Genomic DNA, 230,686 nt, shown 5'->3' with positions numbered 1-230,686 from the left:
TCGCGGGTAGTGCCGAAGCGCCCACTGGCATTGGCAAGTATCTGCATCAGCAGATTATCCGGCAGGTTGCCGGCATAGCTGGGCAGATGACGCTCGAGTACGAAGCCCAACGCCTGCACCTTGCTGCCATCGTCGAGGCGGCAATTGAGCCAGTGCGGGCGATAGGAGGGATAAGGCATCTCGCGCCTCCACAGGGCAACCAGCGAATCACGCAGATGCTCCTCCGGCAGGCGAAAGGCGAAACCGCTGCAGGAGCCGCCGCGGTCCAGGCCAAAAACCAGGCCGGGCTGCTCTGGGGTGCCGCGGTGTTCGTGAGACCACAGGTAGAGGCCACGATGATAGCCATGGATCCGCGCGCGCCGGCGCTCGACGGCCGCGCACTCGGGGCGCCAGATCAACGAGCCGTACGCGAACAGCCAGACTGGCCCACCTTTGTGCAGCTCCATGGTGGAGTCGAGAGAGTGCGCCAACTGCTCATCAGTCAGTTGCGGCCCCAGATCGAGGCTGGGCGGATAGATCGCGTTCAAATGTGCAGTTTCAATAGCGGACATAAGCAGACGCCTGATATCCCCGTGAGTTGAAAGGACAACTTACTCTAACCGATGACAGGGTACTGATGACTACCGTACGGCAGATACCCACAGAAAAACAAGCCCTTAGTCTTGGTTATAACTATCCGTTTTAAAATTTGTTATAAAGCCCTGAATAAGTGCAAGGTATCAAAAGTTGCTCTATTGCAGGGAGTGCTCTCAGGCATTCGTAAATAAAAATATACAAATTCATATACATCCGGTACCACAGCGCGCCCTGTCATGATTCAGGACCGCGGCGCGTAGGCAAACGCATCCGCACGCATCTGATGCGCGTCCATCCCCGCCGCCACCAGTGCGTCGAGCGTGGCGTAGATCATCGCCGGTGAACCGCTGGCATACACGTGAGCCTGGGAAAGATCGGCAATGTCCTCGCACACGGCTTCATGCAACAGGCCGCACCGCCCTTCCCAGCCGCAAAGATCGCTGACCACCTTGTGCAAGAACAAGTTGGGCAACTGTTGCCATGCCTGCCAGTGCTCGATTTCGTAGAAGTCTTCGGGCCGCCGCACGCCCCAGTACAGGTGCACCGGATGAGCAAAACCCTTTGCTCGGCAATGCTCGATCAGGCTGTGCATTTGCGCCATCCCGGTGCCTGCGGCAATCAATACCAGCGGTGCGTCAGGCAATTCGGCCAGATGCGCATCACCGAACGGCAATTGCAGACGCGCGCCGTTGTTGCGTTGCAACTGGGCGATCAGGTTGCGCGCACTGTCTTCGCGCACCAATACGTGCAGTTCCAGCTGACGCCCGGTATGGGGCGCCGACGCCAAGGAAAACGCCGAACGCTCGCCATTGTCGCGCTCGAGCATCAGGTATTGGCCAGCATGGTAGCGCGGCGGCTTGCCGGCTGGCGCCAGCAAACGCACCCGCCAGACATCCCCGCCCACCGCCACGCATTCGCTCAGCTGGCAAGCGAAACTGCGAACCGGTAACTCACCCAAGGCAAGAACGCCATCCCACAGAACGACGCAATCTTCCAGGGGCTCGGCAACGCAGGTGTAGATTTCACCCTGTACACGCACTTCTCCCTCTTGCTGCACCCGCCCCTCAACCAGCAACGCCGAACAAACGTGGCAATTACCGTTGCGGCAGCTGTTCGGGCACTCGTAACCCAGGCGCTGGGCCGCTGCCAGAATTGGCTCGGCGGGCAAGGTGTCGAGCACCGCGCCGCAAGGCTGCAAAGTCACGCGCATCAGTCTATTCCCAGTTGATTCCAGAGTTCGTCGACGCGGCGAGTGACCGCTTCATCCTTGACGATGACCCGACCCCATTCACGCGTGGTCTCGCCCGGCCATTTATTAGTGGCATCCAGGCCCATCTTCGAGCCAAGACCGGACACCGGCGAGGCGAAATCCAGATAGTCGATGGGGGTGTTATCGATCATCACGGTGTCGCGTTTTGGATCCATGCGCGTGGTGATGGCCCAGATCACGTCGTTCCAGTCCCGCGCGTTGATGTCGTCATCGGTGACGATAACGAACTTGGTGTACATGAACTGTCGCAAAAACGACCAGACACCCAGCATTACCCGCTTGGCATGGCCAGGGTACTGCTTCTTCATCGTGACAATGGCCATGCGATAAGAGCAGCCTTCGGGTGGCAGGTAGAAGTCGGTGATCTCCGGAAACTGCTTCTGCAGGATCGGTACGAACACTTCGTTCAGGGCCACGCCGAGGATCGCCGGCTCATCCGGCGGCCGGCCCGTGTAGGTGCTGTGGTAGATCGGCTTGATCCGGTGGGTGATGCGCTCGACGGTGAACACCGGGAAGCTGTCGACTTCGTTGTAGTAACCGGTGTGGTCGCCGTACGGGCCTTCGGGTGCCATTTCACCCGGATGGATCACACCCTCGAGGACGATCTCGGCACTGGCAGGCACTTGCAAATCGTTGCCACGGCACTTGATCAGCTCGGTACGATTGCCCCGCAACAGGCCCGCAAAGGCATATTCGGAAAGGCTGTCAGGCACCGGCGTTACGGCACCGAGGATAGTCGCCGGGTCGGCGCCCAGCGCGACCGACACCGGGAATGGCCGGCCCGGATGTTTTTCACACCACTCGCGATAGTCCAGCGCACCGCCACGGTGGCTCAACCAGCGCATGATCACTTTGTTACGGCCAATGACTTGCTGGCGATAGATGCCCAGGTTCTGGCGTTCCTTGTTGGGCCCGCGCGTCACCGTCAGCCCCCAGGTGATCAGCGGCGCGACGTCACCAGGCCAGCAATGCTGCACGGGCAACATGCCGAGGTCGACATCGTCGCCTTCGAGGACCACTTCCTGACAGGGCGCATCCTTGACCACCTTGGGCGCCATGGCGATGATCTTCTTGAAGATCGGCAACTTCGACCAGGCATCCTTGAGCCCCTTGGGCGGCTCCGGTTCCTTGAGGAAGGCCAGCAGCTTGCCGATTTCACGCAGCTCCGAGACGTCCTCGGCGCCCATGCCCAACGCCACCCGCCCCGGAGTGCCGAACAGGTTGCCGAGCACGGGAATGGTATGCCCCACAGGGTTCTCGAACAGCAACGCGGGCCCTTTGGCGCGTAGCGTCCGGTCGCATATCTCGGTCATTTCCAGTATCGGAGAAATCGGTACCTGAATACGTTTCAACTCGCCACGCTGCTCGAGTTGCTGCACGAAATCCCGCAGATCCTTGAATTTCATTAAAGACGCCACCCCCAAAATAGGTGTACATCCTACCCGTTCTGAGGGCCAAACTGCAGCACTGTGAGCGCGTGGCCGTCCTCAATCCTACTGAGCACCGTGCGCCAACGGAGCGAAAAGCGGGCTCATTCGAGCACCTCCGAAGTCAGAGAGATGATCTACGTCCTTGTAGAGCAGGTGCCCGTCGGCCTCGATATTACATATCTTGTCAGGGCACATCAGTGATGTCGGATCGATGATACGCACGCCTGGGTCAGCCGCACTCAGGGAGTCGAACAACGTATTGATGAAGCGATCACGCGCCAGATGCTCGTCAAGCGAACGCCCCAGCCCTTCGGGTGAACGCCCTATTCTGGCCAGACTGGTCAGTCGTTCGACGGCGCCTTTGCGCTGCAGCGGCACCTGCTTGAATAGCCAGACCTCCACGCCTGCCTGGCGCAACGCCGCGACACGTGCTGTCACTCCGGCCGCCAGGCGCTGCTCTGCCTGCTGCTTGGTGTCGTGAGGGCTAAGCATCATCCTCTTATCGGCGCCCTCGAAGCTGTACATGTAATACCCCCAGTTGGAGGCTAATACGACTTGCTTGATCCCCAACTCGACCACCCGCTTCATGGTTCGCTCGTTGAAAGACGTGCACCGCTCACGCGGGGCCGAGCTCAAGATCGGCGGACAGGCGCTCATACTGTAGAGCCATATCTGCCGGCCCTGGCTTTTGGCCGTGGCCTGAATCGCCGGCCACAATGCCGCGGCATGGCTATCGCCCCAGAACAGCAGCGTCGCCGGGCCCTGTTGGCCCTTGCCCGCCAGACAGGCTTTGTCCAGATGCGTATCGTTGAAGCTCAACACCATGCAGTCTTCCTGTCCCGCATTCCAATCCCTGGATTGGGCGTACTCCATTTCCTTGGCAGAGAGCCGCTGGGGAAATCCCTCTTGAGATCGAACTACTGCACCCATCGCCGCCAGTACCACAATTGCCACCAGGGCACCGACCAGCAGGGCATTGCGGCCGGCCAACACGCGCTTTTCGCGAAAGGGCAGTTCGACGAAACGCAGGCTTACCCATGCCAGTCCTAACGCCAATGCTATCCAGGCAGCGGCCTCAAGCGGCTGAATGCCATCGGCAGAGATGGCGTTGGCATAGACATAGACCGGCCAGTGCCACAGGTACAGGGAATAGGAGAGCAAGCCGATCCAGACCATCACGCGCGTACTCAGCAGTTGCCCGACCCATGTCGAGCCCTGCGCCCCGGACCAGATCAGTGCAGTCGCACCGAGTACCGGCAGCAACGCGGCCCACCCGGGAAATTTCGTCGACGCATCGAAAGTGAATACCGCCACCAGGACAGCCGCCAACCCAGCCAACCCAGCCACCTGGTAAATCCAGGGCCTGACAGCGCTTTTCGATGCCGGCAAGACGGCCAGCATTGCGCCGCACAACAGTTCCCAGGCGCGCGCCGGCAGTGAGAAGAACGCGACCTCGGGCTTGCGATCGATATGCCCGACATTCAATCCGAACGAGACTAGCAACACCGCAAACAACACCCAGCGCCAATGTCGCAGATAGCGCATCAGCACCATCATGAGTAATGGAAAGAAGATGTAGTACTGCTCTTCGACGGCCAACGACCATGTATGCAGCAAGGGTTTGAGGTCCGATGCTGGCTCGAAGTAGCCGTCCTGGCGCATGTACAGGAGATTTGAAATGAACAGCGCCTGGTAACGCGTCGCCCTGCCCAGTTCGGAGTAATCCTTAGGCGTCAGCAGCAGCCAGCCCAGGGCTAGCGTCACCAGTAGTACCACACTCAGTGCTGGCAGGATCCGCCGAGCACGGCGGCCCCAGAAATCCAGGAAACTGAAGCGCTGTGCGTTTATTTCTCGAAACAGGATGCCAGTGATCAAGAAGCCTGAAATGACGAAGAAAACATCGACACCGACGAAACCACCACTGAACGCGCTAAAGCCAAAATGGAACAGCACCACTGGGATGACGGCCAGGGCCCGCATCCCGTCTATGTCTCGACGATTACCAAACGTGTGCATGACACTCCTTATCCTATCGGATACAAACCATTACAAAGGCTCGTCGGCGATAGAGGTCGGGACACAACTGTCTTAACTCCGCATCAACCGCACACCCGTTGAATACTGGCGTGTGCGCCATACAGCACCGCGCGAGGCCTGAATCGAGCGCGGAAGTTTACATGACCGAGAATATGGTTCCAGATACAATCCCGTACGAACGCAAAAAAAACGCCCCTTTCGGGGCGTTTTCTCATGAAGCGGCAAACGCGTTACTTGCGCTTCATCGACAAGAAGAACTCGTCGTTGGTCTTGGTCTGCTTGAGCTTGTCGATCAGGAACTCGATGGCGGCAACTTCGTCCATCGGGTGCAGCAGCTTGCGCAGGATCCACATGCGCTGCAGCTCGTCGTCGGCGGTCAGCAACTCTTCGCGGCGGGTGCCGGAGCGGTTGATGTTGATGGCCGGGAAGACGCGCTTCTCGGCGATCTTGCGGTCCAGGGGCAGCTCCATGTTGCCGGTACCCTTGAACTCTTCGTAGATCACTTCGTCCATCTTCGAACCGGTTTCGACCAGCGCGGTAGCGATGATGGTCAGCGAACCGCCTTCCTCGATGTTACGCGCGGCACCAAAGAAGCGCTTTGGCTTCTCGAGCGCATGGGCGTCGACACCACCCGTCAGCACCTTGCCAGAACTCGGGATCACGGTGTTGTAGGCGCGAGCCAGACGCGTGATGGAGTCCAGCAGGATGACTACGTCCTTCTTGTGCTCGACCAGGCGCTTGGCCTTTTCGATGACCATCTCGGCCACTTGCACGTGACGGGTCGGTGGTTCGTCGAAGGTCGAGGCAACCACTTCGCCGCGCACGGTGCGCTGCATCTCGGTCACTTCCTCTGGACGCTCGTCGATCAGCAGCACGATCAGATGGACTTCCGGATTGTTACGCGTGATGTTGGCGGCGATGTTCTGCAGCATGATGGTCTTGCCCGCTTTTGGCGGAGCGACGATCAGGCCACGCTGGCCCTTGCCGATCGGAGCGCACAGGTCGATCACGCGACCGGTGAGGTCTTCGGTGGAACCGTTGCCGGCTTCCATCTTCATGCGGATGGTCGGGAACAGCGGCGTAAGGTTCTCGAACAGGATCTTGTTCTTCGCGTTTTCTGGACGGTCGAAGTTGATCGTGTCGACTTTCAACAGGGCGAAGTAACGCTCGCCTTCCTTCGGAGGGCGGATCTTGCCAACGATGGTGTCACCGGTGCGCAGGTTGAAGCGACGAATCTGGCTGGGCGAGACATAGATATCATCGGGGCCAGCGAGGTAAGAAGCGTCAGCCGAACGGAGGAAGCCGAAGCCGTCCTGGAGAATCTCCAGCACGCCATCACCGGAGATTTCCTCGCCGCTTTTGGCATGTTTTTTCAACAGGGAGAAAATCACATCCTGCTTGCGCGAACGGGCCATATTTTCTATGCCCATCTGTTCGGCCATTTCGAGCAGATCGGTAATCGGCTTTTGCTTGAGTTCAGTCAGGTTCATAAGGGAATGACGTAATCATGTTTGGAGGGAGAAATTAAGCTTTGGGCTTAATGAGGCCGCGCCGCAGAGAAGGCGACAGGATCGCGTACTGTTCGAGTAGGAATGCGTCGGCGACGGCTTGCAGGGGGCAGAGGAGAAACCAATGCGAGGCCGAATGTACCACTTGAGTTTGGGGACGTCTAGTCGGCGCCCACAAAAAACCCCGCATCAAGCGGGGCCTTCACAACGCCAGCATCGGATCAGATGTTCGCGTCGAGGAATGCAGCCAGTTGCGACTTGGACAGCGCGCCAACCTTGGTAGCAGCCACTTCTCCATCCTTGAACAGCATCAGTGTCGGGATACCGCGCACGAAATGCTTGATGGGGGTTTCGGGGTTTTCGTCGATGTTCAGCTTGGCAACGGTCAATTTGCCTTGATACGTGCCGGCGATTTCGTCCAGTACGGGTGCAATCATTTTGCAAGGGCCGCACCATTCTGCCCAGTAATCAACCAATACAGGGCCTTGGGCGTTGATTACATCAGCCTCGAAGCTGGCATCGGATACATGCTTGATCAGGTCGCTGCTCATGGAAAATCTCCAGTTCGTAAGCTAAAAACGTGGCCTATCATAGCTGGACCATTCTATTACAGGAAGCCACAGTCGATTGCTTATTGCTATGGGGTTGCATTAGTGAAGCAATCGCCCCTAGGGCGTGACGAATGCGATGCCCGTTCGCAGGGCAGCGCTGCGCACATGTTCATGCATGGTTTTCTGCGCCGAAGCCGAGGAATGGCGGGCCAGGGCGCGAAGAATCTTGCGGTGTTCATGCCAGGTTTCCATGGCGCGCTCGGTACGGATGAAGGGCAGTTTCTGGCTTTCCAGGAAGATATCGGCGCTGGCTGTGAGGATTCCTGCCATGGCGTGATTGCCGCTGGCGACCAGAATGCGCCGGTGAAAATCGAAATCCAGCTGCGCGGCGGCATCGAAATCGCCATTGCGCAACTGTTCACGCATCGAACGCACGTTGTCTTCCAGGGCATCAAGTTCATCGGCAGTGAGCAGCACCGCCGCCAAGCCCGCGGCAAATCCTTCCAGCGCATAACGCAGCTGGAATATCTCCGCTGGCGCCGCCTGCGCCGCAAAAGGCCAGTTCAGCCCCTCGCCCGTTGGCGCAGTTTCGAGCGGCGCGCGAATGAACACGCCCTTGCCGGGCTGCACGCTGATCACGCCCAGGGCGCTCAACGATGACAGTGCCTCACGCAGCGACGCGCGGCTGACGCCCAATTGCAGTGCAAGATCGCGTTGCGAAGGCAACACGTCGCCCGGCCCATAGCCATGCTCGGCAATAAGGCTGCGAATGCCCAGCAGGGCGACTTCCGGGACGGCGCGACTGATCGAATTCATCACATTTCTGCAGGGGTGGGCGAGTGCGAAAAAACCCTTTTAAAACTATTACCGCCACACTGCAAGCGATGCCCTGATAGGGTTCAGGGCCCGGATTCACTGCCCGAAAACGGTGCGATAAAGCTCACCTACAAAGCTCAACTGGTCAGACCAGTAAGACCAAGCACCGTTTGAACCCCGACCCGACGCTGCCCGCGAGCGATCTGGCATGAGCTGTGCAAACCGCCAGACCAGATCGTCTTATCGATGCCATTGAATTCGCCACCCGGAGCTCCGCCCATGGAAAGTCGCCTGTACAAGCGCTGCACCACCCTCCTCGGCGCCTTGTTCGCCAGCCTGATGCTGGCCCAGGCGCCCGCCCACGCCGACGGCCTGCAGGACATCACCCAGCGCGGTACCCTCAAGGTCGCCGTGCCCCAGGATTTCCCGCCATTCGGTTCGGTCGGACCGGACATGAAACCTCGCGGCCTGGACATCGACACCGCACAACTGCTCGCCGACAAGCTGGGCGTCAAGCTCGAACTGACCCCGGTCAACAGCACCAACCGCATTCCGTATCTGACCACCGGCAAGGTCGATCTGGTGATTTCCAGCCTGGGCAAGAATGCCGAGCGCGAGCAGGTCATCGACTTCTCCCGCCCTTATGCGCCGTTTTACCTCGCGGTATTCGGCCCGCCCGACGAGCCGATCACGACCCTCGCCGACCTTAAGGGCAAGACCATCAGCGTCACCCGCGGCGCCGTCGAAGATATCGAGCTGAGCAAGGCCGCTCCTGAAGGTGCAGACGGCCCGATCATCAAGCGCTTCGAAGACAACAATTCGACCATCGCCGCCTACCTGGCCGGCCAGACCGATCTGATCGCCAGTGGCAACGTGGTCATGGTGGCGATCACCGAGCGCAATCCCAAGCGTATTCCTGCTTTGAAAATCAAACTCAAGGATTCGCCGACATTCGTCGGCCTCAACAAGAACGAGCCGGAGCTGCTCGCTCGCGTCAACGAAATCCTCAATGCCGCCAAGGCCGACGGCAGCCTCGACAAGATTTCCCAGACTTGGCTCAAACAGCCATTTCCTGCAGATCTCTGATCGACCGCGACCTGACGAGGGCCATCCATGGCGTACAAATTCGACTTCACCCCGGTCTTGCAGCACAGCGATCAGCTCCTGCGTGGCGCGCTGTTCACCCTTGAACTGACCGCAATCGGGACGCTGTTCGGGGTTGGCCTGGGGATCCTCGGCGGCGTGGTTCGGGCGTGGAAGATCAAGCCGTTCTCGGGGATTTTCGGCGTCTACGTCGAGCTGATCCGCAATACGCCGTTCCTGGTGCAGCTGTTTTTCATCTTCTTCGGCCTGCCGTCGCTGGGCATCCGCATCACCGAATGGCAGGCCGCCGTGCTGGCCATGGTGATCAACCTGGGCGCCTACAGCACCGAGATCATCCGCGCCGGCATCCAGGCCGTCCCGCGTGGCCAGCTGGAAGCCGCTGCGGCGCTGGCCATGAGCCGCGCCGAAGCCTTTCGCCATGTGGTCCTGCTGCCGGCGCTGGGCAAGGTCTGGCCTGCCCTCACCAGCCAGATCATCATCGTCATGCTCGGCTCGGCCGTCTGCTCGCAGATTGCCACCCAGGAGCTCAGCTTCGCCGCCAACTTCATCCAGTCGCGCAACTTCCGCGCCTTCGAGACGTATCTGCTGACCACCGCCATCTATCTGGTCATGGCCTTGCTGATCCGCATCCTGCTGAACTGGGTGGGTCGGCGCTTCATCGCGAGGAACAGCTGATGGACTTCACCCTGTGGGACATCGTGCGCAACCTGCTCACCGGCCTGCAATGGACCTTCGCGCTGTCGCTGGTGGCTTTTATCGGCGGCAGCGTCATCGGCTTGCTGGTGATGGTCGTACGCATTTCCAAGAGCCGCCTGGGGCGCAACCTGGCACGCACCTACATCGATCTGTTCCAGGGCACTCCGCTGCTGATGCAGCTGTTCCTGGTGTTCTTCGGCGTCGGCCTGATGGGGATCGACATATCGCCCTGGGCGTCCGCCGCGCTGGCCCTGACGCTGTTCACCAGCGCCTATCTGGCGGAGATCTGGCGCGGCTGTGTCGAGTCGGTCAACAACGGCCAATGGGAAGCCTCGGCGAGCCTGGCCATGACCCGCTATGAACAACTGCGCTACGTGGTGCTGCCCCAGGCCCTGCGCATCGCGGTGGCGCCTACCGTGGGTTTCTCGGTGCAAGTGGTCAAAGGCACTGCGGTGACCTCGATCATCGGCTTCACCGAACTGACCAAGACGGGCGGCATGCTCGCCAACGCCACGTTCGAACCCTTCCTGGTCTACGGGCTGGTTGCCGTTGGCTATTTCATTATCTGCTACCCCCTGTCCCTCAGCGCGCGCTATCTGGAAAGGAGACTGCATGCCTCTGCTTAGAATTTCCGCCCTGCACAAATACTACGGCGACCACCACGTGCTCAAGGGCATCGACCTGAGCGTCGAAGAGGGCCAGGTGGTGACGATCATCGGCCGCAGCGGCTCGGGCAAGAGCACCTTGCTGCGCACCCTCAACGGCCTGGAGTCGATCAACGACGGGGTCATCGAAGTCGATGGCGAATACCTCGACGCCGCCCGCGCCGATTTACGCACCTTGCGCCAGAAGGTCGGGATGATCTTCCAGCAGTTCAATCTGTTCCCGCACCTGAGCGTGGGCGAAAACGTCATGCTCGCCCCGCAGGTAGTGCAGAAGGTGCCCAAGGCCAAGGCTCGCGAGCTGGCCAAGGAGATGCTCCAGCGCGTGGGTCTGGCGGAAAAATTCGACGCCTTCCCTGATCGCCTGTCCGGCGGCCAGCAGCAACGTGTCGCCATCGCCCGCGCCTTGGCGATGTCACCCAAGGTGTTGCTGTGCGACGAAATCACTTCGGCGCTCGACCCGGAGCTGGTCAATGAAGTGCTCGCCGTGGTGCGCAAGCTCGCCACCGAAGGCATGACCCTCATCATGGTCACCCACGAAATGCGCTTCGCACGTGAAGTGGGCGACAAGCTGGTGTTCATGCACCAGGGCAAGGTCCACGAAGTCGGCGACCCGAAAATTCTTTTCGCCAACCCCCAAACCCCGGAACTCGCAGCGTTTATCGGCCAGCAATAAGGGCTTGGTACGGACAGTCGTTGGCGCCACGGTAGGATCGTGGCACGATGACGGGGTTATCGACCGAGACCTTCCGACCATGCCGCACAGTAAAGCCAAGCACCTGTCCTTGATCGCCGCTATCGACCTGGGCTCCAACAGCTTTCACATGGTGGTGGCCAAGGCGGATTCCGGCGAAATCCGCATCCTCGAGCGCCTCGGCGAAAAGGTGCAACTGGCTGCGGGCATCGACGACGAGCGCAAGCTCAGCGAAGAATCGATGCAACGCGGCCTCGATTGCCTCAAGCGGTTCGCACAGCTGATCAACGGCCTGCCCTTGGGCGCCGTGCGTATCGTCGGCACCAACGCCCTGCGTGAAGCGCGCAACCGTGGCGAATTCATCCGCCGCGCCGAAGGCATCCTCGGCCACCCAGTCGAAGTCATCTCCGGGCGCGAAGAAGCGCGCCTGATCTATCTGGGCGTTTCCCACACCCTCGCCGATACTCCGGGCAAGCGCCTGGTGGCCGACATCGGGGGCGGCAGTACCGAATTCATCATTGGCCAGCGTTTCGAGCCGCTGCTGCGCGAGAGCCTGCAGATGGGGTGCGTGAGTTACACCCAACGCTACTTCAAGGACGGCAAGATCACCCCGGCCCGCTACGCCCAGGCTTACACCGCTGCGCGCCTCGAGATCATGGGCATCGAAAACGCGCTGCATCGCATCGGCTGGGACGAAGCCATCGGCTCCTCGGGCACCGTTCGCGCCATCGGTCTGGCGCTCAAGGCTAACGGCCAGGGCTCTGGCGAGGTCAATGCCGAGGGGCTGGCGTGGCTTAAACGCAAGCTGTTCAAACTGGGAGACATCGAGAAAATCGACTTCGACGGGATCAAGCCCGATCGCCGCTCGATCTTCCCGGCCGGCCTGGCGATCCTCGAAGCGATCTTCGATGCCTTGAGCCTGCAGCGCATGGACCACTGTGAAGGCGCCTTGCGCGAGGGCGTGCTCTACGACCTGCTGGGCCGTCATCATCACGAAGACGTGCGTGAGCGCACCCTCAGCTCGCTGATGGACCGCTACCATGTCGACCTCGATCAGGCCGAACGCGTCGAACGCAAGGCCCTGCACGCGCTGGAGCAAGTCGCAGCGGCGTGGGACCTGGACGACGAGATGTGGCGGGATTTGCTGAGCTGGGCCGCCAAGGTCCACGAAATCGGCCTGGACATCGCCCACTATCACTACCACAAGCATGGCGCCTACCTGATCGAGCACTCGGACCTGTCAGGCTTCTCTCGTGAAGACCAGCAAATGCTCGCCCTGCTGGTACGCGGGCACCGGCGCAACATCCCCAAGGACAAGTTCGCGGACTTTGGCGAGAACGGCGACAAACTGATCCGTCTGTGCGTGCTGCTGCGCTTCGCCATCCTGTTCCACCACATTCGTGGCACTCAGGAAATGCCCCAGGTCATGTTGCAGGCTGCGGGCAATCATCTGGATGTGGTGTTCCCGGACGGCTGGCTGGAAAACAACCAGCTGACCCAGGCCGACTTCGAGCAGGAAGCCCAGTGGCTGGCCAGAGTCGGCATCATCCTCAGCGTTCACTGAAGCGCCAGGCCCCTGCGGGAGCAAAGCTTGCTCGCGAAGGGGCCCTTGGCAGCACCCTCAACCTTGGGTGCTGCTGGGGACGCCTTCGCGGGCAAGCCTTGCTCCCACAGTTGACTCAGCGGACCGGCAGGATCGGGTTGCTCAGGCGCTCAAGCAAGGTGTCCTGGGCGCTACGGGCATTCTGGTTGCCGGTCGGCGTGCTGCGCAGATAGCTGCCGTCGGCCTGCAGGAGCCACGAATGGGTGTTGTCGGTCAGGTAGGCTTCGAGCTCCTTCTTGACCCGCACGATCAACTTGCGGCCTTCCACCGGGAAGCAGGTCTCGACGCGTTTATCGAGGTTGCGCTCCATCCAGTCGGCGCTGGACAGGAACATCTGCTCTTCGCCACCATTGAGAAAGTAGAACACCCGCGTGTGCTCCAGGAAGCGACCGATGATCGAGCGCACATGGATGTTGTGCGACACACCGGCGATCCCCGGACGCAGACAGCACATGCCGCGCACGACCAGATCGATCTTCACCCCTGACTGACTGGCCTTGTACAGCGCGCGGATGATCTTCGGATCGGTCAGCGAGTTGAACTTGGCGATGATGTGCGCCGGCTTGCCATCCAGAGCGAACTGCGTCTCCCGGGCGATCATGTCGAGCATGCCTTTCTTCAAGGTGAAGGGCGCGTGCAGGAGTTTTTTCATGCGCAGGGTCTTGCCCATGCCGATCAACTGGCTGAACAGCTTGCCAACGTCCTCGCACAGCGCATCATCCGATGTCAGCAGGCTGTAGTCGGTGTACAACCGCGCGTTGCCGGCGTGATAGTTGCCGGTGCCCATATGCGCGTAGCGGACGATCTCGCTGCCCTCGCGGCGCAAGATGAGCATCATCTTGGCGTGGGTCTTGTAGCCCACCACGCCGTAGATCACCACCGCGCCGGCAGCCTGCAGGCGGCTGGCCATCTGCAGGTTGGATTCTTCATCGAAGCGCGCCCGCAGCTCGATCACCGCGGTCACTTCCTTGCCGTTGCGCGCAGCATCGACCAGCGCGTCGACGATCTCGGAGTTGGCACCGCTGCGGTACAGCGTCTGGCGCACGGCCAGCACGTGTGGGTCCTTGGCGGCCTGGCGCAGCAGGTCGACCACCGGCGTGAAGGATTCGAATGGGTGCAGCAGCAGGATGTCCTGCTTGCTGATCACGCTGAAGATGTTCTCGCTGTTTTGCAGCAGCTTCGGAATCGCCGGGGTGAAGGGTTTGTATTGCAGCTCCGGATGGCTGTCGAGGCCGGTGATGCTGAACAGCCGCGTCAGGTTGACCGGGCCGTTGACCTGATACAGCTCGCTTTCGGCCAGGCTGAACTGCTTGAGCAGGTAGTCCGAGAGCTGCTTGGGGCAGGTGTCCGCCACTTCGAGGCGCACGGCATCGCCATAGCGGCGCGAGAACAGCTCGCCACGCAGAGCGCGGGCCAGGTCTTCGACGTCCTCGGTATCGACCGCCAGGTCGGCGTTACGGGTCAGGCGGAACTGATAGCAGCCCTTGACCTTCATGCCCTGGAACAGATCGTCGGCGTGGGCATGGATCATCGAAGACAGGAAGACGAAGTTGTCGCCCGGGCCGCCGACCTCTTCCGGCACCTTGATCACCCGTGGCAACAGCCGCGGTGCCGGAATGATCGCCAGCCCGGAATCGCGGCCGAAGGCGTCGACACCTTCGAGCTCGACGATGAAGTTCAGGCTCTTGTTTACCAGCAACGGGAACGGATGCGTCGGGTCAAGGCCGATAGGCGTGATGATCGGCGCGATCTCGTCGCGGAAATAGCGGCGCACCCAGGCCTTGAGCTTGGCCGTCCAGTGGCGACGACGAATGAAACGCACCTGATGCTTTTCGAGCTCAGGCAGCAGGATGTCGTTGAGGATCGCGTACTGGCGATCGACATGCCCATGCACCAGCTCGCTGATGCGCGCCAGCGCCTGATGCGGTTGCAGGCCATCGGCACCGGCCTGTTCACGGGCGAAGGTGATCTGCTTCTTGAGCCCCGCCACGCGGATCTCGAAGAACTCGTCGAGGTTGCTGGAGAAGATCAGCAGAAACTTCAGGCGCTCCAGCAGTGGATAGGATTCGTCCAGTGCCTGCTCGAGAACCCGAATATTGAACTGCAGCTGGGACAGCTCGCGATGGATGTACAGGCTGCTGTCGTCAAGGCTGGGGATAGCGATGACCGGGGGCGGCGGCGGCGCAGGAATCGGAACAGGAACATCCATAGGGGGCGCTGCAGCCTCTAAGTGCTCGACAGGAACCTCATGGACCTCGGCCGTGGTGATCGGCTGGGCGTCTTTCATGGCGGTCTCGGTGAGTGTCTCGTTGTTCATTGGGCATTCCCGAAGGGCATCATTATTGCCCTCTTGTCAGTTGAGCGGCGCGGACAGAAGAAAAGATGAAGAGACTGTCTACGCCTGCGCGGTGTGAATGCAGTGAGGGTCAAGGATAACACCCTCGTCTGAGCGACCGGCAGCGGTGCCAGCCGTCGGCTGCCAGATAGTGCTGCTGCGCCGCCGTGAGGGCGCGACTGATCATCGCGCCCGCTGCGGATATCCCGATCATCGATACCCGGCAACGCCCCCAGCCAGAGCCTCGGGCAGCGGGAACCCCGCTCGGGCGGGCCGGCGTTAACGTTATAGGCCGTCAATATGACGGTCTGGTTACAGCCCCAAGTCACCCCTGTTTGTAGGACGTTTGCCATAGGGGTTGTAGAACTTGTTAACGCCAAGACACATTTCGACACTTTCACGAATCGTCCTGAAGGGTTAGGCTGCGCGTTCATTTCGCCAGCATCCAGATAATGCTCCAACATTTCCTGCAAGAGTTCGGCTACCTCGCACTGTTCCTGGGGACCTTCTTCGAAGGCGAAACCGTATTGGTGCTCGCCGGGTTTCTGGCCTTCCGTGGATACATGGACATCAAGATGGTCATGCTGGTTGCCTTTCTTGGCAGCTATGCGGGTGATCAGCTGTGGTATTTCCTCGGCAGGCGTCATGGCCGCAAGTTGCTGGCGCGCAAGCCACGCTGGCAGACCATGGGCGACCGCGCACTGGACCACATCCGCCGCCACCCCGACCTGTGGGTGTTGGGGTTCCGCTTCGTCTATGGGCTGCGAACCGTGATGCCGGTCGCTATCGGCCTGTCCGGCTATCCGCCGCGGCGCTATCTGCTGCTCAACGGCCTGGGGGCTCTGATCTGGTCGGCCGCCCTCGGTCTGGCTGCCTATCACTTCGGCGCGCTGCTCGAAGGCATATTGGGCAACGTCAAGAAATACGAGTTGTGGGTCCTCGGTGGCCTGATTCTGCTGGGTGTGCTGCTGTGGGTAAGCCGCCGGTTCAAGGCCGCGCGGGTGGCACGCAAAGAACTAGAAGCAAAAACGCAGAAAGCGGAGTAGCCCACTACTTGTGCACTTCATGCACAAATCCTGTAACGCTTGCGCTGTGTTCCAGCACGCCACCGCCCCCTAGGATTCAAGCCTCTTCCCATCCATAAGAGGCTTGCCACCATGTTCCGATTCACCCGCCGACTCCTCAGTGCCTGTGTCCTGTCCGCCGTGGCCGCCAGCAGCGCGCTGGCCAACGAACAGCCGACCATCCGCGCCATGTTTGGTGCTACCCCGCTCGAACATCTGGACCGCGGCAAGACCGCCCTGCTGGTCATCGACTTCCAGAACGAGTACTTCACCGGGCGCATGCCCATCCCTGATGGCGATGCTGCCTTGGCCAATACCCGCCAACTGATCGAGTACGCCGATCGCAGTGAAATCCCGGTCTACCACATCCAGCACGTCGCTCCAGCCGGCGCACCGGTGTTCGCCATCGACGGCGAATCGGTCAAGTTCCATCCGCAGATGCAACCGCGCAGCCATGACCAAGTCCTGCAGAAAAATACAGTGAGCGTGTTCGCCAGCACCGATCTGGACAAGCGCCTCAAAGCCGCCAACATCGACACCGTGATCGTCGCCGGCCTGATGACCCATGCGTGCGTCGCCGCCGCCGCGCGCGATGCCGAGCCGCTGGGCTACAAGGTGGTAGTAGCGTCCGACGCCTCCGCCACCCGCGCCATCACCCGCTTCAACGGCGAGGCTATCGACAAGGACAGCCTGCATCGCGCAGCCTTGGCGAGCGTGGAAGACACCTTTGGCGATATCTTGACCACTTCCCAGATCCTCAACCTGCCGATACGCTGAGCCCACCATGAACCAACTGCACGCCATGCGCGTATTCTGCAGCCTCGTCGAAGCACAGGGCTTCTCCGCGGCCGCCGAACGCCTGGATACCACCCACTCTTCCGTCTCAAGGCATCTGCAACAGCTGGAGGCCGAACTGGGTGTGCGGTTGGTCAATCGTACGACTCGGCAGCTGAGCCTGACTGCAGCAGGCCAGGATTATTACGCGGCTTGCGTCGATATCCTCGAGCGAGTCGATGCCGCTGCCGCCCTGTGCAACGACCATCAGCAGCCCAGCGGGCGGCTCAAAGTCAGCCTGCCGCTGGTGGTCGGCACTCTGGAGCTGGGGCAATGGCTGCCGGCCTTCGAGCAACGTTATCCACAGATCCAGCTGGAACTGTCGTGCGCCGATCGCTTTGTCGATCTAGTGGCCGAGGGCTTCGATGTGGCTTTGCGCATCAGCGGTCCATTGGCAGACACCTCGCTGGTGTCACGCTTGCTGGACGTCTCGCCAATGGTATTGGTGGCGTCGCCGCACTATCTGCAGAGCCATGGCACACCACTCGACAGTGCTGCGCTGCCGGCACACCGCCTGCTCGGTCATTCAGGTGGCAGCGACTGGCAACTGCACAGCGATAACGCCATGCCCCAACCGACTCGCCCCGGCAATGGCCTGCGCGCCGACACCATTACCTCGCTATACGCAGCCGCACTCGCCGGCGCAGGCATTGCCGCCTTCACCTTTGCCACGGTCAAGGCCGATCTGCGCGAGGGACGGTTGATCCGGGTATTGCCCCAGTACACCTTGGGCGATCGCCACTATCACGTGCTTTACCCTCATGCCCGACACCTGCCGGGCAAGGTCCGCGCGTTCGTCGACTTCATGGTCGAGCATTACAGCCAGATGCAGCCCTAGACGGGCACTCGGCGCAGAGTGGCGAGAAAGGTCGCTGCGGCGATGAACAGCCCTGCAAAGGTGCGGTTCATGCGTTGCTGCTGGCGAGGCGTGCGCAGCAAACGCAGGACCTTGGACGCCAACCCGGTGTAACCCGCCATCACCACCGAATCCACCGCCACCATGGTCACGCCAATGGTCAGGTACTGCGCCAATAACGGCGCCTGGGGATCGATGAACTGCGGCAGGATCGCCAGCATGAACACCAGCGCCTTGGGATTGCTGATGTTGACCAGAAACCCGCGACCAACCAGCGTCAGCGGCCTGCCCGCCGCCTTCACCGACGCATCGGCGCTCAGGTCATGGGGCAACGCCCGCCATTGCTTGACGGCCAGGTAAAGGAGATAGAGCACGCCGAACCATTTGATCAAGGTAAAGGCGGTGGCCGAGGCGGCCAGCACAGCGCCGACGCCCGCGGCGATGATTGCGATCTGGGCAATGAGGCCCAGCTGCAAGCCCAAGGTGTTCCAGTAGCCGCGCCAGAAACCGTGCTGCAGCCCGCTCGACATCGAGGCGATCGCCCCAGCGCCAGGCGACAGGCTGATGACCCAGCATGCCGCGAAGAATGCCAGCCAGACGTGTAGTGTAATGATGCGCCTCAGGTATGGGGTGGGCTATTTCGGGGGCGAGCCCCTTGCTACAAGGGGACGTTAATCGAGCCTCGCGCTGGTGTCGACTGTCAGGACAGTGCTTCCAGCTGCGCCTGCATGCTTTCCAGCAATTCCAGGGCTTCCATCCAGGCTTCTTCCAATTCGCCCTCACGCACCTTGAACTTGGCCTGTCGCGCCAGCAGGTCCCGCAGTTCGTCTTTCTGCCCGGGCTCATAGACGTCGGAGTCGCCCAAGCGCGCATCGATCTTGGCCAACTGCTCGTGCACGGTACCGAGCTCTTGCTCCAGCTTGTCGGCCTGACGCTTGTGCGGGGCTAATTGCTGGCGCAACGCGGCGGCAGCCTGGCGCTGAGCCTTCCTGTCGGTCTTGTCGGCATTGACCGGCGCACTGCTGGCTGGCGCGTTGCGTTGGCGGTAGTCCACCAGCCAGCGCGCGTAATCGTCGAGATCGCCGTCGAAGGGCTCGACCTTGCCATCGGCCACCAACAGGAAATCGTCGGTGGTGCTCTTGAGCAAATGCCGATCGTGAGAAACCACCAGCACCGCGCCGCTGAATTCCTGCAGCGCCATGGTCAACGCCAGGCGCATCTCCAGATCCAGGTGGTTGGTCGGTTCGTCGAGCAGCAGCAGGTTGGGCCGCTCCCAGGCGATCAGCGCCAAGGCCAGACGAGCCTTTTCGCCACCGGAGAAATTCAGCACCGGCTCATCGGTGCGCGGGCCGCGGAAGTCGAAACCGCCGAGGAAATCGCGCAGCGTCTGCTCGCGCTCGCTGGGAGCCAGGCGCTGCAGGTGCAGCAAGGGGCTTGCCTTGCTGTCCAGCGAGTCCAGTTGATGCTGGGCGAAGTAACCCACCGTCAGGTTCTCGCCGCGCACCAGGCGACCGCTTAGGGGCTCGAGTTCGCCGGCGAGGTTCTTGATCAGGGTCGACTTGCCGGCGCCATTTGGCCCCAGCAGCCCTATGCGGGCACCGGGAGTGAGCTGCAACTTGACCTTCTCGAGGATGGTCTTGTCGCCATAACCCAGGCGGCCTTCGGACAGATCCAGCAGCGGGCTGGAGATTTTCTGCGATTCACGAAACACAAAATCGAACGGCGAATCGACATGCGCAGCCGACAGTTCTTCCATCCGTTCCAGTGCCTTGATGCGGCTCTGGGCCTGCCGCGCCTTGGTGGCCTGGGCCTTGAAGCGGGCGATGTATTTTTCCATGTGCGCGCGCTGCGCCTGCTGCTTGTCGTAGGCCTGTTGTTGCTGGGCCAGACGCTCGGCACGGGCGCGTTCAAAAGCCGAATAGCCGCCACGGTAGACGGTCATCTTGCACTGTTCGATATGGGCGATGTGATCGACCACGGCATCGAGGAAATCCCGGTCGTGGGAAATCAGCAGCAAGGTGCCCGGATAATTCTTCAGCCAGTCTTCGAGCCACAGAATCGCATCGAGATCCAGGTGGTTGGTGGGTTCGTCGAGCAGCAGCAGGTCGGACGGGCACATCAGCGCCTGGGCCAGGTTCAGGCGCATGCGCCAGCCACCGGAGAAGTCGCCGACGCGTCGGTCCATCTGCTCGTTGGTAAAGCCAAGGCCGGCCAGCAGCTTGCGTGCGCGGGCATCGGCCGTGTAGCCGTCGGCGCTGTCGAGCTCGGCATGCAGACGCGCCAGGGCGCTGCCGTCCTGGGCGCTTTCGGCCGCCAGCAGGTCGCGCTGTACCTGACGCAGGTACAGGTCGCCGTCGAGTACGTAGTCGACGGCGATGCGGTCCAGGGTTTCGATTTCCTGGCGCATGTGTGCGATCCGCCAGTCCGCCGGCAGGTCGCAGCTACCGCCATCGGGCGTCAACTCGCCGCGCAACAGGGCGAACAAGGTGGATTTGCCGGCGCCGTTGGCACCGATCAGGCCGGCTTTATGGCCGGCGTGCAGGGTCAGCTCGGCGTCTTCTAGCAGACGTTGCGGGCCACGCTGTAAAGTGAGGTTCTGAATTCGGATCATAATGGCGGCGGAGTCTACCAGCTTCGTCGGCAACTGGCGCGGGCACTGCTATGCAAGCTGATCTATGGACCTTTGCGGTCTCGCTTTATCAATGCCCCGGCGTGACCGAGGACTGCCTGGCCTTGCAGGACGATCTGGGCGCCAACGTGTGCCTGCTGCTCTGTGGGGCCTGGCTTGAACGGCGCTCGGTGGCCTGCACCCCTGAGCGCTTGGCGATGCTGGAAACCCTGGCGCAGGAATGGTCCGCTGCCGTTGTCGAGCCGTTACGGGGCTTGCGTCGGCGGTGGCGCGAAGTCGCAAGGCACGATAGCCAGCTGGCGCAGTTGCGCGAGACGGTGAAGGGGCTGGAATTGCAAGCGGAGAAGGTATTGCTTGAGCGGCTGGCACGACGCTGCGAAGACTGGCCTGCAACCGCTCAACCGAAGTTATGGCTGGAAGCCATGCTGCCGGAACCGAAAAGCCCGGCGGCGAAGATGGACGACCGCGGCGCGCTGGGTCGACTGCGCGCCGCAGTGCCCGACGCTTAGGAAGCGCTCGAAGGTGTGGCGGTGCTGGTTGCCGGTGCGGCGACGGATGTCGATGCAGTGGACGGTGCCGGGCTGGCAGGGCTGGCAGGTGCCGATTCCGGCTTGCTGACTGCAGCGGGTGCCGACGTACCGGTTTTGGCAGCTGGCTTCGCAGCGGCTGGTTTTTTCACTGCTGGCGTACGTGCTGGTTTGGCAGCGGTGGCAGGCTTGGCAGCGGTGGCAGGCTTGGCGGCAGTGGCTGGTTTTGCAGCAGCAGTCGACTTGGCGGCGGTAGCTGGTTTTGCAGCAGCGGTCGACTTGGCGGCGGCAGCTGGTTTCGCAGCAGCGGTCGACTTGGCGGCGGCAGCGGGTTTCGCAGCAGCGGTCGACTTGGCGGCGGCAGCTGGTTTCGCAGCAGCGGTCGATTTGGCGGCGGCAGCTGGTTTCGCAGCAGCGGTCGACTTGGCAGCGGCAGCTGGTTTCGCAGCAGCGGTCGATTTAGCGGCGGCAGCTGGTTTTGCAGCAGTCGATTTGGCAGCAGCGGCCGGTTTGGCTGCAGTTGCAGGCTTGGCTTTAGCGGCCGGCTTGGCTGCACTGGCAGCTTTGGCAGCGGTCGGTTTGGCAGCAGGCTTGGCGGTCGAAGTGCCAGCTTTGACGGCAGGCTTGGCAGCGACCTTGCTCGCAGCAGCCCGGGTGACAGGTTTGGCAGCAGCGGGTTTGGCAGCCGATTTCGCAGCAGCAGTCTTGGCAGGGGCCTTGACCGCAGCCTTGGCAGCCGCAGGTTTTGCAGCAGGCTTGGCTGCAGCCGATTTGGCCGCCGCTTTAGCCGCAGGCTTGGCAGCCTTGCTTGCCTTGGTAGTCGCCGGCTTGGAAGCAGGACGGCTGGCTAACGCTTTGCTGGCAGCCTCCTTGACCTTGCCCACGCCTTGAGCGAGCTTCAGGCTATCCTGAGCGTCGCGCTTGAGCTGAACGATGTAGTGACGGGTCTCTGCCTGACGAGCCTGCAGTGCGTCCAGCAGTTTCTCGAGCTCGGCAGCAGCGCCCTTGGCCTTGGTCTGCGCCTTGGCTTTACCGGCAGTGGCAGCGTCTTGCAGTTTGGTGCGCGATTTGTGGAGTTTTTCTTGAGCCTTTCCTCGTTGTTTTTCCAACTTGGCAAGCAACTTCTCGGCATCAGCCAATGCCTGGGAGCAGGCACTTTCCAAATGCTCGAGCAAGCTGCTCGAAAGCTGTTGGAGCAAATGCAACGGAGTATTTACAGGCTTCTTACTGGCCGACATGGTTTACCTCCTGGCTGACGTGAATGCGGCCCATACTAGCCCTCTCAAGCCACAGCCGCTAGGGCATATTGACAGCACATCCGGCGCTACGTTGCATAAGCAAGAGGCGCTGCTTGCGCCAATGTTTCAAAGAGCATCTGCGCAGGGACATCGGGCACTGGCATAATCACGATTATTCGAACGTGGAGAGTGCCCATGCAACACCGGATTTGGTTACCGCTTTGCCTGCTCACCACCATGGCCCACGCCGCCGAGCCAGTGCCGACCACCAGCCCCCACGATCTTGGTTACAGCCTCGGCGCCAGCCTCGGCTCGCGCTTGCATGACGAGGTACCTGGACTGCAACTCGACGCCCTGATCGAGGGGTTGCGCCAAGCCTACAAGGGTGAGCCACTGGCGTTGAGCGAGGAACGCATCGAGCAGATTCTCACCGAGCACGACGCTCAGGTCGCGGCCAGCAGCGCGCAACCGCAAAGTGAAAAAGCCCTGAGCGCCGAGCATGATTTTCTGACTGCCGAAAAAGCCAAGCCAGGCGTGCGAGCCCTGCCCAATGGCATCCTGATCACCGAACTGAAAGCAGGGAATGGCAACGCCGCCAAAGCCAGCGGGCGCGTGCAGGTCACCTATAAAGGGATGCTGCCGGATGGCAGCGTGTTCGACGAGAACTCGCAACCGCAATGGTTCCGACTCGACAGTGTGATCGAAGGGTGGCGCGATGGGATGGAGGGGATGCCGGTAGGGGCCAAGTGGCGGCTGGTGATACCGTCGGCGCTGGCCTATGGCGCGCAGGGTGCGGGCGATGTGATCGCGCCTTACACCCCACTGACTTTCGAGATAGAACTGCTGGGCGTCGCCGACTGATAGGTGAAACACCCCTGGCGGGAAGGGATTGACTCCCGGCCTGCCGACCGCTTACTGCGGCACTGCAACGGCTTCCTTGTGCGAGGTGTGCAGCACCTCGATCAACAAGTCTTCAAGCTCGAAACGCTCGTGCAGCAAACCACCCAATGCCTTGAGCTCGGCAGCTACTTCATCGGCATGGGACCAGTCGCCATTATCGCAGTGATCGTTGAAGGCCATGGCCTTCTCGGTGATCGCGTTGATACGCGGGTAATACTGATCCGCCAACTCCAGTCCACGCTCGTCACCGAAGGCCTTGGCTTCGCTATTGAGCTGTTCGTAAACCTCGAAATGCCCGGCGGAGCAGTAATCGACGAGTGCCTCGCAGAACGTCAGCAGTACCTGATGATCCGCGCCGAGGGTATCGGACTTGGCTTCCAGTTCGCGATACGCCTTGACCAGTTCTTCACGCTCGTTCAACCAACGGTCGATAAGCAAATGAACCCCGCCCCAGCGTTCCTGAGCATTCTTGCAACTTTCCAACATGATGATTTTCCCTTGGGAGGTGCTGCCCGTTCGATGCGACCTTGGGCCGAAAGCCCGACGCAAGAAGCAGCACTCGACAGCCTGATTTCTTGGGCGCGTGCAGGGAGATTATGCCCGCACGGCAGTGGCTTCAAGGTACGCATGCGACTAAGTTCATACAAGTGTTTTATCCACTGCCCTGGCGCCGACACCGCCATCTGACGCATCAGCGGTGCAATAGCTGGATGACCGCGAACGCTCCCAGCCCGCTAAAACCCAGCAGACTCCACTCGGGAAGGCTCAAGCCCAGCAGAGTCCAGGTGACGGAGCCACAATCGGGCGTGCCCAGTGCCAGCACCTTCAGGGTTTGCAGGAGCGGCGCGTGTTGCAGCATCTGCCACAAACCGGGGTGGCAGGTCAGTGCCGATATATCGGCGTGGTCCTGCAACCACAACTGCCGCGTCGCGGCAAAGCCACCGAGTACAGCGCTGAGCAGGGCGATGGCGGAATAGACACGGATGCCCCGGGTGCGCGGAAAATGTACCGCAGCCGCCAGGCAGGACACACCGAATACCACCACGAAAAATCGCTGTGCGATGCACAGCGAACAGGGTTGCAGGCCAACTTCGTATTCAAGATACAGCGCGGCGCCCATGATCGACATCGAGGCGAAAAACGCCAACAGGAACATGGAACGCGAACGAGCCAGAATCATGGCAAACCCGATATCGGAAAAGACAAGTTGCCACGGTAGAGTAAAGGTCGTCCGGCTTTCAAGACGACGCAGTTAAGACAATTCTGAAAACGCTTCAAAGTTCAGCGAATGTGCAACAACGCATGGCTGCAAGATTTGCTTTGTCGCTCAGGCCCTCTTCGCGGGCAACCTTTGCTCATACCGGTGTACGACTCAGGCGCTGTGGATATTGCGAGAGCAAGGCTTGCCCGCGAAAGGGCCCGAAAGCCCTCCCATAGATCCGGCTCAGCCCCTCGCCAACTCGGGGAGTGGCGCGGCCAGCAAACGCTCATCCAGCAATCCAAGCCCCTCCTGGAACAGCTGATTGCTGCCTTGGGTATCACCCAATTGTGCCAACAGCCGGGCAAGCTCGGCGCAGGCTTCGGGGTTGCGTTGCAGGCGCAGGCTGGCTTCCAGATAATCCCGAGCCTTGCCCCACAGGCGGTTTTGCAGGCAGAGTCGGCCCAGTGTCAGCAACAGACTGGAATCATCTGGATGCTGCTTGAGCCATGCTTCAGCGCTCTGCAATTGCTTGCTTGAATCGGCACCGCGCACCAGCCCGTAGAGGCGTGCCAGATGGCTGTCGTACTGCCGCTTGAGGGCCTGACGCAGGACCTCCTCCGCCTCGACCTGCGCACCGAGCTGACGCAACTGCTCGGCATAGGCCAGAACTAGCGCCGGCTCCTGACGCTGGCCCGAACTCAACTCCTGCCAAGCGCTGTGCAAAGCCGCCAGCCCCTCTTCTCTGGCACCCGGTTGCACGGCTGCCAAGGATAGATTCTCGCCCCAGGCGCGACGCTCCAGCTCGGCCAGTTCGGCCACGGGCAAAGCCTTGTCCTTGCGCAACTCGGGCAGCAAGCGAATCAACGCCGGCCACTCGCCGCGCTGCTGATGCAGGCGCTGCAATTGACGCAGCACTTGCACATTGCGTGGATGGCGCTCGTGCATGGCCTGCAGGGTCTGCAAGGCACCGTCACTGTCGCCACGGTCGATCTGCAGCTGAGCATGGCTCAGGGCGATAGCCAGCTCGGCCTGCGGTTGACGCAACAGGGCGCGTTCAAGCAATGCATCGCTCTCGGCATGACGGGCCTGTTCATTGGCGGCTCGCGCGGCGCCTAGGTAATACAGCAATGGCTGCGGCTCAGCCTCGGCGGCCCGTTGCAGATGCTTTTCGGCGCTGCTCCAGCGACCCTCGGCAAGGTCCAGCTGGCCTTGTTCGATAGCGCTTTGCACGCGCCGCGAACGATTGCGCCGCGACCAGGGATTGACCAGCCCGGTCGAAGTGGCCAGCGCGCGCAGCAGCAGGCCGAGCACGAACAGCACCAGACACAGCGCCAATAGCGCCGCCAAGGTCGACCAGATACCCGATTCGTAGCGGAACACATGGGGGTAGTCGATCAAGATGTAACCCGGGCTCTGGGAGATACCCAGGCCCAGCACCATCGCCAGGGCGATGGCCACCACCAGGATCACATACAGTCGCTTCATGGCGTAGCCCCCGGCTCAGCTGGCGCCTTGGCGCCTTCCACAGGGGTGTGCCGCTGCGCCATATAGGCCTGCAGAGCAGCCAGGCTGGTACTCAGGTCAGGAACATCAATGGTCACCGGCTGCGCCTTGAGCTCATCGACCCGCGCCAGCAACGAGCGGGCTTGGGTGTTGTCCTGATTGAAGCTGCTAGCGACCAGGCTGCGCGCCTGATCCAGAGCCTGGGTATAAACGGGGCCCTGGCCGTTGAGCGCGGCCCATTGCGCCTGCTCCAGCGCCAGGCTCAAAGCCAGGCGCACTTGTTGCAGGCTCTGCCCGGCCAGCAGCGGACGGATGTTGTCATCCGGCTTGAAATCAATCCGGAAGAATCCGGAAATCGTCCGCCACCATTGGCGCCAGTGGGCGAAACCAGCGCTCTCGTCATCCAGCGCCGGGGCCTGGGCTGCAGCCTGGAATTCAGGCGCGAGCACTGACAGCTGCGCGCTCTGTTCACGCAGCGCTGCCAGTTGCAGGAACAACCCGGTGCGGTCCGGCTGCTGCACGCTGGTCAGCGCGGCCATGCTCTTGGCCAACTGCTCACGGGCCGCGAAAGCGGCAGGGTCGTCCTGCTCACGAAGAATTTCATCGGCACCCAGCACCAGTGCGCGAGCGCTGTTGAGGTCCTGCAGGGCCGACAGACGCAGGCTGGCCAGGCGCACCAGGTGCTCGGCCTCGGCCAGGCGCCAATCTTTGCGACTGGCCCCGACCACGCTTTCAAGGCGCTGACTCAAGCGTTGCTGATCGCCCTGCAACTGCGCGACCAGCCGCCGACGCTCTTCCAGCTCGGCCGCCGGCGGCAGTTGGGACAAGCGCGTATCCAGCGCCTGCTCGCCCTGCTTGAGGACCTGCGATTGCGCGGTCAGGGTTTCGATCTGCGCGGATTGCGATTGATGGCCAGCCTCAAGCTGACGCACTTGCCAGACGCCCCAGCCACCCACCGCGACGCCTGCGGCGGCAACCAACAGCGCCAACATCGCAATCGCCGTACCGCTGCGTGCGGGTTTGTCCACAGGTGGAGTCAGTGGCGCCTCAGGCGCGGGTGCTTCTTTGGGCAAGACTGTTTCGCTCACGTATCCATCCTTTGTATTAGGCGTTCTTGTCAGTGGTAGCCGACCCCGGCGCCGGGCACTGTCGCAGCGCCTCGCGCAGGGCCAGGGCGCTAGCACCAGCACAGTTGATCACGTTGGCTGCGCCCGCGGCAGCAGCGATGGCTGCAACACGCGCGCTGGGCACGAACAACGGCAAGCCGAGCAATAGGGGCGCATCATCGGCGGCCAACTGCAGCAGGTTAGCAAAACCCTGCCCACTGCTGACCACCACGCCGTTCAAGCGTTCCACCTCGATACGCTGACGCAGGGTGTGGATGGCGTAGGTCGGCAGGTGGCGACGATAGAGTTGCAGATAGTCGACCGTCGCGCCACGCGCTCGCAGTTGCTCGGCGAGCCACTCGCGACCACCTTCGCCGCGCAAGATCAGCACGCGCGGCGCTGGCTGGTCAAGTTGCGACAGCAGCGCAGGGAGGCGCAGCAATGCCTCGCTGTCGTCACCCTCGGCAGGAAACTGTACCTCCAGGCCCTGCTCTTTGAGGACATGCGCGGTGCCAGCGCCGACAGCGAACCATAAAGGCCGCGCCCCAGGCACACGCTGATTCAGCAGCTCGAGACCAAGGCGCGCGGCCGGCTTGCTGACCACGATGACCAGCGCATAGCGATCAAGGTGGGCGATCGGCTCGCGCAACGCGGCGGTCACCGGCAGCGGCTCGATGTGCAACAGCGGCAAACTGCTACTGAAAACGCCATCCTGCTCGAGGGCCCGCGCCAGGGCGGCGGACTCCTGCGCGGGCCGGGTCAGCAGCAGACGCCAGGCCGTCACTCGGGACTTGCCTCGCCATAGACGTCGCGCAGAATCTCGGCCGCGCCCTGGGCCAGCAGCTGCTCGGCCACCTGGATGCCCAACGCTTCGGCATCGCTACGCGGCGCACGCGCATCGGCGCTCAAGGTCAGGGTGCCGCTGGGCTGGCCGACCAGGCCGCGCAGCCACAAGCTGTCGCCCTCAAGCACCGCGTAGCAGGCGATCGGCACCTGGCAGCCACCATTGAGGTGCTTGTTCATGGCGCGCTCTGCAATGACCCGCGCGGCGGTATCATCGTGATGCAACGGTGTCAGCAGAGCATGCAGATCGGTGTCGGCGCTGCGGCATTCGATGCCCACTGCGCCCTGCCCGCCCGCTGGCAAGCTGTGCTCGACGCTGAGGTTATGGGCGATTCGCGAGGCAAAGCCCAGGCGGATCAAGCCGGCGGCGGCAAGAATGATGGCGTCGTACTCACCGGCATCGAGCTTGGCCAGACGGGTATTGACGTTGCCACGCAAGAAGTGGATGACCAGATCGGGACGGCGGGCCAGTAGCTGCGCCTGGCGACGCAGGCTCGAAGTGCCGACGATAGCGCCCAGAGGCAGCGCCTCGAGACTGGCATAGGTGTTGGAAACGAAGGCATCGCGTGGATCTTCACGTTCGCAGATGCAAAAAAGTCCGAGGCCTTCGGGAAAGTCCATTGGCACGTCTTTCATCGAGTGCACGGCGATATCGGCTTCGTTGTCCAGCAGGGCGTTTTCGAGCTCCTTGACGAACAGGCCCTTGCCGCCAATTTTCGACAGCGGCGAGTCGAGCAGCTTGTCGCCGCGACTGACCATCGGCACCAGAGTCACCTCGATGCCGGGATGAGCCTCTTGCAGGCGTGCCTTGACGTATTCGGCCTGCCACAACGCGAGAGCGCTCTTGCGGGTGGCGATGCGGATGGGGCGAAGAGACATGAGTCGGTCCGTACAGGGTAAAGACCGCAATCATAGCATTTTCAGTGAGCTGGCTCGTGGACACATACGGCAGCTCCCGCCTCTTCGGGCAAGCCTCGCTCCTACATTGCCCGCACTCCCTGAGTCGTGCCTCTGCGGGAGCAAGGCTTGCCCACGAAGGCAATCTTCAACTCACAGGTGCTGCATCATCTTGCGCACACCCGCCACATGCCGGCGACTGACGATCAAGGCGTCACCATTGAGGCCCTTGAGATACAACTGGAAGTGCCCCAGAGGCGTGCGCTGCAAACGCTCGATACGCTCACGAGCCACCAAGGCATTGCGGTGAATACGCACGAAACGATCACCGAACTCGTCTTCCAGCGCCTTCAACGGCTCGTCGAGCAACACCTCACCGCCCTCATGGCGCAGGGTCACGTACTTGTGATCGGCGATGAAATAGATCACCTGATCCAATGGAATCAGCTCGATGCCCTTGCGGGTGCGAGCACTGATGTGGGTACGCGGTCCGTTACCGGTTTCTGCCGCCGGACGGGTCAGTGCGGCCAACTGCACTCGGTTGGGGCGCTCCGCCTTTTTCAAGGCCTCGAGCAGCAACTCGGAGCGCACTGGTTTGACCAGATAGCCCACGGCGCTGACTTGAAACGCATCCAGCGCGAACTCGTCGTCGGAGGTGCAGAACACTACCGCAGGCGGCGCATCGCGCTCGCACAGGCGGGCCGCCACCTGCAGACCGTCGAGGGTTCCGGGCATGCGGATATCGAGCAACACCACATCGGGCTTGAGTGAGTCGATCATGGTCAAGGCTTCATCGCCGTTTCCGGCGCCCGGCTCCATGACACTATAGCCCTCAAGGTCGCCGACCAATCGGCTCAAACGCTCGCGGGCAAGGGGTTCGTCGTCAACGATCAGGACATTCATAGAGCGCTGGATTCCTGCGTGAGTCTTGCACATGGGTAACGTAGACAAGTGTTATATCGACCGTCACGGTGATCCACGCTCAGACTCGCCCGGAGCCCAAAAAGTGCCGCAAGTCGCGCACCAATGTTCTCCAGCGCCTGATGCGTGCCGCCGCAAACGTGCCGCACGGAGGCTTCGTCATAGGGATTGCTGATGCTCAATATGAACTCTCCCCCTTGGTAATCGGCTTCGACGCTGACCAGTCCGCCTTCGAAGCGCGGGGCTACGCCGGAATCAGCGCATTTCCAACAACGGTTGTAAGGTTAGCTGCGGGATCGGCAGGTCATCGGGAATTGTGTCGCCCCCAGTCCTACTGTAGACGCTCGCCGAGACGATATTGCTCAATCGATAAATATCGTTTCGCCAATGCCGTCTCCCCTGCAGATATAAAGTAGCGCAACAACAGCCCCCCACAGGCTGATCGTGATCATCCCCTGATGCGCAAAGCGTTCAGATAAGCCGACGCCGAACTGCCTGGCAACCCTGTTATTATTGCGGGCAATTTCCCGTTCACGCCTTCAACGAGCGTTTTCATGAGCACAGACAAGACCAATCAGTCCTGGGGCGGCCGCTTCAGTGAACCCGTCGACGCCTTCGTCGCCCGCTTCACCGCCTCCGTCAACTTCGACCAGCGTCTGTATCACCACGACATCATGGGCTCCATCGCCCACGCCACGATGCTTGCCAGCGTTGGCGTACTGACCGACGCCGAGCGCGATACCATCATCGACGGCCTCAACACCATCGAGGCGGAAATCAAGGCCGGCAGCTTCGAATGGCGCGTCGACCTCGAAGACGTGCACATGAACATCGAAGCGCGCCTGACCGACCGCATCGGCATCACTGGCAAGAAACTTCACACCGGGCGCAGCCGCAACGACCAGGTCGCCACCGACATCCGCCTGTGGCTGCGCGACGAAATCGACCTGATCCTCAGCGAAATCACCCGCCTGCAGCAGGGCCTGCTGGAGCAGGCCGAACGTGAGGCCGCGACCATCATGCCGGGCTTCACTCACCTGCAGACCGCGCAGCCGGTAACGTTCGGGCACCACCTGCTGGCGTGGTTCGAGATGCTCAGCCGCGACTATGAGCGCCTGGTCGACTGCCGCAAGCGCGCCAACCGCATGCCTCTGGGCAGCGCCGCGCTGGCCGGTACCACCTACCCGATCGACCGCGAGCTGACCTGCAAGCTGCTGGGCTTCGAGGCCGTCAGCGGCAACTCGCTGGACGGCGTCTCGGATCGCGACTTCGCCATCGAATTCTGCGCCGCCGCCAGCCTGGCGATGATGCACCTGTCGCGCTTTTCCGAGGAGTTGGTGCTATGGACCAGCGCCCAGTTCCAGTTCATCGACCTGCCGGACCGCTTCTGCACCGGCAGCTCGATCATGCCGCAAAAGAAAAACCCTGACGTCCCCGAGCTGGTCCGCGGCAAGAGCGGCCGCGTGTTCGGCGCGTTGATGGGCCTGCTGACTCTGATGAAAGGCCAGCCCCTGGCCTACAACAAGGACAACCAGGAAGATAAGGAACCACTGTTCGACGCCGCCGACACCCTGCGCGACTCGCTGCGCGCGTTTGCCGACATGATCCCGGCCATCAAGCCCAAGCACGCGATCATGCGTGAAGCGGCGCTGCGTGGCTTCTCCACCGCCACGGACCTCGCCGACTACCTGGTGCGCCGTGGCCTGCCGTTCCGCGATTGCCACGAAATCGTTGGCCACGCCGTGAAATATGGCGTCGAGAGCGGCAAGGACCTGGCGGAAATGAGCCTCGAAGAACTGCGCCGCTTCAGCGACCAGATCGAGCAGGACGTATTCGCCGTGCTGACGCTCGAAGGCTCGGTCAACGCCCGCGACCACATCGGCGGCACCGCCCCGGCGCAGGTCAAGGCGGCCGTCGTGCGTGGCCAGGCGTTGCTCGCCTCCCGTTGATACCCTTGCGGCGAGGGGGATCGCCCCTCGCCAATCCCCTTTATGGAGGCTACGCCCATGAGCGAAGCGAACGACATCGAACAGGACGACGAAGAGCAATTCGTTGAATCTACCCTCACCCAAGCCATCGAGAACCAGCTGGAGAGCGGCGAGCCGGCAGCGGCCAAGGCCACCTACAACAAGCTCACGCTGGTCGGCTATGCCCATGACGACATCGTCGAATTGATGGCTCACGTGCTGGCCTACGAGATCGACGCCATGCTCGACGCCGACCGCCCGTTCGATACGCAGTGGTACGAAACCGCCCTGCGCGCCCTCCCGGAACTGCCCCCCGAGCGCGACTGAAACATTCCGACACTGCAAACCGGGCAGAACTTCCAGAGCCTGACTACACTTGAAAAACCCCGCTGCTACCAGTCGGGGTTGCCGCGGCCCGCATTGCCGCGTCCATAACAATAGTCCTGGAGCGCCTCTGTCTATGTCCTACTCCACCGAACTGATCGCCGAACTGGAAATCCTTGCCCTGTTCAATCTCGGCAATACTCAGGAAGGGCTGAAAATCCACCACACCGCCGCACCCCAGGCAATCGCCGCCGCGCAGCGCCTTCACGACAAAGAACTCATCACCCTCCAGGACGGTGGCTACCTCACGAGCCGCGGCATCCTCGCCGCCGAGCACGCGCAGTCGCTGCTCGATATCCTCAAGCTGCCCCAGGCGGCCTGATACCCCAGCCCTGAACAAATCCCTGTGGAAGCGGGCTTGCGCATCCGGCGGCGAATAGCTTGATGTGGTGCGCCTGCCGACGCCTTCGCGGCCAGAGCCCGCTCCCACAGGTCCGTAGCGTAAACCACCAATTAACCCTCAACATCCTGCCGATCACGCCGATAACCCGCTCAGAGCCCCCCGCTATCACACCCGGCCGGGGTGATTTTGAGTGTTAAATGACGCGCAACGACGAAATTCGCCCCGATCTGGATCAGGGGATCGACCGCAAGGTCCTCAGCCAGCTGCGCAAACGTTTCCTGGACATCAACCAGGGACGGATGGAGCGCGCGCTCGAGGGTTTCTCGGGTCGTCAGCAAGCCGTGCTCAAGCTGCTGCCGCTGTTCTTCCACGTCAATCACCCATTGCTCCCTGGCTATGTCTCCGGCTCCACACCCGCCGGCATCTCCACCTATGAACCCGAAGACGACGTGCTGGCCGAAGCCCAGCGCCTGACCCGCTCGTTCTCCTACAAGACCCGCCAGGGCAATCTGCCACGGCCGATTCTCGGGCTGTTCCTGATGGGCAGCCTGGGCACCCTGGCGCAAACCGAAAACAGCGACATGGACATGTGGGTCTGCCATGACGCCAGCCTCAGCGCTCAGGGCAAGGACGAACTGACGCGCAAATGCACGCTGCTGGAGGTCTGGGCCGAGAGCCAGGGCGCCGAAGCGCATTTTTTTCTGATCGACAGCGAACGCTTTGCCCAAGGCGAACGCGATGACGCCCTGAGCTCGGAAAACTGCGGCAGCACTCAGCATTACCTGCTGCTCGACGAGTTCTACCGCACCGCCATCTGGATGGCCGGACGCACGCCGTTGTGGTGGCTGGTGCCCGTGTACGAAGAGTCTCGCTACGCCGAGTACACCCACACGCTGCTGTCCAAGCGCTTCATCCGCGAGAACGAAGTGCTCGATCTGGGCCACATGGCGCACATTCCGCCAGGCGAGTTCATCGGTGCAGGCCTGTGGCAACTGTACAAAGGCATCGACTCGCCCTACAAATCGGTGCTCAAGCTGCTGCTGACCGAGGTCTACGCCAGCGAGCATCCCCACGTGCAATGCCTGAGCCTGCGCTTCAAGCAAGCGGTGTTCAGCCGCCAGCTCGACCTCGACGAATTCGACCCCTACGTGATGGTCTACCGCCGCATCGAGGAATACCTGCTGGCCCGCAACGAGCCCCAGCGCCTGGAACTGGTGCGCCGCGCGTTCTACCTCAAGGTCAACAAGAAGCTCAGCGGCCCGGCGCGCTTGCGCAGCCAGGGCTGGCAACGTCAGGTGCTGGAGAAACTCACCACCGAATGGCAGTGGGACGAACGTCAGCTGATGCTGCTCGACAGCCGCACCCAGTGGAAGGTCCGCCAGGTGGGCAGCGAGCGCCGCGCACTGATCAACGAACTCAACTACAGCTACCGCTTCCTCACCCAGTTCGCTCGCAACCAGCCGATGGGCACGCCCACCGATCGGCGCGACATGAATATCCTTGGCCGGCGCCTGTACGCCGCCTTCGAGCGCCGCGCCGGCAAGATCGAACACATCAACCCCGGCATCGCCCCGGACTTGGCCGAAGACACCCTCACCCTGGTGCAATCGCCCAACAAGCGCGAACCTGGCCAGACTCAGTGGGCGATCTTCACGGGCAATCTGGGCACTCAGGAGTGGGAGCACTTCTCGCCACTCAAACGTAGCCGCGAGCTGATCGAACTGCTCGCCTGGAGCCACCGCAACGGCGTGATCGACAGCAGCACGCGCATGGCCTTGCACCCAGGCACCAGCGACCTGACCGAATTCGAGCTGTTCAACCTGCTGGGCAGCCTGCAACAAAGCATCGATCTGGAGCACAGCGACGTCAGCGACGAACAATTGCTGCTGCCCAGCGTGCCGGCCGAAGTGCTGTTGATGGTCAATGTCGGGGTCGACCCGCTTGGTCACCATCGCGACCTGAACATCCTCATGACCACCGAGCGCACCGACTCGCTGAGTTACGCCGGGGTGCGGGAAAACCTGGTGTTGACCCTCGATCAAGTCATGATCAATAGCTGGAACGAAGTCCAGGTCAGCCGCTACGACAGCCCCCACGCGCTGCTCGATTGCTTGCGCGACTACCTCAACAGCCTGGTGTCCGAGCGCCCGGCGCCGCGCCTGCGGGTGCGTTGCTTCTGCCACAACCGCGCGTCGGCCATCGCCCAGCGGGTCGAAGCGCTATTCAATACCGCCCAGCAACTGCTTGAGTACGATCGCGGCTACCGTTACCTGTTCAAGGTCGAAAAGCACTATCACCTGCTCAAGCTGGTACGCGGCAACGTCAGCCACGTGGTGCTCGAAACCCTGCCGGCGCTGATCACCCAACTTGGCGAAGCCCAAGGCGGTTACAGCCCGCTACGGGTCGATGAGCATGCACTGGAGGGCCAGGATCTGGCGCTGGTGCTCGCCCAGGGCAAGCCCAACTGCGTGCAGGTGTTCTACCGCCAGTACGATCGCCAGGCGCAGCTATACGTACTCGATGAGTTCAACGTGCTGTGGTGCCAGCGCCTGCCCTTTCTCGACGAAAACACCCTGCTGGCGCCGCTGCAGCGCTTTTTTCATTCCATCCTGTTTCGCCGCGAGGCGCTACGGCCGATGGAAGACGGCTTCCCGGCGCCGGCGCTGGAACTGCGCTACTACCGGCTGATGCCTGCCGGCACGGCCACCGCGACCGGGCCGGCGCGCGCCGCTGAACCGCGGTTGGCGCCCCAGGGCGCGGTGGAGCGGCCGTTCTACGATATCCAGGCGATCATCGAACGCACTTCTGCCGATCAGCATCAGATCACGCTGTATTGCAATCAGATGGAATTCAGCGAGCTGGAACACGGCACGCAGCTGTACACCAAGGTGGCACAGCAGATCATCGCCCAGCGTACCGGCGGCGAGCGCTACCGGTGCTACATCACCGACCTGGACCTCTCCGGCGTGTTCACCGATAGCGCGCCGTCGACCCACGCCTACCTGCGCTACAAGACCGAGCTCGAACGCTCACTCAACAGCGCGCTGACCAGCCTCTGAGGCGAGGCGGCGCTGGCTGGCCTGCTCGCAGATCACGCGGCGCCGGGCATCGTCGGCCGAGCGCCATTCGCGGATGTCCTCGACGTGACGCAGGCACCCGCGGCACACACGGTGCTCGTCCAGCCGGCACAGGCTGATGCATGGCGACGGCACCGCCGGGCTGACATTGCTGTACAGCGGCTTGGGTGGTCGGACGGGGGTTTCAGCGCTCACTTTCGTCATCGACCGCGGTGAAGTCCAGCTTGCCGCCAGCCTGCTCCAGGACAATGCGAGTGAGCATTTCGCCCAGCAGCTCTTCGCTCTTGTCGCATTTCCAGTTGCTTTCCTCTTCGTCGTAGTCGAAGTGGAAGCCGCCGCTCTTCGCCGCCAGCCACAGCTGACGCAAGGGCTCCTGGCGGCTGAAGATCAAGGCGCCGCCGCCATCTTCGAACTTGACGGTCAACACGCCGGCCGAGATTTCCAGATCAGGGTCCAGGTCGCTGCTTTCGAAAATATCTTCCAGCGCTTGTTGGGTGGCATCGACCAGGTCGTGAAAACGGGCTTCGGTCAAACTCATTGCAAGAACCTCGAAAAGTGTCTGATGACGCTATAGCGCGGCACGATACGAGCAGCGCGCACCGAATGCAAAGATTAAAGACCTGCGGCTGTGTCTGTGGTGCTGGGCAAGCACGACCGGCCCCTTCGCGAGCAAGCTTTGCTCCCACGGGTGTACGGCTCAGATGCGGCAGTGCACTGTGGGAGCAAGGCTTGCCCGCGAAGGCGTCAGCCGCCTCGCCATCATCTGCCCAGCCCTGCCCCTGCACCACCCAGTCGGCTCGAATAGGCAAGGCGGCAGGGGCTGGGTATACTCGGGCGCAATTAATGCTTATACAAAGGATGTCGCCATGAAGCGCATGATTTCCTCCCTGGCTGCGCTTGTCGCGGTTGCCTGCCTTGTAAGTGCCTGTGGACAAAAAGGCCCGCTGTACATGCCCGATGGCAGCGCGTCGCCCGCCGACCAGGCCAAGTCGTCGCAGAGCAAAACCCACAAGCACTACTGATCAGGGACCACCATGGACGCTTTCAACTACCGCGGCGGTGAGCTGTTCGCGGAAAACGTCGCATTGTCTGCCCTTGCGCAGCGCTTCGGCACGCCCACCTATGTGTACTCCCGTGCCCACATCGAGGGCCAGTACCGCGCCTACGCCGATGCGCTGGTCGGCGTACCGCATCTGGTCTGCTACGCGGTCAAGGCCAACTCCAACCTCGCCGTGCTCAACGTCCTGGCCCGCCTGGGCGCAGGCTTCGACATCGTCTCCGGTGGCGAGCTCGAGCGCGTCCTGGCCGCCGGTGGCAAGGCCGACAAGATCGTCTTCTCAGGCGTCGGCAAGACCCGCGAAGACATGCGTCGCGCCCTGGAAGTCGGTGTGCACTGCTTCAACATCGAGTCCACCGACGAGCTGGAGCGCCTGCAAGTGGTCGCCGCCGAGCTGGGCAAGCGCGCGCCGATCTCCCTGCGCGTCAACCCCGATGTCGACGCCGGCACCCACCCGTACATTTCCACCGGGCTCAAGGAAAACAAGTTCGGCATCGCCATCGCTGACGCCGAAGACGTTTACATCCGCGCGTCGCAACTGCCCAACCTGGACGTCATCGGTGTCGACTGCCATATCGGTTCGCAACTGACCAGCCTGCCGCCCTTCCTCGACGCCCTTGATCGCCTGCTCGGCTTGATCGACCGTCTGGGTGACTGCGGCATCCACCTGCGCCACATCGACCTCGGTGGCGGCGTCGGCGTACGCTATCGCGACGAAGAGCCACCGCTGGTTGGCGACTACATCAAGGCCGTACGTGAGCGCATCGCCGGCCGCGATCTGGCGCTGGTGTTCGAACCCGGCCGTTATATCGTCGCCAACGCCGGCGTGCTGCTGACCCAGGTCGAATACCTCAAGCACACCGAATTCAAGGACTTCGCCATCGTCGATGCGGCCATGAACGACATGATTCGCCCGGCTCTATACCAGGCCTGGATGAACGTCACCGCCGTCTCTCCCCGTACCGACATCGCGCCGCGCGCCTACGATGTGGTCGGGCCGATCTGCGAAACCGGCGATTTTCTGGCCAAGGATCGGCAGCTGGCCATCGCCGAGGGCGATTTGCTGGCCCTGCATTCGGCCGGTGCCTACGGCTTCGTCATGAGCTCCAACTACAACACCCGTGGCCGCTGCGCCGAAGTGCTGGTCGATGGCGACCAGGCTTTCGAAGTGCGCCGCCGCGAGACCGTAGCCGAGCTGTATGCCGGCGAAAGCCTGCTGCCGGAGTAACCCCATGCTGCTGCGTTTTACCAAGATGCACGGCCTGGGCAACGACTTCATGGTCCTCGACCTGGTCAGCCAGCACGCGCACATCCAAGCCAAGCACGCCAAGCAATGGGGCGATCGCAATACCGGCATCGGCTTCGATCAACTGCTGATCGTCGAAGCACCGAGCAGCCCGGACGTCGACTTCCGCTACCGGATTTTCAATTCCGATGGTTCGGAAGTCGAGCAGTGCGGCAACGGTGCGCGCTGCTTCGCCCGCTTCGTGCTGGACAAACGCCTGACCGCCAAGAAGCTGATCCGCGTCGAAACCAAAGGCGGCGTGATCCAGCTCGATGTACGCAACGACGGCCAGATCAGCGTCGACATGGGCGCCCCGCGCCTGGTGCCGGCGGACATCCCGTTCCAGGCCCATGCCCGTGCGCTCACTTATGCGCTGGATGTCGAAGGCCGGACCGAGCAGATCTTTGCCGTATCGATGGGCAATCCCCACGCCGTGCTGCGCGTCGAGGACGTCAACAGCGCGCCGGTTCGCGAATTGGGGCCGAAGATCGAGCATCACCCGCGCTTCCCGCAGCGGGTCAACGTCGGCTTTATCCAGGTCATCGACCGTCATCGCGCGCAGTTGCGGGTGTGGGAACGTGGCGCCGGGGAAACCCAGGCGTGCGGGACCGGTGCCTGCGCTGCCGCCGTCGCGGCCATCAGTCAGGGCTGGATGGACTCGCCCGTTACCCTCGACCTCACCGGCGGACGCTTGTCCATCGAGTGGGCCGGCGAAGGCCATCCAGTGATCATGACGGGCCCTGCGGTTCGCGTGTATGAAGGACAAGTGCGCTTATGAGTGATCTGCCCGAAGGCCCGGTGCTGGCTGCCGAAGACGTTGCCGCCTACCTGCGCGAGCATGGCGACTTTTTCGTCGAGCACGAGGAGCTGTTGACCTCGTTGCGTCTGCCTCATCAGCGCGGCGATACCGTGTCGCTGGTGGAGCGGCAGATGAAGCTGCTGCGCGAGCGCAACATCGAGATGCGCCATCGGTTGTCACAACTGATGGACGTCGCACGCGACAACGATCGGCTGTTCGACAAGACGCGTCGACTGATCCTCGCCCTGCTGGACGCCGGCAGCCTCGAAGAAGTGGTCATGGCCGTCGAAGATAGCCTGCGCCAGGAATTCCAGGTGCCCTTCGTCAGCCTGATCCTGTTCAGCGATGCGCCAACGCCCGTGGGCCGCTCGATCACCAGCGCCGAAGCAAAGGGCGCCATCGGCGGCTTGCTCACCGACGGCAAAAGTGTGGCCGGGACCTTGCGCGATCACGAGCTGGACTTCCTCTTCGGCGAAGAGCAACGCAAGCAGATCGGCTCCACCGCGCTGGTCAATCTGAGCAGCGGCCAGGGCCTGCTGGCCATCGCCAGTCGCGATCCGCAGCACTACAAGAGCTCGGTGGGCACCTTGTTCCTCGGCTACATCGGCGAAGTCCTCAGCCGCGTACTGCCCCGCTTCACCAGCGCGCTGCGCTCGGTCCGCTAACCATGCAGACACCTCTGGACGCCTACTGCACGCATCTGCGCAGTGAGCGTCAGGTGTCGCCGCATACCCTCGATGCCTACCGTCGCGATCTCGACAAGGTCCTCGCGTTCTGCACCCAGGAAGGCCTCGGCACCTGGGCGGCATTGGATATCCAGCGCTTGCGCCGATTGGTGGCCAAGCTGCACCAGCACGGCCAATCGGCGCGCAGTATCGGCCGGTTGCTGAGCGCGGTGCGCGGCTTTTACCGCTATCTCAATCGCGAAGGCCTGTGCGACCACGATCCAGCCAACGGCCTGGCGCCCCCCAAAGGTGAACGTCGGCTGCCCAAGACCCTCGACACCGACCGCACCCTGCAGCTGCTGGAAGGCGCAGTGGAAGATGACTTCCTGGCGCAGCGCGACCAGGCCATCCTCGAACTGTTCTATTCGTCGGGCTTGCGCCTCTCGGAGCTGACCGGCCTCAATCTCGAGCAGCTAGACCTCGCCGACGGCCTGGTGCAGGTCCACGGCAAGGGCAGCAAGACCCGCGTGCTGCCCGTGGGCCGCAAAGCCCGTGAAGCACTGCAGCAATGGCTGCCGCTGCGCGCCCTGAGCAACCCCGCCGACGACGCCGTGTTCGTCAGCCAGCAGGGCCGACGCCTGGGGCCTCGGGCCATCCAGCTGCGAGTCAAGGCCGCCGGTGAGCGCGAGCTGGGGCAGAACCTGCATCCGCACATGCTGCGACACTCCTTCGCCAGCCATCTGCTGGAGTCCTCTCAAGACCTACGCGCGGTACAGGAGATGCTCGGCCACGCCGACATCGCCACCACGCAGATCTACACCCACCTGGACTTCCAGCACCTGGCTTCGGTCTACGACAACGCCCACCCCAGGGCCAAACGCAGTAAAGGCACCGACTCATGACGCTAGAGCTGATTACTTTCGACCTTGATGACACCCTGTGGGACACCGCGCCCACCATCGTCAGCGCCGAAGCCACGCTGCGCGATTGGCTGGCAGCCCATGCACCAGACCTGGGCCCGTTTCCTCGTGAAGCCTTGCTGGCCATTCGTACCCGAGTGGTGACGGCCGAGCCGGGCCTGCAGCACCGTATCAGTGCATTGCGCCGCCTGGTGCTCTTCCATGCGCTGCGCGATGCCGGATATGCAGAGACCGAGGCCAAGCGCCTGGGTGACGAGAGTTTCGAGGTGTTCCTGCAGGCGCGCCATCAAGTGGAGCTGTTCGCTGACGTGCTGCCGACGCTGGAGCAACTGGGCGAGCATTACACCTTGGGCGTGGTCACCAACGGCAATGCCGATGTACGCCGGCTGGGGCTGATGGAGCATTTCAAGTTCGCCCTGTGCGCCGAGGACCTGGGCATCGGCAAGCCCGATCCGGCGCCATTCCTGGAAGCCTTGCGCCTGGGCGGCGCCGAGGCTTCGCGCGCGGTACACGTAGGCGACCACCCGACCGACGACATCGCCGGTGCGCAACGAGCCGGGCTGCGGGCCATCTGGTACAACCCGCAGCGCAAGCCCTGGGAAGCCGAGCACACCCCGGATGCCGAGATCCACAGCCTGGCGCAGCTGCCCGAGACGCTGCGCAACCTCTAGCCGCAACCTGCTCTCACAGGGGATAGCACCAAACAGTCGCCCACAAAAAAACCCGCAGCGAAGGCGGGCTTTTTTGGGGACGCAAGCACTCAGATAGGGCGGCTACCGTACTTGTTGTCAGGCTTCTTGGGTGGATCTGCCACCACATTCGGCTCGACTTCCTGCACCTTGCCACCCCGCGACAGAAATTCTTCCATCGCGCGAGCCAGTGCATCGCGTTCCTTGTTCTTGGCCTCGATACTCGGCAACTCATCAACCGACACCGCCGCCTTGGATTTGCCACCCTTGGCCGCAGGGGCCGGGGCATCGTCACCACCGTCGTCAACCGGGTCCTCGGCGACTGCCTCCAGGCCTTCTTCGGTATCGTCCTCGTCACCCGCTTCGAGTTCGTCGTTTTCCAGATCATCGTCGCTCATTGTTCTACCTCATGACTTGCGAAAGCAGATTATTTATAGCCCAGCCGGGTCGCCTGTCGAGCCCTGCCGGGAAAAATTCATATCCGCTGCTTACCAGCGGTCAAACGTCCTCGCCATACAACGTGGCAAGCACCCTGCGGGCATCACCATGATCGCGGTGTTCGCCCAGATAGACACCTTGCCAGGTTCCTAGCGCAAGACGCCCATCGGTTACCGGTAACGTCAGCTGACAGCCTAACAAGCTCGCCTTGAAGTGCGCCGGCAGGTCGTCGTCGCCTTCGTCGTTGTGTTCAAAGCCTGCTGTTCCCTGTGGGATCAGCCGATTGAAGAAACGTTCGAAATCTCGACGTACCGCTGGGTCGGCATTTTCGTTGACGGTCAGGGACGCCGACGTGTGTTGCAGCAAAAAATGCACCAATCCGGTCCGACAGGCCCGCAGTTGCGGCAGCGCGGCCAGCAATTCATCGGTCACCAGATGAAAGCCCCGAGGGCGAGCCCGCAAGGTGATAGTGGTTTGCTGCCACATACGCTTCTCCAGACGTTCGGGGCGCATTCTAGCGCGCCGCGAGAAAAAACAAAGGGGGTCGTGCGCGGTTGATTGTGTGGGTGGGTAACAGACAATCGACAAGGGCTGGCGAGCTCCCGAGATGAGCCGTCTGCTCTGCACCGCAGCCGACGCTTTTCAGGAGCCGGCCCCCTCGCTAAGCGCCGCGTTTACAGATGACAAATGCCAGGCAAAAAAATGCCCGGCGAACCGGGCATTTTTCTTCAAGCGCAACGTTACAGGTTGTAACCACGCTCGTTGTGTTGCGCCAGGTCGAGGCCGACGGACTCTTCCTCTTCGCTTACACGCAGGCCCATGACCACGTCCAGCACCTTGAGGATGATGAACGTGACGATGGCGGTGTAGATGACGGTGAAGCCAACGCCTTTGCACTGGATCCAGACTTGTGCGCCGATGTCTTGCACGGTGCCGAAGCCGCCCAGCGAAGGCGCTGCGAATACACCGGTGAGGATCGCGCCGAGGATACCGCCGATACCGTGCACGCCGAAGGCGTCCAGGGAGTCGTCGTAGCCCAGTTTGCGCTTGAGGCTGGTGGCGCAGAAGAAGCACACCACGCCAGCGGACAGACCGATGACCAGCGAGCCCATCGGGCCAACGGTACCGGCAGCCGGGGTGATGGCAACCAGGCCAGCGACCACGCCCGAGGCAATGCCCAGTGCGCTTGGCTTACCGTGGGTCAGCCACTCGGCGAACATCCAGCCCAGCGCAGCGGCGGCGGTAGCGATCTGGGTAACCAGCATCGCCATACCGGCAGTACCGTTGGCCGCGGCAGCGGAACCGGCGTTGAAGCCGAACCAGCCGACCCACAGCATGGCCGCGCCGATCAAGGTGTAGCCCAGGTTGTGCGGGGCCATCGGGGTAGTCGGGTAGCCTTTGCGCTTGCCCAGTACCAGGCAAGCCACGAGGCCAGCCACACCAGCGTTGATGTGCACTACGGTGCCGCCAGCGAAGTCCAGGACGCCCCAGTCCCACAGCAGGCCACCGTTGCCACTCCAGACCATGTGCGCGATCGGCGCATAGACCAGGGTGAACCAAATGCCCATGAACACCAGCATGGCGGAGAATTTCATACGCTCGGCGAACGCACCGACGATAAGTGCCGGGGTAATGATCGCGAAGGTCATCTGGAAGGTGACGAACACCGCCTCAGGGAACAATGCCGCAGGACCGGTCAGGCTGGCGGGGGTGATACCGCTCAGGAAGGCCTTGGACATGCTGCCGACGAAGGAGTTGAAGTTGACGACGCCCTGTTCCATGCCCGTGGTGTCGAAGGCCATGCTGTAGCCGTAGATCATCCACAGAATGCTGATCAGGCCGGTGATGGCGAAGCACTGCATCATTACCGACAGGATGTTCTTGGTACGGACCATGCCGCCGTAGAACAGCGCCAAGCCAGGAATGGTCATGAACAGCACAAGCGCCGTAGACGTGAGCATCCACGCCGTGTCGCCGGAGTTGAGGACAGGGGCGACGGGGGCTGCCACCTCGTCTGCCATGGCCAGGCCTGGCATTACGAGGGACAACAGGGCTCCTAGCCCTGCGAATTGACGCAGAGTCATATTGTTTACTCCTGGGGCTTTATTATGAAGCGGCTTTAGATTGCGTCTGTATCGGTTTCGCCGGTACGGATCCGAATAGCCTGTTCCAGATTGACCACGAAGATCTTGCCGTCCCCGATCTTGCCGGTGTTGGCCGCCTTGGTGATCGCCTCGATTACCCGGTCCAGATCCTTGTCGTCGATAGCGACGTCGATCTTCACCTTGGGCAGAAAATCAACCACGTATTCCGCGCCGCGGTACAGCTCGGTGTGACCCTTCTGACGACCGAAGCCTTTGACTTCCGTGACAGTGATACCCTGCACGCCGATTTCCGACAGCGATTCGCGGACGTCGTCCAGCTTGAATGGCTTGATGATGGCAGTGACTAGCTTCATGAAACTCTCTCCCGAATTGGTGGACTTGCCCCAGGAAAACAAACCCAGCTCAAGTCTAAGCGCAGTAACTGGCTTTGTAACGCGTCGCCGGTCTTGCATCCCCAGACCGACACCAGAAACTGCTCCTTGCGAAACACTTCCCGCTCTGCCTGCGCACTGCATCGTCACAGCGACTGCATCAGTGCATGGGTCACTTGCGACTAAGCAGAAACCTTGCCATGTCTTGCAAACCCGGCGTTTTCCGCTGATTGCTCGGCGGCTGCCCGCTCTGCTCGGCGCTGCCACCCTTGAGTCGCACGCTGATGGTGCATGACGCCTGCACCTCATGCGCCAAAACCGTGCGCCGCGCACCGTTCATTGACTATAGACACTGCGTGATACACTGGGCGGCCTTATTCTCAGGATATTCGCCATGCTCGCCCCCAAAGCCCTTCTCGATGCCCTGAGCGATCACGCCTCGAAACTGTTCAGTGGCGACACTGCCCAGCCCAAGGCCGAGCTGGAGAGTCAATTCAAGGTTTTGCTGCAAAGTGGTTTCAGCAAGCTCGATCTGGTCAGCCGCGAAGAGTTCGACAGCCAGATGGTCGTGCTGGCCCGCACCCGGGCTCGCCTGGAAAGCCTCGAAGCCAAGGTCGCCGAGCTAGAAGCGCGCCTCGCTCAACAGCCCTGATTCAGCAGCGTCGCTGAGGGTCTCTTCGCGGGCAAACCTTGCTCCCACAGGAGCGCACCTTCCATTGCGGGAGCATGGCTTGCCCGCGACGGGGCCCGCACAGGCGAAACAGCTATTGCAGCAAACCCCGCGCTGTTCCTACACTCCGCTCTGACAAGGGATGAGCAGGAACACTGCCGATGAACCGCAATGAGTTGCGCAAGGCCGATATCAACCTGATGGTGGTGTTCGAAACCCTCATGCAGGAGCGCAACGTCACCCGCGCGGCAGAAAAACTGTTTCTGGGGCAGCCCACAATCAGTGCAGCGCTCAACCGATTACGCACCTTATTCAACGACCCACTCTTCGTCCGTGTCGGCCACCGCATGGAGCCCACCTCGCGCGCCGAAGAAATCATCCGCCACCTTGGCCCCGCGCTCGATGCCATGTCCGTGGCGCTGAGCCTGAGCCATGACTTCAACCCCATTACCAGCTCCATGACCTTTCGCGTCGGCCTCTCGGACGATGTCGAATTCGGCTTGCTGCCGCCCTTCCTGCGGGCGATGCGCGAAGAAGCGCCAAACATCGTGGTGGTAGTGCAGCACGTCGACTATTGGCGCATCCCCGACCTGCTGGCCAGCGGCGATATCACCGTCGGCATCAGCCAGACCCGCGGCCTGCCCGCCAACGCCAAGCGCAAGCTGCTGCGGCGCATGCATGCCCGAGTGCTGCGCGCGGATGCCTCGGATAAACCACTGACGCTGGACGAGTACTGCGCCCGCCCCCACGTCCTGGTATCGCACACCGCCAACACTTCGGGCATCGCCGATGAGTGGCTCGAAGAGATCGGGCGCAAACGCCGCGTGGTGCTCTCGGTGCCGCAGTTCAGTTCGCTGCCGGCTCTGCTGGCGGGCACCGACCTGCTCGCCGGCCTTCCCGATTACGCCGCCAGGGCCATGGCCAAATGGGGCAACCTGTTCGACGAGCCGGTGCCCTTCGACACCCCGCCGCTGGACCTGTCGATGGTCTGGCTGAGCGTCATGGACACCGACCCGGCCGAACGCTGGCTGCGCTCGCGGCTGGAGATGTATATGGGCGATCGGGCCGGGTTGGCGCTTTGATGTTTAACGCTCAGGCGAGCTGCCAGGGGTTGATCAGTTGCACGCCGAGATGTTCGAAATCCTTGCGATTACGCGTCCTCAGGGATAGCTGAACGCCTTCACCAACGTCAGCTCGCCCACCGCGCGCATGGGCACTACGAAGGTTTCGATCTTCTCGCTCGGCGTGCCCTCCTCGGTAATCACCGTCACTTGGGCCGTGGTCAGTGGCTGCACGGCATCCTCCTGGCCGTCCTCATCGCTGCGATAGCCGCCGCCGAAGTAGTTCAGGTACACCAGATACTGGCCCTTGATCGGCGCCGGCATGGAGAAGATCTCCGGGCCATAGCCGGTGGTCACATCGACATCCAGAGCGGCGCCGTTGGCGGCGACCCGGTCGCCGTACCAGATATGCGCGCCGTCGGGCGTGACCACATGCAAGTCCAGGTCAGTGCCGTCGCTGTCCCATGACAGCAACACGCGCAACTTGGCCGGGGTGGCGCCGCTGCCGGCATTGATGAACTGCGTGCGATGGCGTTGCTGGCCGTCAGGACTGCGCACCTCGACGCTGTTGCTGCCCCTGGGGAACGAGAATGGCCGATCGAAACGGCCGGCCTCGTCGATCTTCAACGGCATGCTCACGCCGTTGACGATCAAGCGCCCCGGCTCGGCTGATTTGGGCGTGGCCTTGATCTGCCCGGCGATGCGCGCTGTGTTGGCCTGCCCCACCGGGGTGTTGACCGACGAGGCCGGGTAGTTGACGGTCTGCTGGTAGTGCTCGCCGTCGCCGTCGACCGCACCGGAATGCCAGCCGCCCACCGGAGTATCGAGCTTGATTGCGGCGTCGGCGGCGAACGTCGCCGGCCAGGCGCCACAGCAGCAGATGAACAGGAAGACCTGCGGATAACGGAGTGTCATGGCCTATTCCAGCAAAAGATGACGGGCGAGCCCTTCGATGTAGGTTTCATCCTGACCGTTGGGATGTGCGTCAAAGGCCAGGTGCAGGTATTCGTGGGTCAGGTCGAGACGGTCTTGCAGCGACAGCACGCCGCGTACGTAGATGCGTTGGCGCTCGCGGTCGACGTAGGGCCGGCCAAACGCCAGGCGGCAGACCGCAAAGGTGCTGACTTCGTTGTAACCGACTTGGTTTTCCAGGCGCTGGCGCCAGGCTCGCCGCTGGCTTTGCAGCCAGTCCTGAGCCGCAGGCAGGGCCTCGCAGGAAGCGACGGGGTTGTCCCAACGGCTGAGGCTGGCGCGCGGGTAGGCGTGCAGCAGGATCGCATCGAAGCGCTGCCCGGCGTTGGCCTGCTCGACGGCCTGCTGCCAGGAGAGTTTGTCCGGCCCCGGCTGATCGGAGTGGTAGGTGACACTGCTGCCAGCCAGCACCAGGTCGCTGGTCCAGGCGGCAATCGCCCGCGAATCGGCAGCGGCCGGGCGCGGCGCTACACGTTGTCGGTTGCTGCTGTCATCGATGCTCAGGCAGTCGCCGCTGCGCGTTGCGTTCTGCAGCAGGTAGGTGCGAATGGCGATCGCCAGGGCCTTGGCGGCCTCGGCAGGCTCGGGCCGGGCTTCGCGCTGTAGCACGCGGGCGACGTATTCTTCGCGGTCCAGGCGCGCCACCAGCTTGTCGTTGAGCAAGAACAGCTCGCCGTCGCTGTGAATCGCCAACTGGTTGCCGTTGCTGAACGCCACCCGGTAGTCGCCCTGCAACGGTCCGCTCGGTGCCACGCGATCACCGCTCAGCACCTGCGCGATCGGATAACGGGAAAACAGCCTGACTTCGACGCAACGCCCGGCGTCTGCCGGCCAGTCCACCGGCACTATTTCAGCCAGTGCCTGCGCGTAATGGCGCAGCACCATCTGACTGGTCCCGCGCCCACCGGCCCAGATGGGCGTGCCATCGGCCGTCCACCCGCCAAAGCCGCCCTGGCGCGAGGTCGGGTCCTGATCACCCAGCCAGCTCCAGGTTTTCACCCGCAAGCGCCCGCCCAGCTCGCCCACCACATCGCCGTCCGCCGCGTTGAGCACCACATCCAGCAGCACGCGACGCATCTGCGCCTGCGCTGGCAATACCGCCAGCACGTTCAGCAGTTCGGCCACCGGCACTCGCGTCGAAGGCTGCAAAAAGGCCAGGTCGAGCAACCACTGGGGCGCCTGCCGCGCCTGCCAGTAATCGCGCCAATCCTGCGCGGTAATGCCCAGACGCCCCGGCTCGAAGTACAACCCGCAGGACTTCACCAGCGCCTGATCGCGCTCGATGCTGGCGCCGGCAGTGCAGCAATAGACTTCGTCCTTGGCTTGGCCGCGACAGGTGTACGGCGGCTCATGGGCATCGGTATCCACCAGCCAGCTGTAGACGAACATCTTCCACAGGCTGCCCAGCGGCGCCTGCAAGTCGGGCGGCAGGGGTTCACGGGCAATCAGCTGCGTTGGGCTGAGTGTCAGCAGTTCGCCCCTGAAGCCCAGGCGCAGGGGCTCCTCCTGCGCCGTCGCCAGCGCAGGTAGCAGACACAGCAATAACCAGAACAGAGGCCGGGTCATGTCAGTTGACCGTGACCTGGCCCAGCGCCGGTTTCTGTTCCTGGGCCTGATGCTGCGGCGCATAGACCTGGGTGAAACGCACCGGCGGCAAGTTGAACTGACCCTTCTGCGAGAAGCGCACCAGGTGGCGCAAGCGCAGTTCGCCGCTCAAGGCATCCACCGGAATCGCGTAGGCCATCTGCCCCGGCTCGAACCGCGCCTTCTCCAGCTCGGACGCCTCGCCGCCCGACTTGCCCATCAGCTTGATGCCCCAGGTGGTGCGCTCGACATCGGCGCCCGGCGGCAGCGGCACTTCGAGCATGCCGTAGCGCAGCGGCTTGGCGGCCTTGCTGGTGATGATTACTTCGTCCAGATACAGGCTGTCGCTGGACACCGGCTTGTTGCCGACGGCTTCGAGCTTGAACTGGAAGGCTTCGTCACCCGGCACCAGACGCGACAGGCGCCGCGTGATGGTCACCCCCATCTGCTCGACCGGCGCCTGTTGGGTCTGGTAGCTCAGCGCGGCACGCAACGGACGGTCCTGAGTGCCAGACAGCGACAACACCGACGGCACTGGCGTCGCGCCCTGCCAGGTCCAGTACATTTCACCGGCAGCGCCGTAGCGTTTGTTCCAGCCCTCACCCGGCGCCAGGGCGATGGTCGGCGAGGCCTGCTCGATGCTGCGTTGCAGCCAGCTCAGCGCCAGCGCGCGTTCGAGCGTCGATTGCTGCGGCAACAGGCGCCGCAACAAGGCCTGGGCGCGAGCCTGATCGAAGGCTTGCAGCGACAGGTTGAGGGCTTCGGCAAAGGGTTGCGAACTGACCGCCAGACGCTGCTGGGCATCGGGCAATTGGCGATTGAAGGCATCCGGCAGCGCGACCTTGGCCTGTCTGGCCAGCGAGGCCGTGAGCGTGCGAGCCGCCGCCAACCCGAGTGCCGAGTCCGGAGCACCCATCACCAGGCTCTCCACGCCGTCGTCCGTGAGGCTTTCGGCGGCCCCGTCACCCGCTTTCGCCAGGTCGCCCATCAGCCCGCTCAGCAGGGTATTCACCGGCAATTGCATCTGTTTGGCGAACGACAGAATCAGCGCGCGCTGCAACAGCGGGGTGTTCTTCGCTTGCTTGGCATACACCTCCAGCACCCGCTGCCAGTGCTCCGGCGGCAGGGTCAGGTCCATGACCTTGCTGGCGTACCAGTCGGCGTAATAGGCGTAGGCGGTGAGGAAGGCATCCGGCTCGCCCTCCTGCCCCCACCAGGTGAAGTACGCCGCAGGCCCGGCCATTTGCACCAGGCGCAGGCGGCTGTTCTGCATGATCAGGCGCAGGCGGTCGCGCACTTGCGGGTCAGCTGACAGCACCGGGTAAGCGATGCTCAGCGGCAACAACTGGCTGGCGGTCTGCTCGACGCCGCCATATGGATAGCTCAACAGATCATCCAGGGCCGAACGGAACAGCGCTTGCGGGCTGTCGTCCAGGCGCAGGCGGATCGCCGTGGCGTCGGCGGGCAAGGTCAGCGGGGTATCGCCGCTGGCCGCGTCCAGGCTTTGCGTCTGGCTGACTTGCCAGCCTTCACCGGTGGCCGTCAGGTGCACGGCCAGGGCGTCGGCGGGCTTGCCATCCTGCACCAGCTCGGCGGTCCAGTCACCGTTGGCCAGGGCGAAGGGCGGCAGCGGGATGTAATTGATGCCGTTGTTGAGGGTCACCGGTACGCGCTGATCAACACCCGCGAAATGGGTCACCAGCTCGGCGCTCGCCGGTTTCTCGGCCTGGCTGAAGGCGAACACGCCCAGGTCCGGCTTGTCGCCGTTGCGGAATTTGTTCGGCCCGCTCCACTTCAGGTACAGCGGTTTTTCGGAGCGCACGAACTGCTTCTTCTGCCCGACCTGACCGTCATCGGCGATGGCCCGCGCAGTAATGCGCCAGCGCGTCAGCGAGTCCGGCATGGTAAAGGTGAAGTGCGTCTTGCCGTTGGCATCGGTCACCAGCTCTGGCTGCCAGGCGGCGGTGTCGATGTCTTCGCGGCGCGGCCGCTCGAGTACCTTGACCCCGCGCTCGCTGCGGTTGGCCTTGCCAGGCGCACCAGGGCTGCCCGGCAGTGCCACGTCATAGCTGATGAACGACAGGCTGGCGCTGGTGCGCACGTTGTTGCGGCGCGGGTGATAGAAGAACTGATCGATGCTCGGCGCGACTTCCGGTTGCAGCGCGTAGATCATCTCGTCGACCACGCTGACCGTCAGGTGCGCCGGGATCGGCTTGCCGGCGAACTGGGTGGTCAGGTCGACCGACACGGTGTCGCCCGGCAGGTAGGTGTCCTTGTCGGTGGCAATGGCCACGTCGATCTGCGGCGTCACCACCTTGATGCCGGCGTTCTGAAAGCTGTACTGCCCGCCCTTGGTGTAGAGCACCGAGAAGGTCAGGTTGGGGGCGAAGTTGTCCTTCACCGGGATACGCGCGCGGTACTGGGTGTCGCTGAGTTTTTCCAGCTTCAGCCAGCCGCCGCCCTTGGACAGCAACGCGGTGGCCTCGACCTTGTCACGCTCCAGCGACAGCAGCGCATCGCTGACCGGCTCGGGGAAGGTGATCAACGCCATGGCTTCGTCGCCGGCCTTGTACTCGGGCTGGTCGAGGACGATTTCAACGGTGCCCGGCACCGCCTTGACGCCATCGCCCGTGACCGAATGGCCAGCGGCGCCGACGACGCGACCGTGGTCATCCTTCAAGGTCAGGTTGTAAGTGCCGGGGCGCGCGAAGGCCAGGCTGAAGCCTTGGTCTTTAGCCTCGAGCTTGCCGTCGCCGGTAGTCTGGTCTTCAAGGCGCACCCAGCTGTAGCTGCTCGGAGTAACCGCTTTGCTCTGCTCGCTCCCGCCTTCGTTGACATAGCTGAACGCGACCTTTTCTCCGGCGGCGCTGAACCGCTGCGGCGCGCTTAGACGGAAGCTCGCGGCACCCCGGTCGATGAGGATTTCCTTGGTGGTCTTGACCCGATACGCCGCGCCATCGCTGGCGAACACGGTGAGCATGTAGCGGCTCGGCTTGTCGGCGGCGGGCAGGTCGAGGGTCGCGACGCCTTTGGCGTCGGTGGTCAATTCGGTGCTGGTCAGCTCCACCGGAAATTGCCCGAGGTACTGCAGTTCGTTATCCACCATCGACAGCTGCTGGGCGCGCAGGCTCAGAGTCAACTTGGCGTTGGCCACCGGCTTGCCGTCCGGGTAGAGCAGCACCAGGCTGCCCTTGACCGCTTCGCCAGTGCGGTAGTCCTGCTTGGCCAGGTTCAGCGAAATCTCGAACTGCGGCTTGATGTATTCCGCCACTCGGAAGGCGCTGCTGTAGGCCTGGTCCTTGTAGGTGAAGCGCAGCTCGTAGCCACCGGCCACGGCGTTTTCCGGCAGTTGGAAACGCCCTTGGGTGCCGGCCTTGGCGTCGAGTTTCAGCGCCAGGGTCTGCAGAGCGGTGCCAGTAGCGTCGAGCACGGTCACGTTGACGTCAGCCGCACCGGGCGCCACGGAATCGCGGGCGTTCTTGAACTCGCGACCAACGATCTTCAGCGACACCCAGTCGCCCGGCCGGTACAGCGGCCGGTCGGTGAACGCATAGAGCTTGGTGTCGTAGATTTCGCTGTCGTAGTAGAAGTTTTCGGAGACGAACACCCCGCCCTCTTCGTCTTCGCCGATCACGAACGAGCGTTCTGGGCTGGCGTGCTGCAAGCGCACCAGGCCATCGGCATCGGTGGCGCCGCTGCTCATCACGCCCAGGCCATCGGTCCACAGCACATTGACCTTGGGCACCGAGCTGCCTTCGTGCTTGCGCGCGGCCCACACCAGCAGCTCGTCGCCGGCGATCTTGCTCACCGCCACGGTGTTGGAGACGAACACCATGGTGGTCGCGCGGTACTTGCCGACCAGCGCTTCGACCAGATACAGGCCGGGCTTGAGGTGGCCCAACGGGATGTACACGTTGCCTGCGGCGGGGCTGACGAACTCGCTGGAGGAACCGTCAAGATTGACTCCCTTGGGCGGCTGGATCGGCTTGGCCTGCCACAGCGGATAACGGAACTGCGTCACCAGCGGCAGACCCGGGATCAAGGCGAATTGCGGCTGCGCTTCGTAAGGCGTCGGTGCGGCCATCGCCTCGCCCATCTTCAGCTCCGGCACCTCTTCGGTGACCTGCTTGCGGGTCTCGTAGGAAAACGCCCGCTGCATCACGCGGCGGGATTTGCGGTACCAGTTGTCCCACAGGTACGCCAGGGTGTTGGACAAGCCTTCGCCCTTGAACTGGCCGTCACTGACCACCCGGTGCAGGTTCTTCTGGCGCTTGAGAAAGTCCAGCGGCTTGTCGATGCGATACACCCGGATATCGGCGCCACCGTAGGGCTCCATGCGAAAACGCCGATAGTCACGACCCGGCGCTTCGAGGCGGACCATGGCCTGCTCGTCGCTGGCGAAACTGCTGTCGGCCAGCAGGAAGAAGCTTTCGCCGGCCACCGGCGCGTAGCCGCTCGGCTCGACGCTGTCGTCGGCGTTGACCGTCGCAAACGGCAGCACCAACAGCACTAACAGAGAGAGGAAACGCAGCATGCGAGCACCGATCATTGGGAGAGAAAGTTGAGTCGATAGACGCCGATGAAGTTGGGGTTGGCTGCGTCGGGTATCCATCGAGTGTCCTTCCATGTCATGAGTTGCTGCAGGCTCGCGGATCGCATGCCGTTGTCAGTGGGGGTGGTGGTGCCGGTGTGATAGGCGATGTAGCGGCCCATCCAGATCATCAGGTGCTGGTCGTCGCCCTGATCGAAAAACATCAAATCGCCGGGCCGCGCCTGCGCTACGTCACGACCGATCAGATGGCTGTTGAACTGAATCAACTTGATCGCGTTGACGTACGGGCCCACCTTGCCACCGCCCTGTTGCCATTGCTGGGCCAGGTTGCGCTGGGCGTCCGTGAGCTGTAGCTCGGGCGGCAGATAGCGGTTGGACAAGCCATTGCTGCGCAGCCACTTGTCGTCATGAACCTTCAACGCCTCGTTGGCGGCAAAGCGCACCAGGCCAGCGCAGTCCTGCTGGTACCAGCGCGGGCTCGGGCCCTGGGTGAGCTGCTCTTCGGCGATACGCACGAACCAGGCGCGGAATACCTGGGACTGCGCCACATCGAGGGCCGGCGCGTCGCTGGCCCGGGCGCCATTGCCGAGCAGCATTGCCAGCAGGCCTGCGGCAAACAGGGTCGATCGACTCAGGGCAGCAGCCCGTGCACGCGTGATCACAGCGCTTTCCACTCCAGCGGCAGCCATTGCCAGTGGCCGTTCGGCTCGCTGCCTTTGGGCAAGGTCAGCGCGTATTTGCCATAACCGCCCAGGGTGCGCAGCTTGGGGATCAGCATTGTTTGCGCGGCGTTGTAGAACACCGGCTCCATGTCCTGCGGCAGGCTGTCGAGGGTTTCCTTTTGCATCAGCTGCGCCATGGCATCCGGGCCGAAGTAGAACGGCATCAACAGGTCTTTGGGCAACACGTCAGTCATCGGCGGGAAGGTCTTGTTCAGCGTGCCGAGCGCCTTGTCCAGCAGCTTGTCATCAAGGGAAAACAGCAACGTCGAACCATGGCGCGCCAGGCTGACTTTCATGAACGCCTTGCCGCTGATGGCGTCCGGTTTCTCGGCATCCTTGGCGGCGTAGGGGCCGAAGTTCGAGCTGACCTGACGCTGCCATAGGTGGCTTTGACCTTCCTGCGTTTCAACGACCGGGAAGGCGTGCTCATCGACGTTGGCCTCGTAGGCACCGACCATCGACCCGAACAGCTTGCCCAGTTCACCATCGAGCTGGGTGCTGTCCTGATCTTTCAGGCTGGCCACCAGCAATGGCGTGTACAACCGCGAATCGGCATACCAGCACAGGCCCGCAGCGCCGGCCATATGCTCGGTGAGGGTTTGCGCGGAGGCTTCATCAGCGCCCAGTTTCACCAACAGCGGTTTTTGCTGCTCGGCCGCCAGGGGCAAGGCCACGCAGGCGCTGGCGCCCATGGGCATGGCTTGCCAGATCGGTTTGAAATCGAAGTCCGGCTGGTTGTCCAGTTCGTCCATCGCCAGATAGCTATGCCAGCCCTTGTCGTCCATGTCGAAACGCACGCCGGCGAAATTGGGGATGAAACGCTGGTAGCCCATGGCAAGAACACTGGCGTTCACCGACAGGCGTTGCTTCACCTCGGGCGCACGCGGCTGCAGGCCGAAGGCTTCAGGGAAGAGTTTGTCGCCATTGAGCAGTGCGGCGATGGCCTGGGTCGAAACATCGCCGGGCTCTGGTGCGGTGTCATCTTTGGCTTCATACAGCTTGGCCGGGTTCGACAGCACCACCAGTTTGTCGCCATGAGAGGCGAACAGCAGCGACTTGCTGGCGCCGTAGGTCAACTGATACAGCGCCACGTCGTCGCTGCCGACCTTGACGTCGGCCGTCTTGGTCAGCTGCGAATCGTCCAGCGCTACCTTGGCCAGCGGCTCCAGCACCTTGGCCAGGCCGCCACGGTCCATGACCAGCAGGAAGTCTTTCAGGCGGCCATCGGCGCCGCGCCACAGCGCTACATCGGCGGGCTGATCGAAGAGCTGCTCGATCAGGCTGTCCTGCAGCTTGAGATCATGTTCATAGATGATCCGCCGCAGGCTGCCGATCAAGCCGAGGCGATCGGCGTTGGCCTGGTAATAAAAGACGAAGTCCTCGGTCAGGGTGGCCTTGAGGAACGGCACCGCCAGCACGTCCTTGGGCAGCTGGCTCAGGGAGTTGGTTTCGAGCAGGCCATCCGGGCGGCTCATGCCCAGTTTGTCACTGGCCAGGGCAGCTGCCGGCAGCACCGGGGGTTTGTGCATGAACCAGCCCAATCCGCCCGCGACGCCTGCGACCAGGCACAACCCCAGCAGCACCATCGGCCAGCGCCGAGAGGACGGGGTAACGGGTGCGGCGCTAGCGGGGGCATCCTTGGCGGGGGCATCGGCTACCGGCGGTACAGTGTTATCGCTCATGTTCACAAACCCAATTCATCCGTGGTGCGGAATGCTTAATAGTTGAAAGTCTTGACCAGCATCAGGTCACCGATGGCCCGCATGGGCACGATGAATGTCTCGCGCTTTTCATCGACGGTATTTTCGTTGAGCACCAGATTGATGTTCGCGGTAATGACTTCGTTCTGGTTACTGCCTTCGTCGAAGTTGTAACCTTCGGCGCCGTAATTACCCCAATAGTTGACGTAGACCAGATAAGTGCCATGCAGCGGCGCCGTCATGGTGAACATCTCTGGCCCGGGGCCATCGACACCGTCCGGGTCCAGGCCGCCGCCGTTGGTCAACGCCGTGTGGGCGAAAAACGCATGCTGGCCGTCGGGCGTGATGATGTGCATATCCAGTTCGGCTTTCGGATCATCCCATCCTAATACCACGCGGATACGTACCGGCGTGCGCAGGTTGTTGGCTTCATAGAATTGCACACGCTTGAGCGACTTGCCCTCGGCACTGCGCACTTCAACGCTGTTGGAGCCCGCGCCGAACGCATAGGGGCGGACAAAACGGCCTTGTTCATCGGTGTACAGATTGAGCGGGTTGCCGTTGACGGCCAGGGTATGCGGACCGCGTTGAGTGCCTGCGGCCTTGATCGCGCCCTCGATCATTGTGCGGTTGCGCTGGATGCCGCGGTCGATGGGCGGCGTGGGATAGGCAACTTGCGGATTCTCGCTGCGGTCGAGCAGGCCGTTGTAGCGCCAGCCGCCAACGGGCTCGGATAATTGCGCCGAAGGCTCTGCCATGCTGGTTGGCAGCCACAGGAGTATGAGCACTGATAATAAAACACCATAAATCCTTGGCATTGAGAATCCATTAAAAACGAGAGGTAGTTCGCGAAAAATAGTGCGCGTTGCGAAGTAATGGCGCCGGGAGTCAGGTGTTGTTCTTGCGTAAGTGCGGGGTTTAAGAAGCCCGGCGAATACGGAATCAACACACTAAATATCGGCGACAAAGTATGGGGCAAGCACAAGCGGGTAACAAGATAGATAGTTGAAATGTTATCCATAGGCTCTGCGTTTACTCATTTCGCCAAAACGATGCACCTGTGCAATGGAAACACCCCGCATCAAAGCTCACATCCCTTCGCGCGAAAACCCCACTACCCTGTTGCCCATCACCGCAGGAAGCGGTCACCCAGCACTGCACGGAGCAACACCATGTCCCTCGCCATCGTCCATAGCCGCGCCCAGGTTGGCGTCGGCGCGCCGGTCGTCACGGTTGAAGCGCACCTTGCCAACGGCCTGCCCGCACTGACGCTGGTCGGCCTCCCGGAGGCCTCGGTCAAAGAGAGCAAGGACCGGGTGCGCAGCGCCATCCTTAACTCCGGGCTGGAATTCCCCGCGCGGCGCATCACCTTGAATCTGGCCCCGGCGGATCTGCCCAAGGATGGCGGCCGCTTCGATCTGGCCATCGCCTTGGGCATTCTGGCTGGAAGCGGGCAATTGCCGATCGCCGCCTTGCGGGACGTCGAGTGCCTGGGCGAGCTGGCGTTGTCGGGCGCCGTGCGGCCGGTACAGGGTGTGTTGCCGGCGGCCTTGGCAGCACGCGATGCCGGGCGAGCGCTGGTAGTGCCACGGGAGAACGCCGAGGAGGCAGCGCTGGCCAGCGGTCTGGTAGTGCTCGCCGCCGATACCCTGCAGGGCCTCGTGGCGCACTTCAATGGCAAGGCGCCGATCGGGCCGTTTCAGGCCAATGGCTTGTTGCTGGTCAACAAGCCCTATCCGGACTTGAGCGAGGTGCAGGGGCAATTCGCCGCCAAGCGCGCCCTGCTGATCGCAGCAGCGGGCGCGCACAACCTGTTGTTCAGCGGTCCTCCGGGCACCGGCAAGACCTTGCTCGCCAGCCGCCTGCCCGGCCTGCTGCCGCCGCTGGATGAGCGCGAGGCATTGGAGGTGGCGGCGATTCAGTCGGTGGCCAGCCATGTGCCGCTCAAGCACTGGCCGCAGCGGCCGTTTCGCCACCCCCACCACTCGGCCTCGGGAGCGGCGCTGGTGGGCGGTGGCAGTCGTCCGCAGCCCGGCGAAATCACCCTGGCGCACCATGGCGTGCTGTTTCTGGACGAGCTCGTCGCTTTGCTTTATCCCCGAGGTCGTTCATTTGAGTGAGAGCATTGATATAGCAGGAGTACAAGCCTCAGAGACAATCTGAACGATAGTTCAGTTAACGGAGCCATACGGGGAAATCGCGTACATACATAAACAGGTCTGGACAGACCATCGCCAGGTGGGAGTTCTCCTGATCATAGACAGTGCGTCGACCCCTGCTACCGTTCGTCGGAAACAATCAAGCACGTCAAAATTAGTATGAAACATTCTCTAATGAACTCTTTATAAACAGTCTACTAATAGTTTACCGATATCATTGCAAAAGAGCAGTAAGGCTAGGAGCCTCGTGCACGCGGGAGTGATGTCAGGTCGGTTGCATCCTTTATAAGTGCTCAATGCATATGATGAACGCGGGGTAATCATGACAATATATATCTAATGTACGGGCAAGCTGATATAGGGGCGATCAACGTACAGCTGAGAATCCAGATCAGCCACTTCTCAGGGCGTTGAGGAAATTTATCAGCACTGTTAAGGTTTTTTTTCGCCAATCGTGCTGAAAGCCAACAATGACAGTCATCAAAGATCCCACTGCCCTCACAAACCATCCGCATCAAAAACTTTCACCCAACGTGTTACTTGAGCTTAAAAGTGCAAACACTAGATTAGAAAAGTCCTATTCACATCGCACAGATAGAATACTCAGAATCTTGGAATGCATACTTCAAGTTTCTGGCTTATCTATTACATATGCTTGCTTAGGATCACCCGCCTTCACCATAACCATTCAATACTGTATTGGCTTGCTATTGAGTGGCCGAATACTAGATGGCAGCGTGGCGCGCAACATTGATTACGCACGCCATCTTGGACATTTACATGATTCATTGCATTCGTTGACGCACTCAACGCCCAAACTTCAATTGGGCGTCATCATGAAAAGGAAGAACGCAGCGCTCCGAGAGAGCTGCATTGAGATGTCCAAGGCTATCATCTTTGATTCCTATAAAGCATGGATCTGGGGAGGTTGGACTGTTTCAAACGAATTCCACACTATGCACCTTAATTTTTTTGAAGTGCACGCGAAGATGGGACGTGACTTTACCGAGAGGCTCTACAGCGCATGCAATGGATATTTCAAAAACCGAACAACATGCACCATTGAATGTTTGGACTCATTGACTTTATTCCTTTCTAGCGGCCTGTGCCCCTACACCCCAAAAGAGCTTCAGAAACAAAAAATATCTAAGAAATTTCTAGTAAAGTTAGCGAATTTTCACATCCAATTTAACCTAGGAAAAAAAGAAGCAGGGAGAAGCGAAGTCTCGCAGGATGTCCTTATCAATGACTGGAACGCGCATTTTCGAACGTTTGCGGTTAGTTACTTGATTCCGTGCAAGGTTTTTGCCGCACCGTGTTCCACGTGCGTTACGATACAAGACATTCCAATAATACCTGGAGCTACAAACAAACAAACCAGAAGGCTTACTTCACGTACTAAGTCTATAGAGAGCGGCGTCGTCGTCAAGCTTAAAACTATTACGCCCCTTCCCATGCACACCATGGATGACAGCGTAATCGAGGCACTATTCGCCCAGTTGCGACATGACTATAAATCAGTGGTACGGTGGGCAGAGCTTTGCATTCAGTCCATTGAAGAAAGACTCGATGAATTAGCCACTATCGCCCTGAAATCAAGAGCCGGAATACCACGCGTTAACAAATCCAATCTTTCGGATGCAATGCTGGTTTCTGAGCGCATAAAAACAGCACGTAAGTATTTTTACAAAGGCTTTCATCCTAAACGTACATTTTTCACTAACTGCATATCACCAACATGCAATCTCTCCAGCAGCGACTTAACGGAATGGTTATGCCTCCCGAAATCAGAGATGCTTGTTGCTTTCACCATATACATAGCGGCAAAACATGAAGAAGTTACTAACTCATTTCTAGACAAGTGCTTGATCCCTGCTCATACAGTCCTGCCTAATGGTAAAATAAAATTGTTAGATCAATTTTTGACTGGCGCTAAACCTAGGGCAAAAATGGCAGAGCAACAGGTTGAGCTTTGTTCGGAAACGCAGTGGGCGGTTGAAGTCTTGATAAGGTTGACAAACCCCGTCAGATTTTATCTTGAGCAACAACCTGCAACCACAAATGTGCATAAAAAACTTTTCATAAGCACTGGAAAAGGTTTTGGAAAGCCTAAAAGTGCTACAACAAAAAACATGACTGGGTCAGTTAGGTCTAAGTCAATCAATGCAATGTCTATGCAAACCTGCCTTGACATATGCGAAGACGAAGCGAGTTACCTCGCTGGTAATACAAGCGTCAACACAGTGAGAGCAACCAGCGTTGTGCTGCAGGTTATCGACCATCTCGACCTAACGCTTGCAACTGACAAACTTAAGCATGCACTATTTGATTTGCGCCTTCTAGAGCACTATATACCAAAACTAATATTGCTCTACCTGATGCGCAGAGAAATCAATTCTTGGAACACCCGCGTTCTAATTCAAGCTCTCGACGGCCATCCAAACACCGCGACCATTGCGGGATTCAAGAATAAAGCTGAGCTTGATATTTTTTTGAGCACCGCGATAGATTTACCGTTTCCCCAAAAGAAGAAAATAAAACAAGATACATCCTCCAATACCACAGTGGTAATAGGTCTTGATGAGCAAATTATTTGCGTCCTTGCCAGCCTGGAAAAGGCGGTTCTTCTAGCTCCAGATCGAGTGACTCCAAACACCTTATATTGGGCTGGATTGTATGGAGCCCTACGAAATTGGATTTACTCATCAGAAAATCAAGATAGTTATCTAGAAGAAATTCTCGAAACTGGTTCAAGCATGAGTGACATCCAATTAGTTGAGGCTGCAGCGTATGTCTAATAGCGTATCACCTAGGATTATTCTTGCGCCGCTCCCTGAGCACCTTCGTGTAAAGCATGACTCTTACGATGTCGACTTCCAGTCCCCGTGGTTTAAGGGTGAGGACGGAGGTGTTTTAACATTTAAGTTCGACAGAGACAATTTTGAAGTCAACCTGAACATCCCACTACCAGATCGCTCTCTTCTGACGGACAAGGCTAACAAACCTCTTTACATGCTAGTAAAAAGCTGGATCCATGAACAACATTACCCGCGATCTACTAAATTATCGCAGATGAAGAACCGGACAGCTAAAAAGAAATTGTGGACGGTACTTAGATCATTAGACAAGATCTTGCTAGATGCTAATACTTTGCAGGTTCACAACCATGGTTTCGGTCTACTAACACCAGGCACAATCAACAGCTACACTAATGAATTTATCAACTCTAACAACGCCCATGAGTCCATATACGCATGGCCGAAAACTCTAAGCAACTATTTAATTGCCAGAATTTCTGAGCCTAGAACTTACGTCTTTGATGATTTCGTACGTAAACATCCTGCATTTCTAGAACCCGTGGCAGAGCGTGAGAAGCGCTGCCTCATGATGACAGATGATGAAATATTTCAAGCTAGGGTGTGGCTATATCATAATGGCATGTATAAGAAAAGCGAGTATGAATCTTGGCCCGGGCATATTACCACATCAAAATTAGTATCAATCTTATACCCGCACTGCACCATGGCCGAGCATATGCGCCCAGTTTCACACGAATTGGAGATCCAACAGGTGTGCGGCCATCTACGAGAGCTTCCACAAATACCTGTACGGGAGGAGAAGTTTGGTGCGACCGCCCTTAGATATGATGATTTTCGCCGAAGCCTTAGCTCACAAAAATATCTGCCAGCAAGTGCACTCAGAATACCAGACCTAACGCTAGACGAATTAAACAAGAATGATCATAAGTCCAAATTAGCGCTGCTTGGAACCTATGTCACGCTTCCACACGCTTTGACTATCAATGCGTTACAACGAAGCATCCTTTTTTATGAAGAAAATTCGGAACTCATACTAAACTATCTAGCTGACGTAATTTCTAGCGCCGCACGTTTAAATATCGAGCCTGGAGCCTATCATACGAAGTATCTCTCCAACGGAAATAATTCAGAGAGTAAATTCAATGCTTGGAACCTGTATTCGCCAGCTGAAATCACTTGCTCACAAAACATTAATAGCCATCCTGTCTCGCGCATGCGCAGAATGGAAGGTGTGCTTCAGGCATACTATGCCCTATTAGGAAGCATACAATATACTGTAGGCTTTTTTACCGCCAGACGCCAATCAGAACTGCTGAAATTAAAGTTTGAGCATGTTCACTCGAATCAGAGTTATCTTTCGACTTCTGTCATGAAGACCGGCATAGGCGAGAACAGGCTTACTTTTGACCTTCCCACTATTCCTATTGTACTGCGGATGCTCGGTAGGCTCGAGCGCTTCTTTAAAGATTGCGGCCTAACCAATGAGACAATCCAAAAATCTCAATGTTTTGGCAGGATCTCTTTGGGCCGCAACCCGAGGGTGGTGACAGCAGGATCAAAACGCTATAACACTCACTTGGACGTACTCTGTGACTTTATTGAAACCGATATTGTTGATGGGCGCAGATACTATGTCAGACAGCATCAACTTCGCAGGGCATTTGCTATAGGTTTCTTTTATCTGAACAGTAGAAAAAATCTGTCCGTGCTAAGTTATTACTTTGGACACATGGACTTCAAACAAATATATCGATACCTAACTACGGTAGTTGGTAACAAAGAAATGCTGGACATCAAGGCCGCGTACCTTGCAGAGGAAACTCTTCAGGCAGGACGGGCTTCCGTTGATCTTTTGGAAAAACTTGGGTCATTTGCACCGGGAACCGCGCTAAAGGTGCAGGAGCGCAATCGGCTTGAAAACTATTACCGAAGCCTATTGAAAGATGAAGATATCGAAGTTGAGCCCACCTTCCTCTCCGTAGGTGGGTGTGAAAAAATGCTCGTCTCGGTAACTGTGAGGAAGCGAAAAAATGGCTAATGATAAAAACCTCGCGAGGAATATAAAATCCGCCTTGTCGCTGCTTAGCCTGTTCAAGGAGATACAATCGAACCCAACTGATTTCTTGAGCAGGCCAAATCTTTTAGAGCTTCTCTCAAGCCAAATAAAAATGGGAAAACTTAACGATCCTGAGCGATTCATATTCCAAAGCTCGATGAGCACTTTGAAACGTGCAGCTAATAAGAACCTGGAAGGCGGCTTCGAGGCTTTGGACAACCACCGTAAACTTGCCCATCAGAGCCTCCTGAAAGCACTCAACCTGAGCAGTATCGGAGAAGATAGTAAAGAAGGGCGTAGACTAAGATCTCGAGATTCAAAAGCCGAAATTAGAACCTTACGCCAAGAGATTTTCCTTAGGGACGGGGTTATTTATAAATTATTTCATCTTCTTTCAGTTTGCGCTAAGGAGAACCCTTCATCAACCAGACACGATTTTTTTCTTAAGTCAGGAGTGCAGGAGCTTCACCGCCTTGGTTTCAAGGGATCAAACATTGATGAACGATGAATTACTAGACCGTGGCTTAGTAACTAAGGCAGATGCCAAGTTTGGAGTTCCAATCGCCACGGAAGTTGGTCGCCCTACTATTTACAGGGAAGGCGGTGGGCTACCGCTCCTTTCATGGCCTGACTACACCAGTTGCTTTGAAGGTAATTGCTGGGTTGAGCAAGCTAGATCAAAAGGACTAAAGGCGGACACCATTTGCCAATACAGCTACCTAATCACACCTCTGCTGAGGTATGCATTTTCCAATCGTTTACAGCTTCATCAATTTGACGAGTACCATTTCGTACGGTTTATGCAACAAGTAAAATCCGACAAACATTGCCACTCTCCAGACTCGAACTCACTAGAGAGAGTCTCGCTCATAGGCACCAAATCCTTAGACTTCCTAAGTTTCATAGGTAGGTTGTATTCAATCCCTAACTATGTCGCCGAAGATGGGGTTATCCAAGCTGCAATTAAACTGGTAACTGTTCGCACTCCAAATGGCAAGAGATCAATAGAGACCTGGGTGCATAGCGCTGTACCGAGGTTTAAGAAATCAACTTCCACTAAAAACAAATTATTAGCGGAAAGTGACGTAGCTAAAATTAAACGGGCTGTCCGCACTCGAAAATCTAAGCCCTATTTCATAAACCGCGAACGCGCCTGTATTCAAATTTTAGAAGAAGTTGGAGCCAGGCGTGGAGAAGTCACACCAATTCCCGTCGGGGCAGTATGGGACGCAGAAAAACTGGACGCCCCATATTTGCGGCTATCAACATTAAAAAAGGGCGGATTTGCAGAGCGACTGGTTGAAATAAGCCCTGCTTTACTCACCCTACTAAAAGACTATATTGAATACGACCTCACACCTTTTTTGAAGTCAAAAAAGCTACCACTAACTGCTAACACACCTTTATTCGTCAGCAATAAGACAAGCCAGGCGATCCAACCAAATACTGTTACCTGCGAATTCTCTCAGCTTAAACAAGCTGCTGGTATTAAAGGGCCAGTCCACCCTCACCAATTTCGGCATCGCTCCGTGAGTAACGACGATAGAAAGAATAGAGAGGAGAACCCCGCAGACGAAGTTCTTTCTCGTTTGATAGGCCTCAAGGGAACACCAGAATACGAGCTGCGCTCAATGGAAAAGCATGGGCATGCCTCAAGCCAATCGCGAGCTGCCTATAAGCATTACGACTCAGCTAAAACTGTTGATAATACTATCAACGGCCTTGACCCACAGGCTAGCTCTGCCCTAAGGGCAAACCTTGAGACAGCTCAAGAAATTGTCACAAAGGGAGCAAAAATGACAAAGGGCGATATCACTCGACTGGAGAAATTATTGAGTTCCGTGTGGGAAAGCTTAGAGCCCGTTCCTACTAATCCGAACGAGTGATGTGCGTTTTCGTAAGGGCTCGTCTACGCAGCCATCGTAGCTATACTCACGCATCGTGCCGGAGCTGCCATGATTAATTGCCAACAACTAGCCTCTTGGCTTTTCCCTGATAAACGTTCTGATCGAGAGAAAGCGCGTGAGCGAGAGTTCATCCAGGCAGCGAACAGCCTCAAAACTCTAAAGGTGACACCCGAAGGTGGCATCTCTATTGATCCTGAAGAACTTAGAGATCAGATCGTCGCTGCACGTGAGCAGTTGAAGCATCTTGTCCACAAACCAATGACGACCGGCCGGCCATCTAGTCCTATACGAGGCCAGGAAGCGAGCCCCATCACGGAGGCTCCAGGCGGTGCTATGGACTGTATCGAGGTCGTAGCCTGGCGTCGGCTCCCCTGCGGCGCTGCCGTGCGCTATACGTGCCTTCAGCACATCGATACAGCTCGATTCATCGTTGCTGCAGCCAGCCTGTTCTCAGAAGATGCTGCGAGCCTTCCGCGCTGGATCGATAGCGATACTCACAGGCAGGTCGCAAGCGCCCTGCAGGGTGAACTCCGCTGGTACGCGACTGTGAGTGAGGCGATGAATGCGTGGGATGCAGAGCTCTGATGGGTCAGGGTGTTACTGGCACCAAGGGCCCCAAGATGGCGGATCCTCGACAATGTCGATTGAGATGCTGAGCTCGCGCTGCATGCGCTCGAAGACCCTGTTGAGCGTCGGATGGGCATTGGACTCCCTCAGTGTTGTCACCAAGAGCAATAGCTCTCGGCCTTGAGCCAAGGGCATTTGGATGTCGCAGTAGACTGTGTCGTCATCGTCCGTCATTCCCATCGAAAAATCCTCGTACCTTGGTCTTCACTTCTCGCTTATCGACCTGGCGTTGGGCGTGCCCTTTCGGGGATGGGCTGTCGTGCACCGAGACGGTGTCTCGGCCCTTCGGGCTTCCATCCCGCACGCCTGCGCGCTCCGCTTGCCATAGCAACCCAACCGCCTGATGACCGGCTTTCGGTTCGCGAGGCACCGTATGGCTGCGCGTGCTACTCGCCTCACAAGGGGCTGCACAGCTCCATCCAAGGGATGGATGGCTTGGGCAGCTTGAGGTTACCGGTCTTGGAGATGATCCTCAGCTGTGCGTGCTTGAGGTGAAAGTCTTCCCAGGCTACCCGCAGGTTGGTGTCCTCCAGAAAGGCGACCACACCATCACGCGATCCCACAACCACGTCGAGCGGATTGATTCGGTGTGCCTGACAGAAAGTGAAAAGCAGCTGGTCAAAAGTGTTGGGTGCTAGGTGATCAACGGCCACGTTATGTCGCCCCAGTGATTCTCCTGTCACCGGACACGAAGCAGCACCTACCAACCCTTGGTCTCGGAAAAGTCGGATCTGTTCCGTGACTGCTGTGCGAGCACCTGCGCGAAAGTCGAGGAGCTTCTGTGGCCGACGCTCTTTTGCTCGAGTGCTAGGGATGAGCTTTACCGCGTGCGTGAAGCCAATATCAATTTCCGTATCGCAATGCAGACGAAGCATGAAGCAGCGAGTACCGTGAGATGTCATTTGGGTGGTGATGCACTTGACGCCCTCTCCGGCTTTCTCCGCCCACTCATCGTGGTGTTGGAAAAGTCCGTACAGAAAATCAGAATCAGCGTCACCCACCATCGTGCTGTCCGGCGTCCTAGCCAGGATCTGTCGGCAGCGATCTTTGACAGCGTCCTTGGTTGCAAACCATTCATCGTTGATAAAATATGGCACCATCTTCCCCCAGCAAATATCCCTAGCAAGCTGATCGGTATAGCACAGAGAGTTAGCCATTTCTTCGATGCTCAAGCTTGGAAAAAAGCCCGGCAGGCAAGCATCAAAGCAGTCGCATCAGGGAGAGCTCGGTGGATCCTGGTTGTGGGCAGCAGGCGGTAAATGTCACTGGCAGCCTGCCGGCCCACGAACGATTCCAAAGGCTTCAACTGGAAGGTGGGCGTCAGCTCTGCTGCTTCGTAGAGGACATCAAGCCAAAAGGTATCTTGTGGCGAGTCGCTGCAGAGAATCTGACCTGAAAAAAGCTGGTTCATACGTATCGCCACACCGACCGGCATATCACCTTGCTCGCGCAACTGATCCTGACTGAGACCATGCATGTCTTGCGCATCGAACGACCAGTACGTCCAGTAACGTGCCGGCCTGATCAGCGAGCTGTAGGAGGCCTCACTCGATACGACAGCGACTTCGATAGGATAGCTACCAGGAGCTATCCCTGAGGCCTCGAAATCGATAAAGAACGAAGGCCGTTCCATCCTGCTGCTCCTGTTGAAAGGCTGCGATTTTCAGCTATGCCGATCAATCGCTATAGCCGCTAGCGTCTGTGCTACTCGGTGATTTTGCAGATGCTGCATCTCACGCTCCCACTCAACTAGAAATTTCTGCCAGTCGTGCGCGTATGGGCCTTCGGGGAGTCGCGTTGATCCAACGCTGGCTTGCAGAAAGCGCTCTCTCCAAGGCTGCGGGATTTCTTGCTCCAAGACTATATCGGTGCCGGAGTGATGGCGTTTCACCGGGGCAGAATGACGAATCTTGTTGAGATCGAGTGGCTCATGGACGAAGGCTGTGCTGCTTCGCTCCTGGTCGTCGAGATCGTCAAGGATGGCTAAGACACCGAGTGCCATTGAATCACCAGGATGGAGGCTGGCAAGTGCCCAGAGAGCCCTTCGTCTTGCTCTCTCAAGCTCGCTGAGCTCCTTACTGGTCATTGCAGATTCCTCTGAGATGGTTCGAAGCTGAGCAGCGGGAATAGCGTGCCGCCTGACGGCGGATGGCTGGCGTGAACCGAGCCACAGCAAGCCGTGTCTCGTCCATCCGGGCGCTCATCCTGCACGCCTGCGCGCTCCGCTTGCTAGATGCTCTCATGGGAAGGAGGTCTGACGCTGCGAATCCGGGATTCCTGCCGCGCTTTCTAGCGAGTGGGGCACGATGTTGCACGTACCCCAGCGTACCGACAGGTTGGCTACTTATGGAATTTACTGAAGCGACTGGAAAGTGTCGCAGGCTCGATGCTTTCCCAACCTTCTGGATTCGCCGTTGCGCTTAGCATCACCTGAGCGCGCCAAAGAAAAAACAGCGCAGCCAAGCTGCCTTCCACTACCGCAAGCACAGTAGCGCTGGAGAACACGTCCGGGTCAGGCCCAAACAGCAGTCCCAGAGCAAACAAAGACGGAACCCACCCAATTACGAACATCAGGCAAAACGCGATGACTGCAAATCCTGCAAGAGCGACAGGTACTTTGAACCGCTGACTGGTATCAAATATTTTCTCACCGCGCTGGGTGAGGCCGTAGAGCACTCCATGATTTTTCTCTTTTTTCTTACTCCGGTTGAAAATTCCATAGAGGGTCGCAGGTTCACCTGCTTCTAGTTCTTCGTAGAGCTTGTTGGAGACCTGGAGGTTCGGAATCACCGCGCCATCAATGCTAACTAGGATTTTGTGACCACCATTTATAAGATTTACAGACCTTACATAGTCGACCTTTCCGGCGAATTTCACACAATCAAACTTCATTACTAACTATCCCTGCTATCGCGAAAAAAAGATCCCATTGATGCCAGGAAGCTGCTTGATGACGACTGCGGGCTGGCTTACGCGGTTCATGAACATCATGAGCGTGGTGGTCGCCAAGACTCCTCTGCTATGCCAGTCCTCACATCACGCCACCGTGAACAAACGGCCGCCTGGCAAACGACATGTCACTATAATATCATTATGATCTGTTTATCGGAACACGCCAGCCGTGGCTCTATCCTCAGTTTTGGGGGTATGGTTCATGCAGCTGAAAGAGGCCCTAGCGGCGGCGTTGCGTGGAGCGCGTGCTCATCAAGGCTTGAGCTACGACGAACTAGCAGGGGCAACCCACAGGACTTACGTTGGAATGCTTGAGCAAGCACGAGCAAATCCGACGCTGGAGAAGCTCGATGAAATCGCTGAATACCTCGGTCACGATCTACTGACGATGGTTGCCTTGGCCATTGCAGCCCAGGGCGATGAGCTTCCGTCGGAGGTTTTGCAGCGTACCGCCCTAAAAGTCAGGGAATTCGAAGAGACCGGAGGGTGGGCGTTGGTAGAGGAACAATTCAGCGAGGGTAAGCTTGTCAAGCGCTCTCAAGGAAAGCCTAGGCGGCCCTTGAATGCGGAAAGCGTCAAAGCCCTGAAGGCGCAAGGCCTGGACAGGAAAACAATCGCGGAAAAGCTTGGGCTTGCTAGGAGCACAGTCCAAAAATATTGGAACTCATGAAACCAGCCTGGCAGGGTTCAGCAACGATAACGTCACTCAGGCGCCGAAGTTTTTCTTCTGAGCTCCTGTGGCTTGGTTTGGTTGCTCCTGCTCTGGGCAGCTGACAGTATGATTGAGCCAGTGCACTCTGGGTCAGAAGGAAGGTTGCATGGACGACGCAGGACGGTTTGCTTTTTACGAGAAAATCTATTTTTACGAGCTTGAGCGCAAAGAAAAACTCATCTCCAGACTCAATCTCCCCCTTGCGATACTAGGCGTACTACTCTCATTTCTCTCCTACATGCTGGGCAAAGCACCAAGCTCAGAGGACGGTTTTGCTGGCGTCGCATTTTGGATTTTGTACCTGTGCGCCGTTCTGTGCCTGCTTTGTGGCGCATACTACTTTCGTTCTTCATGGCAACTGCGTGACTTCGACAGGGGGATGCCCACGTTGGCCGAGCTGGAGAGGTACAGAGCAGAGGCAACGGCTCATTTCGCAGTTCATGGAGAAAATGACGATGACGCAGAAACCTACTTCAAGGCGATCATTCTGAGCTACTACATTGAGGGGGCAACCGTTAACACGGTGAACAACGATAAACGCGGTGCGAAACTCGTTTCGTTATCGAATTACGTAACCCTCACCATGATTCTCTCGGTGTTGTCATTCGTTCCGTTCTACACCCACCAGCAGGAGCTTACCAAGCATGAGCAATCAAAAGCCGCCGCCGCCTCCCCCCCCGCCAATGCGCTTCGTTAAAGATCACGGAAAAGACCTTCCGAAATCTCCGCCACCGCCTCCGCCGCCCAAAAAATGATCCACAGGACGCAGACATGATCTGCCTGTCGTCCTCAATCATTGGAGAGAAAACGGAAGCCCGATCCCATGCGAGTTACTGATCAATGAAGCTCGTTGGGCTGATCCGTCACGGCAAGAGCGCTGCGAATCCCGGCGTAGCCAGCTTGGATCACGCGACCATTCCTCTTACGCTGAAGGGGGTTGAACAGGCGCACTTGGTGGCTCGTTCTTCCACCAGCGTTCCTGCTCTGATCGTCGCCTCTCCGTTTTCTCGGGCTCAATTGACAGCTATGGCTGCCGAGTTCGGCCATGGCTTAAAGTGCCGTAAACCAGCAGATACAACACCACTGCCTTGGCCGTAGCCGAGGCAGATTAATCGTCAAAATGCAGCTTGCCTGCGACCGTAATGGCTTCCCGCTGACCGTCATGCTGTCTCCAGGTGCAAGCTGGCGGACAGCTTTAAAGCCATATTCGCACGAGCTGCAATGCTTGCAAGCTGACTATTTTGACGAAGTCTAGCTTAAGAAGGTTTCCAGCGATCTACCTCGCAGCTCGGCCCTGTAGCGGTGGGTATGGAGATCAACTCAATCAACGAGCCCCATGGCGCTCGGACGTAGTGCATAGAGTTGCCTGTCCCTTTTTCGATACCAAAAAGTGCGTTTGGCCCGCGAAGCTGAGTACCTCCAGCAGCCAAGACACGATTGAGCACTGAGCCCAGTTCATCACAATAGACGGCGAAGTGCTGGAGCCCCAAAGAGCCTATTCCGTCAACGCCCTGCGCCGCGCCTTCGATCTCGAACAGCTCGATGTTGGCACCGTTCCCAAGACGAATCATGCGGGTTGCCACAATTAATTGCTCTTCTTTCAGGGCAACCGTAGCGGCAAGCTCTTCAGGGGATCGGCGCGGATGGCTATCGACCACCGTGTCGTAGACGATAGCTGCATCGAAGGCCTCGTGAAAGAACCGGGTTGCTGCCTCGATATCTGGAACCGTGATTCCTATATGATCTATGCCACGTATATTGTTAGACATTACGCATTCCGCCCTATGGTCGATCCAAGAAGGAGTTGATCAAAGGGTTCAACGCAGGAGCGCACTCCTCTGGAACCCAATGGCCACAATCTGGCAACACGTGGGATTCAACATTAGTGGCGTAGCGACGGATGTTCTCAGGCTGCTTAGCACCGAACCCGCCGTTACCCCCACCGCCAACCGCGAGGACAGGCATTGTCAACTTAGTAGCCACCAGCTCCTCGTTCTGCTTAATCGATTGGGGAAGCGCACGATAATATTCAAATGCGTGGTGGAAGGTCTGGGGCTTAGAGTATGACCGCACGTAACGGTCTACCAATTCGTCAGTGAACACCGCTTGGTTGCTGGCATGATGACGAATGAAATGCGTCAGAAACAATCGCTCGTTTCCTTTGACCATTGCGTCGGCCAACTGACCCGAGGCTGCGAAGAAGCTGTGGTGCCATCCAGGTGCCTCTCCGGTCGCGACAAAGGCTGGCAGCGAATAAAGAGTGTCGTCAGGAATGGTCGCTTCGATGAACGCAGCCTTGACGATGTCCCCAGGATGGCGGGCAACCATTGGATAGCTGTTCCAGATACCAATATCGTGGGCAACAAGGTAGAAGGGCTTGTCCGCACTCATCCGCTTGGCAAGCTTGTGCAGATATTCCGAAACATCCACTCCAGTGTAAGTAGTTTTCGGCGGCGCTGACAGGCCAAGACCTGGCAGGTCGACTGCTACGACCGTATAGCGTTCTGCGAGTTGCGGCATGAGGCTATTCCACTCATACCATGTCTGGCCGAAGCCGTGGACAAGCAGCACAAGGGGACCTTTACCGCCACGTACGAAATGCAGCTTCACACCGTCAACAGTCTCGTAGGCGCTGGTAAAACCTTCAGGTATCGGAAACTCTGTATGTTGGGCGCTGACAGCTGAAGGCGGCACAGGATTGGTCTGTGCTGCGTTGGCCTGAGTTACACCCATAGCGAGCGCAGCAACGGCTAGTGCAATTGCGTGGAGCTTCATGTTTTTCACCTTGTGGGACGATAAATGATTGGACGATCAACGATCTTGTTGAGCGCGATTACCGGGGGGAAAGGCATAGCGACGTGCTGCCAGTGCTATTACAAAAGCGAGCAGTGCAAGAATGGCGACAGCAGGCGGCAGCATTGACGTACCACCTTGCGTAAGGAGTGCCCCGCCAACAGCCCCGCCTGCCGCGATTGCCAGGTTCCACGCAGTTGTTACCATGGCTTGGGCCAAGTCGACGCCATCGCCGGCGGCATCTGCTGACGCTGTCTGCATCATGGCGCCCGCGCCGCCAAAGCCCAGGCCCCAGACGACGGCGCCCAGATAGACAGCGACGCCATGCTCTCCAGCGATAGTCAAGAGCACAGCGGTCAATGCGAACGAACCGATAGCTGAAAGCACCATAAGGCGGAGCATCCGGTCGACCCAACGCCCGACTACCCATATCCCAACAAGCGAACTTATTCCGAACGCCAGCAGGACTAGATCGACTCGCGATTGCGAGGCAGTAGAGAACGGCGCAATGTAGGTATAGAGAATGTTGTGGGCAGTCATCCAGGCCAGAATGACAAGTAGAATCGGCAGGACACCCTTGGTTCTGATGACGCCTGTGAGCGAGGGGCGGTTGTCCCCGGTTCGACCAGGAGCATCGGGAACTTTGACGATGATCCAAACGATCAACATGACAGCGAGTGCCGATAGAATAAGGAACGACCCACGCCACCCTACTAAGCTCCCAAGGAACGTACCCAACGGCACACCCAGTGAGAGCGCCAGGGGCACACCTACCATCGCGACCGCCATTGCCGGCCCAGTCTGTTCGGGACGGACTATGATGCGTGCGTATCCCGCAAGTATTCCCCACGCCAACCCTGCGGCACATCCTGCTATGAATCGTGCGATCAGTACGACACCGATTGACTCAGCCATCGCGGTCAACGTGTTGCCGACAACGAAGCAGATGATCGTTGCAAGCAGGACAGGCCTGCGGCGCAAACCTTGAGTCAGACTGGTTAGTGGGATTGCCGCCAACAACGATCCAAGTGCGTATATCGCGACAAGTTGCCCTGCAATAGCTTCAGATATCTGAAGGCCAGAGGCGATGCTAGGCAACAAACCGGCGGGCAGTGTCTCAGTGACGATGCATAGAAAGCCTGCGGCGGCTAGGCCAGCCAGTGCCGCTATGGGTAGTCCGGGGCCCTTAGCAGGAGCCTCATCGGACAGGCTTTGAGATGTGGAGGGCTGCATAATTTTCCTCGCGATTGGCGTACTGGCTGCCGTGCAGAGCGCAACCTGACAGCATGGATATTTACGTTAACAACCACTATAGTATTCATAAATCCCAAAGTAAACGGATTATGTAATGTCCATTAACGTAAATAAGCGATCCCGTGGGCGACCGCGCCAATTTGTCCTAGCAGACGCCATCCAGGTCGGGCAGCATCTGTTCCACGAGTACGGGTATGAGAACGTCAGCGTCGCAGCGCTGACCGAAGCGATAGGGATTACTGCGCCGAGTTTCTATACGGCCTTTGGCAGCAAGGGTGCGTTTTTCAACGATGCGTTGAAGCACTACTCCGCGACTGTCGTGCCACTTGACACTTTCTTGATCCCAGACAAACCGCCGCAGACTGTACTGAGGGAGATGCTTAGGGCTGCGGCGCATGCATACGCCGCTCATCCGAACCGCCGAGGTTGTTTTATTCTGGAGCATGCGAAGGCCGGAACCACTGAGTCGGGAATAGCTGCTAAGCAAATCGCAGACGAGAATCGTGCAAAAGTGATGGCGTTTCTCGAAGCATCTGGCATCTCCGCTGCTAGCCACGTCGTAGACTATGTCTCCGTGACTATGCTTGGCCTGTCGGCTGCGGCGAAGGAGGGTTGGGAGGAAGATAGGCTGATTGCAGTTGTGGAGACCGCCGTAGTAGGCCTCAACCAACTAATAGCCAGGGCAAAGGATATAAAGTGTCGCTAGCAGGGATTCACTACCCAGATACCGATGCGTTTTTTGGTGACACGGGCATCACTGACGCGACCGAGCAGCTCAGCAAGCGCGGCTGGCTCGTCGAGGACAATAAGGTCTTCATGGCTGGCTACTACAGATCCGCAGCAGACATGGTCGTGAAGTGGGCGTTGAGCGATTCACTACACTGCAATGTAGAAGTCGCGGAATGGTTCCCTTCCCCTGAGGCGCGAAGTCGGCTGCTCGAGCTACTGAATATTGGCAAGCCCAAGCTTTGGGAGCTGAGCAGGCTGCAAAAAGTGGAAGCTTGGCTAAGCTCGCAATAGGTGATGACGTCAGGTTGGTCAGGAAGACAGCCGTGTAATACGTGCTGAATGAGAGCAATGGATATGCGCAAGAAGTCCCAGTCATGGTTTGTCCCGCTCCTGATTCTTTTTGCCGTCCTGTGGGCAATGGGGAAGAAAGACTCGCCTCCTGCCCCGGTACAACCAAGCACCCTGAACACGCCGAGTACGCTAGCGGGGATTTCTCCGACTCCGTCCTCGGCGCCGGCCCCTGTCTCTGCGACTGAGCACTTTGTAAGTGCTGATAATCTCAATGTCCGGGATCAACCAGGCGGTAAGGTCGTCTCGAAGCTGAAGCGTGGGGAAAAGGTTCAGGTTTTCGAGACCCGGAATGAATGGGCGCGCATCAGCACTGATAGTCAGTCTTCCCAATGGCTTTCGTTGAAAAGCCTGTGCAGCGGGTCGGGCTGCTACGTCGTTTCGAAACCCAAACCAGTGACTCAGCCAGTACAGCCTGCTCGCCAGCAGATTCCTGCGTACGGCTCGGCCTGTCCTTGTTCATCGGGCAATGTGTGCATCGGGCCTCGCGGTGGTCGGTACTGCATTACATCAGGAGGTAACAAGCGCTACGGCGTTTGAGCGATTAATTGATGACATCTTGGGGGGGGGGCTGCAAATTTCGCGGGTGCTTTGAAGAAGTGAACGCCGGTAGACGAGTCCCTCTCGTGACGTTAGGTTTGGCTGCAGATGGCCAAGTGTTGGCTAGCAATCCGTTACTACCCCTGACTCTATAAGTCAGGTGGTTCACCCTCATTTTTGACTTTTTCAGCTTAGGGATAGACATGCACATCATAAGGAAAGTGATAATTCAGAATTTCAAAAAATTCAAATCTCTCACGCTCGATTTCGAGCCTGGCAAGACCGTGTTGATTGGCAACAATGAGGCGGGGAAAAGCAGCATTTTGCTCGCTCTAGACCTCGCGCTCGGTGGGAGTCGCAATCGCATTGAAGCTCTGGGCGCAGAAACACTGCTCAACAAGGATTCGGTGAATACTTTCCTTGCCGGGGAGAAAAGCCTAGAAAAACTACCTGAGCTGATCGTTGACGTTTTCCTAGAGGAAGGTGACGACGAAAGCCTCTATGGAACCAACAATGCTCACCAGCGCCAGACTGACGGCGTGCGCATGATCCTTGCGGTGATGACCGAGTATGGCGAAGCGGTGCAAGCCATCTTGGCTGATGATCAACCGAATTTCCCATTCGAATATTACGCAGTGCGGTTTGAGACGTTTGCCGGCAGGCCCTACGCAGCATTCAACCGCCCCATTAAGCACATGATGCTAGACGGTTCACGCATTGATGGCGACCACGCATCTCGTGAATACACTCGAGCCGTGTACGCTTTCAATGCACCCGTAGAAGACCGGTACAAGCTTGAGAACCTGTACCGCCAAGGCAAGCAGGCTTTTACAGGACAACATCTCGCAGCACTCAACGCTGACCTACCCGCGTATCAGTTTGACGTACGGAGTAGCATCCGGTCGAACCTGGAAACTGACCTAATCATCACGGAAGACAATATCCCGCTTGAGAACCACGGCAAAGGAAGGCAATGCTTCATCAAGACCGAATTCGCGCTGAGCAAGCACAAGCAAGGCGGGTTGGATGTAATGCTGTTGGAGGAGCCCGAAAACCACCTCAGCCATTCCTCTATGAAAGCGCTCGTCGCCAAGCTTGCCGAGAACAAGAGCACACAGCTTTTCATCGCGACCCACAGCAGTCATATCTGTTCAAGGCTTGATCTTCGGCATGCCCTTCTGATCGGCCCGAATACAGCTGCTGGCTCACTTAAAGCCCTATCACCTGACACCGCAGAATTCTTCATGAAGGCGCCGGACAACAATGTCCTGGAGTTCGCGCTTTCGAAAAAGGTGATATTGGTTGAAGGTGATGCGGAATTCATCTTGGTCGAAGAGTTCTATAAGCAATGCTCAAATGGACGCCTGCCGCACGTCGATGACGTTCACATAATCTCCATCGGCGGAACCAGCTTCAAAAGGTACATGGAGCTCGCTAACCTGCTCGGAATTCGAGTCGCAGCCATACGAGACAATGACAAGGATTATCAGAAAAACTGCGTAGAAAACTACGCCGACTTCGCTTCCGATAATGCCAAACTCTTCGCCGACAAAGACAATGACCGTTCAACCTTCGAAATAGGGTTGCACAACGACAATGTGGAAACCTGCAAGGCCGTCTTCGGCCCAGGACGAAAAACCCTTTCTCCATTGGAATACATGCTGGCAAACAAGGCAGAAGCCGCGTTTGAGCTGCTCAAGGGAAAGCCAGGCGAGCTCACCGTTCCTGCCTACATCGCGGAGGCAATCCAATGGATAAACGAGTGATGTTCGCTGTGGCAGGGTCAGGGAAGACCACCTTGCTAGTGAAGCGTCTGAGCCTAGAAAAGCGCGCGCTGATAATCACCTACACGGAGAACAACTATCGTCATTTGCGCGATAGCATCATCAAACGGTTCGGGCATGTCCCAAAAAACATCAACCTGCTGAGTTATTTCACGTTCCTTTATAGCTTCTGCTATCGCCCTCTGCTGCAGGTGCATATGCAGACTCGGGGAATCAGCTTTCGAGCTCCGCACGCCCGTACGCTAAAGCTCAAACGAGACAATAAGGCGTATTACGCCACTACAAGTGGCAGCGTTTACCATAATCGCCTCGCAAAGCTCCTAGAGGCCGTTAATGCAATTCCTGACGTGATGGCGCGAATGGAGCGCTTTTACGATGAGTTTTATGTCGACGAAGTTCAAGACCTAGCAGGTCATGATTTCAACCTGCTGATGGCATTAGCGAAAGCCAAGGTTGAAATGCTGTTTGTGGGAGACTTCTACCAGCATACGTTCGACACAAGTCGTGATGGAAATGTGAACAGCTCGCTACACGCTGACATTGGGAAATACGAAAAGCTTTTTCAAAAGGCGGGTGTGACTGTCGACAAGGAAACACTGAGCCGAAGCTGGAGGTGTGGTGTCACCGTATGTGATTTTATTCGAACACATCTGCAGATTGATATGCAGTCACAGCATACCTACGAAACCGAAATCATTCCTCTGGCCAATCAAGTGGATGCTAACGCCGTGCACGCCGATGGCAACGTGGTAAAGCTATTCTACCAGGAGCATTACAAGTACAGATGCCTGTCTAACAACTGGGGGGCTAGCAAGGGCCTTGACCACTATAACGATGTGTGCGTTGTGCTGGGCGCTACGCACTGGAAGATCTACCAAACATCCTCACTTGCCGCGCTCCCCCCACAGACAAAAAACAAACTTTATGTTGCCTTTTCACGGACTCGCGGAAAGCTATACCTGGCGCCCGAAAAACTTTTCAAACCATTTAAAACGGACTAGGTCGTAGCCATGGGTGGTGATCTCTGGCGTAAGACCTTGTCCAGAAAGTACGCTCAGTATGAAGGTGAGCCGCTGGGCATGACACCTTGGGTGATCAGTCGAAAGACTGGCCCTGCTCCATCTCCCCAATCCAGCTGTACGTGCCGTTTAGCCAAACGAAGACGCTGTTGAGCACCTCGCGCAAGTGCCGGATGTTGATGTGCGTAAGGTCTGGCAGATGGTCTTTACCACTGTTGGTCGTCGCATACCGAAATGCCATCGAGTCCGGGTCAACGTTGTCCAACTGGCGAATGAACTCGTGAACAGCGGTAGCATTCGCGTCAGAGCGCTCCAGACCCAAATCCTTGAGCAGATGCCGCAATTCCGACCACAGAGGCATCAACGGATGCTTGTCGTAGTTCTTGGGCTCTTTGCCTGTCAGAGCGCGAGCACTCTTTAGCATGAGCTTGAACTGCAGCTCCAAGGAATGGCGGTACAGAAAGAGCAACGGGTAGATGCCACTATCCAGTGGCACCTGACGATTAGCCATAGCCTCCACAAGGCCGTCAGCGGCATCTTTGTAGGCAAAGGCATAGAGGTCGGCGCGAAAGTGAGACAAGTTCAGCATCGCATTATGCTGCCAATCCGCCCCCTGGATAAACAGCTGCTGGCCGGAGAAGTCTGCCGGCCAATTTATGGCCTCTAGCTGGGGGTCAAGCATCGATATTGATCCGTCTTCCATATTTTATCCTCACATCAGCCATTCCATGGGTAAGGGCTTTACGAATCCGTGTTGACTGCAGGCAGTCAGCAAATGGTTCTTTGGGTTGGGTTTATGTACCCGAATCCTCAGTGAGAATCCGCTTCCAATGACGATTCACTAGGCTAGGTGACAAGCCCAACTCTTGGGCTATCTGCGCCTGCGTCATGCTGGTTGCCATGAGCTTCCTGACGGCGTCGAGGTTTTCAGGGTTCTGAGGCTTTCCGCGTGTACGCTGAATCAAAGCTCCATCGGCAAATTGCTCTGCTAATAGCTCCATGCCCCCATCAGCTTCAAACGCTCGAAGCTGCTCTTGTGCATTTCTCAAGAGGTCAGGATATGGCGTCCCCAGCCGTGCGGACATACACAAGGTCAACAGGGCGAGCGGATCTATCTCAAGTGCTTCAGACAGGCTTTCGAATTTCTCAAGCGTGATGCTGGTTTCACCGCGCTCCAGAGCGCTGATCTTAGACTTGGCGCTGGCATCCGAAAGCTTCTCATACCGGAAGCGTTTGTTCAGGCGTAGAGCCCTGAGGGTGCCTGCTAAGGCGATTTTGAGATGCATGGCTCTGCCAAAAGTCAGGATATAGCCATACCACTGGGTTTCCGATAAACATCAATATGAGGTATTATTGTAAAGATCGGGGCGGCTCCAGTCCCTCTCTTCAGGCCCGACGCCAACAGGGGGGAGCTGACAGCGACCACGGCCTGACAATTTATGATAAATCCTGAGGATGGAGAGATGGACGTGGATAGTCCCATTCAAGACGGTCTGTTGGGCGATCCTGGTGTCAGCCTAATGGGCGCGGAGCTTTGCCTTGATGACGCCCTGCAGGCGGCAAGAAGGCACTATAAGCACCTTCCACTATGCGTCGTCGAAGAGTGGATCATCCTGGACGCCGTGGTCACTGACGCCGAGCACGCAAAGGTAGTCGCCGCAGGCTGCCAGCCAATGTTTCTGTTTGCCCACCAGGTGGTGCACGACGAACAGAGACGATTCGAACCCGGTAACTGGGTGCGCTCCAGTATGGGCACCACCTTCAAAGAAGGCTTCCTGTTCGCCACGCGGAACTCGGTTTACGTTCTTCTCGGCCCTGGGCACCGGAAGTCGTCTTCCATCGACGCAATATTTTCCCTTTTCTGATCGTCAACCGGCCCCTGCTGGGTAGGGTGTCCGCAGCAACTCAATGTGACGAAGCTCAGAATCATAAGTTTCGTTGGAGCACTTGGTAAGGCTTCAAGGCAACGGCTTGCGACAAGACAATGATCCCTTCAAGTCAACTGCAGGTGCGCCTGATGAGCCTGCTTCACACGAGAAACAAGATGTTCAGGATTTGCATGCAAGATCAGGCTGGGCCCGTTGGAATGTTTGGCGATGGCCTAGCTCACTTTCACGCCGTCTCACGATCTCTCGCAACGCATTGGTATCACGTCAGTCTCAAGCGCCGGCATGAGGGCCGATTTGTAGCCTTTGAGGAGATGGTCAGCGATGAGCCCCGCCTTGTGGAGCTACTCATTGCTCAGGATGAGAGCATGGTTGTTCAGGACGTCCAAGTCGTTACACCTGGCTGGATGAACAAAGGTTCGGGCTGGAAGATGGAGCAATTGACGTCTTTGTCGATGGGACTCAACCAGGTAGCGGTGCCGATCTGCGTTCTTCAGGTCGAGAGCGGTGATGTGTACATCAATACTCATCAGCGTGACCTTGATGTTGATGCCTTGGTCGGGGTCAAGGAGCTGTACCGACGCCGCTCTCAGACCTCCGGTTTAACATCGTCGTCGGAGGGTGTGTAGCCATGGACGACATCCATACTGTTGAGTCGAAGCGACTTTCAGGCTAGAGGTCGGACGGCTTAGCCTGCGTGAGTTCATGGGTATTGCGGGTGATCGGTATATCCCAACGCCGAGTCGGCTGCATTAAATTCTCTACCATTGTTTAACGGTGCCCTTTGCGACGTCATGCTGTGGTGAAAAGCTTTAAGGCCAGCAACTTGCTGACGTCACTATCTCAGGGTGGGTCTCTCCCGAAGTGCAGGGCCGAACCGCCTGGACAGATACCGCTTTGCGTACCCACTGATGAACGCATAGCCTTCTTCGATAGTCAGCGAAGCGGTCTTGATTTCCTTCGCCTGCTGCTTAAAGCCATGCCGCGATCCGAAACCACTGATCGAAAAATTGTTAGCAGTCAGCTCAAAACTTTTTTGGATCTTCTTGTCTACCGGCACGGTCAAGCCGTACTTGGCCGTGTAGGACTCAATCGTTTCGAGAATCTTGTAGTAGGTAGTCCAACCATCCTTTTGTTCGAACAGCTTGACCAAGTGGTAAGCGTCTTGGTACTCGCAAGCAAGCGATACAAGGCGAAAAACTATCGCACTGTCTTCCCGATCACTGCCTCGCTTCGCTGAGGCTGGGAGAGAACCGAGAAGGCCGTGCAGATTGCGCTTTTCGACGTAGTTAACGCTCCGGCCTTCACGCAAAAGGCGCGCAATCTGGAAAGGGTGACGGTGCTTCCACAGCAAAGCCATAGCTCCGTTGAACAGCGAAAGAAGCTCGTGCGCTACCTGCCAGGCCACATCAGGGTCATCTTCGATATCGTCGAAATGCGAGGAGCTGAAGCTGAAATGGTCATTTTTGCAGTCGAGGTAATCGTCGACGCCTCCCCATACCCAAAAATGGCCGTTGTTATCGTTCTCGCCAGAAAGCTGATGCAAGTACATGGGGATGCCGCTAGTAAGCTCGACTTCCCATTGAATCGTGGAGCTCATTCGTGTCCTAACCTCAGAGTCCGGGGCTTGCAGCCTGCCCGCCCAGCATGAAGGACGGTAAATTTAAGGCAGGCAGCTGCAGGTCTGCAAGAGGGGGCCGCTCCCCGCGTGCGGGCCTAGCCATGGCGGAAGGAAGAGACCGCGTAAAGAGATTTGAGCAAGGTGCTCATGCCCGCCCCCCCCCCCTTGTACACAGAGGCTGTGGTAGCGCTGAAGGTCTACCATCAGGCCGAAGCGAATGGGGGGCGAGGGGATAGAGTTAGAGCATCTGCGGTTGATGGCCGAGCATCGTTTTCAAGCCGTCACTGGTTATCAGATTCGAGCTCTGGAACGGCCAGCAGCAGAAATTAATTATTGGTGCGCATCGCTCACGGGGCGCAAATTTGATTGCCCTAGGCTCAGAATGGTAGATCTTCCTCGCGGATTGGCTCTGGCTCCACCGGCGGCTTGGGCGTGAGGGCTTGGTGGATGCTTTCTAGTCGTACTTGGAGCTCATCAAAAGTCACCACCAATACATCCTTCAGGCCGCTTCGATACTGCTCGAAGGCACGCTGCTTAGCCAGATCCCTGGGAGTTCGACCAATGATGACGATTGCCGCAACGGCGTGTGCGTGAACGCGCTCATCAAGCTCATGGGACAAACCGAAAACCTCCCGTTGAAGCACGCTGCGTTGGCTAATGATCTGACCGACTGCACCGCCTAGCTCATAGGAAGGCACGAATGTCTGCCGGTATGACTGACCGAGCAGCTCAGTCTGAGGATGCTTGATCTCGATGAGGGCAAGATTTCCGGTTGCTCTGGCGGCCATCAGGAAATCCGAAAACTGACCGCCCCGGCCACTGAAGCCTTTACCGCCGATGTATGGCTGGTCTGCAATCTTCTTGACCGGATACCCAAATGCCATGTCGAGCACGAAGGGGTGTTCACTTAAGAACCGCTGCCATCTAGGTTCGCTTACCTTGTTGTCCATCATTTTTCGATAGATCTCAATGAGTTCTCCGAGTGTAACGAGCTCGATTTCTGCCTTGAGATTGAACAGTGAGTTGGGCGCAGATTTAGCAAGCGCAGGAACGTTTTGCTCCGTCAGCTTGGCTGCCTGCTGTTGATCTTTAGGCGAAAGCCGGGGCGACAGGGATCCTAGAGAAACCAAGTTAGCGAGAAGGTCTGGGGGCAGCTTCCTGGCGCGTGGAGGATAGAGCTCAGGCGCAGCTTCATGAAGCAGGCTTGTATAGCAGGCAAGCTTCTTGTCAGACAATGTCTCCCGCTGGTGGCGCTGGGTTAACCGATCCAGGCTTTTCCGCAGCTGCTCGAGACGATCAACGCCCAAGTAAAACTCGTTGCCTTTGAGTTTCGCATCGTTATGACCAGTACCACCGTGTATCACGATGGTATCAACCCCCTTTAGACTGCTCAGTGCCTGAACGATGCACCTGTATTCGTACTTGAAGCCAAGGCCGTAGCGCCAATCCGTATAAAGCCCTTCCGGAAGTCCGTCGAGCAATTCATCTACTTCGTAAGGAGTGGCTGGATGGGAGTACGGTGTATAGACAGGTCTTGTAATGATGATCGACCTGATTCCGTGATATCGGGGCTGACCGTACTCGGGGTGTTCGGCTCTAGGGTTGATGGGATAAATGGTCAGGTAAGACGGTGCAACCTCCAGCAGAAGGTGCCAACCTGGCTCATGCTCTGCCAACGCGACATCGCTGTAATAGACCCTAGAAATCCCATATATCTCTTCACCGATGGACTCGTACTCCTCATCTGACTCGATGGCTGAGAGTTCTTCCTCGCTCAAAGCCCCAGTGTCTTCGAGATCAAACCGAAGAAAAGGCCCTCCGTCGGTGCGCTGCTGCATGGCGTACTGCGAGGGCCGCATAGAAGGCATAGTGCTGTCGTCCCTGATCAAGATAGTGGTCGCCGAAGGCGTTATACGGAGTCTAACGAGCCGCTTGAGCTCCGGAAAGACGGACACCAAAATGCTGATTCGCCGGGGGCATCGATGAGCGCCTGTGGCTCAAGGAGAAAGGTATGAGGCCCACTGACGCGATACGAGGAAAGGAAGGGGAGGTTCGGCGTCTGATCGAGGCCTATGGCTTCATTGAGCCCAGACTTTTCGGCTCCGCCGCTCGAGGCGATGATCACGAAGGGAGTGATCTCGATCTGCTCGCCACCATTCATCCAGCAATGGCCGGCAAGATTTCCTTGTTCGACATCGCCGAGCTCGAGGATGAGCTCCAGGCCATGGTGGGCGTCCCGGTCGACTTCCACGTCTGTAACAACATGCCTGAGCACCTCAGGCAATCCATCGAGCGTGAGATGGTTACGCTGTAGCTGTGAGCATGCTTGCGATGATCCTGGCGTCTAGCAGGGCATGGTGAGGCAGTTCCTCCCCATCATTCGTCGCTGTCAGGGTCGTGGCATCAGTAGGAAAGTTTCTGACGTTCTTGGGCCATTTCCCATCGTGATAGGCGAGCTCGCAAAACAGCTCCCAGTCGTAGACAGGGGCGTCAGTGACGATCTCGAGCTGTTCGTCGTAGGTTGCCAGGAACCGGAGGAGTGCCGCTCTGGCCTCAATGATCGGCATGGCGTACTTACCTCCCCACAACTGCGGCAGTACGATCTCCTTCACGAACTCACTGCAGTCTTCTTCTCGCCACGAGTCGACCACTTCGACGTAGAATTCCCGGCGATCCTGGCCAACCAGAGCCAGGGAGATCAGCTTCGCCTGCGCGCTGAGCTGAGAGAATTCAGAATCTAGAAAGAGCCTCATGCTGTTGAAACTCCGTAATGACTAGGGCACGCCTGACTATGGCGCATGAGGGACAATTATGGGAGATGGCCCTCGAGCATTTTGGCTCAGACGGACTGCTCCAGGTGGTTGTAGAAATGTGGAGCCATGTCGCTCCTCCGCCTAGGTCTGTCATAGAGCACCTGACCACTGACAAGGTTAGCCAGGAAGTCCTGAATATACTGAAAATTGCCCAAGAGTGAGTCGGAGCTTTCGTGCCGGGCCGCCCCCCTGTTCCAGGCATCGTGACGTTGTACGCTCGTCACGCCAGTGACTTCGCGGACGGGCTCATTACGCGGCTGCCGAAGGAGTTGCTTTCGCGAGAGTGGAGAGGCTCCTGTCTCGAGATCGACTTGGGCATTTGAATTCACCTACGCTCCAGGCGGCCACTTGCGGTAGCCGTCCCGGCAAACCATATAGCTTACTGCCCCCCATTGAGATGTTTATGAGCGCTGATTTAACAGAAGAAGAAATGCGTCGTGCCCTTTTCGGTATGGCTCAGCCCGAACATCAGTTGCCCGCCGCTCCGGTGCAGGAGCCGGTGCCAGATGTCGTGTTCACGAAGCCGTTAGCAGCTCCCGCAGCCAAGAAAAAAATGGCCAGAGCATTCACGCCTAGGCTCAAGGTCACTCTTCGGGTCGGGAACGAGTTTGAAGGGAAAATGTATGAGCTGATTCATGAGGCCGACACGCTGAGCTCACTACTTGCTGAGCAAGAAGCTATGAAGGCTGCTCGGAAGAAGTACAGGTATGTGGAGGTGGTCTCGGTCAAGTCGATGTAGACGCATCTAACGTACATCCGAAACTGCGTCCATCGCCGGTGGAGCCTGTGCCCAATGGCAGGCGGCAATCCCTCAGATACCCGTTGCGGATTCGCATAATTCCGACAGTTGATTCAAGCTTTTACAGCGGCCAAATAAGGGGCACCTGAAATTAGATCCAAATGCAGCCGGGTAAAATGGAGCAGATTCGTGGTTTCGTAGAAAGCCTATTTCATTCCGGAACTGCAACCGAACCCGTTCTACACCAGGCGAACGATAGACCGGACGGCCGTCATCGCCCCTCCAAATAGTGGGGACGATCAGGGCGTCCCGATCCATCTCGATCAATAGCAACTCCTTTTTGACGCCTTCGTGCTTACCTGCGTACGCGGCATCGGCGAAGGCATCTAATTTTTCTCGAAAAGCATGGTGATTTGTGTTCTGTGATTTGCAAGGGGGCAGGATCCCTTTTTCAGAACCTCCTTAGAAGATATGATGGCTCTGTAGTGGCCGCCGTACCCCATCCCGAGTGACTCAGTAAGCGGTGCCAATCCCTGCTGTAGCAAACCGGAATGCTCAACGCCATGATGAATCAAGGAGTGATTGATGTTGACCTGCCATGAAGCTAGTTACCTGATGGGACGCGCCTACGTGAGCGCCGTTAGACGGGGCGAAACTCTTCGCGAGTCTAGTCAATGGGCTATTAGCGATAGAAAAGTCTACAGCAGTTCACCTTTCATTTAAAGAATAGTCTGCACCCACATACGGGTACGTAGCAGAGCGCTTTCTATACAGCTAATAACGTGAGCTTAAATCGAGACTAAACCTGATGTCGAATAGAGCTAAAATCTCAACTCTAAGCCTGGTATTTCCTCCTTTGTCTAGCCAGGATGCCTACAGCTTTAAAGGTCAGCCAGTACAAAATCACATGAAGGAAAGTGATTTCTACATGATTGGCGGAAAGTCTAGCTTGACCTTTGAAAACTTTAGGGGTGAAGGCGAGATAATATACTTTGATTTGTTTTCAGGAGAGGAGGTTCAGGATAGTGGATCTATATGCCTGAATGAGCTCCCGCCGATGAAAAGCTTCTCTGGTGAAACAGCAAAAGTACGTTGTGGCAAGAAAGATATTCAGATTTATTATGATCGAGATGGGGATGAGTTGCTGATTGAGCGCTACACGCCTGAGAGCTTGCTATGGTCTAGGTCGTGCAGGCTCGAGGGCGTTAGCGGACTGGAAAAGTATAAAGAGCTTATGGTATTTGATCTGCTATATGTTGGGATCGCAAAGAAAGGAGATAGTTACGAGCGACTTATAGCTAATGGGCATCATGCAAAGGCAGACATCTTAAGCAATGAAAAGCAGCGTGCGCCGGGAGCTAGGGTTTCAGACGAAATATTTCTGTTCTTATTCAAGATTGAATCACTGGCCTTACACGTGGCCGGCCCTAGTGATGATATAGATACAGATATGGATTACGATAAAAAAGCTATTTTGGCTGATGCTGAGAAAGCATTCGTGAGCCTGCTTAAGCCGAACTATAACTCGGTCAGGTTTTCTCAGTACCCTAAAGGTAAGGATGGTCTATTTAGTTCAAAGTTAAACAGGTACGGCTTCTCGATTGGTGAGGCGCTTACCTTTAATACTCCGCACGGGAAAATTAAAGGAGATAGGGGTATTTGGTTTGGAGGGATGTCGAACAATGCGGACTTTATTTATGTCGACAAGGAATCTTCAAGGCTCTATATTTCAGGCGAGGATTTTTTGTCGGGAGATCTATAGTGTGTTCGTTGTTCGAGTTATACCTTCTTGGTTTGGTGCGCGATAGCGTGGGTTGGGTGAGATGAAAAGAAGAGAAAAGGTTGTTGCGTTTTTAATACTTGTAGGTTTTTTTTTGCTAGTGGCCGGTTGTCTTGCCTCTATTCTAAGGGCTCTGGTTTTTGGGAGCTTTGTAGACTCGGCTTCCAAAGTCGTCATAGGCTTGATCTTCGGCGTCATAGCTTTTTGTATTGGGCTCGTTGGCTTAGCTAAATCAGCAGAAAATGCACAAAAAGAAAATCCAAGCAAAAGTATAACTAAGCCTTTGTTGTCTCTTGTTTTTGCGATAGGCGCATCGGCATACTCTATCAGGTCGATAGGCTTGGATCCCCTAGATTTTTTTCACTGGGCGACTTGGGGGCTAATATTCTAGGAATCATATAGCTAGCCACTTTGGGGGAGTTGAGATCCTCATGGGTTTTTTAACTTTTCCCAGAGTAAGATACAGGCGCAATCTTGGATGGTAGTCCCAAGTGCAAGCGGAGCGCGCCGGCCCGCGACGGGCCAGAGGCTTGAGGATGAAAGCCCGCAGGGCCAAAACCTAGCGCAGCCAGGTTTTGGTTCACGCCAGCCGTGCCCCGAAGGGGTCAAGCTCAAACCGAATCTACCGGAAATAGCCATCCAACTACGAGACAGGATGGTCGCCAAAGGCTTCGCGAAGCAGGCTCTGCATCATCACCGAGGCCGGGCCCTGAAGAAAATGCTCCTGACTACTCACCTTAAATTGCGCAGGATTAATGTGAACAACAGTCGCCCCACGCCCCAAAGCACGTAGCGGAAGCTCCGCAGCCGGGTAAACGATCCCGGACGTACCAATCGACAGAAACACATCACACTCCTCGGCAGCGGCGAGCCCTACGCTCCATGCGCCCTCGGGCAGCATCTCGCCAAACCATACAACGCCAGGCCTCACATACCCGCTACACGCACTGCATCGGGGGGGCTCAATCCGACTTCCATCTCCCGGCAAGGCGTCGGACGCGAGGGATAAGGTATGCGCCTGTCCACAATCGATGCAGCGGGGTGAATGCAGGCTGCCATGTAGATGAACCACATTTTGGCTGCCGGCTCGCTCATGAAGGTCATCAACATTTTGCGTGACGACAGTCAGTTTAGGCACCCGGCTGGCAAGCTCAGCGATAGCGAAATGAGCACCGTTTGGCTGCGCCTGCAGAACCTTGTGCCGACGCCACTCGTACCACCCCCAACACAGTGATGGATCAGCTCGGAATGCGTCGCTGGTGGCGAGCTGTGCAGGATCAAACCGCTCCCACAGCCCCGTCAAAGCATCTCGGAATGTTGGGATGCCGCTTTCTGCTGATGCACCAGCGCCAGTAAAGACCACGACGTGCTGAGCCTCCCGCAACCGCTCAGCGAGGGAACTGGTGATCATAAGCATCCCTTAGAGTCGGATCTCATTTGGGCGCCGCCATTATGGCCTGGGGCTAATCTTGCCTGTCTCGTGCCATCATATAGTCAGCGAAGGCATTCGCTGGGTTGTGCCCTCCTTCATCACCAGCCCTTCCAAGTGCTTCCGGAGTGACGTCAGTCGTCGGCCAAACACAGCCGCTCACGAAATCATGCAAAAAGCCTAGGCTGTCCAGCTTCATGAAGAACTCATCGTCAGTTTCACCCTTTTGCCGCTTGGTGTAGTAGTACGAGAGCGCGCTGGTTAGTACGTCGGTAAGCTGGATACCGTCAGAGTCGTGTGATGCGCTGAAGGTCAACGTATTCAGCCTCAGAGGCAGCTCAATCTGGGCGTTTCCGAAACCGATCACTTGTTGCTCTTCCGCCTGTTCTTCGAGCTCGGCGATTGCCTTGAAAAAATCTGCCTGACGTTCCAGGGGCTCCGAGTCATCGCATATCGCGTCGAACCGGGCGTGCTGCCGTCCCCATTCAACACACAGCGAAAAAAAAGCCGGGATTGCAGGGTTGAAGGTACTCTTGGGCAGATCTTCGAGGGCATCCCGAACAATTACCGAGGTCATTGACAGCATCTCAAGCTCCCACTCCATCGGCAGCGTGCTCTGTGCGGCAGCTTCTTTCATCACCTCTAAATGCTCGTAGAACGCGGTGATAGCTTCCTCGCTCTTCTCGCCGCACATGTCGTAGTAGAGGGAGAGAAATTGATCAAAGCAGGCATCTCCCACTGCGAGTGGAAGGCAAGCGAAGAGCATGTTGCTCAGAGCAATGTTCTGGCCATTCTCATAGATGTTGAAATCGAATTGGTAGAAAAGCAGCGGCTCCAGGAGGTCATCGATCACCTTAGTCAGTAGCATAAACCGCTTGTGAAACACCTGCGCCTTGAAGCGCTCAGGCGTCACTAGATCAGACCGGAATAGCTCAATGACCCGATCTTGCCCCCGCCCAGTCTTTCGAAGCTTTTTGAAGTGGATTTCAGGCGCCTGCCTGGAGCGCAGTGGGCGGAGCAGTTGCTCACACTCTTCAGCGCTGAAGTCACACGAGCCAAGGATAAACAGTGGTTGGTCGAGATCGGCCAGCTGGCGCCCTGTGTTGCCTGATTCGTCGAAGTAGATTGTTGTCATTTCGCTACCCTGCGCTTCTGCCTTCGTGGAGTCTTGAATGGCCAGCATGAAGCTGGCCATCACCTCATCAATATCAGAACTCGTGTTCAACATCATCGAAGAAGTTTGCGTGTAGCTCGTACTCCAGCGAGCCAAAACGCGCAAGCAAGTCTGCCCTCAGTTCGCCTTCAGCTTCAGGTTCAAAATTGATCCAGTAGCTGTACACGAGACCATCATCCGACTCGTTGTTGGTGATCTCTGAGCCCGCCAACAGCTCGCCATCCTCGACCGATATCCCCAGTTCGCTTGCGAGTGCTTGCGCCATGGACATGCGGTTGCTGTTTCGAGCCTCTTCCACCTGAGCCCAATATTCGTGCTCAGACCTGCGATCTCGATCAGCATCCGATTCCATACTGGAGATGGATACGCCATCCTCTGCAAGCAACCACTTACCATCACGGCGAAGCAACTCGACTGTGGCAGTAAGGAAGAATGCTGCACCGTGATACACCCGATCTTGGTCTTGCTCGCCCTGATAGGTCAGCGAAACCCCCAAGCTCAGTATCCCGGTTGAATCAGCGTATTGAGTAGCATCGACCGTTAAGGCGTCCACCGTGAACCCGCTTGCGTTTGTCTCCGCAATCGCACCGGACAGCTGATCTTCCAACTCCTGATCCAGATCCGAGAAGACATCGTCCTCGTGGATCGCGTCGTCAAAATCCTTGATCCCAAAGACGGCCATCATCAGGCGCGGATCCTCGGGGTTCCGCTGAGCGACCACGGCAAGCTCATGGTAATCAGCAAAGCCAGCTTTCCGTGCGAGGGTCTCTTGAGCGACAGAAAGCTTTACGTCCTGATCACGAACGAGCTGCTTAGCTTGGGATTTGAAAATGTTAAGCGGGGAAAAATTGGACATAGCAATGTCTCCAAAACCATAGACGCTTTGGTTACCGATTGCCTGTTCACCGGGCAGCGTCTGGTTAGGGACATGCCGATGTAAAACGAGAGGGTGTATCTACGATGGGCTATTGCTTCGCGAAACAGGCGCCTGGCGACCATCACCGCCTGGCCATGATCATAGGTCAACGAGTCTGGCTGCACAACCCTTGGACGGCTCTGCTTCCCCACCTCCATACCAGCGATTTCTAAAGCTGAATCGTCGAAATTTGACGCTTTTGGCAGTCAAAAAAACGACCAATTAGGAAAACAATTTTTGCAACAAATATCAGTTGTGGCTGGTTCGATTACTCTGCTAAAAACTGTATCTGCTGGGTGCTACCACCCAGGTGCTCTTTAAACATGACTCAAGATTCGGGCTTGCGGTTGTTGATCAGGAAACTGGTCGGCCTTGGGGTTCTCCTTGGCTTTCTTCGCCGCGCAGGTTGGTGCTGCCCATCGCTCCTCAGTGCTTAGCGCCCAGGGCAATCCCAAAGGTGATCAAAGGGTTGTCTCTGAGCGTTTGATGCGTTGAGGCGAAAAGTGATGCGGCGGTAATGCGGCGGACGGCTTATCAAGGGACTTGATAAGCAGAACTGTGGTTTGTAGTGGCATCTTCAGCGTTCCTTTCGGCCCGGAATGCTTAGCGGCGGGGCAATTTCGCCTGTCGTTGGGAACACAGTCATGGCTAATTTAAAGAACCTAGCGCGTCGCAAGGCGCGTCAGTCTATGCACAACAGTGAAGATGCTCGTGTCATCGAGACAGCTCCATCTCAAGAACCTAAAGCGGGTCGGATTGCGTGGGTAAAGGCGAAAGCAGTAACCCTGCTCAAGTGGATCGCACGTATTCGTCTATGCATCTGGTTATGGGAAAAGGCTGTTGAGGGCTGGGATTTTGTCGAGACAGTGGTGATTCCATTTATTGAGAACCTCTCATGACACAACAAACCACATCATTCGAATTCAGAGGGGCCGGTTCTTCGGGGCCGGCCCATCAACGGAAGCTTGGACATGGATGCCCCGTTCTATCCGCACAGCTCCATCAACAGTATCAAAGCCTTGGCACGTGCTCTTGGAGAGCCTGCTGAAAGACTTCTTGCGCTAGCCCAGCGTAGCTCCCGCCTTTATCGCTACGTGCCCCAAACAAAAAAAGACGGCATAACGCCCCGGCACACTTATGATGCCCATGAGCCGCTGAAGACCATTCAGCGTAAGATCGTGGATCGGGTGCTCAGCAAGGTCACCTACCCTGAATACCTGCACGGCGGCATTAAAGATCCCAAATTCCCTCGCAGCATCTACTCAAACGCTCGGATTCATACCGGTGCCAAAACAGTTATCCTCCAAGACATCGTTGATTTCTTCCCATCGATCACCACCGAGCACATCCAGCGCTTATTCGTGGGCCTGTTTCGCTTTTCCGCAGACGTAGCCTCCCTGCTTGCGAGCCTAGTTACTCGGGAGGGGCAGGTTCCACAGGGTGCGAGCACAAGTAGCTACCTGGCAAACCTGGTTTTCTGGGACATTGAGCCGGCGCTGGTCACTCGTTTTAAAACTCAGGGAATGGCGTATTCGCGCTTCGCAGATGACATCACTGTGTCGAGCAAAACTCGTATAGCTTCAGCCGCTACGACCCAAGTTATTGCCTCGGTCACATGGATGCTCGGACAAAAAGGCTGCCTGCAGAAGCGGAACAAGATGCATGTTCGTAAGCGTGGACAAGCATTGATTACCGGAGAGAAAGCCGAGGCCGTCACTGTGACCGGATTGGTGGTGAACGGGCCGATACCGGCGCTTCCAAAAAGAGCCCGGCTGGCTATCCGTGCTGCCGTGAAACAGCTTGAGGATCGCTTCGAAGGTAATTCAGGTCAGTTGTCCGCTGAGGATGAAAAGGAAGTACGTAGGGTAATGGGGCGTATAGGCAGGTTGATTGCTTGTGAACATCCTGAGGGGCAGCGTCTTAAAGCACGGGTTCGAGTATTGTTGGCGCGAGCCCCCCTACTGGATCGTTATGTGGCTGATGCCAAGCTTCACATTCAGGAGGGCGCGGTTGATCTTCAAGATGTTGAAGGAATGACGGCCCGCGCCATGCCGCTGGAGTCTCACTTGGATCTGCCTTGGAACGTTGGCTAGCATCTCCGCTGCCGAATGTGCCCCGGATCTACCACGACTTCGAGCGTAAGTGAGTGGGGGCTGACGCAGTTCGCTGGCCTTCGATGACCAGTACACGTAAGGATCCCAATCTGGCACCTTAAGCCTTTTTTTCTGTTCAATGAGCCAATTCGGGATCACTAAGCAGCGCTTACGACTCCACCGGCCAAGGCCTGAATGAGCGGGTGTCGTCGCCCGATCCGCCCGCTGACCTATGTGAGTGCTGGAGAGGTAGCCCATAGCTGATCGTAAGCGGCAACCTTCATTGCCGCTGTTTCCTGATCAAACCTGACAATCGCAGTAGGGGATCTGGCAGCAAGGGCATTGAACGATTGTCCAATGCTCCACGCGGTCGCGTTATCTAAAATAATCAATCGATCATGTAAAGTACGGGCCGGTGCAAGGCGGACTTCAAGGGGCCGGGCAGCTGAAAACTGTGCAATCCATCGCTGCATCGCTGGCAGTAGCCCCGGCTTCACACCTTTGGTATCTGCGAGTATTCGTATCGATACTCCCTCTCGTGCCTGAAGTACGTACTCATCCAAGAGATTGGCGTCGGCATAAGGGTCGATGATAAAAATGGACTGGCTTGCGTCTCCAAGAGCGCGGCCAACAGCGCTCAGCGCCGTATAAGGTTCTCCAGTGGGTATGAAGCTATTTCTCAATGCAGCGGGAGCTTCCATTTCAGCCCGAGCAAGCGCTCGATACAGAATGGCCGTCATCCGCTGTACAGCAGCGTCATGTCCTGGGATGTAAGGGTTGCTGGATAAGTTTTGAGCTGTCGTTTTGAAGTTTAACGCATCGACCAAGTCACCAGCCGCTTCCACCAAAACCGTGGCCCGTCCTAACCACCGCTGTCCCTCCGGGTTGTTCCAGCCATGGTTTCGAAGGTCTGGCATTTCGGTGATGAATTGCCCGAGCTGGATATACAGAGCTTCTGGAGTGATTGGCATCTAATAAAGTCCTTCGAATGCTGGCAATTACCAAGCGATAGCCGAGGTTGAGTGATGCTTACCTCATAAGGGCAGTGTAACGGGCGACGCCAGAAATGTGATTAAAAACTAGGATTCGATCAGGCGCATTCCCTATCCAGGTTGAGCCTTCTCATTTGAGGAAAAAGAAAAGACTGCTGATGCAAAGGAAACCTAGGCAATAACGCAATGGGATCAAATGAACGATTAGACGGGCATTAAGGAAAATACCGGAGTTCGATCGAAAAGTATTGGAAGTGCTGCGCGAACCGCTGGAAAGCGGCGAAATCGTCATCGCCCGCGCTCGCGACCGGATTCGCTTCCCGGCGCGTTTCCAACTGGTGGCAGCGATGAACCCGTGCCCCTGCGGCTATCTGGGCGAATCGACAGGCCGTTGCCAGTGCAGCGCCGACCAGATCCAGCGCTACCGCAACAAACTCTCCGGCCCACTGCTTGATCGTATCGACCTGCACCTCACCGTCGCGCGGGAGGCCACCGCCCTCACCCATCAACCGACCGCAGGAGACGACAGCGCCAATGCCGCGCAGCAGGTAGCCGAGGCGCGAGACCGGCAAAATCTGCGACAAGGCTGCGCGAACGCCTTTCTCGACCTGCCCGGCTTGCGCGAACACTGCCCGCTGAGCAAGGCCGACGAGCAATGGCTGGAAACAGCCTGCGAACGCTTGACCTTGTCGCTGCGCTCGGCCCACCGGCTATTGAAAGTCGCGCGTACTCTGGCGGATCTGCAACAGGTGGAACACATACAGCGCAGCCATATCGCCGAGGCGCTGCAGTATCGGCCGGCGACGCAATGAGCCGCCGCCCGTCAGTCAGGCAACCACACCGACCGCCAGGCTGCGACGCTCGCCTCGTCCAGCATCCAGTCGCGCTGCACCTGGGCGCGGAACGCATCGCCGAGCAGCGCCACCGAGTCCAGGTCACTCAAATAGGCCCGCAGGTAGCGCATCCAGTCCTCATGAACATTCTTCACGCGGGTAACCGGCAAGTCACCCTGGAAGGGCTCCAGGTCGCTGCAGATCACCGGCACGCCGCACATGGCGTATTCCAGCAGGCGCTGGTGGCTGCTGCAGCGGTTGATCAAGTTCGCCTCCAGCGGTACCACCGCGAGATCCAGGTTCAACGAGGCCAAGGCTGTGGGATAGGACGCCAGTGGCACGCCCTTGCGTACTTCATGCATATACGGCCGCAGGTCGTCCGGGCAAGAGCCGAGCACCACCCACTCCACTTCATCGGCCAGCGCCTTGATCGCCTCGCTGATGACGCGCAGGTCACCCGCCTGGGGGATACCGCCGACCCAACCGATGCGTGGCTTGACCGAACAGCGCCGGGCACTGCTCAGGCCGCCCCAGCGCAGCGGGTCGAGGCGCGTCGGCAGGATGCGGATGTCCGGATTGAAGCCCTCGAATACCTGCGCCAGCACCGGGTTCGATACCACCACCCGATCCATGCAGGCAAACGCCTGGCCCATCATCTCGACCACCTGCTCGGGTGGCTGGCGCAGCCGCGCGAACGCTGGCTGGTCGGGCAAATAGGCATCCAGGTCGTACACTTTGAATGCTCGGGAAAACCGCTTCATCCGTTGCATGTCGACCAGACTCTGCAAGGTCAGCTGGTGCTGAAGCACGATCACGTCTGGATCGAAGCGTTCCAGTTCGACCGCCGACAGCACCCGCGGCGCATGTACCCCTTCAACCGAACCGGCGGCGCGCATGGCATCCAGCGGCGCGATGATGCGTTGCCAGCCGCACGCCAGTTTTTCCACGGGGTGCACCAGCACTGTTGGCACGGGCTTCCAGGCCGCCAGAGGACGCCACGACAGCGCACTTTCAGCCGGTTTGAACGCAGCGTCGGCGATCAGCGAAAAATGGCGGTTATAGGCCGGATCACGGGCCAGCACCGGTAGCCAGCGTTCATACAGCCTGTCGGTCTGCTCCGCGCTGGGCTTCTCGGCTTCTTGGCCGCTGAGCAGCAACTTGACCCGCGGCGTCCACACATTCAGATACCCGGCTTGCTGGATCTTCAAGCACAGGTCGACGTTGGACCAGGGATGCAGCTGCTCATCGAAGCCGCCCACGGCGATGAAGTGCTCCTGACGGACCATCAGGCACTGGCCACTGAGCGCCGAGAAGTTCTGGTCGACCTGCAGGCGCTGCATGTAGCCGACCGAATCCGCCGCCATGCCCTGGCCCGGCGCGCCAACCGATCCGCCCAGCCCCAGCACCAGGCCGGCCCGACTGATCTTGCCGTCGCCGCCGATCAGCATCGGCCCCACGCAGCCGACCTCGGGTCGTTGGCCATGATTGAGCAACTGCTGCAGCCAATCCTTATGCAGCACACCGGTGGTGCAATCGAGGAATACCAGGAACTCGCCGCGCGCTTGGCTGGCGGCGTGATTGAGCAGCGCCTGGGGAGCCTCGGCTGCGTACCTGAGCACGCGCAGATGGGCGATGCCGAGCTGCTCGATGCCACTGAGCCAGCCTGCAACTTGCGGGTCTTGGTTGGCGCGATCCAGCAGCAGCAATTCATAGTGAGCGTACGGCGTATTTTCGAGCAGGCTGTCGGTACAGCGCTGCACCTTGGCCAACTGCCCGTCCACGAGGATCACGATGCTGACCATCGGAGTGGCGCTGTGCGCGAAATCGAGTTCGTAGCAACCCGGCCTGCTGGAGGCCACCGTCGCCCGCTCGAAGCCGCGGGTATGCAGGTGACGCTCGATGACTGCGCGCACTTGCGGTTGATCGTGCAGGCTGAGCACATCGCCGACCAGCAACGGCTCGCTGACATGCCCCAGGCCCTCGAAGCCGCGCGTCTCGATCAGGCGCAAAATGTATTCGAGCTCGAAAGCCTGGCCGAACTGTTGGTCGAAGCCGCCCATTGCCTGCCACGTTTCGCGGTGGAACAGCCAGTGGCGCGCCATGCTCGCCGGGCAGCTGAGCAACAGGTCGAGATTCAGGTCAGGACGAAGCAGCAGGCCCTTGCTGCCATCCTCCATGCGCATCACCTCGTCGGTGTACAGCGCACGGCGATCACCGGTGCCCGCCAGCTCCAGCGCCATCGCCACGAAACCGCCGACGGTGAGCTCGTCGCCTGCCTGCAGCAACATGAACCACTGCGCCGACGAGGCCATCAGCACCTCATTCACTTGCTCGACGCCCGCATCCGCCGCGAGCTGCTGCGCCAGCAGGTTGGCTTGCGGCAGCACGCTCCCGGGCTCGATGCTCAACACGTGAATGCGGATATCGGCATCGATCACGCCGAGCAAAGCGTTGATGCTGTCGACACTGCGCTGCAGCGGCTGGGCCGCGCCTTCGCTGTCGATGATCAGCCATTGCAGCGAAGGCACGGGATACTGCTCGATACGGGCGTTCACCTGTGCCTGCTGCTGCGCACTCAGGACCCGCGGCGCCAGCCAGCGGCTGACCTCGTCGATCCTGGGCCGCGCCTGATAGTCCCGCGAAGCCTGCTGAGTCACCTCGATAAAGGCGTCCAGCGACTTCCAGAACTCGGCCTCCTGCTGCAGCATCCGCTCGCGGAACAACGGCAAGGTATCGCGAGCCCACTGCAGTTGCTCGGGCGCCAGCCCCCAGGCGAGGCCGAGCCCCTGGGTTTCGCTCTGGCCGATGAGGCTGGGCACCCACTCGTTCGGCAATATCACGCAGACGCAGCCGCACAGCGCCGCCTCCCCAGCCAACGCCGAGGACTCGGTGCAATAAAAATATTCACAGCTTTGGAACAGATCGGCCATGGCTTCCCAAGAGGCGGGATAGCTGGTGGTGATCTCGACGGAGTCCTCTGCCAGCAAGGCCGGGTCGATCTTGACCTGATTGGCGCGCCCTTGGTAGTAACAGACTTTGCCCGGAACGCGCTTGGCCGGATCGTCAGGCAGTTTGAACACTCGTCGGTCATGAGGCGGCATGAACAGGATCTGATCTTCTGGCTGCCCCGGCATCAGCAAGTCTTTGGTATAGGCATAGAGAATATCGTCCCGCCCATAGCCGGTACTCCCATGGACCGTCAGGAAACCTGGCCAGTTAAGCAGGTACCTCACCACCACGTTGCCAGCCAAAGGGTTGCTGCCGATCACCTCGGGATACACCACAACGGGCTCGACCCCGTGCTCGCGGTGACGCTTGATGACATCTTCGGTCAGGCGTGGCGTCATCAGCCCAGGGTTGAGGATGTTGCCGAATACGTACGCCTCCAGACCGGATTGCACGAGGGCATCGCACAACGCATGCATGACGCGGATACCGGCGGAATTGCGCCGGTAGTCCATGGCATAGACGTAATAGGGGTTGGGGCGAGGGGCGTACAAAGAACGCGGCACGAAGACACTCCTGGAAACCGGATTGCGCCAACTATTCGGCGAATTATGGGTTTAGGCGCTGATACCGATGGGCAGAAGCAATATCCATACCACGGACTTTTCGCCGATATGGACCCGTGATTCAGGGGATGCGGGTGACGGCGGCGCGTCACCCGGTGCCGCAAGGGGCGACTTACAACACGACCCGCAAACACTGCCCGGCGTGATAAAGCGAGAAGCCTGTCTCGTACATCAAGGTCCGCAGGCTGGCCGCTCGGACGGGCTTGTTGGCCGAAAACGGCATGGGCAAATCCGCTGGATCGTCATTGAGCAGAAACTGCGCCAATGCCCTGCCCAGCACGGTACCCGTGGTGTTGCCACGGCCGTTGTAGCCACTCACCGACACCAGCCCGGCGGCGGGTTCGAACAGGCGCATGAGGTGATCGGGGGTGAAGTCGATGCAGCCGGTCCAGTGCATCTCCCACTCGACCTTGCCCAACTGCGGGAAATAATGGCGCTGGATGCGGTCGGCCCAACTGCGGATGAAGGCCGCCGGTTTGTTGTCGAGTCGGCCCAGGCTGCCCAGCAACAGGCGCCCCTGGTCATCCCGGCGGATGCTGCTGAGCACGGTGCGCGTGTCCCACGAGCCTTGGCCATGGGGCAACACGGTATCGGCAGCGGCGCCACTGAGCGGCACCGAGGCGACTTGGCAGTAGTAGCCACGGAAGAAGCTGCGTTGGAGGTCGGTCCACTCGCCTTCGGTATAGGCACCCGTAGAGATGATCACCTTGTCGGCCACCACCTGGCCAGCGGGCGTGACGACTCGCCAGCCGAAGCCTTCGCGTTGCAACTGCTGCACGGCGCTGCGGCTGAAAATTCGCCCGCCCAGGCGCTCGACCGCCGCCGCCAGGCCGCGGCTGTAGGCCATCGGGTTGATGGTACCGGCACGATGGTCGAGCAGCGCCGCCTCGACCTTGTCGGTGCCGCAATACTCTTCGCAGCGGGCGCCGGTCAGCAGCTCCAGATTGGCGCCGCGCCGGGACCACTGGGCATGCCGCGATTGCAGGTCCGCCACGCCCTTGCTGTTGTGGGCCATGTGCAGGGTGCCTTGGTTATGCGCCTGGCAGTCGATGCCGTAGCGTTTGATCTGGGCGAAGACTTCTGCAGGCGCGCCGCCCAACACCTGGTTCAGGCGCTCGCCATGCTGATGGCCCAGCACGGTATCGACATCATCAGGCGCGACCCAGGTACCGGCATTGACCAGCCCGACATTGCGCCCGGAACCCCCATGACCGACTTCATGGGCTTCGACCAGGACCACCGATTTGCCGTTTTCCAGCAGATGCAGGGCGGCACACAAACCGGTGATACCCGCGCCGATGATGCACACGTCGGCGCGGGTTTCGCCGCTGAGCACCACGGCGGCCGAGGCCGCTGGCGTGATGTGCTCCCACAGACACTCTTGACGCAGTTTTGTCATGGCTGGGCTCGAATAGGGAATGTGTACTGTCAGTAACGGCCCCTTCGCGGGCACGCCTTGCTGCCACACAGATGCAACGTCCTGCGGCTGTGGGATCATGGCTTGCCCGCAAAGGCGGCCCAGAGATCGCTACTGTCTCAAGGCGCTCTATCAGTCAAAAACAATACCCTGCGCCAGCGGCAGTTCACGTGAATAGTTCACGGTATTGGTCTGGCGGCGCATGTAGGCCTTCCAGGCATCCGAGCCGGACTCGCGACCGCCGCCGGTCTCCTTCTCGCCACCGAAGGCACCGCCGATTTCTGCGCCGCTGGTGCCGATATTGACGTTGGCGATCCCGCAGTCACTGCCCGACGCGCTCTGGAAACGCTCGGCCTCGCGCAGGTCGGTGGTGAAAATGCACGACGACAGGCCCTGCGGCACTTCGTTGTTCAGGCGCAGCGCCTCATCGAAATCGTCATAGCTCAACACATACAGAATCGGCGCAAACGTCTCGTGGCGCACCACGGCGCTCTGAGCCGGCATCTCGACAATCGCCGGCGTCACGTAGTAACCGTTCGGGTATTGGTCCTGCAACTGTCGCTCGCCTCCGAACACGCTGCCGCCCTCATTACGGGCCTGAGCCAGCGCGTCCTGCATGGCCTGGTACGCGGCCTTGTCGATCAGCGGCCCGACCAGATTGTTCTCGCGCGGATCACCGATGCGCACTTTGCCGTAGGCTGCCTTGACCCGCGCCAGTACTTCATCCTTGATCGAGGCATGCACGATGACACGGCGCAAGGAGGTGCAGCGTTGGCCGGCCGTGCCCACGGCCGAGAACAGAATGCCGCGCACGGCCAGATCGAGATCGGCACTCGGCGCGAGGATCATCGCGTTGTTGCCGCCCAGTTCGAGGATGCTGCGCCCGAAACGTGCCGCCACGCGCGGGCCGACTTCACGGCCCATGCGAGTACTGCCGGTAGCGCTTACCAATGGCACGCGCGGATCGTCCACCAGCGCCTCACCTGCGTCACGGTCGCCGATGATCAGCTGGCAGAGACCGGCCGGGGCATCACTGCCAAAGGCCTTGAGGGCTTTTTCGAACAGCGCCTGGCATGCCAGGGCGGTCAGCGGGGTTTTTTCCGACGGTTTCCACAGCACAGTGTTGCCGGCCACCAGCGCCAGCGCGGTGTTCCACGACCAGACGGCCACCGGGAAGTTGAACGCACTGATGACACCGACCACACCCAGCGGGTGCCAGGTTTCACGCATATGGTGGCCAGGGCGCTCGGAGGCGATGGTCAAGCCATAGAGCTGGCGCGACAGACCGACAGCGAAGTCGCAGATGTCGATCATCTCCTGCACTTCGCCCAGGCCTTCCTGGGTGATCTTGCCGGCCTCGATGGACACCAGTTCGCCCAGTTGCGCCTTGTGCGCCCGCAGCACTTCGCCGAACAGGCGCACCAGCTCGCCACGACGCGGGGCCGGCACGTTGCGCCATTGCTGGAAAGCATTGGCGGCGGTGTCGATCTTGCTCTGCACCTGGGCTTTGGTCTCGAGGGTCACTGCGCCGATCTGGCTGCCGTCGATGGGCGTATGCACGGCGTGGTTGCCGCCCTTGAAGGCACTGTGGGCAACGCCCAGGCTCTCGAGCAATCCATCAATCATGTGCTGTCTCCTGCAAATCGGCTAAACGGGAAGGTTCCAAGATAGCGGGAGTATCGGCTCGGCGCACGGCGACTCACAAGCGAGCAATCTTCCGTTTATTATTCCGCCACGGAATGACCCCATCGAAATGACCTATCACTACGACGCGTCCAGCGGGTTCCCGACTTTATGGAATGACGGCGGGAGTTTATTTCGCTTGCGCGACTGCCCGTCGAATAGTTTACATAAGCGTCTGAACACGCCTCGAGTGGAGCGCCTCATGTCTACCCCTGCTTTCGTCAGCCCGGATACCCTGCGCGGCCGATTCTCGCGCGCCATGTCCGACATGTATAAACAGGAAGTGCCGTTGTACGGCGATCTGCTGGCGCTGGTTGGCGAGGTCAATAGCAAGGTCCTGGCCGAGCAACCCGCTGTCGCGGCATCCTTGCATCGCACCGGCGAGATCGAGCGCCTGGACATGGAGCGCCACGGGGCCATCCGCCTTGGAAGCGCCTATGAGCTAGCGACTATCCGCCGCCTGTTTGCAGTGCTGGGGATGCAGCCGGTGGGCTATTACGACCTGACCTCGGCCGGCGTGCCGGTGCATTCGACGGCGTTTCGGGCGGTGCACGAACACGCCCTGCAAACCAGCCCGTTCCGGGTTTTTACCTCTTTGCTGCGCCTGGAACTGATCGACAACCCGGCGCTTCGTCAACGTGCCCAGACGATCCTCGACCAGCGGCAGATTTTCACACCCTTGTCCTTGAGCCTGATCGAGCAGTTCGAGCGGGAGGGCGGTCTCTCGCCGGCAGATGGCGAAACTTTCGTCGAACAGGCGCTGGAGACGTTTCGCTGGCACCGTGAAGCCACGGTCAGTGCGACCGAATACCAGGCACTGCACGACGAACACCGCCTGATCGCCGACGTGGTGGCGTTCAAGGGTCCGCATATCAATCACCTGACACCACGCACTCTGGATATCGATCAAGTCCAGGCCGGCATGCCGGGCAAAGGTATCGCGCCCAAGGCGGTGATCGAAGGCCCGCCGACGCGCCGCCACCCGATACTGCTGCGTCAGACCAGCTTCAAGGCGTTGCAGGAGCACGTCGCGTTCACCGATCAGCACGAGGGCGCGATGGGCAGCCACACCGCCCGCTTCGGCGAGATCGAGCAACGTGGCGCGGCGCTGACCGCCAAGGGCCGCGCGCTGTATGACCGGTTGCTGAATGCCTCACGACAGGCGCTGGCGGGGTTCCCGGCCGAGGGCAACGCCCATGAGTACATGGCGCTGCTGGGCGAGCAGTTCAGCGAGTTTCCCGATGACCTGATGCAGATGCGCGAGCAGGGGTTGGCGTTCTTTCGTTATTTCGTGACCGACGAAGGGCGCGAGGCCGGCGCTTTCGCGGGCAAAACCCGCTCCCACAAGGCGGATTTGCAGAGCCTGGTCGAAGCGGGCCATGTGCGCTTCGAACCGCTGGTGTATGAGGATTTCCTGCCGGTCAGTGCGGCCGGGATCTTCCAGTCGAATCTGGGAGATAACGCACAGGCCGATTATGGGACGCAGTCCAACCAGGCCGATTTCGAACGGGCGCTGGGGGCGAAGGTGATCGATGAATTGGGGCTGTATGCCGATACTGAGCAGCGGTCGATTGCGCAGTGTGCACGTGAGCTGGGCGTCGAGCTGCAAGCCTTGAGGTGATGCAAACGGCCTCTTCGCCGCCAAACGCGCAAGCCCGTTCGGCAACGAAGGGGCTCGCGGCTAAACCTCGAACATCACTGATTTAACGCAGATCAACGGTCAACCCGAAAGCGATCCACCTCTTGGCGCAACTCTGCCGCCAACCCTTCCAGCTCCCGCGCCGTGTCCGCCAGATGCGACACCACCTCGCGCTGCTCGCTGTTGGCCATGGCAATGCTCTGCAGATTGCTGCTCAACAAAGTCGCGGTACTGCTCTGCTCCTGGGTCGCGGTGGAAATCGCCGCGAACTGATGCCCCGCCGAGCGGCTTTGCTCATCGATGTGCGCCAACGCGTCGGCCACCTTGGCGTTGCGCGTCAGGCCCTCTTCCATCAAGCGATTGCCCTGCTCCATGGTCTGGATGGCGTTGCTGGTTTCCTGCTGGATGCTGCCGATCATGCTGGAAATCTCGTCCGTGGCCTGCCGCGTGCGCGAAGCCAGGCTGCGCACCTCGTCGGCCACCACCGCAAAACCGCGACCTTGCTCGCCGGCCCGCGCCGCCTCGATGGCCGCGTTGAGCGCCAACAGGTTGGTCTGCTCGGCGATCGACGTGATCACCCCGACGATGCCGCCGATTTCCTGTGAGCGCTGGCCCAAGGTGTTGATCACCGTCGCCGTGCCGCTCAGGGCCTTGGCAATCTGCTCCAAGGAGGACGACGCCTCGGTCATCGAAGCCCGGCCGATACGCGTCTGCTCGGTATTCTCTCGGGCCATACGCTCGGTATTGCCCATGTTGTCGGCGATATTCAGGGAAGTAGCGCTGAACTCCTCCACCGCCCCCGCCATGCTGGTGATCTCGCCGGACTGCTGCTCCATCCCTTCATAGGCACCGCTGGACAAGCCCGACAACACCTGCGCGCGGCCACTGACCTGCTGCGCGGCATCGCGAATGTGCGTGACAGTATTGCCCAGCGCATCGCCCATCTGGTTGAAGCTGCGCGCCAACTGGCCGATCTCGTCGTGGCTGGCGAGGGTCATGCGTACGCTCAGGTCGCCCGCGCCCATGGCCTCGGCCTGGATCACCAGGTCGCTCAGGGGCTTGAGCTTGCGCCGCAGCAGCCAGATGGTCGCCGCCACAGCAATCAAAGTGGTCAGCAGACTACCGATGATCAACTGTACGCCCACGTCCCAGGTCACGGCGCGCAGCTCCTCTTCGGGCATGGTGGCGATCACGCTCCAGGGGCCGCCGCTGAAGGGCATGGCCACGGAGTAAAAGTCATCACCGCTGTCGCTCCACACGTCGGCGACACCAGGGCGTTTGGCCAATTCGGCCAAGGCCGTGGCGGCCTTGTCGGTGTCCTTGACGCCAGCCGGTGGCACCAGCCATTTGCCCTTTTCGTCGAGCAGCGCCAGGGAGCCGGTCTTGCCGAGGCGGAATTGCTTGAGGTTGTCGAATTGAGCCTTTTGCGCATCGGTGTAATCGAAGCCCACGAACAAGACGGCGATCACCTGGCCGCTGGCGTCGCGCACCGGGGTGTACTGGGTCATGTAGGAGCGGTCGAACAGCACCGCGCGGCCGACATAGCTCTGGCCTGCCATCAACAGCGCGTAGGCCGGGTGGGCATGGTCGAGCAGCGTGCCGATGGCACGGCTGCCGTCCTGCTTGGTCAGCGAAGTGCTGATGCGGATGAAATCGCTGCCGCTGCGCACGAACACCGTGGCCACGCCGGCGGTCATCGTGCGGAAATCGTCAACCTCGCGGAAATCGTTGTTGAGCACCTCGCCGTCGCCCAGGCTCAGGCTCGGGGTCTGCACACTGCCCACGGCTACCGACTGCGTGGCGTCGAGCGTCAGGCCGCGCTTGAAGCGCGACTCGAACAAGCCGCTGAGGCGCTGGGTGCTGTCGCGCAAGGTCGAGTGGAAGGTCAGCAACTGGTCGGCAAGCAACCGCGCCTCGCTGGACATGTGCGCCTCGCGGGTATGCAGGTTGGCGGTGTCCAATGAACGCAACGCGAACAGGGTACTGGCGCTGATGACCACCACCAGAATGACGGCAAGAGTGACCCCGAGTTGCGTGGCAATTCGGGCACGAGGTTGAGACATAGAAACTCCTGGCCGCCAGCTCGATCACAGATCGGACTACCGCGCGGCATAGCTGTTTTTTGAACACGCAAGCGAACCTTTCGTCGCGAGGTTCTGTGCTTTAAGCATCGGCGCGACCGCAAGATACTTGAGTCCATCACCCGGTTATTTGACGCGCCCCCATCAGCGGAGGATTTCCACGTCGGGTAAACGCATCGCCGCCACCTCGGCCTGCAGGAACTCGCTCAAGCGCCGCAGCCGCTCGCCACCCGGACGCGTCTTCGGCCAGACCAGATAATAGTCTTCGCCACTGGCCACCGCCGTGGGCCACGGCAGGCTCAGGCGCTGCTGGGCCACGTCCTCGGCCACCATCAACAAATCACCGATGGCCACTCCATAGCCCCGCGCGGCGGCGATCATGCCCAACTCCAGGGTGTCAAACGCCTGCCCGCCACGGATCGACACCTGCTCGGTCAGGCCCATGCGTTGCAGCCAGCTACGCCAGTCACGGCGGTCGGGCGTGGGGTGCAGCAACTCGGTACTGGCCAGGCGCTCGGAATCCCACGGCGCGTCATTGATCAGCGCCGGCGAGCCCACCGGAATCAACAGCTCGGCAAACAGGTGGGCTGCCTCCCACTCTGCCGGGAAGTTGCCGTTGGACAGCAACACCGCGCAATCGAAGGGCTCCTGATTGAAGTCGACATGGTCGATTTCCATCCAGGCGCTGGTCAGTTGCACCTCGTTGCCGGCCTGCACGTGACGAAAGCGGCTCAGGCGCGCCAACAGCCAGCGCATGGTCAAGGTCGAGGGGGCTTTCATGCGCAGCACATCGTCCTCGGCCTGCAGGGTATGGCAGGCGCGCTCCAGCGCCGCAAAGCCCTCGCGCACGCCGGGCAACAGCAGCCGTGCCGACTCGCTGAGCTGCAAGGCGCGGCCACTGCGCACGAACAGACGACAGCCAAAGTGGCTCTCAAGGGTGCGAATATGCCGGCTGACCGCGCTTTGGGTGATCGATAACTCATCCGCCGCACGGGTGAAGGAGCTGTGGCGAGCGGCGGCTTCGAATGCCCGCAAGGCATAGAGAGGCGGCAGACGACGGTTCATGAAGGACCTCCCGAAATAGGCGACGCGCTAAACCGCGGAACACCGGGACATGAGTATTACTCATGCCACATATCTTTTTTATCCTTTTGTGTCGCGGCCTAGCAAGCGCGACAATAGGCAGCCTTGCCCCTGCCTCTATCGTGACCCGCCATGACCTCGCCACTTCGCGTCGAACTCAAAGCCTTGCTGCGTCTGGCAGGGCCGCTGATCGCCTCGCAGTTGGCGCACATGCTGATGCTGCTGACCGACACCCTGATGATGGCGCGCTTGAGCCCCGAGGCGTTGGCCGGCGGCGGCCTGGGCGCGGCGAGCTATTCGTTCGTGTCGATTTTCTGTATCGGCGTGATGGCGGCGGTCGGGACGCTGGTGTCCATGCGCCATGGCGCCGGTGATCATCTGGGCGCGGCGAAACTCACTCAGGCCGGCTTGTGGCTGGCCTGGCTGCTGGCGGTGCTGGGCGGGGTGTTGCTGTGGAACCTCGGCCCGGTCCTGTTGCTGCTGGGCCAATCGCCCGTCAACGTGGCCTTCGCCGGTCAGTTTCTACTGCTGCTACCGCTGGCCATGCCCGGCAACCTGAGCTTCATGGCGTTGCGCGGGTTCACCAGCGCCGTCGGCCGGCCCGGGCCGGTAATGATCATCAGCATTGGCGGTACGGTGGTCAACTACGGGCTCAACCACGCCCTGATCGAAGGGATGTTCGGCTTGCCCAAGCTGGGCCTGACTGGTATCGGCCTGGTGACCGCCATCGTCAGCACTGGCATGGCCATTCTGCTGGCCCTGCACATCGGCCGGCACCGGGCCTACGCCAGCTATCCGATCCGGCAGGGGCTACTGCGCCCGTCCGTGGCCGCGATCCGCGAGCTGTGGCGCCTGGGCCTGCCGATCGGCGGCACCTATGCAGTGGAAGTCGGCGTGTTCGCCTTCGCCGCGCTGTGCATGGGGTTGCTCGGCAGCGTGCCGCTGGCGGCACATCAGATCGCCCTGCAGATCGTCTCGGTGGCGTTCATGGTGCCGGCCGGCATGTCCTACGCGGTCACGCTGCGGATCGGCCGCCATTACGGTGCCGACCAGTGGGCCAACGCGCGCCTGGCCGGGCGCTTGGGCATCGGCGTCGGCGGGCTGGCGATGCTGGGGTTTTCGGTATTGTTCTGGCTGGCACCGAATGCGGTCATCGGGCTGATGCTCAACGAACAGGATCCGGCCTTCCAGCCGGTGGTCCAGGTCGCCTTGAGCCTGCTGGCGGTGGCCGCGTGGTTCGAACTGTTCGATGGCGTGCAGACCATCGCCATGGGCGCGATCCGGGGCCTCAAGGATGCACGCACGACCTTCGTGGTGGGGTTGTTCTGCTACTGGATAATCGGTGCGCCCGCCGCCTGGCTGCTGGCGTTCCATGCCGGGTGGGGGCCTGAAGGCATCTGGTGGGGGCTGGCGATGGGCCTGGGCTGTTCGGCGATCATCCTCACCAGCGTCTTTGAATGGAAAATGCGCCGACTGATCAAGCGGACCACGGTCAACCTTGCCCCAGCGCCCACTGCTGCGCCGAGCCCCGTTGCAGAAACTCGGCAAAAGCGTCCAGAGGCAGCGCCTTACTGATCAGGTAACCCTGCACCTGATCGCAGCCGAAACCGCGCAGCAGCGTGAGCTGCTCTGCGGTTTCGACACCTTCGGCCACCACTTGCAGGTTGAGGTTGTGGGCCAGATGGATCATGGCGTGCACCAGTTGGCGGTTCTCTTCGCGCGTCTCCATGCCAGCGACGAAGCTCTTGTCGATCTTCAACAAGGCGATCGGCAGGCTGTTGAGGTGCACGAATGAAGAGAATCCGGTGCCGAAATCGTCCAGCGAAAAGCGCACGCCCAGCTTGCCCAGGGCATCCATGGTCTGCTTGACCTGATCGTTGCGGCGCATCACGGCGGTTTCGGTCAGTTCGAATTCCAGCCAGCTGGCATCGATGCCGCGCTCGCTGATCAAGCGCCCGAGGGTGACGAGCAACTGGCTGTCCTGAAACTGGCGGAACGACAGGTTGACCGCCATGTGCAGCGGCGCCATGCCGCGCTCGCGCAGGTCCTGCATATCGCGCAGGGCGCGGGAGATGACCCAGTAGCCCAAAGGCACGATCAAACCGCTCTGCTCGGCCAGCGGCACGAATTCACTGGGCGGCAGTAGCCCGCGCTCGGTGTGCCGCCAGCGCACCAGGGCCTCGACGCCGACGATTTCGCCGCTGTGCAGGTTCAGCCGAGGTTGGTAGTGCAGCTCCAGCTCGTCACGGCGCAGGGCGCGGCGCAGTTCGCTTTCGAGGTCGGCGAGGCTACGGGCGTGGCGGTTGATGCGTTCGTTGAAGACATGAAAGGTGCAGCCCTGGATGTTCTTCGCCTGCTGCATGGCGATATGCGCATGCCACATCAACGGGTCGGCGCCCGCCTTGGCGCGGGCGTGGGCGATGCCCAGGCTGCAGCCGATCAGCAGGCTCTCGCCATCGATCCAGTAGGGTTCGGACATGGCCTCGACAATCCGCTCGGCCAAGACTTCGGCGCGCTGGGGATCGCGGCGAGTATCGATCAGCAGGGCGAACTCGTCGCTGCCCAGGCGGGACAGTTGATCGCCAGGCTCGAGCTCACCCTTGAGGCGCGCCACCACTTGGAGGATCAGCCGATCGCCGGCCTGATGGCCAAGGGCGTCGTTGGCCGAGCGAAAGTTGTCGAGGTCGAAATGGCCAAGGGCGATGCCACGGCCCTCGTTGATTGCCAGGCGCGCCGCCAGCAGCGTCTGGAAACCCTGGCGGTTGGCGATACCCGTCAAAGGGTCCTGTTCGGCCAGACGCTGCAAGGTGCTTTCCAACGCGCCGCGCTCGCGCACATGGCGCAGGCAACGGCGCAGCGTGTCGGGGCCCATCTGGCCACGGACCAGCCAGTCACTGACGCCCAGCGGCGCGGTGTCCGGCTCGGCCTCCAGCAGCAGCACCTGGGGCAGCACGCATTGGCCGGGGCCGGGCTGCAACTGTGCGGTCGTCAGCAGGATCGCGTGAGGGTCGCCATCGAACAAGGCCCCGACCGCCTCCCAGCTCGCTGCCGAAACCAGCGCATAGCCATCGCCCAACGGTGCGAGGGACTCCTGCACAGCTACCGTCCATACGGCTTGATCAGCCAGGAGCAACAGGCGCACGGTTTCGACGGGCGTAGACAAGCAGACTCCTTAACACGCGTTCACAGACCAGAAAGTATCAACACGTAACTGCCGACGACATGAATCGTAACGATTCACAGTATCAGCTACGTCCACTCATTTGAAGGTTTGCCGCATTTGTAGATGCATCCTGCGGGAAAGTATCCAAAGCGGCAAATTTAGATGGTGAAAAGTGCTCGCCAGCTCCAGACGGTCGCGGCAGACGGCGCAGACCCTGCTAAAATGCGCGGCTATTTCTCTGATCCGTCTATTCGAAATGTCCCGACTCAATCCCCGGCAACAAGAAGCCGTGAACTACGTCGGCGGCCCTCTTTTGGTGCTCGCCGGTGCCGGTTCCGGCAAGACCAGCGTGATCACCCGCAAGATCGCGCACCTGATCCAGAACTGCGGCATCCGCGCCCAGTACATCGTCGCCATGACCTTTACCAACAAGGCCGCGCGCGAGATGAAGGAGCGCGTCGGCACCCTGCTGCGCGGTGGCGAAGGCCGCGGCCTGACCGTCTCGACCTTCCACAATCTGGGCCTGAACATCATCCGCAAGGAGCACACGCGGCTAGGCTACAAGCCGGGCTTCTCGATCTTTGACGAGACCGACGTCAAGGCGCTGATGACCGACATCATGCAAAAGGAATACTCGGGCGACGACGGCGTCGACGAGATCAAGAACATGATCGGCTCGTGGAAGAACGACCTGGTACTGCCGCCCGAGGCCCTGGAAAACGCCCGCAACCCCAAGGAGCAGACCGCCGCCATCGTCTACACCCACTACCAGCGCACGCTCAAGGCGTTCAACGCGGTGGACTTCGACGACCTGATCCTGCAGCCGGTGAAACTCTTCCAGGAACACCCCGACATCCTTGAAAAGTGGCAGAACAAGGTGCGCTACCTGCTGGTGGACGAATACCAGGACACCAACGCCAGCCAATACCTGCTGGTGAAGCTGCTGATCGGTACGCGCAACCAGTTCACCGTGGTAGGCGATGACGACCAGTCGATCTACGCCTGGCGCGGCGCGCGTCCTGAAAATCTCATGCTGCTCAAGGACGACTACCCGTCCCTGAAAGTGGTGATGCTGGAGCAGAACTACCGCTCCACCAGCCGCATCCTGCGCTGCGCCAACGTGCTGATCTCGAACAACCCCCACGAGTTCGAAAAACAGCTGTGGAGCGAGATGGGTCACGGCGACGAGATCCGCGTGATCCGCTGCAAGAACGAGGACGCCGAGGCCGAACGCGTGGCCGTCGAAATCCTCAGCCTGCACCTGCGCACCGATCGCCCCTACAGCGATTTCGCCATTCTGTATCGCGGCAACTACCAGGCCAAGCTCATCGAATTGAAGCTGCAGCACCACCAGGTGCCATATCGCCTGTCGGGCGGCAACAGCTTCTTCGGCCGCCAGGAGGTCAAGGACCTCATGGCGTACTTCCGCCTGATCGTGAACCCTGACGACGACAACGCCTTCCTGCGGGTGATCAACGTGCCGCGCCGGGAAATCGGCTCGACGACCCTCGAAAAACTCGGCAACTATTCCACCGAGCGCAAGACCTCGATGTACGCCGCCACCGACGAACTCGGCCTGGGCGAACACCTGGACGCCCGCTTCACCGATCGCCTGGCGCGCTTCAAGCGCTACATGGACAAGGTCCGCGAGCAGTGCGCTGGCGAAGATCCGATCGGCGCCCTGCGCAGCATGGTCATGGATATCGACTACGAAAACTGGATCCGCACCAACAGCTCCAGCGACAAGGCCGCGGACTACCGCATGGGTAACGTGTGGTTCTTGATCGAGGCCCTGAAGAACACCCTCGAGAAAGACGAAGACGGCGGCATGACCATCGAGGAAGCCATCGGCAAGCTGGTGCTGCGCGACATGCTCGAACGCCAGCAGGAAGAAGAAGACGGCGCCGAAGGCGTGCAGATGATGACCTTGCACGCCTCCAAGGGCCTGGAATTCCCCTACGTGTTCATCATGGGCATGGAGGAGGAAATCCTCCCTCACCGTTCGAGCATCGAGGCCGATACCATCGAAGAAGAGCGCCGCCTGGCCTACGTGGGCATCACCCGCGCGCGGCAGACGCTGGCCTTCACCTTCGCCGCCAAGCGCAAGCAATACGGCGAGATCATCGACTGCGCGCCGAGTCGTTTTCTCGATGAACTGCCCCCGGACGATCTCGCCTGGGAAGGTAACGACGACACGCCGACCGAGGTCAAGGCCGTGCGTGGCAATACGGCATTGGCGGATATCCGCGCCATGCTCAAAAGATGATTGAGCCCAGAGGAGCCAACGTGGAAGCCCTGCACAAAAAGATTCGCGAAGAAGGCATCGTGCTTTCTGACCAGGTACTGAAGGTAGATGCCTTCCTGAACCACCAGATCGACCCGCTGTTGATGCAGCAGATCGGCGATGAATTCGCGCGACTATTCGCCGATTCGGGCATCAGCAAGATCGTCACCATCGAAGCCTCGGGCATCGCCCCGGCGGTGATGACCGGGCTCAAGCTCGGCGTGCCGGTGATTTTCGCCCGCAAGCATCAATCGCTGACGCTGACCGAAAACTTGCTGACGGCGACGGTGCACTCGTTCACCAAGCAGACCGACAGCACCGTGGCGATTTCGCCGCGGCACCTGAACAGCAGCGATCGGGTGCTGATCATCGATGATTTTCTGGCCAACGGTAAGGCGTCCCAGGCGTTGATCTCGATCATCAAGCAGGCCGGCGCCAATGTCGCCGGGCTGGGGATCGTGATCGAGAAATCGTTCCAGCCAGGGCGTGCCGAGCTGGATGCCCAGGGGTATCGGGTGGAGTCGCTGGCGCGGGTCAAATCACTGGCCGGTGGGCAGGTTACTTTTCTTTAGCCGGACCGACCTCTTCGCGGGCAAGCCTTGCTCCCACAGGCGTACACCGCACCATTGTGGGAGCAAGGCTTGCCCGCGAAGATGCCCGCAAGCGCACTCAAGATTGCGTGGCCTGCAACGCCGCCAACAACAACCGCTGATACAGATCCTCCCGCAACCCATGGGGCTCGCTCAGCTGCATGCGCTGCAAATGCGCCGCAAAGCGTGACGGCTCCGGCGCATCCAGCGCCGCCTTGCCCAACTCGAAAATCTCGCTGAGGTGGAACTTGCTCTTGAGCCAGTTCAGTGCCCGCAGCAAGTCGCGTTCCTCCTCGGTAAAATCACAGCCCAACGGGTACTCGGCGAACAATCGCGGATGCCGCTCGCGAATGGCCTGCAGACGCTCCGGGCTGTTATCGGCAAAACGCGGATCGAGCTGAAAGTCCTGGCGCAGCTTGCCGGCAATCTGCGCCTCGGCAATCAAGCTGGCCTGAAATCGCGAATCGGCAATATTGATCAACCGCTCGACCACCACCGCATCGGTCTGGCCGCGCAGGTCGGCGATGCCGTACTCGGTGATCACGATATCGCGCAGGTGCCGGGGGATGGTGCAATGGCCGTAATCCCATTGCACATTGGAGCTCACCACCCCGGCCGACTCGCGCCAGCTGCGCAGGACCAGCACCGAGCGCGCGTCTTCCAGCGCGTGGCCCTGGACCACGAAGTTGTATTGGCCGCCGACGCCGCTGAGTACCCGGCCACTTTCGAGTTGATCCGACACCGCCGCGCCCAGCAGCGTGACGGTGAACACCGTGTTGATGAAGCGCGCATCCCGGCGCTGCAGGCGCTTGAGGGCCTCATCGCCATACAGCTCGTTGATGTAGCTGATGGCGGTCATGTCGAAGGTCGACAAGGTGTCTTTCGGCAACTCGCGCAGGCGCTCATAGAAGCTCTGGGGGCCGAGAAAAAAGCCGACATGCAGTACCACGCCGCCTGGCGTCGACTCGTCAAGCGTGCCGAGGTTGGCCAACGTCTGCTGCTGCACATCGGGATAGACCTTGCGCCGCATCACCCCGGCCTCGGCCAGCACCAGCAAGCCATGCACGAACATTTCGCTGCAGCCATACAGCCCGGTGGCGAACGGCTGCAGGCCGCCTTCGCTGTCGATGAGGCTTTGCCAGGGGCGCATGTCCAGGTCATCCAGCACCGCCCGATAGCCATTGTTATCGGCCTGACGCGCCAGCAGCGCTGCAGTCAACGCGTCGCCCATGGCGCCAATGCCGATCTGCAAGGTGCCGCCATCACGCACCAGTGTGCTGCTGTGCAAGCCAATGAAGTGATCCTGGCAGCTGACCGGCATGTTGGGCGTGGAGAACAAGCGGGTGTACTCCGACACGTCGATCAGCAGATCGAAGGTGTCGCTAGGCACTTCGGCGCCGCCGTCCATATAAGGCAACTGGTCGTGGATCTGGCCGAGCATCAGCACGGTCTCGCCGGCGGCGCGGCGCTTGGCGATCATGGGCAGCAAGTCGAGGGTGATGTCGGGGTTGCAGCTCAGGCTCAATTTGGAGGGGTTGTCCTGATCCTGAGCTACCAATTGCGCCACCAGGTTCAGGCCCTTGGCGTTGATGTCCCGCGCGGCATGGCTGTAGTTGCTGCTGACGTAGTTCTGTTGCGCCTCATTGCTGTGCAGCAGGCTGCCCGGCTGCATGAAGAACTGTTCGACCTTGACGTTGGCGGGCAAGGTGTCGGTGCGCAGGGCGTGGAGGAAATCGAGCTCCAGGTAGTCGCCGTAGACGCGCTCGACGAAGGGTTCGAGAAAACGTTTTTGCAGACCATCGCCCAGGGTCGGACGGCCCAGTGCCAGCGCGGTATAAATGGTCAGCTGGCGGTCGGGCAACTGCTGGATACGCGCATAGAGGGCGTTGGCGAAACGATTGGCCTTGCCGAGCCCTAGCGGCATGCCCATATGGATGTGGGCCGGCAGACGTTCGAGGACTTCCTCGACGGCGCGGTCGATGGAGCAGATGGTTGGCATATGCAAAGGATCCGTGAGCGACTGACTCAGCTTAGGACCGCTTTGGAGGGAATGCGACTCAGTGGTGCTGATGCTTTGTAGCGGCAGGACAGGCCTCTTGGCTGGCAAGCCTTGCACCCACACAGATCGCCAAAGGCTGTGGGAGGAAAGCTTGCCCGCGAAGAGCCCCGCATGAACACATCAGAAATTCGCAGGCGTCGCCGCGCTGATCAACCGCGCCGGGGCATCGAAGGGATTGCGAAACCGATGCGGCCGACTGCTCTCGAAGTAATAGCTGTCGCCCACCTCCAGCACGAAGGTCTCCAGGCCCACCACCAGTTCCAGGCGGCCTTCGACCACAATGCCGGTCTCCTCGCCTTCGTGGGTCAGCATCTCGTCGCCGGTATCGGCGCCCGGTGGATAGATTTCGTTGAGGAAGGCAATGGCACGGCTGGGATGGGCGCGACCGACCAGCTTCATGGTCACCGCGCCATCGGAAATATCGATCAGCTCGTTGGCCTTGTAGACCACCTGAGTGGGGTTTTCCGGTTGCAGCTCTTCGGAAAAGAACTCGACCATGGACATCGGAATACCGCTGAGCACCTTCCTCAACGAACTGATCGAGGGGCTGACACTGTTCTTCTCGATCATCGAGATGGTGCTGTTGGTGACACCCGCGCGTTTGGCGAGCTCACGCTGAGACAGCCCCTTGAGTTTGCGGATGGCTTGCAGTCGTTCACCGACGTCCAATACGGGAGTCCTCCAGAGGATTCGACACAGTCGATTGAAACGCCATCATCGCAACAGCGTTCAATATTTACAACAGTTCGACTTGGGTGAATCGTCTGAATGCCCCCGCCTGGCGGGCTATGCGCCGGTGTAGACCAATGGCACCCGGCGCAGATTGCAGAATATCTGATAGGCGATGGTCCCGGCCTGCATCGCTACGTCGCTGGCCAGTACGTTTTTGCCCCATAACTCTACGGGGCTGCCCAGCCCGGCGGCGGGCACGTCGGTCAGATCGATGCACAGCATGTCCATCGACACTCGGCCCAACAGACGGCTGCGCTGCCCGGCCACCAGCACCGGTGTACCGGTCGGCGCCACGCGCGGATAACCGTCGGCATAGCCCATGGCGACCACGCCGATGCGCATAGGCCGATCGGTGACGAAGCCACCGCCATAGCCGATCGGTTCGCCCGCCGGCAACTCACGCACGCAGATCACTTTCGACTCCAGGGTCATGACCGGCTGCAGACGCGCGGCCTCACTCTGTGGCTCCTCGAAGGGCGTGGCGCCGTACAGCATGATCCCTGGCCGCACCCAATCGCTGGGCACTTGTGGCCAGCCGAGCAGGGCCGGTGAATTGCGCAGGCTGATCTCGGCATTCAGGCCTTCGCGGGCGGCCTGGAACACCGCAACCTGCTGGCTGCTGGCGTCGCTGTGCAGTTCGTCGGCACGGGCGAAGTGGCTCATCAGCACGACGCGCAAGACCTTGCCGCTGGCCAGCAAGCGCTGGTAAGCGGCCTGGTAGTCCTTGGGGTGCAGGCCGACCCGATGCATGCCCGAGTCGAGCTTGAGCCAGACGACGATAGACTTGGCCAGGGCAGTCTGTTCGATGGCTTCGAGTTGCCAGAGTGAATGCACCACGCACCAGAAATCATGCTCGACGATAAGCGCCAGCTCGCTGGCTTCGAAGAAGCCCTCCAGCAGCAGGATCGGTGCAGTGATACCGGCCGCCCGTAGTTCCAGTGCTTCCTCGATGCAGGCGACGGCAAAACCGTCGGCCTCGGCTTCCAGCGCCTGGGCACAGCGTACGGCACCATGGCCGTAGGCATCGGCCTTGAGCACCGCCAGCGCACGGGCGCCATTGCTGATTTCGCGGGCCAGTTGGTAGTTGTGGCGCAAGGCCTGCAAATCGATAAGGGCTCGGGCGGGACGCATGGACGGTCTTCTTGAAAGTCTTGAAGCGTTGGGTTGTTCTTGCTGGCCCCTTGGCGGGCAAGGCTTGCTCCCACAGGTGCGGTTGACTCTGTGGGAGCGAGGCTTGCCCGCTAAGGGGCCCTCAAATCCAATACAAATCGTTAAGGCAGTGCCGCTACCACCGACAACTCCACCAGAATCTCCGGCTCGCACAGCTTCGACTCCACCGTCGCGCGGGCAGGCGCCACTCCTTTGGGCAGCCACTTGTCCCATACGCTGTTCATGCCTTCGAAATGCGCGTCGATGTCCTTCAGATAGATCGTCACGGACAACAGGCGCGTCTTGTCGGTCCCTGCCAGATCAAGCAGACGCTCGATGTTGGCCAAGGTCTCGCGGGTCTGCTGTTCAATCCCGGCGCTCATGTCGTCACCGACCTGACCGGCGAGGTACAACGTGCCGTTGTGGCTGACGATCTGGCTCATGCGCTCATTGGTGAGCTGGCGCTGGATTGACATGTTCTGCAGTCTCCTGGTGTTTGCTGTAACGAGAAATATCGAGGCCTTTGGCGCTGATCTGCGGTGTTTTACGCGCGATCAGGTCAGCCAGCAGGCGTCCGGAACCACAGGCCATGGTCCAGCCGAGGGTGCCATGGCCGGTGTTGAGGAACAGGTTCTTCATAGGCGTCGCGCCGACGATCGGCGTGCCGTCCGGGGTGGTCGGCCGCAGCCCGGTCCAGAAACTGGCCGCGCCGAGGTCGCCGCCCTGAGGATAAAGGTCGTTGACGATCATCTCCAGCGTTTCCCGGCGACGCGGGTTGAGCGACAGATCGAATCCAGCGATTTCGGCCATGCCGCCGACGCGGATGCGATTGTCGAAACGGGTGATCGCCACCTTGTAGGTTTCGTCGAGGATCGTCGAGGTCGGCGCCATGGCGCTGTTGGTGACCGGTATCGTCAGCGAATAGCCCTTGAGCGGATAGACCGGCGCGCGAATGCCCAGCGGCTTGAGCAACTGCGGCGAATAGCTGCCCAGCGCCAGCACGTAACGGTCGGCGGTTTCCAGCTGGCCGTCGATCCACACGCCATTGACCCGGTCACCGGCGAAATCCAGACGCTCGATGTTCTGCCCGAAGCGGAATTCCACGCCCATGGCCTTGGCCATTTCTGCCAGGCGGGTGGTGAACATCTGGCAGTCGCCAGTCTGGTCGTTGGGTAGGCGCAGGGCACCGGCAAGGATGTTGGTGACACCGGCCAGCGCCGGCTCGACCCGGGCGATGCCGGCGCGGTCGAGCAACTCGTAGGGCACGCCGGACTGCTCCAGCACGGCGATGTCCTTGGCCGCGTTGTCCAGTTGCGCCTGGGTACGGAACAGTTGGGTGGTGCCCAGGGTCCGACCTTCATAGGCGATGCCGGTTTCGGCGCGCAGCTCATCGAGACAATCGCGGCTGTACTCGGACAGCCGCACCATGCGCTCTTTGTTGACTGCATAGCGGCTGGCGGTGCAATTGCGCAGCATCTGCGCCATCCACAGATATTGATCGACGCTGGCGGTGGCCTTGATGGCCAACGGGGCGTGGCGCTCGAGCAGCCACTTGATGGCCTTGAGCGGCACACCGGGCGCGGCCCAGGGTGAGGCGTAGCCGGGCGATACCTGCCCGGCATTGGCGAAACTGGTTTCCATGGCAACCGCAGGCTGGCGATCCACCACCACCACGTCGAAGCCTTCACGGGCCAGATAGTAGGCAGTGACGGTACCGATCACACCGCTGCCAAGCACCAGAACTCGCATGTTCAATCCCTCAACGCGGAAAACCGCTGACGTAAGTTGTATTAAGCGAAGATGTGGGCAGTATAAAAAGGTACAGCCAGTGCATTTCACTATATACGCGGCTATATTTGGCGAGGATTCTCGGCAAAAACCGCTTTTACGGAGGGGTATCGACCTATGCGCACCCAGCATCAGAGCAAGCGTGAACTGGACAAGATCGACCGTAATATTCTGCGCTTGCTTCAGGCCGATGGGCGCTTGTCGTTTACCGAATTAGGGGAGAAGGTCGGCCTGTCGACCACCCCGTGCACCGAGCGGGTCCGCCGCCTGGAGCGCGAGGGGATCATCATGGGCTATTACGCCCGGCTCAACCCGCAACACCTGAAGGGTAGCCTATTGGTGTTCGTCGAGATCAGCCTCGACTACAAATCCGGGGACACTTTTGAAGAATTTCGCCGAGCGGTGCTCAAATTGCCCCACGTGCTGGAGTGCCACTTGGTGTCGGGCGACTTCGATTACCTGGTCAAGGCGCGGATTTCCGAGATGGCGTCCTACCGCAAGTTGCTCGGCGATATCCTGCTCAAGCTGCCTCATGTGCGTGAATCCAAGAGCTATATCGTCATGGAAGAAGTGAAAGAGAGCTTGAATCTGCCGATTCCGGATTGATATGTGGCGTTGCGACTGGCCCCTTCGCGGGCAAGCCTTGCTCCCACAGATCCATGACGATCGTTCAGCCAACTCTGTGGGAGCACAGCTTGCTGGCGAAGGGGCCTGGCGCCTTAAACCAATACCTGGCGGGTACTCGCGATCAGCCGATGAATCAAAGCCTCGGCGTGCGGATCGATTGGCTCCTCGGGGCCCCGGCCACGCGGGCACGGCAAGCTCGGCGTGGTGCCGAACAGCCGGCAGATCAGCGGGCGCTCGCCATACACGGTGCAGCCTTGCGGGCCCAGGTGCACGCAGTCGAGGCGCTCCAGCGCGGCGTCCTGCTCGGCGGCGGTCTTGCGCGGCAGGCGCGCCATTTCCTCGGCGGACGTGGTCACCGGGCCGCAGCAATCATGGCAGCCGGGCACGCAGTCGAAGCTGGGGATCTGTTCGCGCAAAAAGCGGATCTTGTGGAGATTGCAACTCATGGTGCGCCTGCCGCTGTGTCGAGTGCGCTATTTTGCACGCTCAGGCCGCGAGTTGCTTGCCGATCATCGCCGGGCCTATGCTGCCATCCCATTGGGTGACCATCGTTATCTGAACCACGCTTCCAGGATCTTGCACATGAACGCCCCAGCCCCGCACACGGACCCGCGCCCCCTGCATACGGCCTCCTATTATGCCGCCAGCAGCGCGGTGCAACCGGACCATCCCGCGTTGCAAGGACAACTGGCTGCGGACGTGTGCGTGGTCGGCGGCGGGTTTTCCGGGCTCAACACGGCGATCGAGCTGGCGGAGCGCGGGTTCTCGGTGGTGCTGCTCGAAGGGCGACGGATCGGCTGGGGCGCCAGCGGCCGCAATGGCGGGCAGTTGATCCGCGGCGTCGGCCACGGGTTGGAACAATTCACTTCGATAATCGGCAGCGAGGGCGTGCGCGCCATGACGCTGATGGGCCTCGAAGCCGTGGAGATCGTCCGCCAGCGCGTCAGCAAATACGACATCGCGTGCGACCTGACCTGGGGCTATTGCGACCTGGCCAACAAATCCCGCGACCTGGAGCACCTCAAGGAAGAGGCAGTGGCCCTGCAGAGCTTGGGCTATAGCCATGAAGTACGCATCCTGGAGGCCGACCAGGTGCACACGGTAGTGGGCTCCAGCCAGTATGTCGGCGGTATGGTCGACATGGGCTCAGGGCACCTGCACCCCTTGAACCTGGCGCTGGGCGAAGCACAGGTGGCGCAGTGCCTGGGGGTGAAGCTGTTCGAGAACTCCATGGTGACGCGCATCGACTACGGGCCGCAGGTAAAGGTGCATACCGCACAGGGTTGCGTCACTGCCAAGACCCTGGTGCTGGGCTGCAATGCCTACCTCAACGGACTCAACCCGGAACTGAGCGGCAAGGTGCTGCCCGCCGGCAGCTATATCATTGCCACCGAGCCGCTGGACGACGCGACGGCGCGGCAACTGCTGCCGCAGAATTTTGCCGTGTGCGATCAGCGGGTGACCGTGGACTATTACCGCCTCTCGGCCGATCGACGGCTGCTGTTCGGCGGCGCCTGCCATTATTCCGGACGCGACCCCAAGGACATCGCCGCCTACATGCGCCCGAAGATGCTCAACGTGTTCCCACAGTTGGCGAATGTGAAGATCGACTATCAATGGGGCGGCATGATCGGCATCGGCGCCAACCGCTTGCCGCAGATTGGTCGGCTGGCCAGTCATCCCAATGTGTTCTATGCCCAGGCCTATGCCGGCCACGGCCTCAACGCCACGCACCTGGCAGGGCGCTTGCTGGCCGAAGCTATCAGCGGCCAGGCCAGCGCGCGTTTCGACCTGTTCGCCAAGGTGCCGCACATGACCTTCCCCGGCGGCAGGTACCTGCGCTCGCCGCTGCTGGCGCTAGGGATGCTGTGGCATCGGTTCAAAGAGTTGGGTTGAGGCTCGGCTTCATTCCATGATTGCCTTACAAACAGTCGGCCTCACACAGTTCGGCCAGTTGATGTGCGCCCTCAACGCTGCCAGAACGCCTTCAGCGCCTCGGCCCGCGCCTGCTCGGCCGTCAGGCCAATATCGTGCAACTGCTCGGCTGTCAGCCCGTTCAATTGTTGGCGGGTACGGTGGCAGAGCCAGAACCACTGCCAGCGAGTGAACCCTTCCGGCCGAGCGCCGCTGTTCACGCGCACACCGTGCCGTTGCGTCTGCAATTCCTGGCTCTTGAGTACTAGGCGCACATCGCTGTAGCCGCTCATTTTCATTCCTCCTGAGTGATACTGCCGTAGGAAGAAGCATGGCGCCGAACGTATTTTCATTACAGATTCAGAAATATCTATTTACAACCATACAGAGAGGCGATTATTTTCACTGAATGGCCGATCCTTGCTGCATCTGTACTGGTTTTTATCAAAATACCCGGAGCCGACATGACACTTTACGTCAACCTCGCCGAATTGCTGGGCGCGCGCATCGAGCAAGGCTTCTACCGCCCTGGCGATCGTCTGCCTTCCGTGCGTGCATTAAGTGTCGAGCATGGCGTCAGCCTGAGCACGGTGCAGCAGGCTTATCGCGTGCTGGAAGACAGCGGTCTGGCGGCGCCCCGGCCCAAATCCGGCTATTTCGTCAGTCAGACCCGCGCCCTGCCCGCCCTCCCCGCCACCGGCCGGCCGATGCAGCGCCCGGTGGATATCTCGCAGTGGGATCAGGTGGTCGAACTGATGCGTGCCGTGCCGCGCAAAGACGTGGTGCAGCTAGGCCGGGGCATGCCCGACATCACCAGCCCCACACTCAAGCCGCTGATGCGCGCTTTCGCCCAGCTGAGCCGCGACCAGGACATGCCCGGACTGTATTACGACACCATCTACGGCACCCAGGCGTTGCGCGATCAGGTCGCGCGCCTGCTGGTGGACTCAGGCTGCCGCATCAGCGCCAACGACCTGGTGATCACCACCGGTTGCCATGAAGCGCTGTCGAGCAGCATCCGTGCGGTCTGCGATCCGGGTGACATCGTCGCCGTCGACTCGCCCAGCTTCTTCGGCGCCATGCAGACGCTCAAGGGCCTGGGCATGAAGGCGCTGGAAATCCCCACTGATCCGATCACCGGCATCAGCCTCGAAGCGCTGGAGCTGGCCCTGGAGCAGTGGCCGATCAAGGCCATACAGCTGACACCCAACTGCAACAACCCTTTCGGCTACGTGATGCCCGAAGCCCGCAAGCGCGCCCTGCTCACCCTGGCGCAGCGCTTCGATGTGGCGATCATCGAAGACGATGTGTATGGCGACCTGGCGTTCAGCTACCCACGGCCGCGCACCATCAAGTCCTTTGACGAAGACGGCCGCGTGCTGCTGTGCAGCTCGTTCTCGAAATCCCTGGCCCCAGGGCTGCGCATCGGCTGGGTGGCGCCTGGGCGCTACCTTGAGCGCGTGCTGCACATGAAATACATCGGCACCGGCAGCACCGCCACCCAGCCGCAACTGGCCATCGCCGACTTCATCGCTGGCGGGCATTACGAGCCGCACCTGCGGCGTATGCGCAGCCAGTACCAGCGCAATCGCGACATCATGATCGATTGGGTCATGCAGGCTTTCCCGGCCGGCACGCGGGTCAGTCGCCCCCAGGGTGGCTTCATGCTGTGGATCGAGCTGCCCGAGCATTTCGACACGCTCAAGCTCAATCGCGAACTGCTCGAGCAAAATGTGCAGATCGCCGTGGGCTGCATCTTTTCGGCCTCCGGCAAGTACCGCAACTGCCTGCGCATGAATTTCGCCTCGCGCCCCGATGCCCGTATCGAAACAGCGGTGAAGACGGTGGGCGCCGAAGCCGCCCGCCTGCTGGCCGAACTGGAGGGGAGCACCGCATAATCCGCGCGCAAAGATGGCTAGGGCTGCACAACTTTTGTGGCGAGCCCCGGTCAGACATGCACGCCAGTCCCAAGGTCAAGGATCACGCCGTTTGAAAACCCCATGGTTCGCGCTATTGCTGGCATGCCTGGCGCTCGGTCTCGCCGGTTGCAGCAGCATCCCGGGTCCGCATACGTACAGCGAGATGCTGCGCCCTGAGACCTCCAGCTTCGGGCGTTCGGTACTGGCCGACGCCCAGGCGCATCCAGGCCAGTCCGGGTTTCGCCTGCTGCCCAACAGCGGCGAGGCGTTTCGGGCCCGTGCCGAACTGATTCGCAATGCACAGACCAGCCTCGATCTGCAGTACTACATCGTTCAGGACGGTCTCAGCACCCGCCTGCTGATCGAAGAGCTGCTCAAGGCCGCAGACCGTGGCGTACGCGTGCGCATCTTGCTGGACGACACCACCAGCGACGGCATCGACGAGTTCATCGCCACCCTCGCCGCCCACCCGAACATCCATATCCGCTTGTTCAACCCACTGCATCTGGGGCGCATGACCGGCACCACGCGCGCCCTGGGGCGGCTGCTGAACCTGTCGCAGCAGCACCGACGCATGCACAACAAGCTGTGGCTGGCCGACGACGCCATGGCCATCGTCGGTGGGCGCAATCTGGGTGACGAATACTTCGACGCCGAGCCCAACCTGAATTTCACCGACATCGACCTGCTCGGTGCCGGCCCTGTGGCCCGACAACTGGGCTACAGCTTCGATCAGTACTGGAACAGCGCGCTGAGCCGACCGATCGGCGAGCTCTACGGCCGCCTGACCCGCAAGGACCTGAGCCAGGCACGCAGGCAGCTGGATGCCGCGCTGATCAAATCTCGCGAGGCCAACCGCATACTGTATGACCAGTTGATGAGCTACCAGGCCAGGCCGCAGCTGAGCGTGTGGCGTCAGGAGATGATCTGGGCGCCTAGCCAGGTGATGTGGGATGCACCGAGCAAGGTGCTGTCCCAGGAGCCGGACCCGCATCTGCTGCTGACCACGCAACTGCTGCCAAAGCTCGAAAGCGTCAAGCACGAGCTGATCCTGATATCCGCGTATTTCGTGCCTGCCCAGCCGGGGCTGGTGTTCCTCACCGGCATGGCCGACTCCGGGGTCGACGTCAGCCTGCTGACCAATGCCCTGGAGGCCACCGACGTGCCTGCGGTGCATGGTGGCTATGCACCGTATCGCAAGGCGCTGCTCGAGCATGGCGTGCACCTGTACGAACTGCGCCGCCAACCGGGTGACGATGGCCGTGTGCGCTACCGTAGCGGCTCGGAATCGAGCCTGCACAGCAAGGCGATGATCCTTGACCGGCGCATGACGTTTATCGGCTCGTTCAACTTCGATCCGCGTTCGGTGCTGTGGAATACCGAGGTCGGCGTAATGGTCGACAGCCCCGAACTGGCCGAGCACGTGCGCAACCTGGCATTGCAGGGGATGTCACCGGTGCTGAGCTATCACGTCCAGTTGCAGAACGAACAGATGGTCTGGGTGACCGAGGATCACCAGCAGATGCACACCCTGAAGACCGAACCGGGCGACTGGTGGCGGCGGCTCAATGCGTGGTTTGCGAAATCGGTGGGGCTGGAGCGGATGCTGTAGCGGTCATTGATCCTAGGCAGAGCCTGATACTCGTGGGAGCCGGCTCTGCCCGCGACGGGGCGGGTCTGTCCACCACATCAAAAGCCCGCCCCCACAAGGCGGGCGTGACGCTTACAACTTGATCCAGGTCGATTTCAGCTCGGTGTATTTGTCGAACGCGTGCAGCGACTTGTCACGGCCATTACCCGACTGTTTGAACCCACCGAAAGGCGCCGTCATATCGCCGCCATCGTACTGATTGACCCACACGCTGCCGGCACGCAGTGCCTTGGCAGTCAGGTGGGCGCGGGAGATGTTGGCCGTCCATACCGCTGCCGCCAGGCCATATTGGGTGTCGTTGGCAATGGCGATGGCTTCAACGTCGCTGTCGAACGTGATCACCGACAGCACCGGCCCGAAGATCTCTTCCTGGGCGATGCGCATGGCGTTGGTCACCCCGTCGAAAATCGTCGGCTCGACGTAGGTGCCGCCCGACTCCTGCAAGGTGCGCTTGCCGCCCGCGACCAGCTTGGCACCATCGCTGTGGCCGGCTTCGATATAGGACAGCACGGTGTTCATCTGCTGGGTATCTACCAGCGCGCCGACATTGGTAGCCGGGTCCAGCGGATTGCCTGGCACCCAGCCCTTGAGGGCCTCGATCACCAATGGCAGGAATTTGTCCTTGATCGAGCGCTCCACCAGCAAGCGCGAACCTGCGGTACAGACCTCGCCCTGGTTGAAGGCAATGGCGCTGGCAGCCGATTCGGCGGCGGCTTGCAGGTCCGGCGCGTCGGCGAAGACGATGTTCGGGCTCTTGCCGCCGGCTTCCAGCCACACGCGCTTCATGTTCGACTCGCCGGCGTAGATCATCAGTTGCCGAGCGATCTTGGTCGAGCCGGTGAACACCACGGTATCGACGTCCATGTGCAGCGCGAGAGCCTTGCCGACCGTGTGGCCGTAGCCTGGCAGCACGTTCAGTACGCCCGCCGGGATGCCCGCCTCGATGGCCAGCGCGGCGATACGGATGGCCGTGAGCGGGGATTTTTCCGACGGTTTGAGGATCACCGAGTTACCGGTGGACAGCGCCGGGCCAAGCTTCCAGCACGCCATCATCAGCGGGAAATTCCACGGCACGATCGCCGCCACTACACCTACCGGCTCACGGGTCACCAGGCCCAGCTGATCGTGAGGGGTGGCCGCGACCTCGTCATAAATCTTGTCGATCGCCTCGCCACTCCAGCGCAGCGCATTGGCGGCGCCGGGGATGTCGATGCCGAAGGAGTCGCTGATCGGCTTGCCCATGTCCAACGTCTCGAGCAGGGCCAGCTCTTCGGCGTTCTGCTTCAGCAGGTCGGCGAAGCGAATCATGATGTTCTTGCGCTTGACCGGCGCCAGGCGTGACCAGCTGCCGGCAGCGAACGTGGCGCGCGCATTGGCCACGGCCAGCTCGGCATCCGCTGCATCGGTGCTGGCGATGCTGGTCAGCAAACGGCCATCAATCGGGCTGATGCACTCGAAGGTCGCCTTGGACACCGCGTCGGTGTATTGGCCGTTGATGAACGCGCGACCTTCGATTTTCAGCTGCTGGGCCTTTTGCTCCCAATCAGCACGTGTCAGGGTGGTCATTACGAATCTCCTTCGAGGGTGGATATCAAGCCCGAGCACCGTGCGGCGTACGGATGATTGAAAAGGGCTGCAGGCCTTGATCCCTCCCACAGCGTCAGCCACCCTAAACCACCGGCACCGGCCTTTTCAATATATTTGACAGTTCACGGTCAAACCCTCGGCCATGTGCGTTTTATCAAACAATCCAGCCCATCAGACACGGAGCCCTTGCCATGAACATCGCGCAGATCGTGGATTTCAGCGTCAACACCCCACCTGCCCAGCGCTATAGCCCAGCACCGGAAAAAGTCCTCAAGGGCCAGCCCGAGCAGACGGTCTTCGAGCACTACAACAGCCCCTGCGGGCAATTCGGCGCGGGCGTTTGGGAAGGAGCCGTGGGTCAGTGGTCAGTCAACTACACCGAGCATGAGTACTGCGAAATCGTCCAGGGGGTGTCGGTGCTGCGCGACCTCGATGGCGAAGCCAAGACGGTGCGGGCCGGCGACCGCTTCGTGATTCCGGCAGGCTTTCGTGGCACCTGGGAGGTGCTGGAGGCGTGCCGCAAGATCTATGTGGTGTTCGAGCACAAGTAATGAATATCTAACGCAGGCAGGCGGTGGGAGAGGCTCAGGCTTGTAGAGGTGTCCAGTCGGACACTCACTACTATTTGCCAGGAGGCGTCTAATGACCATCACTATCCAACCCCATTACACCGATAACGAAATCGTCGAGATGATCAGCGATGTAATCGGCCTGCCCTATACCGACGCGCTGCGCGAGGACGTCGAGGCGCGGACCTTGCGCATCGCGCGCCCCGACGGCCCGGGCCATATCACCACCAAGGACTTGCGTCCGGAGCGCATCAACCTGATCGTCGACGACCTGCAAGTGATCGTGGATATCAAATTCTATTGATCCGCACTTCATGACAAGGCCCGTCTTTCGCGAGACGGGCCTTTCCCAGCTGTCCAGCCGGAAGCACTCGACTAGTTGCCAGGAGGCACACCATGAGCACCACTATCCAACAGACGTATACCGACGAAGAAGTCATGGAGATGATCACTCCGTATATCGGGACGACCTGCACCGAGGTCGTACTCAAAGCCATCGCGCGCGCGAGCCTACGTCCTGTGCGCCAAATCAGCCCCCACAGCGCCGGCACAATGGACATGCGCCGGGAACGCATCAACCTGGTACTCGATGAAAACGACGTAATCCTCAGCATCCGCTTCGGCTAACGCTTCGCGTACAACGAAAAAAGGCCCGTATCTCGCGATACGGGCCTTTTTTGTCAGGAAAAATCAATTACTTGATTTTGCCTTCCTTGTAGATCACGTGCTTGCGAACGACCGGATCAAATTTCTTGATCTCGATTTTGTCCGGAGTAGTACGCTTGTTCTTGTCGGTAGTGTAGAAATGACCAGTACCGGCAGAAGAGATCAAACGAATCAATTCACGCATGATTTTGCTCCTTAGACCTTGGCGCCAGCAGCGCGGATTTCGACCAGAACGACATCAATGCCGCGCTTGTCGATGATACGCATGCCTTTGGCGGATACGCGCAGACGCACGAAACGCTTCTCGGACTCGACCCAGAAGCGATGATGCTGCAGGTTCGGCAGGAAACGACGACGGGTTTTGTTGTTTGCGTGGGAAATGTTATTCCCAGTTACCGGACCCTTACCGGTAACTTGACAGACTCTCGACATGCCTCAGCCCTCTAAAACCACATGCCCAACCCGGCATGGGTTGGCCGCTTAATCTCTCAATCATGGCGCCAGGCGCCGTGTTTCTTCAGGGTCTTATCAGCCCCGCCTTGAAGGCAGACGAACCGGGCCCTAGAAAAGAGCGCTGCTTTATACCAGAAAGACCTGGGTGCAACAACAGCAATCTGCACGAGCGCCGAATTCACGGACCGGAAAAAACCCGACCAGCGCAGGCTGGCGGGCCTGCACGGCAAAGACCGCTCGTCGCGGCGATCTGCAAATTTGCATAGCCAATTGCCTCGCAGCGCACTAGGGTAGCCGTTTCCAGACTGCCCGAGCAGATGGTTCCTCAAACCGCCAAAGGAATGAATCCATGCGTCTTGCGCTGCTGCCACTGCTGTTTGCTTCGCTGTGCGCCCCCGTTCTGGCCCAGGCCGCGCCGTTGAGCGTGTGTACCGAGGCCAGCCCCGAGGGCTTCGACGTCGTCCAGTATAACTCGCTGACCACCACCAATGCTTCTGCCGATGTGCTGATGAACAGCCTGGTGGGCTACGACGCGACAGCCGGCAAGGTGATCCCCAGCCTGGCGGGTAGCTGGCAGGTGTCCGCCGACGGCCTGACCTACACCTTCAAGCTGCACCCTGGAGTCAAATTTCACACCACCGCCTGGTTCAAGCCCAGCCGTGCGCTCAGCGCCGAGGACGTGCTGTTCAGCTTCCAGCGCATGCTCGACCCCGCCAATCCGTGGCACAAGGTCAACAAGAGCGGCTTCCCGCATGCGCAATCCATGCAGCTGCCGAGCCTGATCAAGCAGATCGACGCGCCGGATCCGCTGACCGTGCGCTTCACCCTCAACCATCCGGACTCGACCTTCCTTGCCACCCTGACCATGGGCTTCGCGTCGATCTACTCGGCCGAGTATGCCGACCAGCTGCTCAAGGCCGGCAAGACCGACCAGCTCAACAGCCAACCCATCGGCACCGGGCCGTTCGAGTTCGTGCGATTCCAGAAGGACGCCGTGGTGCGCTACAAGGCCAACCCGGATTATTTCCAGGGCAAGCCCAGCGTCGATCCGTTGATTTTCGCCATTGTCCCGGACGCCAATGTGCGCTTGCAGAAACTCAAGGCCGGCGAATGCCAGATCGCCTTGTCGCCCAAGCCGATGGACGTCGTCGCGGCGGCCGATGACAGCAAGCTCAAGGCGATCAAGACCGACGCTTTCATGACCGCTTTCGTCGCCATCAACAGCCAGCACCCACCGCTGGACAAGCCCGAAGTGCGCCAGGCCATCAACCTCGCCTTCGACAAGGCCAGCTACCTCAAGGCCGTGTTCGAAGGCAGTGCGCAGCCGGCCAATGGCCCGTATCCGCCTAACACCTGGAGTTACGCCAAGGACCTGCCGGGCTACGCCTACGATCCTGCCAAGGCCCGCGACCTGCTGGCCAAGGCCGGGTTCAAGGATGGCTTCAGCACCACCATCTGGACGCGTCCGTCCGGCAGCCTGCTCAACCCCAACCCGAGCCTGGGCGCGCAGATGCTTCAGGCCGACCTGGCCAAGATCGGCGTCAAGGCCGAGATACGCGTGATCGAATGGGGTGAACTGATCGGCCGCGCCAAGGCCGGCGAGCACGACCTGCTGTTCATGGGCTGGTCAGGCGACAATGGCGATCCGGACAACTTCCTGACCCCGCAGTTTTCCTGCGCGGCGGTGAAATCCGGGACCAACTTTGCGCGCTATTGCAACCCGGAACTGGACAAACTGATCAACGATGGCAAGGCCAGCAGCGATCAGGCCAAGCGCAGCAAGCTGTATCACCAGGCACAGGCGCTGATCCAGCAGCAGGCCTTGTGGGTGCCACTGGCGCACCCGAGCGCGACCGTACTGACGCGTACCGACGTCAAGGGCTACAGCCCGAGCCCGTTCGGGCGTCAGGACTTCACCAAGGTGACCGTCAGCCCCTGACGGTCGCCACGCCAGGACGCGCGCACGCTGTAAGGGCTGGCCTGGCAGTCATCGCTGACGAACGAAGTAGTACGTGCGCCCATTCACCGCCACTTGAGCGGTTACGGTGAGTGGCGCCACGGGTGGGTCGGCGGCCTCCAGCAAGGCCACATTGCCGGGTGCGGCAACGAGGTAATCGTGCAATTGCGCCTCGCTCTGCAGGATCGGCAAGTGCGCTTGCAGGTAGAACGTCGTGGCGCCCGCCACACGCTCGCTGGGCTGGAACAGCGCTACGTGCCGCCCTTGGGCCTGCAGCGCTCGCGTCTGGTCGACCAGCGCGACGAAGGAGCGGTCCTGATCGACTTTGGGGGCATACCAGAACGCATTGGCCAGATAGCCAGCAACCACCAGCGCCAGCACACCGATGATCAGCCCGTGCCGCAGGGCATGCACTTGCGCCGCAAGGCTCGACACCTGAGCCCGAGCTTTGAGCCAGCCGAGCAAGGCCCCGACATACTCGGCAGCAATGACCGCAGCCGCAGGCGTCAACGCCATCAAATACACCGTGCGCTTGCTCGAGGCCAGCGTCAGCATCGTGAACCCCGCCAACAGCCATAGACTGAAAAACAAGCGATAGCGGTCTTGCGCCAGGCTCTTGCGAAAATGCCACAAGCCGAGATACACCAGGATATTCCACGGCAGGAATGCTTCGGGCAGTTTGAGGATGTAATACCAAAAGGACTCGTAGTGACCCGCTTCGGTGAAAGAACCATCGAAACGGCCGACGCTGTTGGTCCACAGCACGTCCGCTACGGCCTGCGGCCCGGCGCGCTGGTACAGCATGGCAAGCCAGATCAGTAGAGGCACCAGGCCCACCAGCGTGAGCAGCCCGGGACGCAGCCAGCGACCGACCTGCACGCGTTTTTCCAGCAGGCCCGTAACGACGAGGTAGGCAAAGATCGCCACCCCCGTCAGCGCCAACCCGAGCACGCCCTTGCTGAGCGTCGCCACCGTGATGCCGAAGGTGAACAGCGCCCACGCACCACGGCGTCCGCCTCGATCGCCCTGGTAGAACCCCAGCAGGGCCATGGTCACTCCCAGGCTCAGCAGCGAATCCTCGCCCACACCGCGGGCATTGCTCCAGTAACTGGCCATGGTCGCGAGCATCAAGGCGGCGCTGAACGCCAACGCCCGCGATCGACCGAATTGCCGCAACATCCCGTACAACAACATGATGCTGAACAGCCCGGCAATCGCCGACGCCAGGCGCACGGCCAGCGGACTGGCGCCCAGCAGGCGAATGGCGGCGGTATCGAGCCACAGACTCAGCGGTGGCTTTTCCAGAAACGGCTCGCCGAACAGACGCGGCACGACCCAGTCGTCATCCAGATTCATCGCCATGGCGATCCCCGCTACCCGGGTTTCAGTCGAGCCTTGCAGTTCATGGCCGCCAAGCCCGGAAAAGAACAACAGGCCGCCCAGCAGGAGCAGCAAGAGTGGAGCGAATCGCGTCATGATTTCTCGGCACCAGGGCAATGAACCACTCGAAAGAAGCGGTCCGGCAAACGTGCGAATCTAACCGCCCGATGCTTAACCAATCAGGAACGAAACGCCGATAGTTGCCGCTTCAGAGCCAGCCATACTCGACCATCGACAACGGCTCGCCTTCACCGATGATGATGTGATCCAGCACCTCCACCTCGATCAACCCCAGCGCCTGCTTCAAGCGGTAGGTCAGCTCGCGATCGGCCTGGCTGGGGCGAGTGACGCCGGACGGGTGGTTGTGACACAGAATCACCGCTGCCGCATTGTTGGCCAAGGCGCGCTTGACCACCTGGCGCGGGTACACGCTGGCGCTGCTGATGGAGCCGGCGAAGAGTTTTTCGAACACCAGCACCTTGTGCTTGCTGTCCAGGAACAAACAGCCGAACACCTCATGAGGCTCGTGGCGCAACATTGCCTTGAGGTATGCGCGAACCGCTCTCGGGCCTTCCAGGGCTGACTCGCGCACCATGTCTTCCGCCAGATGGCGGCGGCCCATTTCCAGCACCGCCTGCAATTGGGCGAATTTGGCCGGCCCCAGTCCCAAGGCTTCGCTGAAATGCTCGCGATCGGCCGACAGCAGCGCGCGCAGGCCACCAAATTGATTCAGTAAATGACGCGCAAGGTCGACGGCGCTTTTGCCGGTGACGCCCGTGCGCAGGAAGATCGCCAGCAATTCGGCATCCGACAGTGCCGCCGAGCCCATAGCCAAGAGTTTTTCCCGCGGACGTTCGTTCGCGGGCCAGTCTTTGATACTCATGTCACGTTCCTTGTGTGAGTGTGCCTGTGTCATCGAGCGCCGCTGTTCCCTGGCGGGCGCTGTGATATCTTAGCGCAACTTTTTTGCGCGGCGATCCGGCCTGGGGAGGCGTCGTCGCCGTCGCGTCATTCTTGGATCAAAAAGGCAGGCCTATGCAGCGGCTGTATCGCAAACGCATCGTTCTCGGAGTTGGCGGCGGTATCGCGGCCTACAAGAGCGCCGAGCTGGTGCGGCGTCTCCTTGAGCACGGCGCTGAAGTGCGCGTGGTCATGACCCGCGGCGGCGCCGAGTTCATTACCCCCCTGACGATGCAGGCACTATCCGGGCACCCGGTGCATCTTGACCTGCTCGACCCCGCAGCCGAGGCTGCCATGGGCCATATCGAACTGGCCAAATGGGCCGACCTGATCCTCATCGCACCCGCTACCGCCGACCTGATCGCGCGCCTGACCCAAGGCATGGGCGACGACCTGCTGACCACCCTGGTGCTGGCCACCGACGCCACCGTGGCGCTGGCTCCGGCAATGAATCAGGCCATGTGGCGCGACCCGGCCACCCAGGCCAATCTGCAACTGCTGCAAAGCCGCGCCTTCAAGGTGTTCGGCCCCGCAGCGGGCAGCCAGGCCTGCGGCGATGTCGGTCTCGGGCGCATGCTCGAACCCACCGAGCTGGCGCTGTGCGCCGCCGAATGCTTCCAGCGCCAGACGCTGACCGGCAAGCACGTGGTGATCACCGCCGGGCCGACCCAAGAGAACATCGACCCGGTGCGTTACATCACCAACCACAGCTCCGGCAAGATGGGCTTCGCCCTCGCCGAGGCAGCGGTTGAGGCCGGCGCCAAGGTCACACTGATCACTGGTCCGGTGCATCTGCCGACGCCGGACCGAGTGTCACGCATCGATGTGGTCAGCGCCCGCGACATGCTTGCCGCCTGCGAAGCGGCCATGCCTTGTGACATTTTCATCGCCTCCGCCGCCGTGGCCGACTACCGCCCCGAAGTGGTCGCCCCGCAAAAGCTCAAAAAGGACCCGACCAAGGGCGACGGCCTGTTGCTGCAGATGGTCCGCAACCCGGACATCCTCGCCACCATCGCCACTCGCTCCGATCGGCCGTTCAGCGTCGGCTTCGCCGCCGAAACCGAACACCTGCTCGACTATGCTGCGCGCAAGCTCAAGGACAAGAACCTTGACCTGATCGTCGCCAACGACGTCGCCAACCCCAGCATCGGCTTCAACAGCGAAGAAAACGCCTGCTGCGTAATCGACCGCCAGCTCCACGAAACACTGTTCGCCCAGACCAGCAAGGGCAAGATCGCCCGCCAACTGGTCGCCTTCATCGCCGTCCGCATTCATCAGGTTTAACCCCATGCACGCTCTGCAAGCCAAGATTCTCGACCCACGCATCGGCAGCGAATTCCCGCTGCCACAGCACGCGACCCCAGGCTCCGCCGGCCTCGATCTGCGCGCCATGCTCCAGCAAGACACCGTACTCGCCCCGGGTCAGACGCTGCTCATCCCCACCGGACTGTCGGTGTACATCGGTGATCCAGGCCTGGCGGCGCTGATCCTGCCGCGCTCTGGCCTGGGCCACAAACATGGCATCGTATTGGGCAACCTGGTCGGTCTGATCGACTCCGACTACCAAGGCGAGCTGATGGTGTCGTGCTGGAATCGCGGGCAAACGGCGTTCAACATCGTCGTCGGCGAGCGTATCGCCCAACTGGTACTGGTACCGGTCGTACAAGCGTCCTTCGAGCTGGTCGAGGCCTTTGACGAAAGCCAGCGCGGTACCGGCGGTTTCGGACACTCGGGAAGCCACTGAGCCACGCCACGAACCGCGGCACTGCACACCTTGGTTGATATTTGCGGAGACGTTATGTGAAAGGCTTCACGCGCAGTGCCAAATCACCGATAGCAGCGCCGGACGACAGTCAGGCCAAGGCTATGAAGACCAGCTTCGACCTGGTGCGCCCCGGCTTTGTGCTGGCCATTGCTGGTCTGTTGATAGCCGCCGCACTGGCGTGGGTGAGCGATCCCGACCAGCCCTCGCAAGCCGACCTCGACAAGACCGCCCACAACGTCGCCACGATCGGCGCCGAAAAACTCGAGCAGGCGGCAGCGCAACTGGCGACCCGCACCGCGACCTATGCTCAGGGCGCCGCGGTCATTGAGGCCGTGCAGGGCAAGGACCCAGCTGCCCTGCGCGCGGCCGAGGCGCAGATCATGAGCTGGGGCGACCTGGTCGATGCCCAGATCAACTGGCGCAAACAGGGCCAGATAGACGACAGCCGCGCCGCGCCGATGAACTATGCGGGGCTGGACATGCTCAACCAGGCGGAAGTGGGGCCGCCACCGCCCCTCGAAGCGCAGAAGATCGGCCAGCGCTGGATCGCCTACAGCGTTGCGCCCATTCGCGCCGTGCCAGGACAGCAAGTCCTCGGCACCCTGCTGATCGCGGTCGACCTGCAAAAGCTGGTCGAGCCACTGCAACAAGCCTTCTCCGTGACCAGCGCGCCGTCCATAGGCGCCTTCCGCCTGCTGCAGCGCTTCAACCAAGAGACGCCGCAGGTGCTCTTCGAACTGGGCACCAGCAGCTCCAACAACCATTATCTGACGCAAACCGGCTCGCGCAACTGGTCCCTGGAGTTCACCCCGGGCTCGGCATTCGACTACAAGACGCCATGGCTCTCGGTCGGCATGCTGGGGGTCGCCCTGCTGATCGCCATCGCCGCGCTGTGGGCCGGCCTCACCCTGACCTGCCGACGCTTGCGCAAGCAGGTAGAGGCCGACGCCCACCAGCTGTCGCAATTGCTGCAGGAGCTCTCCGGCGGCAAGGCAGTCAAATCCTTCAGCCTCAGCCTGTCGGAGCTCAACGGCCTGGCTCAGAGCCTGGCGCGCTTCTCGTTACGCGACAAACCCGCGCCCGTGGGCAAGAAGCCGACCGAATTGCCGGATACCCCCGCGCCCGCCTGGCTTGACCCGACTTTCCAGGACAGCGACATTCTCGATATCGATATCCTTGAACCGGATCACCCCGAGCCCGAGCCGGGTGCAGCAAGCACCGCCAGCGCCGACGACTTGCCGCCGGCTCTACCCTTGAGCATCTTCCGCGCTTACGACATTCGCGGCGTGGTGGGCACCACCCTGACCGCAGAAACCGCCTACTGGATTGGCCGCGCGGTCGGCGCCCAGAGCCTCGCGCTCGACGAAGCCAACGTCTGCGTCGGCCGCGACGGGCGCCTGTCCGGGCCGATGCTGGTGCAACAGTTGATTCAAGGCCTGCACGACAGCGGCTGCCACGTCACCGATGTCGGCCTGGTGCCGACTCCGGCGCTGTATTACGCAGCCAACGTGCTCGAAGGCAAATCGGCGGTGATGCTCACCGGCAGTCACAACCCGGCCAACTACAACGGCTTCAAGATCGTCATCGCCGGCGACACCCTGGCCAACGATCAGATCACCGCGCTGCACACGCGCATCCGCATCAACGCCCTGCCCAAAGGCCAAGGCAGCGTCAGCCAGGTCGACATCCTGCCGCGCTATTTCGAGACCATCACCAAGGATATCGTCGTCGCCCGGCGCCTCAAAGTCGTGGTGGATTGTGGCAACGGCGCGGCCGGGGTGATCGCCCCGCAACTGATCGAGGCGCTGGGCTGCGAAGTGATTCCGTTGTTCTGCGAAGTCGATGGCAACTTCCCCAACCATCACCCGGACCCAGGCAAGCCGGAGAACCTTGCCGACCTGATCGCCAAGGTGCGTGAATCCGGCGCCGACGTCGGCCTGGCCTTCGACGGTGATGGCGACCGCGTCGGCGTGGTCACCAATGCCGGCACCATCATCTATCCTGATCGACTGCTGATGCTGTTCGCGAAGGACGTGCTGGCGCGCAACCCCGGCGCCGACATCATCTTCGACGTCAAATGCACCCGCCGCCTGACGCCGCTGATCAAGGAAAATGGCGGCCGCCCGGTCATGTGGAAAACCGGCCACTCGCTGATCAAGAAGCAGATGAAACTCAGCGGTGCCCTGTTGGCCGGGGAGATGAGCGGGCATATTTTCTTCAAGGAGCGCTGGTTCGGCTTCGACGACGGCCTGTACAGCGCCGCGCGCCTGCTGGAAATCCTCAGCCAGGCAAAATCCAGTGCCGAGCAACTGTTCGCCGCCTTCCCGGACGATATTTCCACCCCCGAAATCAACATCGATGTGACCGATGAGGGTAAATTCAGCATCATTGAAGCGCTGCAACGCGACGCGCAATGGGGCGAAGCCAATCTGACCACCCTCGATGGGGTTCGGGTCGACTATCCTCGCGGTTGGGGGCTGGTGCGTGCATCCAATACCACGCCCGTGCTGGTACTGCGTTTCGAAGCCGAAGATCAAGCTGAACTCGAACGCATCCAGAACGTCTTCCGCATGCAGCTGCACCATGTCGCACCCGACTTGAACCTACCCTTCTGACCCCTGGAGCCCCGCATGACCCTCGAACGCGATGCCGCCACCAATGTTGCCAAGGTTTTGTCCGAAGCGCTGCCCTACATCCGCCGCTTCGTCGGCAAGACGCTGGTCATCAAGTACGGCGGTAACGCTATGGAAAGCGAGGAGCTCAAGACCGGCTTCGCCCGCGACATCGTGCTGATGAAAGCGGTCGGCATCAACCCGGTGGTAGTGCACGGCGGTGGCCCGCAGATCGGCGACTTGCTCAAGCGCCTGTCCATCGAGAGCCACTTCATCGATGGCATGCGGGTGACCGATGCGCAGACCATGGACGTGGTCGAAATGGTCCTGGGCGGCCAGGTCAACAAGGACATCGTCAACCTGATCAATCGCCATGGCGGCAAAGCCATCGGCCTGACTGGCAAGGACGCCGAGCTGATCCGCGCGAAAAAACTGACCGTCAGCCGCCAGTCGCCTGAAATGACCAAACCGGAAATCATCGACATTGGCCACGTCGGCGAAGTGGTCGGGGTCAATACCGACCTGCTGAACATGCTGGCACGCGGTGATTACATCCCGGTCATCGCCCCGATCGGGGTCGGTGCCGATGGCGAGTCGTACAACATCAACGCCGACCTGGTAGCGGGCAAGGTGGCCGAAGCGCTGAAAGCCGAAAAGCTCATGCTACTGACCAACATCGCCGGCTTGATGGACAAGGAAGGCACCGTGCTGACCGGCCTGACCACAGAGCAGGTCAACGGCCTGATCGCCGATGGCACCATCTACGGCGGTATGCTGCCGAAGATCAAATGTGCTCTGGATGCGGTGCAAGGTGGCGTCAACAGCGCGCATATCATCGATGGCCGAGTGCCGAACGCGGTGTTGCTGGAGATTTTCACCGACATCGGTAACGGCACCATGATCAGCAATCGCAAGCGCCAGACCCTCTGATCCTGCGAAAGGCTTGAGTGCTTCTTCGCGGGCAGGCCTTGCTCCCAACGGCTGCAGTGTGGGAGCAAAGCTGGCTCGCGAAAAGGCCCTGAAGATCAGCGCAAGAAACTACTGCCCATCCCCCAGCAACTGCACCAGTCGGGCGCGGTAGACGGCGTACTGCTTGTCGCTGTCGATCTTCTGCTGCTGGTATTTGACCATCTGCGCGTTCAGGCTCGCGCGCTCGCTATCGATACTCTTCAACTGCTCGACAAGTGACGCTTGCACCGGCTGCGAGGCGCGCTGCTGGGCGGCGGCCTGGGTCAGCAGGCTGGTCTGCTGCAACTGCAGGCTGTCCAGGCTGTTCTTGGCGACGGCAATGCGCGTATCCAGCTCGCTCTGTTCGCGCATATGCCCGTGATCCAGCTCCTGCAGGCTCGGGAACAGGTGCAACAGCTGAGCGTCAGCGTCGGCCTGGGCCTTGAGCGCGTCCTGGCGCTTGATCTCTTCAGCAGTGGGCGCCGGTGGGATGGTCTGGATGACCCGCCCCTGCTGATTGAGAATCTGGTAACCCTTGGCAACGTACTCCGGGGGCACCCCTTGGGTGTCCAGCACGGTGACGCCGCGGCTGTCGACGTACCGGTACAGCTGGATAGTCGGCTTGTCCGCGGCCCAGGCACAGGCAGTCGCCAGTGGCGCAATCAGCAGCAAGGTCCTGAGGGCGCGGGCCACGAACACCGATCAGATACCGTATTGCGCGCGATAAGCCTCGACGGTCGGCAGGTGCTGCTTGAGCTGCGGGTCGTCGGCGAGGAACTCCAGCACCTGATTCAGCGAGACGATGCTCACGACCGGGATGGCGAAATCGCGCTCGACTTCCTGGATAGCGGACAACTCGCCGTTGCCGCGCTCCTGGCGATTGAGCGCGATCAGCACGCCGCAAGCCTTGGCATTGGCGCCCTGGATGATCTGCATGACCTCGCGGATGGCGGTGCCGGCGGTGATCACGTCGTCGATGATCAACACATCGCCAGCCAATGGCGCGCCGACCAGGCTGCCGCCCTCGCCGTGATCCTTGGCTTCCTTGCGGTTGAAACACCACGGCGTATCGATGTCGTGATGCTCCGCCAGGGCCACCGCCGTGGCCGCCGCCAGTGGAATACCTTTGTAGGCCGGGCCGAACAACACGTCGAAAGAGATCCCGCTCTCGACGATGGCTGCGGCATAAAAGCGCCCCAGTTTCGCCAACGCCGAACCACTATTGAACAACCCCGCGTTAAAGAAATAAGGGCTGGTACGCCCTGATTTCAGGGTGAACTGGCCAAAGCGCAGCACGCCGCGGTCAATGGCAAATCGAATGAAGTCGCGCTGATAGGCGTGCATTTAAAAGTCCCGGACACTACGGATTTAGCTAATTAAGTTGAGCTCGGGTATCATACACGCACGAGATTTATGGGGCCATTTATGCGGATAATCAGTGTGAACGTGAATGGCATTCAGGCGGCAGTCGAGCGCGGTTTGCTCAGCTGGCTACAAGCCCAGAATGCCGATGTCATCTGCGTGCAGGATACTCGCGCCTCGGCCTTCGAACTGGACGATTCAGCCTATCAGCTGGATGGCTATTTCCTGTACGCAGCCGATGCCGAAGTGCCTGCTCAAGGGGGCGTTGCACTTTATTCGCGCCTGCAGCCGAAGGCGATCATCAACGGTTTGGGTTTCGAAACAGCCGACCGTTATGGCCGATACCTGCAAGCTGACTTCGATAAGGTCAGTATTGCGACCTTGCTCTTCCCGTCCGGACAAAACGGCGATGAAGACTTGAACCAGAAATTCAAGCTGATGGACGACTTCGGTCGCTATCTGGACAAACAGCGCCGTAAACGCCGCGAATACATCTATTGCGGCTCGCTGTATGTTTCGCAGCAGAAGCTCGACGTCAAGAACTGGCGCGACAGCCAACAGTCGCCCGGCTTCCTTGCGCCTGAACGCGCGTGGATGGATGAAATGGTCGGCAACATGGGCTATGTCGATGCGCTGCGCGAAGTCAGCCGCGAAGGTGAGCAGTACAGCTGGTGGCCAGACAGCGAGCAGGCCGAGATGCTCAACCTCGGCTGGCGCTTCGATTACCAGATCCTCACCCCCGGCCTGCGCCGCTTCGTGCGCAGCGCCCGTCATCCGCGTCAGCCGCGCTTCTCGCAACATGCGCCGCTGATCGTCGATTACGACTGGACACTGACCATCTGATTGACTGCACGCATAAAAAAACCGACGCCCTTGAAAGCGTCGGTTTTTTTGTGGGCCAGTGCTGCACCTCACCCTGTGGGAGCGGTCTTGCGCCCACAGGTCAAAGATCAGCGTTCAACGCCCGCAGTCAGTCAGCCAAAGCGGCCTTCTGCAGCTCGAAAATTTCGTTCATGCCCTTGCGTGCCAGATCCAGCATGGCGTTCAGCTCTTCTGGCTGGAACGGCGCACCTTCAGCGGTACCCTGCACCTCGATGAAACCACCGGTGCTGGTCATGACCACGTTGAGGTCGGTCTCGGCGGCCGAGTCTTCCAGGTAGTCGAGGTCGAGCACTGGCTCCCCCTGGTACATGCCGACCGACACAGCAGCGATCATCTGCTTGAGCGGATCGCCGCCCTTGAGGCCGCCGCGCTTCTTGATGACCTTGAGGGCATCGATCAACGCCACCATGGCACCGGTGATGGACGCGGTACGGGTGCCACCGTCGGCCTGGATGACGTCGCAGTCGACGTACAGGGTGACGTCACCCAGCTTGCTCATGTCCAGTGCCGCGCGCAACGAGCGACCGATCAAGCGCTGGATCTCGAGCGTGCGGCCGCCTTGCTTGCCGCGACTGGCCTCACGCTGATTACGCTCGCCGGTGGCGCGGGGCAGCATGCCGTATTCGGCCGTCAGCCAACCTTGACCCTGGCCTTTGAGGAAGCGCGGTACGCCGTTTTCGACGCTGACCGTGCAGATGACCTTGGTGTCACCGAACTCGACCAGCACAGACCCCTCGGCGTGTTTGGTGTAGTTGCGGGTGATGCGGATCGAGCGGAGCTGATCGGCAACGCGACCACTTGGACGTTTCATCTGGGATACCTGTACTGGGATTAAAACTGCCGCACATTATAGGGGCTCGCGCTCTTCCCTGCCCGCTAAAGATGCCTGCCCCTCAACACAACTGCAGCGAGGGGGCTCGCCCCCCCCGATGGCCACATCGCTGCCCCATGGGCATCCGGTACACCTGATCGGGGCCAAGTCCCCTCGCTACGAAGCGCAGTTTCCGCTCGGCGGCGTGCACTGATTTGTATCAGCACATTGGGAGGCAGGCTCGGGGTGCGCTACAATCTCGCGCCTTTGCAGCCGTTCGGCTTTCACTCTTGCGCGAGGTACTTCCCATGGTGCACAGCATGACCGCCTTCGCCCGTGTCGAACGGGCCGGTGCCCAGGGTACGCTGAGCTGGGAAATACGCTCGGTCAACCACCGCTACCTCGAACCGCACCTGCGTCTGCCCGAAGCCTTTCGCGACCTCGAAGGCGGCGTGCGCGATGCGTTGCGCCAGGCCATCTCCCGCGGCAAGCTCGAATGCACCCTGCGCTTCGCCGACGAGACCACCGGCAAGCCCCTGCAGGTGGACAGCGAGCGTGCAGCGCAGCTGATCAACGCCGCCCAGACCGTTGCAGCACTGATTCACCAGCCCGCCGCCATCAACCCGCTGGAAGTACTGGCCTGGCCGGGCGTGCTGGTGGCCGATGCGGCCGATCCGCAGGCCCTGAACGCCGAGGCGCTGGCACTGTTCGACGCCGCACTGCTCGAACTCAAGGCAGGCCGCGATCGCGAAGGCAGCGACCTGGCGCGGCTGATCAACGATCGTCTCGACGCCATGAGCACCGAAGTCGCCACCATGCGCCAACTGGTGCCGCAGATGCTCGCCACGCAACGGCAGAAAATTCTCGACCGCGTCGCCGACATGCACGCCGAGCTCGACCCGCAGCGCCTCGAGCAGGAAATGGTCCTGCTCGCGCAAAAGAGCGACGTCGCCGAAGAACTCGACCGCCTGAGCACCCACGTCACCGAAGTGCGTCGCGTGCTCAAGGCCGGGGGCGCCGCAGGTCGGCGCCTGGATTTCCTCATGCAGGAACTCAACCGCGAAGCCAACACCCTGGGCTCCAAGGCCTTCGACCCGCGCAGCACCCAAGCGGCGGTGAACCTGAAGGTCCTGATCGAACAGATGCGCGAACAAGTGCAGAACATTGAGTAAGGTTATCCCCGACATGAACCACACCCCTGGCACCCTCTACATTATTTCGGCCCCCTCGGGCGCCGGCAAGACCAGCCTGGTCAAGGCCTTGCTCGACGCGAACACGGCCGAGCCAAGCATTCGCCTGTCGGTGTCGCATACCACCCGCGCCATGCGTCCGGGCGAACAGAACGGGGTCAACTACCACTTCGTCGAGCGCGCCGAATTCCTCGCTCTGATCGAACACGGCGATTTCCTGGAGCACGCGGAAGTCTTCGGCAATCTCTATGGGACCTCCCAGAGCACGCTGCAGCAGACCCTCGACGAAGGCCACGACCTGATCCTCGAGATCGACTGGCAAGGCGCCGAGCAAGTCCGCCGCCTGATGCCCAAGGCCCGCTCGATCTTCATCCTGCCGCCGTCGCAGCAGGCGCTGCGCCAGCGCCTGACCAATCGCGGCCAGGACAGCGACGAGATCATCGAAGGGCGCATGCGTGAAGCGGTCAGCGAGATGAGCCACTACGTGGAGTATGATTTCCTCGTCATCAACGACGATTTCGCCGCTGCCCTCGAAGACCTGAAGGCCATCTTCCGCGCCAACCGCCTGCAGCAAGCGCCGCAGCAGCAGCGGTTCAGCCCGTTGCTGGCGAGCTTGCTGGCCTGAGAAGCTTCGCGGGCAAAGCTCGCTCCCACAGGGTGACGTCGTACACCTGCAGGAGCAAAGCTTGCTCGCGAAGAGGCCCGCGCAGTCGACCACGCCCCCAGCAAAAACAAAAGCTTCCCTATTTGCTGGTGATTTTTTAAACTATCGAGTCCGCTCGCCCATTCGGCGCGCATACCGCATTTGCTACGAGGAAGACCATGGCCCGCGTAACCGTTGAAGATTGCCTAGAACACGTGGATAACCGCTTTGAGCTGGTCATGCTGTCTACCAAGCGTGCCCGTCAGCTGGCTACCGGCGGCAAAGAGCCAAAGCTGGCCTGGGAAAACGACAAGCCTACCGTAATGGCGCTGCGTGAAATCGCTGCCGGCCTGATCGACTACGCCGTTATCGCCGAAGCCGAAATCGTCGACGAAGAGCCGCTCTTCGCTGCTTTCGAAGACGAGGCCAACGAGGCTATCTAAGCCCATGCCCTGTCGACGTAGCCAGGCGAAGGTCGATGATCATCGACAGGAGACTTTCTCTTGCCGAGCATAGACCACCTCGCCGATCGTTTGTCGACCTACCTCGGCAAGGACCAGGTCAATCTGGTCCGCCGAGCGTACTTCTACGCCGAACAAGCCCACGACGGCCAACGCCGCCGCAGTGGCGAAGCCTACGTCACGCATCCGCTGGCGGTGGCCAACATCCTTGCCGACATGCACATGGACCATCAGAGCCTGATGGCCGCGATGCTTCACGACGTCATCGAAGACACCGGTATCGCCAAAGAGGCGCTGTGCGCACAGTTCGGTGAAACCGTGGCCGAACTGGTCGACGGGGTCAGCAAGCTGACCCAGATGAACTTCGAGACCAAGGCCGAGGCGCAAGCCGAGAATTTCCAGAAAATGGCCATGGCCATGGCGCGGGACATCCGCGTGATCCTGGTCAAGCTCGCCGACCGCTTGCACAACATGCGCACCCTTGAGGTGCTGTCAGGCGAAAAACGCCGACGCATCGCCAAGGAAACCCTCGAAATCTACGCCCCCATCGCCAATCGCCTGGGTATGCACAATGTGCGTATCGAGTTCGAGGACCTGGGTTTCAAGGCCATGTACCCGATGCGTTCCGAGCGCATCTTCCAGGCGGTCAAGCGCGCCCGGGGCAACCGCAAGGAGCTGGTCACCAAGATCGAGCAATCGCTGGCCCACTGCCTGGCGGTCGACGGCATCGAAGGCGACGTCAGCGGCCGGCAAAAGCACCTCTATGGGATCTACAAGAAGATGCGCGGCAAACGTCGCGCCTTCACCGAGATCATGGACGTGTACGCCTTCCGCATCGTCGTCGACAAAGTCGACACCTGCTACCGCGTGCTAGGCGCCGTGCACAATCTGTACAAGCCGCTGCCGGGGCGCTTCAAGGATTACATCGCGATCCCCAAGGCGAACGGGTACCAGTCGCTGCACACCACGCTGTTCGGCATGCACGGCGTGCCCATCGAAATCCAGATCCGCACCCGCGAGATGGAAGAGATGGCCAACAACGGCATCGCCGCCCACTGGCTGTACAAGTCCAGTGACGACGAGCAGCCGAAGGGCACCCATGCCCGCGCTCGCCAATGGGTCAAAGGCGTGCTGGAAATGCAGCAACGTGCGGGCAACTCCCTGGAGTTCATCGAAAGCGTGAAGATCGACCTGTTCCCGGACGAGGTCTACGTGTTCACGCCCAAAGGCCGCATCATGGAGCTGCCCAAAGGCTCCACGGCGGTCGACTTCGCCTACGCAGTGCACACCGACGTCGGTAACAGCTGCATAGCCTGCCGCATCAATCGCCGCCTCGCGCCACTGTCCGAGCCTCTGCAAAGCGGTTCCACGGTCGAGATCGTCAGCGCGCCCGGGGCCCGCCCCAATCCGGCCTGGCTCAACTTCGTGGTCACCGGCAAGGCGCGTACGCACATCCGCCACGCCCTCAAGCTGCAACGCCGCTCCGAATCGGTATCGCTGGGCGAGCGGCTGCTCAACAAGGTGCTCAACGGCTTCGAAAGCTCGCTGGACAAGATCCCTCACGAGCGGGTGCTGTTGATGCTCGGCGAATACCGCCTCGAGCACATCGACGACCTGCTCGAAGACATCGGCCTGGGCAACCGCATGGCCTACGTGGTCGCGCGGCGCCTGCTGGCCACCGAAGGCGAGCAACTGCCCAATCCGGAAGGACCGCTGGCCATTCGCGGTACCGAAGGCCTGGTGCTCAGCTATGCCAAGTGCTGCACGCCGATCCCGGGCGACCCGATCGTCGGGCACCTGTCGGCCGGCAAAGGCATGGTGGTGCACCTGGAGAACTGCCGCAATATCAGCGAAATTCGCCACAATCCCGAGAAGTGCATTCAGCTGTCGTGGGCCAAGGACGTCACCGGCGAATTCAACGTCGAGCTGCGCGTCGAACTGGAGCATCAACGCGGCCTGATCGCCCTTCTGGCCAGCAGCGTCAACGCTGCCGACGGCAACATCGAAAAAATCAGCATGGACGAACGTGACGGCCGCATCAGCGTGGTACAGCTAGTGGTCAGCGTGCACGATCGCATCCATCTCGCCCGCGTCATCAAGAAACTGCGCGCCCTGGCCGGCGTCATTCGCATCACTCGCATGCGTGCCTGACACTCGCCGGTTGCGCCCCATCGCCCCTTCAAGGAGTCATCCATGACCAAGACCGTGATCACCAGCGACAAGGCCCCCGCCGCCATCGGCACTTATTCCCAGGCCATCAAGGCCGGCAATACGGTCTATATGTCCGGGCAGATTCCGCTCGATCCAAAGACCATGGAGCTGGTCGAAGGCTTCGAAGCCCAGACCGTGCAGGTCTTCGAAAACCTCAAGGCCGTGGCCGAAGCGGCTGGCGGTTCGTTCAAGGACATCGTCAAGCTGAACATCTTCCTGACCGACCTGAGCCACTTCGCCAAGGTCAATGAAATCATGGGCCGCTACTTCGAGCAGCCCTACCCTGCGCGCGCCGCCATTGGCGTTGCAGCACTGCCGCGTGGCGCCCAGGTCGAGATGGACGCTATTCTGGTCATCGAATAAACCGCGCTACAGGGCGAAGCGCAGCTGCTTCGCCACTTCTCTTCCCCCCTTTCGGAAGGACCCCTACCATGCGCAATGCGCTTGCCTTCATTCTTGTCGCCGGCCTGCTGGGCGGCTGTGCCAGCAAACCACCGGTCGATCCGGACGGTATCTGGATCAATCAGAACGCCATCGATACGGCAGCCAAAGGCGCTAATCTGCGCCAATCGTTGCTGGCCAACGGCCCTAATCTGGAATGGAGCCTCAATACCAAAGCCGGCCAGGCCACCTTCAGCAATGGTTTCGAGATGGGCGAAGGCAAGTTGCAGCCCAGGAAGGAAGGCGGTTGGGACGTCGACTTTTATGGTAACTACAAAGAAACCCTGTCTATCAAGGGTGCCGACCTGACTCAGGCAGCCAGCGACTCGGGCGGCGAGCAGCACTTCATCAAGGCGCCGATTCCGGCAGAAGCAGGCGCAGCGCAGGGCAGCACCTTCGAGCGTGCGCTGTATACGGCCTATATGGGCGGTAACTGGAAGATCCTCGATGGTCCGGGCAAGGGTGGCGTTGCGACCTTTTCACCGCTCGGCCAAGTCACCGGGCTGGCCGGTATCGATCGCTACGCACTGTGCCTGGCCGGTGATTGTGCGGCCATGAGCGGCGAATATGACAGCATGTGGCTGGAAATGGCCGGCCAAGGCAATGCCTTCATTTTCGTGCGCAAGGGCGATCAACTGGAGATCCTGCAGGCGCTCAACCAGGCCCAGAACAGCGAAATGCCTGATCTGCACCCGGGTGTACGGCGCTGGTTGCTGGAGAAGAAGTAACCGTCCTGCCGCTGTAGCGAGGGGGCGAGCCCCCTTGGCTACAGAGCTTCTGTGATGATCGCCGCATAGCCTTCGCGGTAGCTGGGATAACGCGGCACCCAGCCCAACTGCCGCGCCAGAGCGTTGCTGCAGCGCTTGCTGCCAGTGCGGCGGACCTGGGCTTCGGCTTGCCAATCGGTCACGCCCAGATACTCGCGCAACCAGGCGACCACCTCGGCCAGCGGCGCCGGCGCGTCGTCCACACCTATGTAGACATTGGCCAAGGCCTTACCCGCCGCGTCACTGCCTAGCAGAAACGCCAGCAAGCCCGCAGCGTCATCACTGTGAATGCGGTTGCCATACAAGGGTGGATCCTCGGCCACGCAGTAACCCTCGCGCACCTGGGTCAGCAAACGCTCGCGGCCGGGGCCGTAGATACCGGTCAAGCGCACCACTGTCGCCGGCAAGCCGCTGTGCAGCAGGGTGTTCTCGGCCTCGACCATGATCCTGCCGGAAAACCCACTGGGCTCCACCGCCGAGGTCTCATCGACCCATTTCCCTGCCAACTGGCCGTAGACACTGCTGCTGGACACGAAAAACACTCGTCGTGGCCGCTGCCCGTGCTGCTGCAACCACCCGAGTACGTGCTTGAGGCCTTGTACATAAGCCGCCTGATAACCGGCCTCGTCATGGGTCGACGCTGCCAGGCAATACACCAGGTAGTCCAACGGACCCGTGGGCCAGGCGGCCGGACAGCGCTCATCGAACAAATCGGCCGCTATCGGCAACACGCCTTCGGGCAGCTTGCCGGGCGAGCGGCGCAGCCCGTGCACGGCCCAGCCCTGAGCGATCATCTGCCGGGCCAGGCGACTGCCGACGTCACCGCAACCGGCGATCAAAAGTGTGGGCGTGCTCATCTCAAAGGCTCCGTTTCAAAGCGCCAGACTAGCGCCGGCGGGCGTCTTGCAGCCAGCGCTGATTAAAAAAATACCTGTTTCGCTTTTGCTAACAAGAATTAATTGCAATAATACGCGTCCGTTTTGTCCTCGGCCTTGACTTCGGCCTCGCAGGGCATCCCCACATTCTTTCCATCAGGTCCTGCCAGCATGACTCGTACCGAACCTCTAGCATCGCCAACCAAGCTTCGCAGCCTGCCACGCGCATGGCGAGGTATCGCGGCCTTGTTGCTCGGCCTGGCGCTGATACCCAATGCCTTTGCTGAAGACCCGACCCACCCTGTCACCGCCCCGGCCGCCGTTTCCGCCGCGCCCGCTACGGCACCGGTAGACACTTCTGCCGCGCCAGCCGCCAGCGCCCCGGCCGCATCGCAAGTCGCCCCGGATGACGCACAAGCCCCTGCAGATACTTCGCTGGGCATGGCCCACGACCTGTCCCCCTGGGGCATGTTCCAGAACGCCGACATCGTCGTGAAGGTGGTCATGATCGGCCTTGCACTGGCCTCGATCATCACCTGGACCATCTGGATCGCCAAGGGCTGCGAGCTGGTAGGCGCTAAGCGTCGCCTCAAAGGCGAGATCGCCGCGCTCAAGCGCGCCGGTACTCTCAAGGATGCCGCCGAGACTGCTGCCCAGAAAGGCACCCTGGCCAACCTGCTGGTGCATGACGCGCTCGAAGAAATGCACCTGTCGGCCAATACCCGCGAAAAAGAAGGCATCAAGGAGCGCGTGTCGTTCCGCCTCGAGCGCCTGGTCGCGGCCTGCGGTCGCAACATGAGCATGGGCACTGGCGTACTGGCCACCATTGGCTCCACCGCCCCCTTCGTCGGCCTGTTCGGTACCGTGTGGGGCATCATGAACAGCTTCATCGGCATCGCCAGAACCCAGACCACCAACCTCGCCGTGGTCGCCCCCGGCATCGCCGAAGCGCTGCTGGCCACGGCCCTGGGCCTGGTCGCGGCCATCCCTGCGGTGGTCATCTACAACGTTTTCGCCCGCTCCATCGCCGGCTACAAGGCACAGGTCTCCGACGCTTCCGCCCAGGTCCTGCTGCTGGTCAGCCGCGACCTCGACCGTCAGCCAGGCGAGCGTGCCGCTCAGCCACAAATGGTCAAGGTGGGGTAATCCGTGGGCCTGCATCTGAACGAAGGCGGCGACGATCTCGCCGAGAATCACGAAATCAACGTCACGCCGTTCATCGACGTCATGCTGGTGCTGCTGATCGTGTTCATGATCGCTGCACCGCTGGCGACGGTAGACATCAAGGTCGACCTGCCCGCCTCCACCGCCAAGCCAGTGCCCCGACCCGAGAAGCCAGTGTTCCTCAGCGTGAAGATGGACAAGAGCCTGTACGTGGGCGATGACAAGGTCGACGCAGCCCAACTCGGGCAGTACCTGGACAACAAGACCAAGGGCAAGAAAGACACCACCATCTTCTTCCAGGCCGACAAGGGCGTGGACTACGGTGAGCTGATGGACGTCATGAATTCCCTGCGCGCCGCCGGTTATCTGAAGGTCGGCCTGGTCGGACTTGAGACGGCGCCGAAGAAATGATCACCACGCGCCAACGAATGACGCGTTACGGTGGCAGCCTGGCGGTCGTGCTGGGGATCCACGCCCTGGCGATCGTCATCGCCCTCAAGTGGCCCGCGCCCAAGCCCATCGAGTTGCCTCCCCAGGCGATGATGGTCGAGATCGCGCCGCTCCCTGAGCCGGCACCTCCGCCGCCACCCAAGGTCATCACGCCGCCAACGCCACCAGAACCCGTGGAAGAGGTGCCGCTGCCCAAGGTTGCAGAAGCGCCGAAGCCAGAAATCGCTATTCCCAAGCCGCCACCCAAGCCGAAACCCAAGCCCAAGCCGCTGCCGCCCAAGCCTGAGAAGAAGCCTGAGCCGCCGAAGGAGCAGCCGCCAGCGGAAAAAACCGTGGACACCGCACCGGCCAAGGAGTCTGCGCCCAAGGCGGAAAAGTCCGAGCCAACGATGCCGTCCAACAGCAACGCGCTGCCAAGCTGGCAGGGTGACCTGCTGCGCCATCTGGCCAAGTTCAAGAAATACCCTGAAGATGCTCGTCGTCGTGGTACTCAGGGGGTAGTCAAGCTGCGCTTCACTGTGGACGCCGAAGGCAAAGTGCTGTCCTATGCCATCGCGGGTGAATCTGGCAGTGCCTCGCTGGATCGCGCCACCCTCGACATGATCCGCCGCGCGCAGCCGTTGCCGGTTCCGCCGAAGGAGCTGCTCAACAACGGCAGCCTGGAAGTGGTCGCGCCTTTCGTTTATTCCCTGGATAAACGCTGAAATAATCGCTTCTGTGTTACAGAAGCGATCTTGATAACGTGCGTCTATCGATCGCAGCCGCTATGCTGGGGCGGCTATTACAGGACGCACGTTATGACCCTTACAGAATTGCGCTACATCGTCACTCTCGCCCAAGAGCAACACTTCGGTCACGCGGCCGAGCGTTGCCACGTCAGCCAGCCGACCTTGTCGGTGGGAGTGAAGAAACTCGAGGATGAACTCGGTGTGCTGATCTTCGAGCGCAGCAAGAGCGCGGTGCGCCTGACGCCGGTCGGCGAGGGCATCGTCGCCCAGGCGCAGAAGGTCCTCGAACAGGCCCAGGGCATCCGCGAACTGGCCCAGGCCGGCAAGAACCAGCTCACCGCACCGCTCAAGGTCGGCGCCATCTATACCGTCGGCCCCTACCTGTTCCCGCACCTGATCCCGCAACTGCATCGTGTCGCACCGCAGATGCCGCTGTATATCGAAGAGAACTTCACCCATGTGCTGCGCGACAAACTGCGCAACGGTGAACTCGACGCGATCATCATCGCCCTGCCGTTCAACGAAGCCGACGTGCTGACCCTGCCGCTCTACGATGAGCCGTTCTACGTGCTGATGCCGAGCGACCACCCGTGGACGCGCAAGGAAACCATCGACGCCGGCCTGCTCAACGACAAGAGCCTGCTGCTGCTCGGCGAAGGTCATTGCTTCCGCGACCAGGTGCTCGAAGCGTGCCCGACGCTGGCCAAAGGCTCGGATGCTGCGCGCCACACCACCGTGGAATCCAGCTCGCTGGAAACCATCCGCCACATGGTCGCCTCGGGCCTGGGCGTGTCGGTGCTGCCGCTGTCGGCTGTCGATAGCCATCACTACCAGCCCGGCGTGATCGAAGTGCGGCCGCTGACCCCACCGGCGGCCTTCCGCACGGTCGCCATTGCCTGGCGCGCCAGTTTCCCGCGGCCCAAGGCGATCGAGATCCTCGCGGACTCGGTGCGCCTGTGCTCGGTGGCCAAGCCCCTGGTGCCGACGGCCAAAGTCGCGTCATGAAGAGCTGGGTCATGAAAAGCCGGATCCTGAAAAGCCACTTTTTGAAAAGCCGCGCCCCCATGAGCAGCGCTCATGACTGAGCTGTCCAAGGTCTCGGTCACGGCGCTCAAGGGCGTCGGCGAGGCAATGGCTGAAAAGCTCGCCAAGGTCGGCCTCGAAAACCTGCAGGACGTGCTGTTTCACTTGCCCTTGCGCTATCAGGACCGCACCCGCGTGGTGCCCATTGGCGCCCTGCGTCCGGGCCAGGATGCGGTGATCGAAGGGGTGGTCAGCGGCGCCGACGTGTCCATGGGCAAGCGCCGCAGCCTGCTGGTGCGCCTGGGCGACGGTACCGGTTCGCTGAGCCTGCGCTTCTACCACTTCAGCAACGCGCAGAAAGAAGCGCTCAAGCGCGGCACCCATTTGCGCTGCTACGGCGAAGCCCGCCCCGGCGCCTCGGGCCTGGAAATCTACCATCCCGAATACCGCGCCCTGACCGGCGACGAGCAGATCCCGGTGGAGCAGAACCTCACGCCCATCTACCCGACCACCGAGGGCCTGACCCAGGCGCGCCTGCGTCAGCTTTCGCAGCAGGCGCTGAGCATGCTCGGGCCGCGCAGCCTGCCGGATTGGCTGCCCCAGGAGCTGGCGCGAGACTATCAACTGGCGCCGCTGGACGATGCCATCCGCTACCTGCATCATCCGCCGCCCGACGCCGACCTTGAAGAGCTCGCCCTGGGTCATCACTGGGCCCAGCATCGTCTGGCGTTTGAGGAACTGCTGACCCACCAACTGTCCCAGCAGCGCCTGCGCGAGAGCCTCAAGTCTCAGCGCGCGCCAGCCTTGCCGGTGGCCAGCCGCCTGCCGGCGCAGTACCTGGCCAACCTCGGCTTCACCCCCACCGGCGCCCAGCAGCGCGTCGGCAAAGAGATCGCCTACGACCTCAGCCAACCCGAGCCCATGCTGCGCTTGATCCAAGGCGATGTCGGCGCCGGCAAGACGGTAGTCGCCGCCCTGGCAGCACTGCAGGCACTCGAAGCCGGCTATCAGGTGGCCCTGATGGCCCCGACCGAGATCCTCGCCGAGCAGCACTTCGCCAACTTCCAGCGCTGGCTCGAGCCCCTCGGCATCGAAGTCGCCTGGCTGGCGGGCAAGCTCAAGGGCAAGCACCGCGTGCACGCGCTGGAGCGTATCGCGGCCGGCGCGCCCATGGTGGTCGGCACTCACGCGCTGTTCCAGCCCGAGGTGCAGTTCCATCGCCTGGCCCTGGTGGTCATCGACGAGCAACACCGCTTCGGCGTCCAGCAGCGCCTGGCACTGCGCGAGAAAGGCGTGAGTATCAACGGCATCGGCACAAAGCTCTGCCCGCACCAGTTGATCATGACCGCGACGCCGATCCCGCGCACGCTGGCCATGAGCGCCTACGCCGACCTCGACACCTCGATCCTCGACGAACTGCCGCCGGGCCGCACGCCAGTGAACACCGTGCTGGTGGTCGACACGCGGCGCATCGAAGTCATCGAACGGGTCCGCGCTGCCTGTGCCGAGGGGCGCCAGGCGTATTGGGTGTGCACCCTGATCGAAGAGTCCGAAGAACTCACCTGCCAGGCCGCCGAAACCACCTTCGAAGAACTCGGCAGCGCCCTCGGCGAGCTACGCGTGGGCCTGATTCACGGGCGCATGAAGCCCGCCGAAAAGGCCGCGATCATGGCCGAATTCAAGCAAGGCCACCTGCAATTGCTGGTCGCGACCACGGTGATCGAGGTCGGCGTCGACGTGCCCAACGCCAGCCTGATGATCATCGAAAACCCCGAACGCCTGGGCCTGGCGCAGTTGCACCAATTGCGCGGCCGCGTTGGTCGCGGCAGCGCGGCCAGCCACTGCGTATTGCTCTATCACCCACCGCTGTCGCAGATCGGCCGCGAACGCCTGGGTATCATGCGCGAGACCAACGATGGTTTCGTCATCGCCGAGAAAGACCTGCAGATCCGTGGACCGGGCGAGATGCTAGGTACGCGCCAGACCGGGCTGCTACAGTTCAAGGTGGCTGACCTGATGCGCGATGCCGACCTGTTGCCCGCCGTTCGCGATGCTGCGCAAGCCTTGATTGCACGCTGGCCTGAACATGTCACACCGCTGTTGGAGCGCTGGTTGCGCCACGGCCAGCAATACGGCCAGGTTTGATGCTCAAAGCTGACCGTTCGTCTGAAAAAAACGCGATGAAATTAGGCTTTAAGAACGAATCCCGCTTATTGTGCAAGCTGGATATACTGTCGCCATTGTAGGAATTCGGATACAGCACACATGACTGAAGTTGCATTGGACGTTCCCGCACCGATCGCCCCGCGTGTGATCCAGAACTTGCTCGACAAACAGGGTATCGCGTTCACCGAAGTGCATGACCATGTGGGGCTCGACCGCGCCCGCAAGGTGCAGGCTGTGTTGCTCGCCGATGCCGTCGGTGCACTGATGGTGCTGGTTCCGCAGAACCAGTTGATCGACCTCAATCGTCTCGAGGAAGTCACCGGCCGCAAGCTCACCGCGCTGCCACTGAGCAAACTCAAGCGCATGCTCAACGAACATGGCCTGAGCGTACTGCCTGGCCTGCCAACCCTGACCAGTTCGCCCTGCCTCTACGACGAGCGTCTGCTGCAGCCCGAGTCGCTGCTGATCAGTTCGGGCGAGACCGGCCTGCTGCTGGAAATCTCCAGCGAAGACTTCAAGAAGACCCTGGTCAAGGCCAGCTCCGGTAATTTCGGCGAGCCGGTGGTGACCATCGCCCGCAACCTGGATCGCCCTAACGACGACCCGGCAGAAATCACCAAGGCCGTGCAGAAGTTTACCGCGCGGCGCATCCAGCAGCGCCTCGAAGCGACCATCGAGATCCCGCCGCTGCCTGAAACCGCGCAAAAGATCATCAAGCTGCGGGTCGACCCCAACGCCACCATCGATGACATCACCGGCGTGGTCGAGACCGATCCGTCGCTGGCAGCACAGGTCGTCAGCTGGGCCGCTTCGCCCTACTACGCCTCGCCGGGCAAGATCCGTTCGGTGGAAGATGCCATCGTCCGCGTGCTGGGCTTCGACCTGGTGATCAACCTGGCGCTGGGCCTGGCCCTCGGCAAGACCCTGAGCCTGCCCAAGGACCATCCGCAACACGCCACACCATACTGGCAGCAGTCGATCTACACCGCCGCCGTGATTGAAGGCCTGACCCGTGCCATTCCTCGCGCCCAGCGCCCGGAAGCCGGCCTCACCTACCTGGCCGGCCTGCTGCACAACTTCGGTTACCTGCTGCTGGCCCATGTGTTTCCGCCGCACTTCTCGTTGATCTGCCGGCACCTGGAGGTCAACCCGCACCTGAGCCACAGCTACATCGAGCAACACCTGCTGGGCATCAGCCGCGAGCAGATCGGTGCCTGGCTGATGCGCTTCTGGGACCTGCCCGAGGAATTGGCCGCGGCCCTGCGCTTCCAGCAGGACCCGTCCTATGATGGCGAAAACGCGCTGTATCCGAACCTGGTATGCCTGTCGGTGCGCCTGCTGCGTAGCCGCGGCATCGGTAGTGATACTGACGACGGTATCCCGGACGAACTGCTCGAGCGAGTTGGCCTGAGCCGCGAAAAAGCCGAGGATGTGGTCAACAAGGTGATCGAAGCCGAAGCGCTGCTGCGCGAACTGGCTTCGCAGTTCAATAGCTGAGAGTTGCCTGGCGGGCCATGTGCTGCGAAGCAAATGGCCCCTTCGCGAGCAAGCTTTGCTCCCACAGGGGTGAGCCCTACACTGTGGGAGCAGGGCTTGCCCGCGAAGAGGCCTTCAAATCACCCGCGTTAAACCTTCCTCTTGCGCGGCATCAGATACTTCATCAACCCCTGAAACCACATCACCAACCCCGTGTTGCCAGTGATCTGGATGTGCTTGTCCTGAATTCCCTGCATGAACGCCAGTTGCTTGTTCTTCGCCTGCAGCGTGGCAAAGCCATACCCGGCATCCTTGAACACAATCGCAAACGCCGGTTCAGCCACCGTGCCGCTGCGGCTGCTGACGCGCTGGTTTTTGACGGTGAAATGCCGGGCGACCTTGGAGTCCGCCGTTTGTAGCTGGAAGGTCAGGTCCTTACCAGCCAGCTGCTGTTCGAACGCAGGATTCTTGCGGCTGGCACGCGCCATCAGCAGGCCAAGGGCCCAGAGGAGGAAGCGAAACTTCATGGGGGTACTCCGACTTAAAAGTGACTGGGCCGGAGTATATCGTCTTCGATAGCGGTTGGGGCTCACGCATTTACACAAAGCTCGTGTAGCCTGGAAAGCAACTGATCGAGCTCGTTATTCTCTTTTATCAATGGCTGTCCCTTGCGGTACAAAACGATGTCATTGATCGAACCCATGCCGCCATACAGCCTAATGATTCTCGAAATGCCATTGGGAGCATCGCGCGCCAGAAGCATTTGATAATCGTCGATCCGATCAGCCCATTCGTCTTTGCCGCCAAGGCGTAAAAGTACAGACACGCGAACCAGGATGGCTTCTATTTCCTTCAGGTTTTTCATTTCAGCGGACTTGCCCCCATCACTTCAACCCCTTCGATCATCCATGGTTTGACGACGACAATTTGCTCGGTCCCTCCGACATAGAAGCCACCTTGCGACCCGACTTCTCCGATATAGACCTCTGTACCGGCGGGGATTTTAACATCGAATGCCGTATCGATCGGCGACTTGCCCCCGCCGGGCCATTCGGGCAGAACAGCCTTGTCGATACGGGTTTGCAGAACCCCGGATTGCGCTTCTTGACCAAAGAACTGTCCGAGCGGCTGGTCTTCAACACCGGCGCGTCTCAATATCGTGTCCTTTTCCAGCACCACCCTGGTATAGCGGCCGCCAGCGAATGTTTCAGCCAACCGGTCATCAAGCGGCCCTGGCTCTATCGCCGAATAATTACCGGTGATATTGCCCAGTTTATGTTTGGCGACCTCCTCGATTTTCGGAGCCTGTACGGGCTTCTCTAGCGGTGGTTTTTCGGCCGCGGCCTTGAGACTAGATGGCGACAATGATTCACGCGCAGCGGACTTGGGACTGTCCAGCACGACTTGCGGGCTTGCGCTCAATGCAGGATGCGCCAGCAGCCGCTTTTCGTTCTGAGCCAGCCACGCGGCGAGTTTTTTGTTGGAGATCTCGGCCTGCAACTTGGCACTGCGCTGGGCAATGCTTTCCACACTGCCGACCACGATCAGATACTGCTAACCAATCAGGCGCGGATTTTCAGCACCTAAAACTAACTAATATTTTTTTACATGCCATACTCGAGTCGCAGCTTGAAATGATAGACCTTTAAACAAGTCTGCCATTTTGACAATCTCATCCCACAAATATATTTTCCTAGAGCTAAGTGCTATAGAAGCATCTTGGTTACAAATCTCAATAAAGTAATATCCTTTATCACTATCACCTTTATGTGTGCCATTTCCATTTCTAGCTGGCCGGAAAATCACTACACAATCGTCCATCAAGTATGTCTTGGCCTCAATTATCGACTCCAACCCAACCCATGGATTTTTTTTTGCCAATTCATATGATGCTGCTTCATCATGCACAACGGTATACCAAGTTTTTTTCCCGGGGGGAGCTATAAGATCAGGATCTTCACAGTCAGATAAAAGCATTATTTTTTTCATATTCAATAATCCAGGTGCATGTTAGATGAAATTCCATTCTTAATACTCCAGGCATTCACATGAGAACCAACCTCAAATTGAGGATGTCCTCGTGAGTCATCGCGCCAGCCTGCAGATTGGTCCCGCTTCTGCACACCTATGCGTCCCTTACTATCTCGCCAGCTGGGAGGCCCCACCCTGAAGTCTTTTTTCTGAATTATCTTAGCCCCATTACCTAAGTCACCAGCTATCTCCGACGCAGCACGCCTAGCAGCGCGTCTATTAGGCATCTTGTAACGATTCTCTCCCTCCTGTTTACCACCAAACTTGTGGATTATTTTCTCAGCACGTGATTTTGCCGCATCATTTTCAAAACAAGGTTTCCAACCAAGAGGATCTACCCAGCTTACGGGGTTAGGTCCATATTGATACAGATTAATCCCACCCAACAATCCAATCGGATCCGGCGAAACAAACCGCCCCACATCCGGATCATAAAACCGAAACGTGTTGTAGTGCAGCCCCGTTTCACGATCTAGGTACTGCCCCTGAAACCGCAGGTTCTGCTCTTCAACTTGGTACGGCTCGCGGATCTCCTTGAGGGTATTGCCCCAGACTTGGTATGTAGCCCGCCAAACGGTATGGCCATCGTCGTCAGTCAACTGCTCGGGCAGGCCGTTCAGGTCGTTATGGTAATAAAGAATCCGCGCCTCAGGGCCAACCCCATCGACCCGCGCCAAGGGATCATAGCTCCCCTCACCCGAGTAGACATACAAACTACTGCACCCGTGGCAATGCTCCTGCAGCAGCTTCAGGCCCTCCCAATCAAACCGCGTTTGCGCCGGAGCCGGCAATTGCAGTGGCTCGCGGGCATGCCGGCGCAAGCGACTGAGCAACCGCCCTGCCCGATCATATTCGCGGCGGGTATTGAGTTGCCCCTGCGTGAGCGTCACTTCACGGTGCAGGCGGTCGCGTTCGAAGTCGCTGATCACCCGGCCATCGAGATTGAGTTGGTGCAGGTGCCCGCTGCCGTAGTACATGCTTCACCGGTATACATCACCTGTTAGGCAGAAGAACGTGCCCACGCTATCCGTAAATAACGCCATCGCGCTCGTAATGAACAGGCCCACGCTCGAACAGCTGCTGCGCTAGGCTTTGGATATGCTCTGACCACGCCACATCCCGCACCCACTCAGGCGGTATCCCCGATACGCCATACAGCGCCCCGGCCATCTGCCCGGCCGTTGCCGCCACACTGTCGGCATCGTCGCCCAGATTCGCAGCCAGCAAAATAGCGTCTCTGAAATTGTCAGTGTTCCATACCGCCCATAATGCTGCTTCCAGCGTGTCGACCACATACCCCGAAGAACGGATCTGTTCACGGGTCTTTTGTTTGTACTCCCCCGCATTGATCAGCAAAGGACGCGGGAATAACGGGCGTACCTTCGGCGCCAAGGCCTCATCTTTATCTGCTCCGTTAAGGGCGAGATTCAACTGCGCACCGAACAGTTGGCAACAGCTCACGGCCTCCATCGCCCGATGCGTTGGACGGCTTTGGGCTGCACTTTGCTGCCAGGTCGCCGATAGCGAGTGCCGCCAGAAGAGCGCAGTGGGCGCCAAACGGATAATCGAACCGTTACCCGCCGTGGACGGGTGATCGTTGCCGTACCAGCCTAGGCCTTTTGCCAGAAAACCCTCAAGCGCTTCGCGAGTAGCGTTGCCAATGTCGAAGCAGCGCTGGTTATGACTGTTCTCGCCTTTCTGGTACCAGCGGCACAGGCGCTCGGCGAAGTCCTGATAGTCGAAGTCGTTCTTGGCCAAATACATATCGGCGAGGCACAGCGCCATGCTGGTGTCGTCGGTCCATTCCCCCGGCTGAAGCTTGAACGGCCCACCACCGACCATGTCGTCGACGTGCTCGCGGTCGCGCGGCAGAAACTCCAAGGTCGTGCCCACGGCATCGCCGATCGCCAGCCCCAGTAGACAGCCCTTGGCTCGGTCGAGCGCTTGCTCTTCGGTGAGGGTGCAGGCCCTGGAAGTGAGCCAGGCCGGCTTTACATTCGCTGGCTTGGGCGCATCGGGCGCCAAGGTGTAGTCCATGCGTTGACGCAACTGCGGCGACGGCGGTGGGAGCAGATCGGCATATCGCGCGATGTATTGATCGATGGCTTCGGTGGAGCTTCTTAAATCAATCATGGGATCTCTTTGATAGCGATGTGGGTCGTGGAACCTTGCTCGATACGGTTCAATACTTCGAATTGTACGCCTGGCGGATACAGCACTTCAGCTTCGGGAAACGCCGAAAGGAAGCTGATATCGCGGCCCGAAGTCCCAGTAACCTGCATCTGCACATCGCCCATGAATCCGGTTGCGGGTGAGGTACTCATAAACGCGCCATATTCGACAGGCAAGCGGGCAGGCCATCGTAGAAGTACTCGGCGATGGCCTTGAGCCCGAGGCCCATCAGAATCAGGTTGCCGATCTGCAAACCGATCCCGGCGCCCGCCGCAGCGCCCGGTACCGCGCCCACGCCGAAGGAGAATGCACCCGTAGCGCCACCGGCCGCTGTACCGACCGCCACGCTGGCGCCGAGGATCAAAGCGACTTCCTTCACCAGTTGCAACAGCACCGGGAGGATCTGGTCGATGTTGATTGATGCCCACTTTCGCCTGAGGTCCGACTCGATCAGCGGATAGGGGCGCGACATCGCCTGGCGTATGGCATCGATGCGGTAACCGCCCACGTAGCCGTAGGCCTGGCTGGCGCCCTCGCTGACTTGGCGGGATACTCCGATCCAGCCGTCCTGGGCGCTCTGCCAGGTGGACTTCACGCCGTGGTCGAGCTGGCGGAGCTTGAGGTCGAGGTTGCGCTCGACGTCGTCCCAGGAGGGGACGTTGTCTAGGAGGTCCATTTGGGTGGGGCTATCCTTGGTGTAAAACTATAGCCAGCGATTCGATCAAAAGAATCAGAAAAAATTGGCTAAACTGCAAAATTGTCTTGGCATAGACGCTGTATACGCCCTACGACGAAAACTTTAAGTCGCGCCCTATTCACTCAACCAAGTTGCTAGAAACGATATCCCTAAGCGTTTCAAAATACTCTCCACTCCACCTCGAGTACATCTCATCATCAAGATTTTTTATTTTGTATCGATCCGTACAGTCGAAATGAGAAGTAAAGCTCCTCAACACACATAAACAAATCCAATTTATAGCTTTCCTCTCTTCTAAGCTAATGCCCTGCAGAGCGACAATCAGTTGCATATCCTGCAGCAATTCTCGCATTAGTGACTCATTGAAAAGCCCATTCTCGAAAAGATTATAGCAAAACGTATCTTCTATATCGTTATCCGTATTGCTAAATATATTTTGAGTTGCATCCCTAGCATCCCGGGCCTTTACGATTTGCTGCCTTGGTGGTTTTTCGTTCATTTTTGCTACCATCCAGATTAAAAACGCCTTTAGAAACATCCGTTTTAGAGAACGCCTCAAAATGATCTTTGTGCATATTGTCCAAGTAGAAATAATCACCTTTCTTAAAGGCAACATCGCCAATTTTAATTTTATCAGTAAATCTGTAAATCTCAGCCCCTTGGAACTTCTTCCCAGTTCGTTCTGCAACCTGCCCAACAAGCGCCATGAAGCTAAAGCCCCATGGATCGATCCATGCCAACGGGTTAGGTGCATACTGGTAAGCATTAATCCCACCCAACAACCCAATCGGATCCGGCGAAACAAACCGCCCCACATCCGGATCATAAAACCGAAACGTGTTGTAGTGCAGCCCCGTTTCACGATCCAGGTACTGCCCCTGAAACCGTAGATTCTGCTCTTCAACATAGTACGGCTCGCGGAATTCTTCGAGGGTATTACCCCAAACCTGATAGTTAGCCCGCCAGACAATAAGTCCATCGTCTTCAGTCAACTGCTCGGGCAAGCCGTTCAGGTCGTTGTGGTAATAACGAATCCGCGCCTCAGGGCCAACCCCATCGACCCGTGCCAAGGGATCATAGCTACCTTCACTCGAGTAGACATACAAACTACTGCGTCCATGGCGATGCTCTTGCAGCAGCTTCAGGCCATCCCAATCAAACCGCGTTTCGCCCAGCAGAACACCATTGCCATCACGCTCGGCCTTGGCGATCCGCCGCCCCAGCGGATCATAAGTCATGCTCAAAACCGTTTCGCGATGCCCATCCCGGGTTCGAATCTCCTTGATCCGATGCTCGGCATCATAGGCAAACCGCTGCACCACCTGACTGCCTTTGCGCTTCTCGATCAAACGCCCAAAGCCGTCATAGCGATAACGCTTGTCCTGATAGGTCAGCAGCTTGTTATGCACCACCAGCCCCGCACCGGATGCGGGCCCGTCGAGCAAAGAAACTCTAGCGTGGTACCTACAGCATCGCCGACAGCAAGACCTAGTAAGCAGCCTTTGGCACGATCCAATGCTCGTTCCTCAGTCAGGGTCCAAGGCCTCGAGCAGATCCATGCTGGTCTTTCGTTTGACACCTTGGGGGCATCTGACCTCAGGGTGAAGTCCATCCGCTGTTGCAACGCTCGGGAGGTGGAATCAAGTCTGCATAGCGCTCAATATATTTATCAAGTGCCTCGGCTGTGCTGCCTAGATGAATCGCTAGATCTCCTGAAATAAAGGCGTCGTTGAGCCTTGCTCAATCCATTGACTGCCTCAAAGCTGACAGGCTATCTCGCATATCATTGGAATTTCATGCGATACGAACTGAGTAGCGGCTATGCGCCATGATGCGCAACTTCTTGCCACCCAAAATCCCGCAAAACACCCCTAATTCCTCTCCAGGGCACGTAGTCCGGGGCCTCCAGCCACATGGCAACTTCTTGCACAGTGGTGTGCAAGAAGTTGCGCACTTCTCAGAATAAATCGATTAAAAAATCACCAATAATTTCAATTTATCAGTTCAACCAATTGATTTTACTGGATAAAACAGAGTTGGCACGGCAATTGACTGCTAAAAGGTACCAGGACAAACCCGTCCGGGCCGATTTTCACCCTCTCAAGGAGAGCTTTCATGCCAACACCAGCGTATTTGTCGATCACCGGTACCAAGCAAGGCCTGATCACCGCCGGCACCTTTACCCAGGATTCCGTCGGGAACATCTACCAGGAAGGTCACGAAGACCAGATTCTGGTTGAAGCCTTCGACCACCAGGTCATCATCCCGCGTGACCCACAGTCCGGCCAACCGACCGGTCAGCGTGTGCACAAGCCACTGATGATCACCAAGGTTTTCGACAAATCGTCGCCACTGATTTTCAACGCCCTGACTTCCGGTGAGCGTTTGACCACCTGTGAAATCCAGTGGTACCGCACTTCGGCTGCCGGCACCCAGGAGCACTACTACACCATCAAGATCGAAGACGCGATCATCGTCGACGTGCAGTCGCATATGCCTAACTGCCAGGACCCGAACATGTCGCACTTCACTCACCTGGAAGACGTCTACTTCACCTACCGTAAAATCACTTGGACTCATGAGATCTCTGGTACTACCGGTTCGGATGACTGGCGTTCGCCCGTTGCCAGCTGAGTAAGGCTGCCAGCGTAAAAAACATCGGTCAGGCTCCCTGACCGATGTCGTTTCTAGCGCCGCCATGCGCGCCCCCCGCCACACCATTCAACAGAGGGACAGTGGATGTTCTCGCCGGCCAACCAGCCTCAATTCACCTTGACCATCGACGGCTGTGACCACGACCTGCAAGTCCTGGAATTCACGGGTCACGAAGGCCTGAACCAGCCCTACCTGTTCAAGATCGAACTGGTCTGCGAAGACGCTAGCATTGACTTCCAAAGCCTGCTGCACAAACCGGCCTTCCTTGCCTTTTCCACCACTGGAAGCGGCATCCACGGTTTGATCTATCGCGCCGCGCAAGGTGACGCTGGCAGACGGCTGACCCGCTACCACGTGACCCTGCGCCCGCAACTGGCGTACCTGCAGCACCGCGTCAATCAACGGATTTTCCAGCACCTGAGCGTGCCCAAGATTATCGCTGCGGTCCTCGAGGACCACGGCATCCAAAGCAATGCCTACACCTTCACCCTGCGCACACCCTGCCCTGATCGCGACTATTGCGTGCAGTACGACGAGACCGACCTGGCGTTCATCCAGCGCCTGTGTGAAGAAGAAGGCCTGCACTACCACTTCGAGCACAGCACTGATGGCCACCGCCTGGTGTTCGGTGACGACCAGACCGTCTTCCCCAAGATCGCCCCTGTGGCCTACCAGCAGGACACCGGCATGGTCGCTGATACCCCGGTGATCAAACGCTTCAACACGCGCCTCGAAGCGCGCACCAGCCGTATCACCCGACGGGACTACAACTTCGAATTGCCGCACCTGCTGATGGAAGCGTCCTACACGCCGCCCGCCAGTAACGACGCCGAGCCCGACCTCGAAGACTACGACTACCCCGGGCGCTTCATCGACCGCGACCGTGGCAAGCTCCTCGCCACCCGCGCCCTCGAGCGCCACCGCAGCGACTACCAGCTCGCCGAAGGCCGCAGCGACGTGGCGACCTTGGTCAGTGGGCACTTCCTGCCCCTGACCCAGCACACCCGCACCGCCTGGAACGACCTATGGCTGCTGACCGAAGTGCGTCACCACGGCAAGCAACCGCAAGTGTTGGAAGAGTCGGTGACCAGCGACACCACCGACCACAAGGACGACTTCCACCAGGGCTACCGCAACCAGTTTTTCGCCACCCCCTGGGACGTCCCCAGCCGCCCCGCCCTCAAGCATCCCAAGCCGCGCATCCTCGGCAGCCAGAGCGCGGTGGTCACCGGCCCGGCGGGCGAAGAGATCCACTGCGATGCCTACGGGCGGGTCAAGGTGCAGTTCTTCTGGGACCGCGAAGGCCAGGCCAACGACCAGACCAGCTGCTGGCTGCGCGTGTCCAATACCTGGGCCGGCGCCAAGTACGGCGGCATCGCCATTCCGCGGGTCGGCATGGAAGTGCTGGTAGGATTTTTCGAGGGCGACCCCGACCAGCCACTGGTCACCGGCTGCCTGTACCACACGGAAAACCAGGTGCCCTCGACGCTGCCGGCGAACAAGACGCGCAGCATTTTCAAGACCATGAGCAGCCCCGGCGGTGGCGGCTACAACGAGTTGCGCATCGAAGACAAAAAGGGCCAGGAGCAGATCTACCTGCACGCCCAGCGCGACTGGGACGAGAACATCGAACACAACCAGCGCATCCGCGTCGGCAATACCCGCCACGACCGCGTCGAGGCCGACAGTCACAGCGAATACCGCAAGGAAGAGCACCTCACCGTGACCCTCGACCGCAAGGTCGAAGCCCGCGCCAACGACCACCTGACCATCGCCCAGACCCAGCACCTGCAGATCGGCAACGGCCTGTTCGTCGAGGCGGGCCAGGAAATCCACCTCGGCAGCGGCCTCAAGGTAGTGTGCGAAGCGGGTAGCCAGATCACCCTCAGAGCGGCGGGCAGCTTCGTCAATATCAATGGCAGCGGCGTGTTGATGAGTGGTGCCACAGTGCTGATCAATCAGGGCGGCAGTGCGGGTGTAGGCACTCCTGCAGCACCGGCGTTGCCGGGGGTGATGAAGCTGGCGGCGACCGATACGGCGGGCACCGTGCCGCTGCCCAAGTCCGTCGCTAAATCCGGCATCACACCCCTGTGCGGCAAACAGAGCAACGGCAGCTGCAGCCGTAAGGATTGCCAATGCATGTAGATCTACTCGACCGCCTGCTCGAGCTCCCGGCGACAGCATTCAGCGCGATTGCGGCGGGCGAAACCCTGTGTTTCATCATCGACCGGCAGACCCATAGCGATGCCCTCTCGCAACTGTACGGCGTCGGCGAACCCATCGAGATCGAGCCGCTCTACTTCGGTACCGAATTCGCGTCGATGGATGACGGCCCCCTCTGGCTGCAAGCACGCTGGGGCGGCGAACTGGCCCGGTGTGCCGCTCGACTGTGCGAGAACCAGCTCGGCGGCATCGCCTTGCGTACCGCCCACCCGGCCAAGGCGCTGGCCCATGCACGCTGGCTGCTGCGCGCCAATGACGGCTCCGGCGGGCAGAGCCTGCTGAGCTACCACAAGCCCAGCCTGTGGGCCGCCCTGAGCCTCACCGATGGCGCTACACGAGACTCGCTGCTTGGGCCTTGGCTGAGCGTGTACAGCCCTGCCCCCAGCCATTTCTTCGACACTGCGCGCAGCTGGCTGAGTTGGCCCGGGAACCCCAACGCCCATTGCCTGTCACAGCACCCGGCTTTTACCCTGCCGGCACGGACCGCGCAGGATCAGCAGCGGCTGGATTGGCTGTATTGGCTGGATGAGTATTTTGCCGAATACGGCAGCCCGGAGCGGGCCCGGCTTCCCGGAATCATCGTCAACCTCGACCTGCTGGTGCAGGGCGAGATCTTCCAAAGCGACCACCTGCTCAAGCTCGCGACCTTGACCGCTGAAGCGCCGTTCGCGGCTCAGCCGCAGGCAATGGCGATATTGCAAACCACGGACTACGACTTCATCAAAGTGGATCGACTGCTGGAAATGGCAGGCACCACCGCTTGATGACACTGACGCAACGATATGAATGGAAGCACCATGGATACCGCTAAAGCCCCCGCTGCAGATACTACTGCTCCTGTCGCTAAGCCTGTGCTCAACCTTGGCCCAGGCAAAGACCTTGCACAATCGTGCTCGGTATCTTTCGAGCCAAAGGCACCGCCTTGCTCCCAGACATTCGAAACAGTGATCTACGCCACCGAGGAGCAGGAGTTCTGGTTTCTGAGCAAGACCGCTGCAGCGTCCATGACCGAAGCGATCTACACGCTCGAAAAGCAGATAGCGCCAAGCAAGTCTCATGAGGAACGGATCAAGGGACTCGATGACAGCGGGTTGCTGGAATACTTTCTAGAACCAAAGCTGAGCAATTTCCTTGAGGGCGAAGACAGAACTCGAATGGACGCAATCGAGGCCCAGGAACCGGATATTGCCTTGGCCCCCTCCATGGTGTTACGGAGCAAACGAGAGAAGGAACTGGCCGAAGCGAAAGCCAACCCTGCGCCTGCAGCAGCCCCCACCGACGTTCTCACGCAGCGCCTGAATCAGCTGAAACAAGCCAATGACGACCTGAGCACGGTGCGCGACAAGCTCGTCGACATGGGCAAGCTCCATGCCGAATGGCAGCTGCTCAAAAAAAAGGCCGTCGCCAAAGCGAAGACTCAAGGTTATACCTATGAAAATGGCAGCCTGTTCACCCCAGCGGCCATGGAAGCCCGTAAGCGTGTGCAAACTTATCTGGAGTTGCGCAAGCCTCTACTGACCGATAAAGGCGCAAAGGTCTACAGCACAGACGAGATTGCCAGGCTGCTCGCGGAAAACAAAAAACGCTACGAAGACCTGCGCAATTGCATGTCGACTTGTAACGCGGCCATGTCCACATACGGTGCATGGCGGGCTGAACAGGCTGGCAAGTTCAAATACGCAGACTATACGGATGCCATCATCAGAGTCGCGGAATATGGGATAGCCGTGCCGGAATATGCGCTGATGACTGCCGACATTTCCAGCGGTATCGAACAATTCAATGCCTACCTTGCCGCAGAAAAGGCTCAATTGGATGTCAATAAGAGACTGAGTGAAAAGTACAAGAGCTGGATCGATGCGAGCGGCCAGAACGCCAAGGCACCTGCGGGTCTGGTAGCGGCCGAACGCGCCGAGTGGGATCGGCTGCAGACGGTGAAAGAGGGCTTGAAGGAAAAAGCCCGGCAGAACGTTGATGCGGCGAGCATACGCCGCCACCTGCTGTGGGACCCCGAGCAATTCCAGCCTCAGCCGGTTGATCGGCTAGTCAAGGCAGGCTTTCCCCTCCGTGAAGTCAGTACGCTAGGGGCAAAGAAAAAACCACTGAGTTGGCTAAGTGTCCTGAACCTCAGAGATGCCGAAAAAATCATCAAACAAGACCTCACCAAAGCCGGCAAAAAAGTACCGGAGGCCTTCAAGACATTGCCAGGCAACGGTGACGGCGGCGCTAGCAAGGACAGCGCTCTAAGCGTGTTTGGTCAATGGCTCACCGCCCATGGCGCTTTGCGCATTGACGATCAGGCGGGTGAATGGTTCAGCCACGAAGGCTGGTTCGACATCGACAAGTTTTACTTATTTTTGAAGACCAAAGGCATCACCGTCACGCAGTTACAAAATAGCGCTGATCGACAAGAATGGGGGGAGCGACTCAAGCAGATGGTATTCAAGCAAAGCGTGCGCGGATCCCTGCGCCTCTTCGACAAGAGCCCCCAGGCGCAGTTTGTCCGTTGTCTGACCCCTCCCCAAGAAAACATCCACCATGAATTCAAGGGTGAGGGTCCGTCGTTCTCTGCCACTAAAGGCTTCGAGATGTCTGGCAGTGCCGCCCTGAGCTTTGATCTTGCCCGCGGCGAAGTCGAGCTCGTCAAGGTGGACCTGCCCGATCGCGCCAAGGCTACCGACCTCACAGTCAAATATTACATTGATGATCAAAACACGCCTCAAAGCATGAACCTGGGTCGCTTCTCCATGCACTTTGGTGTCCGCGCATGGGGCTATGCAGGCGCGTCACTGATGCTGGCAGGCAGTGTAGAAGTCACTCCTGGCAATACAAAATATGGTGCAACCCTCTCTCCCATCAAGCCAGCACAACGTCAAGACGCGGCTGCCAAGGAGGAGCGCGCCGCCTATGACGCCGAGCAGGAACGCAAGAAAGCAGCGGGTGATCAGACGCCCAGTGCACCGTTGGTTCACGAGTCGAAAGCCGCCACGGCGATTTCCAACAACACGTCCGACACTAAGCTCAAAGGCGAGGCAGCTAACGTCCAAATTGACCAAGGCGTCAAAGCAAGCTTCAACCTGTTTGCGGGTGTACAGGCGGGTATCGAATTGACCGGAGCCATGAACTGGGCGCCTCCGCGAGAACTCGCAGCCTTGCGCTCCGCGCCGACTGGCGGCATCAGCACTGCGGCTCAAGCCAAAAGCGATAGTCAATGGTTGACCTTGGCAAAACTCAGCGGCAGTCTCGGTGCGGCCTTCGGTGCTGGTATGAAGGCGGATGCACAGTTGTCGCTGGATCGGGGCAAATTCATATTAAATCTGAAAGCTTCCATCGTTCTCGGGCCTGGAGCAACGGGCAGCTTCAAGATGGAAGTCGGCTATGAAGCGGTAGTGGAAATCATCAACCTCTTCCGACGGGAGCTACACAAGAGCGAGGGCCAGCGGCTAACCTGGATCACTGATGACGCAGCGGATCAGGCATCCAAGCTGAACTTGTTGGGCGCTGCGGGAATGGACGTTGCCATGGTCTATATGATGGGCTTGGACGTCATAATGAACTTGTATGAGGCTTTGACGAGTTGGGGTCGAGGGGGAGCAATCGCACATACGATCATGACGTATGAAAATCAAGCTGAGCTGCAAGAGTGGTTTATTACCGCCACACCTGCTGCACTAGGGCCAATGCTTTTCACCTTGACGTCCGCACCGAAGTCATTCGACGTTACAAATTCTTCAGGCGGCAATAAAATTACTTACGATCAAGGCCACGCTTATTTGGTACAGCAGAACGCCATTGAGCGAATTTTAGGTTGGATCTACAACAATGCAAATGCCCAAGGAACGTCAAAACAAGCGCAGAGCCAATTTCTAGAAGCCTGCATGCGGATGAATAAATTTGGCGAAAAGCTAAAAGCTTCTGGAAAAGCATATTGCGAGAATCGATACACTTTAGACAGCTTCATGAGTGTCCCCATCCTCCGACACGAATCGGGGGGCGGCGATATGATGCGACAACGCTACACCAGGATGGCGAACGAACTCGGGGCACAAATGAACGGCAAATGTAAAGTCTATCCTACGTATAACCCGTTCAGTTCCGCACCACTCATCCTATATAGCGAATAAACAGGAGTTTGACCAAATGCAGAGTAAACGACTATATGCGTTAGCTATAATTTTAATGGCGTGGTGCTCAATCACGTTTGCCGGCCTAACCGGAGCAGAACAAAAATCAAAGAAAGCAGGAATAGAATTATATAATCAATACATGCCTGCCACTAACGAGCTTACTGTAGCTGCGCAAGCGGGTGACTCGGACGCCCAGTACTATCTAGCTGAAGAGTTGCGCCGCAAAAGCCAATACATTACTCCCGAATCTTTAGCTTGGTATGAAGCCTCTGCTGCGCAGGGCAACATCTACGCTATGATCAAGCTGGGCGATCGAGATTCAGATCTGTGTAAGGATATGCAGAATTGCCCACCCGCAAAAAAAACATCTCAAGAGTGGTTGATTGAAGCTAATCGCTTGGCAAAATCCCGGTCGGATAAGGGGGATGCGGAGGCCATGTATCTTATGTACCGATTGAGTGGTGATCGTGACTGGCTGCAGAAGTCAGCGGAGCATGGATTCGCTCAAGCTTCTTACCTGATGGGAATAGGAGACCGTCAGGGCGAAGGGTTTTTCCTCCTGCCCAGCAAAAGAGCTGCCTCCGTTGAAGCATGGATGAAAGCGTCTGCTGAAGGCCAATACCCTCAGGGAATGATGTCATACGCCGCAATCCTGGCTGAACGTGGCGATATCGATGGTTTCAATAAGTGGAAGGAGAAGGCGGCGGGGACAGGATACGCGTCTGCTGTATTTGACTTAGCCTGCGACTTGGGTCACGAGCCTGATAAGTATAGCGTCCCATTAGACTTGGTAAAATCGTATGGTTTGCTTTTGCTTATATCCGAACTCAAAGGCGGCGGCGATATCAAAGAGAACCTGGGTGAAGTGTTCCCCAAGGTAAAGGCCAAGATGACCTCTCAACAGATTGACGAAGGTTCAAAATTTGCCGAACACTGGAAAGACAGCCACCCACCTCTATCGTTCTTTCCAGACAAGCTTGATAGATAGCTAGGCGCCCATGACCTAATCAAACGAAATCATCAATCTGCCTAGTTTTCAAAAGCAAGAAAGGACGCCCCCCTTTATCGCTCTCCCCTGCAAATGGGACTACTAGGCACTAATGCGTAAATTTTTAAATCTGCCGCGGCCAAACATTTTCTCCCTCCTCTTATGGTGTCATAACCATCATGCGCTACTTCACTGCAATCTCATTATTATTACTTTCCAGTTATGCCCAAGCTGATTGCAAAGACCAACGGGTTCTCGGGCGAACAACTCCACCCCACAACGATCTTCGACACCGATCACGCCGTCTGTAAGATCAACCCGGCCAACCCCGCGCGGACACTAGCGGTTCATGGGGTTCTAGTTTTCGTAGGGAAGTCGACTGCGAGCAGGAGACTGGAGCGCGGCATCCATACTCGCGACCTACACGCCGGCATTTTCTCAACGATACGGAGTTGACTGCAAAGAGTATTTCCAAACTTGCAGGAGCTGAGGCATTGATACGCACATACTCTACGACCTGCCGCCGCAACGATGCCGCGTTTTACACCGCTCCCAAGGAAGGCCAAGACATGGCGAAAAGACGCCCCCGCGCACCACGCATCAGCCGTGCACAGCGCGAGGCGGTGGTGGACCTCATCAACCTGTTCCGGCGGGAGTTGCATAAGAATGAGGGGCAGCGGGTTACTTGGCTGTCGGAGGAAGCGGCGGATCTGGCGTCCAGGTTGAACTTGCTGGGGGCTGTCGGGTTGGATGTGGATATGATGTATTTCATGGGTGTTGATGCCGTTATGAGTTTGTATGAGGCGTTGACGAGTGGCGGGCGTGGGGGGGCTATTGCTCATAGCATTATGACATATGATAACCCAGCAGAGCTGAGACAGTGGTTTATAAATGCGACTCCTGCTGCTCTAGGGCCAATGCTGATGACGTTAATTAGAGAGCCTAACGCATTTCAAGCGATTAATGATTCAACTGGAGAAAAGATCACTTACGATCGAGGACAAGCGTATTTACTCCAGCAAACCGCAATTAGCAGGATAGTCAAATGGATTTATGATAGCTCAACTGAAAGCAACAGCTTATCAAATGCACAAATGCAATTCACTGATGCCTGCGCACGAATGAATAAATTTGGAGAAAGCCCGAAGACACCTGGGCAGTATTATTGTGAAAATAGATATGATCTCGACGTTTTTATGAGCGTACCGGTACTTCAACTAGAAAGAAAGGACGGAAACCTATACCGTAGCCAATACAAATCTGCAGCATCGAAACTTGGAGAGCAATACGAAGGGCATTGTAAAATAATACCTAGGGAAATTCTGAAAAAGACTTCCTGATTTGGCAGAATCCCCGGACACCAATCGCCGAGCTTTTCGATGATGAAGCAAATGACCTTCGCCGACGCCGAGTACGCCGGTAAGCGCAAGCAGACCCGTAAGGAATTGTTCCTGATCGAGATGGATCGGGTCGTGCCCTGGAAGGGTTTGATCGCTCTGATCGAACCCCATTACCCGAAGGGCGAAGGCGGTCGTCCGGCGTATCCGTTGATGGCGATGCTGCGGGTTCATCTCATGCAGAACTGGTTTGGTTACAGTGATCCGGCGATGGAAGAGGCGCTGTACGAGACGACGATCTTGCGCCAGTTTTCCGGCCTGAGCCTGGAGCGAATCCCGGACGAAACCACCATTCTCAACTTCCGTCGCCTGCTGGAAAAACACGAGTTGGCCACTGGCATTCTCGGCGTGATCAATGGCTATCTGGGCGAGCGTGGCCTGTCACTGCGACAAGGCACCATCGTCGATGCCACGCTGATTCATGCGCCCACTTCGACAAAGAACAAGGACAGTAAACGCGACCCGGAAATGCACCAAACGAAGAAGGGCAACCAGTATTACTTCGGCGCCAAAGCGCACATTGGTGTCGACGATGACTCGGGGCTGGTGCACAGCGTGGTGGTCACTGCGGCCAACGTGGCGGACGTGACCCAAGTCGACAAACTGCTACACGGTTCTGAGAACGTGGTCTGCGCCGATGCAGGCTATACCGGTGTCGAGAAGCGCAAAGAGCATGCTGGACGCCAAGTCATCTGGCAGGTTGCAGCCCGGCGCAGCACCTACAAGAAGCACGGAAAACGCAGCGTGTTGTACAAAGCAATACGCAAGATCGAGAGAGCCAAGGCTCAGGTTCGCTCCAAGGTTGAGCATCCATTTCGGGTGATCAAGCGTCAGTTTGGTTATACGAAAGTGCGCTTCCGAGGCTTGGTGAAAAACACTGCTCAGATGGTGACGTTGTTCGCCCTGTCGAACCTGTGGATGGCACGTCGACAGTTGCTTTCTGGCGCGGGAGAGGTGCGCCCGTAATGAGGGAAATAGCCGCTGCAAGGTGCTTGCTGCGGAAAAAATGCATGAAATAAGCGGCAGACTTGATCGATTTTGAACGGCTGCCGTTTTTTGAAACCGCTATGGCTCAGCAGTTGAGAAATAGCTGCCTACTTCAGACCATCCCTAGATACAATGTATTTACACCTACACCCTACATATCTTACATCGAGTGAGCCACAAATGCATATCGTTAAATTTTTGGTTTTATGCGGAGGAACTCTTCTACTTTGGACATTCGCAACTGCGGCCGAATTAACTCCGCAGCAAAAAGAAGCCACAGAAAATGGTATAGTCCTATTTAATCAATACAGTCTTGCCGAAAGCGAACTCACTATAGGCGCTTCCGCTGGGGACAGTGAGGCACAGTTTTACCTTGCGGAGGTGATAAGGAAAAAAAATCACTATATTGATGAAGATTCATTTAAATGGTACGAAGCCTCTGCAAAGCAAGAAAACATATATGCAATGATCCGGCTCGCACGCATAAACAATGATCTTTGCGCGCTGATTAAAAGCTGTCCAAAGGCAGAAAGAACCCCGAGCGAATGGTTAAAAGACGCCACGACCCTTGCAAAGAACAGAGCCCGCAAAGGAGATCGTGAAGCGATGTACCTGATGTATCACCTATCTGGTGATAGAGAATGGCTTAAACAATCTGCTGAACAGGGATACGGCCGGGCAGCATATTTGATGGGCATTGGTGACCGGCAAGGGGAGGGATTTTTCTTACTCCCTGGACAGCGCGAATCCTCTGTAAAGCGGTGGATGAAAATTTCTGCGGAGGCCGGTTACCCTGACGGCATAATGTCCTATGCCGCCATTTTGGCCCAGCATGGCGACATGGAGTCGTATGTAAAGCTTAGTGTAAAAGCAGCAGAAGCCGGCGATGCACACGCCGTTTTTAACTTGGCTTGCGATTTTGCTCATGAATCAAATGAAACCGAGACCCCACTTGACTTGGTAAAAGCATACGGCCTGATGTCGCTGGTAGCAGAGTTAGACGGTGGTGGGGGAATGCAAGAGTTGGTCGCCGAGATTTATCCAAAAATCAAAGCTAAAATGAGTGAACAACAAATTTCCCAAGGCAAAGCATTCGCTTCTGAGTGGCGGCGAACTCATCCACCGTTGTCGTTTTTTCCAGACAAGCTGGATGGTTGAGAACCATGCACTTCGGCGCGCGCGCCTGGGGCTACGCCGGCGCCTCGCTGATGTTGGCGGGCAGCATCGGGATCGGCCGCGACAACGTCGAGTACGGGGCCAACCTGGACCCGATTAAACCCAATCTCTAAAGGAGCTTAAATGTTTAAGGCCACGAAAATTATCATTATATTTTTTCTGGCATCAATTTCTGCCCTATCAATAGCCAGACCTAATCTTGACCCCAATCAAAATTCGGCGAAGGACGAAGGGATAATACTCTACAATCAACATAAAGTCGCTGCACCTCAACTCCAAATAGCAGCCGAAGCTGGAGATAGCGAAGCTCAGTTCTATCTTGGCAACGAGATAAGAAACAGCAAGAAATATATAACAGCGGAAGCATTTAAGTGGTATAAAGCTGCAGCAGACCAAGGAAATCTTTATGCCATGTTTCAACTGGCTCGTTCCTCGGATGACCTTTGTGTAGCAATGAATAATTGCCAAACGGATAGCAAGACCGCAGATGAATGGTTTACAACGCTGATCCATTCAGCGAAGCCTTTAGCTGAAAACGGCAATAGCGAAGCAATGACTATTATGTATAATTCCACCGGAGATATCGACTGGCTGAAAAAGGCAAGCGAGCGGAACTACGCGCCTGCACAACTCATGCTTGCCAACTTATATCAAGATGGCAAAGAATATTTTTTTATTCCAGGCAGTAGAAAAAAGGCAGTAAACGAACTTTTGAAATCATCAGCGGAAAATGGCAACCCGAAAGCGATGATGGAGTACTTCGGAGAACTACGACAGCAGGATCGTCTTGAAGAGGCACGTCACTGGTTGGAGACCGCAGCAAATACAGGGTACGAGAAAGCCGTATATAGCTATGGCTACTTTTTAGGCGTCGATCCATCCGCGATAGAAATTAAAGAAGACCTAGTAAAAGGCTACGCACTAATTAAAACATTAAAAGTATTAACCGGGGGTGGAAATGTCCAAGAATATGTCGATGATGCGCTCCCTCAAATTACGGCCAAGATGTCTCCTGAAGAGGTAGCGAAAGCGGATGCTTTAGCCGAGCATTGGACAAAGACACATCCTCCGTTGTCCTTTTTCCCAGACAAGCTAACTTACTGAAGCAAGAGGATAAATGGCTAGGACATCGCACGGCAGTCACTGGCCTCCTTGGATGGAACGAAACCGATATTGCCTGACGCGTGGTGACGAAGCCTACGACGCCGAGGAAAAAAGCAAAAAGGAGGCTGGCCCTACCTTTCCCAGCGATCCCCTGCAGCACGAATCGAAAGCCGCCACGGTGGTGTCCAACAATACCTCTGAACAAAGCTCAAAGGCAACGCCGCCAATGTCCAGATCAATCAAGGCGCCAAGGCCAGCTTCAACTTGTTCGCTGGCAGGCAGGCGGGTATCGAACTGACCGGCGCCATGAACTGGGCTCCGCCCAAGGACTTGGCGGCCTTGAAGGCAGCTCCGACCCTCGGCATCAGCAACAGCGCGGAGGCCAAAAGCGAGAGCCCTTGGTTGACCCTGGCCAAACTGAGCGGCAGCCTAGGCGGCGCTTTCGGCGCGGGGATAAAAGCGGATGCGCAAGTATCCGTGGACAAGGGCAAGTTCATCCTCAACATGAAAGCTGCGGTAGTGCTTGGGCCTGGAGCCACGGGCAGCTTTGCGTTTGAGGTGGGTTATGAGGCGGTGGTGGACCTCATCAACCTGTTCCGGCGGGAGTTGCACAAGAATGAGGGGCAGCGGGTTACTTGGATGTCGGAGGAAGCGGCGGATCCGGCGTCCAGGTTGAACTTGCTGGGGCTGTCGGGTTGGATGTGGATATGATGTATTTGATGGGTGTTGATGCGATTATGAACTTGTATGAGGCCCTGATGAGTGGCGGGCGCGGGGGGGCGATTGCGCATACGATTATGACGTATGACAAGCCGGCGGAGCTGGAGGAATGGTTTGTGAATGCAACGCCTGCAGCACTTGGCCCTATGCTAATGACCCTGACGTCGGACCCTCAATCTTTCACAGTGGTCGATACGTCACCTGACGGAATAGCTACTCACAAAACGTACTACAACCAAGGCAAAGCTTATGTGCTTCAACAGCAAGCGATTGAGAGAATCCTAACCTAGATTCTTGATAACGCAAAAACCAATAATACTATTACACAAGCGCAGGATCTATTTATATCTGCATGCGTAAGCATGAACAAATTTGGAGCACCTCGCCCAGACTCTGGACAAGCCTATTGCGAAAATAAATACACACTTGATAGCTATATTAGCGTGGAAGTTTTGAAATTTGAATCTCAGCAGGGCGTCAACGCGAGAGCGCGCTACCGCCGGACCGTTGATGTGCTTGGAGAAAAGCTCGACGACTGCTGCAAAATAATCCAGAGAAATAGCATATTCACACCATTACCACTTATCATTTATTCCCCTTCAACCGGAGCATTGTAAAGTGCAACAACGATTCAGAGCCGCCGCTCTCATGGTATTCCTCCTTACCCCTAGCATATCTAGCGCAGAACTTTCAAAGGAGCAAATCAAGGAAAAATTCGAAGGTATAGTACTATTTAACCAATATAAAACATCAACATCCAAGTTACTACCCGCTGCAGAAGCCGGGGATGCGGAAGCCCAATACTATTTGGCAGAGGAAATACGTTCGCAGAAGCAGTACTTGTCATCAGACGCAGTAAAATGGTACGAAGCCTCCGCTCGGCAAGGAAATATCTACGCAATGATCCGGTTGGGTCGCGCAGGTACTGATCTATGTGTCGAGATGAAAAATTGCCAGCAGAGCGATACATCTCCTAAAGACTGGATCGAAAAAGCAAAAAAAATAACTCTTCCAAACGCCGAGCAAGGCAACGGAGAAGCCTTATACTTCATGTACGAGCTTACGGGCGATTTGAACTGGCTCGAGAGTTCTGCGAAAAACGGATACGCCATATCTCAATATTTGTTAGCTACACTGCAAAAACAGGGAGAGGGTTCTTTCTGGCTTCCTGGGCAGCGTGATCGCTCCGTAGAGCACTGGATGAAGGCCTCAGCAGAAGGCGGATACCCAATAGGAATGGTGGCCTACGGCGGGATACTTGCGCGCAAGGGTGACATCGAAGGGTATAAGAAATGGCGGATAAAGTCGGCGGAAGCAGGATATGCAGATTCAGTACTAGCTTACGCCACCGGCTCAGCACATGAACCAGATGACTACGGCTATCCATTGGATTTGGTTAAAGCTTATGGACTCACATTATTACTTGCGGAGCTTGATGGGGGTGGGGGCATGCAAGCTGATATTAAAGATCTTATACCTAGAATAGAGTCAAAGATGACGGAATCAGACATGAAGAAAGGAAAAAAATTCGCTGATCAATGGAGATCCACCCATCCGCCGCTCTCATTCTTCCCTGACCAACTAGACGAATAATGCCTACCAGAATTCACACAAGCGCAAATGCAATTAAAAGATCAACGTCAGCACGCCATCCCGATACACCACCTCGCGCCCTACCCAGGCCGGATCGACATCCGGCAACACCGCCGATGGTTTCCGCAATTCCCGCAGCAGCGTCGAGCCATGGGACAGCCGCCCTCCCATGCGCGCGATCACCGCGCGGGCGCTTTGGTAGTGACTGTGGCGACCCGGGTCCAGGGTGTCTTCGAGCAGGATGTCCTCACCCAGGATGCCGCGCACTTCGCCCGGATAGATCATGAAACCAGCGGCCTGCTCGCTGCCTTCGCGGCCGTCCTGCCAGAAGCTGCCAGTGCGGACTCGTACACCCTCATGAGGCGCGAACCAGTGCTTGCGCTCGGCGTGCGGCACTGCATGATGCAGGCGGAAAAACACCCGCATCAGGTTGTCGCGATACCACTCCCGCACTTGCAGGTAATAGCCTCGCAGGCCCGGCAGGCCGGCGGCATGGGCCAGGCGAATGCTGCGTGGCCAGTGTGGTAAGGCCTGCAACGGCAAGTCGGTGAACAGTGGCCGCGGAGTACCGGGATCGGTTTCCCACGGCAGCCGATGCGGCGTATTTTCAAGGTTGTTGTAAGCGGTCGGCGGGCGCCCCAGCAGATCACCGCCGCTGCTCGCCAGCGCCGTAGCGATGCACAGATTGCCCTGCACCACGAACACGTAGAAGCGCGTGAACCAGTCGGCCAGGACCCTGGCGCTTGCACCCTGCGCGGTCAGATGCGCGAGCTCCTGGTCGAAGCGCCGCAGACCACCTTCGAGGGTCAGCAGATGCCCGCGGGCAATGCGCTGCATGCGCAGCAACAACGGCAGTGCACGCAGCAGTTTCAGCGGCCGCCATGGCAGATGAGGCGCCGCGCCGCCCACTTCACCGGCATAGCTGCTGGAGGCAACGCCCCAGTCCGCCAGTCGCGCGAGAAAAAGGTCATTGTTGATGTACGACGCGCCCCCGAACACCGCGGTAAAGGGTTCGTTGTCCTCCAACACCCTGCCGTCCCAACGCGCCATGATCGCCGGGATGCTGGCCGCCGCGCGGCGCTGAGCATATTCGACGAAACGGCTAGGCTGCGGCGGCAGGATCTCGGCGATATTGGCGGCGGTCAGGTGTCGGCGCCAACCGTAGTCGCTGATTGGTCGGTATTGCAGCAACCAAAGCTGACGGCCGTCCCAGGCCCACTCGACATCCCCAGGCACGTAGTGAAAGACCCGTAGCACGCCTTGCAGAAAATCCCACAGCGCCTGCTTGGTCAAACCGTGTGTGGGTTTGAAGCTATGGCTGCTCCAGGCCTCCCCAAGGCGAGAAATGATCGCCCGCTCGGGGCTGGCCTGACCGTCGGCCAAGGACTCAAGATGGCCCTCGACCCACTCCAGCTCCACCGATAGATGCCGCACGAAAGCGATACCGGATATGACCGGCGTGACGAAGCGCTGCACCACCACTTCTTCGACGCCTGCTTCGCGCAACTCATCGATTCGCGCCGCTACGTTACGCGCCGGTTCGCGCAAAAACGTGGTGCTCAAGCCAGCATTGGCCGCATCGGCCTGGTCCTCGCCATAGCTGGAGGAACGTACTGCCCAGGTCGCATCCTCCTGGCTGGCAAGCAGGCCGGCAAGGCGCGGATCGTGGCTGTCGGTCACTGATAGCGCGGTCGGCACCGGTTGCCCGGCACAGGCAGCCAGCTGCAAGCGCCCGCCTTTGGTATGGGCGACGAACCCGCGCTGCTGCGACTCCAGCCACTGGGCGAATTCGGCCGGCGTGTCGATCCACGGATAATGCCCCCAACCCGGTTTCAAGCTGATGGTCAGGTCCGCACGGGCAAGGATCGCCGACCAGGCCGCCGCCTGAGCGATACCCAGCACGTTGTCCTGATCGCCCCAGACGAGCTCAATCGGGTCCTCGATCCATTCCAGCAACGGCAGGGCCGTATCGGCGCGCACCAGATCCCAATACGGCACGAATGCGCGACAGTTCGCATAGCCGGTGCCCATGCGCTGGTATTGCGCGGGCGTCCAGGTCTGCCGCGAAAATTTGCTCGCGAACAGCGCGGGCTTGTTGGCCAGCAGCCAGTGGATAGTCTTGCGGATCGGCAGCGGCGACATCAACGCCGGCAAGCGCCGCTGCCACAGGAAGGCCCCGACCGGCGCCAGCAACACGCTGCGGCAGAAGTGCCCCGGCTGACGCTGCAACGCGTGCAGCACCAGCAGCGCGTTGACCCCGACGGCGACGATCGCACTCCCCCGCACTGTCGCCTGCAACAGCGCCTCGGCATAAGCGGCCAGGTCATCACAGGGCGGCTGTGGATTGCTGCCGAACCCCGGCAACTCCAGCGGCACCACATCATAGTGCTGAAAATGCGGCACGGCATCGTCCCACCATTGCGCAGTGCTGCCGTTGCCGGCCAACAGATAAAGTCGGGGCTTGGTCACAGGCAATCCTCAGGGCGGGTTGATGAGGTGCCGGCGATCGTGGCGATAGAGCCAGAACAGCGGCGGCAGCAAAACCAGCAACGCCAGGAGATCAACCAGCAGGTGCGACCACATGCCCGCGCCGAGGGAAATGACGATGTCCTGTGGCGCCCAGAGCAGCAGGCCAGCCATCAGCCAGCCCCAGGCCATTGGCCGTTTCAGCGTGTTGCCGATATGTACCAAGGCCAGCATGCAAAACGCATAGGCCTGCAAGGTGGCACCGAACAGTGCAACCCACCATACCTGTTGGGCGCGGGCGGCTGCGGGAGCATCGATGGTCCAGAAAGCCTGTTCGACGCTGCTCAGGTAGTTGTCCAACAGGCCTGAGTGGCCTCCCCAACTGAGGAGCATGCCGCCGGACAGATGGGCCAACGCGACGAGGTAGAGCCAGGCCACCAACAGTCGCCGGTGGGTGGGAGGTGAAAGCGACATTCCTGATCCTTGGCGTGTCCTTGAGAGGCGGCGAGTATAGCGAGTCGGAGTTGGGGGGGACAAATGTTAGATGGCCCCTCATCTATTATGGCCGATCAACCCGCTCTTTTACACGACCTGGAATTTTCTGCTGCTTGCCGCCGGACGTCATAAGCTGAGCATACATATTATAGTTTTTCGCCGCAGTCGCTTTGTCTCCTTCAGCCCAATAGGCGTCGGCGATATTCAAATAAGCAACCATCCGCTGCGGATCATTCTCAATCACCTTATTTAAAAGCCATATGGCGTCGTCGTTAAACCCTGCCTGCTGCCAATAGTAACCAATATCGTTGAACACCTGTTGTTGAGCCAAATCGTAACCGTAGCTCCCCAAGTAATTTTCGATAAATGATTTTCTAGAAAACAGTGAAAATTTCGTTTTATCCTTGTACAACCGAGATGTCGCACCGGCAAACTCGGTCAAAAACTCATTTTTTGCAATGCTGAGTGTTACAATCGCAGCCTTCTGCTTTTCGAGACAATCCGTCGTAGAGCAGCTTTCAACAGCGCTTTGATCTACAGCCGAGTAGCAATAGCCCTGAGCGCCACCGGCGCCTCCAGGCCGTTTCTGTAAATAAATCAAGCGCTCAGCGGACGACTCAAGTTTGCTGCAGTATGGCACCACGCCAAAAATATCGGGCACCCCTGAAGGGTTTTTTGCTATGTCGACCGAGCTGACAATTTCACTGGCATTAAGCGTTTGAACATTCCCATTTGTGCCTACCAGCCAAAAGCTATTTTCCTGAGCTGTGCAATTGCACTCACAGCTCAAAATGTATGTACCAGAGCGGATATCCCATTTTGTATGGGTAACCTCACCAGCAGAGCAATAGTTTAGTGGGGCAACCACTGTACATAGATTCGACTCTGGATCACATGCCAGCCGTTTATCTCCCGCCCACGCCGAAGACGTTAGCAACACAAGGCACAGCACCCACCACTTATTACAGTTCACAAGCGTCACCCTCGACAATATACCTCTAGTTACCATTCTCGCGCGAAGCCGTAACCCAGCTTAACGCACCGGTATATTTTGGCCCTTAATGATACCCATGCGCCGACTGAAGGCATCCGCTCCGTAAGCAGTGCTGGCAGCCTCGGCGCGTTTTTTACACACGAAGATAAGCAATTCTTTTTGAATGGTGATATTCGCACTCGAAAACTCTTCATGTATAAAATCTTCTATTTTCTCCAATTTATTTTCCTGAACGCAAAGATCATAAAGCGCGTAATAGGTCTGTAACTGTAGCTATAGTATCAATTTTGGATCAATTTCACGCATTAGCTTTATGCATGAAATGACGTTGCCATTATCTGGCTGCAAACGCCAGTTGAATTTTTTGTAAATTTTCGTTTCGCCCGTTTTTTTGAAAAGCAGATAGCGTCGCCCGACCAACTAGCACATCGGAATCATTTACGTAAATTTACAATATCCATTACGCCGCCAAGCCCATTTATTACTAGCGCTAGAGTGCTCCATTAAAAGTACATAATATGAATTATGTCCAACCTCAGGAACTACCACACCTCCAAAAGCTTTAGTATGTCGACAATGCTCGCAGGAGAAGTGGCGTCCTGTTTACATAGCTGATAAATGTGGTGCTGATTTCTGGTCGCTTCGCTCTAGCATCCATCAAGATCGGAACACATGACCCACCCCTTGATTTCTCTTTTGTTGGCCGTCATATAGCGCATCAAAACCCATCCAGCAGAAATCATTTCCACGTCAACTTTATCACCTGGTACTAAATACATCTTTGTAGCGCTACCAGTGGACTGCGTAGAATAGATAGTAGCCTTATTAATTACAGCGAACTCCGACATCGTACCGCCGGCCCATCTCTCATAACCTTTCGACTTCAGTTTTGCAACAATACTGTCTTTTGTCTTATATGGATATGAGTAGATAAAACGGTCCGCATCGTCGTCAGGGTCAATAACGTCGGCCCCACGACCGAAATAATCAGTGAGCCTTTGGTCTAAACTAAAACCTGAACCATTTTTTAAGAATACTAGAACATTGTAATAATCGCTAGCATATCCCATACCTGTCGCAGATCGGATAGGCACACTGTGGATAACGAAGAGCTCGTTATGATCGCTCTTTGTGCCTTCTATAAATGCATCTTGTATTTGACCAGGATCCGTCAAATAAGGCAACGAGGAAATGAGTTTAGATACACCACTCGAGCAATCTAAGAAATTGAGGCTTAGCTCCATAACTGGATTAGATACCTTCTCTTGTTTAGGCAGCGGCATTTCACCGAATACAGCCCAACCTCCATCTACTGCTAGAGATGGATAAGGCGTTTGCTTAGGGGCTTCGCACGCTAACGCTTGCGCTCCGAAAATCCAAAATGTTAGCAACCCCAAAAAAAATATAGCACGATTATCCATCATCCTGCGGCACCTCAAAACTCACTGCTCACCACCACAATAATTTCCTCAGCCCACTGCCTTCGGAGTGTTAACTAATCAAGACCAGTATTGATTTTTTCTTCGTCACCTTCTTAACTTTCAAATCTATTTAAAGCGTGGCACCATCTGCAATAATACCAATATCATTGTTTTCCAAAACTAGCTTCCCGATACAACAATAGCCTTGGGGTCTGCTTCCAGCAATAAGGGTTAGTTAGATATCAATTCCTTTTCCAGTACACCTCCTATACGCCTCATAAAACGTCACATGTAGCAATCTTTACCCTCAATGGGAATTTAGCTACGTAAAGCCTATATTTATCGCGACCAAAGCCGTCGCACACAAACCCCCGCCATAACTGTGCCTGCATAGTTAAGAACTTTTCTAAAAATAGTAAAGCCTATGATTTAAAATTTAGCGTAGCCCAGTAAATAGCTTATCTGCAAACAGTTCCTTATACCGCATTTTGGAAACGTCGCTCCGACTGCGATTACGAACTTTTCTGGCCACAGCGATGTATAAGCATCGCTTTTTTTGGCGTCCATAAAAATAGTAACCGACCCTCTCTAAATCAATTGAAAGTTGACTTATTATACCCCACCCAATCGCGAATAAGCGAGATTGCGGTTTAACCTATTTGCGCACCATGGGGTAACGTCTCTAATGGACGGAGTTATTGAATTTCATTCTGCTAACACATAGGCCTTTTTCCTCTAAATACAGATCCCTAGCCATATTGCAGTTTTTCTCAGCATATTCTTCGAAAAGTGGACCATACTCCAGACCATCCTCCAGAACTTTAACCGCTCTGGCTCGGCTAGAAGCATCGACTCCTGTCGATTTTGCAACTGCCGATACCGCGGTTGCAAAACCATCCGCCCTATATCCAGTGCGCAAATATATAAGTTCCACGACCCTGACTGACGTCAATTCACCCAAACACGAGAGCTTCGCTATTGGCGCCTCGGCCCCTGGAGACTCAGAATCATAAATGTCGCTGCAGCTTTTATCTCTAAATATAACCCAAGCGCGTTGTGCATCCAGCAGCTGACTCTGTCGCGATGCATCGCTCAACCCGGATTTCAGCCCTTTGTACTGTTCATTCAAGACACTATCAATTTTTGAGTACCCAATGCTTGCACACAAAATCATATCTGCGTTTGTTACGCCCAAAGGATTGCACGTCTCAGTCGTATTATTTATTGGTTGGGCGGAAACCTGACCACTATAAACCAAGTAAATTGCGATTATACGACCTGCCGCTCTAATCATGTCCAACATTTGCATTTTACTCTCTTGATTTTCTGCTCGGCGGGTAAGCTTTCCAGCACGATCAGCGGAATGATCTCGTTATAACCCGTGACATCGCCGGGCATCGATATTCAATATCCTGGCCGTCGGTGTTGAAGTGGGACTCGTCGGCTATCGCGAACATGGCGTAGTCCCTGTTTGAATTTACCCGTTGCGCTAGCTGAACTAGCGCACCATAAATCTGGGTTGTCTACCCAGTACGCTTCTCGCAGCTGCCGCGCGGTAATCAGCCGGCGCTTGGGGTCAAGCGTTAGCGCACGCCACAGCGCGGCCGAGCACTGCTTGGGCAGACGTTACGGGCGGCGCTACACTCATCCTGAGCAACTGACCCTGCCCGCAACGTAGGATGGGATTTTAGAAACCTTCCCAGTCTCTGTCATTTTCTGATGATAAATCCCATACAGCTTGCAAGCATCCTTATTTAGACCTAGCTCCCACTTGACATCAGCCAAGTTCAATATGGCAACTACACGGTCAGGAAATTTATCATGCACAGATTCTAAAAGCATATCAGCCAGCACAAACATTTTATTTTTGTACATGTAGTAAGCGTAGTCGTTCACATCTCCCACATTTTGAGATGATATGACTGTCGCAAGTTCATATACAAATTCTATGGGTATATTCCGCAGCGTAGCATCTCGGCTTGTCCGCTATGAAAATAGAAAAGAGCGCTAGACGCGCCAAGTGGCAGGTATTTTTTCACCTTCGCAAAATCTTTCACTATCTTTAGCTGAGCCTCGTTGTCACTAAGTTTTTTAATCGGGGTTGAGAAACTGAACCCTGAAAGCTGTGTACAACATTCGATCCTGTGCACTGAAAAGCCTTGAGGAAGAACTTTATCATCCGGAACAGGGTTTCTTCCAAGTGTATATAATTCGTCTCGACTGGGCTCCTTCCACTCAGCCACTCTATCAAGAACCCAATCATGCATATTGCTATTCCATCTAAAAGTGTACGACCGCAGATCAGTATCACGCGTATGAAAATCTAGCATTAACGCAAAGTCAGTTGGAAAATAGCCTGAACTTAGTCCCCCATCCCCAAAATCAAAAGTGCCTTTCGAAACTGTGTTGGTACCGCCCACTTTAATTGACAAGATTGATTGGTCATCGTCTTTGGCAGGAGAAATTTCGTAAGAGTCACATTCCCCATCTCCATTCAAGTCGTAAGAGCAATTATCACTTGCAAATGCATGCATACAAACCATTGCAAAGAAGGCTAGCAACATCCGCCTCATCATAAGGCTCCTCTAAAAACCAAAACTCTTTGTTCCGCGTATTGTTTCGCAACCGTAGCGAGCCGTCCAGTTGCATAGTAGCGTTAACAACATAACAAATTTATTTAGGCACTATTTTTTTGCCAGGACACTCCAATTCTATATGTTCTGGCTTTCAATAGCGATACTGCGCATACCTCTTGGTTGGCACTGCATTATAAAATAATTGCTTCAATCTTTCATTAACTCACGATGAAATTTTTCCGGATCCTCCTTCGCTGCTCATAGATTTCTTATAATCATCGTAATATTTTTTCGCCTCAGTTTATTTACCTATAGCCCACATCCTCAAGCCCCCCTACAATATCTGCAACCGCCAATTACTTAGCATAAAATTAAAAAAACCAGGCTAACAGACCTCGCGAACAAGCCCATCAAAGCCCTGACATCTAAAACTTCTTGTGCGCACTTGAGCCTAAATCGATGCAAACCAACCAATCATAAGTTTATAACTTACTCTCCACCGCAACATCCTGACCTAGATCAACAGCGAATTTTGTTGCTGTTTTAATTACTCCCTTCATAGTTCACACCCCCCTACCGCCACGCACGGAATCCAACCTGATATAGTCTTGTGATTTTTAGTCTCATAAACAATTGATACCCAGCCAGCCTCTACATCTTGTTGCAACACCTGATCACCTGGAACCAAATACATCCGGGTTTTAGTCGCGATGCTCGGAACTTCATAGATATTAGTTTTGGATTTGATCAGCAGATGCACCACCCCACCTGAATCCCAGCGTTTAAAGCCGGTCGTTGCAATCCTATCCGTGATCGATTTTCGAGTTTTATAAGGATACACGTAGGCGTAATTACCAATCTCCAGCCCATCTCTAATATCACTTCCCTTACCGAAGTAATTTGAAAGACGCGCATCCTCAACATAGTTGCTGCCCCGGTGCGTGTAGACTAGTACTGAATAATAATCGCCTGTATCTCCCGGTTGGGTTTCGGACCGTATTAATACATTATGAATGACGAAAAATTTTTGCTCCGAGTCAACCTCAGCGAAGAAAGCATCTACTACTCGCCCGGTTTCCGCCAGAAACGGTAAATCACCAATTAACTTTTTTTTCCCATCCTCGCAGTTATCAAAAAATACCGCTATGCCTTTGTCGACCCCATTACCGCCGTCATCTTGAGGGATGATTTTTTTTTCGAAGGACATATATCCTTCGTTATTCTTAACCACTGGATACTGTTCACCAGTTGGCGCATTACATGCAAGCACGCTGCCGCATGACCCAACGAGCACTAAATATATAAAAAGCTTCAAAATCACTTTAAATCACTCCACATTGGCCAAAAGTCTGTCGAAAAATGTCATTAATACGGCTTGTACTTTCTCTACGCTCTGCCAGCGCCTTATATCCAGAATTGATCGGATAGGTAACAGATTTAACCTTGTCAAATAGTGTCTGTCCCTCTTTATCTGCGATGGCACCGATTGAGTTGGACTTCCAAAACCATAGTCCACTTTTAATAATCAGTGACACATCAGTTTCCAGTAACTCCGGATGCTCATCAAGTCTTGCACCTATAGCCAAGCCACATCTCCGATAAGCGTCAAAAAAAGTCAAGTGCAAAAGCCCGCGACCTCTATAATCATTGTTTGGATATGCGTCACTTCCGAAACAGTGCTGACCATATCCGGAATCGTTAGCTAGTAAATGATCCCCCACATATTGCAATTTTTCTGTTGTCGATGGAAATGTCATACCAAGACGAGCAAACCCGGCATTTATGGCGGTTGGCGCCATTGCATATAGTGACGCCGCTGTGTAGCTCGCTTTAGTATAATTCAGACTTTCTCTAAATTTTGTAAACTTCATAGTTTCAACATTTCCTTGACCCAAGAGATAAATAACTTGAGCGCAAGTATTGACCCCATATATCGGAAATTCTGAATTAGCAACTTGTACAAAATTAGCTATGAATTCGTCACTTACAGAATGGCTTACGATTTTTTTCATAAACGCGGCAGTAAGCGCTATATTTTTCCCACACTTAACACAAATACAATGTGCCGAGGTACTAAAGTTATGTTTCAGCGATACCGCGTGTAAATGCCAAACCCTCCCATCCGCACTAACCCCCTGCTTCCCAGCCAAATCCCCCCACCACGCCAGCTTCTCAATCCGCGCCTTCTCCGCGTCCCAACTTGGGTTCGGCGACCCCATATACTGATCCAGCGAGCTCCACTTCTCCGCCTTGTAAAGCCACTCACTTTCATACTTAACCACCAACTGAGAGATCGACTGCGCATGCCAAGGCTTCCCAAGCGCCCCCTCAATCTCTGCAACCGTCAGCTTGTCGTTTTTGTCGGCGTCGATGATGTCGTACAAGCGTTCCTTCACCGGCCCGCTCGGAGCAGGCTTGTAGATACTTTTTTCTTCGTCCGTCAGGCTATTTTGATCATGCAGATAGGTGGCCCAATTCTGCAGGTTGGTGGACGTTTCCTCCAGAAAATCAAACCCGTCCCACTCCCACGGGTTATGGCGTGGGCTCATGATTTCCTGCTCTCGCACCCATCCGCTGAGCGGCTGGTTGTTCGCACCGCCCAGTACGCCTTCTAGGTGCCACCAGTTCACAACAGTCGGGCTACCACCTGGCTGAGGTGTTTCTATCCTGATTTTGTTCGCCGCTGGCAGGCTCTCGAGAACGCTCACGGGAATGATCTGTTTATACGCCGTTAGCTCACCCGCCATGGAAATCTGCGGCGGATTGTCCTTGCTGAAGCCAGCCTGATGCGGAATCACTTTCGTACTTGGGGGAAGCTCGACCAAGGTCTTCTGCTCTGCCGGCAGCGCTTTGGCTGCCTCGATACTCTTGGCAACGAAAGCAGGGAAGTCCTCGCAGGTGAAGACTTCAAGGTGCAGCAGATTGCGAGGTTGCGGATCATCATGGTTCTGCAGTTTGCCGACGTGGCCAATCACAGCGCCAGCTTTGACAGCTATTGGCGTTGGGAGCACAAACACTCCACCCTTAGTCTCTGGTTCGCGCTTGGACTCTACTGCGGATTTCAAGATATAGCCGGGTAGTTTTCCGTCAGCACCCGGGGTTAGCGTCGGGACAGATTCACCGCTGACAATGCTATCAAGCTTGTAAAAGTGACCTTGAACAGCACCGATTCGCACCTTTGTACCTGCAGGCAGATAACCCAGATACGTGCCATTGTTACTGGCCGTCGCTAATACATTAGTGCCTGCAATCTTTTGGGGTGGAGTGTTCGGCGCATGCGTGCCAATCCGGTACTTGTTCTCACCCAACGAATCCATTTCATTCTTGTATACCCAAGCATTTTCCAGTGCCAGCCCTGCACAGGGAGGCTCAGCACTGAGGAGTTTCAGGTATTTGCCGCCCACTCCTGCCTCTGCGGTGGTGACAACTGTTCCTCTGGGAAGGAATCCAATTATCGCACCACCCTTATCCTTGTCGCGGACGTTCAAACCTTTGATTTTGGCTTCAGCCGAAGCTGAAACAGCCCACTCACCCTGCCAAAAATCAGGCCCTTTGATAGCCGTCTGTGCTTGATATGTTTTCCAATCAAGCAGATGCATATACAGGCTATAAAACGTCAGAGAAGGGCTCGGCGTAGCGGCGCCGGGAGCTGGTGCACCGGGTGCCGGAGTGCCCGGAGCAGTCGCCGGAGTCGGCGGCGCAGGGACTTCCAGTCGATGTTTGACCAATACAAACCCGGTGGAATACACCGCCGACTTTTCGCCGTACTGCGAGACGGGATATTGCTCATCAATCCGATAGGCAATCACCTCACCATCAGCAATACACCGGACCTCGCTATGCTCCGCGACCAACCCACTGGCATCGTCCAAGTGAATGCCCCCATGCCAAAGGCCATTCTTGCCCAACGGGAAGTAGCCATCTTTGGCCGCTGCAAGCGCCTTGTAGTATTGCTGAGGGTCAGTCACCTCAGTCGTGCCCAGCTTGGTCGGGTAAGCCCAGGACTGCACTTTGCTTGTTTCTGTCATCAACTGTTATCCGTGTATTGAGTGCCGGCGTTGCGAGCGCCTTCCTTGTTGGTCGTTTGCTGGAGTCAACCGGAAAAATTCAACATCCGGATAGGCTGAGTTTTTACCTTCTCAAGCGGCGCATTGACCAACGCCTCCTCCATCAAATGCCCCACCTGATCCGCATCCACTTCCCGCGGCAACTGCGGCAACTTGATCGCGATCCCACTCCCATTTCCAGCCGAGCCCCCGACGTTCGCCTGCACCAGCGGCCCGACCATCGTCACCCCACTGGCATCCAGCTTCACAAAGCTCCCAGCGGCCTGCAGCGTCAGCTCCATGCCCGCATCAATCACCACTTTGCTACCGGCCTTGAGATGAATCTCGCTCCCAGCATCAACCAACATCGACGCCCCCAACTTCACATGCTGGGTTTGCCCGACGCTCAGGTGGTCATCCACCGTGATGTAGCTCTTGCGATCGCCCACAGTCGTGCGGTGTTCCTCGGCCTGGAACTCGCTGTAACTGTTGGCTTCAACCGTGTCATGCCGCTCGTTGCCGACGCGCACCAACTGGTCGTTTTCGATGTTCTCGTCCAAGTTGCGCTGGGCGTGGATGTAGATCTGTTCCTGGCCGGCCTTGTCTTCGATGCGCAGCTCGTTGTAGCCCGCGCCGCCGGGGCTGCTGAGGGTCTTGAACAGGGTGCGGGTCTTGTTCGCTGGCAAGGGGTACGGCACCACGTTTTCCTTGTGGTACAGGCAGCCGCTCACCAGCGGCTGGTCGGGGTCGCCTTCGAGGAAGGTCACCAGCACTTCCATGCCAATGCGCGGGATGGCCACGCCACCGTACTGCCCGCCGGCCCAGCCGCTGGCCACGCGTAGCCAGCAGCTGGAGCTTTCGTCAGCTTGGCCGTCGCGGTCCCAGTGGAATTGCACCTTGATGCGACCATAGGCGTCGCAGTGGATCTCTTCGCCTTTGGGGCCGGTGACGATGGCGCTCTGGCTGCCGAGTACGCAGGGTTTGGGGTGTTCGAGCGGCGGGCGGTAGAACACGTCCCAGGGGATGGCCTGGAAGGTGTTGCGGTAGCCGTGGTGGAAGTCGTCCTTGTTGTCGGTGGTGTCGCTGGTCACGGATTCTTCGAGGACTTGCGGTTGTTTGCCCTCGTGGAAGATGTCGGTGAGCAGCCACAGGCTGTTCCATTCGGTGCGCGGGTGGTCGGACATTTCCATGAAGTGCCCGGTCACCAGGCGGGGTTCGTCGCCTTTGCCTTCGGCCAGTTGGTAGTCGGCGCGGTGGCGCTCCAGCGCTCGCTGGCTCAGTTGCTTGCCGCGGCCCAGGTCGGTGAAGCGGCCGGGGTAGTCGTAGTCCTCGAGGGTCGGTGCGAACGTGTTCTGGTCCTGCAGCTTGTAGGACGCTTCCATGAGCAAGCTGGGGGTTTCAAAGTCGTAGTCACGGCGAGTGACGCTATTGGTGCGGGTTTCGAAGCGCAGGTTGAAGCGCTTGATCACAGGTTCGTCGGCGACCATGCCGCTGTCTTGCACGTAGGCGGTAGGCCGACCAATTTTCGGGAAGATGGTCTGGTTGTCGCCGAACACCAGGCGATGGCCGCTGCTGCTGTGCTGGAAGTGGTAGTGCACGCCCTCTTCTTCACACAAACGCTGGACGAATTGCAGGTCAGTTTCGTCGTATTGCACGCAGTATTCGCGCACTGGGCATGGGGTCTGCAGCTGGAAGTCGTAGCCGTCGCCCTGGATGCCATGCTCCTGAAGGATGGCGGCGATGATCTGCGGCGCGGTCTGGTTCTGGAAGATGCGCTGGTTGGTGCGCAAGTCCAGATAGGCCAGTTGCGGCGCGATCGAGACTTTGTAGCGATGCAGGCGTTTGCCGGCATCGCCTTGGGCAACGCTGAAAATCTGGCCGTGGATGCCGGAACCGTTGGGGTCGAACGCCAGGTACGCCTGTTTGTGCAGGACGGTGGTCAGGTCGATGTCAGGATTTTCGCTGACCAGTTCCAGGTCGAAACGGTAGGTGCGGCTGATGCTCTCGTGGCCGGTGAACTCCAAGACCTGGAAATCGTTGTCGAGGCCGTCGATGGTCAGGCTGAAGTGGGTCTGGTCAGCTGCGTTAAACATGGCTTACTCCCTGTTGAGCGTGCCCTCGGCGCAACATCGCGCCGGGGGGACGGGTGTCTCGTCTACTGACCGAGCGCCTTGATGGGCGGGTCCTGATAGGTTTCGTCGATTTTTATGCCATTGGCGCGGGCTTTGGCTTCAGAAGCCGCGCGCTTAGCATGGTATCGATCGAGTAATCCAGGAAGCAGCGTTACCCAACGTGCCATGTCTTTTTCTTCGAAGTGACCATGCCAGAAATCAGATTCGTTCTGGACGGCTAATGAAACGAGGTAATTGCCGTTCTTCTTCGGATCTTTTTCGGAGTCAGAACGCATGACTTCCAGAGTTAAGTAGACCCCATGCTGGTAAAAATGCCACTCATAGACCGAGGGATAAGAAAGCCACTGGTCCAAAGACATTTTAATTGATGGATCAAACCAGGGATGACTGCGCACATGCTCACCGAACACGGTTTCTCCACCGGACAGCTTGATTGCCTCGCTTCCCGGGATACGTGGCGACGACGGATAGTAATAATGACGCCAGCCCTGGGCGATCAGCTCATTGATGATTCCGTATATAAAATCGATATTTTTTTCATGTGAGCTGTTATCCGGCAGCCCCCTTAGAGTGAATTTCAGATTCTGCACACTCTGGCCGTACTGCTCATTAACCACCGATGAAATATTGATGACGTTTTCGGCTCGAATAGTCGCACCCTGTTGACTGAACACCACACTAGGAAGGTTTTGGTCGTTCGCGCTTTTGTCTATTTCATACCAACAGACGCCCTCTATACAGCTCTTCCCAAACGGCAAAGGGCTAGCGGCCTGCATATCAGCCACGGGGACGTCCAATGCGAGTTGCAATACTGGTTTAGTGCCGACCACGGACTTATCTCCTGGGTTAGACGACTGGTCACATCCTGCTATCAAAAGACACAGGAACAGACTCAAGCCTGCGCGAAAATTCACAGGCTCTGGCTCCAGCCAGAAATCGCAGAAATCTGGCCTTCCATGTACTCGGTTTTAGCACCCATTAAATAATGGTACTGGTTGGCTATCTGCACAATGAACTTCATGCGGTCCGTTTCGTTGTACAAGTCGCCTTCCTTCATTGAGACTTTCAAACTCTCGTTGTCGACATCGCAGGCGGTGTTAAAAGCCGCTAATCGTTTAGGCGTAAACGGCAGGACCTCAGCCAGTTCCTGCCCATCCAAAGTCAACTTGAACGCTAGATCGTTGTAGATCAGCAGTTGCAAGATTTTTCGCTGCTCATGATCTGCTATCGCTAACAGCGATCGGCGCTGGGCGGCACGGCGAGACTCTAAGTCAGTAGCCGTTTCTGTAGCAGCAATCTCGTTGAATCCCGTCAGAACGTAACTGGTGATATTAAAGTTACTAATGATCGGCAACGTATCCCCCGCCCAAGGTAAATCATTCACCATCGCCTTCACCTCAGGTGGATAACTCTGCGCATTCCGCTCCGGCGCGCAGCTCGTGAACTGCTCAGGGTGATTGGCATAAAACCAGTGCCAAACAAAAATATCCTGGAACAGCCAAAAATTCCCTTTGCCTAAGTAGTTTTTACCGATGCGCATAGGTACCTGAGCAGGCGTAGGCGTCAGTATCAGGACCGGCTCGCTGGGAATAAAATCCAACCCACACTTCACCTGCTTGCTCGCAAACGCCGCCAACCCCATCCAGTAAAAGCGCCCTTTGAGGGCCGGCTTGCAGCCCTCCTCCTGCTCCAGATAAAACCGCGCATAGGTCGCTGCAATCCGCGCCGCACGTGCGCTGTAATCCGCAACCAGCTCTGGAGTGGTAGACCCTGAGAAAAAGCTCTTCTTCTGATGCGTCAGACGATTGATGGCCGCCATCTGTCCTTTTGCCCAAAGCAGCGAACAGGCAGTCACCTTCTCCTTATGAGAATCTTTGTCTGTATTGGTCGTAAACGTAGCCAGTGGTGCATCGCTCATTTATTGCGACTCCTTTCATAATCATCCGCACCCTCTGGCACGGTGATCTTGTCCCAGGCCAGGTGCACTTGCACGTCGGCAGGCGCATCGGTCTTGATTCTTGGCAAGCGGCCGTCTGCGTCGGTTTCCATGATCTGCGGTGCGGCAACACCGGGAATGGTGACGGCCACTTTCAGCCCTTTCACTGGTGCCCCCGTGCTGGTCACCACGCGCAGTTGTTCGTCGTAGTGCTCCTGCTTGATGGCGGTGCCCAGCAGGTCGCCCGCGCGGGCCATATCGACGGCCACCGGCAACACCGCCGGCAACAACCCAATCACCGTACCAACCCCCGCAGCCCCACCGGCATTCGCCTTCGCCATCGCGCCTATCACCGTCACGCCACTGGCATCGAGTTTGATAAAACTCCCGCCCGCCTGCACCGTCAGCTCCTCCCCGGCTTCAATCACCAACGTATTGCCCGCGGTCAGATGTATCTCCCGCCCAGCATCCACCAACTGCGCAGTCCCCAACTTCACATGCTGGTTATTACCCACGTTCAAATGGTCATCGGCCTTGAGCTCAGTCTTGCGATCCGCACCAATAGTGCGGTGTTCTTCCGCCTTGAACTCGCTGTAGCTATTCCCTTCAACGGTGTCATAACGCTCGTGACCAACGCGGATCACCTGGTCGTTCTCGATGTTTTCGTCCCAGTCGCGTTGGGCGTGCAGGTAGATCTGCTCCTGGCCCTTTTTGTCTTCGATGCGGATCTCGTTGTAGCCACCGCCGCCAGGGCTGCTGAGGGTCTTGAACCCCGTCTGGGTCTTGTTCGCCGGCAGCGCGTAGGGCACCGGGTTTTCCTTGTGGTACACGCAGCCGCTGATCACCGGTTGGTCGGGGTCGCCCTCAAGAAAGGTGACGATGACCTCCATACCGACACGCGGAATCGCGATGGCACCGTAGCGATCACCAGCCCAGCTGGAGGACACGCGCAGCCAGCAGCTGCTGGTGTCGTCGGAGGCGTTGAGGCGGTCCCAGTGAAATTGCACTTTGACGCGCCCGTACTCATCGCAGTGGATCTCTTCGCCTTTGGGGCCGGTGACGATGGCGCTCTGCAGGCCCAGGACCCGGGGTTTGCGGTGCTTTAGTGGCGGACGGTAGAACACGTCCCAGGGTGTCGCCAAAAAGCGGTTGCGGTAGCCGTGGTGGAAGTCGTCCTTGTTGTTGGTGGTGTCGCTGGTCACGGACTCTTCGAGCACTTGCGGCTGTTTGCCTTCGTGGAAGACTTCGGTCAGCAGCCACAGGTCGTTCCATTCGGCCTTGGTGTGTTCGGCCAGGGTCATGAAAAACCCGCTCTGCAGGCGCGGCTCGTCGCTTTTGCCGTCGGCCAGGCGAAAGTCCGCGCGGTGGCGTTCGAGGGCGCGTTGGCTGAGCTGTTTGCCGCGGGCGCTGTCGGTGAACCGGCCGGGGTAGTCGTAGTCTTCGAGGTCCGGCTGAGCGCCCTTGTAGTCACCGGGACGGTAGACGGCGTCGAGCTGTACCCGCGGTTTCTCGAAGTCGTAGTCGCGGCGCGAAACACGGCTGGTGCGGGCTTCGAGGCGCACGGCGAAACGCTTGATCACTGGTTCGTCGGCGACCATGCCAGTGTCCTGCACATAGGAAACAGCCTTGCCGAGCTTGGGAAAGCCCGCCTGGTCGTCGCCGAACACCACGACGTGCTGCTGAGGGCCGTGTTCGAAGCGAAAGTGAATGCCTTCTTCTTCGCACAACCGCTGGATGAAATGCAGATCGCTCTCGTCATACTGCACGCAGTAGTCGCGCGGCGGGTACGTGGTGTTGCATTGGAAGCGATAGAACGTGCTGAGGATGCCGTGCTCCTCGATCACCTGGGTGATGATTTCGATCACGCTTTTTTGTTGGAAGATGCGCTGGTTGGTGCGGTGCTCCAGGTAGGCGAGTTGCGGTACCAGGGAGACGCAATAGCGGTGCAGGCGCTTGCCGGCATCACCGGCCGAGACACTGTAGATCTGCCCATGGATGCCGCTGCCGTTTTCGTCCAGCGCCAGGTAGGCCTGCTTGTGCAGCAGGCTGTGCAGGTCGATGTCCGGGTTTTCGCTGACCAGCACGAGGTCGAAGCGGTAGACCTGGTTGATGCCCTCGTGGCCGGTGAAGCTGAGGACTTGAAAGTCGTTGTCGAGCCCCGGGATCGTGAGATTGAAGTGGGTCTCGTCGGCTGCCGCGAACATGGCTTACTCCCTGTTTGAATTCATCCGTTGCGCTGGCTGAACCAGCGCGCCATAAAGCTGGGATTGCCCACCCAGAACGCTTCCTGCAGTTGCCGTGCGGTGATCTGCCGACGCTTGGGATCAAGCGCCAGGGCACGACGCAGCCCCAGCCAGCATTGCTTGGGCAAGCGCCGCGGGCGACGCAGTTTACGCTCAAGTTTCTGCTCGCGGGCCTGCAAGGCGGTGAGACGGTTGAACGGATGCCTGCCGCTGGCCAGCTCGTAGAGGATGCATGCCATGGCGTACACATCCGCCGCCTTGCTCAACGGCTCACCCTCCAGCAGTTCAGGCGCGGCATAGTTGGGCGTCCAGGCGTTGAACCGCTCGCGGCTGATCTGGGCCAGCCCGGGCATGACACCCTCCATGGCCTGACCAAGGCCAAAGTCGAACAGGCGCAGGCCGTTCTCCGTGAGCATCAGGTTGCCGGGCTTGAGGTCGCCGTGCAGCACGCCTTGGTCGTGGGCATGAGCGAGGGTGTGCAGCATGCCCAGCGCCAAAGCGTGAAACTCTTCCCACGGCAAGCCTTCGGGTTGTTCGAAAAGCATCTGGTCCAGTGTCAGGCCTCGCATCAGCTCCATGGTGATAAAGGCGCGATGGCACTGACTGTCGACCTCAAAGGTATGCAACCGCACCACGTGGGGGTGGCACAGATGGCGGGTCAGGGCAAATTCGCTGTAAAGCAGCACACTGGCGTCCGGGCTCTCGGCGATGTCGTCCTTGAGCACCTTGATGGCCAGGTAGGGATCGGGGTCGCCGAACTGCTCGTGGAGTAGATCCCGCGCGCGATACACCACGCCCATGCCGCCCGAGCCAAGAATGCGCTCCAGCCGATAACGCCCGGCCAGTATCGCCGGAAGTTCACCACGTGGCCCTTGCTCGACAGGCACGACCGGCTTGGCGCCCGCCGTGAAAGCAAAGTACGTCAGGTTGTGGCCGCCGTCTTCCAGCTCCGTCTCGGCGGGTACAAGCGGTTGCAGGTCACTCATTGGCGCACCACCACGGCGGTCAGGTTGTCACTCGCCTTGCCGCGCAAGGCCTTGTCGAATAGGCGGTCCAACGCTACCCGCGGTAGCGTCAAGCTCAAGGCGTTGCCTAGGGCTTCACCACTGATGCTGTGGTAAAGGCCATCGGAGCACAGCAGGAAGGCATCGCCAGGCGACACCTCCAGTTCCAGCACCTCGAGCTTGAGCTCGGGTCCCACGCCTACGGCACGGGTCAGCGCATGGGCGCCAGGCTGGCGACGGGCCTGTTCAGCGCTCATCTGTTGTTCGTCCATGTATTGCTGCTGCAGCGAGTGGTCTCGGGACAGCTGGTACAAGCGCTTGCCGCGCCACAGGTAGCAGCGGCTATCGCCCGCCCAGATGCACACTGCACGCTTGCCGTGCACCGACAGCAGCACCACGGTGCTGCCGATGATGCTGTCGGCGCGGTCCGGGAGCATGGTCAGCTCCTGGCCGAGCTTGCGGTTGAGCCAGTGCAGGCACTGGCGCAACTGGGTGACGCGCTCGTCGAAGTCATCACTGAGGATCAATTCCGCCAGGCTGTCGACGATCAGGCGGCTGGCGATGTCTCCACCCTGGTGCCCGCCCATGCCGTCGGCGACCACCCAAAGGCCGCGTTCCGGGGTATCCAAGAACGCGTCTTCGTTGCGCGCACGCACCTTGCCGGGGTCGGTACGCCCGGCACTGCGCCATACACCCGTCATCAGCATCAGAGCGCCACCGGCATACGGAAGCTGCGCATGGCGGTCATGTCGAACGGATTCGGCGAACGCTGGCTGATCACCAGGTAGTTGGCGCGCATCCCGCCGACATCAGCCTTGACCATCAGCACATCGCGGCCGCTCTGGTACTCGGTCTGCATCAGGTCGAACAGGCGGAACAGCGACCAAGGGCCGGTGTTTTTCTCGATGCCCAGTGGGCGTCCACCCAGCGGCTCCATGACCAGGCTGGTACGGCCATCATCCGCTTGCGCCGGCCACTTGAACGCCACCGGCACGATTGGGCCGTGGCGATAAACCATGTGCTGGTCGCCGAAGCGGAAGTCCGCCGTCCCGACGTTGGAGTCCAGGGTGTAAGGCTCCAGTTTGAACTGCACCTGTGGCTCGTTGGGGTTCTCCGAAAAGAAGCTGCGGCGGATGACCTGCGCGTTAGTCATCTGGTCGAGGAACACCTTGGACATCGGCAGGCTGCGGCCATCGACGGCCCGTAGGCGGTAGTTGCCCGGCTCACCACTGACGAACGGACGCAGGTAGTTGTCGAAGAACTGATCGGCAATACCCTGAGCTTTGAAGAACTCGCGGAAGTCATTCAGAGCCACATCGCTGTCGCTGTGGGCGAAGAACGGATAGCGCTCGCTGATGGCTTTTTTGTAGAAGCCGTACAGTTCGGCTTGGTAGTGCTGGTTGACGTACTGATAGCTGTCGTTGAGCACCATTGACCAGGTGTCTTCGGCCAGGCCATTGAACCAGCCCTTGACCGGCACCGGCAGACGCGACGCCGCGTTGCGCAGGTTGTTCAGCGCGTCACGCTGGCCACCCATGCGGTTCTTGGCCATGTCGTAGGCAGTCTGCTCCGGCTGGCTGGAACGAGCCAGGCTGGACAGCTGTTGCTGCAGGTCGTTGAGCGCCTGGAGCGCCGGGGTCAGGTCGGCTGCGGGGCCGTTGTTGTCATCGAGCAGGCGATGCAACGGCTCGAAACGACGCTCCAGCGATTTGCGCGCGGTGTCCGGCAGACTCTTGGCCAAGGCGTTTTGCGCCTGATCCGCAGCGGATGCCGCGGCCTTGGCTACCTTGCCGAGTTTGCCCGTGGCCTTGTCTGCAACCGCTCCGACATCGACGTCATCCAGCGGCGCCGGGAAACGCGTGTTCTGGCGGATCTCGGTCAGCAGTTGCAGCAGCGGCGAATTGGCCGAGGTCAGGCTGCCGACCTGATCGGCGCCATCGCCAGCGTCGTTCATCGCTTCCAGCTCGATGCCCGCGACGGCGTCGCTCCAGTAGTTCGCGTAGTCGTGGAAGTACAGCTGCTCGAGCTCGACCATCAACTGGCGCAGGTCCACGGTGCTCAGATCACCGCCCTCGCCCAGCACCCAGTTGTCGCGCAGGATATCGCGCACCATGTTCGCGCCCTGGGTGATGAAGTACTGCTGATAGCCGTTCTGGGTGTAGAAGCCAGGGATCACATAATCGGTGCCGATGAACACAGCGCCTTGTGGACCCAGGTGCTGGCTCAAGCGGTAGTCTGGCAGGTCACGCGCTTGTTCGCGCAGCACGCGATAGACCACCGCAGCCAGCGACTCGCTGCGCAGCACCTGACGGGCCTGAGCCACCAGCGGATCATCAAGGCCATACACGAACGGCTGCTTGAGCAGGCGCGCGAAGTGCGCGTTGAGGCTGTTCTGCACCTCGGTGTTGCCTGGATAGGCTTGCGCCCAGGCCGTGGCGACCGCGTCCTTGAGCGTGGCCGGGTCGCGGCGCTCGGTGAGGTTGAGCATCAGGTAGGCCCGCAGGCTGCCTAGCAGTCGATCACGGCTGCCCATGCTGCCGCGGATCTGCGCTTCAAGCATGCGCGCCACTCGTGGCAACAGGACGTTTTGCAGATCGCGCTGATACGCGGCATTGAGCACCGGATCGCTCGGCTCGCCTTGATACAGGCCGCCACGCTCTTGCAGGCTTACGTCGCCTTTGGGCGGGAACACACGGCTGGCGGCGTAGCTGCTGTCGAGTGTCGCCAGCGCCGCCAAGGCGTCGTCCTGCGGGTTGAGGTGGCTGCGCTGGCCGTCGAGTTTCTGCGCAATATCGCGGACCTGCTCGAGACGATCGTGGTTGGCCGAGAAGCTGTTCGCCCACACTAGGCCGAATACCCCCATCAATAACAAGGCGGCTACGTACAGCGCGCGCTGCCCCCAGTTGATGCGGCTGATCTCGCGTTTATCGAGGCCGGCCAGGTCGGCTTCTGGGAAGATCACTCTGGAGAACAGGTGATGAATGAAGCGTGCACGACCGGCTCGCAGGGTCGGAATCACCCGGCTCGACATGCCAAGGTTGGCGCCGATGGCCGCCGTACTTTCATCCATGGCCTCAGTGGCGTGCGGCGCGCTGGTGAAATAGAAACCGCGCAACTCGCTGGCACGCTGGTAACGGTTACCAGTGAAGGCCATATCCACGAGCACGCACAGGCGTTCACCGATCTGCGCCAACTGCTGGGGGAAGTCGAGAATCAGGCCGCGACGTTGTGGATCGCGCTCCTGGTGCATGCGCATGATGACTTGGCTGTCGAGACGCGACAGCAGGGATTCGAACTCCTGACGGACAACGGAAGCGTCGGAGCCCACTTGGTCCTTGCGAAAGCTGGCACCCAGCACCTGTTCGGTTTCTTCGCGAGTCAGCTGATCGAAAAATTCGTTGAAACCAGTGACCTGGTCAGCCTTGCTGATCACCAGATAGACCGGCACGTTGACGTGCAATTGTTGCTGGATTTCCTGCAGGCGTGCACGGATGCGCGGGCCCAGGTCGTCGAGGACGAGCTCGTCCGCAGACTGCAGGGTTTCCAGCGGGATGTTGACCAGCACGCCATTGAGCGGGCGGTTCCGGCGGCGCTTGCGCAGCAGGCCTAGCAGCGTCTGCCAGGCGTCTTCGTCGACTAGCTTGTCGTCATGGGTCAGGTAGCGGCCCGCGGTGTCGATCAATACGCCGTTATCGGCAAAGTACCAGTCGCAATGCTGGGTGCCCTTGGTGTCACGGGTCAGCTTGCGCTCGATCTTGTTGATAGGAAATTCCAGGCCCGAAAAGTCCAGCAGGCTGGTCTTGCCGCTGCCCTGCGGGCCGATCACCAGATACCAGGGCAGCTCGGTGCGCCATCGCTCGCTACGGCCACGGTAGAGGCTGGAGGTCTTGAGGGTGTGCAGAGCGTCCTTGAAGCGGCTGCGCAGTTCTTTTTGCGCGTTGTCGATCTTCGCTTCGCGCTGCAGGCGGTCCTGACCGGCTTCGCTGTCTTCGAGGGCTTTCTTGCGCACGGTGCTGCGCCAGCTGACGAATACCATCAGCAGGCCCCACAGTAGACACAACGCACTGATAGTCAGCAGACGCGCGGTCGCCGGCTCCCAGAACTTGTAATCATCGACGGCGAACAGCGGGCCGGCGAACCACACCAGCAGCGAAGCGATCACCACCAGCAACAAGGTCCATACCCATGTCTTGCACAGGAAGGCCCAGGCTTTCTTGAAAAAGTTTTTCATCACACGTCCCTGTATTACAACTTCGGCTGGGCCGCAGCCGGATCAAGCTGCTGGAAAGGTTGAAGCACGGTTGCACGCTGTTCCTTTAGAACCCACGCGAACCCCGAGTACATGACTGCCAGGCACACCAGGGTGAACAGCACCACCAGCCACCACGGCACGATGCGCACCAGGTTGCGACGCTGCTCGCTAAGGCCTTCCCAATGCGGAGACAGTTCGCGAGGGATATCCCCGCGCAGTTGGCGAATCTGCCGGTAAAGGCTGTCACGGATGCCTTCAAGCTCGATCATGCCGCGGTTCATCACCCGGTATTTGCCCTCGAAGCCCAGCGACAGGCACAGGTACATCAGTTCGAGCATCAGCAGGTGCTTGACCGGGTTGCGTGACAGACGATCGAGCAGCTGGAAGAACTTTTCGCCACCGAAGGTCTCGTTATGAAAGCTGCTGAGCAGGTTCATCTGTGACCATTGGCTCTCGTTGCCGTCGCTGGTAGTGACCACCGCCTCATCCAATGCCGTACACAGCACATAGCGCGCGGCCATGACCTGACTACTTTCGACGCCGTCGTTCAAGGCTTGCGCTTCGAATATCTTGAGTGCCGAACTCAGGCGATCTTTAAGCTTGGGCAGATTGCTGCGATCGGAATCGTGCTTAAGGGCCACCAGCTCCGAAAGCAGGCCCGAGGCCGCAGCGATCAGCGCGTTCTGGCTCGCCATGAAGTGCTCTGCGGGACGCAGGCGCGCGGCGTAGATCATTCGCCGCTCGAGGTCTTCCAAGCGCGGCGGTTCGGCGAAGTCGGTCAGCGGGCTATGTGCGCTGTCATGCCCGTGCCGCCCGGCCAATATGGTCTTTTCGTCCTGCTCGTATCCCATTTCCATGCTCATTGCATCAGCTCCTGATAGCCCAGAATTTCAATTCAAGCTCGGAGAATTCGCCTGACACGTGGAAGGCAAAGCCGCCCGAACGCTCCAGTTGGGCCAGGTCTTCGGAACTGAGCTCGAGGTTGAAATAGGTTTTGTTCGAATGAAACGGTATCTGCCGCGGTGCCACCGGCAATGGCCGCACCTTGATGCCCGGCAGGTGCAGGTTGACCAGTTGGCGAATGTGCTCCACCGCGCCGACCTTGAGGTGAGCCGGCAAACGTTGGCGCAGGGTCTCGGAGTCGCAGTTGGCGCTGGCCGCCAGTACGAACGAGGCGCTGCCCAGCAGCTTGTGATCCTTGAGCGGCGACACGGTGATGCCGTACTGGCGCTCCTGCAGCTCCATCTCGATGGCGTGCTGTTCGAGCACCATCGACAGCGCCTGGCGGATGGCATCCATCAACTTGCGGAAACTCGTGCCCTGGTCGCTGTGCAGATAGCGGCTGTCCAGCCGGGGGCGCTTGTTGTCGCTGGAGAAGGTCGCCAGGTCACCGAACATCGACAGCAGCGTGCGATACAGCTCCTCGGGATGGACCTGTTCGAGCCCCAGGTAGTGACGCAGGTTGAGCTCGGTGCGGTTGATCAGTTGCAGCATCATAAAGTCACCGACTTCCGCGCCCGCGACCTTGCCATTCGAACGAATGCGTTCAGCCAGGGTATCGCCGCGGTGGGCGAGCATGCTGATCACTTCCTTGAGGCACGACTGCAGGTAGGGTGAGCCATGGGCATGGATGAAGGTCGGCACGAAGTCACCGTCCAGCGACACATCACCATCGGGCGTGGTGTCGAGGATCTCGCAGATCTTCAGCTTCACGTAGGTCTGGTCGTTATGCTGCGGGCCCAGCAGCAGGCGGAAGTCCGGGCGCGCACAGCTGATCTGGCGGCTGGAATCGTCGCCCGCGTTGGAGTCTGCGACTTCGGTCTCGAACACCGTGTAGCGGGCCATTACGTCCAGCTGATCGGCGCGACGTGTCTCGACGTGGTTACCGGCCACCAGCGGCAATGCCAGGTAAACCGGAGTGTTACTGGTGTTGGGCGGTACATCGACGGCCAACGCCTGGGCGCTGCTGTCGAGGCTGAACAGGCTGCCATCAGGCAATACGCCGCTGGCCTGACTGATGACCAGCTTGCCCATTTTCAGGAACTGCGTGTCGATCTCGAAGCCAAGAAAGCCCCAGCTGTAACGGCTGAGCATCTGCGTTCGCGCTTTGAGCTGGTGGTCGTAGTAACGGTCGTTGTGCTGGAAATGCTGCGGGCGCAGCAACATGCCTTCCTGCCAGACAATCTTGTGGGCATTCATGGTTATTTATCCGCCTTGGCCAGCTTGGCCCTGGCGTCGGCATCGATGTTGTGGATGCCCAAATCGTCCAGTTTCAGGTTGACCTTGGTCAGGCCCATCGGCACCACTTGCACGGTGTAGCGCCACTGGGTTTCCGGCAGGTCGCGGTAGGCCGCAAGCACGCCGACGTAGCGGTTGCCGTTGCCCACGGTGAGCTTGAGGTCGAGGGATTCGCCAGGGCGCAGCTCGATCTCTTCATCGCTGACCAGGTCCTGGGCCAGGGATTCCTTGGCGCGCTCGTAGAGGGTGAAAAAGTCAGCGTTCTCGAACGCCGTCGGGTGCTTGAGCTCCAGCAGGCGCAGGACGATTGGCGATGGCCGGCCGTTTTGATCAGGGTTGAGCTGATCGCTGGCGCTGATCTTGAGGTTCAGCTTGGTTTCGGTGGAGTAAGGCGACAGAGCCGAACACCCGGCCAACAACGCCACGGTCAGCAAAGCGGCCAATTGCGTAAAGCGTTTCATGCGGGTCATCCCTGATGCTCGGAATTGAGGGTGGAAATAAGACGGATCTGCTCTTCATAGGCCTGGGCAAAATCGCGGGCCAGCAAGCGCTCGCTCCAGTCATCGTCCTGACGCAAGGCCTGGTGATGACGGCCGAAGGCGCGCCAGCGGCTGCCGGCACCAGCGAACAGCGACTTCAGCCCTTCGCGCTCGAAACGCAGGGTCAATTGCTCCGGGGAAAAATGCTCGAGCGTGGCGCGCACCGTTGCACGGCTGCCGGCGAGCATCGCCACCTGATGGGCCTGGACATCGCGGAACGCACGTACTACAGCCTCTTCGGCGCCGAACTGGCCGGGTTTGGGCGCCTGCAGCAAGGCACTTAGCGCCTGCTCGGCATCACTGGTGTGCTTGAGCGGGTTCTTGCCGGCGGTCTGCACGGTGGTCTGCGCCAGACGCAGTTCGTTTTTCAGTTCGCTGCGAGTGCGCAGGCTCTGCTGCAGGCCACCGATGCTGACCTTCAGCAAGTGTGCGGCCTTGAGGGCCAGGGCCTCACGCGCGGCCTCGTCGAGCCCGGTCAGGTCAACGCCCAGGGCGCTGCCGAAACGTAGCCAGAATGCCTCGGATTGGCGTTCGGGCGCTGCCACAGGGGTCGCCTTGGGTGCCGTGACGACCGGTTCCGGTACCAGCTCAGGGATCGGCAGGCTTTCCATGTCGATGCGCGCATAGTCAGCGCGTTGTACGGTGTGGCGCGCCTTGGTGTCGAAGCCGGCCAGCTCGTCGAATTCGCTGTAAATGCGCTCTTGCTGTTCCAGGGCATTGATCGGATCAAGGTCCAGGAAGGCGTCGTCAGGGATGATCCCGACACCTGGCACATCGGCAGAGTAATGGTCGTTGCGCGCCGCAGCCGGACGTATGACCCGTGCACGCAGCTCGTAGTCACCCAGGCGATAAACGCTACCGGTCTCGATGCGCTGCGGCTCGCCCTTGCGCAGCCGCGCGCCGGTGGCGGCGATCTCGATACCGTTGCTGCTGGTATCGGTCAGGTAGAACGTACCGCGGTTGAAGCTGATCTCGGCGTGGCGGTTGGACAAATGGCGATGACGGTCAGGGATGACCCAGTCGCAATCCTGACCACGGCCGATCACCCCTCCCGCCTGCTTGAAGGTGCGCGCGTGCAAGTGCTCGGGCACCGGCTGACGCGGGTTGTGCAGTTCCAGAAGCAATTCCATGTTGAAGCTCTCCTTGCGGTCATTGGCCGCGATTGACCGCCTGGGGTTCGCCGAGCGGGCGGTAGTCTTTGTCGCTGTGCTTGTAATTGCCGTTGCCGGTGCATCCCGTCAGGCCACACACAACAACCATGGCCAACAGGGCCGCTTGCCAATGACGTGCAAACATCAATGGATCTCCTTGAATGGATAAAAAGGGAAAACGCAGGTCGCTCATGCTTGCGACTCCGCGTCGGTGATGTTGAGACGCCCCAGGCGATACAGCAGCGTGCGGCGCGGCAGGCCCAGCTCACGCGCGACAAGTGTGCGGTTGCCATCGTTCTTGCGAAGGCAATCGAGCAACAGCGTGCGTTCGACCTGCTCCATGCGCTCGCGCAGGTTGAGGCTGCGATCGATCGGCAGGCCGTCGAGCCGCAAGGTGAAATGCTCGGGCTGGAACTCCCCTCCCTCGCACAACAGCACTGCCCGCTCGACCATGCCCTTGAGCTCGCGCACATTGCCGGGGAAGCCGTAGCTGCACAGGTGGTCCAGTGCGGCGTCGGACCAATTGGGCAAGTCACGGCTGAGAAATGCACACGCGCGTACCGCGAAGTGCCGGGCCAGTTCGAGAATGTCGTTCTCGCGCTGTCGCAGCGGTGGCAACTCGATCGGGAACTGCGCCAGGCGGTAGTAGAGGTCCTCGCGAAACAGCCCTTGAGCAACCATCGCCTGCAAGTCCCGGTGGGTGGCGGCGATGATGCGCACGTTGATCTTATGGCTGTCGTTGCTGCCCAGCGGGCGGATCTCGCCCTCTTGCAGCACGCGCAGCAGCTTGGCCTGCAAGGCAAGGGGCATGTCGCCGATTTCGTCCAGCAGCAAGGTGCCGCCCTCGGCCGCATCGAACAGGCCTTCTCGGTCGCGGTCGGCACCGGTGAAGGCGCCCCGACGATAGCCGAACAGTTCGCTTTCCAGCAGGTTTTCCGGGAAAGCCGCGCAGTTCTGCACGATGAAGGCCTTGGTGCGCCGGGGGCTGCAGTCATGAATGGCACGGGCGACGACTTCCTTGCCGGTCCCGGTTTCGCCGTTGAGCAGCACGGTGTAGGGGCTGTGCAAGACTTTGCTGATCAGCTGATAGGTGTGGCGCATCACCGCGCTTTTGCCGATCAATCCGTAGCCACTCGCGCAGGTATCGATACCGTCGATCACGCTGCTGTCCTCAGGCCCGCGCAGGCGTTGCAGCAATGAGAATTGGGCCATGACGAAACGTCCCAATTGGCCGAAGGACTGGGAAAAACCTTGAAGGTTGCGGCATTCGGCACTGGCGCAGACCAACAGCCCTTCGACTACATCGCTCTCGCCCACCAGCGGCACGCACAGCAGCGAATCCCAGCCGCGCGCACAAGCGGGCAGGAAATCCGTCGGGTACAGGCCGCTGCCCAGGCTCTCGACACTCACTGCGCGGTTCTGGCACAGGCTGAACTGCAGCAACTCGCCGCCATGGTAATCGGCGGGCAGGCTCGCGACCTCCCGTGGCTGCAACAAACCGTCGAGGGATTCTGCGCTCAGGCCTAGGGCACTGTGGGACGCGTCGAGCAGGTACACCTGGGCCAGTTCGCAACCACTCAACTTAGCCGCTTCGCTGGCGAAATCACCCAGCAGGCGCGCACTGTGGGCAGCCTGAGACAAGCGCGAGTAGGTCCCGAGCAAGGCTTCAGCGTAGGCCAGAGGCTGGACGATATCGGCAAACATCAAAGGGCCCTCACGCGAACTCGCACAGCACGCGGCCTTCGCCGTCGAGCGTGGCGTGTACGTGACGCAGGACCTCGCCGCTCGCCATGGCAGCGAGCAAGCGATCCGCCACCACTGGCAGCACATGCATCTCAAGCAGTTGATCGATCAGGCGCGCACCGCTGTCGCTTTGCGTGCACAACGCGGCCAGGTGCTCGACCAGCGCCGGGCTGTGGCTGAAGGTCAACTGCCGACGGGCCAGGCGCTCGCCTAAACGTTGCAGCTTGATGATCACCAGTTCGTCGAGCACCGGGCCGCTGACCGGGAAGTACGGCACCACGCGCATACGCGCCAGCAAGGCCGGCTTGAAATGCTTGCTCAGCACCGGGCGAATGGCGTCCTCCAGCGCCTGGGTGCTCGGCCGCTCAGCGCCCTCGCACAGGGCGCTGATGCGCTCGCTGGCGAGGTTCGAGGTCATCAGGATCAGGGTGTTGCGAAAATCGATTTCGCGCCCTTCCCCGTCGTTGGCCACGCCTTTGTCGAAGATCTGGTAGAACAGATTGAGCACGTCCGGATCGGCCTTCTCGACCTCGTCCAGCAAAACCACGGAATAGGGCTTTTGCCGCACAGCCTCGGTGAGCATGCCGCCTTCGCCGTAGCCGACGTAACCCGGCGGTGCGCCGATCAGGCGCGACACGGTGTGCTTCTCCTGAAATTCGGACATATTGATGGTGGTGATGAAACGATCGCCGCCGTACAGCAGGTCGGCTAGGGCCAGGGCGGTTTCGGTCTTGCCGACGCCACTGGGGCCGACCAACAGGAACACGCCTACCGGTGCGTCGGGCTTGTTGAGACCGGCAGCGGTAGCGCGCATGGCACGATCCAAGGCGTGCACTGCTTGCTCCTGCCCCCGAATACGCAGGCGCAGATCATCGGCGAAGCTGAGGATCTTGGCATTGTGCTCACGGGCCAATTGCGACAGCGGCACACCCGTCCAGGCGCTGATCACTTCAGCGACCAGACGCGGACACACTTCGAAGCTAACCAGACGCTGCACGGCATGGGCATCGGTGAGGGCACGGTGAGTGTCGTGCAGCTGTGCTTCGAGTTCGGCAACGTTGGGCGCTACGGCTTCGGCGTTGGTCTCAGCTTCAGCTTCGGCATCAAGCTCACACGCATTCGCCAGCTCACGGGCCTGCGCCAGGCGCTGGCGCAGATCCAGCAGGCGCTCAGCCAGTTCTCGCTGCTCGGCCCAGGCCGATTCCAGTGCCTCGCGTTCGGCGGCGGCTTCGCCGAGGCGTGTTTCCAGTGCAATCAAGGCTTCTTCATCGATGGCCAGCCCTGCCTCGGCATCACGACGCAGCGCCTGGCGCTGACGCACGCCTTCGGCCAGCTCACCACGCAGGCGCTCAACACTCTCCGGCGCCGCCGCGAGGCTGATGCGAACCCGAGCACAAGCGGTATCGAGCACGTCGACGGCCTTGTCCGGCAATTGCCGACCGGTCAGGTAGCGAGCCGACAGCTCGGCAGCGGCGACCACGGCATCATCACGCAGATAGATACCGTGGCTCTTCTCGTACACCTGCGCCAGGCCGCGCAGGATGGTCACCGCTTCATTGACAGTCGGCTCGTGCAACTGCACCGGCTGAAATCGCCTGGCCAGGGCCGGGTCCTTCTCGAAGTACTTCTTGTACTCGGCCCAGGTAGTGGCGGCGATGGTACGCAACTCTCCACGTGCCAGCGCAGGCTTGAGCAGGTTGGCGGCGTCCGAACCGCCGGCATTGCCACCCGCACCGATCAGCGTGTGGGCTTCGTCGATGAACAGGATGATCGGCTTGGGCGAAGCCTTGACCTCATCGATCACGCCCTTGAGACGCCGCTCGAATTCACCTTTGACGCTGGCGCCGGCTTGTAGCAGGCCCATGTCCAACGACAGCAACTCGACGCCTTTGAGCGCCTGTGGCACTTCGTCCTGAGCGATACGCAAGGCCAGGCCTTCAACGATGGCAGTCTTGCCGACACCCGCCTCGCCCACCACGATGGGGTTGTTCTTGCGCCGACGAGCGAGGATGTCAACCATCTGGCGAATCGCACCATCGCGGCACAGCACCGGATCGAGCCTGCCGTCACGGGCCTGCTGAGTCAGGTTGTGAGTGAAGCGCGCCAACAGCGATTCGCCCCCGGGGGCAGCTTTGGCGTTATCGGCAGGTGCCTGCTGGGCCAGGGCGAAATCGCGCAGGCGATCGCTGTCGAGCTTGCCCAGCAACGCGTGATAGCGGCTGCCGGCATAGCGCATCGGGTTACGCAGCAGGGCGAGAATCAGTGCCGCTTGGTCGACGTGGCTTTGTTGTAATTCGAGGTTGGCCACCAGCAAGGCATCCTGCAGCCATTGCACCAACTCGGGGGCGAACACCGGGTTGCGCGAACCACTGTGTTCCAGGCGTGGCTGCAAGGCAACGGACAGTTCGCCGGCATCGACACTGGCGTCCAGCAATGCGCGGGCGAGCAAGCCTTCGGGGCGCTCGAGCAAGCCGAGCAGCAGGTCTTCGACCAGAATCTTGCTGCCGCCACGGGCCACGCAGCGCTCGGCGCAGGCTTCCAGATCGCGACGGGTTTCAGCGTCCAGCGCCTGGACGAGTTGTTGCAGGTCTACGTTGATCATGTCATCGGTCCTTAATGAATTTTGCTGCCCAGGGTGACAACGCCATCGGCGTTTTCGTGGCCAAGCCAACTGGTCCAGCCGAGGCGACAGGCGTTCTCTTCGCCAATGCACAGTTCACGGATTTCTTCACGGCGCAGCACCAGGCGTACGTCGTAATCCAGAGGGTCGCGCAGGGTGAAGCGCACCAACGCGCACAGCGGCTGATAGCCCTCACCGATCGGCAGGAATTCGTGAAAGCGCTGCCAGTCGAGGTGGTTGATATGAATACGGAACTTGCCGCTGCGATCGCGCACCGTCTCGCCCAGCACCAGGTCTTCACCCAAGGCGCTGTTGTCCTCGCCAAGGCGGTTCTGTTGGTCGTCGAGTACTTGCACCTGGCGCTCGATGCACTGCTCGATCAGCAGTTCTTCATGCTTGAAGTAGTAGCGCAGCACCGACTCCACCAGCGCCGCCGAATGGGCGCGCAGGCTCAGCAGGCCCAAGTACGGCAGCAGGCGTTTCCAGTTGAGGTCCTGCGACTCGCGAATCTGCACGCCGCCCAGGCCAACCAGAGAGAACAGCTGTTCGGAAAACGCATCACGCGCGCCGCTCTGGAAACTGGCGTTGTACCGGTACTTGCGCCAGATCGGCAGCATCAGGCGTTGCAGGCGATGGTGAAACACATCAAGGAACGCCCGGGTCGGATTGCCTTCCTCGGTATCACCCAGAGCTTGTTCGCCATAAAACGCTGGCAACGGCGAACTGGCGCCGAACAGGCCGATCAGGTTGAAGCGCATGCGCGCACGCAGCTCACCGTGCTCTTCGAAAAACTGCACGCGATCAACATCGCTGCCAGGGAAACCCAGGCTCGGATTGGCCTGGAATTCCACCTGATCATAGAGCTGCTCTTCGCTCAACCCGGGGTGGGCGGCGCGCAGCCGGTCGGTGACCAGAAGTACCGCCTGGAAAAGCGAATACTCCCGGATCACCAGGGTCAGCCCGCTTAGAGCAGGGGTTGAAGGCCCATACGTGGTGTCCATTTGTAGACTTCTCCTTTGGTACTTTTGACCCGCAACTCGTGGTACGAATTGAGGCTGGCATACAGCGCGAAAAACTCGTTGAGGACCGACGCGAAAACGAACAGATCGCCCTCACCGATGTATCCCTCGGGGTCGATCGTGAGTTCGGTGCGCAAGCCACGAATCGGCAAACCGCGGTGCAAGCGGTCGACCGGTTCGTGGCGCACGGCCTTGAGGCCGTTGAGCAATCGCTTGCTGACCTTCTCCGCGTGCTGGTCGTAATAACGCGGCAGGTCGTAGGTTTCGATGATCACCTTGAGCGCGTCAACGTTGGCCAGCGACAGGTAGTTCAGCGACATGTTGCTGATCAGCTTCCATAGGAAGTCGCGGTTGATCGGCGGCGCATAGCTGGGTGTGGCCAGAGTAATGTTCTTGAACTTGAGGAATTCCGGTGTGCCTTCGGTGGCCACGCAGATATCACCCAGTTGCAGCTTGAGCGGCAGATTCTGGTTGGTGCAGGTCAGCTCGATCGACAGCGTCTCGTGCTCTTCGAGGTGGCGGATACCAAAGCTCAAGTAAGTGTCCAGGCCCTGGTGCAGCAGCGAGTTGCGCTGGCGCACGCTGTAGTGCGGGCTGGCGTTGGGCACGTCGAAGCTGGGGTCGTGCTCGAAGGATTCGAACGGCACGTAGGCTTGATAGCCAAGGCCGCCGGGCTTCCAGCCGGTGACGGTTTCGACCGCGAACACGCCGCAGTTCTCGAGATCGTACTCAGCGGGTAGCAGCAGGTATTCGTCCTGTTTGCCATCGAGGCGAATCGGCAGCGCGTCGTGTTCGAACAGGTTGACGATGGGCGTGCAATACAGCTTCACGTTATCCAGGGTCGGGCGCAGACGCTGGATGTCGCTCTTGTGGAGGGTGAAGCGCATCTCCAGGCCGCGTACCTGCTTGGCGATATCGGCAGGCATCTGCTGAAGGGCGCCAAGGCCGTCGACATCGACGAACAGGAACTTGTCCTGAAAGGCGAAATATTCCTGCAGATAGCGGTAGCCGCGGAAGGTGTTGAGCGGATAAGGGATCAACGCTTCTTCTTCGGCGAAGCCTACCGGCTGGACTTGCTCGGGGCGCAGTTTGAAGCTCAGCGGCTTGTCGGCGATGCCCATCTTGAAGGGCTGCTGACGGGCGTCCAGCGGCACCAACTCCACACCCTGAAGATTGCGCAGCAGGCACAGGTAGAGCATCTGGCTGATATAGCGCTCGCCAGACAGATGCAGGCGCAAGTGCTCCAATTGCAGCTCGCCGAAATAGCCGTCACCGGTCATCTCCAGGCGCAGGCTCAGCACCGCGCCCTCGCCCATCACTGAATAGTTGAGGGCATTGAGGTCCAGCGCCGAAATTTCGGTCGCATAGCACGTGCGGAATTTGCAGCGCACGTCGTCCACCGGCCGGCTGTCCACCGGTGTCTCGCGCTTGACCAGCAGCGGCGGCGCCACGTGGGCGAGCGGCTCGAACTGCAGGATGCTGAACGACGGCAGCGGGCGCATGTAATTGGGCCACAGCAGGTGCATCAGCGAGTGCGTGAGCTCGGGCAGTTCGTCGTCGAGTTTCTGGCGCAGGCGCCCGGTCAGAAACGCAAAGCCCTCCAGCAACCGCTCCACGTCCGGATCCCGCCCGCTCTGACCCAGGAAGGGTGCCAGCGCCGGACTACGCTCGGCGAAGCGCCGCCCGAGTTGGCGCAGTGCTGTGAGTTCGCTTTGGTAGTAGTGGTTGAAGGACACTGGGGGTTACCTTTGGGTTGGAAGTGAGTGGGTGATGGCTTGCTTGACGCAAGCTGCTGATGTGAAGGTGCTCATTCAATAACCAACGTCAGTTGGGGCGTTGCTGGTAAAAATGCTCATCAAACGGCCCCGGGCCGCCCCGGCGTCATCAGTGGAAAAGTGCTTTGTCCGCCGGTTGAAAAAGAACGGGAACATGATTATCAGATCACCTTGCTCACCAATGCTGCCCATATCTATCGACCCGTCAAAAGTTATTGGGGACCGGTATACGTTTTCGGGATGAGCCACTTCGGTAAATCGTACATAGGCCTGCTCCCACCCTACCAACATTGGATAAGCAGGAACGAATTCAACTTTGTAATCACCTGAAGGTGTCATTTCCGCGAGCACACCGGAGGTATTCACAATAATCAACGCATTCGCCAACACTACGAGGCCGAGCACGCAGAGCAGGGTCAGTGTCGCTTTGAGAATGAGCGTGATCAGCTTAGCCATTGGGCTGTACCGTGTATGGCGTATTACTTATAAATAAGTTTATCCAGCTCTCGCGCCACTGTGGATAACCTAACGTGAATCGGTGAGTATCCTTTTCAAAATCCAGCCATACAACCCCAACCTGCTTGGAATCTTCAAAGCTACTTAGATCTATATTATCTCTAACCACGCGGCTGCGATAGACGCGAACCGGCTTAGAAACCTCTGTAAACCTGAAATAAGCATACTGACTATAAAAATAGAGGAACAGCACATCTACACATTCTATCCTGTACCTGCCGGAACCACTTAAAAAGCTCTCACTCGCCTCGCGATTTATATTAAATATGACCATATAAAAAAAGGAAAACAGCACCAATCCAATAACAATGCATAGACTACGGAACCACTTACCGGACACGATTTTTCGCGAGCCTATAGGTAAGTCATTCATTTGAAAATACCACATAAGGCGTGTTACTAATGAACGCACTCATCACGCTTCCATGCCATCCCAATATTACAATCTCAAACCTATGTTTCATCTTGTCAAATCGGACCCAGTCGACACCTACGTATTGGCTGTTCTCGAGCTGATTCATCTCTAATGAATTGGCGGCTATCAACGGGCTCCGGAAAACGCGCTCGGGGTGCTTTTGTTCTGTAATCTTTAGATAGGCAAGATCTCTAAAAGTGAAAAACAATTTCGCATCGACGTACTCGACCTTATAGTCACCTGACGAGCTGACGAACCCTACTTCCGCAGGCCGCAGCACGGCCGCCACAATGCAGCAGCCCATCACTACAGGTACAATCAGCAAAGTGACTAATACCGGGTGGACAATTACGGCTTGGGGCAACCTAGCCATTAGCAATCACCGTGCACTTGGTATTACTGATCAATAAATTTATCCAGCTTTCCCGCCAACCAGGGAAGCTCAGTCGAAGGTTATGATCCTCTTTGTCAAACGACAGCCAATATATAACTATACTTTTATTCGTTTCCCGACCCCTTAGATTAATGCTATCCGCATCTATGACTTGGCTTCTATAAACACTGGCAGGGTGACTTACCTCTGCAATTCTAATATAAGCATATTTTTTATATGTCCAGGGAAGCGAAACAGACCCGTATTCCAATCGATAGTTTTTGGTGAATGAGAAATCAAGCATTGCAAATTGGCAAATGGCATATTGAACGAATCCAAAAACTCTAAGCACAACGATGCTGGTTAGCAGGCACAGCGTCTTCAGGACTTTATTCATCTGCCGATACATCGTATGGAGTATTGCTGACGAAAATATTCAAGAAACTCTCTTCCCACCCTGGAATCAAAACATTGAATCGGTGCTGGACTTTGTTAAACCTCAGAAACGAGACACCGACTTCATCTCTCGTCTCAATAGCCCGCATTTCCAGGGATTCGGCATCTGCCACAGGGCTTCTGAACACCTGATCAGAGTGTTTCAGATCTATCACCCTCATATAAGCTAGATTGTAAAAAGGGGAAGGCGGATCTATTCTCACGTATTCGAGACGATAGTTTCCAGAGGCACTATTAAACCCAAACGATGCCGAGGTCTGGAGAGCATGCCATACAAACAGTGCAAACAGCACCAGCACCAGCACCGGCACCGGCACCGGCACCGGCACCAGCACTGAGCAAATGCTGAAACAATACTTAGTCATCAGACGAGGCTTCATAAGGCGTATTACTAATGAAAATATTCAGCCAGTTTTCAGTCCACTGGGGAATAGTGACTCTAAAGCGATGCTCTGATTTATAAAATGTCAGCCACGCCACCCCTACTTCATTCGGTGTTTCGAATCCAACCATCTCCAAGGAATCTGCATCCATTAGTGGACTACGGTACACCCGCGCTGGATGTTGAACCTCGGTGAGCCGCAGATAAGCATAGCTGCGAAATGTAAATGGCGGAGCGACCCTTACTGAGTCTAAACGATAATCGCCCGAGTCGCTCATAAAGCTTACGGAGCTTTCATGAGTAATCGAAGAACGCACGAACAGCATGAAAACTGTAAAAAAAATACACATCAAAGCTAAAAAACTATAAATCAGCCATCGACGATTTTTCATTTCTCAAATACCAATGGTGGCGAGACTATATCTTCATAGTAAATATCTGAAGAAATCTTAAAGTCACCGCCTCTACTATATTTTCGCCTGTAATCTTGAAAGTTTTTATTCTGAATAAGATAATACCGCTGGCTATCAATGTCAGCATATCGTTGATCAAAAAACTTTTCATATCCAGTCATAGACTGCAACGCCAGGCTTTGCAACTGCTCGTCGGTACTGAGACCGCGAGCCATCACCTCGGGAATACTCATGGCCAGGCCATTGAACCCCCAAAACCCTAAAAGTTGACTGGGCCGCCACCAATCAGACTCATCGTTAAAGTCGTAGCAATCATCAATATAAAAACCTAGCTTAACTGGATAGAACACATACGCACTAGCCGTTACTACCATGTCCCCCTCTGCAACAACCCTTAAGTTAAAATTACCTAGAGCAGCTCTGAGCTCATCAACCTCACCGCCCACCGGGTCAAAATCAACACGCTTATAATTAAAATAACCGAAATTCTCAGCCAACGGCCCGTGGCCAAAAAAATTCAACTTATAAGTAGCTGGCAAAGCTGAACCAAAATTATTTTTGAACTTTTTACATATTTCATCCTGAGCACGAGGACCTCGCCATACGGCTCTGAGCTCGTCAAGATAGCTGTGCACTTTGGGAAAACTTAGAACCCAATCCATTTTTATGATCGATTCGTTAATATATTTCTTTGGCGCATGCTCGTGATGAGACTTCACCGCGGCCACTATTGACCCATCTTCGGTCGGCCAAGGCTCCCCATTAAACCAATACTCCATCAACTGCGCCGCCACTGGCCAATCCATCTTCCTCATTGCATCCGGAATATCCGTGATCTTGAACTGACGCACAGGCACAGTCTTCCCGTCTGTATTAGCCTTGGGCGTTAATGTCGAGGTGGCGATGGTGTCGGCCATTTAGCGTGCTTCCTGCGTTGCGATGAATTGCGGGTTTCTGGTTTCAGCTATCGATCAGCCGATAACGACTTCGGTCTGCTCAGGAACCACCAGGGTCACCGCATCGGCGGTCGAGCTGGTGATCTTGCGGGTCTTGCCGGCGTCATCGGTGATGCCGGTCAATTGCGTGCCGTTGGCCAGTTGCACGGTGTATGGCACTCCGGCCAGGGGCGCGCCGGTGGCTTGGCAGATCACGGCGAAGTGGTCGTCGAACGGGGCGTTGGTCTGCATCGGCGACACCGGAGTGACCGGCGCCGGGATGTGGGTATCGCCGATGATCACGGTGCCCGACCCACTGGTCACGGTGTTGCCATGGTCGCCCACCGAACCGACGGTGGCGGCGTTCATACCGTTGATGAACACGGTCGACGACACGCCGCTGACGATCTTGCCGCCGCAGGCGCTGGGATCGTTAAGGCGCGCCGCTGGCAGGCCGTCGAAGAACGTGTCCGGCGAACCCGAGGCGATCGGATTGGTGCCATGCCCGGTCTTCGGGCAGGCAGTGGGATCGGTGACGCGTGCGGCGGGTTTACCGGCCATGTTCGACGCTCCTTATCTGACTTTGACTTTGCCGCTGCCATCCAGCTTCGCGGAAAAACTGACCTGCCGACGTATGCCCTGGACCTCCAGCAGGCCTTCGATGGCGAAGGTCAACTTGAGCGGATCCTGGTCCCGTGGCAGGGAAATCACATGCACCTTCGACAGGCGCGGCTCGTAGCGCTCGATGAACTTCTCGATCGCGCTACGGGCGCGGGTGAGCGAGTCGTGCAGGCTCAGGCGCATGTCATTGAGATCGGGTAGCCCGTAGTCGGGCAGCGTTTGCACGCTGCCCGCCCGGGTGCTGAGCATTTTTGCCAGATGGGCAGCCACCGAGGTCGTCGCACAGGCTTCGTGACTCAGGCCGTTACGCTTGCTCGCTTCGCCGCTCAGGCGTTCGAATAGGCTGCCGTATGCAGTCATGGCTCAGCTCCTGCTTACTCTTTGTCCAGCTTGCCAACCAGCGACAGGGTGAAATCGGCACCCATGTATTTGAAGTGCGGACGCACGTTCAGGCTGACGCGGTACCAGCCCGGCTCACCGTCGACATCACTGACGGTGATCTGCGCAGCGCGCAGCGGACGACGGCCACGGACTTCGGCGTTGGGGTTTTCCTGGTCGGCGACGTACTGACGGATCCACTTGTTGAGCTCGAGCTCGAGGTCCGTGCGCTCCTTCCACGAACCCAGTTGCTCGCGTTGCAGCACCTTGAGGTAGTGGGCCAGGCGGTTGACGATGAACAGGTACGGCAGTTGCGTGCCGAGCTTGTAGTTCATCTCGGCAGCCTTGCCCTCGGCGCTGTTGCCGAAGAACTTGGGCTTTTGCACCGAGTTGGCCGAGAAGAACGCGGCGTTGTCGCTGCCTTTGCGCATGGTCAGCGAGATGAAACCTTCGTCGGCCAGTTCGTATTCACGGCGGTCGGATACCAGCACTTCGGTCGGAATCTTGGTCTCGATTTCGCCCATGCTCTGGAAGTGGTGCAGCGGCAGGTCTTCTACCGCGCCGCCGCTCTGCGGGCCGATGATGTTCGGGCACCAACGGAACTTGGCGAAGCTGTCGGACAGCTTGGTGGCGAACGCGTAGGCGGTGTTGCCCCACAAATAGTGCTCGTGGCTGTTGGCGACGTTTTCCTTGTAGACAAAGGTTTTAACCGGGTTGTCTTCAGGGTCGTAGGGATTGCGCAGCAGGAAGCGCGGCACAGTCAGGCCGACGTAGCGCGAGTCTTCTTCCTGGCGGAAGGCTTGCCACTTGGCGAATTGCGGGCCATCGAAGTGATCCTTCAGGTCCTTCAGGTCTGGCAGACCGGTAAAGCTTTCAAGGCCAAAAAATTTCGGGCCGGCTGCGGCAATGAACGGCGCGTGAGCCATGCTCGCGACACTGGACACGTACTGCATGGCCTTGACGTCAGGCGAGCTCGGCGAGAAGAAGTAGTTGGCGATGATCGCGCCTACCGGTTGGCCACCGAACTGGCCGTACTCTGCGGTGTAGACGTGCTTGTACAGGCCCGACTGGACCACTTCCGGCGAATCTTCGAAGTCGTCCAGCAGGTCCTGCTTGGAGACGTTGAGGATCTCGACCTTGATGTTTTCGCGGAAGTTGGTGCGGTCGACCAGCAAATGCAGACCGCGCCACGAGGATTCCAGAGCCTGGAATTCTTCGTTGTGAAGGATCTCGTCCATCTGGCGGCTGAGCTTGGCGTCGATCTCGGCGATCATGCGATCGACCATGGCCTTCTTGACCGGCTCGTTCTCGTTCTGCGGCTTGAGCAGCTCTTCGATGAACGCCGACACGCCACGCTTGGCGATGTCGTAGGCTTCGTCTTCCGGGGTCAGCCGGGTTTCGGCGATGATGCGGTCGAGGATGCCGTATTCGGCGACTTCGCCATTAGCTTGTGTTGCTGCACTGGTACTCATGGTCTTCGCTTTCCTTTTCGAATGGGGCTCAGGCGTCTTGCGTGGTCTTGGCGCTCAACCCCAGTTCGCCCAGCACGCGCGCACGGGACTCGTCGTCAGCCAAAACGCTCTCGATGGCCTTGCGGAAGGTCGGGGTGTTGCCCAATGGGCCTTTGAGGGCCACCAACGCGTCGCGCAACTCCATCAGTTTTTTCAGTTCAGGTACTTGCTCGACCAGGTTGGCCGGGTTGAAGTCCTTCATCGAGCCGACCTTGAGGCTGACGCTCAACTCTTCATTGGCACCGTCTTCGAGCAGGCGGTTGGGCACGCTCAGGTTCAGGTTCAAGTCCTGCTTGGCGAGGACGTCGTCGAAGTTGTTCTTGTCGATGCTGATCGGCTTGCGGTCCTCGACCTTGCGCTCGTCTGCCTGTTGGGTGAAATCACCCAATACCAGCATCTTCAGCGGCAGTTCGACTTCTTCCGTGACGCCACCGGTGGATGGCTTGAACGTGACGTTGATGCGTTCCTTGGGTGCTACCGAGCCTTCTTTGGCCATGGGTGTCTCCTTATTTGCGATTAGGGCCCAGGGGCCTATTCGAGTACCACTTCGAGGTCGAGGTGGCACAGCCTTCGATAAATTTCGTCCTTGCGCTCTCGAGCGGCATGGTTAGGCGGCAACAGCTCGATGCAGCCGTGCAGCAATTGCAGAACATTGAGCGCCAGCTCCGGCTCCCAGATGTCCAGCCCGCTGCTTTGCAACTGGCTGTCGAGGGTTTCGAGCTGGGTGCGCGCCAGGTCGTACTTTTTGGCTTGATGGCACAAGCGTGCCAGGCAGAAGTGCCAAAAAAACTGCTCGCGGCCGCCACGCGCATTGCGCATCTGTTGCTTGAGGATCTGCACCGCGGGCTTGAGGCCGTCCTTGCGCAGGATCGGCTGAACCTCCAGCAGCGCTTGCTCCCAACGCGGCTGCTCGCCGCTGTCGGATACCGGTTGTGGGGCACTGGCCGGTTGCAGATGAGGCATGACCTGGGCGCTGATCCAACTGCGGGTCGCCGGATCGGCGAACGGCTGGCCGTCGTGAAAGCGAAGTTCGGCGATACCCGGCAAGCGCTGCAACAGAAGCGACAAATGGATCTCAACCTCGCGCATCGACGTCTCGGCATGCAGACCCTGCAGGCACTCCCAGACGATGCGTTGACCATCGAGCCAGAACGGCGCCTTGGCCAGGCTGGCTTCAAGATCGATCAGCAGGTCGGCATAGCTGCCGGCATCGAAGCGTTCGCGGTAGTTGGTCAGCTTGTCGGCCGGCAGCCCGCGCAGGTCGGTGATGTGCTCGGCATTGCGCTGCGGCAAGGCATCGATGCCCAGCCACATCAGCGTGCGGTTGAGGCGCAAGGCGCGAATGTCGGTGGCTTTCTGCCGCAGCCACCAGGTGCAGAGTGGGCGAGCGCCGTCTTGCTGAGCGCGCAAGGCTTTTTGCGCATCCTTGTCGTTTTGCAGCGGGCTGCCGGGGCTGACCAGTTGGGTCGCGACCTGCTTGACCTGGGCGACGACGGCTCCGACGCTGCCAGGCTCTGGCAAGTTGTCGGCGGCTCGTTTGATCATGCTGCTCAGGCGTCGACGGATCGGCAGGATCAGCGGCGCATCCTCGCCCAGTTGCTGCGCCAGCACCACGTCGAGAGCGTCGAGATGTTCGACCAGCGCCTGGAACAGCGGCAACTGCTCCTTGACCGCGATGTCTTCGGACAACGCCTGATCGAGGCGCGGCACCAGCCAGACCATGGCGCCTGCGCGCGTACGCGACTTGACGGGATGCAGATCCACCCAATGTTGTTCGAAAAGCGCGCGCAGCATGCCCAGGCCTGCCAGCAGGCCGACAAAGGATTCACGTTGATGGAGAGCCCAGATGAGCCAGGTGGCAACGCGCAAATCCTTGGATTGCGTGCGCAGGATGGATTCACTGCCTTCGAGGATCTTCAGCCAGTCGATGCGACTGCTGGCGTGCAGCGAGGAGGCCTTGGAGAGCTCAGTCTCGAGGGCTTCATATTCGCTGGAGTAGCGCACCTCTTCGCCGCCAAAACTGTCCGATGAAATCGGGACTTTCGCGAGCGCAAGATAATGCGTACAGAGTCTTCCTGAAAACGTCATCCTTGGCCTTTGGGTATACCCTGACCGACAGCTCAGCCTTTGCTAGCAATCGTTGGGTATTGTGATCGTGCACAGCGCCTACACATCCGGTTATGTAGCGGGCTGCCTTTCGAAGGTTGCGGATCCTAAACATTCGCTATTAAAAGTTCAAGCTCGAGGTGATTTTTTTGTGTACCAGTGCACAATTGGAATTATGTCCGAGATGGGCATACATCACCTCAGCAAGTGATGTCAATTACAGAAAAATCAACGATATCAAACCTTTATGAATAAAATATCATTCTAGAAATGGATTTTTCGCAGGAGGTATGTAGGACGAATACTACAGGGCAGCTTCTGGATTGAAGTTAAACAATTCACGGAGAACGGATTGATGAATAGCTAACGAAACTTGGCTGGCACATGGCCGTGCCACTTTCGTACCAACGTAAAAAAGGGCGCTCTGTCCCGCCCGGAGCGCCCCTCATCTAGCCACATCGAAGCGACAATACAAAGTCGAACTATGGATTGACACTATCCTTCAAAAACTTCCCAGGCTTGAACGCCACGGTGTTACTGGCCTTGATCTTCACCGGCTCGCCCGTCTGCGGATTCTTGCCAGTACGCGCGCCGCGGTGACGCTGCAGGAAGGTGCCGAAACCGACCAGGGTGACGCTGTCCTTGCGGTGCAGCGCGCCGGTGATCTCTTCGAGCACGGCATTGAGTACGCGGTTGGCTTGTTCTTTGGTGAGGTCTGCTTTTTCAGCGATTGCGGTTGCCAGATCTGGTTTGCGCATGGGTAAAGCCTCTTGTTATAGATTTTTGTTTTTATGTCCGTTGCCATGACCCCCGCAACGGCGCGGTGAGCGCCGCAGGCTCTAAGCCGCGGCAGACCGAGTGAGGATGGCACGCCATGCAATGCCGCGCCAGTAGGCAACAGCGGTTTGTGACAGAAAAATCAGGGTTATTCCGATAGACAGCCCTGACAACCATCCAGCCGCTTGATTCAAGGTCAATGGACGCCGCGGCGCGCTTAGCCGATCTCTATCATTTCGAAGTCCATCTTGCCGACGCCGCAGTCGGGACACAGCCAGTCTTCGGGGACGTCCTGCCACAGGGTGCCGGGGGCGATACCGTCATCCGGCCAGCCGTCGCGTTCGTCATAGATCAGGCCGCAGACGATGCATTGCCACTTTTTCATGCTGATTCCTCATATCCACGCAATTGACGCGCTCAAAGTGGGTCTTTTACTCATCTGTTTGGCGTGATGCAAGCCTCACCTATTTAGCGAGGGGACTTGCCCCCGAAAAGCGCTCGATCAGATGCAGCCAAAAAGGCTGACCCGCCTTTCAGGGGCAAGGCCCCTCGCTACAGAGGCGCTGGGATCATGCTAAGCTCGCGGCCTCTCTGGCCGTCACAGATGTTCATTGTGCCGCACGAATTGCATTCCCCGACATGGCGCGATGGCGCTCCCGATACCGATCCCACGACCCTCGACTGGCTGCTGGACCCAGGCTCGCTGACGCGGCGCCTGACCCGCCTGGCTGCGGGCCGATTCACGGTGCGGCCACTCTTCGAGGGCTGGCAAACACTGCGCGACGACGAATGCGCGGCGCTGCAATTGCCCGGCGCCAGCATCGGCTGGGTGCGCGAGGTGTATCTGTTGGGCGTCGACACGCCTTGGGTGTTCGCCCGCAGCATCGCGGGTCAGGCGGCGCTCGAAGCCACCGACCTGCGCCTCGATGTGCTCGGCAGCCGCTCATTGGGCGAGCTACTGTTCAGTGACCCGGCCTTCACCCGCCAGCCCCTGCAAACCTGCCGCTATCCAGCCGCCTGGCTACCTGCAGAGATCGCGCAGGCCGGCCTGTGGGCGCGCCGCTCGCGCTTCGACCGCGATGGCCTCGGGGTGCTGGTGGCCGAAGTGTTCCTGCCGGCACTGTGGCACGCCGCCCTTCCCTCTCAGGAGAGCCCTGGATGTACCTGAACCTGCTCAAGTCCCTAAACCGCCTGCACCCTCGCGCCTGGGACTTCGTCCAGCTGACGCGCATCGACAAGCCCATCGGCATCTATCTGCTGTTGTGGCCGACGTTGTGGGCGTTATGGATAGCCGGTGCCGGCAGACCGTCGCTGGGCAATGTGGTGATCTTCGTGCTGGGGGTGATCTTCATGCGCGCGGCCGGTTGCGTGATCAATGACGTGGCCGATCGCAAGGTCGACGGTCACGTCAAACGCACGGCGCAGCGGCCTATCGCGGCCGGTAGGATTCGCACCCGTGAGGCCCTGGCGTTGTTTGCGGTGCTGATCATCATCAGCTTCGGGCTGGCACTGTGCACCAACGCGGCCACCCTGTGGCTATCGATCGGTGGCCTGGTGCTGGCCGCCAGCTACCCGTTCATGAAGCGCTACACCTATTACCCGCAAGTGGTGCTGGGCGCGGCGTTTTCGTGGGGCATGCCCATGGCGTTCACCGCCGAGACCGGGCATCTGCCGGCGGCGGCATGGCTGCTGTATATCGCCAATCTGCTGTGGACGGTGGCCTACGACACGTATTACGCGATGACCGATCGCGATGACGATCTGCTGATCGGGGTCAAGTCGACGGCGATTCTGTTCGGTGAGGCGGATCGCATGATCATCGCCATCCTGCAGGGCCTGACGCTGGTGTGCCTGCTGCTGGCGGGTAATCAATTCGGGCTGGGCCACTGGTACCAGCTCGGGCTGCTGGGCGCGGCGCTGTGTTTTGCCTGGGAGTATTGGCAAACACGCCAGCGCGAGCGCATGGCGTGTTTCAAGGCGTTTTTGCACAATCACTGGGCGGGGCTGCTGATTTTCCTCGGGATCGTGCTGGACTACGCGTTGCGCTGAGGCGGGATCAGCGCGGCGCCAGGCGCGATCAGTCGGCGCCGTCCATGGTCGCCATGGCCCATTTGCCTTCGCCCTTGCCGTCACCGTTCATGTCGCCTTTCTTCTTGTCGCCGATATAGGTGTAGAGCGGGCTATCCATCAGCGCCCACTGCTTTTTACCGTCCTTGCGGGTGATGATGCTCCAGTCACCGTTCTCAGTCCCGGTGTCGCTGGCGGAAGCGAGCACAGGCGGCCAGTTTTGCGCGCATTTGTCGTTGCACGCCGAGTTGCCAGGGGTGTCATCGGAATAGGTGTAAAGCGTCATGCCCTTGCTGTCGACCACCATGCCATCGTTGGCTTTGGGACGTTCAGCCATTGCCAGGCCCGGCATTGCCAGGACGACGGCGCCCGCGAGCGCCATCCAGGTCAAGGTACGTTGAACCATTGAAAATCACCTCTTGAGTGTATGCCCTGAAGGAATAACAGCTTAGCCGTTTTCGACTAAGTTGGTACCCTACAGTTCCCCTGTCACACGACTGCAATAATTCCGTTATCTAATGCGGCGCAAGACACCCGATCACCACGAGGTTTGAGCATGGCTGGCAGGAGCATTCTGATCGTTGACGACGAAGCGCCGATTCGCGAAATGATCGCCGTCGCGCTGGAAATGGCCGGCTACGACTGCCTCGAGGCTGAAAACGCCCAGCAGGCTCACGCCATCATCGTCGATCGCAAGCCCGACCTGATCCTGCTCGACTGGATGCTGCCCGGCACCTCCGGTATCGAGCTGGCGCGGCGCCTCAAGCGCGACGAGATGACGGGCGACATCCCGATCATCATGCTCACCGCCAAGGGTGAAGAAGACAACAAGATCCAGGGCCTCGAAGTGGGCGCCGACGACTACATCACCAAGCCGTTCTCGCCTCGCGAGCTGGTCGCGCGGCTCAAGGCCGTGCTGCGTCGCGCCGGGCCGAGCGATGGCGAAACGCCGATCGAGATCGGCGGCCTGCTGCTCGACCCTATCAGCCACCGCGTGACCATCGACGGCAAGCCCGCCGACATGGGCCCTACCGAATATCGCCTGCTGCAGTTCTTCATGACCCACCAGGAGCGTGCCTATACTCGTGGGCAGCTGCTCGATCAGGTGTGGGGCGGCAACGTCTATGTCGAAGAGCGCACCGTGGATGTGCACATCCGCCGACTGCGCAAGGCCTTGGGCGATGCTTACGAAAATCTGGTACAAACCGTGCGCGGCACTGGCTACCGCTTCTCTACCAAAAGCTGATCCCCCGGCCCGAACGGCATGAAGACTGCTCGACCGGCTCGAACGATGCCGGCCCGGCGTGACGAGTAAGGACGCGACAGCAATTGAACCAGAACTGGCACGGCATATTGATTCGCCACATGGTGTTGCTGCTCGGCACCTGCCTGCTGCTCGGGCTGTTCACCGGCCACTATGGGCTCTGCCTGGCTATCGGCCTGGCGCTGTACCTGGCCTACACCCTCAAGCAACTGCTGCGCCTGCACCTATGGTTGCGCGAACAGAAACCCGATCAGGCGCCGCCTGAAGGTGTCGGCCTGTGGGGCGATGTGTTCGACAGCATCTACACCCTGCAGCGTCGTGACCAGCGTGTGCGCGCGCGCCTGCAAGCGGTGATCGACCGCATCCAGGAGTCCACCGCCGCTCTGCGTGACGCCGTGGTGATGCTCGACAGCGACGGCAACCTCGAGTGGTGGAACCCCGCAGCTCAGTTGCTGCTGGGCCTCAAGACCCCCCAGGACAGCGGTCAACCGGTGACCAACCTGGTACGCCATCCGCGCTTCAAGGAGTACTTCGCCCATGGCAACTACGCCGACCCCCTGGAGATCCCCTCGCCCGTCAACGACAAGGTGCGCCTGCAACTGCTGATCACCCGCTACGGCAACAACGAGCATCTGCTGCTGGTACGCGACATGACCCGATTGCATCAGCTCGAACAGATGCGCAAGGACTTCATCGCCAACGTCTCCCACGAGCTGCGCACACCATTGACGGTAATCACCGGCTACCTGGAAACGCTGCTCGACAACGGCGACGACCTGCCGACCCGCTGGCAGCGACCATTGCAGCAGATGCAGACACAAGGCGAACGGATGCAGACGCTGCTCAACGACCTGCTGTTGCTGGCCAAGCTGGAAGCCACCGACTACCCCTCGGAAAGCCACCCGGTGGCCATCGATCACCTGCTGCGCACCATCAAGGGCGACGCCCGGGCGCTCTCGGGCACCCGCAATCAGACCATCACCCTCGAAGCCGACCCGACTTTGCACCTCAAGGGTAGCGAGCCGGAACTGCGCAGCGCGTTTTCCAACCTGGTGTTCAACGCCGTGAAATATACCCCCGACGGCGGTCAGATTCATGTGCGCTGGTGGCAGGACGCACAGGGCGCACACCTTAGCGTGCAGGACTCGGGAATCGGTATCGAGGCCAAGCACATACCGCGCCTGACCGAGCGTTTCTACCGGGTCGATTCGAGCCGCAGCTCCAATACCGGCGGCACTGGCCTGGGCCTGGCAATCGTCAAGCACGTGTTGCTGCGCCATCGTGGGCGCCTGGAGATCAGCAGCGTGCCCAACCGTGGCAGCACCTTCACTTGCCACTTTCCTCAGCAACAAATAGCAACACAACTGGAAGCCTACAGCCCTGAAGAGGGCTGATTTGCCGCGACCGTTGAACGGACACCCCCTATGCAAGGCAAACAGCAGCCGCTACATTGATCGACTCTTGTCGGTGGCGTGGATGCCACGACACCTAACCGAATCAGCTATACGGAACCCGTAAAACTCCATCATGGACCCTTCCCCTGGCTTGTCCCTCGCCTCGATTTTCGCCGATTTCGGCATGATTCTTTTCGCACTTGTACTGGTCTTGCTCAACGGCTTCTTCGTTGCCGCCGAGTTCGCCATGGTCAAGCTGCGCTCTACCAAGGTTGAAGCCATCGCCGAGCAGAACGGCTGGCGCGGGCAGATCCTGCGCACCGTGCACAACCAGCTCGACGCCTATCTGTCCGCTTGCCAGCTGGGTATCACCCTGGCTTCGCTGGGCCTGGGCTGGGTCGGCGAGCCGGCCTTCGCGCACCTGCTGGAGCCCGTACTGGGCGCCTTGGGCGTGCAGTCGCCAGAGGTGATCAAAGGCGCATCGTTCTTCAGTGCCTTCTTCGTGATCTCGTACCTGCACATCGTGGTCGGCGAGCTGGCGCCCAAATCCTGGGCCATCCGCAAGCCGGAACTGCTCTCGCTGTGGACGGCGGTGCCGCTGTACCTGTTCTACTGGTGCATGTACCCGGCCATCTACCTGCTCAACGCCAGCGCCAACGGCATCTTGCGCATTGCCGGCCAGGGCGAACCCGGGCCGCATCACGAGCATCACTACAGCCGTGAAGAACTCAAGCTGATCCTGCACTCCAGCCGCGGCCAGGACCCTAGCGACCAAGGCATGCGCGTGCTGGCCTCGGCGGTGGAGATGGGCGAGCTGGAGGTAGTCGACTGGGCCAACTCCCGCGAAGACCTCATCACCCTCGACGCCAACGCGCCGCTGAAGGAAATCCTCGCGCTGTTCCGCCGCCACAAGTTCAGCCGCTACCCGGTGTACGACAACCAGCGCGGCGAGTTCGTCGGCCTGCTGCACATCAAGGACCTGCTGCTGGAACTGGCAGCACTGGATCACCTGCCGGAAACCTTCAACCTCGCCGAGCTGCTGCGCCCGCTGGAGCGTGTCAGCAAGCACATGCCGCTGTCGCGCCTGCTGGAGCAGTTCCGCAAAGGCGCAGCGCACTTCGCATTGGTCGAGGAAGCCGACGCAAAAGTGATCGGCTACCTGACCATGGAAGACGTGCTGGAAGTGCTGGTCGGCGACATTCAGGACGAACACCGCAAGGCCGAGCGCGGTATCCTTGCCTATCAGCCCGGCAAGCTGCTGGTGCGCGGTGATACGCCGTTGTTCAAGCTCGAGCGCCTGCTGGGCATCGACCTTGACCACATCGAGGCGGAGACCCTGGCCGGGCTCATCTACGAAACGCTCAAGCGGGTGCCCGAGGAAGAGGAAGTGCTCGAAGTCGAAGGCTTGCGCATCATCCTGAAAAAGATGAAGGGCCCGAAAATCGTGCTGGCCAAGGTCGTCAAGATCGATTGATGCGGTGGCCTTGCGGCACTCTTCGCTGGCAAGCCTTGCTCCCACATGTGTATGGTACACACTGTGGGAGCATAGCTTGCTCGCGAAGGGCCGGGCCTGCTTCCAGAGATCCAGCTAGCGCTGCGCACCCACCGCAAAATTGGGCAGCGACTGCACCGGCTGACTGAACCGATACGGAATCGACTCCAAGCCCATCCCGGTATTACGCTGCACCACGAAATGCAGATGCGGCCCGGTGCTGTTACCCGTATTGCCAGAGCGCCCAAGCGACGTACCGACGGCGACTTGCTGCCCCTCGCGCACCACCACCGACCCTTCCATCAAGTGCAGATACACCCCCATGGTGCCGTCATCGTGCAGGATCCGCACGAAGTTGCCCGAAGCCTCGCTGCCGCCTGCCGCCTGACCGTTCTCGACCTTCACCACCGTACCCGCCCGCGCGGCAATGATCGGCGTGCCCACCGGCATGGCAATGTCCATGGCGTAACGGCTCTTGACCCCAGTGTGGCTGAACGCGCCATCAGGCCCCTGACTCAGGCGAAACGGCCCGCCGACCCAGGGCAGCGGGTACAGATAGCCCTCGGGTTGCTGCCCGGGGTTGCCCAAGGCGTACTTGAAAGCCTGGGTATAACGCAGCGCCTGCCCGGGCTTTTGCGCGTTGAGCGCCAACAACCGCACACTGCTGCGCGCCGGTATCAGTTTGCGGATGCTCTGCGGCGTACCTGGGGCGGCATTGCTCAAGCCGCTTAGGCGCAACTCGACCTCGACCGGGGCGAACAGCTCGTTACGGGCGGTAAAGATGGCGCTGTTGCTGCGGCGATCGACATCCAGGTGCACCTGCTGCTCGAGGTGCTCGACCATGCGGTCCTGAAACACGAACACCGACGCGCCACGGGTGGGTTTGTCGGTGTAGGTCACCACGCCATTGGCATCGGTATATTTGTAGATGGTCGGTGCGGCGGCCAGGGAAGCGGCGGCCAGCAGGAGACTGCAAAGCAAGGTGAGGCGCTGGAGCATGGCGATGAGCAGTCAGTCAGGTCATGGAATCAAGCGCCAAGCCTAGCAGATGGAGGGGCTCAGGATTATTCGCAAAATGTACCGGCGCCTTCGCGGGCAGAACCCGCTCCCACAGGTTCGGTGATCCATTGTGGAAACGAGCTCCGCTCGCGTAGAGGCCAGCAGAAGCACTGCACCAATATCAGGCCCCAGGCACGAAGTGCTTGAGCTGCGAGCCACGGGCGATCAGGCGCGAGATGTAGTCGAGCTTCTGGGCGTCCTGGTCGACAAAGCGGAAGGTCAGTTGCAGCCACTCGCTGTCAGGCTTGGGCTCATGGGCGACGATGGCATGCAGGTAACCATTGAGGCGCGCCACTTCAGCGTTGTCACCCTGCTCCAGATCGAGCACCGCGCTTTCCAGCACCTGCGGCAGCACGTCACCGCGCTTGACCACCAGCAACGCCTCCTTGAGGCTCAAGGCCTTGATCACGCAAGGTTGAGTGCCCACCGCCAGGCGCAGTTGCCCCTGACCACGGCCAGCTGGCGCCGCCGATGCAGCCGGTGCGGCAGGACGAGCAGCCGGCGCCGAATTGATCAGCGGCGAAGTCGCCGCCGGGCGCGCCACTTCCGCCGGCTTGCCGCCGGTCAGGGCGCTCAGCGAATCGTTGGCGAAGGCCGGGTTGCTGCGCGCCGAGGCGCCGGACATCAGCGCATCGAGCTTGCCGCTCTTGGCCAGAGCCTTTTTGACCTTGGTCAGCAACTGCTCGTTGGTGAACGGCTTGCCGACAAAGTCGGAAACGCCAGCCTGAATGGCCTGCACGACATTTTCCTTGTCGCCGCGGCTGGTGACCATGATGAATGGAGTGGTCTTGTACTGCTCCTGGGTGCGGACCCAGGCGAGCAGCTCCAGCCCGGACATCTCCGGCATTTCCCAGTCGCACAGGATCAGGTCGAACGACTCGCGCATCAGCAATGCCTGAGCCTTGCGGCCATTGACTGCATCTTCGGTCGCGACACCCGGAAAGCTGTTACGCAGGCATTTTTTTACCAGGTCGCGGATAAACGGCGCGTCATCCACGACCAACACATTGACCTTAGCCATCAACCACTCCTCTGAAATCCCGGCAAGCATAGCGCTAACTACTGGCCATTCGCCGCTTTTTACTTGCGACATAGATGCGTCACGCCGGGGCTGTCATTGATGGTGACGCGTTCACGGGTGCCTGCAATAAAATTGTGCCCACTCGAAAACGCAAACGCCCGACCTAGGCCGGGCGTTGATACACGGGGGCAATCTTATTTATCGTCAGCGCGCGCCGAAACATTAGCCCGTTCGCTATCCCTCTGCACTTCCTGCTTCATGCGCTCCAGGCCCAAGTGACGAACGTCGGTGCCGCGCACCAGGTAAATCACCAGTTCGGAGATGTTGCGCGCATGGTCGCCGATGCGCTCCAGCGACCGCAGCACCCAGATCACGTTGAGCACGCGGGAGATCGAGCGTGGGTCTTCCATCATGTAGGTGACCAGTTCGCGCAACGCGGTCTTGTACTCACGGTCGATGGTCTTGTCGTACTGGGCTACCGACAACGCCAGGTCGGCGTCAAAGCGGGCGAAGGCATCCAGCGCGTCGCGGACCATGGAGCGCACCTGGTCACCGATGTGGCGAACCTCGACGTAACCCCGTGGCGACTCGCCTTCTTCGCATAACTGGATGGCGCGGCGAGCGATCTTGGTGGATTCGTCGCCGATACGCTCCAAGTCGATGACCGACTTGGAAATGCTGATGATCAACCGCAGATCGGACGCTGCCGGCTGGCGGCGGGCGAGGATGCGCAGGCATTCTTCGTCGATATTGCGTTCCATCTGGTTGATTTCGTCGTCAACGTCGCGCACTTGCTGAGCCAGGCCGGAGTCGGCCTCGATCAGCGCGGTGACTGCGTCGTTGACCTGCTTCTCCACCAGCCCGCCCATTGCCAGAAGATGGCTGCGCACCTCTTCCAATTCGGCGTTGAACTGCTGGGAGATGTGATGGGCAAGGCTGTCTTTATTGATCATGTCGAAAATCCCTGGAGCAACCGATAAAAGCGGCAACGCCGCCTGAGCTTTTTTGGCCTGTCGAGGCCCTAGCCATAACGACCGGTGATGTAGTCTTCGGTCTGCTTCTTCGCCGGATTGGTGAACAACGTGTCGGTATCGCCGAACTCCACCAGCTTGCCCATGTACATGAACGCGGTGTAATCCGACACCCTCGCCGCTTGCTGCATGTTATGGGTCACGATGACTATGGTGTACTTATGTTTCAACTCGTAGATCAGCTCTTCAACTTTTAACGTCGAAATCGGATCCAGTGCCGAGCAGGGTTCATCGAGCAGCAGCACTTCGGGTTCGACCGCGATCGTACGGGCGATTACCAGGCGTTGCTGCTGCCCGCCGGACAGTCCCAGCGCTGACTCGTGCAGCCGATCCTTGACCTCGTCCCACAGCGCCGCGCCCTTGAGCGCCCATTCCACGGCCTCGTCGAGCACGCGTTTTTTCTTGATGCCCTGAATGCGCAGGCCGTACACCACGTTCTCGTAGATGGTCTTGGGGAACGGGTTGGGCTTCTGGAACACCATGCCCACGCGGCGGCGTAGCTCGGCGACCTCGGTGCTCTTGCTATAGATGTCGTGGCCATCGAGGTGGATGGCGCCTTCGACCCGGCAGCCGTCGACCAGATCGTTCATGCGATTGAAGGTGCGCAACAACGTCGACTTGCCGCAACCCGACGGGCCGATAAAGGACGTGACCCGCTGCTTGGGGATCTTCAGGGCGATATCGAACAGCACCTGGGTGTCGTCGTAAAACAGATTGAGACCGGGCACGGCAAGGGCGACGGCTTCGTCGGCCAGATGCAGCCCTTGCTTCTTGCGGCCCAAGGCGTTGTAGCTGAAGCCCCGGGCTGGCGGTGTTTGCTGCATCAGAAAGACCCCTGTGGGCTCGTATCGTGTGGGAGATTCTGGAGATTTGGGCAAGCTGTACCGGCCTCTTCGCGGGCAAGCCTTGCTCCTACAGGTGTACGACTCCAGTACTGCTTGCCTTGTGGGAGCAAGGCTTGCCCGCGAAGGGGCCAGTGCGGTGTGCGAAAAATACTCATACATCCAACGCCTTGTACTTCTCGCGCAAATTATTACGCAATGCCACCGCCGCCAGGTTCAACAGACCGATCACCAGCACCAGCAACAGCGCCGTGGCGTACACCAGCGGTCGCGCGGCCTCGACATTGGGGCTCTGGAAGCCGACGTCGTAGATATGAAAGCCCAGGTGCATGATCTTCTGATCCAGATGCAGATACGGATAGTTGCCATCCACCGGCAACGAAGGCGCCAGCTTGACCACGCCCACCAGCATCAGCGGCGCCACTTCGCCGGCAGCTCGGGCGACCGCGAGGATCATGCCGGTCATCATCGCCGGGCTGGCCATGGGCAGGACGATCTTCCACAACGTCTCGGCCTTGGTCGCGCCCAGCGCCAGCGAGCCTTCACGCAGGCTGCGCGGGATGCGCGCCAGGCCCTCCTCGGTGGCGACGATGACGACCGGCACCGCCAGCAACGCCAGGGTCAAGGAGGCCCATAGCAACCCCGGCGTCCCCAGCGTCGGCGCCGGCAGCGCTTCGGCGAAGAACAACCGATCCAATGAACCACCCAGCACATAGACGAAAAAACCCAGGCCGAACACCCCATAGACGATAGCCGGCACCCCGGCCAGGTTGTTCACGGCGATGCGGATCAGCCGCGTCATCGGCCCCTGGCGCGCATATTCACGCAGATAGACGGCCGCCAGCACGCCGAACGGCGTGACGATGACAGCCATGATCAGGGTCATCATCACCGTACCGAAAATGGCCGGAAACACCCCGCCCTCGGTATTGGCTTCGCGGGGGTCGGTGCTGAGGAATTCCCACAGTTTTTGGAAATAGAACCCCAGCTTGGCGACGGTGCCCATGGCATTGGGCTGATAGGCATGCACGACCTGGCCGAGGGCGATTTCGATGACTCTGCCATTGACGTCGCGAACGCTGAGGCTGTCCCGATCGACTGCCTGATGCAGGTCAGCCAGCCGCGTTTCGACGTCCTGATAGCGAGCGTTGAACTCGGCCCGCTCGGCATCGATGTCGGCTTGCGCCTGCGCGTCTAGCTTGCCTTGCGATTGCAGCTTGCGTGCCTGCAGGCGCAGGCGTTCAAGGCCGTGATTGATGGCGCCGATGTCCTGCTTCTCGAGCTGTTGCAACTGTTCGGCCAGCCCGGTGACCCGTTGCAGGCGCTCTTGCAAAGGCGTCCAGGCCGCTTCGCCTTCGGCCACCACTTGAGCGCCTTCCTTGACGTTGACCAGATAACCGTAGAAGTTGCCCCACTCGCGGCGCTCCAGAGTCATAGCCTGCGCCGGCCGTTGCTGTTCGTGCAGCCAGTCGCCCACCACCCAGGTGAAATCGGCGCCGTTGAGGTCGCGATTGCCGAGCTTGATCAGGGTGCGGGTCATGTATTCGCTGCCTGCGGCATTGACCGGCTGACCGGCGCTTTTGAGACGCTCGCGGGGGACCGACTCCTGCTGCACTACTTCGCCGAGGATGACGTGCGGCGGTTGCCCCGGCACCTGATAGCTGGCCTGCACCAGATCGGCCGGCCAGAACAGCCCCAGTCCGCGCACGGCCAGGATGGCCAGCAAGCCGAGAGTCATGATCACGGCGATCGACACCGCACCCGCGCTCAGCCATACCCCCGGCGCGCCGCTGTTGAACCAAATCTTGAGGGAATCCCTTTTCACGGATGTCGGCCTTCCTTAAAGGGACGAGTATTGCTTGCGAAGACGCTGGCGAATCAGCTCGGCCAGGGTATTCATCACGAAGGTAAACACCAGCAGCACCAAGGCCGCAAGGAACAGCACGCGGTAGTGACTGCCGCCCACTTCAGATTCAGGCATCTCGACGGCGACGTTCGCCGCCAAGGTGCGCATGCCTTCGAACAGGTTCATCTGCATGATCGGGGTGTTGCCGGTAGCCATCAGCACGATCATGGTCTCGCCTACCGCACGGCCCAGGCCGATCATCAAGGCCGAGAAAATCCCCGGGCTGGCGGTGAGGATCACCACGCGGGTGAGGGTCTGCCAAGGCGTTGCGCCCAGCGCCAGCGAGCCTTCGGTCAGGCTGCGCGGCACGCTGAACACCGCGTCTTCGGCAATCGAATAGATCGTCGGGATAACTGCAAAGCCCATGGCGATCCCTACCACCAAAGCATTGCGCTGATCGAAGCTCAGGCCCAGGTCGGCGGTGATCCACTGACGCATGTCGCCAGCGAACAGCCAGGCCTCGAGGTACGGGCTCATGAACAGCGCGAACCAGGCCACCGCCAGGATCACCGGTATGAGGATGGCCGCCTCCCAGCCCGCCGGTACCCGCAAACGCCAGGAGGCCGGCAGCGCCGACCAGGCAAAGCCGGCCAGCAGGATGCCGAGAGGGGTGAGCAGGAAAACACTGAAAATACCGGGGAGATGGCCTTCCAGATAGGGCGCCAGAAACAACCCGGCAAAAAAGCCGAGGATCACCGTGGGCATGGCCTCCATCAGTTCGATGACCGGTTTGACCTTGCGGCGCAGGCTCGGCGCCATGAAGTACGCGGTGTAGATGGCCGCGGCAATGGCCAGCGGCGCCGCCATGAGCATGGCGTAGAACGCCGCCTTGAGGGTGCCGAACGCCAGCGGCGCGAGGCTCAGCTTGGGCTCGAAATCACTGTTGGCGGCGGTTGACTGCCAGACGTACTCGGGCGCGTCGTAGTGCTCGTACCAGACCTTGTCCCACAACGCGCTCCACGACACTTCCGGGTGCGGGTTGTCGAGGCTCATCGGCCGCAAGCGGTGCCCGGCCTCGATCATCACCTGATTGGCGCGCGGCGACAATGCCAGCCAATCCGCGTCGGCGGCCACCGGCTCGATCAGCAGGGTGCGGTGCGCGGTGCTGTGGAACACCCCCAGATTTCCCGCGGCATCTCGGGCCAGAAACCCCTTGCGCCGCTGCTCGGGGT

The 230,686-nt window shown here is 59.0% G+C and carries 210 protein-coding genes and 8 pseudogenes (2 of these 218 only partly in view); 91 read left to right on the top strand and 127 right to left on the bottom strand.

From position 1 onward, the window contains the following. The 7 genes from REH34_RS16845 to REH34_RS16815 form a co-directional block, all read right to left on the bottom strand. Nucleotides 1-551: the 5' portion of a gamma-glutamylcyclotransferase gene (locus REH34_RS16845; protein ID WP_311968518.1), read on the bottom strand. The gene continues 139 nt to the left of window position 1, outside the view; only the first 551 of its 690 coding nucleotides appear in the window; its start codon is at nucleotides 549-551; its stop codon lies beyond the left edge, outside the window. 266 nt (nucleotides 552-817) lie between these two features. Further along, nucleotides 818-1,786, bottom strand: coding sequence for a CDP-6-deoxy-delta-3,4-glucoseen reductase (locus REH34_RS16840; protein WP_226504051.1), 969 nt, complete (start codon nucleotides 1,784-1,786; stop codon nucleotides 818-820). Next, nucleotides 1,786-3,252 carry a 4-hydroxy-3-polyprenylbenzoate decarboxylase gene (gene ubiD / locus REH34_RS16835; protein ID WP_226504050.1) on the bottom strand — a complete coding sequence of 489 codons (1,467 nt, stop codon included), beginning with the start codon at nucleotides 3,250-3,252 and terminating at the stop codon, nucleotides 1,786-1,788. Before ubiD ends, REH34_RS16840 begins: the two co-directional genes overlap by 1 nt. Nucleotides 3,253-3,339: 87 nt before the next feature. Continuing rightward, a complete protein-coding gene (locus tag REH34_RS16830) occupies nucleotides 3,340-5,292 on the bottom strand; it encodes an acyltransferase family protein (protein WP_311968517.1) in 1,953 nt (650 codons plus the stop codon). A 251-nt stretch (nucleotides 5,293-5,543) separates the two neighbouring features. Beyond that, nucleotides 5,544-6,803, bottom strand: coding sequence for a transcription termination factor Rho (gene rho / locus REH34_RS16825; protein ID WP_226504048.1), 1,260 nt, complete (start codon nucleotides 6,801-6,803; stop codon nucleotides 5,544-5,546). Nucleotides 6,804-7,042: 239 nt separating this feature from the next. After that, nucleotides 7,043-7,372: a thioredoxin TrxA gene (trxA, locus tag REH34_RS16820; protein ID WP_311968516.1), complete on the bottom strand. Its 330-nt coding sequence runs from the start codon at nucleotides 7,370-7,372 to the stop codon at nucleotides 7,043-7,045. A gap of 117 nt (nucleotides 7,373-7,489) precedes the next feature. After that, nucleotides 7,490-8,188 carry a FadR/GntR family transcriptional regulator gene (locus REH34_RS16815; protein ID WP_311968515.1) on the bottom strand — a complete coding sequence of 233 codons (699 nt, stop codon included), beginning with the start codon at nucleotides 8,186-8,188 and terminating at the stop codon, nucleotides 7,490-7,492. Between the two features lie 279 nt (nucleotides 8,189-8,467). On the opposite strand from REH34_RS16815, the gene REH34_RS16810 reads away from it, so the two are divergent. The 5 genes from REH34_RS16810 to ppx all read left to right on the top strand — a co-directional run bounded on the left by REH34_RS16810 (nucleotide 8,468) and on the right by ppx (nucleotide 12,908). Next, complete coding sequence (locus tag REH34_RS16810; protein WP_409373146.1) at nucleotides 8,468-9,274, top strand: transporter substrate-binding domain-containing protein; 807 nt, start codon at nucleotides 8,468-8,470, stop codon at nucleotides 9,272-9,274. Between the two features lie 27 nt (nucleotides 9,275-9,301). Next, nucleotides 9,302-9,967 carry an amino acid ABC transporter permease gene (locus tag REH34_RS16805; protein ID WP_311968514.1) on the top strand — a complete coding sequence of 222 codons (666 nt, stop codon included), beginning with the start codon at nucleotides 9,302-9,304 and terminating at the stop codon, nucleotides 9,965-9,967. Next, on the top strand, nucleotides 9,964-10,614 hold the full coding sequence (locus REH34_RS16800; RefSeq protein ID WP_226504449.1) for an amino acid ABC transporter permease: 651 nt from the start codon (nucleotides 9,964-9,966) through the stop codon (nucleotides 10,612-10,614). Before REH34_RS16805 ends, REH34_RS16800 begins: the two co-directional genes overlap by 4 nt. Further along, nucleotides 10,601-11,326, top strand: a complete 726-nt coding sequence (locus REH34_RS16795; protein ID WP_311968513.1) for an amino acid ABC transporter ATP-binding protein — start codon at nucleotides 10,601-10,603, stop codon at nucleotides 11,324-11,326. Before REH34_RS16800 ends, REH34_RS16795 begins: the two co-directional genes overlap by 14 nt. A 79-nt stretch (nucleotides 11,327-11,405) precedes the next feature. Then, nucleotides 11,406-12,908, top strand: a complete 1,503-nt coding sequence (gene ppx, locus REH34_RS16790) for an exopolyphosphatase (RefSeq protein ID WP_226504043.1) — start codon at nucleotides 11,406-11,408, stop codon at nucleotides 12,906-12,908. 115 nt (nucleotides 12,909-13,023) lie between these two features. On the opposite strand, the gene ppk1 is transcribed toward ppx, so the two are convergent. Continuing rightward, nucleotides 13,024-15,264 (bottom strand): polyphosphate kinase 1, encoded by a 2,241-nt coding sequence (ppk1, locus tag REH34_RS16785; RefSeq protein ID WP_226504042.1) that lies wholly within the window; start codon nucleotides 15,262-15,264, stop codon nucleotides 13,024-13,026. Nucleotides 15,265-15,731: 467 nt separating this feature from the next. On the opposite strand from ppk1, the gene REH34_RS16780 reads away from it, so the two are divergent. The 3 genes from REH34_RS16780 (at nucleotide 15,732) to REH34_RS16770 (ending at nucleotide 18,018) form a co-directional block, all read left to right on the top strand. After that, the gene (locus REH34_RS16780) at nucleotides 15,732-16,328 is read left to right on the top strand and encodes a DedA family protein (RefSeq protein WP_226504448.1); all 597 of its coding nucleotides are present in this window, start codon (nucleotides 15,732-15,734) and stop codon (nucleotides 16,326-16,328) included. A gap of 111 nt (nucleotides 16,329-16,439) precedes the next feature. Continuing rightward, nucleotides 16,440-17,123, top strand: a complete 684-nt coding sequence (locus REH34_RS16775; protein WP_311968512.1) for an isochorismatase family protein — start codon at nucleotides 16,440-16,442, stop codon at nucleotides 17,121-17,123. Between the two features lie 7 nt (nucleotides 17,124-17,130). Beyond that, nucleotides 17,131-18,018 (top strand): LysR family transcriptional regulator, encoded by an 888-nt coding sequence (locus REH34_RS16770; protein WP_311968511.1) that lies wholly within the window; start codon nucleotides 17,131-17,133, stop codon nucleotides 18,016-18,018. Here REH34_RS16770 and REH34_RS16765 read toward each other — a convergent pair. After that, a complete protein-coding gene (locus tag REH34_RS16765; RefSeq protein WP_226504039.1) occupies nucleotides 18,015-18,647 on the bottom strand; it encodes a LysE family transporter in 633 nt (210 codons plus the stop codon). The genes REH34_RS16770 and REH34_RS16765 overlap by 4 nt on opposite strands. A gap of 89 nt (nucleotides 18,648-18,736) precedes the next feature. Beyond that, nucleotides 18,737-20,647: an ATP-binding cassette domain-containing protein gene (locus tag REH34_RS16760; RefSeq protein WP_311968510.1), complete on the bottom strand. Its 1,911-nt coding sequence runs from the start codon at nucleotides 20,645-20,647 to the stop codon at nucleotides 18,737-18,739. A 50-nt stretch (nucleotides 20,648-20,697) separates the two neighbouring features. Between REH34_RS16760 and REH34_RS16755 the strand changes: the two genes are divergently transcribed. After that, a complete protein-coding gene (locus tag REH34_RS16755; RefSeq protein ID WP_311968509.1) occupies nucleotides 20,698-21,174 on the top strand; it encodes a TIGR02444 family protein in 477 nt (158 codons plus the stop codon). Here REH34_RS16755 and REH34_RS16750 read toward each other — a convergent pair. Next, nucleotides 21,171-22,430: an AlgP family protein gene (locus REH34_RS16750; RefSeq protein WP_311968508.1), complete on the bottom strand. Its 1,260-nt coding sequence runs from the start codon at nucleotides 22,428-22,430 to the stop codon at nucleotides 21,171-21,173. The genes REH34_RS16755 and REH34_RS16750 overlap by 4 nt on opposite strands. 195 nt (nucleotides 22,431-22,625) lie before the next feature. Here REH34_RS16750 and REH34_RS16745 point away from each other — a divergent pair, with 195 nt between their 5' ends. After that, a complete protein-coding gene (locus tag REH34_RS16745; RefSeq protein ID WP_226504035.1) occupies nucleotides 22,626-23,291 on the top strand; it encodes an FKBP-type peptidyl-prolyl cis-trans isomerase in 666 nt (221 codons plus the stop codon). A 51-nt stretch (nucleotides 23,292-23,342) separates the two neighbouring features. Here REH34_RS16745 and rsd read toward each other — a convergent pair whose 3' ends face one another. The 8 genes and pseudogenes from rsd to REH34_RS16705 form a co-directional block, all read right to left on the bottom strand. Then, nucleotides 23,343-23,816, bottom strand: a complete 474-nt coding sequence (rsd, locus tag REH34_RS16740) for a sigma D regulator (RefSeq protein ID WP_226504034.1) — start codon at nucleotides 23,814-23,816, stop codon at nucleotides 23,343-23,345. A gap of 205 nt (nucleotides 23,817-24,021) precedes the next feature. Then, entirely contained in the window at nucleotides 24,022-24,510 is a 489-nt protein-coding gene (locus REH34_RS16735; RefSeq protein WP_226504033.1) for a disulfide bond formation protein B, read from the bottom strand. Between the two features lie 264 nt (nucleotides 24,511-24,774). After that, a complete protein-coding gene (locus REH34_RS16730) occupies nucleotides 24,775-26,016 on the bottom strand; it encodes a heme biosynthesis HemY N-terminal domain-containing protein (protein ID WP_311968507.1) in 1,242 nt (413 codons plus the stop codon). Further along, nucleotides 26,013-27,122 (bottom strand): uroporphyrinogen-III C-methyltransferase, encoded by a 1,110-nt coding sequence (locus tag REH34_RS16725; protein WP_311968506.1) that lies wholly within the window; start codon nucleotides 27,120-27,122, stop codon nucleotides 26,013-26,015. The genes REH34_RS16730 and REH34_RS16725 overlap by 4 nt, the downstream gene beginning before the upstream one ends. Nucleotides 27,123-27,138: 16 nt before the next feature. After that, nucleotides 27,139-27,924, bottom strand: a complete 786-nt coding sequence (locus tag REH34_RS16720) for a uroporphyrinogen-III synthase (protein WP_311968505.1) — start codon at nucleotides 27,922-27,924, stop codon at nucleotides 27,139-27,141. Beyond that, nucleotides 27,921-28,862, bottom strand: coding sequence for a hydroxymethylbilane synthase (hemC, locus tag REH34_RS16715; RefSeq protein ID WP_311968504.1), 942 nt, complete (start codon nucleotides 28,860-28,862; stop codon nucleotides 27,921-27,923). The genes REH34_RS16720 and hemC overlap by 4 nt, the downstream gene beginning before the upstream one ends. A 171-nt stretch (nucleotides 28,863-29,033) precedes the next feature. Continuing rightward, entirely contained in the window at nucleotides 29,034-29,783 is a 750-nt protein-coding gene (locus REH34_RS16710; protein WP_226504028.1) for a LytTR family DNA-binding domain-containing protein, read from the bottom strand. Then, nucleotides 29,780-30,198, bottom strand: a pseudogene (locus REH34_RS16705) (sensor histidine kinase); the annotation flags it as partial. The pseudogene REH34_RS16705 and the gene REH34_RS16710, both read right to left, overlap by 4 nt. A 157-nt stretch (nucleotides 30,199-30,355) precedes the next feature. Between REH34_RS16705 and argH the strand changes: the two are divergent. The 4 genes from argH (at nucleotide 30,356) to REH34_RS16685 (ending at nucleotide 35,554) form a co-directional block, all read left to right on the top strand. Further along, nucleotides 30,356-31,750, top strand: coding sequence for an argininosuccinate lyase (gene argH / locus REH34_RS16700; protein WP_311968503.1), 1,395 nt, complete (start codon nucleotides 30,356-30,358; stop codon nucleotides 31,748-31,750). A gap of 57 nt (nucleotides 31,751-31,807) precedes the next feature. Next, nucleotides 31,808-32,095, top strand: coding sequence for a hypothetical protein (locus REH34_RS16695; protein ID WP_311968502.1), 288 nt, complete (start codon nucleotides 31,808-31,810; stop codon nucleotides 32,093-32,095). Nucleotides 32,096-32,228: 133 nt separating this feature from the next. Continuing rightward, a complete protein-coding gene (locus REH34_RS16690; RefSeq protein ID WP_311968501.1) occupies nucleotides 32,229-32,474 on the top strand; it encodes a TIGR02647 family protein in 246 nt (81 codons plus the stop codon). Nucleotides 32,475-32,692: 218 nt separating this feature from the next. Continuing rightward, nucleotides 32,693-35,554 (top strand): class I adenylate cyclase, encoded by a 2,862-nt coding sequence (locus tag REH34_RS16685; RefSeq protein ID WP_311968500.1) that lies wholly within the window; start codon nucleotides 32,693-32,695, stop codon nucleotides 35,552-35,554. Here the strand turns inward: REH34_RS16685 and REH34_RS16680 are convergent. Continuing rightward, nucleotides 35,525-35,767 (bottom strand): DUF1289 domain-containing protein, encoded by a 243-nt coding sequence (locus REH34_RS16680; protein WP_226504023.1) that lies wholly within the window; start codon nucleotides 35,765-35,767, stop codon nucleotides 35,525-35,527. The two genes, REH34_RS16685 and REH34_RS16680, sit on opposite strands and share 30 nt — an antisense overlap. Continuing rightward, the gene (gene cyaY / locus REH34_RS16675; RefSeq protein ID WP_226504022.1) at nucleotides 35,757-36,110 is read right to left on the bottom strand and encodes an iron donor protein CyaY; all 354 of its coding nucleotides are present in this window, start codon (nucleotides 36,108-36,110) and stop codon (nucleotides 35,757-35,759) included. The genes REH34_RS16680 and cyaY overlap by 11 nt, the downstream gene beginning before the upstream one ends. A 328-nt stretch (nucleotides 36,111-36,438) precedes the next feature. Here cyaY and lptM point away from each other — a divergent pair, with 328 nt between their 5' ends. From lptM to REH34_RS16645, 6 genes are read left to right on the top strand one after another with little or no spacing between them, the layout of a single operon-like run. Next, on the top strand, nucleotides 36,439-36,594 hold the full coding sequence (gene lptM / locus REH34_RS16670) for an LPS translocon maturation chaperone LptM (protein WP_226504021.1): 156 nt from the start codon (nucleotides 36,439-36,441) through the stop codon (nucleotides 36,592-36,594). A 12-nt stretch (nucleotides 36,595-36,606) separates the two neighbouring features. Further along, nucleotides 36,607-37,857, top strand: a complete 1,251-nt coding sequence (lysA, locus tag REH34_RS16665; RefSeq protein ID WP_226504020.1) for a diaminopimelate decarboxylase — start codon at nucleotides 36,607-36,609, stop codon at nucleotides 37,855-37,857. A gap of 4 nt (nucleotides 37,858-37,861) precedes the next feature. Next, complete coding sequence (gene dapF / locus REH34_RS16660; protein ID WP_311968499.1) at nucleotides 37,862-38,692, top strand: diaminopimelate epimerase; 831 nt, start codon at nucleotides 37,862-37,864, stop codon at nucleotides 38,690-38,692. Then, nucleotides 38,689-39,378: a DUF484 family protein gene (locus REH34_RS16655; protein WP_226504018.1), complete on the top strand. Its 690-nt coding sequence runs from the start codon at nucleotides 38,689-38,691 to the stop codon at nucleotides 39,376-39,378. Before dapF ends, REH34_RS16655 begins: the two co-directional genes overlap by 4 nt. Before the next feature lie 2 nt (nucleotides 39,379-39,380). Next, nucleotides 39,381-40,280, top strand: coding sequence for a tyrosine recombinase XerC (gene xerC, locus REH34_RS16650; protein ID WP_226504017.1), 900 nt, complete (start codon nucleotides 39,381-39,383; stop codon nucleotides 40,278-40,280). Continuing rightward, the gene (locus tag REH34_RS16645; RefSeq protein ID WP_311968498.1) at nucleotides 40,277-40,969 is read left to right on the top strand and encodes an HAD family hydrolase; all 693 of its coding nucleotides are present in this window, start codon (nucleotides 40,277-40,279) and stop codon (nucleotides 40,967-40,969) included. The genes xerC and REH34_RS16645 overlap by 4 nt, the downstream gene beginning before the upstream one ends. 89 nt (nucleotides 40,970-41,058) lie before the next feature. Here the strand turns inward: REH34_RS16645 and sutA are convergent, their stop codons facing one another. The 4 genes from sutA to glnK all read right to left on the bottom strand — a co-directional run bounded on the left by sutA (nucleotide 41,059) and on the right by glnK (nucleotide 43,883). Next, nucleotides 41,059-41,385, bottom strand: coding sequence for a transcriptional regulator SutA (gene sutA / locus REH34_RS16640; protein ID WP_226504015.1), 327 nt, complete (start codon nucleotides 41,383-41,385; stop codon nucleotides 41,059-41,061). A gap of 100 nt (nucleotides 41,386-41,485) precedes the next feature. After that, nucleotides 41,486-41,911: a secondary thiamine-phosphate synthase enzyme YjbQ gene (locus tag REH34_RS16635; RefSeq protein ID WP_311968497.1), complete on the bottom strand. Its 426-nt coding sequence runs from the start codon at nucleotides 41,909-41,911 to the stop codon at nucleotides 41,486-41,488. Between the two features lie 254 nt (nucleotides 41,912-42,165). Continuing rightward, nucleotides 42,166-43,509, bottom strand: coding sequence for an ammonium transporter (locus tag REH34_RS16630; RefSeq protein WP_226504013.1), 1,344 nt, complete (start codon nucleotides 43,507-43,509; stop codon nucleotides 42,166-42,168). A gap of 35 nt (nucleotides 43,510-43,544) precedes the next feature. Then, nucleotides 43,545-43,883 (bottom strand): P-II family nitrogen regulator, encoded by a 339-nt coding sequence (glnK, locus tag REH34_RS16625; protein WP_002555808.1) that lies wholly within the window; start codon nucleotides 43,881-43,883, stop codon nucleotides 43,545-43,547. A 412-nt stretch (nucleotides 43,884-44,295) separates the two neighbouring features. Between glnK and REH34_RS16620 the strand changes: the two genes are divergently transcribed. Both REH34_RS16620 and REH34_RS16615 read left to right on the top strand, forming a co-directional pair. Beyond that, nucleotides 44,296-44,553 (top strand): accessory factor UbiK family protein, encoded by a 258-nt coding sequence (locus tag REH34_RS16620; RefSeq protein WP_311968496.1) that lies wholly within the window; start codon nucleotides 44,296-44,298, stop codon nucleotides 44,551-44,553. Nucleotides 44,554-44,732: 179 nt separating this feature from the next. Then, nucleotides 44,733-45,653, top strand: coding sequence for a LysR family transcriptional regulator (locus REH34_RS16615; RefSeq protein WP_226504011.1), 921 nt, complete (start codon nucleotides 44,733-44,735; stop codon nucleotides 45,651-45,653). Nucleotides 45,654-45,731: 78 nt separating this feature from the next. Here the strand turns inward: REH34_RS16615 and REH34_RS16610 are convergent, their stop codons facing one another. The 6 genes from REH34_RS16610 to REH34_RS16585 all read right to left on the bottom strand — a co-directional run bounded on the left by REH34_RS16610 (nucleotide 45,732) and on the right by REH34_RS16585 (nucleotide 55,920). Further along, on the bottom strand, nucleotides 45,732-46,547 hold the full coding sequence (locus tag REH34_RS16610) for a DUF2135 domain-containing protein (protein WP_311968495.1): 816 nt from the start codon (nucleotides 46,545-46,547) through the stop codon (nucleotides 45,732-45,734). Between the two features lie 3 nt (nucleotides 46,548-46,550). Next, a complete protein-coding gene (locus tag REH34_RS16605; RefSeq protein ID WP_311968494.1) occupies nucleotides 46,551-48,170 on the bottom strand; it encodes a DUF2300 domain-containing protein in 1,620 nt (539 codons plus the stop codon). Between the two features lies 1 nt (nucleotide 48,171). Then, nucleotides 48,172-52,737: an alpha-2-macroglobulin gene (locus REH34_RS16600; RefSeq protein WP_311972106.1), complete on the bottom strand. Its 4,566-nt coding sequence runs from the start codon at nucleotides 52,735-52,737 to the stop codon at nucleotides 48,172-48,174. Further along, a complete protein-coding gene (locus REH34_RS16595) occupies nucleotides 52,734-53,336 on the bottom strand; it encodes a DUF1175 family protein (RefSeq protein ID WP_311972105.1) in 603 nt (200 codons plus the stop codon). The genes REH34_RS16600 and REH34_RS16595 overlap by 4 nt, the downstream gene beginning before the upstream one ends. A gap of 62 nt (nucleotides 53,337-53,398) precedes the next feature. Then, nucleotides 53,399-55,144 (bottom strand): DUF2138 domain-containing protein, encoded by a 1,746-nt coding sequence (locus REH34_RS16590; protein WP_311968493.1) that lies wholly within the window; start codon nucleotides 55,142-55,144, stop codon nucleotides 53,399-53,401. Nucleotides 55,145-55,179: 35 nt separating this feature from the next. Continuing rightward, a complete protein-coding gene (locus tag REH34_RS16585) occupies nucleotides 55,180-55,920 on the bottom strand; it encodes a DUF2135 domain-containing protein (protein ID WP_311968492.1) in 741 nt (246 codons plus the stop codon). 414 nt (nucleotides 55,921-56,334) lie between these two features. On the opposite strand from REH34_RS16585, the pseudogene REH34_RS16580 reads away from it, so the two are divergent. The 6 genes and pseudogenes from REH34_RS16580 to REH34_RS16555 form a co-directional block, all read left to right on the top strand. Beyond that, nucleotides 56,335-57,243, top strand: a pseudogene (locus REH34_RS16580) (YifB family Mg chelatase-like AAA ATPase); the annotation flags it as partial. 548 nt (nucleotides 57,244-57,791) lie between these two features. After that, nucleotides 57,792-60,119 (top strand): hypothetical protein, encoded by a 2,328-nt coding sequence (locus REH34_RS16575; RefSeq protein WP_311968491.1) that lies wholly within the window; start codon nucleotides 57,792-57,794, stop codon nucleotides 60,117-60,119. Beyond that, nucleotides 60,112-62,178 (top strand): hypothetical protein, encoded by a 2,067-nt coding sequence (locus REH34_RS16570; RefSeq protein ID WP_311968490.1) that lies wholly within the window; start codon nucleotides 60,112-60,114, stop codon nucleotides 62,176-62,178. The genes REH34_RS16575 and REH34_RS16570 overlap by 8 nt, the downstream gene beginning before the upstream one ends. Further along, the gene (locus REH34_RS16565) at nucleotides 62,171-62,704 is read left to right on the top strand and encodes a hypothetical protein (RefSeq protein ID WP_192032529.1); all 534 of its coding nucleotides are present in this window, start codon (nucleotides 62,171-62,173) and stop codon (nucleotides 62,702-62,704) included. The genes REH34_RS16570 and REH34_RS16565 overlap by 8 nt, the downstream gene beginning before the upstream one ends. Further along, entirely contained in the window at nucleotides 62,694-64,082 is a 1,389-nt protein-coding gene (locus tag REH34_RS16560; RefSeq protein WP_122277736.1) for a tyrosine-type recombinase/integrase, read from the top strand. Before REH34_RS16565 ends, REH34_RS16560 begins: the two co-directional genes overlap by 11 nt. A 69-nt stretch (nucleotides 64,083-64,151) precedes the next feature. Next, a complete protein-coding gene (locus REH34_RS16555; protein ID WP_122286519.1) occupies nucleotides 64,152-64,688 on the top strand; it encodes a hypothetical protein in 537 nt (178 codons plus the stop codon). Nucleotides 64,689-64,700: 12 nt separating this feature from the next. Here the strand turns inward: REH34_RS16555 and REH34_RS16550 are convergent, their stop codons facing one another. From REH34_RS16550 to REH34_RS16530, 5 genes are all read right to left on the bottom strand, one after another. Beyond that, nucleotides 64,701-64,910: a hypothetical protein gene (locus tag REH34_RS16550; RefSeq protein WP_122286518.1), complete on the bottom strand. Its 210-nt coding sequence runs from the start codon at nucleotides 64,908-64,910 to the stop codon at nucleotides 64,701-64,703. 215 nt (nucleotides 64,911-65,125) lie between these two features. Continuing rightward, complete coding sequence (locus tag REH34_RS16545) at nucleotides 65,126-65,902, bottom strand: DUF3223 domain-containing protein (protein WP_311968489.1); 777 nt, start codon at nucleotides 65,900-65,902, stop codon at nucleotides 65,126-65,128. After that, on the bottom strand, nucleotides 65,899-66,363 hold the full coding sequence (locus tag REH34_RS16540; RefSeq protein ID WP_311968488.1) for a hypothetical protein: 465 nt from the start codon (nucleotides 66,361-66,363) through the stop codon (nucleotides 65,899-65,901). The genes REH34_RS16545 and REH34_RS16540 overlap by 4 nt, the downstream gene beginning before the upstream one ends. A 30-nt stretch (nucleotides 66,364-66,393) precedes the next feature. Continuing rightward, the gene (locus REH34_RS16535) at nucleotides 66,394-66,816 is read right to left on the bottom strand and encodes a hypothetical protein (protein WP_071489356.1); all 423 of its coding nucleotides are present in this window, start codon (nucleotides 66,814-66,816) and stop codon (nucleotides 66,394-66,396) included. Nucleotides 66,817-67,070: 254 nt separating this feature from the next. Beyond that, on the bottom strand, nucleotides 67,071-67,622 hold the full coding sequence (locus REH34_RS16530) for a hypothetical protein (RefSeq protein WP_027981117.1): 552 nt from the start codon (nucleotides 67,620-67,622) through the stop codon (nucleotides 67,071-67,073). A 262-nt stretch (nucleotides 67,623-67,884) separates the two neighbouring features. On the opposite strand from REH34_RS16530, the gene REH34_RS16525 reads away from it, so the two are divergent. The 3 genes from REH34_RS16525 to REH34_RS16515 all read left to right on the top strand — a co-directional run bounded on the left by REH34_RS16525 (nucleotide 67,885) and on the right by REH34_RS16515 (nucleotide 69,492). Continuing rightward, nucleotides 67,885-68,352, top strand: coding sequence for a helix-turn-helix domain-containing protein (locus REH34_RS16525; protein WP_311968487.1), 468 nt, complete (start codon nucleotides 67,885-67,887; stop codon nucleotides 68,350-68,352). A 148-nt stretch (nucleotides 68,353-68,500) separates the two neighbouring features. Continuing rightward, the gene (locus REH34_RS16520; RefSeq protein WP_236249947.1) at nucleotides 68,501-69,091 is read left to right on the top strand and encodes a hypothetical protein; all 591 of its coding nucleotides are present in this window, start codon (nucleotides 68,501-68,503) and stop codon (nucleotides 69,089-69,091) included. Nucleotides 69,092-69,234: 143 nt separating this feature from the next. Continuing rightward, nucleotides 69,235-69,492, top strand: a complete 258-nt coding sequence (locus tag REH34_RS16515; protein ID WP_311968486.1) for a phosphoglycerate mutase family protein — start codon at nucleotides 69,235-69,237, stop codon at nucleotides 69,490-69,492. A gap of 158 nt (nucleotides 69,493-69,650) precedes the next feature. Here REH34_RS16515 and REH34_RS16510 read toward each other — a convergent pair whose 3' ends face one another. From REH34_RS16510 to REH34_RS16500, 3 genes are read right to left on the bottom strand one after another with little or no spacing between them, the layout of a single operon-like run. Next, nucleotides 69,651-70,163 (bottom strand): VOC family protein, encoded by a 513-nt coding sequence (locus REH34_RS16510; protein ID WP_074908470.1) that lies wholly within the window; start codon nucleotides 70,161-70,163, stop codon nucleotides 69,651-69,653. A 13-nt stretch (nucleotides 70,164-70,176) separates the two neighbouring features. After that, nucleotides 70,177-71,169: an alpha/beta fold hydrolase gene (locus tag REH34_RS16505; protein WP_200994539.1), complete on the bottom strand. Its 993-nt coding sequence runs from the start codon at nucleotides 71,167-71,169 to the stop codon at nucleotides 70,177-70,179. A 36-nt stretch (nucleotides 71,170-71,205) separates the two neighbouring features. Continuing rightward, nucleotides 71,206-72,420, bottom strand: a complete 1,215-nt coding sequence (locus REH34_RS16500; RefSeq protein WP_074908471.1) for an MFS transporter — start codon at nucleotides 72,418-72,420, stop codon at nucleotides 71,206-71,208. Between the two features lie 115 nt (nucleotides 72,421-72,535). Between REH34_RS16500 and REH34_RS16495 the strand changes: the two genes are divergently transcribed. From REH34_RS16495 to REH34_RS16475, 5 genes are all read left to right on the top strand, one after another. Then, the gene (locus REH34_RS16495) at nucleotides 72,536-73,147 is read left to right on the top strand and encodes a TetR/AcrR family transcriptional regulator (RefSeq protein WP_177055565.1); all 612 of its coding nucleotides are present in this window, start codon (nucleotides 72,536-72,538) and stop codon (nucleotides 73,145-73,147) included. Beyond that, entirely contained in the window at nucleotides 73,138-73,461 is a 324-nt protein-coding gene (locus tag REH34_RS16490) for a hypothetical protein (RefSeq protein ID WP_311968485.1), read from the top strand. The genes REH34_RS16495 and REH34_RS16490 overlap by 10 nt, the downstream gene beginning before the upstream one ends. Before the next feature lie 48 nt (nucleotides 73,462-73,509). Further along, nucleotides 73,510-74,058: an SH3 domain-containing protein gene (locus REH34_RS16485; RefSeq protein WP_311968484.1), complete on the top strand. Its 549-nt coding sequence runs from the start codon at nucleotides 73,510-73,512 to the stop codon at nucleotides 74,056-74,058. Nucleotides 74,059-74,261: 203 nt separating this feature from the next. Continuing rightward, complete coding sequence (locus REH34_RS16480; RefSeq protein ID WP_311968483.1) at nucleotides 74,262-75,824, top strand: AAA family ATPase; 1,563 nt, start codon at nucleotides 74,262-74,264, stop codon at nucleotides 75,822-75,824. Next, a complete protein-coding gene (locus REH34_RS16475) occupies nucleotides 75,809-76,843 on the top strand; it encodes an AAA family ATPase (protein WP_311968482.1) in 1,035 nt (344 codons plus the stop codon). The genes REH34_RS16480 and REH34_RS16475 overlap by 16 nt, the downstream gene beginning before the upstream one ends. 94 nt (nucleotides 76,844-76,937) lie before the next feature. On the opposite strand, the gene REH34_RS16470 is transcribed toward REH34_RS16475, so the two are convergent. Then, nucleotides 76,938-77,543, bottom strand: a complete 606-nt coding sequence (locus REH34_RS16470) for a hypothetical protein (protein ID WP_311968481.1) — start codon at nucleotides 77,541-77,543, stop codon at nucleotides 76,938-76,940. A gap of 112 nt (nucleotides 77,544-77,655) precedes the next feature. Then, entirely contained in the window at nucleotides 77,656-78,147 is a 492-nt protein-coding gene (locus tag REH34_RS16465; protein WP_311968480.1) for a winged helix-turn-helix transcriptional regulator, read from the bottom strand. A gap of 183 nt (nucleotides 78,148-78,330) precedes the next feature. Between REH34_RS16465 and REH34_RS16460 the strand changes: the two genes are divergently transcribed. Then, a complete protein-coding gene (locus REH34_RS16460; RefSeq protein WP_311968479.1) occupies nucleotides 78,331-78,726 on the top strand; it encodes a DUF6957 family protein in 396 nt (131 codons plus the stop codon). A 179-nt stretch (nucleotides 78,727-78,905) separates the two neighbouring features. Continuing rightward, a complete protein-coding gene (locus REH34_RS16455) occupies nucleotides 78,906-79,376 on the top strand; it encodes a hypothetical protein (protein WP_071489521.1) in 471 nt (156 codons plus the stop codon). Nucleotides 79,377-79,585: 209 nt separating this feature from the next. On the opposite strand, the gene REH34_RS16450 is transcribed toward REH34_RS16455, so the two are convergent. Both REH34_RS16450 and REH34_RS16440 read right to left on the bottom strand, forming a co-directional pair. Beyond that, nucleotides 79,586-80,347 carry a hypothetical protein gene (locus tag REH34_RS16450; RefSeq protein WP_311968478.1) on the bottom strand — a complete coding sequence of 254 codons (762 nt, stop codon included), beginning with the start codon at nucleotides 80,345-80,347 and terminating at the stop codon, nucleotides 79,586-79,588. A 398-nt stretch (nucleotides 80,348-80,745) separates the two neighbouring features. Continuing rightward, nucleotides 80,746-82,206 carry a Shedu immune nuclease family protein gene (locus REH34_RS16440; RefSeq protein ID WP_311968477.1) on the bottom strand — a complete coding sequence of 487 codons (1,461 nt, stop codon included), beginning with the start codon at nucleotides 82,204-82,206 and terminating at the stop codon, nucleotides 80,746-80,748. A 173-nt stretch (nucleotides 82,207-82,379) separates the two neighbouring features. Between REH34_RS16440 and REH34_RS16435 the strand changes: the two genes are divergently transcribed. Next, entirely contained in the window at nucleotides 82,380-82,682 is a 303-nt protein-coding gene (locus REH34_RS16435) for a nucleotidyltransferase domain-containing protein (protein ID WP_311968476.1), read from the top strand. Here REH34_RS16435 and REH34_RS16430 read toward each other — a convergent pair. Next, the gene (locus REH34_RS16430) at nucleotides 82,672-83,121 is read right to left on the bottom strand and encodes a 3'-5' exoribonuclease (RefSeq protein ID WP_311968475.1); all 450 of its coding nucleotides are present in this window, start codon (nucleotides 83,119-83,121) and stop codon (nucleotides 82,672-82,674) included. The genes REH34_RS16435 and REH34_RS16430 overlap by 11 nt on opposite strands. A 463-nt stretch (nucleotides 83,122-83,584) precedes the next feature. On the opposite strand from REH34_RS16430, the gene REH34_RS16425 reads away from it, so the two are divergent. Both REH34_RS16425 and REH34_RS16420 read left to right on the top strand, forming a co-directional pair. Further along, a complete protein-coding gene (locus REH34_RS16425; RefSeq protein ID WP_311968474.1) occupies nucleotides 83,585-83,920 on the top strand; it encodes a hypothetical protein in 336 nt (111 codons plus the stop codon). A gap of 907 nt (nucleotides 83,921-84,827) precedes the next feature. Beyond that, complete coding sequence (locus tag REH34_RS16420; RefSeq protein ID WP_311968473.1) at nucleotides 84,828-85,682, top strand: hypothetical protein; 855 nt, start codon at nucleotides 84,828-84,830, stop codon at nucleotides 85,680-85,682. A 661-nt stretch (nucleotides 85,683-86,343) separates the two neighbouring features. Here the strand turns inward: REH34_RS16420 and REH34_RS16415 are convergent. From REH34_RS16415 to REH34_RS16405, 3 genes are read right to left on the bottom strand one after another with little or no spacing between them, the layout of a single operon-like run. After that, the gene (locus tag REH34_RS16415) at nucleotides 86,344-87,111 is read right to left on the bottom strand and encodes an NAD-dependent deacylase (protein WP_311968472.1); all 768 of its coding nucleotides are present in this window, start codon (nucleotides 87,109-87,111) and stop codon (nucleotides 86,344-86,346) included. Between the two features lie 52 nt (nucleotides 87,112-87,163). Next, entirely contained in the window at nucleotides 87,164-88,360 is a 1,197-nt protein-coding gene (locus REH34_RS16410) for a DUF3800 domain-containing protein (protein WP_311968471.1), read from the bottom strand. Then, the gene (locus REH34_RS16405) at nucleotides 88,338-89,159 is read right to left on the bottom strand and encodes a hypothetical protein (protein ID WP_311968470.1); all 822 of its coding nucleotides are present in this window, start codon (nucleotides 89,157-89,159) and stop codon (nucleotides 88,338-88,340) included. The genes REH34_RS16410 and REH34_RS16405 overlap by 23 nt, the downstream gene beginning before the upstream one ends. A gap of 704 nt (nucleotides 89,160-89,863) precedes the next feature. On the opposite strand from REH34_RS16405, the gene REH34_RS16400 reads away from it, so the two are divergent. After that, entirely contained in the window at nucleotides 89,864-90,118 is a 255-nt protein-coding gene (locus REH34_RS16400; RefSeq protein ID WP_311968469.1) for a hypothetical protein, read from the top strand. Between the two features lie 72 nt (nucleotides 90,119-90,190). Then, entirely contained in the window at nucleotides 90,191-91,312 is a 1,122-nt protein-coding gene (locus REH34_RS16395; protein ID WP_311968468.1) for a reverse transcriptase family protein, read from the top strand. Between the two features lie 230 nt (nucleotides 91,313-91,542). Here the strand turns inward: REH34_RS16395 and REH34_RS16390 are convergent, their stop codons facing one another. Then, on the bottom strand, nucleotides 91,543-92,283 hold the full coding sequence (locus tag REH34_RS16390) for a phosphatidylserine/phosphatidylglycerophosphate/cardiolipin synthase family protein (protein WP_122275607.1): 741 nt from the start codon (nucleotides 92,281-92,283) through the stop codon (nucleotides 91,543-91,545). 236 nt (nucleotides 92,284-92,519) lie between these two features. On the opposite strand from REH34_RS16390, the pseudogene REH34_RS16385 reads away from it, so the two are divergent. After that, nucleotides 92,520-93,116, top strand: a pseudogene (locus REH34_RS16385) (ATP-binding protein); the annotation flags it as partial. An 11-nt stretch (nucleotides 93,117-93,127) separates the two neighbouring features. Here the strand turns inward: REH34_RS16385 and REH34_RS16380 are convergent. From REH34_RS16380 to REH34_RS16370, 3 genes are all read right to left on the bottom strand, one after another. After that, nucleotides 93,128-96,649: a glycosyltransferase gene (locus REH34_RS16380; RefSeq protein WP_311968467.1), complete on the bottom strand. Its 3,522-nt coding sequence runs from the start codon at nucleotides 96,647-96,649 to the stop codon at nucleotides 93,128-93,130. A 172-nt stretch (nucleotides 96,650-96,821) separates the two neighbouring features. Further along, on the bottom strand, nucleotides 96,822-98,108 hold the full coding sequence (locus REH34_RS16375; RefSeq protein ID WP_311968466.1) for an FAD-binding oxidoreductase: 1,287 nt from the start codon (nucleotides 98,106-98,108) through the stop codon (nucleotides 96,822-96,824). Nucleotides 98,109-98,258: 150 nt separating this feature from the next. Further along, nucleotides 98,259-99,752 (bottom strand): aldehyde dehydrogenase family protein, encoded by a 1,494-nt coding sequence (locus REH34_RS16370; RefSeq protein WP_275948749.1) that lies wholly within the window; start codon nucleotides 99,750-99,752, stop codon nucleotides 98,259-98,261. A gap of 259 nt (nucleotides 99,753-100,011) precedes the next feature. Here REH34_RS16370 and REH34_RS16365 point away from each other — a divergent pair, with 259 nt between their 5' ends. Beyond that, nucleotides 100,012-101,430: a VOC family protein gene (locus REH34_RS16365; protein ID WP_311968465.1), complete on the top strand. Its 1,419-nt coding sequence runs from the start codon at nucleotides 100,012-100,014 to the stop codon at nucleotides 101,428-101,430. Between the two features lie 92 nt (nucleotides 101,431-101,522). Here REH34_RS16365 and REH34_RS30225 read toward each other — a convergent pair whose 3' ends face one another. From REH34_RS30225 to REH34_RS16355, 3 genes and pseudogenes are all read right to left on the bottom strand, one after another. Beyond that, nucleotides 101,523-102,254, bottom strand: a complete 732-nt coding sequence (locus tag REH34_RS30225) for a methyl-accepting chemotaxis protein (protein WP_409373331.1) — start codon at nucleotides 102,252-102,254, stop codon at nucleotides 101,523-101,525. A 135-nt stretch (nucleotides 102,255-102,389) separates the two neighbouring features. Beyond that, nucleotides 102,390-103,373 (bottom strand): annotated as a pseudogene (locus REH34_RS30220) (Cache 3/Cache 2 fusion domain-containing protein); the annotation flags it as partial. A 300-nt stretch (nucleotides 103,374-103,673) separates the two neighbouring features. Next, complete coding sequence (locus tag REH34_RS16355; protein WP_226504000.1) at nucleotides 103,674-104,594, bottom strand: LysR substrate-binding domain-containing protein; 921 nt, start codon at nucleotides 104,592-104,594, stop codon at nucleotides 103,674-103,676. Between the two features lie 150 nt (nucleotides 104,595-104,744). Here REH34_RS16355 and REH34_RS16350 point away from each other — a divergent pair, with 150 nt between their 5' ends. Then, nucleotides 104,745-106,187, top strand: coding sequence for a NorM family multidrug efflux MATE transporter (locus REH34_RS16350; protein ID WP_311968463.1), 1,443 nt, complete (start codon nucleotides 104,745-104,747; stop codon nucleotides 106,185-106,187). Here REH34_RS16350 and REH34_RS16345 read toward each other — a convergent pair. Beyond that, entirely contained in the window at nucleotides 106,105-107,775 is a 1,671-nt protein-coding gene (locus REH34_RS16345) for a bifunctional diguanylate cyclase/phosphodiesterase (protein ID WP_311968462.1), read from the bottom strand. The two genes, REH34_RS16350 and REH34_RS16345, sit on opposite strands and share 83 nt — an antisense overlap. 256 nt (nucleotides 107,776-108,031) lie before the next feature. On the opposite strand from REH34_RS16345, the gene rep reads away from it, so the two are divergent. Next, complete coding sequence (gene rep / locus REH34_RS16340) at nucleotides 108,032-110,041, top strand: DNA helicase Rep (protein ID WP_226503997.1); 2,010 nt, start codon at nucleotides 108,032-108,034, stop codon at nucleotides 110,039-110,041. A 20-nt stretch (nucleotides 110,042-110,061) separates the two neighbouring features. Beyond that, the gene (xpt, locus tag REH34_RS16335; RefSeq protein WP_311968461.1) at nucleotides 110,062-110,631 is read left to right on the top strand and encodes a xanthine phosphoribosyltransferase; all 570 of its coding nucleotides are present in this window, start codon (nucleotides 110,062-110,064) and stop codon (nucleotides 110,629-110,631) included. A gap of 97 nt (nucleotides 110,632-110,728) precedes the next feature. Here xpt and REH34_RS16330 read toward each other — a convergent pair whose 3' ends face one another. From REH34_RS16330 to dadA, 5 genes are all read right to left on the bottom strand, one after another. Then, the gene (locus tag REH34_RS16330) at nucleotides 110,729-112,648 is read right to left on the bottom strand and encodes an acetyl-CoA hydrolase/transferase C-terminal domain-containing protein (protein WP_311968460.1); all 1,920 of its coding nucleotides are present in this window, start codon (nucleotides 112,646-112,648) and stop codon (nucleotides 110,729-110,731) included. Nucleotides 112,649-112,828: 180 nt separating this feature from the next. Continuing rightward, complete coding sequence (locus REH34_RS16325) at nucleotides 112,829-113,377, bottom strand: cupin domain-containing protein (RefSeq protein ID WP_311968459.1); 549 nt, start codon at nucleotides 113,375-113,377, stop codon at nucleotides 112,829-112,831. Nucleotides 113,378-113,494: 117 nt separating this feature from the next. Next, nucleotides 113,495-114,571 (bottom strand): alanine racemase, encoded by a 1,077-nt coding sequence (gene alr / locus REH34_RS16320; protein WP_311968458.1) that lies wholly within the window; start codon nucleotides 114,569-114,571, stop codon nucleotides 113,495-113,497. 140 nt (nucleotides 114,572-114,711) lie between these two features. Further along, nucleotides 114,712-115,065, bottom strand: coding sequence for a RidA family protein (locus REH34_RS16315; RefSeq protein WP_226503992.1), 354 nt, complete (start codon nucleotides 115,063-115,065; stop codon nucleotides 114,712-114,714). Then, the gene (dadA, locus tag REH34_RS16310; protein WP_311968457.1) at nucleotides 115,037-116,338 is read right to left on the bottom strand and encodes a D-amino acid dehydrogenase; all 1,302 of its coding nucleotides are present in this window, start codon (nucleotides 116,336-116,338) and stop codon (nucleotides 115,037-115,039) included. Before dadA ends, REH34_RS16315 begins: the two co-directional genes overlap by 29 nt. A 156-nt stretch (nucleotides 116,339-116,494) precedes the next feature. Here dadA and REH34_RS16305 point away from each other — a divergent pair, with 156 nt between their 5' ends. Next, complete coding sequence (locus tag REH34_RS16305) at nucleotides 116,495-116,983, top strand: Lrp/AsnC ligand binding domain-containing protein (RefSeq protein ID WP_226503990.1); 489 nt, start codon at nucleotides 116,495-116,497, stop codon at nucleotides 116,981-116,983. 113 nt (nucleotides 116,984-117,096) lie between these two features. Here the strand turns inward: REH34_RS16305 and REH34_RS16300 are convergent, their stop codons facing one another. Further along, a complete protein-coding gene (locus tag REH34_RS16300; RefSeq protein ID WP_226503989.1) occupies nucleotides 117,097-117,450 on the bottom strand; it encodes a YkgJ family cysteine cluster protein in 354 nt (117 codons plus the stop codon). A 136-nt stretch (nucleotides 117,451-117,586) separates the two neighbouring features. Between REH34_RS16300 and REH34_RS16295 the strand changes: the two genes are divergently transcribed. Then, complete coding sequence (locus tag REH34_RS16295; RefSeq protein WP_311968456.1) at nucleotides 117,587-118,900, top strand: FAD-binding oxidoreductase; 1,314 nt, start codon at nucleotides 117,587-117,589, stop codon at nucleotides 118,898-118,900. 71 nt (nucleotides 118,901-118,971) lie between these two features. Here REH34_RS16295 and REH34_RS16290 read toward each other — a convergent pair whose 3' ends face one another. Beyond that, nucleotides 118,972-119,211, bottom strand: a complete 240-nt coding sequence (locus REH34_RS16290; protein ID WP_311968455.1) for a DUF1127 domain-containing protein — start codon at nucleotides 119,209-119,211, stop codon at nucleotides 118,972-118,974. Nucleotides 119,212-119,382: 171 nt separating this feature from the next. On the opposite strand from REH34_RS16290, the gene REH34_RS16285 reads away from it, so the two are divergent. After that, nucleotides 119,383-120,816, top strand: coding sequence for a PLP-dependent aminotransferase family protein (locus REH34_RS16285; protein WP_311968454.1), 1,434 nt, complete (start codon nucleotides 119,383-119,385; stop codon nucleotides 120,814-120,816). Nucleotides 120,817-121,000: 184 nt separating this feature from the next. Continuing rightward, nucleotides 121,001-122,449 carry a phospholipase D-like domain-containing protein gene (locus REH34_RS16280; RefSeq protein ID WP_409373330.1) on the top strand — a complete coding sequence of 483 codons (1,449 nt, stop codon included), beginning with the start codon at nucleotides 121,001-121,003 and terminating at the stop codon, nucleotides 122,447-122,449. 111 nt (nucleotides 122,450-122,560) lie between these two features. Here REH34_RS16280 and REH34_RS16275 read toward each other — a convergent pair whose 3' ends face one another. Further along, nucleotides 122,561-124,054, bottom strand: coding sequence for an aldehyde dehydrogenase (locus REH34_RS16275; protein WP_311968452.1), 1,494 nt, complete (start codon nucleotides 124,052-124,054; stop codon nucleotides 122,561-122,563). A 212-nt stretch (nucleotides 124,055-124,266) separates the two neighbouring features. On the opposite strand from REH34_RS16275, the gene REH34_RS16270 reads away from it, so the two are divergent. The 3 genes from REH34_RS16270 to REH34_RS16260 all read left to right on the top strand — a co-directional run bounded on the left by REH34_RS16270 (nucleotide 124,267) and on the right by REH34_RS16260 (nucleotide 125,271). Then, nucleotides 124,267-124,626, top strand: a complete 360-nt coding sequence (locus REH34_RS16270; protein WP_226503983.1) for a cupin domain-containing protein — start codon at nucleotides 124,267-124,269, stop codon at nucleotides 124,624-124,626. 91 nt (nucleotides 124,627-124,717) lie between these two features. Continuing rightward, nucleotides 124,718-124,948: a hypothetical protein gene (locus REH34_RS16265; protein ID WP_311968451.1), complete on the top strand. Its 231-nt coding sequence runs from the start codon at nucleotides 124,718-124,720 to the stop codon at nucleotides 124,946-124,948. Between the two features lie 92 nt (nucleotides 124,949-125,040). Further along, the gene (locus REH34_RS16260) at nucleotides 125,041-125,271 is read left to right on the top strand and encodes a hypothetical protein (protein ID WP_311968450.1); all 231 of its coding nucleotides are present in this window, start codon (nucleotides 125,041-125,043) and stop codon (nucleotides 125,269-125,271) included. A 67-nt stretch (nucleotides 125,272-125,338) separates the two neighbouring features. Here the strand turns inward: REH34_RS16260 and rpmG are convergent, their stop codons facing one another. Further along, on the bottom strand, nucleotides 125,339-125,494 hold the full coding sequence (gene rpmG, locus REH34_RS16255) for a 50S ribosomal protein L33 (RefSeq protein ID WP_007894709.1): 156 nt from the start codon (nucleotides 125,492-125,494) through the stop codon (nucleotides 125,339-125,341). 11 nt (nucleotides 125,495-125,505) lie between these two features. Then, nucleotides 125,506-125,742 carry a 50S ribosomal protein L28 gene (rpmB, locus tag REH34_RS16250; protein WP_226503980.1) on the bottom strand — a complete coding sequence of 79 codons (237 nt, stop codon included), beginning with the start codon at nucleotides 125,740-125,742 and terminating at the stop codon, nucleotides 125,506-125,508. A gap of 370 nt (nucleotides 125,743-126,112) precedes the next feature. Here rpmB and REH34_RS16245 point away from each other — a divergent pair, with 370 nt between their 5' ends. Then, nucleotides 126,113-127,702, top strand: a complete 1,590-nt coding sequence (locus REH34_RS16245) for an ABC transporter substrate-binding protein (RefSeq protein WP_311968449.1) — start codon at nucleotides 126,113-126,115, stop codon at nucleotides 127,700-127,702. Nucleotides 127,703-127,750: 48 nt separating this feature from the next. On the opposite strand, the gene REH34_RS16240 is transcribed toward REH34_RS16245, so the two are convergent. Both REH34_RS16240 and radC read right to left on the bottom strand, forming a co-directional pair. Further along, nucleotides 127,751-129,196 (bottom strand): glycosyltransferase family 39 protein, encoded by a 1,446-nt coding sequence (locus REH34_RS16240; RefSeq protein ID WP_311968448.1) that lies wholly within the window; start codon nucleotides 129,194-129,196, stop codon nucleotides 127,751-127,753. Nucleotides 129,197-129,308: 112 nt separating this feature from the next. Next, nucleotides 129,309-129,983: a RadC family protein gene (gene radC / locus REH34_RS16235; protein ID WP_226503977.1), complete on the bottom strand. Its 675-nt coding sequence runs from the start codon at nucleotides 129,981-129,983 to the stop codon at nucleotides 129,309-129,311. A gap of 152 nt (nucleotides 129,984-130,135) precedes the next feature. Between radC and coaBC the strand changes: the two genes are divergently transcribed. From coaBC to argB, 4 genes are all read left to right on the top strand, one after another. Further along, entirely contained in the window at nucleotides 130,136-131,344 is a 1,209-nt protein-coding gene (gene coaBC / locus REH34_RS16230; protein WP_311968447.1) for a bifunctional phosphopantothenoylcysteine decarboxylase/phosphopantothenate--cysteine ligase CoaBC, read from the top strand. 4 nt (nucleotides 131,345-131,348) lie between these two features. Next, nucleotides 131,349-131,804 (top strand): dUTP diphosphatase, encoded by a 456-nt coding sequence (gene dut / locus REH34_RS16225; protein WP_311968446.1) that lies wholly within the window; start codon nucleotides 131,349-131,351, stop codon nucleotides 131,802-131,804. A 1,193-nt stretch (nucleotides 131,805-132,997) separates the two neighbouring features. Then, complete coding sequence (locus REH34_RS16220) at nucleotides 132,998-134,440, top strand: phosphomannomutase/phosphoglucomutase (protein ID WP_409373329.1); 1,443 nt, start codon at nucleotides 132,998-133,000, stop codon at nucleotides 134,438-134,440. 15 nt (nucleotides 134,441-134,455) lie between these two features. Then, a complete protein-coding gene (argB, locus tag REH34_RS16215; RefSeq protein WP_226503974.1) occupies nucleotides 134,456-135,367 on the top strand; it encodes an acetylglutamate kinase in 912 nt (303 codons plus the stop codon). Between the two features lie 108 nt (nucleotides 135,368-135,475). Here the strand turns inward: argB and REH34_RS16210 are convergent, their stop codons facing one another. Both REH34_RS16210 and pyrE read right to left on the bottom strand, forming a co-directional pair. Beyond that, nucleotides 135,476-136,084 (bottom strand): DUF4124 domain-containing protein, encoded by a 609-nt coding sequence (locus tag REH34_RS16210; protein ID WP_311968445.1) that lies wholly within the window; start codon nucleotides 136,082-136,084, stop codon nucleotides 135,476-135,478. Nucleotides 136,085-136,087: 3 nt separating this feature from the next. After that, on the bottom strand, nucleotides 136,088-136,729 hold the full coding sequence (gene pyrE, locus REH34_RS16205; RefSeq protein WP_226503972.1) for an orotate phosphoribosyltransferase: 642 nt from the start codon (nucleotides 136,727-136,729) through the stop codon (nucleotides 136,088-136,090). Nucleotides 136,730-136,810: 81 nt separating this feature from the next. Between pyrE and REH34_RS16200 the strand changes: the two genes are divergently transcribed. Then, nucleotides 136,811-137,590 carry an exodeoxyribonuclease III gene (locus tag REH34_RS16200; protein WP_226503971.1) on the top strand — a complete coding sequence of 260 codons (780 nt, stop codon included), beginning with the start codon at nucleotides 136,811-136,813 and terminating at the stop codon, nucleotides 137,588-137,590. 127 nt (nucleotides 137,591-137,717) lie between these two features. Here the strand turns inward: REH34_RS16200 and rph are convergent, their stop codons facing one another. Then, a complete protein-coding gene (rph, locus tag REH34_RS16195; protein ID WP_311968444.1) occupies nucleotides 137,718-138,440 on the bottom strand; it encodes a ribonuclease PH in 723 nt (240 codons plus the stop codon). Between the two features lie 308 nt (nucleotides 138,441-138,748). On the opposite strand from rph, the gene REH34_RS16190 reads away from it, so the two are divergent. The 6 genes from REH34_RS16190 to REH34_RS16165 all read left to right on the top strand — a co-directional run bounded on the left by REH34_RS16190 (nucleotide 138,749) and on the right by REH34_RS16165 (nucleotide 144,114). Further along, nucleotides 138,749-139,612: a YicC/YloC family endoribonuclease gene (locus REH34_RS16190; RefSeq protein WP_226503969.1), complete on the top strand. Its 864-nt coding sequence runs from the start codon at nucleotides 138,749-138,751 to the stop codon at nucleotides 139,610-139,612. Between the two features lie 13 nt (nucleotides 139,613-139,625). Further along, nucleotides 139,626-140,255: a guanylate kinase gene (gmk, locus tag REH34_RS16185; protein ID WP_226503968.1), complete on the top strand. Its 630-nt coding sequence runs from the start codon at nucleotides 139,626-139,628 to the stop codon at nucleotides 140,253-140,255. A 197-nt stretch (nucleotides 140,256-140,452) separates the two neighbouring features. Continuing rightward, nucleotides 140,453-140,716: a DNA-directed RNA polymerase subunit omega gene (rpoZ, locus tag REH34_RS16180; protein WP_226503967.1), complete on the top strand. Its 264-nt coding sequence runs from the start codon at nucleotides 140,453-140,455 to the stop codon at nucleotides 140,714-140,716. Nucleotides 140,717-140,776: 60 nt separating this feature from the next. Further along, nucleotides 140,777-142,885, top strand: coding sequence for a bifunctional GTP diphosphokinase/guanosine-3',5'-bis pyrophosphate 3'-pyrophosphohydrolase (spoT, locus tag REH34_RS16175; protein ID WP_226503966.1), 2,109 nt, complete (start codon nucleotides 140,777-140,779; stop codon nucleotides 142,883-142,885). A gap of 42 nt (nucleotides 142,886-142,927) precedes the next feature. Further along, complete coding sequence (locus REH34_RS16170; protein ID WP_226503965.1) at nucleotides 142,928-143,308, top strand: RidA family protein; 381 nt, start codon at nucleotides 142,928-142,930, stop codon at nucleotides 143,306-143,308. Nucleotides 143,309-143,376: 68 nt separating this feature from the next. After that, a complete protein-coding gene (locus tag REH34_RS16165; protein ID WP_311968443.1) occupies nucleotides 143,377-144,114 on the top strand; it encodes a hypothetical protein in 738 nt (245 codons plus the stop codon). 38 nt (nucleotides 144,115-144,152) lie between these two features. On the opposite strand, the gene REH34_RS16160 is transcribed toward REH34_RS16165, so the two are convergent. Next, nucleotides 144,153-145,010 carry an SDR family oxidoreductase gene (locus tag REH34_RS16160; protein ID WP_311968442.1) on the bottom strand — a complete coding sequence of 286 codons (858 nt, stop codon included), beginning with the start codon at nucleotides 145,008-145,010 and terminating at the stop codon, nucleotides 144,153-144,155. Between the two features lie 189 nt (nucleotides 145,011-145,199). On the opposite strand from REH34_RS16160, the gene exbB reads away from it, so the two are divergent. From exbB to REH34_RS16130, 6 genes are all read left to right on the top strand, one after another. Continuing rightward, nucleotides 145,200-146,174, top strand: a complete 975-nt coding sequence (gene exbB / locus REH34_RS16155) for a tonB-system energizer ExbB (RefSeq protein WP_311968441.1) — start codon at nucleotides 145,200-145,202, stop codon at nucleotides 146,172-146,174. Between the two features lie 3 nt (nucleotides 146,175-146,177). Then, entirely contained in the window at nucleotides 146,178-146,603 is a 426-nt protein-coding gene (exbD, locus tag REH34_RS16150) for a TonB system transport protein ExbD (protein WP_226503961.1), read from the top strand. Next, nucleotides 146,600-147,346 (top strand): energy transducer TonB, encoded by a 747-nt coding sequence (locus REH34_RS16145; protein WP_311968440.1) that lies wholly within the window; start codon nucleotides 146,600-146,602, stop codon nucleotides 147,344-147,346. Before exbD ends, REH34_RS16145 begins: the two co-directional genes overlap by 4 nt. 93 nt (nucleotides 147,347-147,439) lie before the next feature. Next, nucleotides 147,440-148,375 (top strand): hydrogen peroxide-inducible genes activator, encoded by a 936-nt coding sequence (locus REH34_RS16140; protein ID WP_226503959.1) that lies wholly within the window; start codon nucleotides 147,440-147,442, stop codon nucleotides 148,373-148,375. A gap of 72 nt (nucleotides 148,376-148,447) precedes the next feature. After that, nucleotides 148,448-150,538: an ATP-dependent DNA helicase RecG gene (gene recG / locus REH34_RS16135; protein WP_311968439.1), complete on the top strand. Its 2,091-nt coding sequence runs from the start codon at nucleotides 148,448-148,450 to the stop codon at nucleotides 150,536-150,538. A 120-nt stretch (nucleotides 150,539-150,658) separates the two neighbouring features. After that, nucleotides 150,659-152,056, top strand: coding sequence for an aminoacyl-tRNA deacylase and HDOD domain-containing protein (locus tag REH34_RS16130; RefSeq protein WP_226503957.1), 1,398 nt, complete (start codon nucleotides 150,659-150,661; stop codon nucleotides 152,054-152,056). Between the two features lie 128 nt (nucleotides 152,057-152,184). Here the strand turns inward: REH34_RS16130 and REH34_RS16125 are convergent, their stop codons facing one another. From REH34_RS16125 to REH34_RS16080, 10 genes and pseudogenes are all read right to left on the bottom strand, one after another. Then, nucleotides 152,185-152,562 carry an SCP2 sterol-binding domain-containing protein gene (locus tag REH34_RS16125; RefSeq protein ID WP_311968438.1) on the bottom strand — a complete coding sequence of 126 codons (378 nt, stop codon included), beginning with the start codon at nucleotides 152,560-152,562 and terminating at the stop codon, nucleotides 152,185-152,187. Between the two features lie 62 nt (nucleotides 152,563-152,624). Beyond that, the gene (locus REH34_RS16120) at nucleotides 152,625-152,900 is read right to left on the bottom strand and encodes a DUF6966 domain-containing protein (RefSeq protein WP_311968437.1); all 276 of its coding nucleotides are present in this window, start codon (nucleotides 152,898-152,900) and stop codon (nucleotides 152,625-152,627) included. Continuing rightward, nucleotides 152,897-153,565 carry a hypothetical protein gene (locus tag REH34_RS16115; RefSeq protein ID WP_409373145.1) on the bottom strand — a complete coding sequence of 223 codons (669 nt, stop codon included), beginning with the start codon at nucleotides 153,563-153,565 and terminating at the stop codon, nucleotides 152,897-152,899. The genes REH34_RS16120 and REH34_RS16115 overlap by 4 nt, the downstream gene beginning before the upstream one ends. 63 nt (nucleotides 153,566-153,628) lie before the next feature. Continuing rightward, on the bottom strand, nucleotides 153,629-154,024 hold the full coding sequence (locus REH34_RS16110; RefSeq protein WP_311968436.1) for a hypothetical protein: 396 nt from the start codon (nucleotides 154,022-154,024) through the stop codon (nucleotides 153,629-153,631). Nucleotides 154,025-154,377: 353 nt separating this feature from the next. Then, nucleotides 154,378-155,043: pseudogene (locus tag REH34_RS16105) on the bottom strand (RHS repeat domain-containing protein); the annotation flags it as partial. 46 nt (nucleotides 155,044-155,089) lie between these two features. After that, nucleotides 155,090-156,199 (bottom strand): ADP-ribosylarginine hydrolase Tri1, encoded by a 1,110-nt coding sequence (gene tri1, locus REH34_RS16100; protein WP_311968435.1) that lies wholly within the window; start codon nucleotides 156,197-156,199, stop codon nucleotides 155,090-155,092. Next, a complete protein-coding gene (locus REH34_RS16095; RefSeq protein ID WP_311968434.1) occupies nucleotides 156,196-156,390 on the bottom strand; it encodes a hypothetical protein in 195 nt (64 codons plus the stop codon). Before REH34_RS16095 ends, tri1 begins: the two co-directional genes overlap by 4 nt. Before the next feature lie 8 nt (nucleotides 156,391-156,398). Beyond that, a pseudogene (locus REH34_RS16090) lies at nucleotides 156,399-156,914 on the bottom strand (DUF6861 domain-containing protein); the annotation flags it as partial. A 470-nt stretch (nucleotides 156,915-157,384) separates the two neighbouring features. Further along, nucleotides 157,385-158,398, bottom strand: a pseudogene (locus tag REH34_RS16085) (RHS repeat domain-containing protein); the annotation flags it as partial. Next, nucleotides 158,380-158,636, bottom strand: a pseudogene (locus REH34_RS16080) (ADP-ribosylglycohydrolase family protein); the annotation flags it as partial. The pseudogenes REH34_RS16080 and REH34_RS16085, both read right to left, overlap by 19 nt. Nucleotides 158,637-159,050: 414 nt before the next feature. On the opposite strand from REH34_RS16080, the gene REH34_RS16075 reads away from it, so the two are divergent. From REH34_RS16075 to REH34_RS16015, 13 genes are all read left to right on the top strand, one after another. Further along, complete coding sequence (locus REH34_RS16075; RefSeq protein ID WP_311968433.1) at nucleotides 159,051-159,569, top strand: Hcp family type VI secretion system effector; 519 nt, start codon at nucleotides 159,051-159,053, stop codon at nucleotides 159,567-159,569. 105 nt (nucleotides 159,570-159,674) lie between these two features. Continuing rightward, nucleotides 159,675-161,735, top strand: a complete 2,061-nt coding sequence (locus REH34_RS16070; RefSeq protein WP_311968432.1) for a type VI secretion system tip protein VgrG — start codon at nucleotides 159,675-159,677, stop codon at nucleotides 161,733-161,735. Then, nucleotides 161,726-162,577, top strand: a complete 852-nt coding sequence (locus REH34_RS16065; protein ID WP_311968431.1) for a DUF4123 domain-containing protein — start codon at nucleotides 161,726-161,728, stop codon at nucleotides 162,575-162,577. Before REH34_RS16070 ends, REH34_RS16065 begins: the two co-directional genes overlap by 10 nt. Nucleotides 162,578-162,610: 33 nt before the next feature. Then, on the top strand, nucleotides 162,611-165,937 hold the full coding sequence (locus REH34_RS16060) for a peptidoglycan-binding protein LysM (protein ID WP_311968430.1): 3,327 nt from the start codon (nucleotides 162,611-162,613) through the stop codon (nucleotides 165,935-165,937). Between the two features lie 16 nt (nucleotides 165,938-165,953). Continuing rightward, nucleotides 165,954-166,928 carry a sel1 repeat family protein gene (locus REH34_RS16055; protein ID WP_311968429.1) on the top strand — a complete coding sequence of 325 codons (975 nt, stop codon included), beginning with the start codon at nucleotides 165,954-165,956 and terminating at the stop codon, nucleotides 166,926-166,928. Nucleotides 166,929-167,497: 569 nt separating this feature from the next. After that, nucleotides 167,498-168,268, top strand: a complete 771-nt coding sequence (locus tag REH34_RS16050; protein ID WP_311968428.1) for a hypothetical protein — start codon at nucleotides 167,498-167,500, stop codon at nucleotides 168,266-168,268. A gap of 42 nt (nucleotides 168,269-168,310) precedes the next feature. Then, nucleotides 168,311-169,291: an IS5 family transposase gene (locus REH34_RS16045; protein ID WP_311972103.1), complete on the top strand. Its 981-nt coding sequence runs from the start codon at nucleotides 168,311-168,313 to the stop codon at nucleotides 169,289-169,291. Nucleotides 169,292-169,492: 201 nt separating this feature from the next. Further along, complete coding sequence (locus REH34_RS16040; RefSeq protein ID WP_311968427.1) at nucleotides 169,493-170,470, top strand: sel1 repeat family protein; 978 nt, start codon at nucleotides 169,493-169,495, stop codon at nucleotides 170,468-170,470. A gap of 5 nt (nucleotides 170,471-170,475) precedes the next feature. Next, entirely contained in the window at nucleotides 170,476-170,601 is a 126-nt protein-coding gene (locus REH34_RS16035) for a hypothetical protein (RefSeq protein ID WP_311968426.1), read from the top strand. A 10-nt stretch (nucleotides 170,602-170,611) separates the two neighbouring features. Further along, nucleotides 170,612-171,592 carry a sel1 repeat family protein gene (locus REH34_RS16030; protein WP_311968425.1) on the top strand — a complete coding sequence of 327 codons (981 nt, stop codon included), beginning with the start codon at nucleotides 170,612-170,614 and terminating at the stop codon, nucleotides 171,590-171,592. Between the two features lie 264 nt (nucleotides 171,593-171,856). Continuing rightward, the gene (locus REH34_RS16025; RefSeq protein ID WP_311968424.1) at nucleotides 171,857-172,303 is read left to right on the top strand and encodes a hypothetical protein; all 447 of its coding nucleotides are present in this window, start codon (nucleotides 171,857-171,859) and stop codon (nucleotides 172,301-172,303) included. Further along, nucleotides 172,300-172,602, top strand: a complete 303-nt coding sequence (locus tag REH34_RS16020) for a hypothetical protein (protein ID WP_311968423.1) — start codon at nucleotides 172,300-172,302, stop codon at nucleotides 172,600-172,602. The genes REH34_RS16025 and REH34_RS16020 overlap by 4 nt, the downstream gene beginning before the upstream one ends. Nucleotides 172,603-172,930: 328 nt before the next feature. Then, a complete protein-coding gene (locus REH34_RS16015; protein WP_311968422.1) occupies nucleotides 172,931-173,905 on the top strand; it encodes a sel1 repeat family protein in 975 nt (324 codons plus the stop codon). Between the two features lie 33 nt (nucleotides 173,906-173,938). Here REH34_RS16015 and REH34_RS16010 read toward each other — a convergent pair whose 3' ends face one another. The 39 genes from REH34_RS16010 to REH34_RS15820 form a co-directional block, all read right to left on the bottom strand. Next, nucleotides 173,939-176,374, bottom strand: coding sequence for an alpha/beta fold hydrolase (locus REH34_RS16010; RefSeq protein ID WP_311968421.1), 2,436 nt, complete (start codon nucleotides 176,372-176,374; stop codon nucleotides 173,939-173,941). A gap of 9 nt (nucleotides 176,375-176,383) precedes the next feature. Next, the gene (locus REH34_RS16005) at nucleotides 176,384-176,845 is read right to left on the bottom strand and encodes a cell division protein (protein ID WP_311968420.1); all 462 of its coding nucleotides are present in this window, start codon (nucleotides 176,843-176,845) and stop codon (nucleotides 176,384-176,386) included. A gap of 85 nt (nucleotides 176,846-176,930) precedes the next feature. After that, on the bottom strand, nucleotides 176,931-177,839 hold the full coding sequence (locus REH34_RS16000) for a hypothetical protein (protein ID WP_311968419.1): 909 nt from the start codon (nucleotides 177,837-177,839) through the stop codon (nucleotides 176,931-176,933). A gap of 60 nt (nucleotides 177,840-177,899) precedes the next feature. Beyond that, nucleotides 177,900-178,079, bottom strand: coding sequence for a hypothetical protein (locus tag REH34_RS15995; protein ID WP_311968418.1), 180 nt, complete (start codon nucleotides 178,077-178,079; stop codon nucleotides 177,900-177,902). 428 nt (nucleotides 178,080-178,507) lie between these two features. Further along, on the bottom strand, nucleotides 178,508-179,284 hold the full coding sequence (locus tag REH34_RS15990; RefSeq protein ID WP_311968417.1) for a hypothetical protein: 777 nt from the start codon (nucleotides 179,282-179,284) through the stop codon (nucleotides 178,508-178,510). A gap of 679 nt (nucleotides 179,285-179,963) precedes the next feature. Continuing rightward, on the bottom strand, nucleotides 179,964-180,590 hold the full coding sequence (locus REH34_RS15985) for a lysozyme inhibitor LprI family protein (protein WP_311968416.1): 627 nt from the start codon (nucleotides 180,588-180,590) through the stop codon (nucleotides 179,964-179,966). A gap of 335 nt (nucleotides 180,591-180,925) precedes the next feature. After that, complete coding sequence (locus tag REH34_RS15980; RefSeq protein WP_311968415.1) at nucleotides 180,926-181,177, bottom strand: hypothetical protein; 252 nt, start codon at nucleotides 181,175-181,177, stop codon at nucleotides 180,926-180,928. Nucleotides 181,178-181,227: 50 nt separating this feature from the next. Continuing rightward, nucleotides 181,228-181,845 (bottom strand): hypothetical protein, encoded by a 618-nt coding sequence (locus tag REH34_RS15975; protein ID WP_311968414.1) that lies wholly within the window; start codon nucleotides 181,843-181,845, stop codon nucleotides 181,228-181,230. Nucleotides 181,846-182,413: 568 nt separating this feature from the next. Beyond that, a complete protein-coding gene (locus REH34_RS15970; RefSeq protein WP_311968413.1) occupies nucleotides 182,414-183,178 on the bottom strand; it encodes a hypothetical protein in 765 nt (254 codons plus the stop codon). A gap of 1 nt (nucleotide 183,179) precedes the next feature. Then, nucleotides 183,180-185,885, bottom strand: coding sequence for a glycoside hydrolase family 19 protein (locus REH34_RS15965; RefSeq protein ID WP_311968412.1), 2,706 nt, complete (start codon nucleotides 185,883-185,885; stop codon nucleotides 183,180-183,182). A 65-nt stretch (nucleotides 185,886-185,950) separates the two neighbouring features. Further along, complete coding sequence (locus REH34_RS15960; RefSeq protein WP_311968411.1) at nucleotides 185,951-187,996, bottom strand: type VI secretion system tip protein VgrG; 2,046 nt, start codon at nucleotides 187,994-187,996, stop codon at nucleotides 185,951-185,953. A gap of 62 nt (nucleotides 187,997-188,058) precedes the next feature. After that, a complete protein-coding gene (locus REH34_RS15955) occupies nucleotides 188,059-188,865 on the bottom strand; it encodes a hypothetical protein (protein ID WP_311968410.1) in 807 nt (268 codons plus the stop codon). A gap of 80 nt (nucleotides 188,866-188,945) precedes the next feature. Further along, complete coding sequence (locus REH34_RS15950; RefSeq protein ID WP_311968409.1) at nucleotides 188,946-189,953, bottom strand: DUF2515 family protein; 1,008 nt, start codon at nucleotides 189,951-189,953, stop codon at nucleotides 188,946-188,948. After that, nucleotides 189,950-192,175, bottom strand: coding sequence for a type VI secretion system tip protein TssI/VgrG (tssI, locus tag REH34_RS15945; protein WP_311968408.1), 2,226 nt, complete (start codon nucleotides 192,173-192,175; stop codon nucleotides 189,950-189,952). The genes REH34_RS15950 and tssI overlap by 4 nt, the downstream gene beginning before the upstream one ends. A 20-nt stretch (nucleotides 192,176-192,195) precedes the next feature. Next, a complete protein-coding gene (locus REH34_RS15940) occupies nucleotides 192,196-193,200 on the bottom strand; it encodes a serine/threonine-protein kinase (RefSeq protein ID WP_311968407.1) in 1,005 nt (334 codons plus the stop codon). After that, nucleotides 193,197-193,925 carry a serine/threonine-protein phosphatase gene (locus tag REH34_RS15935; RefSeq protein ID WP_311968406.1) on the bottom strand — a complete coding sequence of 243 codons (729 nt, stop codon included), beginning with the start codon at nucleotides 193,923-193,925 and terminating at the stop codon, nucleotides 193,197-193,199. The genes REH34_RS15940 and REH34_RS15935 overlap by 4 nt, the downstream gene beginning before the upstream one ends. Beyond that, nucleotides 193,925-197,449: a type VI secretion system membrane subunit TssM gene (gene tssM, locus REH34_RS15930; protein ID WP_311968405.1), complete on the bottom strand. Its 3,525-nt coding sequence runs from the start codon at nucleotides 197,447-197,449 to the stop codon at nucleotides 193,925-193,927. The genes REH34_RS15935 and tssM overlap by 1 nt, the downstream gene beginning before the upstream one ends. Before the next feature lie 14 nt (nucleotides 197,450-197,463). Continuing rightward, nucleotides 197,464-198,333: a type IVB secretion system protein IcmH/DotU gene (icmH, locus tag REH34_RS15925; protein ID WP_311968404.1), complete on the bottom strand. Its 870-nt coding sequence runs from the start codon at nucleotides 198,331-198,333 to the stop codon at nucleotides 197,464-197,466. Between the two features lie 4 nt (nucleotides 198,334-198,337). Continuing rightward, nucleotides 198,338-199,669, bottom strand: coding sequence for a type VI secretion system baseplate subunit TssK (gene tssK / locus REH34_RS15920; protein WP_311968403.1), 1,332 nt, complete (start codon nucleotides 199,667-199,669; stop codon nucleotides 198,338-198,340). A gap of 2 nt (nucleotides 199,670-199,671) precedes the next feature. Then, complete coding sequence (gene tssJ / locus REH34_RS15915; RefSeq protein WP_311968402.1) at nucleotides 199,672-200,169, bottom strand: type VI secretion system lipoprotein TssJ; 498 nt, start codon at nucleotides 200,167-200,169, stop codon at nucleotides 199,672-199,674. Between the two features lie 5 nt (nucleotides 200,170-200,174). Further along, nucleotides 200,175-201,377, bottom strand: a complete 1,203-nt coding sequence (gene tagH, locus REH34_RS15910) for a type VI secretion system-associated FHA domain protein TagH (RefSeq protein WP_311968401.1) — start codon at nucleotides 201,375-201,377, stop codon at nucleotides 200,175-200,177. 19 nt (nucleotides 201,378-201,396) lie between these two features. Next, complete coding sequence (locus REH34_RS15905; protein WP_311972102.1) at nucleotides 201,397-201,543, bottom strand: type VI secretion protein; 147 nt, start codon at nucleotides 201,541-201,543, stop codon at nucleotides 201,397-201,399. 44 nt (nucleotides 201,544-201,587) lie between these two features. Continuing rightward, complete coding sequence (locus REH34_RS15900) at nucleotides 201,588-203,102, bottom strand: sigma 54-interacting transcriptional regulator (RefSeq protein WP_311968400.1); 1,515 nt, start codon at nucleotides 203,100-203,102, stop codon at nucleotides 201,588-201,590. Between the two features lie 10 nt (nucleotides 203,103-203,112). Further along, entirely contained in the window at nucleotides 203,113-205,743 is a 2,631-nt protein-coding gene (gene tssH, locus REH34_RS15895) for a type VI secretion system ATPase TssH (protein ID WP_311968399.1), read from the bottom strand. Nucleotides 205,744-205,754: 11 nt separating this feature from the next. Further along, the gene (gene tssG / locus REH34_RS15890; protein ID WP_311968398.1) at nucleotides 205,755-206,762 is read right to left on the bottom strand and encodes a type VI secretion system baseplate subunit TssG; all 1,008 of its coding nucleotides are present in this window, start codon (nucleotides 206,760-206,762) and stop codon (nucleotides 205,755-205,757) included. Then, entirely contained in the window at nucleotides 206,726-208,516 is a 1,791-nt protein-coding gene (gene tssF / locus REH34_RS15885) for a type VI secretion system baseplate subunit TssF (RefSeq protein ID WP_311968397.1), read from the bottom strand. The genes tssG and tssF overlap by 37 nt, the downstream gene beginning before the upstream one ends. Nucleotides 208,517-208,591: 75 nt before the next feature. After that, entirely contained in the window at nucleotides 208,592-209,011 is a 420-nt protein-coding gene (locus REH34_RS15880; RefSeq protein ID WP_311968396.1) for a hypothetical protein, read from the bottom strand. After that, nucleotides 209,004-209,444 (bottom strand): hypothetical protein, encoded by a 441-nt coding sequence (locus tag REH34_RS15875; protein WP_311968395.1) that lies wholly within the window; start codon nucleotides 209,442-209,444, stop codon nucleotides 209,004-209,006. Before REH34_RS15875 ends, REH34_RS15880 begins: the two co-directional genes overlap by 8 nt. Beyond that, nucleotides 209,437-209,859 (bottom strand): hypothetical protein, encoded by a 423-nt coding sequence (locus REH34_RS15870; RefSeq protein WP_311968394.1) that lies wholly within the window; start codon nucleotides 209,857-209,859, stop codon nucleotides 209,437-209,439. Before REH34_RS15870 ends, REH34_RS15875 begins: the two co-directional genes overlap by 8 nt. 389 nt (nucleotides 209,860-210,248) lie before the next feature. Further along, nucleotides 210,249-210,695: a hypothetical protein gene (locus REH34_RS15865; protein ID WP_311968393.1), complete on the bottom strand. Its 447-nt coding sequence runs from the start codon at nucleotides 210,693-210,695 to the stop codon at nucleotides 210,249-210,251. After that, the gene (locus REH34_RS15860; RefSeq protein WP_311968392.1) at nucleotides 210,673-211,089 is read right to left on the bottom strand and encodes a hypothetical protein; all 417 of its coding nucleotides are present in this window, start codon (nucleotides 211,087-211,089) and stop codon (nucleotides 210,673-210,675) included. Before REH34_RS15860 ends, REH34_RS15865 begins: the two co-directional genes overlap by 23 nt. Next, nucleotides 211,086-212,027, bottom strand: coding sequence for a DUF6402 family protein (locus REH34_RS15855; RefSeq protein WP_311968391.1), 942 nt, complete (start codon nucleotides 212,025-212,027; stop codon nucleotides 211,086-211,088). The genes REH34_RS15860 and REH34_RS15855 overlap by 4 nt, the downstream gene beginning before the upstream one ends. Before the next feature lie 54 nt (nucleotides 212,028-212,081). Continuing rightward, nucleotides 212,082-212,606, bottom strand: a complete 525-nt coding sequence (locus REH34_RS15850) for a PAAR domain-containing protein (protein ID WP_311968390.1) — start codon at nucleotides 212,604-212,606, stop codon at nucleotides 212,082-212,084. 12 nt (nucleotides 212,607-212,618) lie between these two features. After that, on the bottom strand, nucleotides 212,619-213,026 hold the full coding sequence (gene tssE, locus REH34_RS15845) for a type VI secretion system baseplate subunit TssE (protein ID WP_311968389.1): 408 nt from the start codon (nucleotides 213,024-213,026) through the stop codon (nucleotides 212,619-212,621). A gap of 14 nt (nucleotides 213,027-213,040) precedes the next feature. Further along, nucleotides 213,041-214,516 (bottom strand): type VI secretion system contractile sheath large subunit, encoded by a 1,476-nt coding sequence (gene tssC / locus REH34_RS15840; protein WP_311968388.1) that lies wholly within the window; start codon nucleotides 214,514-214,516, stop codon nucleotides 213,041-213,043. 28 nt (nucleotides 214,517-214,544) lie between these two features. Then, entirely contained in the window at nucleotides 214,545-215,051 is a 507-nt protein-coding gene (tssB, locus tag REH34_RS15835) for a type VI secretion system contractile sheath small subunit (protein ID WP_311968387.1), read from the bottom strand. Between the two features lie 35 nt (nucleotides 215,052-215,086). Continuing rightward, nucleotides 215,087-216,643, bottom strand: a complete 1,557-nt coding sequence (gene tssA / locus REH34_RS15830) for a type VI secretion system protein TssA (RefSeq protein ID WP_311968386.1) — start codon at nucleotides 216,641-216,643, stop codon at nucleotides 215,087-215,089. A 500-nt stretch (nucleotides 216,644-217,143) separates the two neighbouring features. Further along, complete coding sequence (locus tag REH34_RS15825; RefSeq protein ID WP_226503925.1) at nucleotides 217,144-217,419, bottom strand: HU family DNA-binding protein; 276 nt, start codon at nucleotides 217,417-217,419, stop codon at nucleotides 217,144-217,146. Between the two features lie 236 nt (nucleotides 217,420-217,655). Continuing rightward, entirely contained in the window at nucleotides 217,656-217,823 is a 168-nt protein-coding gene (locus REH34_RS15820) for a rubredoxin (RefSeq protein WP_226503924.1), read from the bottom strand. Between the two features lie 219 nt (nucleotides 217,824-218,042). Here REH34_RS15820 and REH34_RS15815 point away from each other — a divergent pair, with 219 nt between their 5' ends. After that, nucleotides 218,043-218,606 (top strand): chorismate lyase, encoded by a 564-nt coding sequence (locus REH34_RS15815; protein WP_311968385.1) that lies wholly within the window; start codon nucleotides 218,043-218,045, stop codon nucleotides 218,604-218,606. Next, nucleotides 218,597-219,487: a 4-hydroxybenzoate octaprenyltransferase gene (gene ubiA / locus REH34_RS15810; RefSeq protein ID WP_226503922.1), complete on the top strand. Its 891-nt coding sequence runs from the start codon at nucleotides 218,597-218,599 to the stop codon at nucleotides 219,485-219,487. Before REH34_RS15815 ends, ubiA begins: the two co-directional genes overlap by 10 nt. Nucleotides 219,488-219,515: 28 nt before the next feature. Here ubiA and REH34_RS15805 read toward each other — a convergent pair whose 3' ends face one another. After that, a complete protein-coding gene (locus REH34_RS15805) occupies nucleotides 219,516-219,911 on the bottom strand; it encodes a hypothetical protein (RefSeq protein WP_311968384.1) in 396 nt (131 codons plus the stop codon). Between the two features lie 150 nt (nucleotides 219,912-220,061). On the opposite strand from REH34_RS15805, the gene phoB reads away from it, so the two are divergent. The 3 genes from phoB to REH34_RS15790 all read left to right on the top strand — a co-directional run bounded on the left by phoB (nucleotide 220,062) and on the right by REH34_RS15790 (nucleotide 223,637). After that, complete coding sequence (gene phoB / locus REH34_RS15800) at nucleotides 220,062-220,751, top strand: phosphate regulon transcriptional regulator PhoB (protein ID WP_226503920.1); 690 nt, start codon at nucleotides 220,062-220,064, stop codon at nucleotides 220,749-220,751. Between the two features lie 83 nt (nucleotides 220,752-220,834). Next, entirely contained in the window at nucleotides 220,835-222,163 is a 1,329-nt protein-coding gene (gene phoR / locus REH34_RS15795; protein ID WP_311968383.1) for a phosphate regulon sensor histidine kinase PhoR, read from the top strand. A gap of 133 nt (nucleotides 222,164-222,296) precedes the next feature. Next, a complete protein-coding gene (locus REH34_RS15790; protein ID WP_226503918.1) occupies nucleotides 222,297-223,637 on the top strand; it encodes a hemolysin family protein in 1,341 nt (446 codons plus the stop codon). 114 nt (nucleotides 223,638-223,751) lie between these two features. Here REH34_RS15790 and REH34_RS15785 read toward each other — a convergent pair whose 3' ends face one another. From REH34_RS15785 to REH34_RS15760, 6 genes are all read right to left on the bottom strand, one after another. Continuing rightward, the gene (locus REH34_RS15785; RefSeq protein ID WP_311968382.1) at nucleotides 223,752-224,654 is read right to left on the bottom strand and encodes a M23 family metallopeptidase; all 903 of its coding nucleotides are present in this window, start codon (nucleotides 224,652-224,654) and stop codon (nucleotides 223,752-223,754) included. A gap of 181 nt (nucleotides 224,655-224,835) precedes the next feature. Then, on the bottom strand, nucleotides 224,836-225,735 hold the full coding sequence (locus REH34_RS15780; RefSeq protein WP_311968381.1) for a response regulator: 900 nt from the start codon (nucleotides 225,733-225,735) through the stop codon (nucleotides 224,836-224,838). Between the two features lie 194 nt (nucleotides 225,736-225,929). After that, on the bottom strand, nucleotides 225,930-226,688 hold the full coding sequence (phoU, locus tag REH34_RS15775; protein WP_226503915.1) for a phosphate signaling complex protein PhoU: 759 nt from the start codon (nucleotides 226,686-226,688) through the stop codon (nucleotides 225,930-225,932). A 68-nt stretch (nucleotides 226,689-226,756) separates the two neighbouring features. Then, the gene (gene pstB / locus REH34_RS15770; protein WP_226503914.1) at nucleotides 226,757-227,590 is read right to left on the bottom strand and encodes a phosphate ABC transporter ATP-binding protein PstB; all 834 of its coding nucleotides are present in this window, start codon (nucleotides 227,588-227,590) and stop codon (nucleotides 226,757-226,759) included. Nucleotides 227,591-227,762: 172 nt separating this feature from the next. Further along, complete coding sequence (pstA, locus tag REH34_RS15765; RefSeq protein WP_311968380.1) at nucleotides 227,763-229,433, bottom strand: phosphate ABC transporter permease PstA; 1,671 nt, start codon at nucleotides 229,431-229,433, stop codon at nucleotides 227,763-227,765. A gap of 15 nt (nucleotides 229,434-229,448) precedes the next feature. After that, nucleotides 229,449-230,686, bottom strand: partial view of an ABC transporter permease subunit gene (locus REH34_RS15760; RefSeq protein ID WP_311968379.1) — the 3' portion only. The gene runs 1,039 nt beyond the window's last position; 1,238 of the gene's 2,277 nt are visible here — the last part of the coding sequence; its start codon lies beyond the right edge, outside the window; the stop codon is at nucleotides 229,449-229,451.

The sequence above is a fragment of the Pseudomonas baltica genome (assembly GCF_031880315.1).
Taxonomy (GTDB): Bacteria; Pseudomonadota; Gammaproteobacteria; order Pseudomonadales; family Pseudomonadaceae; genus Aquipseudomonas.
This window is presented reverse-complemented; position numbering and strand designations above follow the sequence as displayed.

Coding starts and splice junctions, on each gene's coding strand:
- lysA (WP_226504020.1), top strand. CDS start 36,607: ATGGACGCTTTCAACTACCGCGGCGGTGAGCTGTTCGCGGAAAACGTC.
- REH34_RS16330 (WP_311968460.1), bottom strand. CDS start 112,648: ATGCCAACCATCTGCTCCATCGACCGCGCCGTCGAGGAAGTCCTCGAA.
- REH34_RS16770 (WP_311968511.1), top strand. CDS start 17,131: ATGAACCAACTGCACGCCATGCGCGTATTCTGCAGCCTCGTCGAAGCA.
- trxA (WP_311968516.1), bottom strand. CDS start 7,372: ATGAGCAGCGACCTGATCAAGCATGTATCCGATGCCAGCTTCGAGGCT.
- rph (WP_311968444.1), bottom strand. CDS start 138,440: ATGAAACGTCCAAGTGGTCGCGTTGCCGATCAGCTCCGCTCGATCCGC.
- REH34_RS16495 (WP_177055565.1), top strand. CDS start 72,536: ATGTCCATTAACGTAAATAAGCGATCCCGTGGGCGACCGCGCCAATTT.
- REH34_RS16415 (WP_311968472.1), bottom strand. CDS start 87,111: ATGATCACCAGTTCCCTCGCTGAGCGGTTGCGGGAGGCTCAGCACGTC.
- REH34_RS16095 (WP_311968434.1), bottom strand. CDS start 156,390: ATGAGTACCTCACCCGCAACCGGATTCATGGGCGATGTGCAGATGCAG.
- tssC (WP_311968388.1), bottom strand. CDS start 214,516: ATGAGTACCAGTGCAGCAACACAAGCTAATGGCGAAGTCGCCGAATAC.
- REH34_RS16645 (WP_311968498.1), top strand. CDS start 40,277: ATGACGCTAGAGCTGATTACTTTCGACCTTGATGACACCCTGTGGGAC.
- REH34_RS16830 (WP_311968517.1), bottom strand. CDS start 5,292: ATGCACACGTTTGGTAATCGTCGAGACATAGACGGGATGCGGGCCCTG.
- REH34_RS15825 (WP_226503925.1), bottom strand. CDS start 217,419: ATGCGCAAACCAGATCTGGCAACCGCAATCGCTGAAAAAGCAGACCTC.
- alr (WP_311968458.1), bottom strand. CDS start 114,571: ATGCGTCCCGCCCGAGCCCTTATCGATTTGCAGGCCTTGCGCCACAAC.
- REH34_RS15900 (WP_311968400.1), bottom strand. CDS start 203,102: ATGTTTGCCGATATCGTCCAGCCTCTGGCCTACGCTGAAGCCTTGCTC.
- REH34_RS16400 (WP_311968469.1), top strand. CDS start 89,864: ATGGCTAATTTAAAGAACCTAGCGCGTCGCAAGGCGCGTCAGTCTATG.
- REH34_RS16060 (WP_311968430.1), top strand. CDS start 162,611: ATGGATACCGCTAAAGCCCCCGCTGCAGATACTACTGCTCCTGTCGCT.
- REH34_RS15790 (WP_226503918.1), top strand. CDS start 222,297: ATGGACCCTTCCCCTGGCTTGTCCCTCGCCTCGATTTTCGCCGATTTC.
- REH34_RS16530 (WP_027981117.1), bottom strand. CDS start 67,622: ATGAAGTTTGATTGTGTGAAATTCGCCGGAAAGGTCGACTATGTAAGG.
- REH34_RS16395 (WP_311968468.1), top strand. CDS start 90,191: ATGGATGCCCCGTTCTATCCGCACAGCTCCATCAACAGTATCAAAGCC.
- REH34_RS16050 (WP_311968428.1), top strand. CDS start 167,498: ATGGCGAAAAGACGCCCCCGCGCACCACGCATCAGCCGTGCACAGCGC.
- REH34_RS15960 (WP_311968411.1), bottom strand. CDS start 187,996: ATGTTTAACGCAGCTGACCAGACCCACTTCAGCCTGACCATCGACGGC.
- REH34_RS16635 (WP_311968497.1), bottom strand. CDS start 41,911: ATGTGGCAGCAAACCACTATCACCTTGCGGGCTCGCCCTCGGGGCTTT.
- REH34_RS16295 (WP_311968456.1), top strand. CDS start 117,587: ATGAACGCCCCAGCCCCGCACACGGACCCGCGCCCCCTGCATACGGCC.
- REH34_RS16240 (WP_311968448.1), bottom strand. CDS start 129,196: ATGACGCGATTCGCTCCACTCTTGCTGCTCCTGCTGGGCGGCCTGTTG.
- tssA (WP_311968386.1), bottom strand. CDS start 216,643: ATGACGTTTTCAGGAAGACTCTGTACGCATTATCTTGCGCTCGCGAAA.
- dadA (WP_311968457.1), bottom strand. CDS start 116,338: ATGCGAGTTCTGGTGCTTGGCAGCGGTGTGATCGGTACCGTCACTGCC.
- REH34_RS15935 (WP_311968406.1), bottom strand. CDS start 193,925: ATGCTGATGACGGGTGTATGGCGCAGTGCCGGGCGTACCGACCCCGGC.
- REH34_RS15855 (WP_311968391.1), bottom strand. CDS start 212,027: ATGGCCGACACCATCGCCACCTCGACATTAACGCCCAAGGCTAATACA.
- REH34_RS16470 (WP_311968481.1), bottom strand. CDS start 77,543: ATGCTTGACCCCCAGCTAGAGGCCATAAATTGGCCGGCAGACTTCTCC.
- REH34_RS16535 (WP_071489356.1), bottom strand. CDS start 66,816: ATGACCAGTAAGGAGCTCAGCGAGCTTGAGAGAGCAAGACGAAGGGCT.
- REH34_RS16475 (WP_311968482.1), top strand. CDS start 75,809: ATGGATAAACGAGTGATGTTCGCTGTGGCAGGGTCAGGGAAGACCACC.
- REH34_RS16110 (WP_311968436.1), bottom strand. CDS start 154,024: ATGAAAAAAATAATGCTTTTATCTGACTGTGAAGATCCTGATCTTATA.
- REH34_RS16615 (WP_226504011.1), top strand. CDS start 44,733: ATGAACCGCAATGAGTTGCGCAAGGCCGATATCAACCTGATGGTGGTG.
- dut (WP_311968446.1), top strand. CDS start 131,349: ATGCACGCTCTGCAAGCCAAGATTCTCGACCCACGCATCGGCAGCGAA.
- REH34_RS16055 (WP_311968429.1), top strand. CDS start 165,954: ATGCAGAGTAAACGACTATATGCGTTAGCTATAATTTTAATGGCGTGG.
- REH34_RS16390 (WP_122275607.1), bottom strand. CDS start 92,283: ATGCCAATCACTCCAGAAGCTCTGTATATCCAGCTCGGGCAATTCATC.
- REH34_RS16315 (WP_226503992.1), bottom strand. CDS start 115,065: ATGTCAATCCAGCGCCAGCTCACCAATGAGCGCATGAGCCAGATCGTC.
- argH (WP_311968503.1), top strand. CDS start 30,356: ATGAGCACAGACAAGACCAATCAGTCCTGGGGCGGCCGCTTCAGTGAA.
- REH34_RS16020 (WP_311968423.1), top strand. CDS start 172,300: ATGATGTATTTGATGGGTGTTGATGCGATTATGAACTTGTATGAGGCC.
- REH34_RS15950 (WP_311968409.1), bottom strand. CDS start 189,953: ATGAGCGATGCACCACTGGCTACGTTTACGACCAATACAGACAAAGAT.
- REH34_RS16815 (WP_311968515.1), bottom strand. CDS start 8,188: ATGAATTCGATCAGTCGCGCCGTCCCGGAAGTCGCCCTGCTGGGCATT.
- tssM (WP_311968405.1), bottom strand. CDS start 197,449: ATGAAAAACTTTTTCAAGAAAGCCTGGGCCTTCCTGTGCAAGACATGG.
- REH34_RS15905 (WP_311972102.1), bottom strand. CDS start 201,543: ATGTTTGCACGTCATTGGCAAGCGGCCCTGTTGGCCATGGTTGTTGTG.
- REH34_RS16840 (WP_226504051.1), bottom strand. CDS start 1,786: ATGCGCGTGACTTTGCAGCCTTGCGGCGCGGTGCTCGACACCTTGCCC.
- REH34_RS15975 (WP_311968414.1), bottom strand. CDS start 181,845: ATGTTGCTAGCCTTCTTTGCAATGGTTTGTATGCATGCATTTGCAAGT.
- REH34_RS16760 (WP_311968510.1), bottom strand. CDS start 20,647: ATGATCCGAATTCAGAACCTCACTTTACAGCGTGGCCCGCAACGTCTG.
- REH34_RS15860 (WP_311968392.1), bottom strand. CDS start 211,089: ATGAAAAATCGTCGATGGCTGATTTATAGTTTTTTAGCTTTGATGTGT.
- REH34_RS16775 (WP_311968512.1), top strand. CDS start 16,440: ATGTTCCGATTCACCCGCCGACTCCTCAGTGCCTGTGTCCTGTCCGCC.
- REH34_RS16070 (WP_311968432.1), top strand. CDS start 159,675: ATGTTCTCGCCGGCCAACCAGCCTCAATTCACCTTGACCATCGACGGC.
- rpmG (WP_007894709.1), bottom strand. CDS start 125,494: ATGCGTGAATTGATTCGTTTGATCTCTTCTGCCGGTACTGGTCATTTC.
- REH34_RS16160 (WP_311968442.1), bottom strand. CDS start 145,010: ATGAGCACGCCCACACTTTTGATCGCCGGTTGCGGTGACGTCGGCAGT.
- gmk (WP_226503968.1), top strand. CDS start 139,626: ATGAACCACACCCCTGGCACCCTCTACATTATTTCGGCCCCCTCGGGC.
- REH34_RS16165 (WP_311968443.1), top strand. CDS start 143,377: ATGCGCAATGCGCTTGCCTTCATTCTTGTCGCCGGCCTGCTGGGCGGC.
- REH34_RS16300 (WP_226503989.1), bottom strand. CDS start 117,450: ATGAGTTGCAATCTCCACAAGATCCGCTTTTTGCGCGAACAGATCCCC.
- rep (WP_226503997.1), top strand. CDS start 108,032: ATGTCCCGACTCAATCCCCGGCAACAAGAAGCCGTGAACTACGTCGGC.
- REH34_RS15985 (WP_311968416.1), bottom strand. CDS start 180,590: ATGCAAATGTTGGACATGATTAGAGCGGCAGGTCGTATAATCGCAATT.
- REH34_RS16745 (WP_226504035.1), top strand. CDS start 22,626: ATGCAACACCGGATTTGGTTACCGCTTTGCCTGCTCACCACCATGGCC.
- REH34_RS16565 (WP_192032529.1), top strand. CDS start 62,171: ATGGCTAATGATAAAAACCTCGCGAGGAATATAAAATCCGCCTTGTCG.
- REH34_RS16285 (WP_311968454.1), top strand. CDS start 119,383: ATGACACTTTACGTCAACCTCGCCGAATTGCTGGGCGCGCGCATCGAG.
- REH34_RS16630 (WP_226504013.1), bottom strand. CDS start 43,509: ATGACTCTGCGTCAATTCGCAGGGCTAGGAGCCCTGTTGTCCCTCGTA.
- tssK (WP_311968403.1), bottom strand. CDS start 199,669: ATGAATGCCCACAAGATTGTCTGGCAGGAAGGCATGTTGCTGCGCCCG.
- lptM (WP_226504021.1), top strand. CDS start 36,439: ATGAAGCGCATGATTTCCTCCCTGGCTGCGCTTGTCGCGGTTGCCTGC.
- tssJ (WP_311968402.1), bottom strand. CDS start 200,169: ATGAAACGCTTTACGCAATTGGCCGCTTTGCTGACCGTGGCGTTGTTG.
- REH34_RS16065 (WP_311968431.1), top strand. CDS start 161,726: ATGCATGTAGATCTACTCGACCGCCTGCTCGAGCTCCCGGCGACAGCA.
- REH34_RS16405 (WP_311968470.1), bottom strand. CDS start 89,159: ATGTCCAATTTTTCCCCGCTTAACATTTTCAAATCCCAAGCTAAGCAG.
- REH34_RS16695 (WP_311968502.1), top strand. CDS start 31,808: ATGAGCGAAGCGAACGACATCGAACAGGACGACGAAGAGCAATTCGTT.
- tssB (WP_311968387.1), bottom strand. CDS start 215,051: ATGGCCAAAGAAGGCTCGGTAGCACCCAAGGAACGCATCAACGTCACG.
- REH34_RS16550 (WP_122286518.1), bottom strand. CDS start 64,910: ATGGGAATGACGGACGATGACGACACAGTCTACTGCGACATCCAAATG.
- REH34_RS16130 (WP_226503957.1), top strand. CDS start 150,659: ATGACTGAAGTTGCATTGGACGTTCCCGCACCGATCGCCCCGCGTGTG.
- REH34_RS16200 (WP_226503971.1), top strand. CDS start 136,811: ATGCGGATAATCAGTGTGAACGTGAATGGCATTCAGGCGGCAGTCGAG.
- pstB (WP_226503914.1), bottom strand. CDS start 227,590: ATGCAGCAAACACCGCCAGCCCGGGGCTTCAGCTACAACGCCTTGGGC.
- REH34_RS16245 (WP_311968449.1), top strand. CDS start 126,113: ATGCGTCTTGCGCTGCTGCCACTGCTGTTTGCTTCGCTGTGCGCCCCC.
- rho (WP_226504048.1), bottom strand. CDS start 6,803: ATGAACCTGACTGAACTCAAGCAAAAGCCGATTACCGATCTGCTCGAA.
- REH34_RS16520 (WP_236249947.1), top strand. CDS start 68,501: ATGGACGACGCAGGACGGTTTGCTTTTTACGAGAAAATCTATTTTTAC.
- REH34_RS16270 (WP_226503983.1), top strand. CDS start 124,267: ATGAACATCGCGCAGATCGTGGATTTCAGCGTCAACACCCCACCTGCC.
- REH34_RS16500 (WP_074908471.1), bottom strand. CDS start 72,420: ATGCAGCCCTCCACATCTCAAAGCCTGTCCGATGAGGCTCCTGCTAAG.
- ppk1 (WP_226504042.1), bottom strand. CDS start 15,264: ATGAACAACGAGACACTCACCGAGACCGCCATGAAAGACGCCCAGCCG.
- REH34_RS15940 (WP_311968407.1), bottom strand. CDS start 193,200: ATGAGTGACCTGCAACCGCTTGTACCCGCCGAGACGGAGCTGGAAGAC.
- REH34_RS16810 (WP_409373146.1), top strand. CDS start 8,468: ATGGAAAGTCGCCTGTACAAGCGCTGCACCACCCTCCTCGGCGCCTTG.
- coaBC (WP_311968447.1), top strand. CDS start 130,136: ATGCAGCGGCTGTATCGCAAACGCATCGTTCTCGGAGTTGGCGGCGGT.
- REH34_RS16455 (WP_071489521.1), top strand. CDS start 78,906: ATGTTCAGGATTTGCATGCAAGATCAGGCTGGGCCCGTTGGAATGTTT.
- REH34_RS16145 (WP_311968440.1), top strand. CDS start 146,600: ATGATCACCACGCGCCAACGAATGACGCGTTACGGTGGCAGCCTGGCG.
- rpoZ (WP_226503967.1), top strand. CDS start 140,453: ATGGCCCGCGTAACCGTTGAAGATTGCCTAGAACACGTGGATAACCGC.
- sutA (WP_226504015.1), bottom strand. CDS start 41,385: ATGAGCGACGATGATCTGGAAAACGACGAACTCGAAGCGGGTGACGAG.
- rsd (WP_226504034.1), bottom strand. CDS start 23,816: ATGTTGGAAAGTTGCAAGAATGCTCAGGAACGCTGGGGCGGGGTTCAT.
- REH34_RS16570 (WP_311968490.1), top strand. CDS start 60,112: ATGTCTAATAGCGTATCACCTAGGATTATTCTTGCGCCGCTCCCTGAG.
- REH34_RS16690 (WP_311968501.1), top strand. CDS start 32,229: ATGTCCTACTCCACCGAACTGATCGCCGAACTGGAAATCCTTGCCCTG.
- tssG (WP_311968398.1), bottom strand. CDS start 206,762: ATGGACACCACGTATGGGCCTTCAACCCCTGCTCTAAGCGGGCTGACC.
- phoU (WP_226503915.1), bottom strand. CDS start 226,688: ATGATCAATAAAGACAGCCTTGCCCATCACATCTCCCAGCAGTTCAAC.
- REH34_RS16515 (WP_311968486.1), top strand. CDS start 69,235: ATGAAGCTCGTTGGGCTGATCCGTCACGGCAAGAGCGCTGCGAATCCC.
- REH34_RS16030 (WP_311968425.1), top strand. CDS start 170,612: ATGTTTAAGGCCACGAAAATTATCATTATATTTTTTCTGGCATCAATT.
- REH34_RS16170 (WP_226503965.1), top strand. CDS start 142,928: ATGACCAAGACCGTGATCACCAGCGACAAGGCCCCCGCCGCCATCGGC.
- REH34_RS16265 (WP_311968451.1), top strand. CDS start 124,718: ATGACCATCACTATCCAACCCCATTACACCGATAACGAAATCGTCGAG.
- tagH (WP_311968401.1), bottom strand. CDS start 201,377: ATGGAATTGCTTCTGGAACTGCACAACCCGCGTCAGCCGGTGCCCGAG.
- ubiD (WP_226504050.1), bottom strand. CDS start 3,252: ATGAAATTCAAGGATCTGCGGGATTTCGTGCAGCAACTCGAGCAGCGT.
- REH34_RS16590 (WP_311968493.1), bottom strand. CDS start 55,144: ATGAGCGATAACACTGTACCGCCGGTAGCCGATGCCCCCGCCAAGGAT.
- REH34_RS15990 (WP_311968417.1), bottom strand. CDS start 179,284: ATGATGGATAATCGTGCTATATTTTTTTTGGGGTTGCTAACATTTTGG.
- REH34_RS16125 (WP_311968438.1), bottom strand. CDS start 152,562: ATGAAGTTTCGCTTCCTCCTCTGGGCCCTTGGCCTGCTGATGGCGCGT.
- REH34_RS16795 (WP_311968513.1), top strand. CDS start 10,601: ATGCCTCTGCTTAGAATTTCCGCCCTGCACAAATACTACGGCGACCAC.
- REH34_RS16655 (WP_226504018.1), top strand. CDS start 38,689: ATGAGTGATCTGCCCGAAGGCCCGGTGCTGGCTGCCGAAGACGTTGCC.
- REH34_RS16525 (WP_311968487.1), top strand. CDS start 67,885: ATGCAGCTGAAAGAGGCCCTAGCGGCGGCGTTGCGTGGAGCGCGTGCT.
- REH34_RS16560 (WP_122277736.1), top strand. CDS start 62,694: ATGAACGATGAATTACTAGACCGTGGCTTAGTAACTAAGGCAGATGCC.
- REH34_RS16120 (WP_311968437.1), bottom strand. CDS start 152,900: ATGAAAAACCTGAAGGAAATAGAAGCCATCCTGGTTCGCGTGTCTGTA.
- REH34_RS16750 (WP_311968508.1), bottom strand. CDS start 22,430: ATGTCGGCCAGTAAGAAGCCTGTAAATACTCCGTTGCATTTGCTCCAA.
- REH34_RS16540 (WP_311968488.1), bottom strand. CDS start 66,363: ATGGAACGGCCTTCGTTCTTTATCGATTTCGAGGCCTCAGGGATAGCT.
- REH34_RS16730 (WP_311968507.1), bottom strand. CDS start 26,016: ATGAAGCGACTGTATGTGATCCTGGTGGTGGCCATCGCCCTGGCGATG.
- REH34_RS16045 (WP_311972103.1), top strand. CDS start 168,311: ATGAAGCAAATGACCTTCGCCGACGCCGAGTACGCCGGTAAGCGCAAG.
- REH34_RS15865 (WP_311968393.1), bottom strand. CDS start 210,695: ATGAAGCCTCGTCTGATGACTAAGTATTGTTTCAGCATTTGCTCAGTG.
- REH34_RS16710 (WP_226504028.1), bottom strand. CDS start 29,783: ATGAATGTCCTGATCGTTGACGACGAACCCCTTGCCCGCGAGCGTTTG.
- REH34_RS16510 (WP_074908470.1), bottom strand. CDS start 70,163: ATGTCTAACAATATACGTGGCATAGATCATATAGGAATCACGGTTCCA.
- REH34_RS16505 (WP_200994539.1), bottom strand. CDS start 71,169: ATGAAGCTCCACGCAATTGCACTAGCCGTTGCTGCGCTCGCTATGGGT.
- xerC (WP_226504017.1), top strand. CDS start 39,381: ATGCAGACACCTCTGGACGCCTACTGCACGCATCTGCGCAGTGAGCGT.
- REH34_RS16410 (WP_311968471.1), bottom strand. CDS start 88,360: ATGATGTTGAACACGAGTTCTGATATTGATGAGGTGATGGCCAGCTTC.
- REH34_RS16620 (WP_311968496.1), top strand. CDS start 44,296: ATGCTCGCCCCCAAAGCCCTTCTCGATGCCCTGAGCGATCACGCCTCG.
- REH34_RS16305 (WP_226503990.1), top strand. CDS start 116,495: ATGCGCACCCAGCATCAGAGCAAGCGTGAACTGGACAAGATCGACCGT.
- REH34_RS16430 (WP_311968475.1), bottom strand. CDS start 83,121: ATGAGGCTCTTTCTAGATTCTGAATTCTCTCAGCTCAGCGCGCAGGCG.
- REH34_RS16420 (WP_311968473.1), top strand. CDS start 84,828: ATGAAGGAAAGTGATTTCTACATGATTGGCGGAAAGTCTAGCTTGACC.
- REH34_RS16280 (WP_409373330.1), top strand. CDS start 121,001: ATGCTGCGCCCTGAGACCTCCAGCTTCGGGCGTTCGGTACTGGCCGAC.
- REH34_RS16290 (WP_311968455.1), bottom strand. CDS start 119,211: ATGAGCGGCTACAGCGATGTGCGCCTAGTACTCAAGAGCCAGGAATTG.
- icmH (WP_311968404.1), bottom strand. CDS start 198,333: ATGAGCATGGAAATGGGATACGAGCAGGACGAAAAGACCATATTGGCC.
- REH34_RS16035 (WP_311968426.1), top strand. CDS start 170,476: ATGCACTTCGGCGCGCGCGCCTGGGGCTACGCCGGCGCCTCGCTGATG.
- REH34_RS15785 (WP_311968382.1), bottom strand. CDS start 224,654: ATGCTCCAGCGCCTCACCTTGCTTTGCAGTCTCCTGCTGGCCGCCGCT.
- hemC (WP_311968504.1), bottom strand. CDS start 28,862: ATGTCTCTTCGCCCCATCCGCATCGCCACCCGCAAGAGCGCTCTCGCG.
- REH34_RS16755 (WP_311968509.1), top strand. CDS start 20,698: ATGCAAGCTGATCTATGGACCTTTGCGGTCTCGCTTTATCAATGCCCC.
- REH34_RS16685 (WP_311968500.1), top strand. CDS start 32,693: ATGACGCGCAACGACGAAATTCGCCCCGATCTGGATCAGGGGATCGAC.
- rpmB (WP_226503980.1), bottom strand. CDS start 125,742: ATGTCGAGAGTCTGTCAAGTTACCGGTAAGGGTCCGGTAACTGGGAAT.
- REH34_RS15880 (WP_311968396.1), bottom strand. CDS start 209,011: ATGGCTAAGCTGATCACGCTCATTCTCAAAGCGACACTGACCCTGCTC.
- REH34_RS16805 (WP_311968514.1), top strand. CDS start 9,302: ATGGCGTACAAATTCGACTTCACCCCGGTCTTGCAGCACAGCGATCAG.
- REH34_RS15850 (WP_311968390.1), bottom strand. CDS start 212,606: ATGGCCGGTAAACCCGCCGCACGCGTCACCGATCCCACTGCCTGCCCG.
- glnK (WP_002555808.1), bottom strand. CDS start 43,883: ATGAAGCTAGTCACTGCCATCATCAAGCCATTCAAGCTGGACGACGTC.
- REH34_RS16350 (WP_311968463.1), top strand. CDS start 104,745: ATGACCTCGCCACTTCGCGTCGAACTCAAAGCCTTGCTGCGTCTGGCA.
- tssI (WP_311968408.1), bottom strand. CDS start 192,175: ATGTTCGCGGCAGCCGACGAGACCCACTTCAATCTCACGATCCCGGGG.
- ubiA (WP_226503922.1), top strand. CDS start 218,597: ATGTACCTGAACCTGCTCAAGTCCCTAAACCGCCTGCACCCTCGCGCC.
- exbB (WP_311968441.1), top strand. CDS start 145,200: ATGACTCGTACCGAACCTCTAGCATCGCCAACCAAGCTTCGCAGCCTG.
- REH34_RS15870 (WP_311968394.1), bottom strand. CDS start 209,859: ATGGCTAGGTTGCCCCAAGCCGTAATTGTCCACCCGGTATTAGTCACT.
- REH34_RS16585 (WP_311968492.1), bottom strand. CDS start 55,920: ATGGCAGAGCCTTCGGCGCAATTATCCGAGCCCGTTGGCGGCTGGCGC.
- REH34_RS16480 (WP_311968483.1), top strand. CDS start 74,262: ATGCACATCATAAGGAAAGTGATAATTCAGAATTTCAAAAAATTCAAA.
- REH34_RS16600 (WP_311972106.1), bottom strand. CDS start 52,737: ATGATCGGTGCTCGCATGCTGCGTTTCCTCTCTCTGTTAGTGCTGTTG.
- REH34_RS15815 (WP_311968385.1), top strand. CDS start 218,043: ATGTTCATTGTGCCGCACGAATTGCATTCCCCGACATGGCGCGATGGC.
- argB (WP_226503974.1), top strand. CDS start 134,456: ATGACCCTCGAACGCGATGCCGCCACCAATGTTGCCAAGGTTTTGTCC.
- dapF (WP_311968499.1), top strand. CDS start 37,862: ATGCTGCTGCGTTTTACCAAGATGCACGGCCTGGGCAACGACTTCATG.
- tssE (WP_311968389.1), bottom strand. CDS start 213,026: ATGACTGCATACGGCAGCCTATTCGAACGCCTGAGCGGCGAAGCGAGC.
- REH34_RS16365 (WP_311968465.1), top strand. CDS start 100,012: ATGTCTACCCCTGCTTTCGTCAGCCCGGATACCCTGCGCGGCCGATTC.
- REH34_RS16450 (WP_311968478.1), bottom strand. CDS start 80,347: ATGAGCTCCACGATTCAATGGGAAGTCGAGCTTACTAGCGGCATCCCC.
- REH34_RS30225 (WP_409373331.1), bottom strand. CDS start 102,254: ATGGCGGGGGCGGTGGAGGAGTTCAGCGCTACTTCCCTGAATATCGCC.
- pyrE (WP_226503972.1), bottom strand. CDS start 136,729: ATGCACGCCTATCAGCGCGACTTCATTCGATTTGCCATTGACCGCGGC.
- tri1 (WP_311968435.1), bottom strand. CDS start 156,199: ATGATTGATTTAAGAAGCTCCACCGAAGCCATCGATCAATACATCGCG.
- REH34_RS16375 (WP_311968466.1), bottom strand. CDS start 98,108: ATGACAAAACTGCGTCAAGAGTGTCTGTGGGAGCACATCACGCCAGCG.
- REH34_RS16735 (WP_226504033.1), bottom strand. CDS start 24,510: ATGATTCTGGCTCGTTCGCGTTCCATGTTCCTGTTGGCGTTTTTCGCC.
- REH34_RS15965 (WP_311968412.1), bottom strand. CDS start 185,885: ATGACAGAAACAAGCAAAGTGCAGTCCTGGGCTTACCCGACCAAGCTG.
- REH34_RS16355 (WP_226504000.1), bottom strand. CDS start 104,594: ATGAACCGTCGTCTGCCGCCTCTCTATGCCTTGCGGGCATTCGAAGCC.
- REH34_RS16425 (WP_311968474.1), top strand. CDS start 83,585: ATGAGCGCTGATTTAACAGAAGAAGAAATGCGTCGTGCCCTTTTCGGT.
- REH34_RS15875 (WP_311968395.1), bottom strand. CDS start 209,444: ATGAATGACTTACCTATAGGCTCGCGAAAAATCGTGTCCGGTAAGTGG.
- phoB (WP_226503920.1), top strand. CDS start 220,062: ATGGCTGGCAGGAGCATTCTGATCGTTGACGACGAAGCGCCGATTCGC.
- tssH (WP_311968399.1), bottom strand. CDS start 205,743: ATGATCAACGTAGACCTGCAACAACTCGTCCAGGCGCTGGACGCTGAA.
- REH34_RS16140 (WP_226503959.1), top strand. CDS start 147,440: ATGACCCTTACAGAATTGCGCTACATCGTCACTCTCGCCCAAGAGCAA.
- REH34_RS16555 (WP_122286519.1), top strand. CDS start 64,152: ATGATTAATTGCCAACAACTAGCCTCTTGGCTTTTCCCTGATAAACGT.
- ppx (WP_226504043.1), top strand. CDS start 11,406: ATGCCGCACAGTAAAGCCAAGCACCTGTCCTTGATCGCCGCTATCGAC.
- REH34_RS16260 (WP_311968450.1), top strand. CDS start 125,041: ATGAGCACCACTATCCAACAGACGTATACCGACGAAGAAGTCATGGAG.
- REH34_RS16040 (WP_311968427.1), top strand. CDS start 169,493: ATGCATATCGTTAAATTTTTGGTTTTATGCGGAGGAACTCTTCTACTT.
- REH34_RS16370 (WP_275948749.1), bottom strand. CDS start 99,752: ATGATTGATGGATTGCTCGAGAGCCTGGGCGTTGCCCACAGTGCCTTC.
- cyaY (WP_226504022.1), bottom strand. CDS start 36,110: ATGAGTTTGACCGAAGCCCGTTTTCACGACCTGGTCGATGCCACCCAA.
- REH34_RS16485 (WP_311968484.1), top strand. CDS start 73,510: ATGAGAGCAATGGATATGCGCAAGAAGTCCCAGTCATGGTTTGTCCCG.
- REH34_RS16605 (WP_311968494.1), bottom strand. CDS start 48,170: ATGACCCGGCCTCTGTTCTGGTTATTGCTGTGTCTGCTACCTGCGCTG.
- REH34_RS16610 (WP_311968495.1), bottom strand. CDS start 46,547: ATGACACTCCGTTATCCGCAGGTCTTCCTGTTCATCTGCTGCTGTGGC.
- REH34_RS16005 (WP_311968420.1), bottom strand. CDS start 176,845: ATGTCGCTTTCACCTCCCACCCACCGGCGACTGTTGGTGGCCTGGCTC.
- REH34_RS16435 (WP_311968476.1), top strand. CDS start 82,380: ATGAGGCCCACTGACGCGATACGAGGAAAGGAAGGGGAGGTTCGGCGT.
- REH34_RS16465 (WP_311968480.1), bottom strand. CDS start 78,147: ATGCATCTCAAAATCGCCTTAGCAGGCACCCTCAGGGCTCTACGCCTG.
- REH34_RS16440 (WP_311968477.1), bottom strand. CDS start 82,206: ATGCAGCAGCGCACCGACGGAGGGCCTTTTCTTCGGTTTGATCTCGAA.
- REH34_RS16595 (WP_311972105.1), bottom strand. CDS start 53,336: ATGCTGCTCGGCAATGGCGCCCGGGCCAGCGACGCGCCGGCCCTCGAT.
- radC (WP_226503977.1), bottom strand. CDS start 129,983: ATGAGTATCAAAGACTGGCCCGCGAACGAACGTCCGCGGGAAAAACTC.
- recG (WP_311968439.1), top strand. CDS start 148,448: ATGACTGAGCTGTCCAAGGTCTCGGTCACGGCGCTCAAGGGCGTCGGC.
- REH34_RS15805 (WP_311968384.1), bottom strand. CDS start 219,911: ATGGTTCAACGTACCTTGACCTGGATGGCGCTCGCGGGCGCCGTCGTC.
- REH34_RS16190 (WP_226503969.1), top strand. CDS start 138,749: ATGGTGCACAGCATGACCGCCTTCGCCCGTGTCGAACGGGCCGGTGCC.
- REH34_RS15820 (WP_226503924.1), bottom strand. CDS start 217,823: ATGAAAAAGTGGCAATGCATCGTCTGCGGCCTGATCTATGACGAACGC.
- REH34_RS16275 (WP_311968452.1), bottom strand. CDS start 124,054: ATGACCACCCTGACACGTGCTGATTGGGAGCAAAAGGCCCAGCAGCTG.
- REH34_RS15780 (WP_311968381.1), bottom strand. CDS start 225,735: ATGGCTAAGGTCAATGTGTTGGTCGTGGATGACGCGCCGTTTATCCGC.
- REH34_RS16575 (WP_311968491.1), top strand. CDS start 57,792: ATGACAGTCATCAAAGATCCCACTGCCCTCACAAACCATCCGCATCAA.
- REH34_RS16075 (WP_311968433.1), top strand. CDS start 159,051: ATGCCAACACCAGCGTATTTGTCGATCACCGGTACCAAGCAAGGCCTG.